We start from the raw sequence: 228,250 nt of genomic DNA, 5'->3' as shown, positions 1-228,250 counted from the left end.
CGCACGCCCACCGGTGCGGTGGTCCACTACGCCATCGCCGACCTGCCGGCGTTCGTGACGCCGGGCGGCGCCGTCGACGGCGAGGCGCGCCTGCGGGGGCAGACGCTCTACGCGGCCGATGGCCGGATTCCGCTGCATCCGGTCGCCCTCAGCGAGGACGCCGCCTCGCTGCTGCCCGGGCGCGAGCGGCGCGCGTTCGTGTGGCGATTCGTGCTCGACGACGGCGCACGGCCGGTCGAGACGACCCTGCGCCGCGCGGTGATCCGCTCGCGCGCCCAGTGGACCTACATGGATGCCCAGACCGCGATCGACGCGGGCACCGCGCCGAATGCCCTGCAGGCGCTGGCCTGGTTCGGGCCGCTGCGCCGGGAACGCGAGGCGGAGCGCGGCGGCGTGAGCCTCAACGTGCCCGAGACCCGCATCGTCGCCGACGATTCCGGCTACCGCCTCGAACGGGACGCGCCGCTCGCGGTCGAGGACTGGAACGCACAGCTGTCGCTGCTGACGGGCATGGCCGCGGCCGACCTCATGCTGCGCGGAGGAGTCGGCATCCTCCGCACCATGCCGGCCGCCGATCCGGACGACGTCGCTGCGTTCCGGGCGCAGACCGTGGCACTCGGCATCCCCTGGACAGCGGGCGTCTCGTACGGCGACTACCTCCGCTCGCTGGATCGCGATCGCCCGGCCGCGCTCGCGATCCTGGACGCCGCGGCCGGTCTGTTCCGGGGCGCCGGCTACGTGGCCTTCGACGGCAGCGCGCCCGCCGATCCGCTGCAGGCGGCGATCGGTGCGCCCTACGCCCACGCCACCGCTCCCCTGCGCCGGCTGGTCGACCGGTGGTCGCTCGTGGTGTGCGAAGCGCTGGCGAATCAGCGCGAGGTGCCGTCGTGGGCGCGAGAGAGCCTGCCGACGCTTCCCCCGCTCATGGCACGCAGCGATGGAGTGGCGAACCGGCTGGACGCCGCCGCCCTCGACCGGGTCGAGGCGGCACTGCTGTCGCGACGTGAAGGGCAGGCCTTCGAGGCCGTGGTGCTCGGCCGACGCAACGACGGCGCACGGGTGCAGCTGACGGATCCACCGGTGACCGCCAAGGTGGCCGGGCTCGACGCAGCCCCGGGATCCACGGTGCGGCTGCGTCTCAGGAGCGCCTCCATCGCGACGGGATCCATCGTTCTGGAGCCGACCGCCTAGCCTGGTGTCGTGACGACGACCGTGCTCCTGACCGGGTTCGAGCCCTTCGGAGGCGACGCCGCCAACCCGTCGGGCGAGGCCGTCCACCGTGTCGCCTCCCGCTGGGAGGGACCCGAGGTGCTCGTCTCGGCCGTACTGCCGGTGACGTTCACCGGCGCCGCAGGCCGCCTGCGAGAGCTGCTCGCCGACCATCGGCCGGACGTGGTGATCGCGGCCGGCCTGGCGGGTGGACGCGCCGCGATCGGGGTCGAGCGCGTCGCCGTGAACCTCGTGGACGCCCGCATCCCCGACAATGTCGGCCAGCAGCCGGTCGACGTGCCGAGCGTGCCAGGGGCCGCGGCGGCGCACTTCGCCACGCTGCCGGTGAAGGAGATCGCACGGCGGATCGCCGCGGCCGGCATCCCCGCGGAGGTGTCGTACTCGGCGGGCACGTTCGTCTGCAACCACGTCTTCTTCACGGCGCTCGAGGCGGCGGCATCCGGAACCCGAGCGGGATTCGTCCACGTTCCCTGGTCGGCAGAGCACGCCCCGTCATCCGATTCCGCAGCTCTTCCGCTCGCCGACATCGCCCGGGCGCTCGAGATCGCCGTCCGCACCAGCCTCGCCGTGACCGCCGACGCGCGCATGCCCGGCGGCACGCTCCACTGACGCCGGCTGTCTGCCCGTCAGCGCGAGCGGCGTCCCGCGTGGAGCACCTCGCGCACGATGAGTCCCGCGACCAGCGCCCAGAACGCCGCGCTGACGCCCGCGATCGCCACACCCGACGCCGCGACCAGGAACGTCACCACGGCAGGCAGCCGCTCCCCCGGGTCATCGATCGCCTGCTGCACGGCCGAACCGAACGCGCCGAACAGCGCGATGCCGGCGACCGCCGGGATGACGGCATCCGGAGAGACCACCACGAGGGCGACGAGCCCCGCCGACAGGCCACCGAGAACGATGCCACCGGCTCCCGTCGACACCCCGGCGACCCAGCGCCGCTTCGCATCGGGGTCGGCCTCCGGCCCCGCGGCGAGCGCCGCGCTGATCGCCGCCAGGTTGATCGCGTGCCCGCCCGCGGTCGCTCCGAGGGCGGTGCCCAGGCCGGTGACGAGCATCGCCGGCCGCCAGGGCACCTCGTAGCCGAAGCTGCGCATGATGGCGACGCCCGGGACGTTCTGCGAGGCCATCGTCACGAGGAAGAGCGGCAGCGCCAGACCCACGACGGCTCCGACGGTGAAGACGGGCGCCGTGAACTCGAGCCGCGGCACCAGCAGGGCGGGGTCGATCGTCGCGCCGGTGACCGCGACATGCACGCCGATGACGACGGATGCCGCGACGAACGCCAGCGGCACCGCCCAGCGCGGCGCCGCGCGCACGAACACCAGCCAGGTGAGGAGGACGGGGATGACGCCCCACGGGTTCTGCACGACTCCGGTGACCGGCGCGAGACACAGCGGCAGCAGCACACCCGCGAGCATCGCCTGGGCGATCGACGGCGGGATCCGGGCGATCAGCCGTCCTAGCTGCGGCCAGAGCGCCGTCAGCAGGATGAGGCCCGCCGTCACGAGGAATGCCCCGACGGCCGCGGGCCAGCCGCCCTCGACGGAGCCCGTGGCGGCGAGCACGGCGGCTCCCGGCGTCGACCACGCCACCGTGATCGGCATCCGGTACCGCCAGGCGAGCAGGATCGCCGAGGCGCCCATCGTCAGGCACAGCACCAGCAGGCCGCTCGCCGCCTGCGCGCGCGTCGCCCCGACGGCGTCGAGACCTGTCAGCACGACGGCGAACGAGCTCGTGACTCCGACGAGCGCAGTCACGATCCCGGCGACGATCGGCCGCGAGAGTGGCGCGGCGGGCTCGGTCGGCGCGGGGCCTGCGGCGGCGCTCACGCGCCCTGCCGTCCGCGGTACACGGCGGTGCGGAGCTCGACCTCCCAGACGTCGCGCCGAGGCATGCCGACGGCCTGCGCCGCCGCGACCTCGGCGTCGACGTCGTACGGCACCCGCACGAAGCGCACCTCGAACGGCGCCCGTTCGGACGCGTCGAGCACACCCTCGAGGATCACATAGCTCGGCGTCGGCTCGTCGAGCGGGTTGCCGACGCTGCCGGCGTTGAAGAGGGTGCGACCGTCGCGGGACTCGAGATACGTGTCGTGGATGTCGCCGTAGCCCACGACGGTCGGCTCGGGGCCGTCCCCGGTCATCTGCGTGGCGCGGAACATGCCGTCGAACTCCTCGTCGGTGTGACGGAACCGCACCCGCACGTGCGGACTCTCGGCGGACGCGTGGAACAGCCGGATCCGCCGCCCGCTCATCACGAGGTCGTGGCTGAGCGCCAGCCCGCCCAGCCAGCGCCGCTGCTCCGGCGAGAGCTCGTCACGCCACCACCGCATCTCCTCGGGCTGGTCGTCACCGACGGTGCCGATGAAGTCGTCCCAGTTGCCGCGGATGTTCACCTCGCACACGTCGCGCACGCGCTCGGTGGCGGCGCCGCCCCGCGGGCCTTTGCCGACGTTGTCGCCCAGGTTGATGATCCGGCGGATGCCGCGGCCGGCGATGTCGTCGAGCACCGCTTCGAGAGCGGTCAGATTCCCGTGGACGTCGGAGATGAGGGCGATCCGGTCGAGAGCCATCTTCGGATCATGCCACGCCTCTCGGAGCGAGCGCGGCCGTCAGCGCCCGAACTCGGCGAGCGCGTCGGCGATCATGCGGTGGCCCTGCGCCTCGAACTCCTCGTCCCCCACCTGATGCGCCCAGCAGGCGGTGCCGATGGCTTCGCGCAGCCGCAGCAGGAGCCAGTGCGACGGACCGAAGGCTCGCTCGGACGTGCCGGATCCGAGCCGCGGATCATGACCGTAGCCCTCGAAGAAGGCGGTCTCGCACGCCGGGTTCTCACGCCACTCCTGCGCCGCGAGCCGAACGAAGTCGGTCGCGGCGGGGCGGAACGCGAACCTGCCGAAGTCGATCACCCGGACCACGCCGGCGTCCACCAGCCAGTTGCGAGGCTGCCAGTCGCCATGCGTGGGAACGAGGTCCGCGTCGATCGGCGGCAGAGCGTCGAGCGCGTGTCGCAGCCGTGCCTGCACCTCCGGCGTGATGGCGTCGGACGTGTCTAGCCAGAGCAGAGCGCGACGCGTGGCCGCGGCATCCGCTCCGTCCGACGGGCGGGAAGCCTGGTCGTGGAACCGCCGCAGCAGCTCACCCGCGCCGCGGTGCACCTCGGGGTCCACGCCCGCGGGCGTCCGGTACGCGAGCTCACCCGGCACCCACTCGAGCACCAGCACCCGCGCCGCACGGTCGGAGTGCACCAGGCGCGCCGCGTGGCCCCTCCGCTGCCAGACCGCGACGAAGCCGCCCTCGTGCGCATCGAGCTCGCGACCGAGATGGTGATCGCCGTCGCCGGACGCCTTGACGATCAGCTCGCGACCGGCGTGCCGCACCCGCAGCACGACCGTCTCCACCTGGTTCCAGCTGAGGTCGGCGACGGCCTCGGCTCCCGGCAGCCACTCGTCGACCTGATCCCGCTGCACGGCCGACAGCCGGCCGAAGCCCATCAGGACGTGACGACCTGCGCCGTGCCGACTGCGGCGTCCGGGCCCATCTCGGCGGCGAGACGGTTGGCCTCCTCGATGAGGGTGGCGACGATGTCGGCCTCGGGCACGGTCTTGATGACCTGCCCCTTCACGAAGATCTGTCCCTTGCCGTTGCCCGAGGCGACGCCGAGGTCGGCCTCGCGCGCCTCCCCGGGTCCGTTGACGACGCAGCCCATGACCGCGACGCGCAGCGGCACCGTCATGTCCTTGAGGCCCTCGGTGACGTTGTCGGCGAGCGTGTAGACGTCGACCTGGGCACGGCCGCAGGACGGGCACGACACGATCTCGAGCTTGCGCTCGCGCAGGTTCAGCGACTGCAGGATCTGGTGGCCGACCTTGACCTCTTCGGCGGGCGGGGCCGACAGCGACACGCGGATCGTGTCGCCGATGCCCTCCGCGAGCAGGATGCCGAAGGCGGTCGCCGACTTGATCGTGCCCTGGAACGCGGGTCCGGCCTCGGTCACACCGAGGTGGAGGGGCCAGTCGCCGCGCTCGGCGAGGAGCCGGTAGGCCTTGACCATCACGATCGGGTCGTTGTGCTTGACCGAGATCTTGAAGTCGTGGAAGTCGTGCTCCTCGAAGAGCGACGCTTCCCAGACAGCGCTCTCGACGAGAGCCTCGGGAGTCGCCTTGCCGTACTTCTCGAGCAGGCGCCGGTCGAGCGAGCCGGCGTTGACGCCGATCCGGAGCGACACCCCGGCCGCCTTCGCGGCGGCGGCGATCGCGCCGACCTGGTCGTCGAACTTGCGGATGTTGCCCGGGTTCACGCGCACCGCGCCGCAGCCGGCATCGATGGCCTGGAACACGTACTTGGGCTGGAAGTGGATGTCGGCGATCACCGGGATCTGACTCTTCGCCGCGATGATGTGCAGCACGTCGGCGTCGTCCTGCGACGGCACGGCGACGCGCACGATCTCGCAGCCCGACGCGGTGAGCTCGGCGATCTGCTGCAGCGTGGCGTTGATGTTGGTGGTCGGCGTCGTGGTCATCGACTGCACGCTCACCGGCGCATCGCCGCCGACCAGCACCTTGCCCACCTTGATCTGGCGGGTCTTGCGACGGGGGGCGAGCGTTTCGGGGACCTTGGGCATCCCGAGATTGACGGCTGGCACGTGCTCCAGCCTACGCGTCGGTGCAGGGCATCGGCTGAGTGGCCGCGACCGGACAGTGAGAGCGCGGGGCGGGACGGGATCGCTCGTCCCCCGCCGGGCTCACTCGCTCGCCGCCGGCGACGGTGCAGCGGGCGCCTCCGGCTCCGAGCCGGTGAGCGCGCGGATCAGGGTCTGCGCATCGTAGGGGCCCACGTGACGGACGCCGTTGATGAAGAACGTCGGCACCGACGTGATGTCCATCGCCTCGGCATCCAGCATGTCGTCGCGCACGCGCGCGGTGACCTTCGGCGAGCTCAGGTCGTCCTCGAAGCGATCGACGTCGAGGCCGAGGTCGCGTGCGCGGCGGATGATGTCGGACGGGAGCTGGTGGTCCTGATCGGCGAACAGGCTCCGCGAGAACTCCGGCAGCTTCCCCTGCAGGTTCGCGGCCTCCGCGGCCTCGGCCGCCGCCAGCGCGTTCGGGTGCTGACGCTCCAGCGGCGCGTGTCGCCACACGTAGCGCAGGCGGTCGCCGAGCTCCTTGCGGACCTCCTCGATCGAGCCCGACGCCTTGAGGCAGAAGGGGCACTGGAAGTCGCCGTACTCCACGATCGTGAGCGGCGCGTTCACGTCACCGTAGATGTGGTCGCGCTGGGGGTCGACCGGCCGCACCAGGGCGCGTCCACCGTCGTCGTCGGGCCGCCGTGCGTCCGAGATACGGAACACGATCGCTGCCAGCACGAAGGCGAGGACGGACGCCGCCAGCACGCCGACGCGCGCCTCGTTCTGCACGTCGGGGTCCTCGATCGCGAGGTCGATGATGAACAGCGAGATCGTGAACCCGATGCCGCACAGCATCGCGCCGCCCGCGATGCGGTCGAGCGTCAGGCCCAGTCCGAAATCGCCGAGTTTGAACACCTTCATGATGGCCGCGGCGCCGAAGACGCCGACGAACTTGCCCACGACGAGACCGACGACGATGGCCCACGTGACCGGGGACTGCGCGGCGGCCGCGAGGATCGGCCCCGAGATCTCGACGCCAGCATTGGCGAGGGCGAACAGCGGCAGGATGACGTAGGCGACGTACGGCGCGTACGCCGACTGCAGGCGCTCGTTGATCGAGATCGACTCCCGGAGGCTGTTGGCGGCCTGCCGCGCGTACTCGCTGTTCGGCGACTGGCGGAACATCCGCGCGAGCTCGAGCGCCTGCTCGACGTCGCGCCGATTCGGCCGGTAGACGGGGATCAGCAGCGCGATCGCCACCCCCGCGAGCGTCGGGTGCACGCCCGACGCGAGGAAGGCGAGCCACACGATGATCGACAGTGTGGCGTAGATCGGGCCGCGGCCACGCGGGACGTAGCGGGTGAAGAAGATCCCGGCCAGGCCGACGGCAGCGACGAGAAGCGGCAGCGGTGTGAAGCTGTCGGTGTAGAAGAGGGCGATGATGCTCAGCGCGCCGATATCGTCCACGACCGCGAGGGCGAGCAGGAACACCCGGAGCCTGCCAGAGGCGCGCGGCCCGATCAGTGCGAGTGCGCCGACGAGGAACGCGGTGTCGGTCGAGATCACGACCCCCCACGCGTGCTCGAATCCCGACCCCCTCGCGATCGCGAGGTAGAGCCCGGCCGGCACCAGCAGTCCCGCCACCGCGGCGACCACGGGGATCATGGCGCGGGACCAGCTCGTGAGCTCCCCGATCGCGAACTCGCGCCGCACCTCGAGGCCGACTGTGAAGAAGAAGATCGCCATGAGCGCGTCGTTGACGAGCGCGTGCAGCGTGAACGCGAGATGGATGTCGCCGAAGCTGATCGTCAGCTGCGTCTCCCAGAAGTCGTGATACGACGTCGCGGAGACGTTCGCCCAGACGATCGCGAGCACCAGCAGGAGCGCGCCCGTGCGCTGCTCCCCCATGTTGCGGATGCGGTCGGCGATCGAGGGACGCCGTCGGGGCCGCCGATCCGGCTGCTCCGGTTCGGCTGATCGGTCGGTGATCGTGAGGTGGGTCATGGCGTACCTCCGCGGCGCGGGGATGCGGGCAAACGGGTCGGCCCCAGTATGGTGCCGAATCCGGGGACAGTGGGCCGGGATCCGTCGCGGTGACCGATTCGCGCGTGTGGTAGGTTCGGCGCATGTCCGCGCACCTTTCCTGGTGGCTCACCGCATAGGCGGTGTGTTCGCGCGACCACAGACCGCCCACGGGCGGTCTTCTTTTTCGTACGGGACACCGCCCCACGACGAAAGACGAACACCATGACCGGGCCTGCCCCCATGTCCCCTCGCGACCTCGCTGCCAGCGGCATCCCCTTCGCGCTCATCGCGCGCGACGACAGCACCGTCGAGGTGCTGACCGGCGATGTCGTCGACGTCGAGCTGCTGGCCGACATCCCGCTGACGGACGCCTCGGGCTCGCCGCGGGAGGTGCTGGCGCTCGTGCCGTTCCGGCAGGTGCGCGAGCGCGGATTCGAGTGCCACGACGACGGAGCCGCGCTGCGCTGCCTCGTCGTGCGCAACCGAGCCTCGCTCCCGCGCGACGAGACCATGGCGCTGCTGCCGACCGAGCCCGTCGCGCTCGAGGGCGCCGGCTTCGACATCGCCGACGAGGACTACGCCGACATCGTGCGGCGGGTGATCGCCGACGAGATCGGGCGCGGCGAAGGCGCCAACTTCGTCATCCGCCGCGACTTCACCGCCGGTGTGTCCACGGATGCCGCCACCGCCGCCCTCACGTGGTTCCGCGCCCTGCTCGAGCACGAGCGCGGCGCGTACTGGACGTTCGCGGTCGTCACACCCGGCCATGTCGCCGTCGGCGCGAGCCCCGAGGCGCACGTCAGCGCACGCGACGGCGTCGTGACGATGAACCCGATCTCGGGCACGTTCCGTCACCCGGCCGGCGGCGCGACCGCCGAGACGCTCACCGAGTTCCTCCGCTCCACCAAGGAGACCGAGGAGCTGTTCATGGTCGTCGACGAGGAGCTCAAGATGATGAGCGCCGTCTGCTCCGACGGCGGCCGCATCACCGGTCCGCATCTCAAGGAGATGTCGCGACTCACGCACACCGAGTACGTGCTGCGCGGGCGCAGCCGGCTGGATCCCCGCGACATCCTCCGCGAGACCATGTTCGCGCCGACCGTGACCGGCTCGCCGATGCAGAACGCGTGCACGGTCATCACCCGGCACGAGAGCACCCCGCGGGGCTACTACTCGGGCGTGGCCGCCCTGTTCACCCCCCGCCTGACGCTCGCGGCCGGCGAGGCGACCCATGACCTCGACGCTCCCATCCTCATCCGCACCGCATATCTGCAGGACGGCCGGTTGCGCGTTCCCGTCGGGGCGACGCTGGTGCGCCACTCCGACCCCTACGGCGAGGTCGGCGAGACGCACGGAAAGGCCGCCGGCGTGCTCGGCGCCATCGGCGCCGTGCCCCGTGACGCTGCGGCCGAGGCCGCCGTCGTCGCCGTGCCCGACGCCGACGTCATCGACGAGGACGCCCCCGCTCCCGCGCCGCGCCCTCTCGCGGACGACCCGGCGATCGCCGAGCTGCTGGCCTCCCGCAACGGACGCCTGGCGGAGTTCTGGCTCAACCCGCAGGGCTCGGACGGGCCTGCGCCGTTCGCCGGCCGGTCGGCGCTCGTCGTCGACGCCGAGGACCGCTTCACCACGATGCTCGCCCATCAGTTGCGCCATCTCGGGCTCGACGTGCGGATCGCGCCGTGGGACGAGGTGACCGACGCCCAGATCGACGACGCCGAGCTGCTCGTGTCAGGCCCCGGGCCGGGCGATCCGCGTGATGTGTCCAGCCCCCGCATCCGGCGCATGCGCGAGGTGGTCGGGCGGCGGCGCAAGAGCGGCCGGCCGATCCTCGCCGTGTGCCTCAGCCACCAGATCCTCGCCGACACGTTCGGCATCGACCTGGCACCGCTGGACGCACCGCACCAGGGGCTGCAGAAGTCGGTCGACGTGTTCGGGATGCCGGCATCCATCGGCTTCTACAACACGTTCACCGCCCGCGTACCCGCGGGCACGACGCGCGCCGGCGAGGCCGAGATCGCAGCGGACGCCTCGGGCGACGTCTACGCGCTGCGCGGGCAGGGCTTCGCATCGGTGCAGGGGCACCTGGAGTCCATCCTGTCGCGGGACGGTATGACCACGCTGCAGCGCCTGGTCGAGCAGGCGATGGCGCCGGTTTCCGGTCGTTGAGCGAGGGAGCGTCAGCGAGCGAGACGAAACGCATCGAGCCGAGCATCACGCCGGTTGCGGGCGTTTCGTCTCGCTCGTTCCTCGCTCGCTCAACGACCGGTGACGGTCCTCGTCGCCGCGCGGGCAGCCAGCAGGCGTCGTTCGGCCTCGTTCGCGGTGAGCTCGAGTGCGCGCAGGTCAGCGGCGACCGCGTCGTCGTCGCGGCCGAGCTCGCGCAGCAGTGACGCCCGGACGGCGTGCCACAGGTGCGAACGGGCCAGCGGATCCGCGAGCCCGTCGACCTCGGCGAGCGCGACGCCGGCGCCTGCCACGCGCGCCAGCGCGACGGCGCGGTTCAGTCGCACCACAGGCGACCGGTCGTACGCGAGCAGCATGTCGTAGAGCGTCAGGACCTGCAGCCAATCGGTGGACGCCTCGTCCGCGGCATCCGCGTGGCACGCCGCGATCGCCGCGTGCAGCTGCCAGCGTCCCGGGCGCCGCAGCCGGGCCGCGCGCTCCAGCGACGCGCGGGCCTCGCCGAGAAGCGCGGCGTCCCACCGCGACCTGTCCTGGTCGGCCAGCAGCACCAGCTCGCCGCCCACCGATCGCGCAGACTCGCGGGCCCGGTGGAACTGCAGGAGCGCGAGGAGTCCCTGAGCCTCCGCGGCGCGCGGCAGCGCCTCGGCGACCACTCGGGCGAGCCAGAGCGCGTCGTCGGCGAGGTCACGGTCGGCCGCGGCATCCGACCCCGCCACGAAGTGGGCCTCGCTGTACATCACCGAGACCACGGTCAGCACGAGGTCGAGCCGCGCGGCGGCATCCGCCCCTTCGGGGACCCTCAGCGGGATGCCGCTCTCGGCGATCTTGCGCTTAGCGCGCGAGATGCGCTGCCCCGTGGTCGATTCGGCCGTGAACGTGGCGCGGGCGATCTGCGCCGTCGTGAGTCCGCACACCGCGCGGAGAGTGAGCGCGAGCTGCGCATCGGGCGCGAGCGCCGGGTGGCAGCAGCCGAACAGCAGCGGCAGGCGCTCGTCGGCCGGTGCCCCTCCGACCACGGGAGCGGGTGCGAGCAGCGCGACCTTGTCTCGCAGCACGCGTTCCCGGCGCACCCGGTCGAGTGCGTTGTGCCGCGCCGCCTGCATCAGCCAGGCTCCGGGCTTCGGCGGCATCCCCCGCGCCCGCCACTCGCGCAGCGCCTCCACGACCGCCTCCGCGACGGCCTCTTCCGCCACGTCGAAGCTGCCGAACGACACGGTGAGCGCCGCGGTGATGCGTGCGGACTCCTCACGCACGACCGCGGCGAGGAGGCGATCGGATGCCGCGGCGCGAGCGTACGACGGACGCGGGTCGTCCGCGCCCGGCCCGGCCGCGGCATCCGGCTCGGGCATTACTCGAACTGGCTGTAGTCGACGACCATCGGCCGGATCTCGACGGCGACTCCGGGGAATTCGAGCGAGGGCCAGGTCTTCACGAGCGCGATCGCCGCGTCGAGGTCGGGGACGTCGATCACGCTGAATCCTCCGACGACCTCCTTCGCCTCCGAGAAGGGGCCGTCGGCGACGACGGGCCCGTCGTCGCCCGCCCGCACCGTCGTCGCGGTGCTGACCGGATGCAGCTCCGCCCCCGAGTCGTCGATCTTGTCGGCGTTCGTGCCGAACCACTCGTAGATCCGCCCGTAGACCTCCTGGCGGCGCTCCTCCGGCACCGCGTCGTCGAGCTCGGGTGTCGAGGTGAACATGATCACGTACTTCACGGTCGTCGTCCTTCCGTCAGTGGAACCGTTGCACCCCTACAGCGAACGGGCAAGGCCGTTTTCGACAGGCTCGGCGAACGGATCCTCGGTGGTCCGGCGACCGCCGGCGGCTCAGAAGAGCGTCACCGGGTTGAAGAGGTCGGCGAGGATCAGCACAGCCCCCATCACGATGAGGGCGATCACGACCACGAACGTCACGGGCACGAGCCTGGTCGCATCCACCGGCTTCGGCGGCGGGCGGCGGAACAGCTTCGCCCAGGCGCGCTTGAGTCCCTCCCACAGAGCCACCGCGACGTGTCCGCCGTCCAGCGGCAGCAGCGGGATGAGGTTGAAGACGAAGAGCGCGATGTTGAGCGAGGCGAGCAGCGAGAGGAAGCCGGCGACCCGGTTGAGGATCGGAGAGTCGGCCGCGGCCACCTCGCCGGACAGGCGCCCGGCGCCGACGATGCTGAGCGGGCCGTTCGGATCGCGCTCCTGCCCGGTGACGAGGTCGACGGCCGTGTCCCACACCTTCGCCGGCAGCTGCCAGATGATGCCGGCAACGGCGCCGACGTTCTGCACGGCCATCTGCGGTCCGGCCCAGATCGGCTGTGTGACGTACTCGACCGACGGGCCGATGCCGACGAAGCCGACCTCCTCGGTCGTCGTCGTGCCGTCGGCGGCGGTCACCTCGGTCTCGATCGTCGCCGGCGTGACCTGGATGCTCTGCTCGGAGCCGTCGCGCTCGACCACGAACGTCAGCTGTTCGCCGGGCGAAGAGCGGATGATGGCAGTCGCCTCGTCGAAGTCGGCGACCGGCTGCCCGTCGATCGAGACGATCGTGTCGCCGGCTTGGATGCCCGCCGCCTCGGCGGGGGCCGCAGGCGCGGACACGGCGCACTCGGTCGAGCTCGTGGTCGGGACGCACTCGGACAGGCGGGCGACCGTCGTCGTGGCGGTCTGCAGGCCGATGCCGGTCAGGAGGATCGCGAACAGCACCATGGCGAACAGGAGGTTCATGACCGGGCCGCCCAGCATCACGACGATGCGCTTCCAGATGGGCAGCCGGTAGAACACGTGCACGTCGTCGTCGCCGTGCAGCGTCTCGTCGTTGGCGTCGCGCGCGTCCTGGACCATCGTGGCGAAGAACCCGCCGCCGGCACGCCCGGATCGTGATCCGGAGCCCGAGGCCTGGGTGGCTGCGGATGCCTCGGCAGCGCGCGCCCGCTCGCCGGGCGACGGCGGGTACATGCCGGCCATCGAGATGTAGCCGCCGATCGGGAACGCCTTGACGCCGTACTCGGTCCCGCGCATGCGCCGGGACCACAGCGTCGGCCCGAACCCGATCATGTACTGGCCGACGCGCACGCCGAACTTCTTGGCTGGCCACAGGTGGCCGAGCTCGTGCAGCGCGATCGAGACGGCGAGGCCCACGACCATGAGCACGACACCGATGACGAACGCGAGGATCTCCACACGCTCACGGTACCCGCGTGTTGCTTTGAGTTGGGTGTGACGGTGCGTTCGGGCGACGCCTCGCCCCTCCCGTAGGCTCGACGTGAGGAGGAGCCGTGACCCCACGCCACGTGCGCGCGCTGCGCGGCACCGCCGCGGCATGGGTCGCGACCGTCGTCGCCGCCACGGCTCACACGCTCGCCGGCGGCGGGGCTCCCTCCCCCGCCCTGGTCGTCGCCGTCGGCATCCTCTCGTCGCCCTTCGCGGTGGGCCTCATCGGGCGCCGCCTCTCCGCGTGGCGGATGGGCGCCACCGTCCTTGCGAGCCAGTCCCTGTTCCACGTGGCGTTCGCTCTGACCGCCGACGCCGACCCTGCGGCACTGCACGGGCACCACGTCACGCACCTGGGCGGCACTCTCAGCACCGTCGTGCTCCCCGACGCCCCCATGCTCGCCGCCCATGTGCTCGCCGCGTTCGCGACCGTCGCCGCGCTGCAGAGCGCAGAGCGGATGCTGCGCGCCCTGGGCCGCGGCATCCGCTCGGTGTTCACCCGCGTCCGCGGCATCGCCCCGCGTGCGCCGATGCCCCGGCTCGTCACGCCGCAGACGCGTCCGTCCGGCGCCGCGCTGCGCGTCGTCCTCTCGGGCACCTCCCGGCGCGGACCGCCCGCCTTCGTCTGAGCGGCGCACCGAGCGCCGCGCCCGTCGCCGGCCGCGCCCGATGCGTGCGCCGGGTCCTCTCGCGTACGCGCTCCCGCCGCGTACCGCCGGTCGGCCGTTCGCGCCGATCACCCCCGACGACAGACGAAAGCACACACCATGAACACGCTCACGCACATGTCCCCCACCCGCCGCCTCGTGATCGGCGCCACCGCCGGTCTGGCCCTCGCCCTCGCCGCGCCGCTCGCCGCGTCCGCCCACGTGCACGTGACCCCTGAGACCGCCTCAGCCGGCGGGACCGAGACCCTCACCTTCTCGTTCTCGCACGGCTGCGACGGCTCGCCCACGACCGCCCTCGCCGTCGACATCCCCGAGGGCGTCGGCAACGCGACACCCGTCGTGCAGGGCGGCTGGACCATCACGCGCGAGCTCGGCGCCGACGGCGTGCCGACGCGCGTCGTCTACACCCCCGACACCCCCGTCGAGGACGGGCTGAAGGCGACCGTCTCGATGGATGCGCTCTTCACCGAGGCGACCGCGGACACCACTCTCGCCTTCCCCGTCACCCAGACGTGCGCGGAGGGAGAGACGGCGTGGACGCAGATCGCCGAGGACGGCGAGGATCCGCATGACCTCGACGCGCCCGCGCCGCTCGTCGAGGTGGGCGACGCCGCGGACGACGCCGATGCCGGGCATGCGACCGGTGCCGAGGGTGCGGACCACGCGACCCACGAGAGCGCCGAGGCGGCAGCCGACACCGAGGCGGCGGCATCCGGCACGTCCGCCGACCCGGTCGCACGCTGGCTCGCCGCGGGGGGACTCGTCGCGGGGATCGCCGCACTCGCTGTCGTGCTCGTGCGCGGACGCCGCAAGGCCTGAGCCGCCCTCCGTGCCCCGGTCGCCGAGCGCGAACATCCCGCTCGGCGACCGGGGTGCCGGCGCGTCCGGCCACGGTGACGAGCCCGCTGCAGGGCCTGCCGGCGCCCTTGCACAGGCTCGCGGGCGGGGGCACGGGCGCCATGCGAAGATGGATGCGCCATGCCGACCGACGCGCCTTCGAACCTGCCCCCGGTACTCCGCCCCGACGCGCCGCCGACCCACTCCCTCGCGGACCTCGCGGCGCGCTTCGCCGTCGCCGTCCGCGGCGACGTCGCCGGCCCCACGCTCACGGGCATCACCCTCGCGACCGCCGATCTTCGGCCCGGCGACGTGTTCGTCGCGGTGCAGGGCGTCAACCGCCACGGCGCCGAATTCGCCGCGACGGCAGCCGAGAAGGGCGCCGTCGCCGTGGTGACGGATGCCGCCGGGGCCGACGTCGCCGCCGCGAGCGGGCTGCCCGTCGTGCTGGTCGAGAACCCGCGCGCAATCCTCGGCGAGCTGTCGGCGTGGGTGTACAGCACCGGTCGCGACGACGACCTCCCGACGCTCTTCGGAACCACGGGCACCAACGGCAAGACCAGCGTGTCGCACCTGCTCGAGGGCATCCTCGGCCAGCTCGGCGTGACGACGGGCCTGTCATCCACCGCCGAGCGGCACATCGCCGGACAGGTGGTCGTGTCGCGGCTGACGACGCCCGAGGCGTACGAGATGCACGCGCTCCTCGCCCTGATGCGCGAACGGGGCGTCGAAGCCGTCGCCGTCGAGGTGAGCGCGCAGGCGCTCAGCCGCCGCCGCGTCGACGGCATCGTGTTCGACGTCGCCGGCTTCACCAACCTCACGCACGACCACCTCGACGACTACGCCGACATGCGCGAGTACTTCGAGGCGAAGCTGCCGCTGTTCCGTCCCGACCGCGCGCGCCGCGCCGTCGTCTGCATCGACTCCGAGCCCGGCGCCGAGGTCGTGGCGCGCAGCGAGGTGCCGACCGTCACGGTCGGCACGCCCGCGCTCGCCTCGGACGCGGATGCCGCAGCCGCCGCGGATTGGGTCGTCGACATCCTCGACGAGCGGCAGGTCGGCACCGAGTTCCGCCTCACCGCCCGGGACGGGCGCTCGCTGACGACCCTCGTCCCCGTGATCGGGCGGCACATGGCGGCCAACGCCGGCCTCGCGATCGTCATGATCCTCGAGGGCGGCTACACGTGGGAGCGCCTGGTCGACGCGCTCGACGGCGGCCGCATCGACGCCTACCTCCCCGGGCGCACCGAACTCGTCTCGGGCGAGACGGGACCGGCCGTCTACGTGGACTTCGGTCACTCCCCCGACGCCTTCGAGAAGACGCTGTCCGCGGTCCGCAGGGTGACACCGGGCAAGGTCGTCATGCTGTTCGGCGCCGACGGCGACCGCGACGCCACGAAGCGGCACGACATGGGCCGCACCGGCGTCGAGGGCAGCGACATCCTCGTCATCACCGACCACCACCCGCGCCACGAGGATCCCGACTCGATCCGGGCCACCCTCGTCGAGGGCGCGCGCCGGGCGCAGCCGGATGCCGAGATCCACGAGTTCTCCCCGCCCGAGCGCGCGATCATCGAGGCCGTCGCGCTCGTCGGCGACGGCGACGCCATCCTCTGGGCCGGTCCCGGGCACCAGGACTATCGCGACATCCGCGGTGTCCGAACGCCGTACTCGGCGCGCGAGCTCGCCCGTCGCGCCCTGCGCGAGGCCGGCTGGCCCGTGCCCGAGCCGCACTGGCCGGTGCCGTACCCGGAGCACGAGACTCCGGCATCCGACCCGCTGCGGCCCGTATATCCCGAGGCCTGAGCACCCCGCCGGCTCTCGTTCGTCGCAGTCGCGGCGCTCGCCCCTCAGCCGTCCGCCCCCGGTTGAGTTGTCGTATATGTACGCGGCAGGCGGCGTGTCGCGTGCATATGCGGCAAGTCAACGCGCGGTGGGCGCCGCGGAAGGCGGGATGCGGATCAGGATGCCGCGGCGATCGCCCTGTCGGCGGCGCGGCGCGCCCAGTCCTCGGCGTCGGCCAGTGCCGCGCGCGTCAGCGCGTCGGGCGCGTCGTGCGCATCGACCACGCGGTCGATGACGTCGATGATCCCGAGGAAGCTCAGACGGCCCTCGTGGAAGGCGTCCACCGCCTGCTCGTTCGCGGCGTTGAACACCGCCGGGTAGGTGCCTGCTGCGCGGCCGACCTGCTTGGCGAGCCGCACCGCGGGGAACGCTGCATCGTCGAGCGGCTCGAACGTCCAGGACGTCGCCGTCGTCCAGTCGAGCGGGCGCCCGACGCCGGCGATGCGGTTCGGCCAGTCGAGCCCGAGCGAGATCGGAAGGCGCATGTCGGGCGGCGATGCCTGCGCGATGGTCGACCCGTCGACGAACTCGACCATCGAGTGGACGATCGACTGGGGGTGCACGACGACGTCGATCTCGGCGTAGGGCACGCCGAAGAGCAGATGCGCCTCGATCACCTCGAGGCCCTTGTTGACGAGCGTCGCCGAGTTGGTGGTGACCACTCGCCCCATATCCCACGTGGGATGCGCGAGCGCCTCGGCCGGTGTGACCCCTTCAAGGAACTCGCGGCTGCGCCCACGGAACGGGCCACCGGATGCCGTCAGCACGAGCCGACGGACCTCGCTGCGCTCTCCCGAGCGCAGCGCCTGCGCGATCGCCGAATGCTCGGAGTCCACGGGCACGATCTGTCCCGGACGCGCGAGCGCGGTGACCAGATCGCCCCCGACGATCAGGGACTCCTTGTTCGCGAGCGCCAGCGTGCGGCCCGTCTCGAGGGCCGCGAGTGTCGGACCGAGTCCGACGGAGCCGGTGATGCCGTTGAGCACGACGTCGGCCTCGACGTCGCGGACGAGCTGCTCGGCCTCGACGGCGCCGAGCGCCGTGCTCTCGACGCCGAACTCGGCGGCCTGCGCGTCGAGGGCGGCACGATCCGAGCCCGCTGCGAGCCCCACCACCTCGAACCGCCGCGGGTTGGCCCGCACGACGTCGAGCGCCTGCGTGCCGATGGAGCCGGTCGAGCCGAGGATCAGGACGCGCCGCATCCGGCCAGCCTAGCGGCGGGCCGGCTGCGGTCGCGTGCTACTCGGCGGCAGCGGCGCGCTGCACGCCCAGGATGTCGACCACGAAGACGAGGGTCTCGCCCGTGAGGTCCTCGTCGTTGATCTCGCCCTCGCCGTAGCCGAACGCGGGCGGGATCACCACGAGCACCTGCGAGCCCACCATCTGGCCCTCCAGCGCCTGCTGGAAGCCCTGGACGACGCCGGTCGTCTGGAACTGCGAGGGGGCTCCCCGGCTCCAGCTGGAGTCGAACTCCGAGCCGTCGGACCACTTCACACCGCTGTACTGCACGAACACGGTGTCGCCCGACTCGACGGTCGCGCCGTCGCCGAGCTTGAGCTCCGCGATCTCCACCTCGGTCGGCGGGTCCTGGTCGGGAATGGTGATGGCGGGCGCCCCGTCATCGTCGAGTTCGACCTCCGGCATCCCCGCCACCGGGTCCTGATCCGCGCCGGTGGCGACGGTCGGCAGCTCGCCCACCGACTGCGCGACGACGACGGCATTGGCAGCGCCCTCGCCCAGCATCGAGCCGGGAATGGTGAAGGCCGTGGCCGAACCGAGCGGCGTGCAGAGCACGCTGCTGCCGAAGATGCTGCTGCCGTCGACGATCATCGGGATGAGACCCGAATCGTCCGGGGTGGTCGTCGCCGAATCGAGCAGGACCTCGCCGGTGGTGGGGTCGATGACGAGGTACTGCCCGGAGACGAGCTGCCCGATCGCGAGGTCGTCACCGTCGGCGTCCGCGGCGATCGTGCGCTGCAGATCGGCGAACTCGAGATCGGCGGGCACCTCCGCGGTGAGCTCGGGAGCAGCCCCCGACACGGTGATCGCGTCGGAATCGGCACCAGGCTGCGGATCGAGGCCGCAATCCGACGCGGCGCTGGAGGACGGCGTGGGGCTGGCGTCGGGCTCGGCCGAGCCGGAGCAGCCGGCCAGCAGGAGTGCCGACATCGCGGCGACGGACAGGGCGGCGAGCGGGCGAATGCGCACGGAACAACCTCGAGACGTGGAAGGGGAGCCTCCATCTTTTCGCATCTTTGCTCTGTCCGCGCTGGGAAAGGGCTATGCCGATACCGGAATGCAATCGGGAGTACCCTCGACGGGTGACTTCCGACCTCGTGCCCGGCGCCGACGACACCGCCGACGAGACCGTCGAGACTCCCGACCCGCCGGCCGCGCCCGCTCGGCGCATGGGCTTCACGTACGCGTTGGGACGCCAGATCATCCGGCCCCTCGCCCGTGTGATCTATCGCCCGCGCGTGGAGGGCAAGGCCAACGTCCCGAAGTCCGGGCCGGTCATCTTCGCGAGCAACCACCTGTCGTTCATCGACTCGATCGCGATCCCGGTGGCGGCTCCTCGACCCGTTCACTTCCTCGCCAAGGCGAGCTACTTCGACAGCCCGGCATCGCGCTGGTTCTTCACCGCGATCGGCGCCATCCCGGTCCAGCGCGGCGCCGGACAGGCAGCGCTCGACGCCCTCGATCAGCAGCGCACGCTGCTCGAGGAGGGAAGCACTGTCGCGCTCTACCCCGAGGGCACGCGCTCGCTCGACGGCCGCCTGTACAAAGGCCGCACGGGCGTCGCGTTCCTCGCGCTGCAGACCGGTGCGCCGGTCGTCCCCGTGGGTCTCATCGGCACCGACGACGTGATGCCCGTCGGCGCGAAGATGCCCTCGCTCACGCACCGTGTCACCGTCAAGTTCGGCGAGCCCCTTGATCTCGCGCACCACGGTCCGGCGTCATCGGGCAAGGCGCGCCGGCTCGCCACCGACGAGATCATGGCCGCGATCCACGCGCTGTCGGGACAGGAGCTCGCGAACGCCTACAACGAGGTGCCCGCGCAGAACCCGATCGACCGCATCAAGCAGGTCCTCCCCCACGAACGGCGCTGACGCAGCCACGCTCGTCCCGTCCCCTCACGGAGATGAGGTGGATGCCGGGGCCGGCGCAATCAGGAACCGGCGACGAGGATCGTGGGCTCGTGGTGGACCGGGAAATTCACGGAGTTCGCGATGAAGCACCACTCCCGCGCCTGTGCGTGCGCGGCGGCCGCGGCATCCGTCATCGACGCGTCCGCGACCGTCACGCGCGGACGCAGCACGACCTCGCGGAAGGCACCGCCGCCTCGCCCGTCCTCGACCATCAGCCCGGAGGCGTCGTCCTCGTAGCCGACGACCACGACGCCCGCCTGCACGCACGCGTGGAGGTACGACAGCAGGTGGCACTCGCTGAGGGCTGAGAGCAGCATGTCCTCGGGATTCCACCGCGACGGATCACCGCGGAACGGCTTGTCGGACGACGCCAGGAGCTCGGGCTTGCCGTCGATCTCGAGCGTCACCGCCCGGTCGTAGTCCCGGTAGCCGGAGGTGCCGGTGCCGCGGTCACCCGTCCATGTCGTCCGGACGGAGTATCGATGCTCGCCCCACATGAGCACAGTCTGTCATGCGAGGCGACGCCCGCTCCGGCGGTAGGCTGGCTGGGTGCCGCAGACCTTCGCCGCAGCCGACGCCGTCGAACTCGCCGTTGTCGAACGCAGCGGATTCGTCGAGTCGCGTCACGCCGGCATCGCCCTCGTGCTCGCCGCCGACGGCACGATCGCCCAGAAGCTGGGCGATCCGTCGTCGCTGATCCTCCCCCGTTCCAGTCTCAAGCCGCTCCAGGCGCTGGCTTGCCTCTCCGCCGGCGCGCCCCTCGAAGGCGAGCGGCTCGGGCTGGCGACCGCGAGCCATGCCGGCACCGACCGCCACGTCGCGGTCGTCCGCGACATCCTCGCGCTCGCCCAGCTCGGCGAGGAGGACCTCGGGTGTCCGGCCGCCTGGCCGAGCGACACCACGACTCGCGACGAGATGGTGCGCGAACTCGGCCAGCCCGCGCGCATCCGCATGAACTGCTCGGGCAAGCACGCGACGATGCTCCTCACGAGCGTCGTGAACAGCTGGGACACGGAGGGCTACCTCGCACCCGAGCATCCGGTGCAGATCCTCATCCGGGAGACGATCGAGCGGCTGATCGGCGAGAAGACCGCCGCCACTGCTGTCGACGGCTGCGGCGCTCCCGTCTACGCCATGACGCTCTTCGGGCTGGCACGCGCGATCCATCGCATCGGCAATTCGTCGACGACCTCGCCCTTCGCGCTGCACCGCAGCGCCGGCGCGCTGGTCGATGCGGTGCGGGCCGACCCGTGGACCATCGACGGTCCCGGCCGAGCTGACACGATCGTCATCGAACGACTCGGCGTCTTCGCCAAGGGCGGCGCTGAGGGAGTCATGGTCATGGTCGCTCCCGACGGCACCACGGTGGCGCTCAAGATGCTCGACGGCAGCGGCCGCGCCGCCACCGCCGTGGCACTTCGACTGCTGGAGCGCCACGGCGCGCTCGCGTCGTCCGACGTCGCCGACGCGCTGTCGAAGCTTCCGCTCGCCGTCACCGGTGGCGGGCAGGATGTCGGGGTCATCCGCCCCGCCTTCTAGAGGCGCTCCCACAAGGAGCCCGAGCGCTCCAATGGCGGAGCGGAAAGGATCACACGATGCGGATCAGCGTCCCCACCGAGGTGAAGAACAACGAGTACCGGGTCGCCCTCACTCCTGCAGGAGTGCACGATCTCGTGGCGTCCGGCCATGAGGTGTTCGTGCAGCGCGGCGCGGGCGAGGGTTCGTCGATGCCGGATGCCGAGTACGAGGCCGCCGGGGCGGTGCTGCTCGACGATGCTGCGGAGGTGTGGGCGCGCGCCGAGCTGCTCCTGAAGGTGAAGGAACCCATCGCGAGCGAGTACGGCTACTTCCGCGACGGCCTCGTGCTCTTCACGTACCTGCATCTGGCGGCCGACCGCCCCCTGACCGAGCGCCTGGTGGCGGACGGCGTGACGGCGATCGCCTACGAGACCGTGCAGCTTCCGGGCGGTGGGCTCCCGCTTCTCGCGCCCATGAGCGAGGTCGCGGGCCGGCTCGCGCCGACCGTCGGCGCCGCCACTCTGATGCGGTCCGCGGGTGGACTGGGCCTGTTGATGTCGGGCGTGCCGGGCACGCGACCGGCGACGGTGACCGTGATCGGCGGCGGTGTCGCCGGCGCGAACGCCGCAGTGATCGCTGTCGGCATGGGTGCCGACGTCACCGTCTTCGACACCAACGTGCAGCGGCTCCGCTACCTCGACGACCACTTCCAGGGTCGCGTGAAGACGGCAGCGTCCAACCCGCTCGATCTCGACCGCGCGGTCGTCTCGTCGGACCTCGTCATCGGATCTGTGCTGATTCCCGGCGCGAAAGCCCCGAAGCTCGTCACGAACGACATGGTGGCGCGCATGCGTCCCGGCTCGGTGCTCGTCGACATCGCGGTCGACCAGGGCGGCTGCTTCGAGGACACGCACCCGACGACGCACGCCGACCCGACGTTCCCGGTCCACGGGAGTATCTTCTACTGCGTCGCGAATATGCCCGGGGCCGTGCCGAACACGTCGACCTCGGCGCTCACGAACGCCACGCTCCCCTACATCCGTCAGATCGTCCGGCACGGCTGGCAGCAGGCGCTCCGATCGGATCCTGCCCTCGCTGCGGGCCTCAACACGGTGGGCGGGCGCATCGTGAACGCGGGCGTCGCGACCGCGCACGATCTCGAGTTCGCACCGCTGGACGCCGCGCTGGTCTGAGCCAGGTCATCGAAGGCCCGGGTGCCTCGCACCCGGGTCTTCCCGCATGCGCGTGAGGCTGCGGATGTCTGCTGCGGGAGGCGTACGAGGTGGGCTGCGGAGCGCACCTCGGGCGGTGACGACGTCGTATCCGGTCGACGCCCCGCAGCACCGCGGGGCCGCACCGATGCTCAGGCGAGGCCACCGTCGATCGACCGGGAGTAGTCGGCGGGGTCCTCGGGCACGAGCACCTCGGTGTCGCGGTTGAGGCTCTCGCCGCGGAAGAACGGCTTCGAGCGCGGGAACGCGAACCACAGGAGCATGAGCAGCACGCCGAATGCGAGGGCGCCGATGCCCAGGACGAAGGTGCCGCCGATGCCGAGGAGGACGGTGTAGCCGTAGTCGACGTCGTACATGTCGATCGCCGACTGCACGAACGCGTAAGTCAGCATGAGCGCGCCCAGCAGCGGGAACAGGAACCGGTAGAAGAAGTTCCGCGCCGACGTGAACAGCTCACGGCGGAAGTACCAGACGCAGGCGTACCCGGTGATCGCGTAGTAGAACGCGATGGCGAGCCCGAGCGAGAGGATGGAGTCCTGCAGGATGTTGTCGCTGATCAGCGTCATCCCGACGTAGTAGACGGACGCGACGATGCCCATGACGAGCGTGGAGAACGACGGCGTCTTGTAGCGCGGGTGCACCGAGGCGAACCGTCGGGGCAGCGCCTTGTACGCCGCCATCGCCAGCGTGCCGCGGGCGGTCGGCAGGATCGTCGTCTGCGTCGACGAGATCGCCGAAATCATGACCGCGACCACCAGCACCCAGCCGAGTGGGCCGAGAAGCCCGTCCTTGATGGCGAGGAAGAAGTCGTCGGCGTTCGCCTCGTTGCCCAGGCCCGTTCCGTCACTGCCGAGCCCGGCGTACATCATCGCCGCGACGGTGACCCCGACGTAGGTGATCAGCAGGATGACCGTGGTCAGCAGCGCCGCCCGGCCGGGGATGCGCTTGGGGTCCTTGGTCTCCTCGTTGAGCGCGAGGCAGGTGTCCCAGCCCCAGTAGATGAAGAGGGCGAGCAGGATCGACTCGACGAAGCCGCCCCACTCGGTGAATGCGAACGGGTTGAACCAGGACCAGTCGAACGGGGTCGGGTCGGGGGCGGTGCCCGCGAAGAAGTGCCACAGCGCGGCGACGACGAAGATCGCCAGGGCGAGGTACTGGATGCCGAGCAGGATGTTCTGGATCCGCTCGCCGATCTCGACCCCGCGCCAGCTCACCCAGGTCATCGCCGCGATGAACACGACGCCGGTCGCCGTGACGAGCGGAACGTTGTCCGAGAGCAGGGCGTCCTCGGGGCTGCGCACGATCCCGTCGATCAGCGCCCAGAAGTAGATGCCGGCGATCTGCGCGAGGTTCGCGAGCACGACCATGCCGGCCACGGCGACGCCCCACCCGCCCATCCAGCCCACCCACGGGCCGAACGCCTTGGTGCCCCAGGTGAACGTCGTGCCGCAGTCGGGCACGTCGTTGTTGAGCTCGCGGTAGGCGAAGGCGATGAACAACATCGGGATGAAGGCGATGACGAACGCGATGGGCGCCTGCGCCCCCACCGCGAGGACGACGAACCCGAGGGTCGCCACCAGGGAATAGACCGGCGCGGTGGACGCGAGGCCGATGACGGTGGAGCCCCACAGCCCCAGCGTGCCGGCGGCGAGCCCTTTGCCCTCGGGCCGTTGCAGATCGATCGGGGTTGTAGCCACAGGGCGACGCTATGGCGTGCGGGAAGGGCCGGTCAATACACCGCTCCGACGGTTCGGCCGGACATCGCCGACGGGAAGGACAATGCGGACGGGGTCCGCTCCGGACGAGATCAGCCACGCACGCCCGGATCCCGGCTCGCAGTACGGCGGCACGCCGCGGAATCCGGCCAGCACGCGCAGCTCGGGTGCGCACGACGTGTCAACCACCAGGTCGTGGTCGCCGCGCACGTCCGCCAGCAGCCGCCAGTGCCGCTGCCAGTCGTCGGGCTCCCCCACGAGCACGACACGCCCTTCCGCCACGGCGGCCGGATCGTCCACATGGTCGTCGACCTCGCGCACACGCACGCCGTGGTCCTCCCAGGCGGCGAGGGCCCGCCGGCCGGCCGGCGACCGGCGGGCGACGACACCGGTGAGCCGCGCCGTCGGCATCCACCACGCGTCCGCCGGGTGGGGCTCCGCCGACGTCGCCCGCGCCAGGGCGACCTGTACCGTGCGCCCGTCGAGACGCCCCCGACCGGGAGGGGCCGACCGGTCGAACGCCGACGGATCGCCGCCGGCCGCGGCATGGTCGACGCGAGTGGGATACGGCAGCACGAGTCGCCGTGCGAAGAGCTCGGCGACCCTCGACACCGGACCGGTCATGCGGTGCGCACCCGCCACGACGAGCACCCCGGCGCCCGCGGCACGGCGGACGAGGCTCTCCACACGCTCGAGGACGGAGTGCGCGTATTCCGGCGGCAGACGCAGCGCCACGGCGTCGAGGTCGTCGATGAGCACGGCAGTGCCCGCCGGTGGCAGCGCGTCGTGGAGAGCGGCGACGGCGTCCCACATGAGCTCGGGATGCGCCGGCACGCGGATGGTCGACTCCCGCGCCTGGGCCGCGATGACCTCGAGGACGTTGGAGACGCCGCTTCCCGGCCCGCCCAGCACGAGGATCGCCCGGTCGGCCGGGCCGACGGCCACCACCGGCTGCCGCTGACGCTCCGGTTCGTCCGCCAGCCCGAGGATCGCGACTCCCGCGCCTGGCGCGCTGCGCTCGGCGCTCGCACGGACGGCGAGCTCGTCGATCGACAACCGCACGGGCAGCTCCGGCAGCCAGGGGCGGCTGGGTGGCCGGTGCCCGGTCCGCAGCGCAGCGGCCGCGACGTCGTCGGCACCCGACAGCGCGATCCGTACCTGCTGTGGCGCCGTGTCGCCCGCACGACGCAGGAACGCGAGTCCCCGGCCCGCGGCATCGCCGGGAAGCAGAGCCGCGTCGTCGGTGCCGAGCAGCGTCCGGCTATCGGCGGGATCGGTCACACGCAGGCTGACCCGCAGCGGGCAGTTCGCGAGCAGGTTGTCGCGGATCACGCCCGCGGCGCGCTGCGTGCCCAGGATGAGGTGGATGCCCAGGGCCCGGCCCCGGGCGGCGATGTCGGCGAAGAGCCCGTGAAGTTCGGGATGATCCGCCAGCAGCGCGGCGAATTCGTCGACCACCACGACGAGCCGCGGGAGCCGCACGCGCGGATCCCCTACATCACGGGCCCCTGCTGCGGCGATGGCCGCCTCGCGGCGGCGGAGTTCGGCGCGGAGGCTCTCGATGGCGCGCCGCGCGCCCGAGCCGTCGAGATCGGTGATCACGCCGGTGACGTGGGGCACGCCGGCGAGGCCGTCGAAGGCGGTGCCGCCCTTGAAGTCGGCGAGCAGGAACGTCACCTCGTCGGTGGTCCGCGTCGCGCACAGCGCGAGGATCCATGTGATGAGCAGCTCGCTCTTGCCCGCGCCCGTCACGCCCGCGACGACGGCGTGGGGCCCGTCGGCAACGAGGTCGACGACAGCGGTCTGACCGCCGGCCACGCCGATCGCCGCGGGGAGCCCTCTCGTCGTCGCTGGCGCCGCTGCCAGCAGCGGCGCCAGCGCGAGCGGCTCGCCGCCGTCGCGCTGCAGGCCGAGGCTGCGCTCGGCCCGGGCGGTGAGGTCGCGGGCGATCTCCTCCGCCTGCTCCCGCGCGACAGCCTCGATCCCCACCGGCACCGCCTCACCCGCGTGCTCGAGAAGCGCGACGCCGGGCGAGGTGACGACCAGGAGGGCCTGGCACCGCGGCGGCAGCGGCTCACCGGGCCGGCATCTGGCGATCGCGACGTCCGCATCCGCCGGCACCAGCTCGCCCGGAGCGATCGCAGCGACCGCCAGTCCGCTCCGCGCGCCGCGGTGCGGCAGCGCCTCCATCCAGTCGAGACCCTCGCCGAGCGCGCCGACGATGCGCAGGTCGCCCGGTGGCAGCATCAGGCACAGCTGCAGCACCAGCGACCGCTGCACCGCGGCGGCGAGCGTTTCGCCCCCGACGATCGCGATCCCCGCGTCGAGAGGAAGGGTGACAGGCGCCCCGGCGACCCGAGCCGCACGACGACGCAGCTCTGCGGCATCCGGATCCCCGTCGCCACCGGTCACGCGCACGACGCTGACGCGCTCGCCCGTGCCGACCACGATCGACGCGGCACGAGCACCCCGCCAGATGTCGTCGCGCGCGGCGAGGCGGGCGACGTCGGGATGCCGGCCCCACAGCTGGGCGCGCTCATGCGCATGGCGTGCGGCGACCGCCGATGCGACCTCGTCTCGAGCGCGGGCGGCGTCGGCGGACGCGCGCCTGCCGTCCTTCCGAGCTGCCCGGCGCGCATCGAGAACGGTCGCCGCCGCGATCACCGGCCCGAGCAGCGCGAACCAGAGCGTGAACACCGAGCCGGTGACCAGCCAGAGCGCCACGGCGCCGATGACCGGCACGACCGCCGCCACGAGGGGCAGCGGCGCACGCGCGGGCGGGCGCCACGCGGGGGGAAGCGTCAGCGGCTCGTCGTGGAGGATGCCCGCATCGAGGGGTGAGGGAGCGGTCGAGCGCATGGACCCAGTCCATCGGGCACGGGGCTGTCGTGGACGACGAGGACGGGGATCTGTGGATCCCCTGGCTCACTCCGCGGCTGGGGAGGAGTCGTCATCCGACGATCCATCGTCGGAGGAAGCCTCCGCAGGATGGCCGACGTCGAGCACGATGACCGTGATGTTGTCGCGCCCGCCGTTCTCGAGTGCGGCCTCGAGCATCGCCGATGCGGCGTCGGCGGGATCCGCGTTCTCGTCGAGGAAGTGACGGATGCCGTAGTCGGTCAACTCTTTGGTCAACCCGTCCGAGCAGATGACGAAGCGATCCCCCTCCGCCACGTCCAGCCGGACGTAGTCGGGCGTGACGCCCTCGCTCGGGCCGACGGCGCGTGTGATGACGTTGCCGTAGGGGTGGTTCTCGGCCTCTTCGGGGCTGAGGCGGCCGGCGGCGACCAGCTCCTGCACGACCGAGTGGTCGGTCGTGATCTGCACGATCGCGCCGTCGCGCAGCAGGTACACCCGCGAGTCCCCGATGTTGAGCGTCACCCAATGCGCCGCGTCGCCCGTCGTGTCGAGGAACACGCCGGTGACCGTGGTGCCGGTGCCGTCGTCGGTGGCCTCGGGGTGCGACCCGATGTCCTTGACCGCGCGCGCCAGCGCCTTCTCGATCGTCTTCGTCGACACATGGCCGCTGTCGGCGACCGCGCGGAGGCGTTCGATGGTGCTCGCGCTGGCGATCTCACCGCCGACGTGTCCGCCCATGCCGTCCGCGACGACGAAGAGCGGATACGAGGCGAACATCGCGTCCTGGTTCACCTCGCGGCGGCGACCGGTGTCGGTCACGGCGGCCCACGAGAGCTCCAGCACGCCGCCAGGCACCGGAACGGCGAGAGACTCGGTGGAAAGCTCCGGCACGCCGTGTCCTCCCCGTCCGCTGCACGGTGACCCTTCGCCCCGCGTCCTCACATACTAGTGGGTTACTCCACGGCGTCCTCGGACTCGGCGAGCGCTTCCACCACGATCTGCGCCGTGGTCGGCGGGGCCGCCAGAGGCACGGTCGACACCGGCACCAGGTCCTCATCTTCCGCCGCGCCTTCGAACTGGGCGTTGTACAGCCGCCAGTAGGCGCCCTTCACCGCCAGCAGCTCGGTGTGAGAACCCTGCTCGACGATCGCGCCGTTCTCCATCACGAGGATGAGGTCGGCATCCCGGATCGTGGACAGCCGGTGGGCGATGACGAAGGCCGTGCGGTCCTCGCGGAGTCGCGACATCGCACGCTGGATCAGCAGCTCGGTGCGGGTGTCGACCGACGAGGTCGCCTCATCGAGGATGAGGATGCGCGGATCGGCCAGGAACGCGCGCGCGATGGTGATGAGCTGCCGCTCCCCCACGCTCAGGCTCGTCGCCTCGTCGTCGAGCACCGTGTCGTAGCCCTCGGGCAGCGCGTGCACGAAGCGGTCGACATAGGCGGCCGTCGCCGCGGCGACGATCTCCTCCTCCGAGGCCTCGGGGCGTCCGTAGGCGATGTTCTCGCGGATGGTGCCCGAGAAGAGCCACGTGTCCTGCAGCACCATGCCCGTGCGCGCACGCAGGTCGTCGCGCGTCATGCGGCGGGTGTCTACGCCGTCGAGCGTGATGGATCCCGAATCGACGTCGTAGAAGCGCATGATGAGGTTCACGAGGGTCGTCTTGCCGGCACCGGTCGGGCCGACGATCGCAACCGTGCTCCCCGGCCGTGCGGCGAGAGTCAGGCCGTCGATGAGCGGCTTGTCGGCGACGTAGCGGAACGAGACGTCTTCGAACTCGAGGCGGCTGGCCTCTTCGGGCGCCGTCTCGGCGGGGTCGTCATCGGGCGTCTGCTCGTCTTCGTCGAGCAGTTCGAACACCCGCTCGGCGCTCGCGACGCCGGACTGCAGCAGGTTCGCCATGGAGCCGAGCTGGCTGAGCGGCTGCGTGAACTGGCGCGAGTACTGGATGAACGCCTGGACGTCGCCGATCGACAGCAGTCCTGCGGCCACCTGCAGGCCGCCGACGACGGCGATCGCGACGTACACGAGGTTGCCGATGAACATCATGGCGGGCATGATCACGCCCGACAGGAACTGCGCGCCGAAGCTGTTGCGGTACAGCTCCTCGTTCTCGGTACGGAAGTCGGACTCGACCTCCTTCTGGTGGCCGAACACCTTCACGATCGAGTGGCCCGAGAACGTCTCCTCGACGCGGGCGTTGAGCACGCCGGTCGTCTTCCACTGCTGCACGAAGAGCTTCTGCGAGCGTCGGGCGACGAGCACCGTGATGAGGATCGTCAGCGGGATCGTGACCAGGGCGATGACGGCCAGCAGCGGCGAGATGATGAACATCATCGTCAGCACGCCGATCACGGTCAGCAGCGAGATGACGACCTGCGACAGCGTCTGCTGCATCGTCTGCCCGATGTTGTCGACGTCGTTCGTCACGCGGCTGAGCAGCTCGCCGCGCTGCACGCGGTCGAAGTACGACAGCGGCAGGCGGTGCACCTTGTCTTCGACCTGCAGGCGCAGGCGATGCATCGAGCGCTGCACCACTCCGTTGAGGATGCGCGCCTGGAGCCATCCGAAGATGCTCGAGAAGACGTAGACGGCGAGCACGAGCGCGAGGATGCGCGCCAGCTGATGGAAGTCGATGCCGGCGCCCGGGACGAAGTCCATCGCGGCGATCATGTTCGCCTGGTCCTGGTTGCCCGAGGCCGCGAGCTGATCGACCACCTGCTGCTGGGTCGCCCCCTCCGGCACCTGCAGCGAGATGAAGCCGGCGAAGACGACGTTGGTGCCTTCGCCGAGCAGCTTCGGGCCGATCACCGACAGGGTGACCGACAGGATGCTGAACACGAGCACGACGATGAGCCGCGGCATCTCCGAGCGCAGGGTGCCGAGAAGGCGCTTGGCGCTCGGTCCGAAGTTGTCGGCCTTCGCCGCCGGCGCGCCGGCGCCGCCGAAGGGACCGCCGCGCGGCCCGACCGGAGCCGGCCGCGAGTTCTGCGCGCTGCTCATGCTGCCGCCTCCGCCGCGAGCTGGGATTCGACGATCTCGCGGTACGTGTCGCACGTCTCGACGAGGTCGTCGTGCCGGCCGATGCCGACGATGCGTCCGTGGTCGAGCACGACGATCTGATCGGCGTGCTGGATGGTCGACACGCGCTGCGCGACGACGAGCCTGGTCGCGTCGGGCAGGTGCGTGTCCAGCGCTCGCCGGAGTTCGGCATCCGTCCGCAGATCGAGAGCTGAGAAGGAGTCGTCGAAGATGTAGGCCTCGGGGCGTTTCACGAGTGCTCGCGTGATCGCGAGCCGCTGCCGCTGCCCGCCCGAGACGTTCAAGCCGCCCTGAGCGATCTGCGCCTCGAGGCCGTCGGGCATCGCCCGGACGAAGTCGGCCGCCTGGGCGAGCTCGAGCGCGTTCCACAGCTGCTCGTCGGTCGCGTCATGGTCGCCGTAGCGCAGGTTCGACGCGATGGTGCCTGAGAACAGGAAGGCGCGCTGCGGCACGAGTCCGACGCGCGTCCACAGCTCGTCGGGGTCGTAGTCGCGCACATCGACGCCGTCGATGCGGACGCTGCCCGCCGTGACGTCGAACAGGCGCGGTACGAGACTGATCAGGGTCGTCTTGCCCGCACCGGTCGAGCCGATGACCGCCGTCGTCGTGCCGGGCTCGATCGTGAACGTCAGATCGTGCAGGACCGCGTCCTCGGCGCCCGGGTAGGCGAAGTCGACGTGGTCGAACTCGATCCGTCCTTCGGGAGCGGGAGCCGATGCCGCCACCGCCGGTGCCGACACCGAGGCCTCGGCCTCGAGCACCTCGCCGATGCGGTTCGCGCAGACGGCGGCACGCGGGATCATGACGAACATGAACGTCGCCATCATGACGCCCATGAGGATCTGCATCAGGTAGGTGAGGAAGGCGAACAGCGTGCCGATCTGCACGCCGCTGTTCTGCACCTGGAAGGCGCCGAACCAGATGACCGCGACGCTCGAGAGGTTCATGACCAGCATGACGGCGGGGAACATCAGGGCCATCAGGTTGCCGGCGCGCAGCGCCGTGTCCTTGACGTCGTCGCTGGCGCGCTCGAAGCGCGCACGCTCCTGACGCTCGCGCACGAACGCGCGCACCACGCGGATGCCGGTGAGCTGCTCGCGCATGATCTGGTTCACGCGGTCGATCCGCTTCTGCATCTGGGTGAACGCGGGCACCATGCGCCACACGATCAGCCCGACGATGATGAGCAGCACCGGGATGGCCACCGCCATCAGCCACGACAGGCCGACGTCCTGGCTGACCGCCAGGATCACGCCGCCGATCGCGAGCATCGGCGCGGAGATCATCAGCGTCGCCGACACCTGCGCCAGCATCTGCACCTGCTGCACGTCGTTGGTGTTGCGGGTGATGAGCGACGGCGCGCCGAACTGCCCCACCTCGCGCTGCGAGAACGCGACGACGCGATGGAAGAGATCGCCGCGCAGGTCGCGGCCCATTCCCATCGCCAGCCGAGAGCCGAAGTACACCGCGATGATCGCGCACACGACCTGCACAAGGCTGACGATCAGCATGAAGCCGCCGGTCGACCAGATGTAGGGGATGTCGCCGGTCACGACGCCGTTGTCGATGATGTCGGCGTTGAGCGTCGGCAGCCACAGCGATGCGATCGACTGCGCGAGCTGGAACACGACGACGGCCACGATGAGCGGCCATGCCGGGCTGAGATACCGAACCAGGAGCTTCCCGAGCACGACGGTCCTTTCGGCGCGCGGAACCCGTCCGCTCCCGCGGACCGCGCACGAGAAGTGACGCTACGCCTGGGTCCGCTGCAGCGACAAGCCGTGGCGTACGCCGTGGGCGAACTCGCCCCCAGGCGTGCGCGAGACCGTCAGGCCGCGGTCTCCGGCGGCGGGAACAGGCCGTCGATCGTCGCGAGATCGGCCTCCGACGGCGTCCACGCCGACGCCGCTGCCGCGTTCGCCCGGACCTGCTCGGGCGTCGTCGCGCCGGCGATGACGCTCGAGAGCGCGGGGTGCGACAGCAGCCATCCGAAGGTGGCCTCGAGCATGGTGATGCCGCGCTCGTCGCAGAACTTCTGGAAGGCCTCGAGAGCGTCCCACGGCGCGTCGTCGTAGATGTGCCGCCGCTGCCGGATGATGCGGGTGTCAGCCGGCGCGGCATCCCGCGTGAACTTGCCGGTGAGCAGCCCGTTGTGCAGCGGAAAGTACGGGAAGAAGCCGAGGCGGTAGCGCTCGACGGCCCGCAGCACGTTCCGCTCGGCGTCGCGCGAGAGCAGGCTGTACTGGTTCTGCGACGAGACGAACGGCACGCCGTGGCGCATGAGCGCGGTGAAGTGCGCCTCGGCGATCTGCCACCCCGAGAAGTTCGAGTGCCCGATGTAGCGCACCTTCCCCTCGCGCACCAGGTCAGCCAGCGCGTCGAGCGTCTCTTCGATGGGCGTGTCGTTGTCGGGCACGTGCAGCTGGTACAGATCGATCCAGTCCGTCTGCAGGCGCGTGAGGGATGCCTCCACCGCGCGTCGCACGTACGACCGCGAGCCCTTGGCGCCCGACGGCGGATACCCCATGTCGCGGCCGGGGTGCCCGAACTTGGTGGCCAGCGTCACCTGATCGCGACGCCCGCGGAGCGCCTCGCCCATGAGCGTCTCGGACTGACCCGGCTCGCCGCCGTACATGTCGGCCGTGTCGAGGAACGTCACACCCGCGTCGATCGCGGCATCCAGCACCGCGCGCGTGCCCTCGAGGGTCTCGGTGCGCGTGCCTTCGCGGCCGAAGTTGTTGCAGCCGAGGCCGACAGCGGAGGCGAGCATGCCGGACGCGCCGACGCGCCGCAGGGGAACAGTGGAGGTCATACGTCCACGTTATCCCCGCTCGCGGATGCTGCTCCGCCGCTGTCGTCGTCTCCCGCTCCAGTGCGCGTCCACGGGATGCGCGGCCGCACCCGCACGCGCACGACAGCCCCTCGCCGTGCGACGAGGGGCCGTCGGAAGTGCTTACTGCTTCGGAGCCTCCGGAGCGGGCGGCTCGGTCGCCGGCGGCTCAGGTGCCGCGGGCGCCTCGGGTGCCGACGCCGGCGCCACGGGAGGCTCGGCAGCGGCCGGCGGCGCGGCCGGCGGCGGCACGGGAGCAGCCGGTGCGGCGGGAGCAGCGGGCGGCGGCGTGTAGCCAGCGGGCGGCGCAGGCGGCGCGCTGTACCCGGCGGGCGGCGCAGGCGGCGCGGTGTAGCCGGCCGGGGGCTGGTAGCCGGCAGGGGCGCCGTATCCGGGCGCGGTGGCCGGGTTGGCGGGGTAGCCGCCGGCAGGCATCTGCGGCGGGATGCCCGACCACACCGTCTTGTCGGCGAGGAAGTTGCCCGCCCACGGCGCCGCGGGGATCGCGGTGTTCCAGCGCGAGCGGTCGAACGCGTTGATGCCGAGCCAGACGATGGCGAGGAAGAAGTAGAGGATGAGCCAGACGGCCTCCTTCTGCAGCTTCAGCCCGACGCGCCAGGCGGCCAGGAGGGTGTAGAGGAATGCGGCGAGGCCGATGAGGGAGCCGAGCACCGGCACCCAGCCGAGCACGATCCCGCCGCCCCACAGCGCCAGCAGCCACCACGGGTTGAGGTCGCCGAGCTTGACGAAGATCAGGGTGTTGTACACCGGCACCCACGCGCGCCAGCGCCCCTGCACACCCGCCTTGTCGAACACCTTCATCAGGAACCAGGAGCCGATGACGTATCCGGCGATCGCGAGCAGGAAGAAGAATGGCGCGAGGACGAGCCAGGCGATGAGCGCCCCTGCCCCGCTGCCGTCGTTGTAGTCCATGGTCATGGTGCAGCGACCTCCGAGAGAGTCGATTCGGGACGCGTCGGGCGCGTCCGCGGAGCCCCTGCTCCGCTGGACACATGCTAGCGACGCTCTCAGCCGCCTGTCAGCATTGAGGTCATATCGGGGGATGGCCCCCTTGAGCGCCGGTGGATAGCCTGAGCAGCAACTGCCGACCGAAGGGCCGCTATGACCGACCAGACTCCGTCCGCTCCCACTCCCCCGCCGCTGCCCCCGCAGTCGGCGGCAGATGCCGCGCGCGGCGCCGACCCCGACGACACCGGCGTCCCGACGGTCCGGGGCGAAAGCAGCGAGGTCGGCAACGGCTTCTTCGCCGCACTGTTCGACCTGTCGTTCCGCACCTTCATCACCCGCCGCCTCGCGAGCGTGTTCTACTTCGTGGGACTGATCGCGATCGGCATCGGGTTCATCGTGTATTTCGTCAGCGGGCTCATCGGCGCCATCTCGATCATGTGGTTCGACGTCGGCGCCGGCATCAGCGGCCTGGTCGCGACGATCATCGTCGTGCCGGTTCTCACCTTCCTCGCGATCATCCTGCTGAGGTTCGTCATCGAGGCCGTCGTCGCCCTCATCGCGATCGCCGAGAACACTGAGCGCACGGCCGAGCACACCCGGCGCTGACGAGCGGATCTGCCGGTCCGCGCGAGACGCGGCCGGGTGCATACGCGCGCATTGCGCGCGGTGACGGGCTGCGTTTTGCAGCTCCCGCAGCGCGGGGGCAGAGTGGATGGATGCCTGAACTCGCGCCCTCGACGACCCTCGATGCTCCCCACGCCGGCGCCACCGTGCTCGACAACGCCCCCTGGCACGCGCTGACCGGCCCGCACGCCTCGTTCGCGATCGGTGACGACCTGGTCCGTCGCTACCCCGAGGATGTCGCACCGTTCGTCGCGGTGCGCACCTGGGACGATCCCGGCGTCTGGACGGCACTCGTCGATCTCGTGGGTCCCGGCACCGAGATCGGCCTGTCGGGGTACGACGGCGAGGTTCCCGACGGGTGGGAGGTGGTCGGGCAGGGCGAGGGCGTGCAGCTGGTCGAGACCGACGCGCTGCAGACCCGCCCCGACGCCGAGGCGATCCTGCTCGGGGCCGAGGACGCCGCCGACATGCTGGCGATCGTCGAACGCAATCAGCCCGGGCCGTTCCGGCCGCGCACGTACGAGCTCGGCCGGTACGTCGGCATCCGCCGCGAGGGGCGACTCATCGCCATGGCGGGTGAGCGCCTGCACCCCGAAGGGTGGACGGAGATCAGCGCCGTCGCCGTCGACGCCGAGCACCGGCGGCAGGGTCTCGCCTCCCGCCTGGTACTGGACGTCGCCTTCCACATCCAGCAGCGCGGCGACCGCGCACTGCTCCACGCCGCGGCCTCCAACGCCGGCGCGATCGCGGCGTACGAGCGCCTCGGGTTCGCGCTGCGCCGCCGCAACAGGTTCGCCGCCGTGCGAACGCCTGTGTAGCGGGGCTCAGGCGAAGAGCTCGAGCTCGCCCGCGCCGGACTCGCGCACGCGCAGGCCGGCGGCATCCGCCCACCGGACGAATCCCGCCGCCGACGAAATGCGCGGGCGCTCCTCGGCGAGCCGGCGCACGAGCGCGCCCTTCGCGTGCTTGTTGAAGTGGTTCAGCGCACGGACCGCTCCGTCGGCGCCCTCGCTCACGACGCGGACGTAGCGTGAGGCGGCGGCGGACGGCACCGGCCCGAGAGCGACGTAGGCCTCGGAGCGGAGGTCGAGCACGAAGCGCGGCGCCCGTTCCTCGACCGCCGCCGTCACCGGGTCAGACCACACACGCCGCAGCGCCGCGATGCCCGGGAGTGACGTCGAGGCGCCGAGCCGATAGGCGGGAATGGCGTCGAGCGCGCCCACCGGGCCGAACGGCGCGGAATGCACGAGCACGTGAGCGCCCAGCCAGCGACGGCCGGCGGTGGAGACGGATGCCGCGTCCAGCGCGTCGTAGAGCACGCCGGTGTAGCGGTCGATCGCGGCCATCGTCGGGGCGTCGCGCAGTCCCGCGTTCACGGCGATCTCACCCCGCTGGGTGGGGCCCAGCTTGAGCACGCGGGCGGCCTCGTCCGCATCGGCGGACAGGTCCACGAGCGCATCGATCACCGCTTCGCGCTGCGGCGTCAGCCGGGGCAGCGCCAGCCCGCCCACGTGGAGCGGTGCCGGCCTGCCGCCCGTCCGCTTCGTCTCGGACGGCGGGAGAAGGATCAGCATGCGTGTTCCACTTCCGGTCGTTGAGCGAGCGAAGCGAGACGAAACGCCCCAGGCCTCCGCAGAGGGCCGGGGCGTTTCGTCTCGTCGCTGCGCTCCTCGCTCAACGACCGAGCTTCATCAGGAGATCAGCGCAGCGTTTCCGGCGACGATCGTGAGGTCGTCCCCTTCCATCGACAGGAAGCCGTCCTGAGCGTTGGCGACGATCTTGGTGCCCGAGGTCTCGGTGATGCGCACCTGACCCTCGGCGAGGATCGCGAGCACCGGCTCGTGACCGGTCATGAAGCCGATCTCGCCCTCGACGGTCTTGGCGACGACGAGCGACGCCTCACCCGACCAGACCTCCGCGTCCGCGGAGACGAGGCTCACCTTGAGCGGCATGTCAGCCGTTCTCCTTCTGGATGCGCGCCCACTGCTCTTCGACGTCGGCGATGCCGCCGACGTTGAAGAAGGCCTGCTCGGCGACGTGGTCGAAGTCACCCTTGACGATGGCGTCGAACGACTCGATGGTCTCCTTGATCGGGACCGTCGAACCCTCGACACCGGTGAACTTCTTCGCCATGTAGGTGTTCTGCGAGAGGAACTGCTGGATGCGGCGCGCGCGGGAGACGACGATCTTGTCCTCTTCGGAGAGCTCGTCGACACCGAGGATCGCGATGATCTCCTGCAGCTCCTTGTTCTTCTGGAGGATCTGCTTCACGGCGGTGGCCACGCGGTAGTGGTCCTCGCCGATGTAGCGCGGGTCGAGGATGCGGCTCGTCGAGGTCAGCGGGTCGATGGCCGGGTAGAGACCCTTCGACGCGATCTCGCGCGAGAGCTCGGTGGTCGCGTCGAGGTGCGCGAACGTGGTGGCCGGCGCCGGGTCGGTGTAGTCGTCGGCGGGAACGTAGATCGCCTGCAGCGAGGTGATCGAGTGACCGCGCGTCGAAGTGATGCGCTCCTGGAGCACACCCATCTCGTCGGCGAGGTTCGGCTGGTAGCCCACCGCGGACGGCATGCGGCCGAGCAGCGTCGAGACCTCGGATCCGGCCTGCGTAAAGCGGAAGATGTTGTCGATGAAGAGCAGCACGTCCTGCTTCTGCACGTCGCGGAAGTACTCCGCCATCGTCAGGGCCGACAGGGCGACGCGCAGACGCGTCCCCGGCGGCTCGTCCATCTGGCCGAAGACGAGCGCGGTCTTGTCGAAGACGCCCGCCTCCTCCATCTCGCCGATGAGGTCGTTGCCCTCACGGGTGCGCTCGCCGACACCGGCGAACACCGACACACCGCCGTGGTCCTGCGCGACGCGCTGGATCATCTCCTGGATGAGGACCGTCTTGCCGACGCCCGCACCGCCGAAGAGGCCGATCTTTCCACCCTGGACGTAGGGGGTGAGCAGGTCGATGCTCTTGATGCCCGTCTCGAACATCTCGGTCTTGGACTCGAGCTGGTCGAATGCGGGCGCCTTGCGGTGGATCCCCCAGCGCTCGGTGACCTCGATGGTCTCGCCCGGCACGCCGTTCAGCACGTCACCCGTGACGTTGAACACCTTGCCCTTGGTCACGTCGCCGACGGGGACCGTGATCGGGCCGCCGGTGTCGCGCACCTCCTGGCCGCGGACCATGCCGTCGGTCGGCTTCAGCGAGATGGCACGGACGAGGTCGTCGCCCAGGTGCTGAGCGACCTCGAGGGTGATCTCGGTCGACTCGTCGCCGATCACGATCGTCGTCTTCAGCGCGTTGTAGATGTCGGGGATCGAGTCGTGCGGGAACTCGATGTCGACGACGGGGCCGGTGACGCGGGCGACGCGCCCGACGACCGCCGTCTCGGTCTTGTCAGCGGTGAGGCTCATGGCTTCTTCTCTTTCGTGTGGTCTGATGCGCGCTACTTGCCCGAGGAAAGGGCATCAGCGCCGCCGACGATCTCGGCGATCTGCTGCGTGATCTCGGCCTGGCGCGCGTTGTTGCGCAGGCGCGTGTAGTCGGTGATGAGCTTGTCGGCGTTGTCGCTGGCGGACTTCATCGCCTTCTGCGTCGCGGCGTGCTTGGCGGCCGACGACTGCAGCAGCGCGTTGAAGACGCGGCTCTGGATGTACACCGGCAGCAGCGCGTCGAGCACGGTCTCGGCGTCCGGCTCGAACTCGTAGAGCGGGTACACCTGCGCCGACGACTGCTCCTCGGCCTCGACGACCTCGAGCGGAAGCAGGCGCACGGTCTCGGGCGACTGCGTCATCATGCTGACGAAGCGGTTGTAGACGAGGTGGATCTCGTCGACGCCGCTCTCGTCGCCACCGCGGTCGTACGCGTCGAGCAGGGTGGCGGCGATCTCTTCGGCCGTGGTGAAGTGCGGCGTGTCGGTGTCACCCGTCCACTCGGCCGCGCTCTCCATGCGACGGAACTGGAAGTACCCGACGGCCTTGCGCCCGATCAGGTAGAACACCGGCTCCTTGCCCTGCTGCCGGAGCAGCTGAGCAAGCTCCAGGCCCTCGCGGAGGATCTGCGAGTTGAACGCGCCGGCCAGGCCCCGGTCGGACGTGAAGATCACGACCGCGGAGCGGCGGATCGTCTCGCGTTCGACGGTCAGCGGGTGGTCGATGTTGGAGTGCGTCGCCACGGCGGACACGGCACGCGTCACGGCCCGCGCGAAGGGCGAGGACGCGCGCACACGCGCCATCGCCTTCTGGATGCGCGAAGCCGCGATGAGTTCCATCGCCTTCGTGATCTTCTTGGTCGTCTGAGCAGAACTGATCTTCTGCTTGTAGACCCGGAGTTGTGCGCCCATGGTTGTGACCCAGGCCCGCCTTAGCGGCGGCCCTTGACGATCTTCTCCTGGTTCACGTCGTCCGCCTCGGCAACCGCGACCTCTTCGTGGCCCGGCTTGCCGATGGCCTGGCCCTTGCCGGCCTGGAACTCGAGGATGAAGTCGTCGGTCCGCTTCGTGAGCTCTGCGACGGTGTCGTCGTCGAGGACGTTCGTGTCGCGCAGCGTGTCGAGGATCGTCGTGTTGCGACGCAGGTAGTCCAGCAGCTCGCGCTCGAACGACAGCACGTCCTCGACCTCGATCGAGTCGAGCTTGCCGTTGGTGCCGGCCCAGATCGAGACGACCTGCTCCTCGACCGGGTACGGCGAGTACTGCGGCTGCTTGAGCAGCTCGGTCAGGCGCGCACCGCGGGCGAGCTGGCGACGGGATGCGGCGTCCAGGTCGGAGGCGAACATCGCGAACGCCTCGAGCGAGCGGTACTGGGCGAGCTCGAGCTTGAGCGTGCCGGAGACCTTCTTGATCGACTTCACCTGGGCGTCGCCGCCGACGCGCGACACCGAGATGCCCACGTCGACCGCGGGACGCTGGTTGGCGTTGAACAGGTCGGACTGCAGGAAGATCTGGCCGTCGGTGATCGAGATCACGTTGGTCGGAATGTACGCCGAGACGTCGTTCGCCTTGGTCTCGATGATCGGCAGCCCCGTCATCGAGCCGGCGCCGAGCTCGTCGGACAGCTTCGCGCAGCGCTCGAGCAGACGCGAGTGCAGGTAGAAGACGTCGCCGGGGTAGGCCTCGCGGCCCGGCGGGCGGCGGAGGAGGAGCGACACGGCGCGGTACGCCTCGGCCTGCTTGGACAGGTCGTCGAAGATGATCAGGACGTGCTTGCCCTCGTACATCCAGTGCTGGCCGATGGCCGAGCCGGTGTACGGCGCGAGGTACTTGAAGCCGGCGGGGTCGGAGGCGGGAGCCGCGACGATGGTCGTGTACTCCAGCGCGCCGGCGTCTTCGAGTGCGCCCTTCACGGCCGCGATCGTCGAGCCCTTCTGGCCGATTGCGACGTAGATGCAGCGCACCTGCTTGTCGACATCGCCGGACTCCCAGTTGGACTTCTGGTTGATGATCGTGTCGATCGCGATGGCGGTCTTGCCGGTCTGGCGGTCGCCGATGATGAGCTGGCGCTGGCCGCGGCCGACCGGGATCATCGCGTCGATGGCCTTGATGCCGGTCTGCAGCGGCTCGTGCACGCTCTTGCGCTGCATGACGCCCGGCGCCTGGAGCTCGAGGGCGCGGCGTCCGACGGTGGCGATCTCGCCGAGTCCGTCGATCGGGTTGCCGAGCGGGTCGACGACACGGCCGAGGTAGCCGTCGCCGACGGCGACCGAGAGCACCTCGCCGGTGCGGGTGACCTGCTGGCCGGCCTCGACACCGGAGAACTCGCCGAGGACGACGACACCGATCTCGTGCTCGTCGAGGTTCAGCGCGAGGCCGCTCGTGCCGTCGCCGAACGTCACGAGCTCGTTCGCCATGACACCGGGCAGGCCCTCGACGTGGGCGATGCCGTCCGCGGCGTCGACGACGGTGCCGACCTCGGTGGCCGCAGCCCCGGTGGGCTCGTAAGCGGCGACGAAGTCCTTCAGCGCGTCACGGATGACGTCGGGGCTGATAGAGAGATCTGCCATTGTTTTCCTTCGTTCATGGGGCCTCGGCCCCGAAAGCTCCGCGCGGTTCCTGTCTCGGCCCCGTGCGGGAAGTCTGTGTCAGCCGGCGAGCCGCTGACGGAGGTCGGCCAGTCGCGCCGACACGCTCGCGTCGATCACGTCGTCCGCGATCTGCACGCGCACGCCGCCCACGACGGTCGGGTCCACGATGGTGTTCAACGACACCGGGGTTCCATACCGCTTGGACAGCGCCGCGGTGAGTCGCTCGCTCTGCGCGGCGCTCAGGGGCGCTGCGGCCACGACCGTCGCGACGGCCCGGTTGCGCTGGTCGGCGACGATGTCCGTCGCGCGCGTCAGCAGCTGACGAATGCGCCGCTCGCGGGGCTGGCGGACGAGGGATGCCGCGATCAGCGTCGCCCCCGCGCTCGCGCGACCCTTCAGCAGCGACTCGACGAGCGTGCCCTTGGCGGCCGAGTCTCCCAGGCGGCGACCCAGCGCGAGCTCGAGCTCGGGGTTGTCCGCCACGGTGCGCGCGAAGGCGAACAGCTCGGCCTCGACGTCGGCGTTCGCATCGGCGACCGCCGCTGCCCGCACCGCGAGCTCCTCGATGCCGTCGATGAGATCGTCGGACGAGGACCAGCGCTGGTCGACGGCGGTCGTCAGCAGCGACGCCGTCGTGGGCTTCACGGTCTTGCCGAACACGTCGGCGACGGCCTGACGGCGGGCCTCGGCCGGCGCGGCGGAGTCGGCGAGCGCGCCGCTCAGCTGCGACGAGTCGCCCACGGCGCGCGCGACGGCGAACAGCTCGCCGGCGACGTCGAGGTCGACGCCCGACGCGGCGCGCAGCGCCGCCGTCGTCGCCGCCAGGGCCTGAGTGGACGCGCTGCCCATTACGCCTTCGCCCCTTCGGACTCTTCGAGCTCGGCGAGGAAGCGGTCGACAACGGCCTGAGCCTTCTTGTCGTCGGAGAGCGACTCGCCGATCACGCCGCCGGCGAGGTCGAGGGCGAGCGTGCCCACCTCGCTGCGCAGCGACACGAGTGCCGTCTGGCGCTCGGCTTCGATCTGGGCGTGTGCCGTCGTCGTCAGACGCGTGGCTTCCACCGCAGCGGTCTCCTTGGCCTCGGCGACGATCTTCTTGCCGTCCTCGCGGGCGGCGTCGCGGATCTCACCGGCCTCCTTGCGCGCGTCGGCGAGCTGAGCGGTGTACTCCTCGAGCGCCGCCTCGGCCTTGCGCTGGGCCTCGTCGGCCTTGGCGATGTTGCCCTCGATCGCCGCTGAGCGCTCGTCGAGCAGCTTCTTCATCCGGGGAAGGGCGACCTTCCAGAAGATGACGAGGATGACGATGAAGCACACCGACGACCAGATGATGTCGTACCAGGCGGGGAGCAGAGGGTTGTGCGCTTCGGCGCCCTCTTCCGCGGCGTACGTGACAAGAGCGTTCAGCATCCTGTCTCCTTAAGACTGGTTATCGGGATCAGAAGCCGAAGATGAAGCCGGTCGCGATGCCGATGAAGGCGAGCGCCTCGGTGAAGGCGATACCGATCCACATGAGCACCTGCAGGCGCCCGGCAAGCTCGGGCTGACGGGCCACGCCCTCGATCGTCTTGCCGACGACGATGCCCACGCCGATGGCCGGGCCGATGGCGGCGAGACCGTATCCGACGGTCGCGATCGAGCCGGAGACCTCTGCGAGAACCGTAGTTGCGTCCACGGGGGTGTTTCCTTTCGGTTGTGGGCGGCCTTCCGGCCGTCCCGTATCAGTGCTCTTCGGCGACCGCGAGCTGGATGTAGACCGCGGTGAGAAGGGCGAAGACGTACGCCTGGAGGACGGCCACCAGGATTTCGAACAGGGTGAAGACGAAGCCGAATGCGAGGCTGCCCGCGCCGAGCGTCGTCCACCAGCCGCCGAGGTCGACGATGAAGAACTGCGTCGCGGCGAAGAACAGGACCAGCAGCAGGTGGCCGACCATCATGTTCATCAGGAGTCGCAGCGTCAGCGTGACCGGCCGGATGATGAAGGTCGAGATGAGCTCGATCGGCGTCACGATGATGTAGATCGGCCACGGCACGCCCGACGGGAAGAGCGAGTTCTTGAAGAAGTTCTTCGGGCTCTTCTTGATGCCGGCGTAGATGAACGTGACGTAGCTCACGATCGCGAGGGTCAGCGGCACGGCGATGATGCTGGTTCCGGCGATGTTCAGGAACGGGATGATGCCCGTGATGTTCATGAACAGGATCATGAAGAACATCGTCGTGAGGATCGGAAGGAAGCGCTGGGCGTCCTTCTTGCCGAGCAGGTCCTCCCCGATGTTGACGCGGACGAAGTCCAGGCCCATCTCGACGAGGCTCTGGAAGCGCCCGGGAACGACCTTCATGCGGCGCGTGCCGAGCCAGAAGATCACGACCACGGCGATCGTCGCGAGGAACTGGATCAGGTGGATCCGGTGGATCGGGATGACGCCGAAGGCTTCGAAGAGGATCTCAGGGAAGAACTCGTCGATCGAGGGTCCGTGGAACTCCGGCGGAGCGTCCGCGGCAATGGGGGCGATCAGGGTCGCAGCATGAGTAAACAGCGCTGGCTCCAGCTTCGGGGCACCGGTCGAGAACCGTTGCGACGATGGTCGATGAGCGTCACTCCGCAAGTACTCGCACAGCGAGCGGCGGGCGCTTGATCAGCCTATCAAACTTGAAAGGTTCCTGAATCCGCGCCCAGGGGGTCACCCCGCCTCGGGCGGCCCGTCGCGGCGGTCTCCGGCGTCGGGGTCGGTCGGCAGCTGCACGTCGCTCACGTGGGGCACTCGCATCCGCATCATCACCACGACATCTACCGCGAGCGATGCCAGCACGCTCACGACCGCCGCGACGAAGAACACGGCGGGTTCGATCCACGGCTGACCGCGGATGATGAACAGGATGGCGATGAACACCACGAACTTCAGGATCCAGCCGCCCATCACGATGCCGAAGAAGACGGGCACGTAGAGGTCGCTGGCGTACCAGCGATTCGCGATGAGGATGCTGGCGCCCGTGATGCCGAGGAACACCGCTGCGACGAGGACGCCGAGCAGCGCGCTCCACAGGCCTTCCGTGCCCGCCACGAGGAATCCGACGACGGCGCCGACGACCGCGAGGATCGCCGTCACCGTCCCGGACCACACCAGGACGGTGCGCAAGATCGGGGTGCTGGAGATGGGGGTGGCGCTCATCGGGCGTCCTCCTGTGCGGGCGCAGGATCGGGCTGCGGTTCGGGTGGCGTGTGCGCCACCGTCGCGCGCGGCGCGCGACGGTGCGAGGGAAGGAAGGTCACGACGAGGCAGGCCGCGATGCCGACGACGCCGTAGAGCACGCCGAAGAGGTAGTCGCCCGGCCATTCGAGGGTCGTGCCGATGTACATGAGCAGCACGGACAGGCTGACCAGCGCGGTCCAGGCGTAGAAGATGAGGACGGCATCGCGATCGGTGTGCCCCATGTCGAGCATGCGGTGGTGCAGGTGCTTGCGGTCCGGCGAGAACGGCGACTTGCCCCTGCTCATGCGGCGTACGACCGCGAGGCCGAAGTCCAAGAGCGGCAGCAGCACCACGACGACGGGCAGGAGGATCGGGATGAAGGCACCGAGCAGCTGCGACCGGCCGAATGCGTCGTTGTCGGCGATCATGGCGGGATCGAAGTTGCCGGTGATCGAGATGGCCGAGCACGCCATGAGCAGCCCCAGCATGAGAGCGCCGGCATCCCCCATGAACAGTCGCGCAGGACTCCAGTTCAGCGGGAGGAAGCCGATGCAGGCGCCGATGAGCACCGCGGCGATGAGGGACGACAGCGTGAAGTACGTGCTCGAGCCGATGTCGCGGAAGACCATGTAGGAGTACGCGAAGAAGACCACGTTGGCGATCAGGCAGACACCGGCGACGAGGCCGTCGAGCCCGTCGATGAAGTTGACGGCGTTCATGACGACGACGATGGAGAACACCGTGAGGGTGAAGCTCGCCCAGCTGGAGAAGATGGTCATGCCGCCGAGCGGCAGCGTGTAGATCTGCAGCTGACCGAACCACGCGATCACGCCGGCGGCGAGGAACTGTGCGCCGAGCTTTATCATCCAGTCGAGGTCCCACAGGTCGTCGAGCACCCCGACCACCACGATGAGCGCCGTCGCGCCGAGCAGCGCGTACATCTGCTGCGGCTGCGCCCAGACGATGGAGAAGTAGGGATGCTGCGACGACACAGCGAAGGCCGCCAGCACGCCCAGGAACATCGCGATGCCGCCCAGACGCGGCGTCGGCGTCGTGTGGACGTCGCGCTCGCGGATGCCGGGATACAGCTTGTACCGGAGGCTCAGTCGCCAGACCGCCCACGACAGGACGAAGGTGACCGCCGCCGTGAGGAGGATCGTGAAGACGTATTGCTTCACGAGCTGCCGGGCTCCGGCGCCTCAGGCGTGCCCGCGCCGGCCGCGTCGGTTCCCGAGGCGTCACCGAAGCCGGGCTCGGAGGCCGGGATGTCCTCCTCGTCGGAGCCCGGATCGGGCTCGAGGAGGTCGCCGAGCACGTCGCGCAGCTGCGCGCGGCTCACCGCGCCCTCGCGGAGGACTTTCACCCGCGGCTCCTCGCCGCCGATCAGGCTCGTGGCGTCGATGATGGTCGACGGAATGCCGGTCTTGGAGGGTCCGTCACCGAGGTAGACGGCGACGCTGTCCTGCAGCATCCCCTGCGCGTCCTCGGCGGTGATCCCGGCGGCCATCCCGGTGAGGTTGGCGCTCGACACGGCGAGTGGCCCGGTCTCCTCCAGGAGCTCGAGGGCGATGCGGTGGGCGGGCATGCGCACCGCGACGGTGCCGCGCGTCTCGCCCAGGTCCCACGACAGCGACGGCTGCGCGGGAAGCACGATGGTGAGGCCCCCCGGCCAGAACTCCTCGACGAGGCGCTCGATCGGCTCGGGCACCTCGGCCACGAGCGCGCGGAGCGTCGTGGCACCGGCGACCAGCACGGGCGGCGGCGACTGGCGCCCGCGTCCCTTGGCAGCCAGGAGGCGCGCGACGGCCTGATGGTCGAAGGCGTCGGCGGCGACGCCGTATACGGTGTCGGTGGGGATGACGACGAGCTCGCCGCGGGCGATGGCCTGGCGCGCCTGGCGCATGCCGGTGAGCAGCTGCGCCTCGTCACGGCAGTCGAAGATGGGGGACATGTCGCCCGCCAGTCTAATTGCGAGCGGCACCGACCCCATGATCAGGGGCGCAGGGCCGTCGTGGCGCGGTCGCGCATCGTCAGATCGGGGTGCGTCGCGGTCGCGCGCCAACCGTCTGCGGCGAGGATCCCGCGGATCGCTTCGCCCTGCCATTCGCCGTGTTCGATCACGATCGTGCCGCCCGGGTGTGCGAGGCGCAGGCCCACGCGGCTGAGCACGCGGATGACGTCGAGGCCGTCCTCTCCCCCGTAGAGCGCGGCCGGCGGGTCGAAGAACCGCACCTCCGGGTCGCGCGGGATGGCGGCATCCGGAACGTACGGCGGGTTGGATGCCACGACCGAGACGGTTCCGTCCAGCTCGGGGAAGGCATGGGCGAGGTCGATGAACGCGAGCGCGGCGTTGTCGGCGCCGACCTGCGCGAAGTTCTCCTTCGTCCACACGTACGCGTCGACAGAGTTCTCGGCGGCGAACACCCGCGCGTGCGGCACCTCGGTCGCCATCGCGAGCGCGATCGCACCGCTGCCGGTGCCGAGATCGACGGCGATCGGGGACGGGGATGCCGCGACCCACAGCGCGTCGATGGCCAGCTGCGCGACCATCTCGGTCTCGGGGCGCGGCACGAAGACGCCGGGGCCGACACGCAGCTCGAGGTGGCGGAAGGGTGCGGAGCCGGTGATGTGCTGCAGCGGCTCGCGCGTGGCGCGACGCGCGACCAGTTCGTCGAGCCGGCGCTCGTCCAGCGCGGCGATCGCGTCGCCGCGGAAGGCGGCGGCCTGCACTTCCCCACGACCGACGTCGAGGACGAAGGCGGCCAGCAGCTCCGCGTCGACGGCGGGGTCGGCGATGCCGGCGGCGGCCAGGCGTGCGGTCGCGCGCGCGAGCGCGTCGGAGAGGAAGGGGGAATCGTCGCGAGAAGCCATGACCGCATCCACTTTAGGCCCGGCTCTCGCCGCTCCCGGCCCGTCGGGCGCTCTCGCAGCCGCCTCCGGACGGGGTCTCACCTGCTCTCGGGTGCGCAAGGGTACCCGTGCGCGACCAGGCTTTCGTCACAGAAGGACTCACACGAAAACGCGCCCCCTAGGCTGTTTCTCGACCAGCCGTGACCCGCGAAAGGCCCCGACATGACCGGCATTCATCCCGATATCACCTCCGCCTTCGGCAACACGCCGCTCGTGCGCCTGAACCGCGTCGCGGAGGGTGTGGGCGGGAATGTGCTGGCGAAGCTCGAGTTCTACAACCCGGCTTCCAGCGTGAAGGACCGGCTCGGCATCGCCATCGTCGACGCCGCCGAGGCATCCGGTCAGCTGCAGCCCGGCGGCACGATCGTCGAGGCCACCAGCGGCAACACCGGCATCGCGCTCGCGATGGTCGGCGCCGCCCGCGGCTACCGCGTCGTGCTCGCCATGCCCTCGTCGATGTCGATCGAGCGCCGGCTGCTCCTCAAGGGCTACGGCGCAGAGCTCGTACTCACCGACCCCGCCGGCGGCATGAAGGGCGCCGTCGCGAAGGCCGAGGAGCTCGTCGCCGAGATCCCGGGCGCCGTGCTCGCGCGTCAGTTCGAGAACGAGGCGAACCCCGAGATCCACCGCAAGACCACCGCCGAGGAGATCCTCCGCGACACCGACGGCCAGATCGACTACTTCGTCGCCGGCATCGGCACGGGCGGCACGATCACCGGCGTCGGCCAGGTGCTCAAGGAGCGCGTGCCCGGAGCCAAGGTCGTCGCCGTCGAGCCGGCCGATTCCCCGCTGCTGACCAAGGGCACGCCCGGGCCGCACAAGATCCAGGGCATCGGGCCGAACTTCGTCCCCGAGATCCTCGACCAGAGCGTGATCGACGAGGTCATCGACGTCGAGTTCCCCGACGCCATCTCGACCGCGCGTGCGGTGGGCGAGAAGGACGGCATCCTGGTCGGCATCTCGTCGGGCGCCGCCATCTGGGCCGCCCTGCAGGTCGCCGCCCGTCCCGAGGCGGAGGGCAAGAACATCGTCGTGATCGTCCCGTCGTTCGGCGAGCGCTACCTGTCGACCGCGCTGTTCGAGGATCTGCGCGAAGATTGACACGTCACGACGGCGCGCCGGCCACCCCGACCCGTTCGGGCGCCGGCGCGCCGTCGCCGTCTTCCCGCGCCGCCCGAACCGAGGAGCACCACGTGCCCGGCATCCATCCCGACATCACCACCGCATTCGGTGAGACCCCGCTCGTGCGCCTCAACGCGCTCACGGAGGGTCTCGGCGCGGAGGTGCTCGCCAAGCTGGAGTTCTACAACCCCGGCTCGTCGGTCAAGGACCGTCTCGGCTACGCCCTCGTCGAGGCCGCGGAGGCGGCGGGAGAACTGCAGCCGGGGGGGACGATCGTCGAGTCCACCAGCGGCAACACCGGCATCGCGCTGGCTCTCATCGGCGCCGCCCGCGGCTACAAGGTCATCCTCACGATGCCCGCGTCCATGTCGAAGGAGCGTCGGACGCTCCTGAAGGCATTCGGCGCCGATCTCGTGCTGACCGATCCGTACAAGGGCATGACCGAGGCGGTCGACGCCGCCAAGCGCATCGTCGACGAGACGCCGGGAGCGATCCTCGCCCGCCAGTTCGAGCACGAGGCGAACGCCGCGATCCACCGCAGCACCACGGCCGAGGAGATCTGGCGCGACACCGACGGTCACGTCGACTGGTTCGTCGCGGGTTCGGGCACGGGCGGCACGATCACCGGCGTCGGTCAGTTGCTCAAGGAGCGCAACCCCGCCGCGAAGATCGTCCTGGTCGAGCCGAAGGACTCCCCCGTGCTCACCGAGGGCCGCGCGGGCGGCCACCGCATCCAGGGCATCGGCCCGAACTTCGTGCCCGACGTGCTCGACCGCTCGGTCGTCGACGAGATCTTCGACGTCGAGTTCGACGACGCGATCCGCGTCGCGCGCGAGCTCGCTACCCGCGAGGGCATCCTCGCCGGGATGTCGGCGGGCGCCGCGGTGTGGGCGGCGCTGCAGATCGCGGCGCGCCCGGACGCGGCCGGTCAGCGCATCGTCGTGATCGTGCCCGATTCGGGCGAGCGCTACCTGTCGACCGCACTGTATGCGCACCTGCGCGACCCCGAGGAGGAGTCGAAATGACCGACGAGCGCATCGGGTTCGTCGCGCGCGTACGCGAGGATGTGGCCGCGGCGAAGCTGCGCGACCCCGCGGCACGCGGCGGCCTGGAGATCGCCGTGCTGTACCCGGGCCTGCACGCCATCTGGGCGCACCGGGTGTGGCACGCACTGTGGACCCGCGACGTGCGGTTCGTCGCCCGCGCGGGGTCGCAGGTCACGCGCTGGCTCACCGGCATCGAGATCCACCCCGGCGCCACCATCGGCCGCCGCTTCTTCATCGACCACGGCATGGGCGTCGTGGTCGGCGAGACCGCCGAGGTCGGCGACGACGTCATGCTCTACCACGGAGTCACGCTCGGCGGCCGCCAGCGCGAGGGCGGCAAGCGGCACCCGACCATCGAGGACGGCGTCGCGGTCGGCGCGGGCGCGAAGATCCTCGGGCCCATCACGATCGGCGCAGGGTCCGTCGTCGGCGCCAACGCCGTCGTCACCAAGGACGCGCCCGCCGACTCCGTGCTGGTCGGCGTGCCGGCGAAGCCGCGCGCCCGTCGTGCCGGGGACGACACGCGCGCGTTGCTGACGACGCCCGAGTACCACATCTGACGCGGATCTGCGCAGAGCGGATGCCGCCTCAGGCGGCGGTGCGGCGATAGATCGCCGCGGCGGCGGTGCGTGACGGCGCCTCCAGCTTGCGGAGAATCGCCGACACGTGCACCGACACGGTCTTCACGCTGATGTAGAGGCGCTCGGCGATCTGTCCGTTGCTGAGGCCTTCAGCGACCAGCTCGAGCACCTGCTCCTCGCGGGCGGTGAGCACCGAGCGCGGCGCGACGCCGGCGAGTCCGGCATCCGTCATCACCTCCTGGGCGCGTGCGGCCAGGCCGTCCGCACCCAGCTCCGCGGCGTACGCCGCGGCCGCCGACAGGATCTCGCGCGCCGCCGTGCGGTCGCCCGCGGCGAGCACCTCCTCGCCTCGGCGCACCCGGGCGTACGCGCGGACGTACGCCGGACCGGCAGCGTCCACCGCCGATCCCCACGAGCCCTCGCCGAGCTCGGCGGCGAAGACGGCTGCCCAGAGCGGGGTCACCGGCCAGTCGGCGAAGGATGCCAGCACCGCGCGGTACGGCTCGATGTCGGCATCCTCGCCGCGCTCGCGGAGCATCGCGACGGCGCGCGCCGCGACCGCCGTGAGCGGCAGCGCGAGCACGCCGCCGGCGGGCGTCTCCCACGCGGCCCGCGCGTGCGAGAGCGCCTCGTGGGCGTCGCCGCGGGCGAGCGCCAGCTCTCCGAGGTCGTAGGCCATGCCGAACCGGGTCTGGAACTCGTAGGCGCCGAACATGTCGAGCTCGAGGCGCGCGGCCTCGAGCGCGGCCTCGGCGCCGTCGATGCGTCCGCGCCAGATCGCGAGGCACACCAGGCGCTCGCGCAGGAAGGCGGAGTACAGCCCCGGCTCGACCATCGGGAGCAGGGCGCCCAGCTCCTCGGCCTCGCGCAGCCGGCCCGCGTAGATGTGCGCCTCGATCATGTTGGCCTCGATCATCACGAGAGGGCCGAGATCCGCCACGTGCGTGCGCCCGTACTCGTGCCCCTCACGTGCCACGGCGACAGCTTCCTCATACCGGCCGACCAGCATCAGCGCGTTGGAGTAGTTGATGTAGTAGCGCATCATCGCGCGGACGAACCCGCCCGCCTGCGCACGCGCCTGCGCGAACAGCGCGAGGCCGCTCTCGTCGCCCGCAGTCGTCCGGCAGGTCGCCGCGATCAGCAGAGCCTGCACGAGGATCTCGGCGGCGAAGCGGTCGCCCGCGGTGGCCGCGGGCTCGGCCGTGGCATGCGCACGTGCCGCGACCTCGGTGCCGAGGCTCTGACGCCCGTTGAGCATGTGCACGCGCGCGGAGCTGAGGAGGAGCCCCGCCCGCTGCACGTCGTGGCGCGGATCGTCCTCGAGGATCGCGAGCGCCTGCTCGATGCTCTCGACGCCGTCCGACACGCCCGCCTGGAACTCGATCGTGGCCAGGTCGCCGAGCATGTCGGCGCGACCGACGACGTCCTCCTCGGGCCAGAAAGCCACGGCCTCCCGCGCGAACGCGAGGGCTCGGTCGTTCCGGTTCGCCGACACGAGCGCTGCTGAGGTCCGGCGGAGCAGCTTCACGCGCGTCGTCCCGCTGACCGTCTCGGGGTCGGTGACGGCATCCCAGAGCTCCAGCGCCCGCTCCCCCGCCTCGGCGGCCGTAGACCACGCCGACGCACCGCTCGCGGCACGCTGCGCGGCCACCGCGGCCGCGAGCGCCCGATCGGGGACGTGGGCGGCCCGCCAGTGGTGGGCGATGTCGGCGAGCACACGCGCCGTGGGCGCCGCCGCCTCCCAGGCGACGGCGTACGCGGTGTGCAGGCGCGTGCGCTCTGTGGGAAGGAGCTCGGCATACACCGCCTCCTGCATGAGGGCGTGGCGGAACGCATACGCGTCGTCGCGGATCACGACGACCTGCGCGTCGACCGCACTGCGCACTGCGTCCTCCAGAGCGGACTCCTCGCCCTCGAAGACGGCACGCAGCACCGGGTCGCCCACCTCGACTCCGCCGGTCGCCAGCACGCGGGTGAAACGCCGGGCCTCGGCATCCAGTCGCTCGTAGCGCAGCAGCAGGACGTCGCGCAGTGATATCGGCAGCCGCTCGCCCGAGAAGCTCGCGAGCTCTTCGACGTAGAACGGGATGCCGTCGCTGCGGGCCGCGATGTCGAGCAGCACCTCGGCGGCAAGCGTGCCGCCGTGCACGGCGGTGGCGAGCGCGCCGACCTCGGCGGGACTGAGGCGTGCGAGCGGTCGATGCGTGAGCAGACGAGCCCGGTCGAGCTCGGCGAGGACCGGCCGCAGCGGATGCCCGCGCCCGACGTCATCGGTGCGGTACGACAGCAGCACGAACAGCGGCAGCACCGCGGCACGGCGGACGAGGCGTGCGGCGATCTCGCACGTGGTGCTGTCGGACCAGTGGAGGTCCTCGATGATCACCACCAGGCGATGAGTCCGCGCGAGGTTCGAGAACGTCTCGACGACGACGTCGGCCAGACGCTCGGCGTCGCCGGGACTGTCCGCCAGTGCGGGCACGAGCACGCCGAGCGCGTCGGCGGCGGGGCCGGCGGCCCCGCGCACGGCATCCACTCCCAGCGCGTCGACCAGGTCCCGCAGCAGATCCGTGATCGCGGTGAGCGGGGCGGGGCCCGAGCCCGAGTCCACGGATGCGCCGTGGAGCACGATGACGCCGTCGTCGAGCGACTCGGTGAAATCGCGCAGCAGGCGCGTCTTTCCCATGCCGGCGTCGCCCGACACCACCACGGCTCGCCCTTCCGAGCCGACGGCGGCGATCTCGTCGCGCAGGGCGTCGAGATCCGCCTGCCGGCCGACGAGGGGAACGCGGCCGATCTGCATACCGCCCATCATCCCATCAGCCTGGCGCCCCAGGAGTCCGTGGCGGATCGGGAGGAATCCCTATCTTCCGTCGTCAGCTGCGGCGCTCCTGCACCTTGTTCTTGATGAACAGCGGCGGCAGCAGCCACGTGGCGAGCGCCGTCACGAGCCAGACGACGAGGGTGCCGATGATCCATGCCACCGGACCGTCGATCCCGATGCCGGCCGCCGGGATGAGCACCGCGATCAGGAGTGCGACGAACGTCGAGAGCAGGCCGATCCCGCCGATGAGCGCGTTGGCGTGCCGGCGCGTGATCTTGAACAGCCACGGCGCCAGGATGCTCTGCAGCACCGCGAAGATCACGACGGCCAGCAGGATCCCCCACCAGTCGTCCCAGTGCAGCGAGAACCCAGGGAGGATCAGGTCGGCCGCGATGAGGCCGAGTGCCGCCGAGACGAGGAAGATCAGGGCGCGGATGAGGAACGTGAGCACGCTCGAAGCCTAGCGGCGCGGCATCCCTCCCCCGCGGCATCCCTCTCCTCGCGGTTGACTTGCCGTCTATGTACGCGACACGCCTGGCGTGTCGTGCATATACGACAAGTCAGCTGGGAGAGCGTGGCGCCCCCGAGGCGAGCGTGGTTCGCGGTGCGGCGGTGCGGGGATGCGGCGGTGCGGCGTCAGGACCGGTCGCGAAGCGCCTGACGGGCGAGACGCGTCAGAACGTTCGGGTCGACGAAGACCATCTGCGCGGTGACACGAATCACCCGCCAGCCGGCACGGACCAGCAGCTCGTGCTTCTCGAGATCCCGACTCCATTGCACCTTGTCGGTGCGGTGATGGTCACCCTCGTACTCGAAGGCGATCTTGAGCCCTCGGTAGGCGAGATCGACGCAGCCGATGAACTCCCCCGCGTCGTCATACACATCGACATCTGTCTCGGGCTCCGCCAGACCGGCATCCACCAGGGTCAGCCGCATCCATGTCTCCGGACGCGACGCAACGCCTCCACGAACGCGCGCCAGTGCCTCTCGCTGCGCCACGACTCCGCGCCGCTTCGGCAGCTGCACCGCCTCGAGCTCGGCGACGGTGCCGAGCGCCGGGGGCATCACCCTGCCGCGCGGACCAGGGACGCGATCCACTCGGACTACGGCGTCCGCAGCGGCGACGAGATCGTATGGATGCCGCAGCACTCCTCCCAGAAGCGCCCACGTCACGACCGCGGACGTCACCCGCAGTCCGTGCCCGTCGGGCCTCACGACCTGAACGCCCGGTGCGACGAGTTGATGGCCCCGGACCCCTGTGCCGCGAGGCGCTCGACGCGGCGAGACGACGGAGACGTGGAGGTCGTTGTCGGCGAGCAGCGGCAGCGGGATGCCCCACAGAACTGCAGCGGTCGTGTGCGAGAAGAACTCGTGTGGCCCCATGTAGGCACTGAATTGCCTGGCTCGCAGTTCGATGGTCCTGCGCTGGCGTTCACCGGCGGCGAGGTCTTGCTCGGTCTCGTCGTCTTTGACCGCGCGAAGCCCGTGGAAGGGCCGGTCCAACAGGTTCGCGTCGAGTTCGCGACGCGCGAACCCGGCGCGCAGGCCGTCGCGTACGGTGAAGGCCCTCGATAGGTCGATGTGCTGCTGCATCCTTCCGAGCGTCGCACGTTCGCCCCTGAGCTGCCGCGTTCTCTCCACAGCCCCCGCCCCACGGTGCGTGACTTGTCGTATATGCACGCGACACGCCGGCGTGGCGCGTACATATACGACAAGTCACCGAGTGGGGTCGGGCGCGCGGAGCGGCGGCGACGGGGGCGGCGGGGCGACGGGGGTCAGGCGTCGCCGCCGAGGGCGGCGAGGCGCGCCTCCTCGTCGGCGGTGATCGCCGATTCGATGATCGGCTCGAGCGCACCGTCCATCACCTGGTCGAGGTTGTACGCCTTGTAGCCCGTGCGGTGGTCGGCGATGCGGTTCTCGGGGAAGTTGTACGTGCGGATGCGCTCGGACCGGTCCATGCCGCGGATCTGCGACCTGCGGGCGTCGGATGCCGCCGCCTCGAGCTCTTCCTGCTGCTTGGCGAGCAGGCGTGCACGCAGCACGCGCATGCCGGCCTCGCGGTTCTGCAGCTGCGACTTCTCGTTCTGCATCGACACGACGATCCCCGTCGGCACGTGGGTGATGCGCACCGCCGAGTCGGTCGTGTTGACCGACTGGCCGCCCGGACCCGACGAGCGGAAGACGTCGATCTTCAGGTCGTTCTGGTCGATGTGGATCTCTTCGGGCTCGTCGACCTCGGGGAACACCAGCACGCCGGTCGTCGAGGTGTGGATGCGCCCCTGCGACTCGGTCGCCGGCACCCGCTGCACGCGATGCACGCCGCCCTCGTACTTGAGGTGCGCCCAGACGCCCTGCGCGGGGTCGGACGAGGACCCCTTGATCGCGACCTGGACGTCCTTGTACCCGCCCAGATCGGACTCGTTGCGTTCGAGGAGCTCGGTCTTCCATCCCTTCGACGCGGCGTACTGCAGGTACATGCGCAGCAGATCGGCGGCGAACAGCGCCGACTCGGCACCGCCCTCGCCCTGCTTGATCTCCATGATCACGTCACGCGCGTCGTCCGGGTCCCGCGGGATCAGCAGCCTGCGCAGCCGCTCCTGGGCCTCGCCGAGGCGCGCCTCGAGCGCGGGCACCTCCTCGGCGAACGCCTCGTCCTCACGCGCGAGCTCGCGGGCGGCATCCAGATCATCGGATGCCGCCAGCCAGTCCTCGTTCGCCTTCACGATGCGCGACAGCTCGGCGTAGCGCCGGTTGACCCGCTTCGCGCGCGCCGCATCGGCGTGCACCGCGGGGTCGGAGAGCTCCTCCTGCACCGCGCGGTGCTCGTCGATCAGCGCCCGGACGGAATCGAACATCGCGGGCTCGACCATCGGGGATCAGCGGATGCTGTTGTCGTCCGCGTGGCTGCGTCCGCCGCTGTGGCCGGTGGTGGGAGCCGGGATCGACTTCTGCATCTGCACGAGGAACTCGACGTTCGACGACGTCTCCTTGAGCTTGCCGAGCACGACCTCGAGGGCCTGCTGCGGGTCGAGACCCGCCAGCGCGCGACGCAGCTTCCAGGTGATCTTGACCTCGTCGGGCGAGAGCAGCATCTCCTCGCGGCGGGTGCTCGACGCGTTGACGTCGACCGCCGGGAAGATGCGCTTGTCGGCGAGCTGGCGCGACAGGCGCAGCTCGCTGTTGCCGGTGCCCTTGAACTCCTCGAAGATGACGTCGTCCATCTTGGAGCCGGTCTCGACGAGCGCGGTCGCGAGGATCGTGAGCGATCCGCCGTTCTCGATGTTGCGCGCGGCGCCGAAGAAGCGCTTGGGCGGGTACAGCGCCGAGGCGTCGACGCCACCGGTGAGCACACGGCCCGAGGTGGGCGCCGAGATGTTGTACGCACGGCCCAGACGCGTGATCGAGTCGAGCAGCACGACGACGTCGCGGCCGAGCTCCACCAGGCGCTTGGCGCGCTCGATGGCGAGCTCGGCGACCGTGGTGTGATCCTCGGCGGGACGGTCGAAGGTCGAGGCGATGACCTCGCCCTTCACGGTGCGCTGCATGTCGGTGACCTCTTCGGGCCGCTCGTCGACCAGCACCACCATGAGGTGGACCTCGGGGTTGTTGATCGAGATCGCATTGGCGATCTGCTGCAGCACGATCGTCTTGCCGGCCTTGGGCGGCGCGACGATGAGGCCGCGCTGACCCTTGCCGATGGGCGCGACGAGGTCGATGATGCGCTGGGTCAACTTCTCGGGCCCGGTCTCGAGGCGCAAGCGCTCCTGCGGGTACAGCGGCGTCAGCTTGCCGAACTCGACACGTGTCGCGGCGTCGTCGACCGAGAGGCCGTTGACGGCGTCGACCTTGACCAGCGCGTTGTACTTCTGGCGGCTGGACTGCTCGCCCTCGCGCGGCTGCTTGATGGCGCCGACGACCGCGTCGCCCTTGCGGAGGTTGTACTTCTTGACCTGTCCGAGCGAGACGTAGACGTCGCTCGGGCCGGGCAGGTAGCCGGACGTGCGGACGAACGCGTAGTTGTCGAGCACGTCGAGGATGCCGGCGATCGGGATGAGGACGTCGTCCTCGCCGATCTCGGTGTCGAACTCGTCACCGCTGCTGGCCTGCGTGCCGCGGCGCTTGTTGCGCTGGCGGCCACGGCCGTTGCCCTGCGACTGCTGGTCGTCCTCGGGCGTCTCTGCCTTGGCGGGCTCGGCCGCGGCGGGCTGCGCCTTCTGGTTCTGATCGCCCTGGGTGTTCTGCGCCTGCGCGCCCTGACCGCCCTGGGCGTTCTGGTTCTGGGCGTTCTGGTTGCGGTTGCGGCTGCGGCTGCGGCTGCGGCTCCGCCCACGAGACGGCGCCTCGCCGCCCTCGCCCTCGGCGGCCTGCTCGCCGTCACCCGACTCGGCGGGCGTCTCGGCGTCGGCCTCGGTCGCCTCTGCGGCGACGGATGCCGCCTCCGCGGCGTTCTCGCCGCCCTCGGCTGGCGCGGACTCGGCCGGCGCGGCTTCGGTCTGCGGGGCTTCTGCCGCGGCGTCGTCGGCCGGTGCGGCGTCGGCAGCGGCCTCGGCCGGTGCCTCGACGGGCTCGGCCGGTGCGACGTCGGTGCTCTTGGCACGGCGCGGCGCGCGCTTGCGGGGCGCCTTCACCGGCGCAGCCGGGGCCTCTTCGGCGACGACTTCCTCAGCCACGGCCTCGGCCACGACCGCCTCGATGACGGCCTCCTCGGCGACGGCGTCGGCGGCAGCCGCCTCGGCGACCGCCTCTTCGGCGACGGCGTCGGCGATGAGCGCCTCGGCCACGGCCTCATCGGCGACGGCTTCCGCGGCCTCCGCCGCAGCCTGATCGCCGGCATCCTCGGCGACGATCGCCTCGGCGACCGCCTCCTCGGCGACCTCTTCGGCGGCGACGGCCTCGACGACGGCCTCATCGGCGACGGCGTCGGCCACGACGGCCTCGGCCACGGCTTCTTCGGCGATCTCTTCGGCGGCGACGGCCTCGATCACGGCTTCTTCAGCCACGGCGTCGGCCGGGGCTTCGATGGTCTCGGCGTTCTCGACACCCTCGGGCGCTTCCGCGCGCTCGTCGGCCGGAACGTCAGCATGGACCTCGGAGATGGACTCCACGAGTTCTCCCTTGTGAAAAACGAACGAATGTGCACGACTCGCACAGCACTGCGGGTAGCGTCTGCCCGTCTCGATCAGTTGTCACGCCTGTCGAAACTCCCGCCGACGGGGTGAGGGACCGCGAGGGTGCTCAGCGGACGTCGGCAGGTCAGAATGCCGTGCGGTGGTTTCGCAGATTTGCGACGGAGGCCAGATTCACGTATTACGTGGAACCCTCCGCGTACTCCCTCACTGTACCACCCTTGAAGTCGACGGCGAGCATGAGCGCCTCCCACGGGGTGTCTGTCACGGCGGCGGCCAGGGCCGCCGCTTCGAGGCGTCGACCGGGTCCGTCGGCGAGCACGAGCACGCTCGGACCCGCCCCCGATACGACCGCCGCGAAGCCCTCCGCACGGAGTGCCCGCACGAGACCGTCGGTCTCGGGCATCGCGCTCGCACGGTAGTTCTGGTGGAGCTTGTCCTCGGTGGCGGCCTGGAGCAGTTCGGGACTCTGCGTGAGCGCCGCGATCAGCAGCGCGGAGCGCGAGACGTTGAAGACGGCGTCCTCGCGCGGCACCTGCATGGGCTGCAGGCTGCGCGCGAGCTTGGTCGACATCGTGAACTCCGGCACGAAGACGAGCGGCGACACGCCCCGATGGACGAGCAGCTTCTTGTGCTGGGGTCCGCCGTCATCGACCCAGGCGATCGTGAGACCGCCGAACAGCGCGGGCGCCACGTTGTCGGGGTGGCCCTCCAGCTCCGTCGCCAGACGCAGCAGGGCATCCGGGCCCAGTTCCACGTCGCCCTCGAGCAGGCCCTTGGCTGCCAGCAGGCCCGACACCACCGCGGCACCCGACGAGCCGAGGCCGCGGCCGTGCGGGATGACGTTGCGGGCGACGAGGCGGAGACCCGGCATCCGTCGTCCTGCGGATTCGAACGCGTAGGCGATCGCCCGCACCACCAGGTGCGAGGCGTCGCGCGGCACGTCCGCGGCACCGGCCCCCTCGACCTCGATCTCGAGCTCGCCCTCAGGCAGCACCGTCACGTCGAGCTCGTCGTACAGGCTCAGCGCGAGGCCGAGCGTGTCGAAACCGGGCCCGAGGTTCGCGCTCGTCGCCGGAACCCGCACCACGACCCGGCGCCCGGGGAGGGCGCCGTGGCCGGATGCGGCCGCGACGGCTGCGCTCACGCGCGCGGTCCCTGAGCTTCGACAGACTCGGCGGCAGCGGCGGCCGGCGCCAGTTCGAGGACGGATGCCACTTCCGACGTCGTCGCGTCGACCACGGTGGGTTGGACCTCCGAGCCGTCGGCGTTGCGCAGCGCCCAGTGCGGGTCCTTGAGACCGTGGCCGGTGACCGTCAGCACGACGCGCGCGCGCTGCGGCACCACGCCGGCCTCGACGCGGTCGAGGAGTCCCGCGACGCTGATCGCCGACGCCGGCTCGACGAAGATCCCGACCTGGCCGGCGAGGAGCTTCTGCGCCGCGAGGATGCGGTCGTCGTCGATGGCGCCGAAGTAGCCGTCGGTCGCCGCGCGCGCCTCGAGCGCGAGGTCCCACGATGCGGGGTTGCCGATGCGGATGGCGCTGGCCACCGTCTCGGGGTTCTTCACGACCTCGCCGCGCACGAGCGGCGCGGAGCCCTCGGCCTGGAAGCCGAACATGCGCGGCACGCGGGTCGACACGTTCGCCGCGGCCTCCTCGGTGTAGCCGCGCGTGTAGGCGGTGTAGTTGCCCGCGTTGCCGACGGGGATGAAGTGGAAGTCCGGTGCGTCGCCCAGCTGCTCGACGATCTCGTACGCCGCCGTCTTCTGTCCGTCGATGCGGTCGGGGTTGACCGAGTTCACGAGGTGGACCGGGTAGTTGTCGGCGAGCTCGCGCGCGATCTCGAGGCAGTCGTCGAAGTTGCCGCGGATCTGGATGAGGCGGCCGTTGTGCGCGACGGCCTGGCTGAGCTTGCCCATCGCGATCTTGCCCTCGGGAACGAGGACCGCGGCCGTGATGCCGGCGTGCGCCGCGTAGGCGGCGGCCGAGGCCGACGTGTTGCCGGTCGACGCGCAGATCACGGCCTTGGCGCCGTGGTCGATCGCACGCGACACGGCGACCGTCATCCCACGGTCCTTGAACGACCCGGTGGGGTTCATGCCCTCGAACTTCACCCACACGTCCGTGCCGGTGAGGCGCGACAGCGCCGGTGCGGGCAGCAGCGGGGTGCCGCCCTCTCCCAGCGTGACCACGGTCGAGGCATCCGTCACGCCCAGACGATCTGCGTACTCGCGGAGGACTCCGCGCCAAACATGTGCCATGTCAGTCTCCTTCAGACCCTCAGTTGCCTTCGACCCGCAGAACCGAGACGACGCGGTCCACGACGCCGCTGGCGGCCAGTCGGTCCACCGTCTCGCTCAGGTCCTGCTCCAACGCCTTGTGCGTGCCGATCACCAGTCGGGCGACGCCGCCCTCGTCGTCGCCCGATTCGACGACCGTCTGCTCGACGGTGGCGATCGAGACGCGCCCCTCGCTGAGGATGCCGGCGACAGTCGCGAGCACGCCCGGCTGGTCGTCGACCTCGAGCGTGATCTGGTAACTCGTGGTGACACGGCCGACGGGGACGATGGGGAGGTTCGCCAGCGTCGACTCGCCGACGCCCACGCCGCCGGCGATGTGGCGCCGCGCCGCCGACACGACGTCGCCGAGCACGGCCGACGCGGTCTGCACGCCGCCGGCGCCGGCGCCGTAGAACATGAGGTTGCCCGCGGCCTCGGCCTGCACGAACACCGCGTTGTTGGCGCCGTGCACGCTGGCGAGCGGGTGGGCGCGGTCGATGAGCGCCGGGTACACCCGCACCGAGATGGACTCGCCGGACTCCTCGGTCAGGCGCTCGCACACCGCCAGCAGCTTGATGACGTAGCCGGCGTGGCGCGCGGCATCCATCATGGACGAGTCGATCGACGAGATCCCCTCGCGGTGCACCGCCTCGAGCGGCACCGTCGTGTGGAACGCCAGGCTCGCGAGGATCGCGGCCTTCTGCGCGGCGTCGTAGCCCTCGACGTCGGCCGTCGGGTCGGCCTCAGCGTATCCGAGCCGCTGCGCGTCGGCGAGCACCGCCGAGAACTCGGCGCCCTCGGTGTCCATGCGGTCGAGGATGTAGTTGGTCGTGCCGTTGACGATGCCCATGATGCGCTGCACGCGGTCGCCGGCGAGCGAGTCGCGCAGCGGCCGGATGATCGGGATCGCACCGGCCGCCGCGGCCTCGTAGTAGACCTCGGCGCCCACCTGGTCGGCCGCGTCGAAGATCTCGGGGCCGTGGGTCGCGAGCAGCGCCTTGTTGGCGGTCACGACGTCGGCGCCCGAGTTGATCGCGTGCAGGAGGTACGTGCGCGCCGGCTCGATGCCGCCCATGAGCTCGATGACGATGTCGGAGCCGACGATGAGCGAGTCCGCGTCGGTGGTGAAGAGTTCCGGGGGCAGCTCGACGTCGCGCTTGGCGTCGACGTCGCGCACCGCGATGCCGACCAGCTCCAGCCGTGCTCCCGCCCGGTCGGCGAGCTCGTCGGCGTGCTGGCGCAGCAGCGCCGCGACCTGCGAGCCGACGGCTCCGGCTCCCAGCAGTGCGACGCGGAGGCGGCGGTAGTCGGTCACTTCGACTCGCTTCGCTCGCTCAGTACGGGCATCCGTTGTTTCCCTTCCATCGGTGCGTCCGCGAGGGGACGCCCAGCTTCGAACACAGCCGTCTCGAGGCCGGCATCGCGGGCGAGCAGATCGTCGATCGTCTCGCCGCGCACGATGACGCGCGCCTCTCCCCCGCGCAGCGCCACGACGGGCGGGCGGGGGACGTAGTTGTAGTTGCTCGCGAGCGAGAAGCAATAGGCGCCGGTCGCGGGCACGGCGAGCAGATCGCCAGGCGACACATCGCCCGGGAGGTACTCGGCGTCGACCACGATGTCGCCCGACTCGCAGTGCTTTCCGACGACCCGCGCGAGCGCCGGCTCGGCACCGCTCGTGCGCGACGCGATCCGCGCCGAGAACTGCGCGCCGTACAGGGCGGGGCGGGCGTTGTCGCTCATACCGCCGTCCACGCTGACGTACAGCCGCGTGTCGCCGCTCTCGAGCGCGACCGGCTTGGTCGTGCCGACCTCGTAGAGCGTCACGCCCGCGCGGCCGACGATCGCGCGACCGGGCTCGAAGGCGAGGTGGGGAACCGGGATGCCGCGCACCTCGCACTGCCGCGCGACGGCCTCGGCGATGCCGAGCGCGAGCGCCTCGATCGGCGTCGGATCGTCGACCGACGTGTAGGCGATGCCGAAGCCGCCGCCGAGGTTGAGCACCGGCAGCTCGCCGCCCTCCCGCAGCTCGGCGTGGAGCTCGACGATGCGCGCGGCGGACTCCTCGAACCCGGCGGTGCCGAAGATCTGCGAACCGATGTGGCAGTGCAGGCCCACGAACTCCAGGCCCGGCAGCTCGCGGATGCGCGCCACGGCGGCCGGGGCATCCGTCAGCGTGAAGCCGAACTTCTGGTCTTCGTGGGCCGTCGCGAGGAAGTCGTGGGTCTCGGCGTGCACGCCGCTGTTGACCCGCAGCAGCACCGCCTGCGAGACCCCGCGGCGCTCGACGATCGCCGCGAGACGCTCGATCTCGATGAGGCTGTCGATGACGATGGACCCGACGCCCGCCTCGACGGCGCGCTCGAGCTCGGGCACGGACTTGTTGTTGCCGTGGAAGCCGAGGCGCGCCGGATCGGCACCCGCCGCGAGGGCGACCGCCAGCTCGCCGCCGGTGCAGACGTCGACCGCGAGCCCCTCCTCGGTCACCCAGCGCACCACCTCGGTGGTCAGCAGCGCCTTGCCGGCGTAGTACACGCGGGCTTGCACGCCGTGCAGCGCCGCCGCCGCGCGGAAGGCGTCGAGCGTGCGCCGTGCGGTGGCGCGCACCTCGTCCTCGTCGACGACGTAGAGCGGCGTTCCGAACCGGTCGCGCAATGCCGTCGCCGGGATGCCGCCGAGCTCGAGGACGCCCTCCTCGTCGCGCGTCGCCGCGGTCGGCCAGACCGCCGGGGCGAGAGCGTTCGCGTCGGCGGGGCGTTCCAGCCATGCGGGGGCGACGGAACGGGTATGCGGGTCGGCGGACACGGTGGACCAATCGGTGGGAGCTTCGACGCGTGGCCGTCCAGGGATGGTGGTACGGCGCTGCCGGCCGGAGGGGTCACGCTCTGGCGGTGACACGGGGTCTCCGGCGGTGCTAGAAGTCTAGGGCACTCGGCTCCCGGCCCCCGTGCCGTGTGACGCCCCGCGGCGTCTCAGGCGCATGTGCCGTTCTGCTGAAGGGCGGGATCCGTGGCGATCGAGCCGTCGACGTCGAAATCGGCGACCAGGAGGTCGCCGTCCACCTCGACGCCGCTGAGCGTGACCCCCGCCGGCAGATACTGCGCGATGCAGATGTTCCAGTCGCGCAGCACGGCATCGGCGAGTCCGCCGAACTGGTCGCGCAGCGCGTCGGCGGTGACCTCTGAGTCGCCGAGCTGGAAGGACGCGGGCGAGAGGACGATCTGCCCCTCCGCCGCCGAGGGCGTCAGCGCCACCCCGATGGGGATGGCGACGCCGAACAGCTGCAGATCCAGCGACATCGTGACGTTCGGGGCCGCCAGGCCGACGGTGTCGGAGGGGAAGCCCTCGACCGTCGCCAGCAGCGTCTGCAGCTGGGCCTCGTCGAACGAGACCGTGGCGGTCGCACCGCTCATCTCGCCGGTGGCACGCACCGCCACATCGTGTGCGGTGACCGTGACGTCGCCGGTGACGCCGCCGAAGGTGACGTCGTCGGACGCGATCGTGAGGTCGTCGATGCTGCCGCCGATGAGCTGCGGGATCATGGCGCCGGCGACCTCGACGTCGATCTGCTGATCGGCCGGCAGCGCCAGCTGCGTGCGCACCTGGTCGCGCACCACACCTGTCACGATCTGGCGCGCGATCGCGTCCGCCGCGAACCACGCGGCGACGGCGAGCACCGCGACGATCGCGAACGCCACGATCCACGGCCACACGCGGCGCCGCGGAGCCGGCGCCGGCGCGGCGGGCACCATGTCGTCGGGAAGGGGTTCGGTCGCCTGCGTGTCGCCGTGGGCCATCTCTACATCCGTTCCGGTGCGGTCACGCCCAGCAGATCGAGTCCGTTGCGCAGCACCTGTCCCGTGGCGTCGTTGAGCCACAGGCGGGTGCGGTGAACCGGCTCGACGGGCTCGTCGCCCAGCGGGATGACGCGGCGGTTGTCGTACCAGCGGTGGTAGAGCCCGGCGAGCTCCTCGAGATAGCGGGCGACGCGGTGCGGCTCGCGCACCTCGGCGGCGAACCCGACGATGCGCGGGAACTCCTGCAGCGCGCCGAGGAGCGCCGACTCGGTCTCATGCGTGAGCAGCTCCGGCGCGAACTCGGAGCGGTCGACCCCGGATGCCGCGGCGTTTCGCCCGACGTTGTGCGTGCGCGCATGCGCGTACTGCACGTAGAAGACGGGGTTGTCGTTCGTGCGCTTGCGGAGGATCTCGGGGTCGAGCGTCAGCGGCGAATCGGCGGGATAGCGCGCGAGCGAGTACCGCAGGGCATCGGTGCCGATCCAGTCGCGCAGGTCGTCGAGCTCGATGATGTTGCCCGCGCGCTTGGACAGCCGTGCGCCGTTGACCGACACGAGCTGGCCGATGAGCACCTCGATGTCCTTGTCGGGATCGTCACCCGCCGCGCCGGCGAGCGCCTTCAGGCGGTGGACGTAGCCGTGGTGGTCGGCACCGAGCAGGTAGATCTTGTGCGCGAAGCCGCGGTCGCCCTTGTTGAGGTAGTACGCGGCGTCGGCGGCGAAGTAGGTGTACTCGCCGTTGGATCGGCGGATGACGCGGTCCTTGTCGTCGCCGAAGTCGGTGGTGCGCACCCAGACGGCGCCCTCGTCGTCGAAGACGTGGCCCTGCTCGCGCAGGCGGTCGACCGCCTCGTCGACGAGACTGGGCTCGCCGTTCGATCCCTTCGCGTGGAGCGTCCGCTCGCTGAAGAACACGTCGAAGTGGACATTGAACTTCTCGAGCGAGGCCTGCAGGTCGCCGAGCTGGAGTTCGTACGCGCGGTCCCGCGCGACGGCGAGCTGCTCGTCGGCCGGCAGCGACAGCAGGTCGGGCACGGCGGAGAGGACGCGCTGTGCGAGGTCGTCGATGTACGAACCCGGGTAGCCGTCGTCGGGGGTCGGCTCGCCCTTCGCGGCTGCCAGGACGGAACGGCCGAACCGGTCCATCTGGGCGCCCGCGTCGTTCACGTAGAACTCACGCACGAGCGTCGCGCCGCTGGCCAGCAGCAGACGCGCCATCGAGTCGCCGAGCGCGGCCCAGCGGGTGTGGCCGATGTGCATCGGGCCGGTCGGGTTCGCGCTGACGAACTCGAGGTTGATCGTGTTGCCCCGCTGCGACTCGTTCGTGCCGAAGGCGGCGCCGGCATCGACGATGGTCTTCGCGAGCGCGCCGGCGGCGGCGGCATCCAGCCGGATGTTGATGAAGCCGGGACCGGCGACCTCGACGCCCGCGACGCCGTCGACCTCGGAGAGCCCGGCGGCGATGTCGGCCGCGAACTCGCGCGGGTTCGCGCCGACGACCTTCGCCAGCTTGAGCGCCGCGTTGGACGCCCAGTCGCCGTGGTCGCGGTTCTTGGGCCGCTCGAGCGGCAGATCCGCGGGGGTCAGCCCCTCGGCCGCACCGGGTCGTCGTGCCTCGGCGAGCGGGGCGACGACGGCGAGCAGGGCGGCGGAGAGGGCTTCGGGATTCATAACCGCCCCAGTCTAATTGGAGCGGCCCGTGGGCCTCGGCCCTGCGGGGTCAGGAGATCTGCACCAGCGCGCCGAAGTCGTCGGCGGCGGGATCGGATGCCGCGGGCAGCACGTCGGGCAGTGCGTGGAATCCGTCGAGGGTCGCGGTGTCCGGGAGCACCCACGCGTCCACACGCAGGTGCGTGAGGCCGACGTAGCCGCCGTGGTAGCTGAGGAACGCGCAGTCCGCGGCGTCGCGCCCCGTCGCGATGCGCACGAGCGACCTCCGGTTCGCGAGGCGGGTCGCGTCGATGACGTACCAGGCGCCGTCGAGGTACGCCTCGGCCACGGCGTGGAAGTCCATGGGGCGCAGGCCCGGCGCGTAGCAGGCGGCGTAGCGCGCCGGCATGTCCATCGCGCGCAGCAGGGCGATGACGACGTGCGCGTAGTCGCGGCATACGCCCTGCCCGGTCATCAGGGTCGTCACGGCGCTGTCGGTGCCCTGGCTGAGGCCCGGGGTATAGGTCGTGCTCGTCGAGACGAACTCCGACACCGCCGCGATGAGGTCGTGGCCGGACAGTCCCTTGAACTGCCGGCGAGCCTGCTGGAACACCTCGTCGGACTGCGCGTACCGGCTCGGGCGCAGATAGGTGATGGCCTCGAGATCGCTCGTGCGGCTCGTCGACGCCTGCCCGTCGACCGTGGCCTCGTAGCGGATCTCGAGGCGACCCGGCTCGCCCGTGAGGCGGTGCAGCCGGCTCCCCGACTGGTCGACGATCTCGGTCGGGGTGTACACGCGATCGCCCTGGATGAAGGTCAGCTGCTCGTTCGAGACCGGCACCGCCTGGGCGGCCGCGATCTGGAAGATGAGGTCGACGGATGCCCCCAGTTCGAGGTCCATCTCAGCGGTCACGACGCGTTGCACCGAAGTATCCTCGCACGCCGCGACGGCTGCGTCGCACGGACTTCCACAGGGTCGGCCGCAGCCGGCGGACGGCGGTGCGATACCTCAGGATCCGCTGCGTGGAATCCCCTGTTCACGGCGCATGTTCGGTGTTCGGCGACGGATGACTTACCCTCTTCTCATGCACGCGCCCGGCCGCACCCGAGCACGGCGACTGCTGCTCCCCCTGCTGGGCGCTGCGCTGGCCGTCGCTGCAGTGTGCGCCGTGGCGGTCCTGCGCCCCTGGGGCGCGCCGGAGCCGGTGGCTCCCGTGGCCGTGGCAGAAGGCGATGCCGGCGTCTCGGCATCCGTCCCGCCCGCCCCTCTCGTGCTCGAGGACGATGCGCGGGTGCTGGTGTTCGGCGACTCGTGGGTCTACGGATCGGCCGCGACCGTGCCGACCCTCGGTTTCGCGTACCTGCTCGCCGACGAACTCGGCGTCGAGACGGTCGTGGACGGGGTGCGCGGCAGCGGCTACCTGAAGCCCGGCCTGGACGGGCCGGCCTACGGCGAGCGCATCGACGCCCTCGACCCCGCGCTCGACCCCGACGTCATCATCGTCGAAGGCTCGATCAACGACCGCAAGCTGTACCCGACCGGTTACCGGGATGCCGTCACGGCCGCGTGGGACGCGCTCGCGGCCCGCTATCCCGACGCCGCGATCGTCGTCCTCGGCCCCTCCCCGCAGGTCCTGCCGGTCGAGAGCTCCACGCGCAGCATCGACGCCGATCTGGGCGAGCTGGCCGCCGCCCGCGGCTGGTGGTACATCTCGCCGATCGCCGACGACTGGATCACCACCGCCAACTACCTCGACGTCATCGACACCGGTCCGATCGGCCGCGATCATCCCTCGACCGATGGCCACGCGTACCTCGCCGGGCGGGTCGCCGACGCCGTCGAGAGCATGGCGCAGCAGCCGGCGATCGTGGCCGACGCGCCGCACGAGGAGGACGCCCTCACCCGGTGACCCCCGGGCGGTCAGAGATCTCCCCGGAAACGAGGAATCCCAGGCGCCCACCGATTCGTCGCGGAGCCCTCACCGCTCGGCTGGTTAGGCTTCGTCGGGTTCCTCCTGGAGGGCGCGGACCTCGATACGGGAGCCGAGGGCGGCCGAGGCTTGCTCGGCCCAGGCGAGCGCCTTCTCCTGGTCAGGGGCGTCGATGATCCAGAACCCGCCGACGTACTCGGTCGCCTCGACGAACGGGCCGGGTGTGCGGGTGGGCTCGGTTCCGGTCACGTCGACGGTGATCGCGGTGGACGGCGGCTCTAGGCCGCCCGCCGCGACGAAGGCGCCGGCGTCTTTCAGGTCAGAGTTCAACTTGTCGACGGCGGCCATCAGGGCTTCGAGTTCGGCGGGGTCGAAATCCTGCATGGTCTCCATCGTCGGCTCATCGGCGGTGTCGTGCGGAACGGTGAGGAAGTACTGCGTCATTGATCACTTTCCTTGAATGGTGGTTCTTGCGTTGCTTAGTCGGATTCGGTTCAGCGTTGGGTCTGCGGATCCTCCTGGAATTCCTGAATCATCACGGACGATGCGTGAATGCAGATGATCCGCAAAGTCCCGTGTCCGGTGTTCGTGAACAGGTGCCATGGTCGCCGGTGTGCGCGGTGAGGGAGGGCGTCGGCGGGGATCGCGAGCGTTGTGTCCAGGTTGTTCTCCTTGGTGCGGGGTATCGCTCTGTCACGACGAGGAACAGAAGAGTCCATCGAGGTGCTGGTCGATGGCCGCGAGCGCTGCATGCGGTTCGATCACGTTGAGTTCGAGAAGCGGCGCGAAGCCCGTCAGCGCGAGAACGAGGTCCGTTTCGATCGCCGGGTCGCGGTCGGCGGGTATCTGCCCGTGGTCCACCGCCTGTCGGATGAGGTGTTCGATCATCGCGCGGCCGTCACGCAGTCCGATTGCGACCTGCCGGTGCAGCGCGGGGTCGTGCATCGCCTCGAGGACGTAGGCCGCATTCATGCGACTGGTCGCCCGAGCATCAGGCCGAAGAGGGAGAAGCTCTACAACAACCACTCGCAGCACGTCACGAGGATGCGGAGGCTGGTCGAGCGTCGCCATGCCCTGTGCGACACGCTGAGACGTCTGATCGGCGGCGAACTCGATCGCGAATGCCAGCATCTCTGCGCGAGACGAAAAGTAGTGCTGCAGCTGCCCCAGCGAGACTCCCGCTTCACTGGCCACTTCGCGCATGGTCGCTCGCGCCCAGCCTTGCCGGTCGACGATCGTCCACAGCGCACGGGCGATGGACTCGCGTCGCTCGCGATGATCGACCTGCTTGGGCACTTTGCCTCCTCGTTCCAATACGCATGACATAATACACGTGACCGAAAACCTTGCGGAAGGGGGCCCCGATGACAGAACCGGAATGGGGACCACCCCTCGCTTTCTTCAACCCCGCCGCCATCGCCTTCGATACGGAAACGATGATCGCGCTGATCGCAGATATGCAGATCCGCAAGGCGATCGAGCGGGGCGAGTTCGACAATCTGCCCGGAGCCGGCAAGCCGCTCGACCTGTCTGACCACGATGACCCCGATTGGTGGCTCAAGAGCCTCATGAAGCGGGAGGGGATCGTGATGCTGCCGCCGTCCATCCAGCTGCGCAAGGAGGACGCCGCGCTGGACGAGCAGCTCGATCAGCTCTTGAACGAGATCGCCGTGCGTCGTGAGATCGAGCAGTTCAACGAGCGCGTCATCCGCGCCCGCTATCAACTGCCCGCGGGGCCGCCTCTGATCACCACGCCACGTGACATCGAGGCCACCGTGGGCGCGTGGAACGATCGCCGGGTGACCCGCGCGGAGAATGCTCGTCAGCAGGCTGAGGAAGAAGCTCGGGCGCGTGGAGAGGCGAACAGGAATGACCGCAAACGCCGACGACTATTCCGCAAGCGAAGCCATGGATCTTCACCTCGCGGCTCTGAGGCATGAGCAAACCGACGCGCCCGACGGACGCCCGACCCTCACGCTAGACCCAGCCCGACGGGTCAACGCAAACCACCGCCCGGGTAGGCCGGAGCCGCCCTGAAGTGAATCCGCTCACCACGCCGAGACTTGTCCCCGGATGGTCCAAATGTGCGGTTCAGCTGGCGCGGGTGGGCGCCCGGCGTCGGCGAACGAGATCGGTCTTGTTCGAGCTGGCGCACCCGCGCCGAATGATCAGGTGGCGCTCCGCACGCCGGATCGTCTCTGACGGGGCCAGCCACACGACCGGCGGCCTTTCGCGGCTCGGGTGGCCCGTTGTCGGTCCGCCCGCCCCAGAGGGCCGCGCAGCGTTGGGCGGGAAGGGGATCTTCGTGCGGGCCGCGGCGTGCCAAGCGCGTGCCACCAACAGCACCGCGTGCGCCGCGCAGAGCAACGTAGAAAGCATCTCCGCGCTTGGCTCCCTTCATTGCGCCTTCGAGCAAGAAGTCCACCTGCCAGAGGCTGTCCAGCATCGCGGTGCGCAAACGCCTCAGGATACGAAATGACAATGTCGCGCAGGTCGGCGAGAACGCCTGTGGGGTCAGTCAGCGGTACCGCGTGGGCCAATTCGCCCGCGTAGGCGACGTCAGGAAGCCGAATGGATAGCCTGGCTGCGCGTGAAAGCCATGCTCACTCTGATTCGCACGGTGGTATTGCTCTCGGACCCGCTCGATGTTGCGAAGGATCCAATCCACGTCGGTTCCGTCGACCGTGAGCCACCCTCCGCCATCAACCCACGGCTCCCAGCTTCCGGGGGCGGCGATTTCGACAGGGCGGCCGGCCCACCGTCGAGCGAGATCCCGGAATGCTTTCAGGTCAAGAGACTCGCGGTCGCAGTAAAGGCCGAGGTCGAAGTCAGGCCGGTGTGTCTCGCGTCGCGACTGCCTCCGAGCGCGACAACTCGGAAGCCTAGCAGGGCGGATAGCTCGCTTGCCATGTCCTTCAGCAGACGTTCGCCGGTCACGGAACCACCCTATGCATGCTGCTAAAAAGGCCCGGTCGCGGGTCGCCCGGTGACCGATCCCGATCGGGTGGCTCGCCGCACGACTGCCGGTCCGCTGGCGAGTCGAACGTTGCAGGTCCGGCACATCCTGTCGCTAGGCGTCCGACACCTCCTGCAGTGCGCGCACCTCGATTCGTCCCTGCAACGCTGTTGCCGCCCTGATCGTCCACTCCACCGCTGCGGCCTCGTCCGCCACCTCGATCAACCAGAAGCCGCCCACGTACGCCGGCGCCTCGACGAAGGGCTCGTCAAGCACACGGGGCTCACCTGTGGAGACGTCCACTGTCTTCGCGGTCGAAGGCGGATACAGTCCGCCCGCGAACAGCAACGCCCCCGACTCCTCGAGAGCGGCGTTAAACTCGCCGACCGCGGCAAGTGCGGCCTCGAGTTCAGCGGGGTCCATCGTTGCCATCGTCGGCTCCTCGGCTGAGTCATGAGGCACGGTGAGGAAGTACTTCGTCATCGGTTTGATCCTTTCGTCGTGGGCGCTGTGTGCGTCCCCTCATTAACGACGTCGAACGAGCGACGCTCAGATCGACAGCCGGGCCGACTCCGATCCGTGCGTGCAGGCTAGCGCTGGTCAGCGATGCCGCGGTCGGCTTGTTTGGGTCGAGCAGAAGGGGGTCGGCCAGCGCGCGGATGCCGGTCGACCTGCGTAGGTCCCCGTGCGGCGTTGCGGTGTCCGCAATGAGCCGTCGGCAATGCCAACCATCGCGGCGGCGTGATGGCGCGCCTGGAAGATGCGCAAGACTTTACGCATGCTCTCTGAGGCGGAAACCGTCGAACTGCGACAGTTGGGTGAACGGTTTTACAGCTCCGACTCAGACCGCCACCTCAGCGAAGAAGAGCTAGCGCGGCTCCGGCACCTGGAATCCCAAAAAGTACGTCCGCGAGAGGTCATCTCGGAGCCCCCGCCTGAATCGTCCAACGAAAACGGTGTGGCGCTCGACGCCCCGCTACACAGGGCACGGCCGCGCTGGCGTGGCACTCTGGTTGCGGTCACCGCGCTTGTCCTTGGAATCGTGCTCGGATGGCTGGCAAGCAACCTCGTAGTGGGCGACCACCCCGAAGAGGCAGGCAGGATTCCTCCAGAGTTGCTTCGTCCCGCGACAGACGAGGACTTCGTCAATATCGATACCGACACAGCCATGGTGGACCCAACAACAGCGCGATTCATTGCGTCGCTGGATGGCATGGACATTTACCTCGCGACTGACACGGAACAATCACTCATGTGCATCCTTGCCGCCCGAGACGGCACGGTGGAGTCGGCCGGTTGCAGCGGGCTTGATGGCGGCGGGGCCATGGCTAGCGGAGTATCGGAGAGCCTAACGATCGTTGTTGGCGACCCCCAGTCGCTCGGCATCCCTGGCGCCGTGGTCCAACTGAGCGAAACTGTTGCAGCCATCCGGCGGGGATAGGCCGCGTTGCGCGGGTGCCTGTCGATTGACGCCTCAGTGCGCGGACGCCGGTCCGCCTGCGGGCGACCGTTGAAAGAACAACGATCCGCCCGTGTTTGGCGTCAATGTGAAGTTCGATACGACACCGGCGTAGCCTGCGCCGATCGGATCGCATGGAAAGATTCCGTGAAGGTTCTCGAGCGGATCGGGCAATACCTAGTGTGAGCACAGACAGCGAGATCCTCGCCCGGTCCCGCAACTCGCCTAGCGCGTTCGCGGAACTGTTCGAGCGGCATTCGGCATCGGTCGGCGCCTTCGTGAAGCGGAGAATAGGCGCCGACGCGGCCGAGGACGTGCTCAGCGAGACATTCCTAGTCGCGTTCCGGCGCCGCGCAGACTTTGACACTGGGTGGGAATCCGCGCGGCCATGGTTGCTGGGTATCGCATCGCGGGTGTTGAAAAAGCATCGCGCCGACGAGGCCCGGCAATGGCGGGCCGCTGCCGCATCTGCCCACCGCGAGGGGACATCTCACGAGGGCGGCATTGACGACGCGACCGTACGCATGGATGCAGCGACCGCAATTCGCGAACTGGCGCCGCGCATAGCCGCGCTGAGCGCGCGAGATCGGGAGACGCTGCTCCTGTACGCCTGGGGTGGCCTGACTCAGGAGGAGGTCGCGGCCGCGCTTGGCATTCCGGTCGGCACCGTGGGGTCCCGACTGAACCGCATTCGTCGAAAGCTCGCACCACCGGGTTCGCATTCCGTTGCCCGGTTGACCTGGATGGGAAAGGAGGACGCCGATGGACGTCTTGGAGCGGGTGCGTGACATCGACCTGAACGACCCGACGATCAGCGACGAGATCAACACTGCGCGGCAGGCGCTGCTGCGGGAGATCTCAAGAGAAGGCCGCACCACGCGCCAAGCGCGGCGTCGACGTTGGATCGGCGCCACCGGGCTCGTTGCCGGCGTGGCCGCGACGGCGGTCGTGATAAACGTGCTGGTGCCCGCGCAGATCGACCCTGCCGCCGCAGCGGTGCTCGAGGATGCCGCCGATGTCACGATCAATGCCATCGACACCACCCTGGCGCCGGGTCAGTATCTGCGCATTCAGACTGACAGCGATGACCTGTGGCGTTGGGACGTCGATATGGGCGATGAGGCGTGGGAGCGTTTCAACAACGGCAACCGCGGCGACGCGGAAGCCGGCGTCATCGTGCAAGAGACTCGCGTTCTCTACGTGCCGGCGGATCGGTCTGCCGACTGGATCTGGGACTGGAGCGCCGACCCGCAAGTGATCGCCGTGTACGGCACACGCACCGACGAAGCAACAGCCGACTGGGGAGCGCAGGCAAACGCTTCTGACAGCGGCTACTGGCCCGATCTGCAGGCACTGCCGGGTGGTGCGATCCCCGCCGCCGAGGGCGACTCCCACCAGTACCTGCTCGACGGCTACCGTCCCTTCTACGACGAGATGCCGCACGATCCGCAGGCGCTTCTCAACTGGTTCCGGGCTCACTCCGGTGACCCGGATGTGAGTGACCAGTGGGTCGTCGACGCGATGGCCGACGTCCTGACTGCCAACCTCATGCCCGCGGAGCTGCGCGCCGCGGTCCTGCGAGCGCTGGCGCTCGTCCCCGGCATTCGGATCTCCGAGGTCACGGGAACTGCGACCACGCTGGAGTACCAGTCCGGCGACTGGTTGTTCACTCGCACAACGCTGATCACGCTTGACACCGAGCTCGGCATGATCACCTCGCTGGCGCAGGCGACCACCAACAACATCGGCGGTTCGGGCAACATCCCCGGATCGGTGCCAGACTCTCGCACCATCGTCACTACAACGGTGGTCGACAGCGCCCCCACTCCATAGCGACAGGACTGGCTCTCTGGCGCAGGGAGCCAGTCCTCGCCTGTAGCACTGGAGGGTCCGCCAGCGAGCGGATGACGAGACTTGACGAACACTCGATACGGTACGAGCGTGCAAACTCTGCGGCTTGGGTGGGCGCTCGTGGTGATCGCCTGTGGTGGCCTGTTGACCGGCTGCGTCCAGTGGGGCGACTACGCCGAGGGCTCCGAGTGTGCGCGCGTCGTGGAATCGCTCAAGGAAGTGATCTCCAAGGAGCTCGACGTCGCTTGGGAGGCCGATTCTCTCTTCTTGTATCCGACCGGGTATGAGTCCCCGTGGTGCAGTGAGTGGGTAGAGACAGCCCTCGAGTTGGATACGAACGACCCTCGCCGGCATGCGGTTCGCGACGAGCTCGAGACGATTGTGCAGAGTCAGCGGAGCGGAGTGATCCTCACCGTCGAGTACGCGGCGGGCGACCTCGACGTAGCCACATCTCCCGGGACGCCTGCGCCGTCGTCGCCTCCAGCTGACTGAGTCCGGCGCAACCGCACCGACAATGCGGATGTCCCGCAGTCGCCCGAAGATCGGTCGGCCAGCGGGCGGATCCCGGTGGACCATCGTGCCGTCTTCGTGGCCGTGACTGAATTCCACTCCCCGTCCTCCCGAACGGGGCCCTTTCCGCAATACTGTCCTCGAGGAGCGCGGATGGATACACAGGTGGTTCGTCTCAGTGCCAGCCGAGTCGTGTTGTCGGACGGCACGAGTCGGCTGCGGTGTGTATCGCTGGACTCGTCGTCGAGATGCCTGTTCGAGGAGGTATTCGATCCGCTCGAACAGATCCCGAGGAGGAGTGCCGCGTACGCGATGTCGGATCGTGCCGCAGAGCACGAGTTCTGGCGCACTGTCCCTAGCGTTAATTACTCAGAGGCAATCGAAGTCCCAGATCACCTTCCGCGGCCCGTTGCTCCAACCAACCTCATGGACTTTTCGGAGCGCGCCCAGCCGTTCATGATCAGTAGTGCGAGCGATCCGCTTCACCTCCCACGCTGGATCGTCGCCGCCCTGCACAGGTACAGAATGGTCCGAGGTCGCTGAGCGCGATGACCGGCGGCCCGTAACGCGGTCGTTCAGCGTGCGGTTCTGCGGCCGGTCGACGCGCTGTCGTGGTGGCCGACTTCGAGCCGATGTCCGGATTGCTCGGTCAGTCGCTGGTGCTCAGTTGATGTGGCCCCGACATAGCGCCAAGCTATCGAGCCATCGTCGGGGCGGAGTAACGATCGAACAACTCTGCCTGAGGCGTGCGTATCCCGTGGCGCTTGGCGAGCAGCCACCACGACCCACTGGAGCAACAGCTCGCGACCCTGAAAACGCGCCCGGCAAGAAGATGTCCCGACTCAGCGCACCACGAAAAGATCCTCGGCGCATGACCGCCCGGTGCGTATGGTTGCGGCGTGGAACCGACGGTGAATTGGGTGTGACCGGCCCTTGATGTGCAACACTGCGGAGATCGAAATCCCATCCGTTCATGGTCCTCTCCGGCGCCGGCGCGTGGCTGCGGCGAGCACGCTATTGGCCGGGATGGCGGTGGTCGTCGTTGTAGTCGCCGGCACTTGTGCGCTGCTGTATCAGCCCCTCTTCGACCCGAACCCGAACGGCTACGTCAACGTTTACTATCCGGGGACTCACCGGGCGATCACACGATTCGAGGGCTACGCGATACCTGGGCTGATCGCGGCGCTGATCTCATGCGTCGCGGTCCAATTGGCCCGACCGCTCACCTCGCTCCGGAAGAAGATTGTGGCTGCCTCGACCGGGCCGGCGGTGCTCGTGCTGGGCGCCGTCGGCTTCCTTCTGTTGTTCGGAGCGCAAGGTCTACCTTCTTATCTCTTCCCTCTGGCAGCGCGGTTCGTCGCGGTTGTAGTCACGAGCGCGGTTGCGTCCTCAGCCGGCTTCCTGGCCGCGCTGCAGCTTGCCCAGCGGGTCTGGCTGAAGACGCGGGCATGATTCGCCCCGCTCGCTGCGTTCACAGCGGACGGTGAAAGGTCGCGGCTGCTGGTGCAGTTCTGCGGATGCGACCGACCCTGAAGCGCGGAGCTCCAGCGGGCCCCGCCTTCGTGCCTCGCCATCGCACCCGCGCGAACGCCGGTCCGCTACAGAGCAGCTCGGTGGCGTCGGCCGAGCACGTACCCGGCAATCGCACCCAGACCCACGAGCCCGACGATGCCCACAACGGTCGCCGCTGCCATTAGCGGTGTCAACACCACGAGCGAACCAGGGAAGAAGGTCGCGCCAGCGAGAGGCTGATAGGCAAACCAGCCGAAGGATGCCGCTCCCGTCGGGCGTACGACCAAGAACATGATCACACCGCCGAGCAGAAGCGCGCCGAAAATGATCGTGGCGAATACAACTCCCACAGACATACGGCGCATGAGGTCACGCTACCGCTGCACGACGGTCCGCCGAGCGAGCCCGCGGTCGTGACGCCGGCTGCCCGATTGGGAGTTCCGGGTCCCAAGCAGAGTCATCAAGTAAGAGCTCCCACGCTAGAGCGCGGGAGCTCGGTCGGCTCGTCACTGGTTAGCGGGGGCGACGCGTCGTTTCACTTCTCGGTAGATGGTCGCCCGAGATACACCGAATAGTTCGGCGATCTCGGTCTGTGAGTACGCGCGACCATCGAGCAGTTCATACAGATGTGACCGCTGCGTGCGCGTCAGCTTCGGCTGCTTCCCCTTCAGCTTGCCCTTTGCCCGAGCAATAGCCATACCCTCGCGGGTGCGCATCCGGATCAGGTCCGTCTCGAACTCCGCGACCATGCCGAGCACGTTGAACATCAGCCGGCCGATCGGATCCGTCGGATCGTACGTGCTGCCACCCAGGCTCAGTACGACGCCCTTCAGCGTGAGTTCGTCGGCAATATCGCGCGCATCCCGCAGGGAACGTGCGAGACGATCCAACTTGGTCACGACGAGCGTGTCTCCGGATCTGACCGCCGCCAGCGCTTCTCGCAGACCGGGCCGCGCCCGGTTGGTGCCCGTCATCCCGTGATCTACGAAGATGCTGGCTTCATCCACTCCCAGCCGCACCAGAGCATCGCGTTGAGCAGAAAGATCCTGCTCGATCGTCGACACCCTGGCGTAGCCAACCTTGATCTCATTCATTGACACATCGTCTGACCGACGACGACCCCTCACTAGTGCACCGGCGCCCGCGCGGGGTCGCTTGCCGCGGTGATGATGCCGATGTGAAGTCCGACAGAGGATTCCTGCGCCAGATGCCCGTTTAGCCTGCCCGGACCATCCGCACGCTCAGGTGCCTCAAACGAAGCAGCACCAACGCTGAGCCAGAAACCACTTCAGGCAAGACAACAGCAATGCACGTAGGCACCATACCTGGTGGTGACACGAGTACGCAGGTAGCATGGCGCCCATGAAGGGCGGGCTGCGGAGCTGGAAGCGGGGACCGGGGTCTCGTGGCGTCCGCAACGCCATCTCGTACGCGTTCAACGGAACGTGTGACGCCCACCAACACGCCAGCGCGGCCGTCGAGTACGGCACGCTCTCCGACCGGGCTGTGGAGCGATTCACCGTCGTTGATGGTCTGATCGCCGTCGACGCCCTTGACGCCGATCAGCTTCGCCGATGGATCGAGGGTAAGGAGCCGATCGCGGGGGCGCAGCGCGGCAGGCCGCACTGCCTCGACAACGCCGATCTGCTGTTGGACGGCACGATCAATTTCCCGAAGTCGTACAGCATCGCCGCTCTGCTCCATCCGGAGCTCGCGGTCGAGTTCGAAGCCATCCAAGACCGCATGCGCGCCCGGACGATCATCCTCTGGCAGCGCGAGCTCAATGCCCGACGCGGACATGGCGGCAGCATCCGTGAGGACGTCGCCAGGCTGGAAGTGGTCGAACTGAGGCATCGACGTTCGCGCGCCCTTGACGCGCACATCCACCGGCACCTGTGGCTGAACATGAAGGTGCAGGGGGTCGATGGCAAGTGGTCGAGCCTCGACTCGAGGGTCGCGATGAAACTCCACACCGTCGTCAACGCCGAAGGGGAGCTCGCCTCGCGCACCGACCCGCAGTGGGTCGCAGCTCTCGCTACTCACGGGTACACGCTCGACGACAACGGCGAGATCGCGCAGCTCGTACACGTGGTGCGTCCATTCTCGCGGCGGTCAAACAACATCGAAGCCAACCGAACGCGCATCATCGCTGAGTGGCAGAACGAGCATCCTGGGCGCGAGCCCGCAGCCGACGACCTGCAGCACATCGACGCGCGCGCCTGGGCGCAGGGTCGTCCGGGCAAGCCTGCTCACCTCGACGAATCGGAGTGGGAGGAGCGGGTGCGCGCCGAGCTCGCCGAGATCGACCCGCTCTTGTTCTGGCATCGCACACCGGCGCGTCTCGAGCAGACTGGGCTCGCTGACCTCGACCGTGACCTGCTCGCCCAGATGGCGATCGCGGATGCCGACGCGCGATCGGTCTCGAGCAGTGGACGATTCTCTCCATGGGATCTTCGGGCCGGAGCAGTCCGGGCTGTCGCACGGAGCGGAGTGATGGCAGGCCGCCCCGCGTTGGGCCAGCTGATCGACGACGTGGTCCAGCGTGCCCTCGACGACACGCTCGACCTCATCCCTCATGACACGACCAAGCCGTCACACATCAAGGCGCTCATGGCGTCGGAGACGGTCCTGCTCAAACTGCGCGTCGGGAACCGCCTCGCCGACCTCGCTGCACCCGGCACCGTGCCGAACGAGCGGCAGATGCGCGAGAGATGGCGAGTCGACACGCGGGCGAGCGGGTCCGGCTCGACCAAACACAGCTGGCTGCGGCATCCGCCATCGCCAGTACGAGCCGTCTGGTCTCCGTCATCGGACCGGCCGGATCTGGAAAGGCGACGCTCCTCCGTATCGCGCGTGACGCCCTTGCTCTGCAACAGCGACGGGTGATCCTCGTTGCGCCGACGAAGAAGGCGGCGATCGTGGCTGAGCGCGAGGTGGGTGTCACGGCGTCGAGCCTGCACGCACTTCTCGCCGACTACGGCTGGCGCTGGGGCGACGATGCGGCCGGGGGTCAGCGGTGGTCGCGCCTGAGGGTTGGAGACGTCGACGACGAGACCGGGCGTCGCTACCTCGGGCCGCAGCGCTTCCCGCTGCGCCGGGGCGATCGCGTCATCGTCGACGAAGCCGGGATGGTCGATCTTCAGAGCACTGACGCCCTCGCTAGCGTGCTCCAGGAGACGGGAGCCGGAATCGCGATGATCGGCGACCCGCGGCAAGCCGCGCCGGTCGGTCACGTCGGCGCGATGGCGCTGCTGACACGTCATGCCGATCATGTCGTCGAGCTCCGCTCCGTGCACCGCTTCGCAGACCCGGCCTACGGGCAGCTCACCTTGAGGCTGCGGCAGGCGTCCACGACCGCCGAGGCGGAGAGGGTCGCACGTGAGCTGGACTCCGCCGGGCACATCAGGAGAGTCGACAGCGTCGATGCCGCCCACGAGGCGATGGTCGACGAATGGTGCACCCGTGAGGGGCGGGTTGCGCTGGTGGTAGGGACCAACGACGATGCCGACGCGATCAACGAGGCCATCCAGCGGCGCCGAGTCGAGGAAGGCGACCTTCAGACGGGTGCGGTCGCACTTGGTCGTAGCGGACAGCGGATGCTCGTCGGCGACGTCATTCAGACACGGCGCAACGATCCCGCTGCTGACGTGCAGAATCGCGCCACCTGGATCATCACCGGCATCGACGATGACCGGCTCGCGCTCACCAACCTCTCGGACTCGACAGAGCGCCGCACCATCCGGATTGACTACGCGGCCGAGCACGCCCACCTTGCCTATGCCTCGACCGTGCACGGCATCCAAGGCGAAACAGTCGATGTCTCGATCGTCGGGCTCGGCGTCGACGCCGCCGGCCTGTACGTCGGCCTCACACGCGGCCGGCGATGGAACGAAGCGATCGTCGTTGCAAGCTCGGCGGAACTCGCCCGAGAAGAGCTGAGTGACGCCATGCGCCGTGGGGTTCCCGAGCCGACGATCGAAGACTCTCGCAGAGCCGCGCAGATGGACCTGAGCCGCGCGGCGCGACGGGTGGATGCGACGGGACCGGTGGGACTGGGGCCGAAATCGGTGGTGGGGAGTCCCCGCCTCGGGCGCTAAAGATGTGGGCTTTGCGAAGCGAGATCTAGTTCTAGTACATAGAAATATACGCAGGAGGTATATTTCTGTGTACCAGGGAGGGGCTGCGCGATGGCTGACGACGTCGATCTGGTTCGGGCTGCGGAGCGAGCGCCCCTGCGCACGGTGCGGCTGAAGGACCTCGAAGGCTACACCGCAAACCCCTGGCGAGTCGTGGACCAGCTCGTCGAGCGCGGAGCCCTCACCCGTCTGGCACACGGCATCTACACCGCGCCCCCAGACGGCCGCGACGGTCGCACCTGGAAGCCCCCGCTCGAACCAGCGGGACTAGCCGTGGCCGCGGCACGCTTCGGCCAGAGGAACGTGGCCCTCACCGGGATCGGGGCGGCACGCCATTGGGCAGCAATTCCGCGGGCGATCGGCGTGACGACAATCGCTGTTCAGGGCCGCAACTACCTGCCGATGACGCTCGACGCCGGGGGGACCGTCCAGTTCGTGAAGCGAGACCTCGAGCGCGTCGAGCTCATCCTCGAACGGACTGCGCTCGGACAAGGGCTGGTCACCACCCCGCCGCAGACGCTGTACGACCTCCTCATGCGACCCGCGCAGGGAGGGATGCCTGACGAAGCGACCGCCGCGGCGAAGAACCTCGCCGCTCGCGTCCCGTTCCCCGAGTTCGCGGACGTCGTGGAAGGTGCCGGGCGCGCCAATGCGGCCGTGCGGGACATGGTCGATCAGCTGAAGGAGCGCGATGCGGGAAGCCGGTAGGGGTCGGCACGACGGGCGGGTCGCCGGAGTGCTCGACGACAGGGAAAGGGAACTCATCGAAGCCACGTTCCGAGTCGACCCCGAGCAGGTCGTCCGCGACCACGTGATCTCCCACGCCCTCGCGGCCATCGCGAGCGCGGGAGCTGATGATGTCATCTTCTTCGGCGGTACAGCGCTGTCACGAACCCACCTCACCGAGCTGCGTCTGTCAGAAGACATCGACCTCATCGCGCTGGGCGATCGACGGGCGATCGCCGATCGGATCGAGTCTGCAGTCGCGCGCCGACTGCAGCGGAGTCTGGGCGCTGTCGCATTCACTCCACCTCTTCGCGACACGCGTCACCCCGAGCCATCCGTGATGCAGGTCGGCGACACCCGCATCCAGATTCAGCTCCTCGCCTCGGACGGATATCCCGCGTGGCCGACAGAAGTCGTCGACATCGAACAGCGGTACAGCGATGCGGCGCCGGCGAAGCTTCGGGTCCTCACGGCCGCCGCATTCGTCGCGTCCAAGCTGTCCTCATGGAGCGATCGCCAGGCATCGCGAGACCTCTACGACCTCTGGGCCATGAGCGAGCGGGGCCTGATCGACGCCGAAGCAGTAGATCTATTTGGGCGACTGGGTTCATACACCAGCGCCGCGAGCGTGCCGTTCACGAACATCCCCTCCGATGCCGAGTGGAATGCCGCTCTCAGTCATCAAGGCATGATCCGAATCGGGCCGGGGGATGCCGCGAAAGCAGTACGGGTTGCGATCGAGGCTGCCCTCGAGCGCTGATCCACCGCCCGGCACCTACCTTGCGAGGACGTCATCCGTCCGGTTGCACGCGCGACTCTCCATCCAGGCCAGGACCTCGGACCGTTTGTAGAGGATCGTCTTGGCGGAAAGCCGGTAGAACCTCGGTCCGTCACCGCGATACCGCATCTGCGCGATCGTGGCCTTTGTCATGCGCATGAGGTCTGCCGCCTGGGCGAGCGTAAGCCACTCATCTTCGGCGTCCATTGCACATCCTCTCTACGCAACCATGTCACCGATACGCACACGGTGGAGGGCTTGCGTACTCATGTCAATAGCACGCAGCGTATGGCATGATAACCGCATGACAGAGCATGTCTTCACGCCGTCCGGGCCCAGCATCATCGTTGCGCCGGGAATCCCGCTACGTCCGGTCGTCAGAGGACGGACGGCAGTCAAGAACCACGACATCGGTGCACTTGAGGGCGGCCAGGAGGCGCTGGTTACCTTCCGCCTCGAATACTCGGAAGCGACAGGACGCTTCGAGGTGGCGGCGTTCGGGATCGATCGAGGGGCGCTTCCGCTCGAGGTGTCGGGCGCTCTCTTGCGCACGGTCCGAGTCCACGCCATCGCGAAGATCGGCATCCTTGCCGCCATCCCCCAGTGGGCGCTCGAGCTCGCCCGGCTGCGCCAACTCCACGCCCGAGGCGGGCTGCGCAGTTTCCGGGAGTTCGCTCCCTCCGAGGATGACACACTGCTCCTGACGGGCCTGATCTATCGCATCGCCGAGATCTCCGGTGAGAGCCCCGCCCAGGCCGTCGCCGAGTCGATCGGGCTGAAACTGCGCACAGCGACGAATTGGATCCAGCGCGCCCGCGCGGCGGGCTACATGACGAGCACAGAGCACCAGAAGGCAGCGCGTCGGGTGCTGAGAAGCATCGAACCTCTCTGGAAGACCCACGTCGTGGAGGACTTCTCGGACTACAAGGCGCGCAACAACATCACCGACGAGGACCTTCGGATGGTTGTCGAGCGCGAGAACGCGAAGATGGGCGAGATCCCGGCCCGGGAGCGGACCTGATGGGCAGCGTCCACCCGTACACGACCGCGGGCGGCTCGAAGCGCTATCGCATCAGCTACCGACGCCCCGACCACGGACAGACAACAGAGCGCGGCTTCAAGACGAAGCGCGACGCGGAGTTGCGTCTTGCGGAGCTCGAGATAGCCAAAGCCCGCGGCGAGTATGTCGACCCGGCATCCGCTGCGGTCACGATCAGCCCACTCGGCCGCGACTGGCTCGCACAGCGCGAAGGGGTGCTCAAGCCGTCGTCGTTCCGGCCGCTGCAGTCCGCCTGGTCGAAACACGTCGAGCCGAAGTGGGGGAGCCGTTCGGTCGGCAGCATCCGTCACTCCGAGGTACAGGCGTGGATCTCGTCGATCGCCGGCGGATCCACCACAGTCCGACGAGCCCACGGCATTCTCGCCGGCATCCTTGACGTCGCGGTACGCGATCGACGGCTGGCGCGGAACGTCGCCCGCGACGTCGATCTCCCCGCGAAGAGCCGCAACGCCCGCAGGCATTACCTGACGCACGAGCAGGTGCAATTGCTCGTGGACAATTCACGACATCCCGCGCTGGTTCTGTTCTTGGCCTACACGGGTCTCCGGTGGGGTGAGGCGACGGCATTGCGGATCCGGCACGTCGACGCGCTCCGGCGTCGGGTGAAGGTCGAGGAGAACGCGGTGAAGGTGTCGCACGAGGTGCATGTCGGCTCTCCCAAGACCCACCGCTCGCGCTCGGTGCCGTACCCGGAGTTCCTATCGCTTCCGCTTGCCCAGCTTGCCGAGGGAAAGGACCGCGACGACCTCTTGTTCGGGGACGGCAAGACGCATGTCCTGCTGCCCGCGTCGCGCAACGGATGGTTTACGCACGCCGTACACGCCGCCCAGGAGGCCGATCCCACGTTCCCGCGAGTCACGCCGCACGATCTGCGACACACCGCTGCATCGCTCGCAGTGCAGGCCGGCACGCACGTGAAAGCAGTCCAGCGAATGCTCGGTCACGCGTCCGCCGCGATGACCCTCGACGTCTACGCGGACCTGTTCGACGACGACCTTGACGATGTCGCGACCCGGCTCGACGAGGCAAAGTGCGCGGCAGGTGTTGTCAATGTGTTGTCACGAGCAAGGGGCCGCGAGGACTGAATGCCCCGCGACCCCTTGTCCCGTATGGTGCCCCCGACAGGAATCGAACCTGCGACCTTTGGTACCGGAAACCAACGCTCTATCCCCTGAGCTACGGAGGCGTGCCGATCGAGACTACCATCCCGCCGGGGTCGGCTTTTCACGGGCCGGCACCCGGCCGAGCCCGGCGCGCGATGGGGCGACATCGATCACGAGGTGCTCAGGCGTCCCGTGTCAAGGGCTGGCCACGATCCGCACTCGGGGGAAGGATCGGAGCTGTACCTGATCGCCGTCGGCCCTGCAGCCACCCCAGCGCAACGTTCGCCGGCGGGCCGAGAGCGGAGGCGCACGATGGGAAAGCTGACCTACGAGGGGACGGTGAAGGTCGATTTCGACGACCGGACACTGGCACACCTGCAGCTGGTGATCGGCACCAAGCTCCGGCGCGGGGAGCCCTTCCACTTCACGTGGCGCGACGACGTCAGCATCGGCGACGGACGCACCACCATCTGGGTGCACCCTCGCTGCGCCCTCGTGTACAAGTTCTACGGCAGCCGTACCCCGCAGCTGAATCCCGCCTGGATCGACGCGCTCGCCTATACGGCGAACTCCCCCTCGGGTCTGTATCTCGTTCCCGAACCGGCGCAGTCGGCGCCGGTCACCTCGCCGGAGCACGAGCTGCTCAGCTGAGCGGCTATGGGAACCTCGTCGTGTTGTCAAGGCATTGGCCGCGCGGCCGCGCTCAGTGCCATGGTGTAGCCCGCGGACGGGAGCGATCGTGAAGAGGATCGACATCTATTACGGCGGGGAGCACTACAGCATCGGCGGACGCCGCTTCGAAGACCTCAGGGAGGAGATCGAGGCGGGGATGATCGCGGGACCGTACTGGCTCGAGGTGAATGACGGCGAAGGTCAGATGCGCGCTGCGCACCTGCTGCTGACCCCCGGTGTCCCCCTGGCGATCGTTCCGGTCCCTGACGAGTATCCCGGGCCGTCGTCCGACGGTGCGTCGTCCGAGGCGGGACCGCCGCGGGTCGGCTGAGGTCATGCGTCGCGGTGCGATCCCTGGCGTGCCGCCGGCTCGGCCTCCTCCGGAAGGCTGGCCGCCACGATCACGACGACGTCCTGCACCTTCCAGTCGAGCCGTGCCACGGCGGTGCGCGCCTCTTCGATCTCGCCTAGGCGCACGTCGTCGTGGGTCGGCACCACGAACACCTCCACGTGGAACACCTGACCCATGTCGCGCATGCGCACCGCGCTCTCGCGCACCCACGGGAACTCCGCGACGCGGTTCGCGATGCGCGCGATGAGCGGGTGGGTGCGGGCGTCGTCCTCGGTGCGGGCGCGCTGGTCGATGAGATCGCGCACGGCGGCGCGCGAGTTCCGCCAGCCGTCCCACACGATGCCGAGCGAGATGAAGAGGGCCGCGGCGCCGTCGAGCCACCAGAGGCCGATGCCGACGCCGAGCACGCCGACGATCGACGCCACGGTGGAGGTCCAGTCCGCCTTGGCCATGTCGGCATCCGCGTACAGCACCTTGTTGTGCAGCTTCGGCGCCAGCTTCGCCTTGGCATGGCCGTAGAAGAACGGGCCGATCACGATGACGCTCATCACCGCGACCATGAACCAGCCGAGCCAGATCGTCTGGCCGAACAGGTACACCGTGCCGATCGAGGGGTGCTCGCCGCTCACGAGACCGCTGATCGCCTCGTAGGCGAGGTTGCCGCCGACGGCCAGCAGCGCCACCCCCGCCACCAGGTGCCCGACGCCCATCACGCGGTGCAGACCGAACGGGAAGGCACGCGTGGGTCGGCGCCGGATGAAGATCAGCGCGACCAGGAAGGAGATCTGCGGGATGAGGGAGAGCATGTCCTCGATCCACGCGGTCCTCATCGCCTGGGATCCGCCGACGACCAGGCCGATGACGCCGATCGTCACCAACGTGTAGCCGATCGTGAACCATTCCCAGCGGATGGCGCTGCGCAGGGCCTTCTGCTGCTCCGGGGGCAGGTCCGTGCGTCCCATGGTCTTCACGGCGCGACCTCCTGGTCGAGGTATCCCTCGATGGCGGCCTGCCACGCGTTCTCCCCCAGCGGCACCAGCAGCACCACCGGCCCGCGTGCTCCGGGGATGGTGTCGTAGGCCCGCGTCACCGCGACCCGATCCGACCACGGCGTCGCGTCCGTCATCCCGCCGATCGCCACGTCGAGCTCCCCCGTCTCCAGGTCGTCGACGAGGTCCTCCTCGCTGCCCACCGTCCACTCGACCTTCGCGTCGACCGACTCGGCGAACCCCTCGACGAGCTCGGCGAGGGAACCGCCCACCTCGGAGCCGTCGACGGTGACGAGCTCGCCTGAGGCCGACGCCCCGGCATGGAGCACTCCCCCGCGCACTCGATCGAGCGTGCCCTGCGGGTCGGTCGGCACTGTGACTCCGCACCCCGAGACGCCCAGCGCGATCACCAGCAGGGGCACGCCGCACACGCGTCGCCACCGGTTCATGATCCGAGTGTTGCGAACCGCGCCGGCAGCGGGGAGCGCCTTGACCCTCTGCGCGGCGCCTGCTACCGCAGATCGCCGGCATCGCGGGGGCGATGCCGGCGATCTGGAACCGGGGTTACGGGAGGACGATCTCGAAGTTCGGATCGGCCTCGTCGAGCACTCCGAGGATCTGCTGCAGGACACCCGCGTCACCGCGGATGTCGATGCCCGGGCTCGCGGTGTCACCGCCCGCCATCTGGATCAGGCGCGTCTTAGACAGCGTCAGCTGCAGCGGCGTGGCGCCGTCGGGCTCGCGCTCGACGTAGATCAGCACCCCGTTGCGCAGCGTCACGTGGAAGCTGCGACCGAGGTCGGTGAGCGTCAGATCCACGGCGAGGTCGAGGTCCCACGCCTTCGGGCCGTCGACCCGGATGGCGAGGGCGTCCAGGAGCTGCTCGGGGGTGAGCTGGGCGATGATGAGGGGCGCCGCCGTCTGGGTGGGGGTGCCGAAGTTGCCCTCGCGCAGCTCGGTCGCGCCCGAGAGGTAGAAGTTGCGCCAGGTGCCGTTCTCGGCGCCATAGGCGAGCTGCTCGAGCGTGTCGGCGTACAGCGAGCGCGCGGCGGCGTGGTCGGAGTCGGCGAACACGGCGTGGTCGAGGAGCGTCGCCGCCCACCGGAAGTCGCCCGCGTCGAATGCGGCCCGCGCGAGCTCCACCACCCGATCGATGCCGCCGATCGCGTCGACGTAGCGCTCGGCCAGAGCCTCGGGCGGGTGCGGCCACAGACGGGCCGGGTTGCCGTCGAACCAGCCCATATAGCGCTGGTAGATCGCCTTGACGTTGTGACTGACCGACCCGTAGTAGCCGTGCGTGCTCCAGGACGCCTCGAGCGCCGGCGGCAGCTGGATCAGCTCGGCGATCTCAGCGCCGTTGTAGCCCTGGTTGAGCAGGCGCAGCGTCTGGTCGTGGAGGTAGCCGTACAGATCGCGCTGGATGGCGAGGAACTCGTTGACGGCCTCCTTGCCCCACGTCGGCCAGTGATGCGACGCGAACACCACCTCTGCCTCGTCGCCGTACCGCGCGATCGCCTCAGTGAGGTACTGCGACCAGATGTGCGGATCGCGCACGACGGCGCCGCGGAGCGTCAAGAGGTTGTGCAGCGTGTGCGTGGCGTTCTCGGCCATGCACAGCGCACGGTAGCGCGGCAGGTAGAAGTGCATCTCGGACGGCGCCTCGGTGCCCGGGGCCATCTGGAACTCGAACTCCACGCCGTCGATCGTGTGGGTCTCGCCCGTAGTCGTGACCTCGAGCGTCGGCGGCAGGATCGTCGGGTTGCCGGTCGACGTCGTCTGCCCCAGTCCCGCGCCCACCTGCCCCTGCGGTCCGCGCTCGAGCGCTGCGCCGTACATGTAGCCCGCGCGTCGCGCCATCGCCGTGCCCGCATAGACGTTCTCGGCGACCGAGTGCTCGAGGAACCCCTCGGGCACGACGATCTGCACCTTGCCCGCTTCGATCTCCTCCTGGCTGACGATGCCGAGCACGCCGCCGAAGTGGTCGATGTGACTGTGGGAGTGGATCACCGCGTGGATCGGACGGTCGCCACGGTGCGTGCGGTACAGGGCCATCGCCGCCGCCGCCGTCTCGACCGAGATCAGCGGGTCCACGACGATCACTCCGGTGTCACCTTCGATCACCGTCATCACCGAGAGGTCGAGGCCGCGCAGCTGATAGATGCCGGGAACGACCTCGAAGAGGCCGTGCTTGGCCACGAGCTTCGACTGACGCCACAGGCTCGGGTGCACGGAGTCGGGCGCGTCGCCCTGCACGAAGTCGAAGGTGGAGGCATCCCACACCACGTCGCCCTTGTCGTTGCGGATCTTCGGGTCGTCGAGCGTCCCGAGGAACCCGCGCTCCGCCGCGGCGAAATCGTCGACGTCGTCGAACGGCAGGGAAGCCAGGGCCTTCGCCTGAGCCTCCCTGATCGACGCTTCCGGTTCGCGCTGCTGCATGTGCTTCTCCCTTTCCTGCCGGTCGGGTGACCGGATCCTCAGTCTTGCGGAGGCCCGTCGCGGTCGGCAAGCGCCGCGACGGCCGCTCTGTTGGTGGCGAAGAACGCCTGACCGGACAGCAGTTCGAGCTCTTCCAGGCGGGCCCTGGTGGGCGGCCGGACACGGCTGAACGCGAGCGTCACGTCGTTGTCGTGGAGCCAGTGCTCGAGGGCTTCGAACGCCTCGGCGCCCGTCACGTCGATGTCGGTCACGGCCTCCATGTCGATCACCACGTGGTGCACCGGCTGGTCGGCGCCGGTGACGGCGCGCTTGACCGCCGCGGCGAACACCGCGCCGTTCGCGAAGAAGAGCGGCGCGGCCAGGCGCACGACCACCAGGCCGGCCGCGGTGGTGGCCCCCGTGGGGGCGTCTTCGAGCAGGGACTGCTTCGTGTCGTCGTCGGCCTCGAGCACGTCGATGGCCGGATTCGCCGCGCGCTTGGCGAGGTTGATGAGCGCGAGGACGAAGGCGACGAGGATGCCGGGGATCGCGCCGACGAAGACGGTGACGAGGAAGCAGGTGGCGGCGACCGCGAACTCGAAGCGGTCCTGACGCCACAGCTGCCGGAACTCCCGGATGCCCAGGAGCGGCAGGATCGCGACGGCGACCACCGCGCCGATGGCGGGCGACGGGATGTCGGCGAGCAGCGCGGTGCCAAACAGCAGGAGCAGAAGCGTGCCCGCGGCGAGCACCAGGGAGGGCAGCTGGGTGCGTGAACCCGCCTGGTCCATCGCTGCGGTGCGCGAGGTCGAGGACCCCATCGCGAAGCTGCCCTGCGCGCCGGCGGCGATGTTGCCGAGGCCGAAGGCGAGCAGGTCGCGATTCGCGTGGAACGGGTATCCGCGCTTCTCGGCGTACGAACGCGAGACGAGGAGCCCTTCGGCCGTGGTGACGAGGGTGAGTGCGATCGCCGAGGGAATCAGCGCGAGCCACATCGTCCAGTCGAGGAGCGGCCACGTGAGCGCCGGCGGTCCGGCCGGCACCTCGCCCAGCACGTCCACGCCCAGCTCGTCCAAGCCGGTGAGCACCACCACCAGTGTCGAGACGACGAGCACGACCAGCGCCCACGGGACCGCCTTGAGGAACCGGGCGCCGAGAAGGAGAACCGCGACCGATGTCACCGAGATCAGCACCGACCAGAGGTTCGCCGTCCCCAGCCCGGTCACCAGTCCGACGGTCTTGTCGAGGAACTCTCCCCCGGAGTCGATCTTCACCCCGAGCATCTTGGCGACCTGGCTCACCATGATGTCGAGCGCGAGTCCGCCCACGAACCCGACGAGGATCGGCTTCGAGAGGAAGTTCGCGAGGAAGCCGAGCTTGAACACCGACATCAGCACGAACAGGATGCCGCTGATGATCGCCTGCGCCAGCGCGAGCGTCGCATAGTCGGCGCTGCCGGCGGCCGCGAGTCCGCCCACCGACGAGGCGACGAGCGCGGCGGCCGCGGCATCCGGGGAGGCGACGACCTGACGCGACGACACCACCAGCGCATAGATGATCGTCGGGACGATCAGGGCGTACAGGCCCGCCGTCGGCGGCAGCCCGGCGATCTGGGCGTAGCCGATGTTGAGGGGCACGGCGATCGCCAGGAGGGTGACGCCCGCTGTGAGCTCAGTGGCGAGATTGCGCGTGGTCAACCCCGTGAGAGGTCGCTGCATGCGGGCTCCTGGGAGGCGTGGGGAGGCGGTGGTCGTTTCCACCCTGCCACGGGAAGGGCCGGTCACACCGGATCGCCCGGCACGAGCGGCGGAACGACCGTCTCGCTCGTGACGGTCGCCGCCCACCCGCGTTCGGCCAGTCCGGTCGTGATCGCCGCCACGACGGCCGACGTCACGCTCAGCCCGTTCGACGTGTCATGCCAGAACTGCACCTGGGCGGTGACCCGGGCGTCCGACACGGCTGACAGCAGCACGCCGGCACCCGGTTCGGGGTGCACTACGAGCGGGCTCTGCGGCGCCGGGCGAGCCTCGCCGGGGCTCCGGCTTCGTGCACGAGCCCCGGCGATGCCCGGCGCACAGCGATGATCCCCTCGGTGCCTAAGCGCCGGGGGGATCGTCTGCACGAAGTATGGTTTCCGTATCCGGCTCCCTTTCGGGTTCCTCGTCTCTGTGTTCACTTCGCACTATCGAATGTCCTCCCCCGCACGGGCGTCGTCAAGGGTTCACCCGGAAGTCATCTCGACGTCAGGTTGACAGTGAGAGACGTCCGGGGTGACGGATGCCGACGGCATATCACGGACGACCACCCCTGGAGTGACCCGGGGGTGGTCGTCGCAACCGCTGTCCGCGGGGCGGGGACGAGCCCGCGCCGCGTCACTGGGCGAACCGCTCCTTCATGGCGTCCAGGCTCTTGCCCGAGCCGTGAGACTTGCCGGGAGAGCTGACCCCGTTCACAGTGGACGTGTCGAACGCGAACGTCATGACCGCCGCGGCGACGGCATCCGCGTTCACGTCGAGCGCGAACGTGTTGATGTTGCCGACGAGGTCGTAGTCCTCGCGCAGCGCGTCGTACAGCGCTTCGTCCTGGCCGGCCCCCGTGAGGTTGTCGCACGGCTGGTGGTAGCACGGGTCGTACGACGCGCCGATCACACCGCCGTACAGCGCGGCCTCGGCGGCCGTCTTCTTCACCTCGGCGCCGGTGAACAGGCCTCCCGCCGGAATGCCGACGGCGATGAACGGGCCGTAGTCGGAACGCCCCGAGAACTCGCTGTCCTGCGACGGCAGTCCTCGGCTGTCGTAGAATCCCTCGAAGACGTCCTCGATCTGCGCCGAACCCTCGGGGATGAATCCCGGCGCGGCGGTGCCGCCCGAGTTGTCCCCGTCGTAGATGCCGAACATGTAGTTCGGCGACCCGATCATGTCGAAGTTGAGGTAGAGCGCGATGTCGTCCACCTCGTCCTCCGACAGTGCGCCGACGTAGTGCTCGGAACCGAGCAGACCCGACTCCTCGGCGCCCCACCACGCGAACCGCACGGTGTTGTTCGGCTTGGTCTTCTGCATCTGGATCGCCGTCTCCAGCAGCCCTGCGCTGCCCGAGCCGTTGTCGTTGATACCGGCGCCGTCCTGCACGCTGTCGAGGTGCGCTCCGGCCATCACGGTGTTGTCGTCGTTGCCGTCCGCCGTCTCGGCGAGCACGTTCCACGTCGTGCGCACCTCCTGGTCGTAGTCGACGGTGACCGTCACGGTCGCGCCCGGGGTGCTCGCGAGGTCGACCCCTGCCGAGTATGTGACGAAGACCGCGGGGATCGTGAGTCCGGGCGCCTCGCCGATCATGCCGACGAGGCTGTCGTCACCGGGGTTGTTCCGGATGATGACCGCTTCGGCACCGGCGGCCTGAGCGTTCACGGCCTTCACCGCGAACCCGCAGCCGCCCCGCTGGAGGAGCACGACGGAATCGGGTGGGAGCACGCCGAAGTCAGCGGCCGTGCATCCGCTCGTGTTGTCGGGCGAGGGCAGGTCGACGAGCACAAGGGATCCGGTCGCGGTGCCCTCCGGGCTTCCGGTGTCGAACTCATTGCGCACGAAGTCGTCGCCGTCCACGTAAGAGGTCGTCGTGCCCCCGACTGTGCGGGTGAGCACGTTGTTCTCGTCGAAGTAGTCGAACTCGAACGCCTGCACCTCGGGCGTGTAGCCCGCGGCCTCCAGCTGCGAGACGACGTAGTCGACGGATGCCGCGTACCCGGGTCGTCCGGCGGCACGGTCCCCGTACTCGTGGGCGATCGCCTGGAAGGCTTCGAGATGCTCCATCACCCCCTCGAGGGTGACGGCCTTCGTGATCTTGGCCACCGAGTTGTTGTTCGGTGCCGCATACGCGGGACTGGCCAGTGCGACGGCGCCGCTGAGGGCCGCCGCGGTGGCGATGGCCCAGGTGCGCCTGATTGTCTTCGGCATGGTGGTGCCTTTCCGCCGACGACCCCTTTGGCATCGGCATTCTCCGGGGATGCTTCCACACTGTGTCGCGCAGTGCCAGACCTGGCGCCCCGGATTCACCGAGCCCTCATCCGGGAACCCGTCGACGACGACGGACCGGATGCCGCGGCATCCGGTCCGTCGTCGTCAAGCGGTCAGGGACCTCACTCGTGGCCGACGAGCTTGAGGCCGACGACGCAGCCCACGAGCCCGAGGATCAGCAGCATCCTGACGATCGAGAAGGCCTCGTCACCCGTGATCATGGCGTACGCGACGGTCAGCGACGCACCGATCCCCACCCACACCGCGTAGGCGGTGCCGGTGGAGATGTCACGCATGGCCCACGCGAGGCCGCCCATGCTCAGCACGAGCGAGACGCCGAAGATCACGGTCGGCCAGAGCTTGGTGAAGCCTTCGCTCTTGCCGAGCGCGGTGGCCCAGACGGCCTCGAGGATTCCGGAGACGATGAGAACGACCCACGACATGACTGTGCTCCTGGCCAGTCTTGTCGCGCACCGGGTACTGATCCGTCGTCCGGGGATCCGGTCGGGGATCCGTGCGCCAGCCTAGCCACTGCCCCTGGGCACGGCCTGGGCAGCGCTCACACCAGGAACAGCCCGTCGAACAGCCCGGGATTGTGCGCGTGGACGAGCACGAGGAACACCACGGCGTCGAAGAGCAGGTGCACCGTCACGACGTAGGTGAGCGATCGCGTCTTCATGAAGATGAACCCCTGCAGCAGGGCGAACGGGATCGTGAGCAACGGCCCCCAGGCCTGATAGCCGAGCTCCCACAGGAACGACACGAACACCACCGACTGCAGCAGGTTCGCCTGCCAGAACGGGAAATGCCGCCGCAGCAGGGCGAGACACGTGCAGATGAAGAACAGCTCGTCCCAGATGCCGACCGCGCCGACCCCCACGAACAGCCGCGCGATGAGCTCGGGCGTGTCGACGACCGGCCAGTTGAGGTAGACACCCGAGGTGATGAAGTAGAACGGCAGGATCAGCCACCCGAGGACGAGCACGGCCACCAGCCACGTCCACTGGAACCGGGTCCAGCGTCCGCCGCCGCGCCAGGGGAAGCGGATCGCGTGGTCGCGGAACACCCACCGCGAGATCGCATACGGCACCGCCACGGCACCGCCGAGTGCGAGCGCGAATCGTAGGATCGCGAGGTTGTCGAGCTCCGCCTTCAGCGGGATGAGGCTCACGATGAGCAGGCCCGCCGCGATGAGCGACAGGTCGCGCACCAGCGACGGCGGGCGACGGATGCCGGCGGTCGCGGTCGTGGCGGATCCGGCGACCGCGCGCTCGGCCCGCCGCCCGTCTGGCGCCGCGCGATCGAGGGGCGAGAGACGACCCTCGTCGCCGGCATCCGTCCGCGCGGTCAGGAGCGCGATCGCGAGTCCCGCCGCCAGCAGCAGCCAGCCGAGCCACGGCACCCTCACGACGAAGAACGCCGGGGCGGCCAGGCACACGAAGAGGGCGGGGACCAGGCCCCACGACCACGCTGCGACGACCGGCGCGGGTGGGGCGTCAGGGTGTGCGGGCATGCGGGCGGCTCCAGATAGGGACGGATGCGGTTCAGCGATCGAGCGGGTGCGCGATCTCATCCTTCGCCATCCCCGCCACCAGATAGGCCAGCACGCCGAGGACGAGCGGGATCACGCCCGCCGCGATGAAGATCGCCTCGATGGGCACCACTTCCGCGAGCGGCCCCGCCAGCGCCATCGACAGCGGCATGAGAGCGAGCGACACGAAGAAGTCGAGGCTCGAGACGCGCCCGAGCATGCGCCGGGGGACGCGACGCTGCAGCAGCGTTCCCCAGATCACGTTGCCGTAGCTGAACCCGAACCCCACCAGGAACAGGCACAGTGCCATGACCCAGTAGTCGTGCGTGATGCCGACGATCGCGAACGGCAGCGTGCTGACGGACCAGACGCCGATCATCACCGTGAGGTACCGGCGCGGCAGCCTCATCGACGACACCACGATGGATCCGAGGACGCCGCCGATCCCGTAGATCGCGAGGAGGAAGCCGAACAGGCGCGGGTCCGCACCGATGCGCTCGCGGGTGAGGAATGGCAGCAGCACCTCTTCCGGCCCCAGGAACACGAGCACCCAGCCGGTCGCGAAGAGCAGCGTCCACAGCAGCCAAGGGGTGCGGACGGTGAAGCCGACGGCCTCGCGCAGGTCGTGGAACACGCCCCGCACGCCCGCCGGCGGCTCGTGCTCCTCGCCGGCCGCCACGGGTGGCTCGGGGCGGACGAACAGCAGCAGCACCAGGGCGAGCGCGTGCGCGGCGACGATTCCCCACGCCGCGTGCGCCGGCGCGAGCACGGCGGCGACGATGATGCCGGCCGCGGCGGGGCCTGCGGCCTGCTGCAGCGCCGGGCGGATGGCGCCCTCGAGGCCGTTCGCCGCGAGCAGCTGCGCAGGCGGCAGGATGCGCGGCAGGATCGCGCTGTAGGCCGGGAAGAAGAAGCCGGCGCCCGCCCCGAGGACGAAGGCGACGATGGCGAGGTGCGGGATCGTCACCACGCCGAGCGCGCCGGCCACGGCGATCGACGTGATGGCGAGGAGGTTCAGCAGCTCGACGATGCGCAGCAGCAGGCGCCGCGGGACGCGGTCCGCGGCAATCCCCCCGGGGATCGCGCACAGCAGCAGCCCGACGGCGTTCGCGGCGGCGACCACCGAGAGCTGCACCGGGCCACCGCCCGCGTCGATGACCGTGTAAACCATGACGACGGCCCACATACCGGCGCCGAAGATCGACAGCACGACGGCGCCGAACAGCATGCGGAAGTCGCGGTGCGCGAGAGGGCGCACGAAGCGCCACGTGTCGCGGCGCGCCGCGGGCGCGGAGTCCGGCGTCGAGTCGGGCCCCGCCATGGGGCCGGGCGCTGCGCTCATGACCTCGCGACGCGGCGGTACGAGAGATCGCGGATGTCGCGTCCCACGCGCGCGCCCTTGCGCTCGAACGCCGTGAGCACCCTGCCCTCGAAGCGCGGCGCCCACTCCCCCTCGAACGTCGGCTCGAAATCCGCCGCGGCGGCCATGACGTCGCGCATCTGCCGCGCGTAGTCCTCCCAATCGGTCGCCAGGCGCAGCATGCCGCCGTCACGGAGGGCGCCGGCCGCGATCTGCGCGAACCCGTCGGCGACCAGGCGCCGCTTGGTGTGCTTCTTCTTGTGCCACGGATCCGGGAAGAACACCCACAGCTCGTCGACGGATGCCGCCGGCAGCAGGTGTTGCAGCGCCTCGGGCGCGTTGGCCTCGACCAGGCGCAGGTTGCTCGCACCGGCGCGGTCGGCATCCAGCATGGTGCGGGCAAGACCCGCCCGGAAGACCTCGATCGCCAGGAAGTCGGTGTCAGCCCGCGAGGTCGCGGCGTGCACGATCGCGTGCCCCTGGCCCGATCCGATCTCGACGACGAGCGGCGCGTCGCGGCCCCACACGGCGACGGGATCGATCGAGGAACCCGGCAGGATGCTGGTGGCCGCCGAATCGCGGGGCACCTCGATCACGTACCGCGGGGCCAGCTCGGTCCAGGCGCGCTCCTGCGCCTCCGACATCCGTCCGCTCCGGCGCACGAACGACACCGGCTTCTCACGGAAGGGGCGGGGTTCGGGGGCGGGCGTGGCAGGGTTCGACACCCCACCAGGCTACCGAGAGCGCCCGACGACCGTTCGCGCCGCCGCGACCGTCCGTTCGAGGGGCACGACACGCCGCTACGCGGCGGGCGACTCCGCACATCGCGACCCTCGAAGCTTGCGGCCTCGTCAGCTCGGCTCGGTCACGAAGTCGATGAGCTCCTCCACGCGCCCCAGGAACGCCGGCTCGAGGTCGCGATAGCTCTTCACCGACGCCAGGATGCGCTGCCAGGCCCGCGCGATGTCGGCCTGGTCGCGCGCCGGCCAGCCGAGCGCGCGGCACACGCCCAGCTTGAACTCGATGCCGCGCGGCACCTCGGGCCAGCGCTCGATCCCCACTGCGCGCGGGGTGACGCACTGCCACACGTCGATCCACGGGTGACCCACGATGAGCACGTGCGCGCCGTGGCGTCCGCGCGCGATCGCGTCGGCGATACGCGACTCCTTCGACCCGGGCACGAGGTGATCGACGAGGACGCCGTAGCGGCGCTCTGCCGACGGCGGCTCCTCGTCCAGCGCGGCGTCCAGCAGATCGATGCCCTGCAGGTATTCCACGACGACGCCCTCGGCGCGCAGGTCGTCGCCCCACACCCTCTCGACGAGCTCGGCGTCGTGGCGGCCCTCCACGAGGATGCGGCTCGCCCTGGCCGTGCGCGCGCGAGCGTCGGCGGCGGCGGCGAACGACCCCGATGCGGTCCGCTTCGGCCCTGTGGCGACCGGTGCCGCGGCCGGCGGCCCGAGCACGACGTCCCTGCCGTCGATGAGGAATCCGGGGCCCAGCGGGAACATGCGGCGGCGACCGGTTCGGTCTTCGAGCTCGACCACGCCGCCCGCGACGCCCACGACGGCCCCGCAGAATCCGTCCTCCGCCACCTCGACGACGAGATCGCGGGATGCCGGCACGCGCGGGAGCTCCCGCACCCCGTGCCCCTTCCATCCCGTTGCCAGCACATCGGCGCCGTAGCGATCGTCCATGGTCCTCCTCGCGATCGGCAAGATTACCGGCCGGTGAGGGCGAGGCGCGGGAGCGACCCGGGTCGACGGGGTCACGGGTACGTTCTCGGCGAACACACATCCGCGGCGGAGGCCGTGGGCTATCGTCGTATCCCCGCGGCTGAATAGACTCGCCGGAGGGGTAACCCGAATCCCAGAGGGGGGATCGATGCGACTGCGATGGGCTGCAGCGCTGGCGTCCGCTGCGGTGGTCGCGGTCACGGCGATCGGCGACACGGCCGCGCTGGCGACTCCCCCGGTGACACTCGACCCGGGATTCGTGCTCGACGACGCGGGTGTGCTGCCGCCGACGGAGGAGGGCGAGGCGCAGAGCCGGCTCGAGCAGCTGAAGTCCGACACCGGACTCGACCTCTGGGTCGTCTACGTCGACGACTTCACCGACCCCGCGGGCGCCGCAGACTGGGCGAACCAGACGGCCGAGGACAACGGCCTGGGAGTCACGCAGTACCTCCTCGCCGTCGCCACAGAAGGGCGCCAGTACTACCTCTCGGGCGACTCGGCCGGTCCGCTCACCCAGGATCAGCTGGCGGCGATCGAACAGCAGCGGGTCCAGCCCGCCCTCGCACAGGACGACTGGCTCGGCGCCGTCGACGCCGCCGCCGATGGGATCACCGATGCCGCAGGCGGCGGTTCGGGCGCAGCCGACTCCGGAGCCTCCGGCGGCGGGTCGTGGTTCACCTGGCTCCTCGTGATCGTGGTCGTCGGCGTCGGCATCGTGCTGCTCGTGATGTTCCTCCGTCGCCGGCGCACCCGGAGCGCAGTGCCGGGCGGCCCGAGCGGACCGCCGCAGCCCAGCATCGAGGAGCTCGAACGGCGCGCCTCGTCGCTCCTCGTCGAGACGGACGACGCGATCAAGACGAGCGCCCAGGAGCTGGGCTTCGCGAAAGCGCAGTTCGGGGATGCCGCGACCACCGAGTTCGAGGCGGCGCTCGCGACCGCGCAGCAGAGCCTCGACGAGGCGTTCGGGCTCAAGCAGCAGCTCGACGACGCCACCCCTGACTCTCCCCAGGACGCCCGCGCCTGGAACGAGCGCATCATCGCCCTGTGCGAGGCGTCCAATGCGCTGCTGGACGAGAAGGCCGCCGCCTTCGACGAGCTGCGCAAGCTCGAGCAGAACGCCCCCGAAGCGCTCGCCCGCGTGCAGGACGAGCGGACCAAGGCCGCGGCATCCCTCGACCAGGCCGCCGCGCGCCTGCAGGAGCTGCAGTCGGCCTACGCCCCCGAGACCCTGGCGACCGTCGTCGACAACCCCGCACAGGCGCGGCAGCGCCTCGCGTTCGCCGACGAGCAGCTGACCGCCGCGCAGACCGCGATCGGCGCCGGCGACGGCGGCGAGGCCGCGGTCGGCATCCGCGCCGCAGAAGAGGCGGTCGGCCAGGCGACGCTGCTCGAGGACGCGATCGAGAAGCTCCAGGCCGACCTCGCCGCGGGCGAGCGCAACGCCACCGCGCTGGTCGCCGAGCTCGAGAGCGACATCGCGGCGGCCTCCGCGCTGCCCGACGCCGACGGCCGCATCGCGAGCGTCATCGCCGCCACGCGGCAGCAGCTCGACGCCGCCCGCGCACAGCTGACCGGCACGGCCAAGCGCCCGCTGGCGGCCCTGCAGAGCCTCGAGGCGGCCAACACGCAGATCGACACGCTCGTGCAGGGCGTGCGGGATGCCGCGGCCCAGACCGAGCGGGCCCGCCAGATGGTCGGGCAGCTCATGATGCAGGCCCAGGCGCAGGTGTCCGCCGCCGAGGACTACATCATCGCGCGCCGCGGCGCCGTCGGCGCCGAGGCCCGCACGCGCCTCGCCGAGGCCGGGGCCTCGCTCGCCCGCGCCCAGGCCCTGCAGGCCAGCGACCCGCAGCAGGCCATGCAGCAGGCGCAGCGCGCCGACCAGCTCGCGGGGCAGGCGATCCAGCTCGCGCAGAACGACGTCGGCGCGTTCGACGCCGGATCGGGCGGGATGTTCGGCGGCGGATCGCAGGGCGGTGGCCAGTCCGGCGGCGGCATGCTCGGCGCGGTGCTGGGCGGCATCGTGCTCAACTCGGTGCTGAGCGGCGGACGCTCCTCCGGCGGCGGCCTCGGCGGTCTCGGCGGCATGCTGGGCGGCGGTGGCCGTTCCTCGGGCGGCGGCATGCGGCCCGGTAGCTTCGGAGGCGGCGGCACACGCGCCCGCCGAGGAGGTGGCCGCTTCTGACCTCTCCCCGCGGAGCCGCCCGCACGCGACGCGCGCAGCATCCATCCCCAGACCAGAACCAACCGACCCAGAACTGAAGTCCGATAGGAAGGAAATCCGATGGCGAAGCAGTCCATCTTCGGTCGCATCTCGACCCTCATGAAGGCGAACATCAACGCACTCCTCGACTCCGCAGAGGACCCGCAGAAGATGCTCGACCAGCTCGTGCGCGACTACACGAACTCGATCGCCGACGCCGAGTCGGCCATCGCCGAGACGATCGGCAACCTGCGCCTGCTCGAGCGCGACCACCAGGAGGACGTCCAGGCGGCCGCCGAGTGGGGCAACAAGGCCCTCGCCGCCAGCCGCAAGGCGGACGAGCTGCGCAAGGCCGGCAACACCAGCGACGCCGACAAGTTCGACAACCTCGCCAAGATCGCGCTGCAGCGCCAGATCAGCGAGGAGAACGAGGCGAGGGCGATCGCGCCGACCATCGCGACGCAGAACGAGGTCGTCGACAAGCTCAAAGAGGGCCTCAACGGCATGAAGCAGAAGCTGGAGCAGCTGCGGTCCAAGCGCTCCGAGCTGCTGGCGCGCGCGAAGACCGCCGAGGCCCAGAACAAGGTGCACGACGCCGTCAAGTCGATCGACGTGCTCGATCCGACGAGCGAGCTCGGCCGGTTCGAAGACAAGGTCCGCCGCCAGGAGGCCCTCGCCGCCGGCAAGCAGGAGCTCGCGGCGTCGAGCCTGGACGCCCAGTTCAACGCGCTCGAGGACGTCGGCGAGCTGACGGAGGTCGAGGCGCGCCTCGCCGCCCTCAAGACCGGCACGCCGGTGCAGGCGGCTATCGAGAACTGACCCCTCCGGGGTGACGAGGGCGCCGGATCCGCGAGGATCCGGCGCCCTTCGCCGTCTGCGACGACTCCGCGTGCGTCGTGTTCGCCCACAGCACGGGCTCCCCGCTGCGCGCACGGATGCCGCAGCCGCCGGTGTACGAGAAGATGAGGGGATGACGCGATACCTGGTGGTTCCGCAGTGGCAGGGAAGTCCCTCCTCCCGCGCGATGCAACTCATCGACGGCGCCCAGGCCATCGCGGGAGACCTCCCCCGGTCCTCGACCACGGTGCTGGACGTGCCGATGGAGGCCGGCGAGTCGCTGGGCACCGGCATCCAGCGCCTCAGCGCTCTCCAGCGGGTGCGCGGCATGGTGGCCGACGCGCTCGACGCGCACGACGTCGGCGCACCCGACGAGCCCGTACTGACCATCGGCGGCGACTGCGGCATCGCGCTCGCGCCGATCGCGCACGCCGCGCGGCGCTCCCCCGGCCTCGCCGTGGTGTGGATCGACGCGCACCCCGATCTCAACTCGCCCGACTCGTCGCCCTCCGGCGCATTCGCGGGCATGGTGCTGCGCGCCGTGATCGGCGACGGTGAACCCGGACTGCGGCTGGACGGCGCCGTTGCGGCCGATCGGGTCATCGTGGGCGGGGCGCGCTCGTTCGACGAGCCTGAGCTCGCGGCCGTCGCCGACCTCGGCATCACCGCGCTCACCGTGGAGGCGCTGCGGGATGCCGACGCGCTCGCCGATGCGGTGCTCGCCACCGGGGCCGACGGGGTCTACATCCACGTCGACATCGACGCGCTGGATCCGGCCGAGATCGCCGGCAACGCCCATCCCGAGCCGTTCGGCGTCACCGTCGCAGAGCTGACCGTCGCGATCGGGCGCCTGCGCGAGCGGGTGCCGCTGGTCGGGGCATCCCTCGCCGGCTACTCCCCCGCCTCCGCCGACGCCGCCACCGACGACCTGGGGGCCATCCTCCGCGTGATCGGCGCGCTCGCATGAGCCCGATCCCGCAGCCACCCGTGGGCTGGCGCGCCGCGTCGGAGCGCGCCCTGGCCCGCGGCAGGCGCATCGACGAGCTCATCCCCTCGTTCCTGCTGGACTCGCCCGTCAGCCGCGCCGGCTACTGGTACGGCTGCGCCGTCGGCTGGGCGTGGGGGACGCTGTGGAGCACCGGTCCCATCGAGAAGCGCGAGGGCCTGTGGGTGTTCCGCGGGATGCCGCGCTGGACCTTCCCGCGCGGCGGCTCATGTGTGGGCGGGTGCTTCCTGACCGGAGACGGCCGTGTCAGCGATGCACTGCTGCGGCACGAGGCCGTGCACAAGCGGCAGTGGCAGCGCTACGGCCTGCTCATGCCGCTGCTGTACCTGTTCGCGGGCCGGAATCCGCTGCGCAACCGGTTCGAGATCGAAGCGGGGCTGGCGGACGGAAACTACGTTCCGCGCGGCGCGGCCTGACTGCGGTCCCTTCAGCCGGCGACGGAGGCAGCAGCGGCGCGACCGACGCGGTACACCTGGCGGCCCAGGACGATCACGACGGCGAGCGGGAAGACGATCCAGAACAGATTCGGCAGCACCGCGACCATGAGGAAGCCCACGAGGTCGCCGCGCTCCAGCGACTGACGCGTCATCTCGAGTCCGCTCGAGGCCTCGACCAGGAAGTAGATCACGGTCTTCCAGAAGGTGGCGACCGTGACCAGGAGCGCCACGACGAGACCGGACCAGCGGCGCGCATGGAACAGCGCCCACACGATGAACACGACCTCGATGAGGTTCGCCCAGCTCTGCGCGCTGCCGAAGGCGTCGAACTGCCCGTACCGATGGTCGAACGTGCCGTAGAAGACGTGGCCCGGCCAGAAGCCGGCGAGCGGCCCTCCGGCGTGCGACAGGGGACCCAGCAGCACATAGCAGGCGTCATACGTCTGGATGATGGCCGAGATGGTGAGCCACACGACGATCCAGGTCGGGATGCGGAGGTCGCGCGGGTCGACGGCGAGCGCGGGCGAGGCGGCGGCAGTCTGCGTCATGCGCACGACTGTACCGACCGCACCCGCTGCGGCACCCCGGCACGCGGCGTTCCGGCGCGGCGGTCCGCGCGCGGTGGTCAGCGCGCGGTGGTCAGACCGTACTGCTCGGGCGCGTGGATGGAGTCCGCGCGGACGCCGAGCTCGACGAGGTGGTCGACGATGTCGGCCGTGCCCAGGTAGCCGCCCAGCAGGTGGATGCGGGTCTGGTCGTCCTCGGCACAGAGCATCTCATCGGCCCAGGCGGTCACGGCGCGCGCGAGCGCCTCGCCCGACGCGCAGCCGCGGCCGGTGCCGGGTGCGCCCGAGCGCTGCGAGCGATCCAGCCACGTCACGACCATGCGGCTGGGTGCCGTGATCGCCGCCTGCCACGAGTCGTCGGGGATCTCGATGAAGACCCGGCCCGTCGAGCAGATCGGCAGCGTCGCAAGCACGGCCTCGAGCTCGGCCAGTGAGGACTCGTCCGCCGTGATCAGGTGCTGCACGCGCGTGTGACGCGACGCGCGGCACGCCGACGCGTTGTGCGCGACGGCCTGAGGCTGTGTGGTGTGGGGCATGGCTCCTCCAGTATAACCACCTATGAAGGGTTGCCTTACCTCAGTGATACACAGCGAAAGATTCCGCGCCTCGCGCGGTGGAGCGATTCAGGCGTTCGGTGTCAGCAGTACGCGACGAAGCTCGGCGATCTCGTCGTCGGCGAGGCCGTGGGAACGCAGATAGTCTCCTGCCGAGCCGTACCGCTGGGTCACATCGTCGAGCAGGGCACGCATGACCGGCGCGGGTGAGCGGGTCGCCAGGTCTTCGAGGTGAACCGCCTCGGGGTGCAGCGAGCGCAGCATCTCGACGATCTTGCGGTTGCGCCGCGGCGGAAGCAGACCCTCGGTGCGCGCGTAGTCGCCGACGACGGCTTCGGTGTCGACGCCCGCGGCGGCGAGGGTGAGCGCGATCGTCACGCCGGTGCGGTCCTTGCCGACCGTGCAGTGCACGAGCACCGGCTGATCGGCGAGGATGCCCCGGACGACCGCGACGACGCCCTCGGACGAATCGTCGACGAGGCGCCGGTACATCTCGTCGAGGCTGAGATCGTCGCGGAAGAACGACTCGACCGAGCCCAGGAAGAGTGGCACGCGCTGCGTCACGATATCGAGGCCGGCGATACGGCTGGGCTCGCGTGCGATCTCGTCGTCGGCGCGGAGGTCGATGATGCGCCGCAGGCGCAGCTCCGCCAGCGCGCGTGTGCCGTCCGCGTCGAGTCGCGCGAGGTTGCCGGAGCGGAACAGCACGCCGTGACGCGTCGTCCCCGAGCCCGCACGCAGGCCGCCGACGTCGCGGAGGTTCATCGCACCCGGCACGAACGGGTCCGCCGGCAGAGCGTCGCCGGGGGCCGGCGAGGGGACGGTCACCACGCGGCGCCCGCGGCGGCGTCCTTGTCTTCGCCGACGAGGTCGTCGCGCGGTGGGGTGCTGTAGCGGCCCGCGATCGCGATGCGGTTGAACGCGTTGATCGACACGAGGATCCAGCTGAGCGCCACGTACTCCTGCTCGCTCAGCACGCCGCCGACGCTGTCGTACACCTCGTCGGGGATGCCCTCCTCGTGGATGAAGACGTAGGCCTCGGCCAGCTCCAGACCGGCGCGCTCACGATCCGAGAAGACGCCCGACTCACGCCAGACCGGCAGCTGGGCGATGTCGTCCGCCGTCACGCCGGCGGCCACCGCCCGCTCGACGTGCACACGCACGCAGTAGGCGCAGCCGTTGAGCTGCGAGGCGTGGATCTGCACCAACTCTTTGAGCCGGTCGTCGATGCCGTTCTCGGCGGCGAGACCGCCCACGGTCTTCGAGAACGCGGAGAGCGCCTGGTAGGCGGGTCGCGCCGCTCGCGAGAGGTGCACGCGGTGTTCTGCCGTCATGACGCCAGACTACCGACGGGTCGGCGGGGTCGGGACGCGCGTCTTGTGCGTGGGGCACAATGAGCGGGTGAGCGACCCCATCGACGAGTTCTCGTTCCTTCCCGAGCAGGCGGCGGAGGCCGGCATCGACGGCCCGACGCCCCGCGGCGAGCGCCTCACGCTCGCACTGCCCGGCGGCCGCACCCTCAGCGCCCTGCGCTACGCGACCCCGGGCGGGCCAGACACGGCACCGGTGGTGACCTTCCTGCACGGCGCCGGCCTCAACGCCCACACGTGGGACACCACGATCCTGGCGCTCGGCCTCCCCGCCCTCGCGATCGACCTGCCCGGCCACGGCGACTCGTCATGGCGCGACGACCTCGCCTACATCGCGCGGGTGCTCGCCCCCGACGTGGCCGCCGGCATCGGGGCCTGGACCGATCGGCCCCAGCTGCTGGTCGGTCAGTCGCTCGGCGGGCTCACCGCGGCGGCGGTCGCGGCATCCCGGCCCGATCTCGTGCGCGAGCTCGTCGTCATCGACATCACGCCCGGCGTCGACCCGAACGCCGGCCCCACCCAGATCCGCGACTTCTTCGCCGGCCCCGTGGACTGGGCCTCCCGCGACGAGCTCGTCGACCGCGCACTGTCCTTCGGCCTGGGCGGCGGCACGCGTCGCAAGGCGGAGCGCGGCGTGTACTTCAACTCCCGCGTCCGCCCGGACGGGCGCGTCGAGTGGAAGCACCACTTCGCCCACCTCGCGAACGCGGCATCCGCCTCCTCCGCGGCGGCGGCGGAGGTGGCCGCGCAGCAGGACGCCATCGGCTCGGTGCTCGGCGAATCCGGCTGGGAGGACCTCGCCGCCGTCACGGCGCCGACGACGCTGCTTCGCGGCGATCGCGGGTATGTCACGGAGGCGGATGCCGAGGAGTTCCTGAGACGTGTGCCCGAGGCATCCGTGGTCATCGTGCCCTCGGGGCACAACGTGCAGGAGGAGATCCCCCTCGAGCTCGGCGAACGGCTGCGGACCCTGGCCACCCGGTCCTGACGCGTCGATTCCCCTTCTCAGGGAAGCCTTAACGCTTCTGTTGCGTTCCGGGTAGCGGGTTGCCGTTCGCCGTCGCGATATCCCTAGGCTGTTACGCGCACCGCCGGCCGCCCCGATCGGTCCCGGTGCCACACAGCAACAGTCGCCGCACAGCACACGGGACCCTCCCCCGAAAGGACCTTCATGCTCCGCCGCACCACCCTCGCCGTCGCCTCACTGCTCGCCGCCGGCCTCCTCGTCCTCACCGCCTGCAGCGGTGGGAGCGACCAAGCCGCGCCGACGACGCCCGGCGAGCCCGACCCGGACGCATCGGTCGCGATCCGGCTGGTGCTGGAGCCTGGCAACCTCGACATCCGCGAGACGGCGGGCTCGGCGCTGGACCAGATCCTCGTCGACAACATCTACCAGGGGCTCGTCGCCCGCACCCCCGAGCAGGACATCGTGCCGGCGCTCGCGAGCGACTGGACGGTCTCTCCCGACGGCCTCACCTACACGTTCACGCTCCGCGAGGGCGTCACCTTCCACGACGGCCAGGAGCTGACCCCGCAGGACGTCGTGTGGTCGCTCACCACCCGCCGCGACACCCCCGAGTGGCGCGACTCCGCCCGGCTGGCGAACGTCACGTCCATCGCGGCCGAGGGGCAGGACATCACGCTCACCCTCAGCGCGCCGGACTCGACGCTGCTGTGGAACCTGACGGGCCGCGCGGGCATCGTCCTCAAGGAGGGCGACACGGTCGACTACAAGACGGCGGCGAACGGCACCGGCCCCTTCGTGCTCGCCGACTGGCGACAGGGCGACAGCATCACGTTCTCGCGCAACGACGCGTACTGGGGCGACGAGGCGGGCGCGGCCGAGGTCGTGTTCGACTACATCCCCGACAACCAGGCCGCGCTCAACGCCGCGCTCGCGGGCGAGGTCGACGTGCTCACCGGGTTCGACGCGAACCTGAAGGACCAGATCGAGGCGAACGGCGACTTCTCGCTCGTGCTCGGCCAGTCCACCGACAAGGGCACGCTCGCCTTCAACCAGACGTCTGGCCCCCTCGCCGACAAGCGCGTGCGCCAGGCCATCCGTCAGGCGATCGACCACGACGCGGTCATCGAGGCGCTCGCGTCGGGGCAGACCCAGTACGGCCCGATCCCCGAGCTCGACCCCGGCTACGAGGACCTCTCGGATCTCGCCCCCTACGACCCGGAGGCCGCCAGGGCGCTCCTCGCGGAAGCCGGAGCCGAGGATCTCGAGCTCACGCTCACAATCCCGAGCTTCTACTCGACGACGATCCCGCAGATCCTCGTGTCGGACCTCGACGAGGTCGGCATCACGCTCGACGTGAACTCCGTGGACTTCACGACGTGGCTCACCGACGTCTACACGAACCACGACTACGAGCTCAGCTTCGTGCTGCACACCGAGGCGCACGACTTCGAGAACTGGGCGAACCCGGACTACTACTTCACCTACGACAATCCCGAGGTGCAGGAGCTGTACGCCGAATCGCTCGCCGCGACCGACGAGGCCGAGGCGGCCGATCTGCTGGAACAGGCCGCGCGCATCGTGTCGGAGGACTCGGGCGCCGACTGGCTGTACAACGGCGCGTCCGTCGTCGCGGTCGGCACTAACATCACCGGTATGCCCTCGATCAACGTGAACGAGCGCCTGAACATCGCCGAGATCGCCAAGAGCAACGGGTGATCCGGTACACGCTGACCCGTCTGGCCCTGCTTCTGCTCGGGCTTCTCGTCGCCAGCGTGCTGATCTTCGTCACGCTCCGGGTGCTCCCGGGTGACATCGCGCACCTCATCGCGGGCGTGGGATCGAGCCCCGAGCAGCAGGACGCCATCCGGGAGCGGCTGGGCCTGGACCGGCCGCTGCCGGCGCAGTATCTCGACTGGATCGGCGGGCTTCTCCGCGGCGACCTGGGAACATCCCTGCTCACGGGAACCCGCGTCGTGGACGAGCTCGCCCAGAAGGCCGAGGTGACGGTGCCCCTCGGCATCCTGTCGCTTCTCATCGCCGTCGTCATCAGCGTGCCGCTCGGCGTGCTCTCGGCGATGCGGCGCGGCCGCGCCGACGGCACCGCGCTCAGCGTCGGTGCGCAGGCCCTGGCGGCGGTCCCGGTCGTCTGGGCGGGCATGATGCTCGTCGTCGTCTTCGCCGTCTGGCTCGGATGGCTCCCCGCGCAGGGCTTCCCCCGCGCGGGCTGGAACGACCCGGCGGCGGCGCTGCGCTCCCTGATCCTTCCCGCGCTCACGATCGGCATCGTCGAGGGCGCGATGCTGCTGCGCTTCGTGCGCAGCGCCACCCTCCAGGCAGTCGGGCAGGACTTCGTGCGCACCGCGGCGGCGAAGGGGCTCACCCGCGACCAGGCGCTCGTCCGCCACGGCCTGCCGGTCGTCGGCCTCTCGGTGATCACGGTGCTGGGCCTGCAGGTCGCCGGCATCATCGTCGGCGCCGTCGTCATCGAGCAGCTCTTCTCGCTCCCCGGCATCGGCCGCATGCTGGTCGCCGACGTCGCCGCACGCGACCTCCCCAAGGTGCAGGGCGAGCTGCTCGCGCTCACCGGGTTCGTGCTCATCGTGGGATTCGTGGTCGACCTCCTGCACCGCGTGATCGACCCCCGTCAGCGGGAGGCCTCGTGAGCCCTGCGACGAGCTCGGGCACCGGCGACCCGGCGCCGACGGGTGCGACGACGGATACCGGCGACCCTGGTCCGACGACGGATGCCGGAGCCGCGGCCTCGGCGGGTGCGACGACGGATGCCGGAGCCGCGACGCCGGCCGCGGCTCGGCGTCCGTCGCGCTGGGCATGGCTGCGGCGGCTGTGGGCGCTGTCGACCGGCCGGTTCGGCCTCATCGTCGTCGCGGTGGTCGTCGTCACCGCCGTCGTCGCACGGTTCTGGACGCCGTTCGACCCGCAGCAGGTCGAGATCTCGGACCGCTGGGCGCCTCCGGGCTGGCCGCACCTGCTCGGCACCGACGGGTCGGGCCGCGACATCCTGAGCCTGCTGATGGCCGGTGCCCGCACCACCGTGTTCGTCGCCGTCGGCGCCGGGATCGTCGCGACGGTGATCGGCATCTCCCTCGCCGCGCTCGGCGCCCTCACCGCGCGGTGGGTGCGCGAGTCGGTGGCGGTCTTCGTCGACATCCTCATCGCGTTCCCGGTGCTCATCATCGCGATGATGATCTCGGCCGTATGGGGCGGATCGCTGTGGGTCGTGATCTGGGCGGTGGGCATCGGCTTCGGCGTGAACATCGCGCGGGTGACCCGCCCCGAGCTCCGACGGGTGCTGCAGAGCGACTTCGTGCTGGCCGGCCGCGCGTCGGGTCTCACGCCCGCGCAGAATCTGTGGCGCCACCTGCTGCCCAACGTCGCGCCGGTGTTCATCGTGCAGCTCTCGTGGGGCATGGCGGTCGCCGTGCTCGCCGAGGCGGGTCTGTCCTACCTCGGCTTCGGCGCGCCGGTGACGGAGCCGTCCTGGGGCCTGCTGCTCGCGCAGCTGCAGCAGTTCATCGCGGTGCACCCCCTGTCGGTGGTGTGGCCGGGCCTCGCCATCACGCTCACGGTCCTCGGCCTCAACCTGCTGGGCGACGGCCTGCGCGAGGCGACCGATCCCACGCTCTCGCGGAGCCCGTTCGCCACGCGCCGCGCGCGCCTGCACATCCCCGAGGTGGTGTCATGAGCCTCACCCACGTTCCCAACTCAGGACCCGCGCATCCGCGCCGCGGTCCCCTTCGCATGCTTCCGCGGTTCGGCACCCGTCGATGCTGCCTCGCTCCTGAGTTGGGAACAGGATCGGGAGGGCAGGAGGGTGGCACCGTGAGCCGGCGCGTCCCCGAGGTGGTGTCATGAGCCTCGAGGTGGACGACCTCACCATCGAGATCGGCGGCCGCCGGGTCGTCGACGGCGTCTCGTTCGCCGTTGCCGACGGCGCCCGCGTCGGCCTCATCGGCGAGTCGGGGTCGGGCAAGTCGCTGACCGCCCTCGCCATCCTCGGGCTCCTGCCCGACGGCGCGACCGCCGGGGGCAGCGTGCGCTGGAACGGCCGCGAGATCCTCGGCCTCGCCGACGGCGAGCTCGCACAGCTCCGGGGTGACGAGATCGGCATCGTGTTCCAGGAACCGCGGACCGCCCTCAACCCCATCCGCACCGTCGGCCGGCAGATCGCCGAGTCGATCCGCATCCACGAGGGACTGTCGAAGCGGGATGCCGCGGCCCGCGCCGTCGCGGAGGCGTCCCGTGTCGCCCTCCCCGACCCCGACCGCATCGTGGCCCGCTATCCGCACCAGCTGTCGGGCGGCCAGCGGCAGCGCGTGGCCATCGCGATGGCTCTCGCCTGCCGCCCGCGGCTGCTCATCGCCGACGAGCCGACGACGGCGCTGGACGTCACCATCCAGGCCGAGATCCTCGACCTCTTGCTGGCGCTCGCGCGCGACGACGGCATGTCGCTCGTCTTCATCACCCACGACCTCGCGGTGCTGTCGCAGATCGCCACGCACGGCGTGGTGCTCGAGCACGGGCGCGTGGTCGAGCAGGCGCCGGTGGCGCAGCTGCTCTCCGCACCGGCGTCCGCCGTCACCCAGGAGCTGCTCCGCGACGCGACCGCCACGCTGTGGCGGCCGGGAGGTGCCGAGTGAGCGTGCTGATCCGCGGTCGGGGCCTCGGGCGCCGGTATCCCACCCCGAAGACGCGCCTGTTCGAGCCGCGCAGCTTCACGACCGGACTCGAGGATGCCGACATCGACGTGCGCGAGGGTTCGTCGGTCGGCCTCATCGGCGAGTCGGGCTCGGGCAAGTCGACCCTCGTGCGGCTGCTGCTGGCCCTCGACAGGCCCTCTGCCGGCACCGTCGAGTTCGACGGACGCCCCGTCGACGCCCGCGCATCGGCGCGGTCCCTGCACTGGCTGCGCCGGCAGACCGGGATCGTCTTCCAGGACCCCTACGCGTCGCTCGACCCCCGCATGAGCGTGGGCCGCATCGTCGGGGAGCCGCTGTGGGCGCTCGGGATCGACGGCGACCGCCGGGCGCGCGTGCGCGAGGTGCTCGACGACGTCGGACTCGAGGCCGGGATGGCCGACCGGTTCCCTCACGAGTTCTCGGGCGGGCAGCGGCAGCGCATCGCCCTGGCCCGCGCGATCGTGCATCGCCCGCGCCTGCTCGTCGGCGACGAGCCGCTCTCGGCCCTCGACGTCACCGTCCGCGCCCAGATCCTCGAGCTGCTGGGCGAGCTGCGCGTCCGCGACGGGCTCACTCTGCTGCTCGTCTCGCACGACATCGGCGTGGTGCAGAACCTGTGCGACGAGGTCGTCGTCATGAAGGACGGCCACATCGTCGAGGAAGGGCCTACCGAGAAGGTGCTGCTGCAGCCCCAGGTGGCGTACACGCGGCGGCTGCTGGCGTCCATCCCCGTCATCGACGCCGACGCCTCGTGATGCGTCCAGCCAGGGTCGGCGGGGCGGGCGCCGGCGTCGGCGGCCGCCGATAGGTTCGGATCATGGCCCCCGGAATCGTTCCGCCGTACCTGCTCGCCCGTATCGCCGCCGTGCAGGAAGAGGGCTGGGCTCGCGCCGCTGAGGCGGCCCGCTCGACGCTCGCCGCGCCGCGCGAGTATCGCCCGGTGAGGTCGAGGCTGCGGCTGTCGATCCAGGAGCCCGGAACCCTCGTCGCCGAGGCCACGCCGGCTCCCGACCGCGAGATCTCCGACGCCCGGCAGCGCGAGGTCCTGCCCGGCACGCGCGTGCGCGGCGAGGACGACCCCGCCACCGGCGACTCCGCCGTCGACGAGGCGTTCGACGGGCTCGGGGCGACCTACGACTTCTGGTGGGACGCCTTCGCCCGCGATAGCATCGACGGCTCGGGCAGCTCGCTGCTGGCGACGGTCCACTACGGCCGCGACTACGACAACGCGTTCTGGAACGGCGAGCGCATGGTGTTCGGCGACGGCGACGGCGAGGTGTTCCGCGGCTTCACCGGGTCTCTCAGCGTCATCGCACACGAACTCGCGCACGGCGTCGTCGAGGACGAGGGCGGGCTCCTCTACCGCGGGCAGTCAGGTGCGCTCAACGAGTCCATCGCCGACGTGTTCGGCGCACTCGCCGAGCAGCACCGCATCGGGCAGACGGCCGACGAGGCGAGCTGGCTCATCGGCGAGGGCATCTTCACGGATGCCGTGCAGGGGCGCGCACTGCGGTCCCTCGCCGCTCCCGGCACCGCGTACGACGACGACGTGCTCGGGAAGGACCCGCAGCCGGCGCACATGCGCGACTACGTCGACACCCGCGACGACAACGGCGGCGTGCACATCAACTCCGGCATCCCGAATCATGCGTTCTACCTCGTCGCGACTGCGCTGGGCGGCCACGCCTGGGAGAAGGCGGGTCTCATCTGGTACCGCACGCTCACCTCAGGAACGGTGCCGTCGACGGCGGACTTCACGACGTTCGCCCGCGCCACCCTCGCCGCGGCGGCTGCGGAGTACGGTGAGAAGTCGGAGGAGGTCGATGCCGTCCGCGCCGGGTGGACGGGCGTCGGCGTGATCCCGGATGACCCAGAACCCGACGCCTGAGACCACCGGATCGACCGAGCCGCGGCCCGCGGTCGAGGTCGACGTCGCGCGCACCGGCGGTATCGCCGGCATCACCCGCCGCTGGTCGGCCCAGCCGCCCGAGACCGAGGCGCCCGAGTGGATCTCGCTGATCGACCGCTGCCCGTGGAACGAGGCGCATCCGCCAGCCGACGCCACCGGACCGGACGCCGCGGACACCGCCGTCGCGCAGCGGATCGGGGCGCCGGTCTCCCCCCACGACGCGCAGGCAGCGCCTGCCGAACCCCGCAGTCCGATGCCTGACGGCTTCGTGTGGTTCATCCGGGCGAGCTGGTCGGGGGCGGATCCGCGCGAGGCGGAGCTGTACGACGACGAGGTCGTCGGCGCCTGGCGCGAACTCGTCGACGCCGTGCGCGAGTGGAGTCGCAGCGGCGCGTCCACGGGGCCTGAGCGGCCGGGCCGGTGACGCTCAGCGGGTGAAGATGCCCTTCTTCTTGACCGGGGTGAGGGCCTTCTGCATGTAGATGGTCCCGAGCCACCGCCCGAACTTGAATCCCACTCGGCCCATGCGGCCGACCTCGACGAAGCCGAGCTTCTCGTGCAGGGCGATCGAGCCTTCCGCGCCCTTGTCGCTGATCACCGCGACCATCTGGCGGATGCCGACCGTTTCGCTCGCCTCGATGAGCGCCTCGAGCAGCGCCTTGCCCAGGCCCTTCCCGGTCGCCGCCTGCCCGAGGTAGATCGAGTTCTCGACCGAGTACCGGTACGCCGACTTGCTCGACATCGGCTGCACCAGCGCGTACCCGAGGATCTGCCCCGACGGCGACTCGGCGACGAGGAACGGAAGGCCCTGCTTGGCCAGGCCATCGCGCTTCTTTCGCCACTTTCCGACAGACCAGGTGTCTTCGTCGAAGGTCACCACGGAGTTGGTGACGTAGTAGTTGTAGATCTCGCGGATGTCGGGCATGTCGCGGTCCTCGACGGGCCGGATGGTGAAAGAGAAGGGACGCTCGGGCTCGGGCTGGCGCTGCAGATGCCGAGGCAGGCGACGCCGATCCTTCTCGTATTCCTCCTCGAGCATGAGCTCCTCCTCGATGTCCGGTGTGCGGGGCGCCCTAAGCGGGCAGCCGCCAGTCGACGGGGGTCGCGCCCTGCTGCGCGAGCAGTTCGTTGGCGCGCGAGAACGGCCGCGATCCGAAGAAGCCACGGCTGGCCGACAGGGGCGACGGATGGGGCGACTCGATGATGGGCGTCGCTCCGAGCAGCGGCCGCAGGTTCGCGGCATCCCGCCCCCAGAGGATCGCGACGAGCGGCTGGTCGCGGGCGACGAGGGTGCGGATGGCGTGTTCGGTCACCTTCTCCCACCCCCAGCCTCGATGGGATGCCGGAGTCCCGGGCGCGACGGTCAGCACGCGGTTGAGCAGCATGACGCCCTGGTCGCTCCACGCGGACAGGTCGCCGTGCGGGGCGCGCGGGATGCCGAGATCGGCCTCGAGCTCCTGGTAGATGTTGGCGAGGCTCCGCGGCAGCGGCCGGACGTGCGCGTCGACGGCGAACGACAGCCCGATCGGATGCCCCGGCGTCGGGTACGGGTCCTGTCCGACGATGAGCACCTTCACCTCGGGCAGCGGGCGCTGGAACGCGCGCAGCACCCGGTCCCCGGCCGGCAGGTAGTGGCGGCCCTCGGCGACCTCGGCCCGGAGCCGGTCGCCCAGCGCGGCGATGTCGGGCGCCACCGGAGCGAGTGCCGTCGACCAGTCGGGGTCGATGAGGCCCGCGTCGGCGAGCTCAGGCAGCGTCAGTGGCATCACGGCGCCTCGGCCCTCGTCGCCGTCGTCGTCATGACGAGCTCGACGCCGCCCTCGACCGTCGTCGCCGCGAACGAGACCGTCGCCGCCGAGAGCTCGTGGAGCGAGGTGACGTGGGTGCCGCCGCAGGGGATGCGCGCAGAGACGCCGGGCAGCTCGCACACCCACGTGCGGCGGTCGGCCAGGGCAGCGCCGTCGCGCTCGATCCGCACGGCACCTCCCGCCGCGACCCAGTCCGCCAGCTGTGCATTCACGCGCGCGGAGAGCGCGTCGAGATCGGCGAGCGCCTCCGGATCGAAGCCCTTGCGCCGCAGCGACTTGCCGATGCGGTAGACGTCCACCGAGCCGTCGCCGACGATGCGCGACTCCTGGATCGCGAGCGCATCGAAAGCGGGTGCACCGAGTGCGTCGGCCGGGGCGTCCTTCCGCCAGGCGTCCGCCAGCGCCGCATCGAGGGCGAGCGAGGCGAGGTGGCATGCGGTGTGCCCGGCCGAGAGCGCGGCGCGGTAGGCGGCGTCCACCGTCACGTCGACGACGTCGCCCTCGGCGACAGGCGCATCTCCGTCGATCAGGTGCGCCACGACGAAGGTCCACCCCGCGGTGCCGGTGCGCACCGGCACCTCTGCGCCGAGCAGGAGCCGATCGGCGGGTGCCGCGTCCACCGGGAGAGCGCCCACCACCGCGTCGATGACCGCGAGGTCGGCACCGGCGGCGCGGAGCGTGCCGCGATCGGCGGGCTGGTCGGGCCACGCGGTGTCGACCGGATGGAAGGCGGTCTCGTCGAGGACGACGGCCCGGCGGCCGTCGCCGGCATCGGCGACGTGCACCACGGTGCTGCGCGAGGCGGTCGCGCCTGCCGGATAGCTGACGGTAGTGCCGATGGCGGGGATCACAGCTCCTCCGTGCCGCGAGGGCGCAACGGGCCGCGGGCGAGGAGGAACTGCGCCGACTGCGCGACCGGACGCATGGTGATGAGGTCGAGGTTGACGTGCCCGGGCGCGTTGAGCGCGTAGGCAATCACGTCGGCCACGTCGTCTGCGGTCAGCGGATTCGCGACGCCGTCGTACACGCGCTCGGCGGCCGCGCTGTCGCCACCGAGGCGGTTGAGCGTGAACTCGGGCGTGTGCACCATGCCCGGCGCGACCTCGACGACCCGGATCGGCTCGCCGTTGAGCTCGAGGCGGAGCGCGTGCGCCAGCATGGCCTCGCCCGCCTTGGCGGCGTTGTAGCCGGCGCCGCCGGCATACGCGGTCTGCGCGGCGGTCGAAGTGACGAAGAGGGTGTCGGCGTGACCGTCGGATGCCGCGGCCCGCCGCAACTGCGGCAGCAGCGCCGAGACGAGCCGCTGCGCCGAGAGCACGTTCGCTTCGAACATCCACTGCCAGTCCTCGACACGGCCGTCCTCGACGCGATCGGTGCCGCGTGCGCCGCCGGCCACGTGCACGAGTGCGTGCAGCGGACCCGTCTCGGCGAGGAACGTGGCGAGCGCCTCGACGTCGGCGTCGGAGGTCAGGTCTGCCGCGAACGCGCCCGCACCGGTCTCGGCCTCGAGCGCCGCGAGCCGATCGGCGCGTCGCGCCACGCCGACCACGTCCCAGCCGGTCGCGCGCAGTGCCCGCACCGCCGACTCACCGATCCCCGAGCTCGCGCCGGTCACCACTGCACGTCTGTTCGCCATGCCTCCACGCTACCCACCCGCGTGCCCGCCCCCACACTCGTTCACTTGCGCTGTCTGTACGTGACACGCCGTGAGCTTCGTACATCCAGCGCAAGTGAACGGGGAACCCGGGGAACGTGGCGCGGGAAGCGAGGAGGTTACGTCACATTTCCCGTGGGTTGTTGACAACGCGGGCGGTCCGTACTGTCGAACCCGGCTGGGGGCGCCTGCTCCCGGCATCCGATCCCGCAGGAGCAAGCCATGTCCGCACCCGAGAACTGGCGTTTCGAGACCAAGCAGATCCACTCGGGGGCCCAGCCCGATCCGGTGACGAAGGCTCGCGCGACGCCGATCTACCAGACCACGTCGTACGTCTTCGACAACGCCGACCACGCGGCGAACCTCTTCGCCCTCGCGGAGTTCGGCAACATCTACACGCGCATCCAGAACCCGACGCAGGCTGTCGTCGAGGAGCGCCTCGCCGCACTCGAAGGCGGCACCGGTGCGCTGCTCGTTGCGAGCGGCCAGGCCGCCGCCACCTCCGCGGTCCTCAACATCGCGGAGTCCGGCGATCACATCGTGTCGTCGAGCTCGATCTACGGCGGCACGTACAACCTCTTCAAGTACACGCTGGCGAAGCTCGGCATCGAGACGACGTTCGTCGAGAACCAGGACGACCCCGAGGAGTGGAGCCGCGCCGTCCGGCCGAACACCAAGCTCTTCTTCGCCGAGACCATCGGCAACCCGAAGATCAACGTGCTCGACATCCGCGCCGTCGCCGACGTCGCGCACGTGAACGGCGTGCCGCTCATCGTCGACAACACGATCGCCACCCCGTACCTCATCAAGCCGTTCGAGCACGGCGCCGACATCATCGTCCACTCCGCGACGAAGTTCCTCGGCGGCCACGGCACCACCATCGGCGGCGTGATCGTCGACGGCGGCACGTTCAAGTGGTCGAAGAACGTCGAGAAGTTCCCCGGCCTCACGGTTCCCGACCCGTCGTACCACGGCGCGTCGTACACCGCGGCGGTCGGCGACGGGCTCGCTTACATCATCAAGGCGCGCGTGCAGCTGCTGCGCGACCTCGGTGCCGCGATCTCGCCGAACAGCGCGTGGCTGCTCATCCAGGGCATCGAGACGCTGTCACTGCGCGTCGAGCGCCACGTGCAGAACGCGCAGGAGATCGCCGAGTGGCTCGAGAACCACGCCGACGTCGCGTCGGTCAACTACTCGGGCCTGCCGACCTCGCCGTGGTACGCCGCCGCCAACAACTACGCCCCCAAGGGCGTCGGGGCTGTCCTGTCGTTCGAGCTCAAGGGCGGTGTCGAGGCGGGCCGTGAGTTCGTGAACTCGCTGACGCTCTTCAGCCACCTGGCGAACATCGGCGACGTGCGCTCGCTCGTGATCCACCCCGCGTCGACGACGCACTCGCAGCTCACGCCCGAGCAGCAGCTCACGACCGGTGTCACCCCCGGCCTCGTGCGCCTCTCGGTCGGGCTCGAGAACATCGACGACCTCAAGGCCGACCTCGAGCAGGCGCTCGCAGCGGCCCGGCGCGTGTCGGAGGCCGCTCGCGCCTGATCCCCTCCTCAGGTGCCTCGGCCCGGCGCACTGCGCCGGGCCGAGGCATTCGTCATTCGCCGTCGTCGGAGGCCAGGTCGGCAGACAGCTGCTCGGCGGTGAGATGCGCACCCGGGACAGGACGGGGCAGCGTCGGCGCTGCGGCGTCGGTGTGCCACGGCTGCGCCTGCGGATCGGCGTCCCCGCTCGTGTCCTCGGGGTCGAAGAGCACGTCGGCGTCGTGATCGACGTCGTGCTCCTCCGGCGGAATGGACGGCGGAGGCTCGTGGGCGGGCATGAAGGGTTCAGCGCTGGACATGCGCGCATCATGCCACGCGCGGGTGCACGGCCGATATACCGCGCCGCGCCGGCACCCGTAACAGACCGCGTGCGACCGCACCGGCACGCGAGAATGGACGAATGGACTGGCAGACCTCCCAGTCCTGAACGCGCTACTATTCATTCGTGACCAAGCGCGCCGCCCTCTACCTCCGCCTCTCCGCAATCGCCGAGGACTCCTCCAGCATCGCCGCCCAGGAGGCCACTCTCCGTGCGATGGCGGACCGCGAGGGCTGGACCATCGACCCCGCCGACGTGCTCGTTGATGAGGGCATCTCCGGGCGCAAGGCGCGCGACAAGGCCGTCGAGGCCGTCCGTCGCCTCGACGCCGGCGAGGTCGACGTCCTCGCCGTCTACAAGCTGGACCGCCTCTCTCGTGAGGGCGCTCCAGCGCTCGGTCCACTCCTCGCGGCGGTAGCCAAGCCAGGGCGCCTGTTCGTCACGTCCGATGGCCAGCGTTCGGACAACCCCTCGTTTCGCCTCACGCTCACGATGCTCGCCGAGGTGGCCCTCATGGAGGCGGAGAACACAGCCGCACGCATGCGAACCGCCGTCGCACATCGCCATACCGTCGGCAAGCACACCGGCGGGCCCGCGCCCCTGGGATACCGCACCGCCCCGCACCCCGACGGCGGCAAGCTCCTCGTCATCGACGACGCCGAGGCGGCGCTCATCCGCGCGAGCGCCGAGCGCCTCCTCGCCGGCGAGGTCGGTGTCGCGGGCCTCGCGCGCGAGCTACAGCGCGACGGCGTGCCGACCGCCAAGTCGCCCGCTCGCCTCGCGCGACTCGCCGGCGAACCGTGGGACCACCTCGACCGCGGCGTGTGGGACGCGACGACTGTTCGCCGCCTCCTGACGTCGGATCGGATCACGGGCAGGGTTACCCACCATGGCCGCCTCGTTCTCGACGCCGAGGGGCTCCCCGCGCAGCACTACCCCGCCGTCCTAGAGCCCGCGACCGTCGAGGCGATCCGCGCGGCTGTCGCGCCCTCGTCGCGCCCCAAGCCCACCGCGCGCCCCGTGCGCGTGCTCTCCGGCATCGCATTCTGTGGCGCGTGCAACGGCAAGCTCTGGGCCGGCACCGGCAACCGCGGTCACGTCGTCTATCGGTGCATGGGCCGCGGATGCTCAACCCCGGCGCATATACTCGCTGATCCTCTGGAGGCCTTTGTCGCCGAGGAGTACCTCAGCGTTGCCGGCGCCTGGCCGGAGGTGCGCGTCGTCGAGACTGTCGACACGACGACGGCCAACGAACTCGCGGACGTCGAAGCGGCGCTCAAGGACGTGCGCGCCGCCCAGGCGACCGCCGAGGACGACGAGGACGACGACGCCCTCGCGGCGCTCAGCGAGCGCTCTGCCGCGCTACGAGCGCGCCGCAAGGCGCTCCAGGCTCGCTCTACCGAGACGCGAGTCGAGACGTTCCCCACCGGCCGCACGTTGGGCGAGGCGTGGCACGCTGACGACGACGTGGAGGAGCGACGCCTCGCGCTCGGCCGGGCGCTCGACTCCGTCCTCGTCCAGCCCGGCGGCGCCCGCCGGGGCCGCGCGGGCGGCGTCGACCTCTCGCGCGTGAGCATCCAGTGGCGCCCGTCGCACGACCAGCTCGGCGCCGACGAGGGCGAGTCCCGTGGCCCCGGCGACCCTGCCAAGCGCCGCGCCCCGCGACGGTCGGCGAGCGCGTAGCGCGTTTACACGCCGTGAGACGCCGGCCGGAGGCGCCGGGACGGGCCGCGTGCGGGCCAAGGTGACGAAAGTGACGATTGTGACGTCACTTCCTATTCCTTTCTTGAGTGGGCTCTCTCTCAAGAAAGGAATAGGAGATACCCGTCAAACCACCACTTTCGTCACTTCGCCACCACTGACGCGGCAACCCCGGCGCACCGCGCCACTCACGGGCGTCCCTATCCTGAGCGTTTCCCCTGAGACCCAACGGGGTCGGCGGCAGTCTCGGCCGAGAGAATCGCAGAAACCCGAGGCCACGGGCACATACGCCATCTGACGCCAGCGGGCGCCTAGGCGGTCTATCCATTCAGAGGGAAAGATCCGCGCCTCGCGTGCATCGCCCTCATCCGCCGTTCCCGGTCGCGGCGCCGCCATCTGCCCATCGGGCGCCCGCCGGGGCCGGTTCCTCATCTGCCACGGGAGACCGCATGACCTACGACATCACCTGTGCCCGCCGCGAGTGCGGCCGGCCCGCCACCCTCCGCAAGCCTGGCCGCTACTGTTCCGCGTCGTGCCGTACGCACGCGAGCAACGCCCGCAAGGCCGCCGAGCGCAACGCCGAGCGCACCAGCGCCCGCGCCGCCCTCGACGCCGCGCTCATCGCCGGCGACCTCGCCGCCGTGCGCGCCGCCGCCGACCGCCTCGCCGGCGTCGCCGCGTAGCGCCCCTACTTGCCGAGCCGTCCGTCCCGTCTGTGGTCCCGAAAGGGACGACGGGCGGCTCGCGCATCCCCTCACGAGCCCCACGGACCTTCGACGCGGATGAGACGCGGGGCTCGTCCTCACCTGTCCGGCCCCCGCGGGCCGCAAGCGCGCCGCGTCTCGCCCTAGGCATCTGGGCGCGGTTCATCGCCCTCACGAGAGGCACCCATGCCCGTCCTCACAGTCCCCGCCGGCGCCTCGCCGCTCGAACGCCTCGGCTACCTTCACCCCCACACAGCGCATCGGCTCCGCGAGCGGTTCGCCGAATGCCCCTTGCGTCGGACGACCGCCCACGCCGGACTCGACCAGATCGCGACGGACCTCCTGTCCAAACTGGCCCGCGAGCCCCACCGCCTCCCGGTGCACGTCTGGCCCGACGGGCGGCCTCCTCGGCCGTAGCCCGGCAAGCGAGGCCATCGGCCTCACGCGCGTCTCGCCCCTCGGCATCTGGGCGCGCAACCTCCTCACGAAACGGCACCCATGCCCCGCAACTCCACCCCTACGGCCGCCCCTGGCCGCGGCTTCCATCTCCAGCTCTCCTCCCGTGATGTGGGCTTCCCGGACGAGGTCCTCGCCCACGCCCCCGCCTCCATCGAGCCCGTGATCGCCGCGTGGCAGACAGCCCGCGACGCGCTGGCAGAGGCGACCGCGGCCGAGCACTCCGCCGGCGAGCACCTGTGGTCACTCGCCCGCCACGGCGACCACGGCCTCATCCCGCGCCCTGGCGTCCTGGAGCGGGACCTCGACGACGCACGCGTCGCCGCCGAGACCGCATCCGCCGCCGCCAAGCAGGCCCAGCGCGCCGAGCGCACAGCCCACCAGCGCGCCTCCAGGCTCCTCGCAGAGGCCGCCAATGCGGGCGAGATGTCCCGCCTCCTGGACGACGCCGATGAGGCCACACAGCGCGTCTCAGAGCTTCACGCCGCGCTTGCCGAGGCGTTCACGCGCCGCGCCGCGCTCGACCGCCTCACGAGCCGTCAGCGCGTCAACCGTCCGGATGGCGTCGTCTATGACACCAAGTACCTTCTAGGCGTCATCGGGAGACGAGCCAACGCTCCGCTCACCGATGCGGTCACGGCCGCCGAGGCAACGCTCGCCGGGACGGTCGCGACCCCGCGCGAACTCCGGGCGCTTGCCCAGCGGCTCGGCGTCGCGCCCAAGGTGACCCGCGCATGACCTCCCAGGACATCGCCCACCGCATCGCCGACGAGGTCATCGCCGCGGGCGAGGACAACGAGCAGGAGCCCGACCTCGACGCCATCGTCGCGAGCATCCGCGGAGGAGACCGGTGACGGCGTCCGCCGCCGGCGCACCGCCTGACCCGTTCGCGAGCGTGCCGGCCCAGCTAGCCGCGAGCGAGGCCGCCCGTCTCGCCCTCGCCGGTGAGCTGACGGACACACGGCGAGCGCTCTACATCGAGCGAGCGCTCCGACGCCATCCCGCCATCGAGCCGGCCCTCGACCTCCTCACCGGCGCAACCGCCGCAGACATCGAGCGCCAGGTCGCCAAACTGGCGAGCCTCGCCGAGGGCTCGCGCGCACCTACCTCCCCGACCAACTCCCTCTAGGAGGCCACATGTCCGCGCACACCAAAGGCTCCGCCAGGCGGCTCCGTGCCCTGTCAACGATCCAGCGTTCAGCGCCGGCGCCCACGGCCCTCAGCCGCCTCCTCACGGTCCTCACCGGCGCCGTGCTCGTCTCCCTCGGCATCTGGGCGCTGGTCGGCATCTGGGCCGGCATAGTCGGCATCTTCCAGTGACCGGCCCGTCAGTCCCATTCCCCACTCTCCAGCGCGCGTACCTCGACGAGGTGCGCGCCGAGCGTGACCGGCTCCTCGCCGAGATGCCTCCGCATCGCCGTGCCCTCCTTGCCATGACCGCCGTATCCCGCGCCCGCGGTGGTCATGGCAACCGGCACGCCAACTAGTCCCCACCTCCTCATCAGCCCCCGTCCGGCCTCCTCGCCGGCGGGGGCTTTCTCGTGCATCCCGAAAGGGCGCCCCCATGTCCAACGTCATCGGCCACGCCACCCTCAACGTCGTCCCGTCCACCAAGGGATTCGGTTCCGCCCTCAAGGGCCAGCTCGGCGGAGAGTTCGACAGCACCGGCAAGGCCGGCGGCAAGTCCCTCGGGGGTGGCATGCTTGCCGGCTTCGGCGCGGCCGTTCTCGGCCCCGCCGGCATCGCCACCGCCGGCGTCGCGGCCATGGGCGCATTCGTCGCGGGCACCATCTCGGCCGCCGGCGAGCTTGAACAGTCCCGCGGCGCCATCGACGCCGTGTTCAAGGGCACCTCCCCCGCGATGCACGAGTTTGCCGCGAACGCGTCCTCCGCGTTCGGCCTGACCGCGAACGAGGCCAACAACCTCGCCACCGTGCTCGGGTCTCAGCTCAAGAACGGCGGTACGGCCGTCGAGGAACTCGGTGGCAAGACCACCGAACTCATCGGCGTCGGCGCGGACCTGGCCGCCATGTTCGGAGGCACGACCTCCGATGCTGTCGGGGCGCTCTCCTCTGCCCTCAAGGGCGAGCGCGACCCCATCGAACGCTACGGCGTCAGCCTCACTCAGGCAGCCATCGACGCGCAGGCCGCGGCCATGGGCTTCGAGAAGGTCGGAGGCTCCCTCTCCGCCGAGGCGACCCAGGCCGCGACGCTCGCGCTCATCATGCAGCAGACCGCCGACGCCCACGGCGCCGCCGCCCGCGAGTCCGGGTCGCTCCAGGCCCGCCAGGCGCAACTCTCCGCCGGCTGGGAGAACCTCAAGGCGACCATCGGCACCGCATTCCTGCCGGCCGCCTCGTCCGTCACCGGGGTCCTCGCGGACATCGTCAACGGCGCCGGCCCCCTCATCAACCAGATTGGCCCCGGCCTCTCATCGTTGTTCGCCACCGTCGGCCCGGCGTTCACCGAACTCGGCGGCGCCCTCGTCCAACTCCTGCCGAGCATCTCGCCGCTAGGCATCCTGTTCCAGGGCCTCGCCCCGGTCCTCCCCCAGATCGGCGCCCTCCTCGCTCAGATCGCGACCGTCATGGCCGGCGTCCTCACGACCGCGGCCCAGGCACTCGCCCCGGTCATCGCGATCATCGCCGACGTCATCTCGCGCGTCCTGGCGGCGGCCCTGCCCATCGTGTCGTCGCTGTTCACTGCGCTCGGTCCGATCCTCACTGTTGCCGGCGAATTGTTCGCCGCCCTCGCCGAGGCCGTGGTCCCGCTCATCACCCAGATTGCGGACTTCCTCATCCCGATCATCGAGGCACTCATGCCTGTCGTCGAGGTTGTGTTCGGCCTCATCACCGACATCATCAAGGTCGCCCTAGACGTCATCCAGGGCGTCATCCAGGTCGTCACCTCGGCCATTGAGGGCGACTGGGATGCCGTCTGGGACGGCATCAAGGGCATCCTTGAGGACGCGTGGGACGGCATCACGTCCGCCGTCGACAACGCCCTCGGCGACCTCGAAACATGGTTCAAGGACCTGTGGCCAAACATCCAGGGTTGGCTCGGCGACGTCGGCGACTGGCTTTACGACACCGGCTCCGATCTCATCCAGGGCCTCCTCGACGGCATCGGTTCCATGGCCGGCGACATCTGGGACGCAATCAATGCCCCGATTGAGGACGCCATCGCCGGCGTCAAGGACTTCCTTGGCATAGCCTCCCCCTCCAAGCTCATGCGCCAACTCGGCGAGTGGACCGGCGAGGGCTTCGCCATCGGTCTCGCCGACACCGATGACCAGATCAGCGCCGCTGGCCTGAGCCTCGCCTCGACCGCCGTCGACTCGTTGTCAGGCGTCGAGGTTGGCAACGTCGAGGGCGGCATCGCGGAGCGCACCGCGGCGGCCATCACTGCCAGCCTCGCGGGTATCACTGGCAACAACTACTCCACCACCTACAACGACTAGTCGACGTCGACCGAGGACAAGCGGGCAAAGCTCCAGCGCGCCCAGACGAACCTCGAACGATCCGTCGCGGCGACTCTCCGACGCTGACACCGAGGAGTGCAACATGGGCCCACGCGCATCCGACCGCGTGGGCCCCGATCAGGTGGAGGCGACGGCCCGCTAGGGCGCTACTTCTTCGCCGCCCCTGAGTCGCCGGCGGAACCCCTCGGCCCTTGCGTGGGCGGCGGCTTCACATCAACCGGCTTCATCATCGTCGGCCGCGCTCCAAACTGACCGTTGGAACTCTTCGGCTGTGCACCGCGGTTCTCGGTGCCTCGTTCCTCAGCCATCGACCTACTCCGACGCCGCGCCGGAGTCGCCCGCGCCCCCGGACGGCCCGCTCGTCGGCGGCTTGATGGCAGGCGTGGGCTTGCTCCCTGCGTTGGGCTTCGCGCCCTCCTGGATCAGTCGCGGCGCGCTCCCGTGTGACAGGTGGTCTGACTGTCCCTTGTCGTCTGACATATCTCTCCCTACTCGTTGTCGTCGCCCTCGCTGGGCTTCATATTGATCCACTCGACGTGGCACGCATCTGTGATCGGCACCCACACACCGAGCGAGTCCTCGATCCGCTCAAGAAACTGACCGGTCTTGCTCATGCGCCACTGATGCGCGATGAAGATGTCACGTTCATACGGGTAGGTACTGATGTACCCCGCGGCGTCGAACCAGCCACCGATGTAGACACCGGTCGAGGTCTTGATACGCACGAACCGCGGCAGGTCCGCGCCGTAGGCGGCATGATCCCACGCCCGCGGCATCGCCTGATTCCGGTTCACCGGCTTCGAGACCGTTGCAAGCGTGCCGTCCTCCTGGACGGTGGTCACCTTCGTCCGGCGACTGATCAGCGCCGCAATGCCTCCCGGCACCACGACGAGAAGCAAGACCGCCACGACGGCGACGAGTCCGGCGGGGGCACCTTTCCATCCCGTCTCGATCCAACGCTGGAGCGCACTGAGCGTTCCCTCCCCCGTCCAGATGGCAGCCACACCAAACCCGAGAACGAGGAGCCCGGCGTAGACCACGAGGAAGATGGCGCTGACGTACAGCGCTTCCAGGATGCGCGAGCCGGCACCGTGGTCAGGAGTTCGCCAGCCGACGTAACCCGTGCGGACCGTCACGAAGCTGAATCCCGGCACGAGCATGGCCACGAAGATCAGCACCTGGGGCAGGGACTCGGGCACCGTCACAGGGTCAACATACATGCGAGCGCCGACGTGGCACGGCACTTCTGATCCGAGCATCTCCGCATCGACGCGGCGTTGACCGCCTGACCCCTGGGGGAGGACTCCCCTCCCGCCCCCTCCCTTCCCGCCCGGAGCGGCATAGCGTGGCTTTGTGCGGCCCAGCAGAGCCCTGATTTTTGGATAGCATCGCTCCGCTTCTCCACCGCACGCACCCCCGGAAGGACACCACGATGCAACGATGCGTAGGCCCCTGCGGCCGCCTCCTGAGAGTCGCCGAGTTCCCCACTCGCGGCCTCGGCAAGTGCTGGGACTGTTTCAAGGGCGAGGAGCCCTCGCACCCCGGCGAGGACGTAGTCGTCCCGCCATCAACCTCTCGGTCACCCGGCCGACTTCAAGGGTTCTAGGAGCCAATTGACCACCATCACCGACCATCCCTCGCATTGGCCCGAGGCCGTCGTCGACACCTACGACGGCACCCTCGACCTCCTGCCTGAACTCGCCGGCCCGGCGTTCGCCTCTCTCGTCGAGGCCTGCGAACTCCTCGCCACCGCCTACGCGCTCGACGAGGTCGCCACCGCCGCCGGCCACACGTCGACTGGGTCCATGGGGCAAGTCGTCCTGCACCCGGCCGTTACCGAGGCCCGCCTCGTTCGCACCGCGGCGGCCAGCATTCTCTCCAAGCTCGTCCCACCGACCAGCCGCGCCCAGCGCATGGCCCGAGGTCGACACGGCGGAACCCGATGAGGGCACCCTCCTCCGAACGCCGCGCGGGGCACACCGGTCCGGCCGCGCGTATCGCGGCGCTTGCCCCCCTGGACGTCTCGGGCGCCGTAGGCGCCGGCGTCCACCCACTCCGCGCCGCCCTCGACGCGGTGCGCGAGCATCCTGAGGTGTCCTCGGCCACGTCCGAGGCCTCCTCGGTCGACCGCGCCCGCCTTCTCCAGGAGCGCGCTGCCGTCGTGTTCCGCACGGCCCGTGAGCACGCCGACGCACCCTACTTCACCGATGTCGGCGCCTGTGTCCACGTTGAGGCCGGCGAACCGTACGCGGCACGTCGCGGCGACTCGGAACCAGCGCCGTTCTGACCGTCCTCGCCTTCCCATCGATTGGAACCTCATGCCACTTTCCGGACACGTCTGGGGCCGCTACAGCGACCCCACGGGTGACGCCATGCGCGGCGCGGTGCGGTTCCGGCGCGTCGAGCCCGCGCACCTCCCGGATGCAGAACCGCCGGCGACCATCGCGCCCCGCCTCGTCACCGCGACACTCGACGCTACGGGGCTCGCGGAGGCCGATCTGGCCATCGGCACCTACGAAGTCTCCTTCGCTCTCGTCGGCGCCTCGCTCCCCCGCTTCCGGCTCGACGTAACCGCGGACAACACGGTCGAGAATCCGGGCGCAATCATCCCCTCCTGACGCCGGGCGGATGGCCGTTGCGGGGGTCTCACCCGACCGCGCCGCATCCGCCGACGCCCAGTTTTGATCCCCAGCCCCCAGGCTCGCCTCTCCCGGCGTCCTGGGGGCTTTCGTCGTTCCCCTGGCGTCTGTCTGCCGCGCGGCCTACCGTCGAGCCATGGACCCGCGCCCCGGCTCTCTGCCCGGTCGCCCCAACCGCGACCTCGAACTCACCTACCTACGCGCCGGCGCGGATCCGCCGTGGGAACGACCACATCTCAACGGCCGCGACGTCACCAACACACCCGAGTTGCAGACGCCGTACGAGCGCGAGCGTCGGCGGGAGTTCGAGGAGCGCGTCCAGAGCTACCGCAGAGACGGCCTCCTCTGAGCGCCATCCTGCCTCTATTGGCGTGACACGCCCGTCCACGACGCCGACCGCGCGGCATGATGTCCCCATGGCCGACATCGACTCCCTCGTCCCACCGCACGAGCCCGCCGAGGATGCACTCGCCACGGTCGGCAAGATTGCACTCTCGCTCATGATCCCCGGCGCCGGCCCGATCCTTGCCGAGGTCCTCGGCCACGCCGTCGCGACTCGGCAGGCGGCGATGCAACACGACTTCAACGCCGCCGTCGCACGCGAGCTTGAGCGTGTCGCCGCGGGCGTCGATGAGGCGCTCACGGTCGAGGACGTCATCGCCTCGGACGAGTTCATCGCGAGCATGACTCGCGCCTCCCGCGTCGCGTCCGAGACCTCATCGCACGCCAAGCGCCGCCGCCTCGCCGCCGCCGTGGCCAATGGCGGACCGTGGGCCGCGTTCCCGTCCGCCCGGCGCGAGCGGTTCACCAAGCTCGTCAACGACTACGACGACCTCCATGTCTGGATGCTTCAGTACCTCAACGACCCCGAGGCCTGGCTTCAAGCTCACGGCATCCCGTACGTCGGCGACGGTCTCGTCCCGCCCGGCCCGGATCACCCGCTCAACGCAGCATTCCGCGTGCCCGCTGAGGTCTGGCAATTCCAGGTCGCTCGCCGGGTCGCCGACCTGGATGCTGAGCGACTCGTCCGCATCCCCGAGGCGCTCCAGCGCACGCCAGGTGACCCCACCTGGGCCAAGGTCACCGGCGTCGGGCGCGAGTTCCTCGCGTTCGTCGGCGAGCCCGAGCCCGTAGCCGTTCCAGCGCCGGAACTCTGACCGACGGCGGGCAACGAGCCCTCCGGAGGCGGTCTCTCCATGCATGCATCACCGCATGCGCCGACCGCCCCCGACCCACAGGGACCCCACCCGATGACCTCCACCCCACGCCCCGCCGGCGACGCCAACGCCCTCCGTGACGCCGCCCTCAAACATGCCTCGGCCGCCCTCGAACTCGTCGACATCGCCCGCACCGCCGGCGCCGTCCAGTGGGAGTCGCCACCCGGCGCACCCGTCGAACGAAACGATGTCGCCGCCAGCTCCAATGACGTCCCCCGGCCTACCGAGCGCACCGCCACCGACGAGCGCCGCCTCCAACTCCGCGCCGGCTACCTCGGCGCCGTCGAGGCCCTCCGCCACGCGACCATCGCGCTCCGCCGCGCCGCCGGCAACATCGACGCCGCCCTCGTCCCCTACTCGGCGGCATGACAAAGGCCCCCGCCCTCATGAGGAGCGGGGGCCTTTCGTCGTTCCTGGCCTACTTCTCCTTGTACAGCTCGGCGAGAATTGCCCGAATCGCCAGCCCGGTCTCGTTCTTGTCCTTGACCCAGCGCGGAATCTCGTCCTCCGGCGCGTCGAGCTTGGCGGCCATCTCCTCCAGCGTCTTGCCATTGGTCACTCGCTCCCACTGGCGCGGCACCCAACGAGGACCCACGACCGTCGTGAGTGCGAGAGCTTCGGCGCCGAGCTGTGCTCGCTCCAGGGGATCCGTCGACCCGCCCCGGTTGTTGTTGGTGGCGAGCCTCACGGCGTACTCAAGCTCCAGCTTCAAGCGGTCGTGCTCCAGCGAGCGGCGCGCGATGTGGAGTTGCGTCCGGCGGTCGATCAACCCAACCGCGAGCGCAACAATGGCGGCCACCAACGCCACGACGCCGACGCCCACCTGGATCCAGTCGCCCACCGTCATCACGTCGGCGGCGTCCGCCACAAGAGTCCTCATGACAGGACCGTATCGCCAGCCGCCGACGCGCAGCACGCGACAAGGGCCCCGGCATCATGCCGAGGGCCCTATCCTGGGCGACAGGCCGCCCGGAGCTACTAGACCTAGCTCCGGTCGGTCCTCACGCCGCCAGCGCGTGCCGGTTCACTCGCGCCTCCACAAGGCTCACGAGACGCGCTACGTGCGCCTCTCCGAGCCCGCCAAGCGCCGAACCGACCAACACGAGGTCGACGAGCCCCCAAGCGCCCTCAGCGGCGAGGACGCCCTCCACGGTCTCGGCGAGCGTCTCGTCGACCCTGGCGGCCAGGCGCCATCCTGCCGTCTCCACCACCGGCGCCCCGTGCCGCTCGATCATCTCGGCAAGGACCCGAACATCGTTGGTCATTTCGACCCTCTCTCGGCGCTCCCAGCGAGCGCCACCTCGGCGAGCGTAGCACGCGTGAAACCCCAGGTCTGACGGCAAATCGTACGTCGACTCGCGCAAGTCGACTTGTGCGACGGCGCCAGCATTTCACCCGCCGTAACACCGGCCATCGCCCGCGCCGCGCCGGATACCCTCGTGTAAACGCAACTACCTCCGAAACGAGAGTGTCAATTGGACTGGCAGACCTCCGAAGACACGGTGCCGAGCGCGCCGGTGACGGAGGCCGACGCCCGGCTGCTGCTGGGGCGACCGCCGGCGACGGGCGCGTGGCGTGACGGCGACCCCGTCGGCGACCGCCACTTCGCCGCCTTCGGCTCGTTCCGCACCGAGGGCGGTCGCGAGCTTCCCGCCTACCGCCTCGCCTACGAGACGTGGGGCGAGCTCAACGCCGCGCGCGACAACGCCGTGCTCGTGCTGCACGCCCTCACCGGCGACAGCCACCTGCGCGGACCGGCCGGCGCGGGGCATCCGACCTCCGGCTGGTGGGACGACATCGTCGGCCCCGGCGCCCCCATCGACACCGACCGCTGGTTCGTCATCGCACCGAACATGCTCGGCGGCTGCCAGGGCTCGACGGGTCCGGCATCCATCGGCCCGGACGGCTACGAGTGGGCCTCGCGATTCCCGTACCTCACGATCCGCGACCAGGTCGCGGCGCAGGTGCGCCTCGCCGACGCGCTCGGCATCGACGTCTGGGCGGCCGTCGTCGGCGGGTCCATGGGCGGCATGCACGCGCTCGAGTGGGCGGTGATGCTGCCCGATCGCGTGGCACGCGTCGGCATCCTGTCGTCGCCGCCGGTCAACACCGCTGACCAGATCGCGCTCAACTCGGTGCAGCAGGAGGCCATCCGCATCGACCCGCGCTTCCTGGGCGGCGAGTACTACGACGCGGGCGACGGCGACGGCCCCAACCGCGGACTCGCGCTCGCCCGCCGCATGGCCCTCCTGAACTACCGCTCCCCCACCGAGCTCAATCAGCGGTTCCAGCGCAGTTGGCAGTCCGGCGTGAGCCCGCTCGGCCACGGCGGACGCTTCGCCGTCGAGTCGTACCTCGATTTCCACGGCAACAAGTTCACGCGGCGCTTCGACGCGAACTCGTACATCACGCTCGTCGAGGCGATGAACTCCCACGACGTCGGCCGCGACCGCGGCGGGGTCGAGGACGCCCTCGCCCTCGTCACCGCCACCGCGCTCGTGCTCGGCATCGACAGCGACCGGCTGTTCCCGATCGACGGGCAGCACCGCATCGCGCGCGGCATCCGCCGCACCCTCGACGGCGACCGCGCCGTCGTGCTCTCGAGCGACTTCGGCCACGACGGCTTCCTCATCGAGACGCACGCGGTCGGTGCGCACCTGCGGCGACTGCTCGAGTCCTGATTCGCGCCGTCGGCGTATCACCGCTGTAGGTGTCCCCCTCCCACTGGGCAATGTCCCAAGGAGGGAATCATGAGCACTGATACCAGATCGGGTGCCGAGTCGCCCGAAGACGCATTCGCCGCGCAGCCCTTCCTGCGCGAGCAGCTGGGCCTGAACGGCACCCGCGAGAGGTCGCCCGGTGAGAAGCGGCAGGCGCCGCGGCTCCCCGTCGACATCCGGTCCTCACTGGAGGCGGTACGACCGGAGCACGGACGCTTCCACGGCGCCAAGTTCTCGCTCGGGTACTTTCCGGCGCACGACGTCTTCGCGTCGGACGCCGACAAGTTCGGGTACCTGACGAAGGCCAAGGTGCGCGCGGCCAGCCGACTGCCGCTCGACGACGCGACACGAGACCTGCTGAGCCAGCTCGGCAACCTCATGGCCAACAGCGGCCGCGAGACCGCGGCCGACTCGGCGACGCCGGCCGGCTACACCTACGTCGGGCAGTTCGTCGACCACGACATCACCCTCGACGTGTCCTCTGCGCTCGATTCACCGGCTCTCGTCGACGCGACGATCATCAACAACATGCGCTCGCCGATGCTCGATCTCGACAGCGTCTACGGCAGGGGTCCGGCGGTGGACGCGTTCCTCTACGCCGCGCCCGCACCGGGAGAACCGGCATCCGCGTTCCGCATGCTGCTCGGCACCAACCTTCCCAGCGGTCTCGGGGGCGCCGGCGGCGCCGCGGGCGGCGGCGGAATGGTGGCGCACACCGATTTCGACGTGCCGCGCACCTCGGCGCTCACGGCGATCATCGGTGACCCGCGCAACAACGAGAACCTCATCGTGTCGCAGCTGCACCACGCGATGCTCCGCTTGCACAACGCCATCGTCGACCAGCTGATCGCGTCGGGCTTCACCGGCGACATCTTCGTCGAGGCGAAGCGACAGGCGACGCTGCACTATCAGTGGGCGGTCGTGCACGACTTCCTGCCGCGCATCTGCGGTCAGGCGGCGGTCGACGACGCGCTGGCGAACGTGAAGGCGAAGCCGAACAGCAGGTTCCAGATGCCGGTGGAGTTCTCGGTCGCCGCCTACCGGTTCGGGCACAGCATGATCCGCGACGAGTACTGGCTCAACTTCGAACTGCGCAACAAGCCGATGTCGGACGTCTTCGCCTTCATCCACGAACCGCACCTGCCGGTGCGCTCGAACTGGGTCGTCGACTTCAACGCGTTCTTCGAGATCGGCTTCGCCGTCCCCGTGTTCAACAGCGCACGCAAGATCGACAGCGTGCTGGCGAGCGCGCTCGAGGACCTCGACGGGTCGGGCACCAACGCGCTCATGAGCATCCTCGCGACGCGCAACCTGCTGCGCGGCCTCGTCCTCGGCCTGCCGAGCGGACAGGCGACGGCGGCGGCGCTCGGCGTGCCCGTGCTCACCGCCGCCCAGCTCACCGACGGTCTTCCCGCCGACGAGATCGCGGTCCTCGAGCAGCAGGACGGCCTCCTCCTCGAGAAGACGCCGCTCTGGTACTACGTGCTGCGCGAGGCGATGGTGACGACTGCCGGAGAGCACCTCGGACCGCTCGGGGCGAAGATCGTGGCCGATACGTTCGTCACGCTGCTGCGCCGGGACGCGCTGTCGATGCTGAACGTCTCGTTCATCCCGACGCTCGGGGCAGCCCCCGGCGCGTTCACGTTCGCGGACCTGGTGCGCGTCGCCGATGTGATCGGCGCCTGAGGCCGGCTCAGCCCGTGCGCTCGTAGCGCCACGGGAGAGCGCCGATCTCCAGGCGATGACGGGATCCGGATGCCGCGGCTGCGGCATCCGGATCCCATTCGTCGTCGCCCCGCCAGACCAGCATCGGTCCGTCGCCGCCCCGGCGTGCCACCGTCTCGAAGTGGTGCACGCCGCCCAGTCGCGCGGCGCCGATGACGGACGCGGTGTCGGCGTGGCCGGCCAGGCCGTGCAGCGTCACCCAGGTCGGCGGGTACAGCGTGAACTCCCCGCGGCCATGCCGTGCCAGCGCGTCGGCCGGACGCAGCCACTCGGCCGCGACCGCCTCGTCGGCCGAGAGCGCGAGCACGCCCGCGGCAGCCGGTGCGACGAAGAACCACGTGCGGATCCGCAGCGCGAGTCCGGGCGGCGGGTCCCAGCACGACAGGGTCACGAGGGCGTCCGGATCGAGAGCGAGCGCCGTCTCCTCACGCGTCTCGCGCACGCCCGCGGTGCGGGCGACCTCTTCCTCCGGCTCGTCGGCGACGCGGCGGTCTGCGGCCTCGAGCTTGCCGCCCGGGAACACCCACGCGCCGGCGAACGAGCCGCGGTCGGGCCGCTCGATCATCAGTGCCTCGAGCCCGTCGGCTGTGTCGCGCAGGAGGACGACGGTCGCCGCCACGGGGACCGACGGGTCGTTGGCGTCCTCGGGACGACGACTCCGCGCGCCGCCGATCGAGTCGCTCAGCGCCTGCAGCGCACGGTCGGCGGGCGTGGGCTCCGGCATCCGCTCACTCTACCCAGCGCCCGAACCGCGTCCACGGCCCCGGAGTGCGGCTGAGCGGATGCCGGACGCCGCGGTCTCGCCGCGACGAGCACGCTGCGACGCTCACACCGCGACGAGCACGCGGCGACGCTCGGCCGCAATGCTCGCCACAGCGAGCACGAGACCGGCGCCGGCGAGCGCCACGCCGACCCACGCGGGCGCGAGGAAGCCCCAGCCCGCCGCGATCACGACGCCGCCGAGGAACGCGCCCAGGCTGTTGCCGATGTTGAGGGCGGAGTGGTTGAGCGCCGCGGCGATCGACTGGTTGTCCTGTGCGACGTCCATCAGGCGCGTCTGGATCGTGGGACTGAGCGCCGACGCGACGAAGCCTGTCGCGAACACGAAGAAGCCCAGCGCCCAGATCCACTCCGCCGTGACGGCGAGGAGCGCGAGCACGACGGCGACCCCGATCAGCCCGCCGATGAGCGTGCGCTTGAGGTCGACGTCGGCGAGGTGCCCGCCGACGAGGTTTCCGACGGTCATGCCGAGGCCCATGACGACGAGCACGATGGGCACGACCCACTCGGGCGAGCCCGCGACCTCCGTCACCAGCGGGGCGATGTAGCTATAGACCGCGAAGAAGCCGCCGAAGCCGATCGCACCGACACCGAGCGCGAGCCACACCTGCCCGATGCGGAAGACCTTGAGCTCGGCACGCATCGTGCGGCTCGGATCCCCCGGCCGCTCGGGCACGAAGAACGCGATGAGGATCGTCGCGGCGGCGAAGATGGCCGCCACCACCATGAACGCGGCACGCCAGCCCACCTGCTGCCCGAGGTACGTCCCGAGCGGCACACCGACGACGTTCGCAACGGTGAGGCCGGTCAGCACGAACGCGACGCCCTTCGCGCGCATGCCCGGGCCGAGCACGTCGGCGGCCACGAGCGCGCCGATGCCGAAGTACGCGCCGTGCGGGAGCCCCGCGAGGAACCGGGATGCAGCGACCCACTCGAACGTCGGGGCGAGGAACGTGAGCGCGTTGAAGACGGTGAGCGCCAGGGCGAGCCCGATCATGACCCGCTGGCGCGGATACTTCGCCACCGCGCCGGCGATGGTCGGAGCACCGACGACCACGCCCAGCGCGTAGAGCGAGATGAGCCAGCCGGCCTGCGCGATCGCATCTTCGGAGCGCGTGGCCCACAGCGACGGCAGCAGATCCTCCGCGATGTTCGGCAGGAGGCCCATCACCACGAACTCGGTCATGCCGATGCCGAAGCTGCCGACGGCGAGCGACAGGAGCGCCCACATCGCGGCCTTCTTCGACAGGGAGGAGGTCGTCAGGTCCGAGGAGGGCACCACGTCACGCTAGCGGCGGTCGCGCCCGCTGTCGAATCGATTCGGCACCCGACGTCGCATAAGACGGCGCGGCGGTGCGACCGGCCTCTACTCGAGCCCGCCGTCGACCTCCTGCCGCTCTACCGCGGCTTCCAGTCGCTCGATCTTGCCGTCGAGCTCTCCCGTGTATCCGGGCCGGATGTCGGCCTTGAGCACGAGCGAGATCCGCGAGCCGTAGGGCGCCACGGCGTCGGTGGCCCGCTTTACGACGTCGAAGACCTCGTCCCATTCCCCCTCGATCTCGGTGAACATCGACGTCGTGCGGTGCGGCAGGCCGCTGTCGCGGACCACCCGCACGGCGGCGGCCACGGCATCGTGCACCGAGCCGTCGGCACGGCCGGTCCCGCTGGGGGCGACGGAGAAGGCGACGAGCATTCGAACCTCCGGTTCTCGAGGGGTGTCGCGGAGCCACGACGGTGGCGCGACCCCGACCTACTCTGGCACGCGCAGCAGCACCGGCCGGCGCACGCGCACCCGCGCCAGGCGCACCACGACCCAGGCGAACAGGCCAACGAGCAGCACGTTACGCACGACGAGCAGCGCCACCGCCGCGGGCATGAGCGTCAGGATCGCGTCGTACCAGACGGGGAAGATCAGCTGTGTGAGCGCCAGGATCACGAGCGTCAGCACCGCCGGCCGCCGCCAGCGCCGCACCTGGAGGACGAGCCCGGCGACGACGGGCGCCACGAGCCACGTCATGTACTGGGGCGAGCCGACCTTGTTGAGCACGATGAACCCGAGGACGAGTGCGGCGGCGAGCGGCGGGAACAGCGCGACGAACGACGCTCCCCGCCACGCCTTGACGGCCCCGACCGCCGCGATCGCCAGCATCCCCGCGATGAGCACGGGCGTCATGACGGCGATCACCGGGTCCACGCCGGGGCCGGTCACCTGGAAGGTGATCAGGTCCCGATCGTAGAAGATCGTCGCGTCCGGCACGCCGGCCGCCGCGAGCATCATGTACACCGTGCTGACCGGAGCCTCGATCTGAAGACCCCGGGAGGTCTGGTCGCCGACGAAGCCGAGCAGGTGGCCGCCACCACCGGCCAGCAGTGCGGCGATCACCACGACGGCCGAGACGATCGCGACACCACCGACGACGGCCGACCGTCGCCGAACCGCGATCACAGCCGAAGCGAGCAGCGCCGCCGGCCAGACCTTGATCCAGGTGGCGACGGCGAGGAGCGCCGACCCGAGCCACGGCCGGCCGACGAGCCACAGCCCGCCGGCGACGGCCAGCGGCACGGTGACCGCGTCGAGCCGGAACATGCCCACACCGCCGAGGGCCAGGATGGCGGCGAGCCAGAACCAGGCGGCGACCAGGCGGCCGCGTGACCTGGCGTTCCCGAGCAGCACCGCGAACGCCGCCGCGTCGAGCGCCGTGACGAGCAGCCCCCACCCGAGCGTGTAGTCCACGAGGCCGCTGAAGGCGCCGACCAGGAGGATCGGCAGGAGCGCCGGCGGCGGGTAGACCCACTCCTCGGTGATGCCCGGGATGGCCCCACCCATCAGGGTGCGTCCCGCCCACCACCGGTACAGCTGGTCGACGTCCCACGATGCGGCGTGATCGGCCGCGAAACCGAGCCAGATCACCACGGCATGCACGAGGACGAAAGCCGCCCACACCACCGCCCGTCGCGCCACCCCACCATCCTAGGGAGCCGCGAGAACGCGGCCGCGCCGCGTTCAGCGTCCTTGCCGCGCCGCGTTCAGCGTCCTTGCCGCGCCGCGTTCAGCGTCCTTGCCGCGCCGCGTTCAGCGTCCTTGCCGCGCCGCGTTCAGCGTCGGCGGTCGAGCCGCGGCTCAGTGCGCGGCTGCGCAGCGGTTCAGCGTCGCGGCCAGGCCGCGGCTCACTCCACGGCCGCGCGGTGGCTCACTCCGCGGTCGCGCCGTGGCTCACTCCGCGGCCGGCGCCGTGGCTCAGCCCCGCGCGAGGACCTCGGCCACCGCCTGCGGAAGCGCCTCGGCGACGTCCAGCGCCGTGATCGGCCCGTCCCCCGAGGGCGGCGAACTCGGCGACCCGGCGATGCTCGCCCCCGTCGCCGCGATGGCGCCCGCCCGCCCGTGCAGCCACGCGCCCGAGGCCGCGATCGCCGCGAGCCCGGCGGCATCCGTGTGCTCGTCCCGCGCCACCGCGCCTGCGACGAGGGCGCCGATGACCCCGGCGAGCACGTCGCCGGTGCCGGCGGTGGCGAGCCACGGGGTTCCTGACTCGATCGTGGCGGTCCATCCGTCGGGGGCGACCACGACGGTGACGGCGCCCTTCAGCAGCACGACGGCGCCCGTGGCCTCGGCGGTCTCGCGGGCCGCAGCTGCGCGGTCGGCGGGCGCATGGCCGAGACCGAGTGCTGAGCGCAGTCGCGCATGCTCGCGGTCGTGCGGCGTGAGGATGCGCGGCGCGGTGGCTTCGGCCGCGAGATCCAGCGCGCCTGCGTCGACGACGACCGGATCGGTGTCCGACAGCAGGCTCCGCAGCGCGTCGGTGTCGGCGGCGGTGCGGACCGCGGCATCCGTTCCCGATCCGATCACCCACGCCTGAACCCGCCCGTCGGCCGTCACGGTCTCTGGCCGGCGCGCGAGCACCAGATCGCTCGGGCGGTCGGGGCCGAGGTAGCGCACCATGCCGAGGCCCGTGCGCCAGGCCGCCTCGACGCCCAGCACGGCCGCGCCCGGATATGTCTGGGAGCCCGTTCGCATGCCGAGCACGCCTCGGGAATACTTGTCATCGTCGGCCGTTGGCCTCCGCAGGGCGCGAGCGGTGTCAGCGCGCGTCCACGTCCTCACCATGTGGTCACAGTACCGCGCACCCGATCCGATCCGGAGACCCGATGGCCCGCCTGTTCACCCCTCTCACGCTGCGCGACGTGACGGTGCGCAACCGCCTCTGGGTCTCGCCGATGTGCCAGTACAGCGCGATCGACGGGGTGCCGCAGGAGTGGCATCACACCCACCTCGCGCAGTTCGCATCAGGCGGTGCGGGCCTCATCGTCGCCGAGGCGACCGCAGTGTCGCCCGAGGGCCGGATCTCGCCGCACGACACCGGACTGTGGAACGACGAGCAGCGCGACGCGTGGGCGCCGATCGTCGCCGCGATCCGCAGCCGCGGCGCGGTCGCCGGGGTCCAGCTCGCCCACGCGGGACGCAAGGCGTCGACGTGGTGGCCGTTCTCGGGCCGGCGCGGATCGGTCGCGGCCGACGAGGGCGGCTGGAGCACCGTCGCACCGTCGGCGATCCCGTTCGACGGCTTCGCCCAGCCGCTCGCTCTCGACCATGCGGGCATCGATCGCATCGTCGCCGATTTCGCGTCCGCCGCACGCCGTGCCGTCGCCGCCGGATTCCAGGTGCTCGAGCTGCACGGGGCCCACGGCTACCTGCTGCACCAGTTCCTGTCCCCGCTGTCGAACCGGCGCGACGACGAGTACGGCGGTTCGCTCGAGAACCGCGCACGGCTGCTGCTGCGGGTGCTCGACGCGGTGACGGATGCCGCTCCCGGCGTTCCCGTGATCGTGCGGTTCTCGGCCACCGACTGGGCCGACGGCGGCTGGGATGCCGACGAGACGGCGACCGTTGCACGATGGGCGGCGGACCGCGGCGCCGACTTCTTCGACATCTCCAGCGGTGGGCTCGTCGCCCACCAGAAGCTGACGACCGGCCCGGGCTACCAGGTCGAACTCGCCGCACGGGTGCGCCGGGAGGCCGGTGTGCCGGTGAACGCCGTCGGCATGATCGACGACGCGGCCCACGCCGAGCGCGTGCTCGCCGACGACGCCGCCGACGCCGTGATGGCCGGCCGCGAATGGCTGCGCGACCCGCACTACGGACTGCGCGCAGCCGACGAGCTCGGTGCCGAGATCGACTACTGGCCGAAGCAGTACCTCCGCGCCCGCCGTTGATCCGCCGGCGCTCGGCCGTTTTGGGGCGCGCGGCGCGCGTTCGGGGCGGACGCCGCACGCCCCACGCGTTCGCGCCGCGCCCCGAACCGCGCAGACCCAAGAAGACGATGAGCGGATGCCGCGGCACAGGGCCGCGGCATCCGCTCGTGGTCGTGGATCAGAAGCCGCGACGACGGGTCGCGTCCTGCACCTCTCCGATGAGCTCCTCGATGATGTCCTCGAGGAACAGCACCGCGGTGATCTCTCCGGCGTCGTCGCGCACCTGGGCGAGGTGACGGCCGGCACGCCGCATGAGAGCGAGCGCGTCCTCGAGGTCGGTCGACTCGAGCACGGGCACCATGTGGTGGATGCGCTTGGTCGGGATCGGGCGAGCCACGTCGGTGGCGGCATCCGGCCCCTCCGCCGCCCGCAGGATGTCTTTGAGGTGGACGTAGCCGCCCGGCACGCCCGCCTCGTCGACGATCACGTAGCGCGAGAAGCCGTGCTTGGCGACCGCGCGCTCGATCTCGGCAGGGGTCGTGGTCTCGGGGAGCGTCACGAGCTGCGACAGCGGCACCGCGACATCGGTGGCCTTCTTGTCGGTGAACTCCAGCGCGGCCGACACGGTGCCGGCCGTGTCGGCGAGCACCCCCTCGATGCGCGACTGGTTCACGATCGTCGCGACCTCCTCGAGCGTGAAGGTCGAGGCGGCCTCGTCCTTCGGCTCGACTCGGAACAGGCGCACCACGTGGTTGGCGATCCAATTGAGGCTCACGATGATCGGATGGAAGAGCTTCGACACCCACACCAGCGGCGTGGCGAGCATGAGGACGGCGCGATCCGGCACCGAGAACGCGAGGTTCTTGGGCACCATCTCGCCGAAGACGACGTGCAGGTACGACACCAGCACGAGTGCGACCGCGAACGCGACACCGTCCACGACGGCCTCCGACCAGCCGGTGAGACCTAGCGGCCCTGCCAGGAGGTGGTGGATGGCTGGCTCCGAGACGTTCAGGATTAGCAGCGAGCAGATCGTGATGCCCAGCTGGCTCGTCGCCAGCATCAGCGTCGCGTGCTCCATCGCGTACAGCGCGGTCTTGGCCGACCGCGATCCCTTCTCGGCGAGCGGCTCGATCTGCGAGCGGCGCGCCGAGATGACGGCGAACTCGGCGCCGACGAAGAAGGCGTTGGCGATGAGCAGCACCACCAGCCAGGCGATTCCGGCCCAGTCGCTCATCGGCGATCACCTGCCTCGATCGCCGCGTCCTCGTGCGGCATCGGAGTCGGCGTGAACCGGACGCGGTCCACCCGTCGTCCTTCCATGCGCTGGACCTCGAGGGCGCCGTCCTCGATCTCGACGGTGTCGCCGGCGACCGGGATGCGTTCGAGCACGCTCATGATGTAGCCGCCCACGGTGTCGTACACGTCGCCCTCGGGGATGCGGATGCCGGTGCGATCGCGCACCTCATCGGGGCGCAGCTCGCCGGGGAAGATGACGGTGTCTTCGACGCGCACGATGCCCGCGCGGCGACGGTCGTGCTCGTCGAGCACCTCGCCGACGATCTCCTCGACGAGGTCTTCGAGAGTGACGACGCCCGCGGTGCCGCCGTACTCGTCGACGACCACGGCCATCTGATAGCCGCGGGCGCGCAGCTCGGACATGAGCACATCGAGGTGGACCGCCTCGGGGAAGCGCAGCGGCTCGGTCGCGAGCGCGGCGGCGGGCACGTCGGCGCGGCGCTCGCGGGGCACGCCCACGGCCGCCTTGAGATGCACGATGCCGGTGATGTCGTCCATGGACTCGCCGTACACGGGGAAGCGGCTGTGCCCGGTGCGTCTGGCCAGCTGGATGACATCCTCGGCGGAGTCGTCGGCGGCGAGCGCGTGGATGCTCGGCCGGGGCGTCATGACGTCGGCTGCCGACAATCGCGCGAAGGTGAGGCTGCGGTCGAGGAGCGAGGCGGTGTCCTCCTCCAGCACGCCCGCACTGGCGGAGCGGCGGACGAGGCTCGACAGCTCCTCGGCCGTCCGCGCACCGGAGAGCTCCTCCTTCGGCTCGATGCCGACCGCGCGCAGCACGCCGTTCGCGCTGCCGTTGAGCACCACGACGGCAGGACGGAACACCGTCGTGAACCCGACTTGGAACGGCATCACGAGCTTGGCGGTCTGCCGCGGGATGGCGAGCGCGAAGTTCTTGGGGACGAGCTCGCCGATGATCATCGAGAACACCGTCGCGATCGAGACGCCGATGATCGCGGCCAGCGGTCGCGAGACGCCGGGCGGGATGCCCCACGCGTCGAATACGGGTGCGAGCAGGTTCGAGATCGCCGGCTCCATCGTGTAACCGGTGAGGAGCGTGGTCAGCGTGATGCCGAGCTGCGCGCTCGAGAGGTGGGTCGACGTGATGCGCAGCGCGCTGATCGTGAGCGAGAGACGGGTCTCACCCGCCTCCTGACGGGATTCGAGATCAGCCCGGTCGAGGTTGACGAGCGCGAACTCGCTCGCCACGAACAGGCCGGTCCCGATCGTGAGCAGAAGCCCCACGCCCAACATGACGTAATCCATCACGCATCACCCCCGATCGAACGGGAGGCGGGTCGGTGGGGCGAGGGTCTGCAACTAGGGGGGTCGTCCATCGTGCCGACAAGTCTACGGCAGGCGTTCCGCAGTCCGACCGGTCGGCTGCCACCCCTCGCCGCCGGGCGCCAGCACGCGTCAGACCGACCGATGAGTCCCCGCGTCGTCCGGCGGAGTGGTTCACCCCGCCGTCGTGTTCACCAGCTGACGGGGAGCGCCTTGCCCTCTTCGTAGCCGGCGGCGGACTGCAGGCCGACGAGGGCGCGGTCACGGAACTCGGCGACGGTCGATGCGCCGGCGTAGGTGAACGACGACCGCACACCCGAGGTGATCATGTCGAGCAGGTCCTCGAGTCCCGGACGCAGCGGGTCGAGGTAGATCCTCGACGACGAGATCCCCTCGGCGAACAGCTCCTTGCGGGCGAGCTCGTACGGGTCGAGGCGTCCGAACCGATCGTGGACCGCCTTCGTCGAGGCCATGCCCCACGATTCCTTGTAGGCGCGGCCGGCGTCGTCGACCTGCAGCTCTCCGGGAGCCTCGATGGTGCCGGCGAACCACGAGCCGATCATGACGGATGCCGCGCCCGCGGCCAGCGCGAGCGCCACGTCGCGGGGGTACCGCACGCCGCCGTCCGCCCACACGTGCGCGCCCATGACCCGTGCGGCCTCGGCGGTCTCGAGGACCGCGGAGAACTGGGGCCGTCCCACCGCCGTCATCATGCGGGTCGTGCACATCGCGCCGGGTCCGACGCCGACTTTGAGGATCGTCGCGCCGGCGGTGACCAGGTCGTGCACGCCTTCGGCGGTCACGACGTTGCCGGCGGCGATCGGGATGCCGAGGTCGAGGTCGGCGACGGTGCGCAGCGCCCGCAGCATGCCCTCCTGGTGGCCGTGCGCCGTGTCGACGACGAGCACGTCGACACCGGCCGCGGCCAGCGCCTGCGCCTTCGCCGCGACATCGCCGTTGATCCCGATCGCCGCAGCGACGATCAGGCGTCCCGAGGCGTCGACGGCGGGCCGGTACAGCGTCGAGCGCAGGGCGCTGCGACGCGAGAGCGTGCCGACGAGGTGGCCGTGGTGCAACACGGCCACCGTCTCGGCCTCGGCTGCGACGATGACGTCGAACGCGTGGCGCGCGCCCTCGATGTCGTCGGCGTCGACGGATGCACCCCGCCCGCGCGCGAGATCGCCGAGGCGCGCGTCGGGCAGGGCCGTGCCCAGCCGGGTCGCCGGCACGATGCCGAGGATGTCGTCAGCATCGACGTGTGCCGCGGAGGCGTCGGCCACCACGATGCCGTGCCCGTCGGTGGCGGGGAGCAGCCGCGCGGCGTCGGCGACGGTCGCGTCCGGGGGCAGGACCATGGGCGTGTCCCACTCGACCGGCTGCGCCTTCACCCAGCGGATGGCGGCGTCGAGCTCCTGCAGCGGCATGTCCTGAGGCAGCACGCCGAGTCCGCCCCGGCGTGCGAGCGTGGCAGCCAGGCGGGCGCCGGTGACGGAGTTCATGTTGGCCGACACGAGCGGAAGCGTCGCCGTCGTGCCGTCGCCGGGCGAGAGGTCGACGTCGAGGCGACTGGTGATCGCCGAACGCCGCGGAACGAGGAAGACGTCAGAATAGGTCAGGTCGACGTCGGGTGTTTCGCCGTAGAACTCCATGAGCGCCAAGGGTAGTGACAGTTCCTGTGCGGATAATCCTGCGGATTCTTTCAGCCTCCGCAGCCGGTGGGGCCGGAACGGCCCGCGCAGACTGGGCTAGGCTTAACCGTCGCGTGTGCGGGCTTTCAGCGCCCCGCGCGCATCCCAGAACTTCACCGATGAAAGCAGGCGATTCAGCGTGTCGAGCCAGGTGACGGGCGTCGGGGTTTCGAACGAGGGAGAGTTCGGAGCCAACGAGTGGCTCGTCGAGGAACTGTACGAACAGTTCAAAATCGACCGGAACTCCGTCGACAAGGCGTGGTGGCCCGTTCTCGAGGCCTACCACCCTGCCGACGGCGCAGCACCGACGGCGCCTTCCGCGCCGGCTCCGGAGACCCCGGCCGCGGGAGCAACCCCGCCGGCGGCATCCGAGGAGCCCCGACCGGTGACCGCCCCGATCCCCGTGATCGGCGCACAGCCGGTGGCGCGCACCACCGCGCGCCCGGCCGCACCGCAGCCGATCCCGGCGCAGGCACCCAAGGCCCAGCCGTCGTCCTCGACGGAGCAGCCCCAGCCGCAGGCCGACGTCGTCACGACGCTCAAGGGCATGCCGAAGACGCTCGCGGCGAACATGGACGAGTCGCTGACGGTTCCGACCGCGACGAGCGTGCGCACCGTGCCGGCCAAGCTGATGATCGACAACCGCATCGTCATCAACAACCACATGTCGCGCACGCGCGGCGGCAAGGTGAGCTTCACGCACCTCATCGGCTGGGCGATCATCCAGGCGCTCAAGGAGTTCCCGAGCCAGAACGTGTTCTACGCCGAGATCGACGGCAAGCCGTCCGTCGTCGCCCCGGCGCACATCAACCTCGGCATCGCGATCGACCTGCCGCGCCCTGACGGCACCCGGGCCCTGCTCGTGCCGAGCATCAAGCGCGCCGAGCAGCTCACGTTCAACGAATACCTCACGACCTACGAGGACCTCGTCGTCCGCGCTCGCGGCAACAAGCTGACCGCCGCGGACTTCCAGGGCACCACGATCTCGCTGACCAACCCCGGCGGCATCGGCACCGTCCACTCGGTGCCGCGCCTCATGAAGGGGCAGGGCTGCATCGTCGGCGCCGGTGCGCTCGAGTACCCCGCCGAGTTCCAGGGCGCGAGCGACAAGACGCTCAACGAGCTCGCGATCGGCAAGACGATCACGCTCACCAGCACGTACGACCACCGCGTCATCCAGGGTGCGGGCTCGGGCGAGTTCCTCAAGAAGGTGCACGAGCTGCTCATCGGCCAGCGCGGCTTCTACGACGACATCTTCGCGGCGCTGCGCATCCCGTACGCCTCGATCCACTGGGCCGCCGACATCAACGTCGACCTCGCCGAGCGCGTCGACAAGACCGCGCGGGTGCAGGAGCTCATCAACTCGTTCCGCGTCCGCGGCCACCTGATGGCCGACACCGACCCGCTCGAGTACGTGCAGCGCACGCACCCCGACCTGGAGATCGAGAACCACGGCCTGACGTTCTGGGACCTCGACCGCGAGTTCGTCACGAACGGGTTCGGCGGCAAGCGTCAGATGAAGCTCCGCGACATCCTCGGTGTGCTGCGCGACTCCTACTGCCGCACGATCGGCATCGAATACATGCACATCCAGGACCCCGGGCAGCGCGCGTGGTTCCAGGAGAACGTCGAGATCAAGTACCAGAAGCCCGGTCACGACGAGCAGCTGCGCATCCTCGACAAGCTCAACCAGGCCGAGGCGTTCGAGACGTTCCTGCAGACGAAGTACGTCGGGCAGAAGCGCTTCAGCCTCGAGGGCGGCGAGTCGCTGATCCCCCTCCTCGACGAGATCCTGCAGGGTGCGGCCGAGGCCGGCCTCGACGGCGCCGCGATCGGCATGGCCCACCGCGGCCGCCTCAACGTGCTGACCAACATCGCCGGCAAGACCTACGGCCAGGTGTTCCGCGAGTTCGAGGGGTCCGTCGCCATCGGCTCGAAGAGCGGATCGGGCGACGTCAAGTACCACCTCGGCACCGAGGGCACGTTCGTCGCAGACAACAGGTCCGAGCTGCCGGTGTACCTCGCCGCGAACCCCTCGCACCTCGAGACGGTCGACGGAGTGCTCGAGGGCATCGTCCGTGCGAAGCAGGACCGCAAGCCGATCGGCACCTTCACCTGGCTGCCGATCCTCGTGCACGGCGACGCGGCCTTCTCCGGCCAGGGCGTCGTCGTCGAGACTCTGCAGATGTCGCAGCTGCGCGGCTACCGCACGGGCGGCACGGTGCACGTGGTCGTCAACAACCAGGTCGGCTTCACCACGACGCCCACCGACGCGCGCACCTCGGTGTACGCCACCGACGTCGCCAAGACGATCCAGGCGCCGATCTTCCACGTGAACGGCGACGATCCCGAAGCCGTGACGCGGGTCGCCCAGCTGGCTTTCGCCTACCGCGAGCGCTTCCATCGCGATGTCGTCGTCGATCTCGTCTGCTACCGCCGCCGCGGACACAATGAGGGCGACGACCCCTCGATGACGCAGCCGCTCATGACCAACCTCATCGAGGCGAAGCGCTCCGTGCGCCGACTGTACACCGAGGCCCTCGTCGGCCGCGGCGACATCACCGAGGAGGAGTACGAGAAGGCGAAGCAGGACTTCCAGAACCGCCTCGAGATCGCCTTCGCCGAGACCCATGCGGCCGAGACCGGCTCGTCGCCGGTGGTCGCCCCGGAGGCCGCCGCCGCCCAGCCCGCGGCCGGCGAGCCCGACACCACGGGCGTCTCGCGCGAGATGATCAGCCTCATCGGCGACACCTTCGTCAACAAGCCCGAGGGCTTCACGGTCCACAACAAGCTGCAGCAGTTGCTCGACAAGCGGCTCGACATGAGCCGCAACGGCTCGATCGACTGGGGCTTCGGCGAGCTGCTGGCCTTCGGCTCGCTGCTGCTCGAGAAGACCAACGTCCGCCTCGCCGGCCAGGACTCGCGTCGCGGCACGTTCGTGCAGCGGCACGCCGTGCTCCACGACCGCTCCAACGGCCAGGAGTGGATCCCGCTCACGAACCTCAGTGAGGACCAGGGCCGGTTCTACGTCTACGACTCGCTGCTCAGCGAGTACGCGGCGATGGCTTTCGAGTACGGCTACTCGGTCGAGCGCGCCGATTCGCTGGTGCTGTGGGAAGCGCAGTTCGGCGACTTCGGCAACGGCGCGCAGTCGGTCGTCGACGAGTTCATCTCGTCGGCGGACCAGAAGTGGGGCCAGCAGTCGAGCGTCGTGCTGCTCCTCCCCCACGGCTACGAGGGTCAGGGCCCCGATCACTCGTCGGCACGCATCGAGCGGTACCTGCAGATGTGCGCGCAGGACAACATGACGGTCGCGCGGCCGTCCACGCCCGCCTCGTACTTCCACCTGCTGCGCCGCCAGGCGTACGCGCGTCCCCGCCGCCCGCTCATCGTGTTCACGCCCAAGGCGATGCTGCGCCTGCGCGGGGCGACGAGCCCGGTCGACGACTTCCTCACCGGCAGGTTCGAGCCGGTGCTCGACGACGACCGCGGCGTCGACAAGTCCGCCGTCAAGCGCGTGCTGCTGCACGCCGGCAAGATCCACTGGGATCTGCGCGCCGAGCTGGAGAAGAACCCTAACCCGACGATCGCGCTCGTCCGCCTGGAGCAGTACTACCCGGCCCCGGTCGAAGAGCTCAACGCCGTCATCGACTCGTACCCGAACGCCGAGCTGGTGTGGGTGCAGGACGAGCCCGAGAACCAGGGTGCGTGGCCGTTCATCGCGCTCGAGGTCGTGAAGCACCTGCGTGGCCGCACCATCAGCCGCGTCTCGCGGGCGTCCGCGGCATCGACTGCGACCGGATCGCCCAAGGTGCACGCCGCCGAGCAGGCCGCCATCATGCAGCAGGCGCTCACGGTCTAGGCCACGAGTTCGCCGATCCGGCCCCGGACGCCCTCCTCCCTGAGGACGCGTCCGGGGCCTGATCGCGTCAGCCCGTGGGCGTCGTCGTCTCCACCTCGACGGTCCTCGCCGCCGTCCTGGGACGGATTCCTGCCAACCCCGGAGCCACTCGACGCCGGTCCGCTGCGAGCAGATGGGTGCGGTCCTCAGTCGAGGAGAACGGGAACGGTCCTCAGTTGAGGAGCTGCGCCGAGATGCGGACCCCGCCACGGCGTGTCGACCCTCGTCTCGGCTCCTGTCCTCAATTGAGGACCCTCCACGTCGGTGCCCTCAGTCGTCGAGCGGTTCCACGCCCGCGCGGGCGAATGCCGCGGCGGCGGCATGCGTCGAGCTCGCACGGTCCGCCTCGACCAGGCCCAGTCGCGTGCGCCGGTCGAGGAGGTCGGAGATGCTGAGCGCACCCTCGACGGCGACGCCCCACTGAAGCTCCTGCGGCGTCACGCCGCACGCCGCCCCCGGCCCCTCGGGCAGCGACGCCGCGTACGCCGCCTCGGCGCCGAAGCGGCGCACGAGGCGCGGTGGCGCGGCGATCTCACCCAGCCGAGGCCGCGGCCACGCCCCCACGAGCGGGATCGACCGGGTGGGCGAGGGCCGCGACGGCAGCCCGGGGTCGCGGCGGATGACGGCGTCCACGGCATCCTCCGCCATGCGCCGGTAGGTGGTGAGCTTGCCGCCGACGATGCTGAGCACGCCGGACGACGACTCGATGAGCTCGTGGCGACGCGACAGGTCGCTGGTGTCGTCGTCGTGCTGGCCCGCCAGCAGCGGACGCAGGCCCGCGAAGGTCGCCAGCACATCGGCGCGCTGGAGGGGATCCGCGAGCACGGTGTTGACGGTGCCGAGCAGAGTGTCGATCTCGGGCTCGGTCGCGTGCGCGACCTCCGGGATCGGCCCGTCGGCCGGCACGTCCGTGAGCCCGATGTAGGTGCGGCCGTGCTGCGCCGGGAGGGTGAACACGAAGCGGCTGCTCGATCCCGGGATCGGAACCGTGAGGGAGACGTCCGATCCGCCGAGCCGCTCCGTCGACACCACCAGGTGGGTGCCCCGGCTCGGCCGCAGCCGCACCTGCGGATCCAGGTCGCCCGCCCAGACGCCCGTGGCGCTCACCACCGCCCGGGCGCGGACGTCGACGGTCGCGCCGGTCACCAGATCGCGCAGGGTCGCGGTGCGCCCGGTCGCCGAGAGCGCCTCGACACGCGTGAGGACGGATGCCCCGTACCCGGCGGCCGTCCGCGCGACGGCGACGACCAGCCGGGCATCGTCGATGAGCTGACCGTCCCAGCCCCGCACACCTCCGCGCAGGCCCTCGGCGCGCACGGACGGGGCGAGGCGGAGGGTCTCGCCGCGACTGATCGCGCCGGGGCCGGGCAGGAGAGCGCCCGGGGTGCCCACCGCGCGGCGGAGCCCGTCGCCCAGCTCGTACCCCAGTCCGATGTAGGCGCCGCGCGACAGGTGACCCGGCCCGTGCAGCGGCACGACCTGCGCCAGCGCGCGCGTCAGATGCGGCGCCGTGCGGGTGAGGAGGATGTGCCGCTCGAGTGCGCTCTCGCGGGCGATGCCGACCTGCCCCGAGGCGAGGTAGCGCAGGCCGCCGTGCACGAGCTTCGAGCTGAAGCGGCTGGTCCCGTGCGCGAGGTCGTGCCGTTCGACCAGGACGGTGCGCAGCCCGCGGCTCGCGGCATCCAGGGCGATCCCCACTCCCGTGATGCCGCCGCCGACGACGAGCAGATCGATCTCGCGAGCGCCGGCGAGCGCTTCGAGCTCGCGCGCACGGCGGGCCGCGGTGAGAGCCGATGCGAGCGGCGTGCGCCCGACGATCCGCGACGTCATCGGGTCTGCTCGCCGGAGGGTGAGAGGTAGCCGCGCAGCGCGTGCCCGAGCTCGGTGCGCCAGGCGTCGTCCGGCAGCCACTCCGCCACCAGCGGTGCGGACTGCACGGCGGACTGCGCGATGAGCAGCACCATCGCGGCCAGCTGGGCGGAGTCGCCCGGACGCACATAGCCGGCTCGCTGCCCGGCGGCGATGCGCCGGGCGGTCTCGGCGTGAATGGCCCGCTGGCTCGTGCCGAGCCGGTCGAGGATGTAGTGCGCGAAGAGCTCAGGATCGGTGTCGCGCAGCCGGTCGACGAGCGGCAGCCGGCGCACCCGGTCGGCGGTCTCGACCAGCAGAGCGGCGAGTTCATCGAGGTCGGTGCACTCGCGCTCGCCCGCGGGAAGTGCCGCCACGAGCTCTCGCGTGACGAGGGCGGCGAAGACCGCCTGCGCGTCGGGCCAGTAGCGGTACAGCGTCTGCCGTGCGATTCCGCAGCGACGGGCGATGTCGGATGCCGTCGTCCGGCGGATTCCGTGCGCCAGCACCTCCGCCAGCGCGGCGTCCAGGATCGCGGTCTCCGTGTCGAGCGCTCCATCGGCCATGTGACAACCATACAGAATGTGTCATACTGTCGCCATGGCTGCGACGGCGCACACCGACACTTCGAGCGACCCTGCCCCCCCGCCGCGTCCGCTCGCGATCCCCGCGCCGCGCCCTCGCGGCCGATGGGATGCCTGGGGCGACGAGCCCGCGCGCCTCCCGGCCGCAGCGAAGGCGATCGTCGCGACACTCCTGCCCGGCAAGGCGCATCCGGTGCCGCATCGCGCGGCGCCGGTCCTCGCACCCTCGCAGCTCGCGGACGCCGACCTCGACGCCCTCGCGGCGATCGTGGGCAGCGCGCACGCGACGCGCGATGACGCCGTGCGGATGAGTCACCTCGGCGGGAAGAGCACGCCCGACCTGTTGCGCCGCCGCCTCGACGATCCCCAGGCCGCCCCCGACGCCGTCGCCTGCCCTGCCGGTCACGACGAGGTCGGCGCCGTGCTGCGGCTCTGCACGGAGCGCGGGATCGCCGTCGTCCCCTTCGGCGGCGGCACATCGGTCGTCGGCGGGGTCGATCCCGTGCGCGGAGCGCACCGCGCCGTGATCGCGCTGGACCTCAGCCGGACCGCTGCCCTCCTCGCGCTCGACGAGGTGTCGCTCCTGGCCACCTTCGGGGCCGGCACGACCGGTCCGCAGGCCGAGGAGCTGCTCGCTGAGCACGGCTTGACCCTCGGCCACTTCCCGCAGAGCTTCGCCTACGCCTCGCTCGGCGGCTACGCCGCGACGCGGTCGAGCGGCCAGGCCTCGCGCGGCTACGGCCGCTTCGACGACCTCGTCCACGCCCTCCGCGCCGCCACGCCGGCTGGTGATCTCAGCCTCGGCCGCTCCCCCGCCAGCGCCGCCGGCCCCGACCTGCGGCAGCTCCTCCTGGGCTCGGAGGGCGCGTTCGGCGTGCTCACCGAGATCACCGTGCGCGTGAGGCCCATCCCCGCGGCGACCGCGTACCGGGCATGGTCCTTCCCCGACTTCGCGTCCGGATCGGCGGCGTTCCGCGAGGCCACGCAGCGCGGCATCCGTCCCACCGTCCTCCGGCTCAGCGACGAGACCGAGACGCGCGTGAACGCCGCGATGGGCGGCCACCTCACCCGGCTGCGCGGATGCCTGGCCGTCGCGACCTTCGAAGGCACGACGTCAGCGGACGCCGAGGCTGCGCGCGATGATCTCGACTCCGTCCTCACCGCACACGGGGCGACGTCGCGCGGCGAGGATCCGGCCCGCTCGTGGGAGCGTGGGCGCTTCGCGTCTCCCGCGCTGCGCGACACGCTGATGGACGTCGGCGTCCTCGCCGAAACACTCGAGACGGCGACGACGTGGGCGAACCTGCCGGCGCTCAAGCGCGCCGTCACCGCCGCGCTGACCGAGAGCCTCACCGCGACGGGCACCAAGCCGATCGTGCTGTGCCACATCTCGCACGTGTACCCGGCGGGCGCCTCGCTCTACTTCACGGTGGTCGCGGCGCTCACCGACGACCCGCAGGGCCAGTGGGCGCGGGCGAAGGATGCCGCTTCCCGGGCGATCGGAGACGCTCACGGCACGATCACCCACCACCACGCAGTCGGCCGCGATCACCGCCCGTATCTCGAGGCGGAGATCGGCGCGCTCGGCCTCGAGGTGCTCCGCGCGGTGAAGGCAGTCCTCGACCCCGCCGGGATCATGAACCCGGGCACCCTCGTCACCACGCCGGCCGATCCCGCATGAAGGTCGCCCTCCTGGTCAACCCCGCCGCGCGGGCGGGCGCCCACACGGGAGCCGCGACCCAGGCTGCCGAGCGGCTGCGCACCCACGGGGTGCAGACCTCGATCCTCAGCGGCGGGAGCGCGGCGGAATCATCCGCGCTGCTGCGCGCCGCGATCCAGGTCGGAGTGGATGCCGTCGCCGTCGCGGGGGGCGACGGCACCGTGAACCTCGCGATCCAGGAGGTCGCCGGCACCGGGATCCCGCTGGGAATCGTGCCGTCGGGCAGCGGCAACGACGTCGCAGCCACGCTCGGGCTGCGAGAGCTCGACGTCGCCGCGGCCGCCGACGCGATCGCAGGCGGCCGCACGCGCCGCATCGACCTGGCGCGCGTCACGCGCGACGACGGCTCGACCCGTTACTTCGGGTCCGTCCTCGCCAGCGGCTTCGACTCGAAGGTCAACGACCGCGCCAACGCGATGCGGTGGCCGCGAGGCGGCTCCCGGTACAACATCGCGATCCTCGTCGAGTTCCTGACGCTGGCCGGCATCCCGTACGAGGTCGAGCTCGAGCTCGCCGACGGCACCCGGGTGCAGCAGCGCGGCGACCTCGTGATGGCGACGGTGGGAAACGGGCGCACATATGGCGGCGGCATCCCGATCTGCCCGGACGCCGACCCGGCCGACGGCCTGCTCGATCTCGTGCTGGTCCGTCCCGCCGGCCGCCTGCGTCTGCTGAGACTGCTGCCGCGCGTCTACCGCGGCACGCACGGCACGGTGCCCGGGGTGTCGATCCGGCGGGTGCGCTCGGTGCGGCTCTCGTCGCCGGGCGTGACCGCCTATGCGGACGGAGACCCGATCGGCGCGCTGCCGCTGACGGTCGACGTCGCGCCCGGCGCACTCACCATCTTCACGCCCGCCGGCTGACCGCCGGCGCCAGAGGCGTCAATGCGCCGCCTGGACCGCCCGGAGCTTCGCCAGCACCTGATCGCGCAGCTCTTCGGGTGCACTCTCCTTGCACGCCCGCGCCACCACTTCGGTGAGGGTGCGCGCCACTAGGGCCTCGTCGCGGCAGCCCGCGCAGTGCTCCAGGTGCTCGGCGATGTCGCTCTGCTCGGTCTTGCAGACCTCGTGGCGCAGGTACTCCTCCAGGTCGCGCCGCGCCTTCTCACAGCCGCAGTCGGTCATTTCGTGCTCCTCGTGGCGGCAGTCGCGATGCCGCGCTCTCTTGCGTAGTCGGCCAGCAGCTCACGAAGCATCCGCCTGCCACGATGCAGGCGGCTCATGACCGTGCCGATGGGGGTCTTCATGATGTCGGCGATCTCCTGGTACGCGAAGCCCTCGACGTCGGCGAGGTACACCGCCAGCCGGAAGTCCTCCCGGATGGACTGCAGCGCGTCCTTCACGACCGACGCGGGCATGTGGTCGATGGCCTCGGCCTCGGCCGAGCGGGTGCTCGACGCGGTGGTCGACTCGGCGCCGCCGAGCTGCCAGTCCTCGAGGTCGTCGATCGTGCCCTGGTACGGCTCGCGCTGCTTCTTGCGATACGTGTTGATGTAGGTGTTCGTCAGGATGCGGTACAGCCACGCCTTGAGGTTCGTGCCCTGGGTGAAGGTCTTCCACGACGCGAACGCCTTGACGAAAGTCTCCTGCACCAGATCTGCCGCGTCCGCGGGGTTGCGAGTCATGCGCATGGCGGCCGCGTACAACTGGTCCATGAAGGGCAGTGCCTGCTCTTCGAACTGCGCACGCGGATCCTGCACTTGGTCCGTCTGGTCGATCGGGTCGCTCATCACGCGCCAGTCTACGGCGGCGGCTTGCACGCCGCCCGGGACCCGCACGACGGGCTCGCTGTGCAGCGGCGCTTCGAGATCGAGGCGATCGAGAGTGGCGAACATCCGGCTCCGCTCAGTGGGTGGCTCCCGGCCACTGTCGACCGGGTTCAGTAGGGTAGAACCCGATGACAGCCGACGCGTATTCCCCGACCTCCGCGCCGATCGGGCGCGGCCACTGGCACGCTCCGGTGGCGGACGGGCCGCTGCACGCGACGGTGACCGTCCCCGGCTCGAAGTCGCTGACGAATCGCGAGCTCATCCTCGCCTCTCTCGCCGACGCTCCGAGCCGCCTCATCGCCCCGCTGCACTCCGACGATTCGGCTCGCATGATCGACGCGCTGCGCTCGCTCGGCGTCGGGATCGAGCTGGTCCCCGGCACCGGGCGGTATGGCGACGACATCGAGGTGACTCCGGTGTGGCCGCTGCGCGGCGGCACCGAGGTGAACTGCGGACAGGCCGGCACCGTCATGCGCTTCGTCGCCGGGCTCGGCGGGTTCGCCCGCGGCGACGTCACCGTCACGGCGCACGAGAGCGCGTTGCACCGCCCGATGGGCGCGATGATCACGGCGCTGCGCGACGTCGGGGTCGACATCGACGACGGCGGCCACTGGGCACTGCCGTTCAGCATCCGCGGGCATGGCCACGTCCGCGGCGGCGAGGTCACGATCGACGCCAGCGCCTCGAGCCAATTCGTGTCGGGCCTGCTTCTGGCCGCCCCGCGATTCGACGTCGGCCTGCAGCTCCGCCACTCGGGGGATCGGCTTCCCAGCATTCCGCACATCGACATGACCGTCGAGGCCCTCGCTCACCGCGGCGTGCACGTCGAGCGTCCGGGCGTCGGCGAATGGATCGTGCCGGCGGGGCCTATCCGCGGCAAGGACGTCGCCATCGAGCCCGACCTGTCGAACGCCGCGCCGTTCCTCGCCGCCGCGATGGTCGTCGGCGGCTCCGTGTCGGTCACCGGCTGGCCGGCCCACTCGACGCAGCCTGGCGCCATGCTCACCGACATCCTCTCCCTGATGGGTGCTCGTGCGGTCCGCCGCGGCGGGGCGCTCACCGTCACCGGCGGCGCCGGCATCCAGGGCGTCGACCTCGACCTGTCGGCCGCCGGCGAACTCACCCCCACGATCTTCGCACTCGCCGCGTTCGCCGACTCGCCCTCGACGCTCCACGGGATCGGCCATATCCGCGGACACGAGACCGACCGCATCGCGGCACTCGTCGCCGAGCTGCGCGGCCTGGGCGGAGAGGCGGAAGAGCTTCCCGACGGCATCCGCATCGTGCCGCGCCCGCTCCACGGCGGCGTGTGGCACGCCTCCCACGACCACCGCATGGCGACCACCGGTGCTCTCATCGGCCTGGCCGTACCGGGCGTCGAGGTCGACGACATCGGCACCACCGCCAAGACGATGCCCGAGTTCCCGCAGATCTGGCAGCGCATGCTCGACGGCGAGCACGCCGACGGCGGCGTCTCCGAGGAGACGATGCGCGCCTCGTGAACGGGCGAGTAGTCGGTGGCGGAGCTGACGGGATGACCATGGTGAAGCAGCTCAGGACGACGTCATGAGCTGGCTCGACGATCTCGACGACGACGAGGACGAGTCGGAGTTCGACGAAGCCGATATCCGGGTGCGGCCCAACCCCAAGGCGAACCGGCCCCGTACCAAGCGGCGACCCGCGCACAGCGACGCCCAGATCGCCCGCGTGCTCGGGGTGGATCGCGGCCGCTACACGGTGCTGCTCGACGAAGACCTGCCCGGCGAGCGCACCGTGCTCGGCGTGCGGGCCCGCGAGCTGCGCAAGATGCCGATCGTCACGGGCGACCGCGCGCGCGTGGTGGGCGACGCCTCGGGCGACGACGGCACCCTCGCCCGGATCGTCGGCATCGAGGAGCGCACATCGCTGCTGCGCCGCAGCGCAGACGACACCGACCAGGTCGAGCGGATCGTCGTCGCCAACGCCGACCAGATGCTCGTCGTCGTGGCGGCGGCCGATCCGGAACCCCGCCCGCGGCTCGTCGACCGGTACCTCGTGGCGGCGCTGGATGCCGGCATCCGCCCCCTCCTCGTCGTGACGAAGACGGACCTGGCCGACCCTGCCGAGTTCCTGGCGCACTTCGAGGGCCTCGACCTCATGGTGTTCACGAGCGGGCGCGACGAGATGCCGCTCGAACGGATCGGCGCCGCTCTCGAGGGGCACTCGACGGTGTTCGTGGGACACTCCGGCGTCGGCAAGTCCACCCTCGTCAACGCCCTCGTGCCCGACGCCCGACGCGCGACGGGCCACGTCAACGTCGTCACCGGTCGCGGGCGTCACACCTCGAGCTCGACGGTGTCGCTGCGCTACCTCGGCGCGGGCGGCAACGGCTGGGTGATCGATACGCCGGGCGTCCGCTCGTTCGGCCTCGGTCACGTGGATCCCGCGAACATCCTCCGCGCGTTCACGGATCTCGCCGAGGTCGCCGAAGAGTGCCCACGCGGGTGCACGCACCTGCCGGACGCCCCCGACTGCGCCATCGTCGAAGCCGTCGAGGCAGGAACACTTGGGCCCGGCGGGCCGGCGCGCCTCGACTCGCTGCAGCGGTTACTCGAGACCTTCGCCGACAAGTCCCACAAGTCTGGCACCTGAGCAGCCGTGACAGGGTCCTGGTCGTCTCCGGGGTGTGACCCCGTCCGCTCGACCGGAAGCTCCCCACCTAGAGTGGAGCGGTGACCACGACGCGACTCGAACCCGGATCCGCCGCCCCCGCTTTCACCCTCGTCGATCAGGACGACAAGGCCGTGACGCTCAAAGACCTCCGCGGCGGCCGCGTGATCCTCTTCTTCTATCCCGAGGCGATGACACCGGGCTGCACCAAGGAGGCTTGCGACTTCCGCGACAGCCTCGCGCCGCTGCAGGCGGCGGGGTACACGATCCTCGGCATCTCGCGCGACCAGCCCGAGAAGCTCCGCCGGTTCCGCGAACGCGACGGCCTCACGTACGACCTCCTGAGCGACCCCGACCACGCGGTGCACGAGAAGTACGGCGTGTGGGGCGAGAAGGTCAACTACGGCAAGACGTTCATGGGCGTCATCCGCTCCACGTTCGTGGTGGACGAGCAGGGCCGCATCTCTCACGCCCTCTACAACGTGCGCGCCACCGGGCACGTCGCACGGCTGCGCACCCTGCTGGGCGTCTAGGGGGTCCGCCGGCTGCGGGCGGCCTCGCCGAGCTTCCCGGCGGTCGCCGGATGGCCGCGACTCGCGTCCTGCGACGTCAGCGGGATGCCGCGCCCGGGGCCTCGTCGTCGGCGCTGCCGTCCTGGCGGCGTGCCGCACGACCGGCGTCGCGCACGGCCAGCACGAGCAGCACCAGCGTGAGCAGGGCCGGGACGGCCAGAGCCAGGGCGATCGACGGATCGGCGAAGGACCCCGTCGCCGCGCCGAACGCCACCGCAAGGATCAGCAACTGAGTGACGATGCCCCCCGAGCGACCCCAGGACTGTCCGCGCCATATGGCCACTGAGAACGCCATCACCGCCGCGGCGCCCACGAGCGTCAGCACCGCCAGTGCGATCGCGCTCTCGATCGATCCGGTGTCGCCCGCCACGATCGCGAGCACCTCGCGCACCGTCAGCGCCGCCAGGCCGATTCCCTCGAGCCCCAACAGCAGCGCCGCGATCCTTCCGGACAGGTTTGTCCGCATTCTCCGTCGACTCCCTCTTGCATGACCAATGGTTTGTGTGAACCCTCCACACCGCATGGGGAACACTCAGCAAGTCCTACACGAACGCGCCGATCAACCCTTGATTCAGGTAAACCGCTATGGGACGATTGGTGAAGCCGTGTGCTCCCACAGCGACGTGGGGCGAGTCAATCTCGCACATCCCACAGGGTATCGGACCCGAACCGACCCAAAACCTCATCCCCTCTGTCACAAGGAGCACCACCATGGACTGGCGCGACAAGGCTGCCTGCCTGACCGTCGACCCCGAACTGTTCTTCCCCGTGGGGAACACCGGACCGGCCGTCGATCAGATCGAGAAGGCCAAGTCGGTCTGTGCGCGTTGTACAGTGACCGAGATCTGCCTCCAGTACGCCCTTGAGACCGGACAGGACTCGGGCGTGTGGGGAGGCCTCTCCGAGGACGAGCGCCGCGCGCTCAAGCGCCGCGCCGCTCGCGCCCGCCGCGCGTCCTGACTTAGAGAGACGCCAGAGCGGATGCCCCTCGGGGCATCCGCTCTTCTTCGGTCGCCGTGCCGTCCGAAAGGGTCACCGGAGTACTGGTCTCCCTCCCGGGCGTCAGCTCCTGGCGCGCTCGATGTAGCGCAGCGGGATGTCGATCGTGACCTCGGTGCCGCTGCCCATGATCGTGTGCCAATCGATCGTGCCGCCCAGCTCGCCCTGGATGAGGGTGCGGACGATCTGCGTGCCCAGACCGCGGCCGACCTGACCTTCCGGCAGGCCCGAGCCCGTGTCGCGAACACGCACCTCAAGGCGGTCGTCGCCGCGTTCGGCGATGATCTCGACGTCACCTTCCTGGCCGGCCAAGCCATGCTCGACCGCGTTCGTGACGAGCTCGGTGAGCGCGAGGGCGAGTGGCGTCGCGTACTCGCTCGGCAGCGTGCCGAAGCGACCGGTCGAATGCGTGCGCGCCCGGGTGTTGGGAGCAGCGGCGACTTCGGCGACCAGCTTCAGCACGCGGGCGAAGACCTCGTCGAAATCGACGTTCTGCGCGAGGCCCTCCGAGAGCGTGTCGTGCACGACCGCGATGGCCGACACACGCCTCATGGCCTGCGTCAGTGCTTCGCGCGCCTCTTCGGTGTGCGAGCGGCGGGCCTGGATGCGCAGCAGCGAGGCGACGGTCTGCAGATTGTTCTTCACGCGATGGTGGATCTCGCGGATCGTCGCGTCCTTGGTGATGAGCTCCTGCTCCTGGTGGCGGATCTCAGTCACGTCGCGGCACAGCACGATGGCGCCGATGCGCGTGCCCTTGTCGCGGAGCGGGATCGTCCGCAGCGACACCGTGACGCCCCGTGCCTCGAGGTCGGCACGCCAGGGCGCGCGCCCCGTGACGACGACCGGCAGGGACTCGTCGAACTGCCGCTTCGTCGGCAGGATGCCGGTCACGACCTCGACGAGGGACTCCCCCTCGAGCTCGTCGTCGAAGCCGAGGCGGTTGAACGCCGAGAGCGCGTTGGGGCTCGCGAAGGTCGTGATGCCGTCGACGTCGAGCCTGACGAGTCCGTCGGACGCGCGGGGCGCGCCGCGGCGCGGCGAGGTGGGCGCGGCGAGGTCGGGGAAGTCGCCGGACGCGATCATGCCGAACAGGTCGTCGGCGCAGTCGTTGAAGGTGATCTGCTGGCGCGAGGGGATGCGCGCCTCCCCCAGGTTCGTGTGCCGGGTGAGCACGCCGATCACCGTGACCGTCGTTCCGGCCTTGCGCGCGACGGGCACCGCTCGTACCCGTGTCGGCGTCTCTTCGAACCAGTCCGGCGACGCGGAGTCGACGATGCCGCCTGTCTGGAACGCCTCGCGCACCTGCGTGCGCCACTGCGGCCGCACCCGGTCGCCGACGATGTCACGGTAGAACAGCGTCGCGGCGCCGCCTGGTCGCGTGTGGGCGACCGCGACGAACGAGTCATCGGATGTCGGCACCCACAGCACGATGTCGGCGAACGCCAGATCGGCGAGTAGCTGACCATCCCCCGCGAGACGGTGCAGCCACTCCACGTCCTCTTCACTGGAGCGGCCCTGGGCGTAGACGAGATCGCTGAGGGTCGACACCCGTCTAGCCTAAGGCGCTGAACTCAGGCGACCGGCGCACCGACCGTGGCGGCCTCGTCGGCACCCGCTCGCGCGGCCCGGCGGCCGCGACCCGTCCCGGCGCCACGACGTCGGCCGGTGGCCGGGCGCTGCGGCTCCGGTGCGGGCACGACGGCCTCACCGACGAATCGTCGCAGCGCGAGGGTGAGCGGAGAGCGCGGCGCGACCTCTGCGATGGGAAGCGACGCGAGGATCGCGGCATCCGTCGATCTCGGATCCTGCGGGAGGAACCACACGTCCTCGACGCCGCCGAACCGGTCGAGCGTGCGTCGCACCTGCCCACGGGCATCGATGCCCAGGGTGCCGGGCCGCAGCCGGTTCGCCACGACCGCCACCGGCGTCGCCCCGATGGTCGCGCGCAGGTCGGCGTGCCCGCGGAGGAACCGGGCGATGCCGACGGGGTCGGCGGAGACCACGGCCACGACCAGATCGGCGCTTCGCAGGGCGGCGAGGGTGGCGGCGTTGCGCCGCGGACCGTCGAGGTCGCTCACGATCTCCTCGTCGCGCTCGAGCGAGGACGCCACGTCGACGACGGTGTAGTCGGCCCATTCACGGCAGGCGGCGAGCGCGGCGGCGACCCGCCGGTCGCTCAGCTCGGGCCAGCGCGACGGGCGGTTGATGCCGGTGAGCACGTCGACGCCGGTGCGGCCGAGCGGCACCGCGATGCGGGTGAGTTCGCGGACGTCGAGACCGCCGAGCTCGGCCTGCCGGCAGGCCGCGGCGAAGCCCGGCCCCTCATCGGCGAGGCCGAGTGTGAGAGCGAGGGACGGCGCGTGCGTGTCGGCGTCGACGAGTCCCACGTGGCGGCCGCCGCGCGCGAGCTCGACAGCCAGCTCGGTCGCGACGGTGGAGCGTCCGGGCGCCCCGGACGGACCCCAGACAGCGATCACTCTCGGCTGCGAGCGTGATTCCCGCGGCGGCGCAGCCGCAGTCGTGGGACCGATCGAGAGCGCCTCGGCGATGCTCCACGGTTCGGTGTGCCGGTTCAGCGGCGCCTCCAGCCCGCACGCCGCGGCCACGCGCTCCCCCGCAGCGTCCTCGACGAGCGGTACGACACGCGTCCCCGCCCGGTCGCACAGCGCGACCACGGTGGGCGACATCGTGGCGCGCGACACCGAGACGACCAGGGCGTCGGCGTCGGCGAGCGCCCGCAGCAGCGCCTCGCCGTCGTCGCCCAGCATCCCATCTGCCGCGGCGAGCGCGGGAGCCGCGGCCGCGACCTCGGCGATGACGTCGATCCCCTCGCGACGCAGTCCCTCGACGAGGAGCACGGCGTCGTCGACGGCCACCACGACCCTCACGAGCCGGCGCCCGTCGTCGGCACGATGGAGAGTGCGGACTCGTCGGCCATCGCTGCCAGCGTCGCCGCGACATCGGCGCGTGGGATGACGATCTCGAGCGCAGCGGCGCCGCCGCCGATCATCGAGTCGTCGCGCATGACCGAGACGACGGTGGCGTCGGCGACGAGGATGCGCGGCTCGTCGTACGCACCCTGCTCCAGGAGCGGTGCGGACCACAGTTCGACGACGGTGCCCGCCTCGACCGAGCCCGGAACGTGGACGGCGCTGCGGACGACGACGCTGGTGGTGCGGGCGGCGGCCGGGTCGCCCACGGAGGCCACGGGCACGAGTTCGCCCGCCTCGATCGTGCGGGTCGCGACCTGAGTCTCATCGAGGTCGTCGGCGGTGAGGTAGGTGCCCGCCAACGACCCGAGCGCGACGTCGACGACCTTGAGGTCGCCGGTGCCGATCGTCTCGCCCGGCACGATCGTGTGCGCTGCCGCGTACGCCGGCACGGTCTGCCGTGCGGCCGAGACGACCAACCAGACGCCGACGACGGATGCCGCCACGAGCAGCACACCGAGGAAGAAGCGCGCGTCGCCCCAGAAGGCTCGTCGGGGGGTGCGGACAGGGTCGCTGTGGGCCGTCATGGCACCCATCGTCGCCGACTCGGCGCGTCGGCGTCGGGCGTTATCCACAGCCCCTCCGGGCCCCTGCCCGTACTCCGGAGGCGGGTCCATAATGGGGGCATGTCCGATGACCCGACGTCGAACGTGCGTCTGCTCGCCCCTGCCCAGGTGGGCGAGGTGCTCGGCGTCTCCGTCGACGAGGTCATGGCACTCGTGCACGAAGGACGGCTCCGCGGTCTTCGGGTCGGGTCCCCCGCGCGCTGGCGCGTGGATGCGGCGAGCATCGACGAGTACCTCGACGACCAGGCCGAGGAGGCACGGCGAATGGCGCTGTGGCGCCAGTCGCAGACGGCGAGCTTCCCCGAACTGTGGGGCAGCGGCATCGTCCGCCGACCGGACTGAGCACGCGGAGACCGGCACAGACCATCGACCCGGCCCTCCGGCGCGGGGCCGCAGACACGGGCGGCGGGGCGCGGGGCCAGCCGAGCGCGGCGCCGCAGACGCGGGCCGGACGGCCCGCCCGTCGGTAGACGCCGTCGACGGTCTGGCGGGCTCAGGGCAGCGCCGGCGCCTCGTCCGCCCGCAGCCACGCGATCGCGACGAACGGCACCAGACGGTAGCCCGCGACGGCGTCGGTGCGCCGTGGCGCGCCGGGCTCATGCAGCGCGAGGTCCAGATGATCCGCGCCCGCGCGGTCGATCGTGCCGGTGAGCACGCGTCCCGACACGAGGTGCAGCGCGACGCCGGCCCGGCGCCGCACGAGGTCGCGCAGCACGAACCCGAAGGTCAGGCGGTCGGCGAGCGGCGACCGTGGGGGCGCAGGGCGGGCGGTGCGCAGCAGGTCGGCATGCGGCATCCCGATCGAGGAGATCGCCGCGAACGGCACGATCACCGCACCGACCGGGCCCTCGGCGAGCGCGAGCGAGACCCAGTCCGCACCCACACCGGTGACACTCGCGCGCACGCTGGTGCCGTCGGCGAGGTCGAACGATGCGACCACCGGTACGCCAGGATCGCGCGCCGTCAGCAGCGTCAGTCGCTCCGTCAGCTGCACCCGCGACAGCCGTAGTCGCTCGGCCTCGGTGTCGAGCGCGGCCCGTTCCGCCTCCCATTCGGAGGCGAGCTGATCCTCGAGATCGTCGAAGAAGCGGTCCCAGCGCACTCAGTGAGAGTAGGACACGTCAGGCGATCGGGCCCCGAGTTATCCACAGGTGGAGCCGCTCGATTTTTCCTGTGAGTTCGCCGTGTGTTCTACTGTCCGGAAGACATCCCCCTGTCGAGAGAAGACATCCCCCTGTCGAGATAGGCACCCATGGCAACGACGCCCGCGGGCACCGCCCGCGCACCACACGCGTTCCGCAGCACGCAGCTCGCAGAGTTCTTCGCGCCGCAGCGGACGCCTTCCACCGCCCTCCCCCTTCCGGAACCCTTCCTGCGCAACCTCACGCTCGGCGTGCTCGAGGTCTTCGCCGGAGTCCGCGAGGTCGATCAGCTGGCCCGCTGGCTCACCGAAGACGCCTACCGCAAGCTCGTCACGCGCGCGAACCTCGCGACGCGTGCGCGCAGCGCACGCGGTGTCGCGGCGAAGCGGCCGGTGCACACGATCCTGTCCGTGCACGAGTCCTCGCCCGCCGACGGCATCGTCGAAGCGGTCGTCGTGGTCCGCGGTCCCGCGCGTACGCGCGCGCTCGCCGTGAGGATCGAGGGTATGGACGGGCGCTGGCGCGCCACCTCCCTCGCCCTCCTCTAGTGCACCCCTGAGCCGCGCCCCGACCCGGGGCGCACCCGACGACGGAGCCGGTCCCGACGATGCGGCCGGCCCCGTCAGTCCTTGTCGTCCTTGTCGATGAGGTCGAGGAGCGTCCGCAGTGCGTCGCGGATCTCGTAGTGGTCGTACTGGCCGGCCCGGCTCTCCGCAGAGATCACCCCTGAGCGGTGCACGCGCGTGAAGTCACCGAACGGGAACGAGTACGCCTGCTTCGTCTCCGCGTTCTCCCGCCGGTCGATGCCGAGATGCCAGTGGGAGTACTCGGTCCATCCTTCTCGCTCGATGAACGAATTCTCCTCATCAGCTGTGGGTGCCGCTTCCGACCAGTCGTCGCGCTCATCGCGCACGACCTTGCCGTCCCGGATGAGCGCTCGCGCGTGGCGCAGCGCCGGCTGGTTCAGTTCGATGGCCATGTCGCGACGCTACGTCGCGCGCTGTCCGCCGGCGAGGGTCTTGACGGATGCCGCCGCCGGCGGCACCCTACGCCTCACTGCCTGTACGACGACAGGAAGTTGCCGAGGCGCTCGATCGCCTCCGACAGCACGCGGGCCTCCGGCAGCGTCACGATGCGCAGGTGATCGGGAGTCGGCCAGTTGAAGCCCGTCCCCTGGACGAGCAGCACGTGCTCGGCGACGAGAAAGTCGTAGACGAGCTTGGCGTCGTCGCGGATCTCGTGCACGTTCGGGTCGAGTCGCGGGAACGCGTAGAGAGCGCCCTTCGGCTTGGAGCACGTGACGCCGGGGATGCGCTCGAGACCCTCCCACGCGGCGTCCCGCTGCTCGTGGAGCCGGCCCTCGGGGGCGATGAGCGCGTCGATCGACTGCACCCCTGACAGCGCCGCCTGCACCGCGTGCTGCGCGGGGACGTTGGGGCACAGCCGCGTCGAGGCGAGCAGCTGGATGCCCTCGAGGAAGCCTGCGGCGTGGCGCTTGGGCCCCGTGATCACGAGCCAGCCGGACCGGTAGCCCGCGACCCGATAGGTCTTGGACAGGCCGTTGAAGGTGAGGCACAGCAGGTCGGGCGCGAGTGTCGCGAGGGGGATGTGCTGGGCGTCGTCGAAGAGGATGCGGTCGTAGATCTCGTCGGACAGCAGCAGCAGCGAGTTCTCGCGCGCGATCTCGATGATGCCCTCGAGCACCTCGCGGGTGTACACCGCCCCTGTCGGGTTGTTGGGGTTGATCACGACGATCGCCTTGGTGCGCGGCGTCACCTTCGCGCGGATGTCTTCGAGATCCGGCTGCCAGTCGTCGTCGGGGTCGCAGCGGTAGTGCACGGGCGTGCCGCCGGCGAGACTCGTCATCGCGGTCCACAGCGGGTAGTCCGGCGCCGGGATGAGGACCTCGTCGCCCTCGTCGAGCAGCGCCTGCATCGTCATCGTGATGAGCTCCGAGACGCCGTTGCCGAGGTAGACGTCGTCGGGGTCGAACTGCGGGAACCCGGGCACCTGCTCGTACCGCGACACCACGGCGCGCCGCGCTGACATGATGCCCTTGCTGTCGCTGTAGCCGTGCGCGTGCGGGACCGCCTCGATCATGTCGCGGACGATCTGGAACGGCGCCTCGAAGCCGAACACCGCCGGGTTGCCGGTGTTCAGCTTGAGGATCGTGTAACCCTCGTCCTCCAGCCGGTCTGCCTCGGCCAGTGCCTGCCCGCGGATCTCGTAGAGAACGTTCTGGAGCTTGCTCGACTGGTCGAGGGTACGGAGGGGACTCATCGCATCAGGATATCCGCGGCCGGCGAGGGCCAATGGACGCCCCGTGGCTCGCGACCCAGGCGGTCGCGAGATCAGGTGATCTCACCGGCGTAGGACGATCTGCGCGAAATCGTCCTACCTCCGCGAAATCACCTGATCTGGAGGCGTGGATGCCGCGAGCCGGCGTCGAAGCGCCGGCGACGTCGACGAGGCCGGTCGTGGAGATGGGATGCCTCGGCTCGACGTCGTACGCCGTGCCGAGGCATCCTCCCCTACTTCTTGCGCTGCTCGGCGGCGCGGCGCTGGGCGCGGTTGAGCGGAGCCTGCTGCGCGGCCGGGGCCTCGCCGTCCGTGCGCTGGCCGAAGGCACCGCGCTGCGGCTCGGCGGCGGGCTGCGCCTGAGGCTGCGCGGGTGCGGCGGCAGCGGCCGCGGCCGCCTGACGCAGCTGCGTCGCCGCCTGCTGCACCTGCCCGCGATCGTTGCGCACCTCGACCTCGCCGGCGTCGTTGGCCGCGGTGTACTGCAGGCGCTGGCCTTCGACCGGCTGGGCGCCCAGGCCCTTGGCCTCGACCTGCGTGACCTGCTCGGCACCGGCTTCGCCCTGACGGCGCACCTCGACCTCGAGGTTGTAGAGGTAGCCGACCGACTCCTCCTTGATCTGCCCCATCATCGCCTGGAACATCTGGTAGCCCTCGCGCTGGTACTCGATGAGCGGGTCGCGCTGGGCCATGGCACGCAGGCCGATGCCGTCCTTCAGGTAGTCCATCTCGTACAGGTGATCGCGCCAGCGGCGGTCGAGCACCTGCAGCACCACTCGGCGCTCGAGCTCGCGCGTCGCAGCCTCGCCGAGCGTGGTCTGACGAGTCTCGTACGCGATCCGGGCATCGGAGAGGATCTCGCGCTTGAGGCCCTCCGCCGTGATGCCGCCCTTGCGACCGGCGGCCTCCGCGACGACCTCGTCGATCGTGACGCCGACCGGGTAGAGCGTCTTCAGCTCGGTCCATAGGGCGTCGAAGTCCCAGTTCTCGCTGTGCCCCGACCCGGTGTGGTCGTCGATCACGGTGTTGATCGCGTCTTCGATGAAGTGCTGCACGCGGTCGGCGATGTCGTCGCCGTGCAGGATGTGGCGGCGGTCCGAGTAGATCGCCTCGCGCTGCCGGTTGAGGACGTCGTCGTACTTGAGGACGTTCTTGCGGATCTCGGCGTTGCGCGCCTCGACCTGGCTCTGCGCGGACTTGATCGCGCGCGTGACCATGCCCGACTCGATCGCGACGTCGTCGGGGAAGTTCGTCCGGGCGATGATCGCCTCTGCCGCACCCGACTGGAAGAGCCGCATCAGGTCATCGGTGAGCGACAGGTAGAAGCGGCTCTCACCGGGGTCGCCCTGACGGCCCGAGCGACCGCGCAGCTGGTTGTCGATGCGGCGCGACTCGTGGCGCTCGGTGCCGAGCACGTACAGGCCGCCGGCCTCGACGACCTTGGTGGCCTCCGACGCGACGTGGTCGCGGGTCGCCTCGTAGACCGAGCCCCACGCGGCCTCGTACTCCTCGGGCGTCTCCTCCGGGTCGAGGCCCTTGGCCTTGAGTTCCTGCACCGCGAGGAACTCGGCGTTTCCGCCGAGCATGATGTCGGTGCCGCGGCCGGCCATGTTCGTGGCGACGGTGACGGCGCCCAGGCGGCCGGCGCGGGCGACGATCTCGGCCTCACGCGCGTGGTTCTTGGCGTTGAGGACCTCGTGCTTGATGCCCTTCTTCGCGAGCAGACGCGACAGATACTCGCTCTTCTCGACGCTGACGGTGCCGACGAGCACCGGCTGGCCGGATTCGTGACGCCGGGCGATGTCTTCGACGACCTGGTCGAACTTGGCCGTCTCGTTCTTGTAGACGAGGTCGGCCTGGTCCTTGCGGATCATCGGCTTGTTCGTCGGGATCGGCACGACACCCAGCTGATAGGTCGACATGAACTCGGCCGCCTCGGTCTCGGCCGTACCCGTCATGCCGGCGAGCTTGTCGTAGAGACGGAAGTAGTTCTGGAGCGTGACGGTGGCGAGCGTCTGATTCTCGGCCTTGACCGGCACGGCCTCCTTGGCCTCGATCGCCTGGTGGATGCCCTCGTTGTAGCGGCGCCCGACCAGGATTCGGCCGGTGTGCTCGTCGACGATCATGACCTCGTCGTTCATCACGACGTAGTCGGTGTCGCGCTTGAAGAGCGCGAGCGCCTTGATGGAGTTGTTGAGGAACGAGATGAGCGGGGTGTTCGCCGACTCGTACAGGTTGTCGATGCCGAGGTAGTCCTCGACCTTCTCGATGCCGGGCTCGAGCACGCCGATGGTGCGCTTCTTCTCGTCGACCTCGTAGTCGACGCCGGCCTCGAGCGTCTTGGCGATCTTGGCGAACTCGACGAACCAGCGGTTCGCCTCGCCCGACGAGGGCCCCGAGATGATCAGCGGTGTGCGGGCCTCGTCGATGAGGATCGAGTCGACCTCGTCGACGATCGCGTAGAAGTGGCCCCGCTGCACGAGGTCCTCCTTGCGCCACGCCATGTTGTCACGCAGGTAGTCGAAGCCGAACTCGTTGTTCGTGCCGTATGTGATGTCGGCGTTGTACTGCTCGCGACGCACCTCGGGCGTCTGGCCGGCGACGATGGTGCCGGTGGTCATGCCGAGCGCGCGATAGATGCGGCCCATCAGTTCGGACTGGTACGACGCCAGGTAGTCGTTGACCGTGACGACGTGGACGCCTTCGCCGGCGATGGCGTTCAGGTAGACGGGGAAGGCGCCGGTGAGCGTCTTGCCCTCACCGGTCTTCATCTCGGCGATATTGCCGAGGTGCAGGGCCGCGCCGCCCATGATCTGCACGTCGTACGCGCGCTGGCCGAGAGTGCGCTTGGCCGCCTCGCGCACCGCGGCGAAGGCCTCGGGCATGAGGTGGTCGAGAGTCTCGCCTGCCTGGTAGCGCGCCCGCAGCTCAGCGGTCTCGCCCCGGAGCTCTTCGTCGGTGAGCTGCTCGTAGTCCTCTTCCAGCGCGCCGACGGCCTTCACGACCTGCTGGAGCCGCCGGAGGATGCGGCCCTCACCGGCGCGAAGCAGTTTCTCGAGGGGGTTGGCCACGGAGTGTCTCCATCTTCAGGCTTTCGGGTGCGGCTGCGACGCCGCCGGTGCCGCCCGGGCGCATGGCCCCAGGCATACCTGCCTATGTTATCCACCCGTGACCTTGGTGTGCGCTGGGTGTGGAAGCGCACCCACTCGCGACGCGCCGGTCGCGGCATCCGTTGGTTGCATTCCGGGTATGCATATACTCGGTGACTACATACTCGGTATGCCCGATGGAGAGGTGCGGAATGGTTGTCTGGCGGCGGTGGGTCTTCCCGATCCTGATGGTGGTCATCCTCGGTGCGGCGGCGGCCGCGCTGGTCAAGATCGCGTTCTTCCCCGACACCGCGCCGGCAGCCGCTGTCGAGCCGTCCGCGCAGATCGCCGATCCCGTCGTGGCGGTGGAGCGCGGCGAGGTCGCGAACGCGCTGAGCCTGCCGGGCACGATCGCGCGCGACACCGCCTACGCCGTCCGCTCCGAGGTGGACGGCACCGTCACCGCCGTGCACGTCGGCGAGGGCCAGTCCGTGGCGGCGGGGCAGAAGCTCTTCACGATCAAGCAGGCCGACCCTGTCAAGAGCATCGACGTCGTCGCCCCCGAGGCCGGTGAGGTCACTGAGCTCGCCGTGGTGAAGGGCCAGCCCGCGTCGATCGGCGGCGAGCTGGCGACGCTGACCCCGGCGCGCTACCACGTGCAGGCCACGGTCGAACCGGTGCAGCTGTACCGCCTGCAGGGCGCGCCCGCCGAGGGAGCGGTGACGATCCAGGGCGGCCCCGCGCCGTTCACGTGCACGGGGCTGAAGGTCGAGGTCGCCGAGGACGGCACGACGACGGTCACCTGCGCGGTGCCGGCCGACCAGACCGTGTTCGCGGGACTGCAGGCCCAGCTCGACATCGACCTCGGCACGGTGTCGGAGGTGCTCGTCGTGCCCACGACCGCCGTCAAGGGCGGCGCCGGCACGGGCGTCGTGTGGGTGGATGCCGGCACCGGCGAGCTCGAGGAGCGGGATGTCGCGCTGGGGGTCAGCGACGGCACGATCGTCGAGGTGACGACGGGTCTCGAGGAGGGCGAGCAGGTGCGTCAGTATGTCCCCGGCGTCGCCGCCGACGACGAGCCGGTCTGCTACGACGACGGCATGGGCGGCGAGTACTGCGAGCCGCAGGGGTGGAACTGGTGAGCCTCGTCCGGCTCGAAGGGGTCGCGAAGCACGTGCTGCTCCCCGACGACACCCGGCTCGACATCCTGCGCGGCATCGACCTCGAGATCGGGGCCGGCGATCACGTCGCCATCGTCGGACGCAGCGGCTCGGGCAAGTCGACGCTCCTCAACCTGATGGGAATGCTCGACGCGCCTTCGGAGGGCAGCGTCGCCTTCCGCGGCGAGCCGGTGCGGCGCATGCGCAAGGCGCGGCTCGACCGGCTCCGTGGGCGCAACGTCGGCTTCGTGTTCCAGCAGTTCAATCTGCTCGCCGGACGGACCGCCCTCGAGAACGTGATGATGCCGCTCGGCTACGCGCGCGGTCGGGAGTTCTGGACGCGCCGCGCCGCCGCTACCCGCATGCTCGAGCGCGTCGGCCTCGGCCACCGCATCGAGTCCACCCCCGAGCAGCTCTCCGGCGGCGAGCAGCAGCGCGTGGCCATCGCACGCGCGCTCGTGCGCCGCCCCGCGCTCATCCTGGCCGACGAGCCCACGGGCGCGCTCGACGTCGAGACGGGGTCGTCGGTCATGGCGCTCCTCGACGAGATCGCCTCCGAGGCCGACGCGGCACTGGTCACCATCACCCACGACCTGAACGTCGCCGCCCGCGCCCGTCGCCACTACCGTCTGGACGCCGGGGTGCTCACCTCCTTCCAGCTCGACCTGCCGGCGAACGCCGCCGCCGCGGACGCGTCGGGCCTCGCCGCGAACATCGACGACGGGACGGATGCCGCCACCACGGTCGCAGCCGCCGGCGCTGTCGAGACGCACCCCGGCACGGACCTCGCAGCCGATGTCGACGCCGATGATGCCGAGGCGGTGCCCGACGCCGCCTCCGAGGCCGACACCGCGCCCGACCCGATCGGAGCGCCCTCATGAGCGGCCTGGTCGGCGCCCTGGGCGAGGCCTGGTCGGAGATCCGCCACCACAAGCTGCGCGTGCTGCTGAGCCTCATCGGCATCGCCGTCTCGGTCGGGGCGATCACCGCGGTCGTCGCCCTCAGCGAGTATCAGCAGCAGCAGATGGCGGAGCAGTCGGACCGAATCGGAGGCCGCCCCGCGACGCTGCAGTTCACCGCGAACAGCTCCGACGGCGCACCGATGGACTGGGAGGCGTTCGGCGCCCACGTCGACCGGGTGGCCGAGCGGTACGAGTTCTCGCACCTCACGCGGCTCGTGGATCCGGTGATGCTGCCGCTGCAGACTCCCGAGCAGGTGCGGCAGGTGCCGACACGACTCGTCGACCCGGCGTACCCGGTGATCCACCGCACGCCGCTCCTCGAAGGACGCTGGTTCACCGCTGCCGACGTCGAGCTCGCCTCTCCCCCGGTCGTCATCACCGAGGCGCTGTGGGACGTCTACGGTCGCCCCGACCTCGCATCAGGGTTCGCGCTGCAGGTCGGGGGCGATGCCGGCGGGACGTACACCGTGGTCGGAGTGACGCCGCGGGAGTACACCGGCGACGAAGACAAGCACCTGACGATGCTGTACGAGGACTACACCGCGCAGAGCGGCATCCTTCCCCCCGACATGGCGATCATGTGGGAGACGTGGGTTCCCGAAGAGATGGCGGCGGAGATCGGCCCTGTCCTCGCCGCCGATCTCCGGGCGGGCCTGGACGCCGGTGTCGAGGTCATGGTGAGCCGCACCGACTGGGCGTCGCGACCGGATCAGGCGCAGTACGCGCAGACGTTCGAGCTGGTCACCGGCGGGATCGCGGGCCTCGTGCTGCTGCTCGGTGGTCTCGGCCTCGTCAACATCCAGCTCGTCGCGATGCGCCAGCGCATCCGCGAGATCGGCGTCCGCCGCAGCTTCGGCGCGACCGGCAGCCGCATCTTCTCATCCGTGATGCTCGAGTCGGTCGTCGCGACGGCGGTCGCGGGCGTGGTCGGCATCGCCATCGCCGTCGCCGTCCTCAAGGCCCCGTTCGTGCTCGAGATGTTCCAGGGGATGCAGGACGTCCCGCCGTTCCCGATGCGCGCGGCCCTGACCGGTCTCGTCGCCGCTGTGGCGATCGGCGCGCTCGCCGGGTTCATCCCCGCCCTCGTCGCGGTGCGTTCGAACGTCATCGACGCGCTGCGCTTCTGACGCGAATCCGTCACCTCCGACCCGAAGGAGCTCCCGTGTCCGTCCGACAGAGTCTGCTCGCCATCCTCGATCAAGGTCCGTGCTACGGCTACCAGCTGCGCGCTGAGTTCGACCGCCGCACCGGGTCCACCTGGCCGCTCAACGTCGGTCAGATCTACAACACGCTCGACCGCCTCGAACGCGACGGCCTCGTCGAGAAGGGAGACATCGACGAACAGGGCCATGTCTACTGGCAGATCACGGATGCCGGAGCCGCCGAGGCGCACGCCTGGCTGAGCTCGCCGGTCCAGCGCAGCCAGGGCACCCGCGACGAGCTGGCGATCAAGCTGGCCGTCGCCGCGACTCTCCCCGGCGTCGACGTCTCGGACATCATCCAGACGCAGCGCCGCGCGTCACTCACCCAGCTGCAGGAGCTCAACCGGGCCAAGTACGCGGGTGCGAACCCCGACGGGCCCGAGGAGCTCGCCTGGTCGCTCGTCGTCGACTCCATGATCTTCGCCGCCGAGGCCGAGGTGCGCTGGCTCGATCATTCCGAGCAGCGTCTGGCGCTGCATCCCGATCACGCGATGGCCCTGCAGCTGTCGACGGACAAGCCAAAGCGCGGCCGCCCCGCGAAGGAGTCGCCGGTCGAACCCGTCGAGACGACGCGATGACCGACACGGTGCTGCGGCTCATCGGCGTCACGCAGCAGTACGGCACGGGTGCCACCGCCGTCTCAGCTCTCTCGGGCGTCGACCTCGAGGTGTGCCGCGGCGAACTGGTCGCGGTGATGGGACCGTCGGGATCGGGCAAGTCCACGCTGCTGGCGATCTCGGGCGGGCTGGCGATCCCCACGACGGGCGAAGTCGTCGTGGAAGGCGCCTACCTCAGCGAGCAGTCGCCGAAGCAGCTGGCACGCCTGCGGCGACGTTCGCTCGGCTTCGTGTTCCAGGACTTCAACCTCATCCCGACGCTCACGGCGTTGGAGAACGTCACGCTGCCGCTGGAGCTGGACGGGTTCCGTACCCGGGTCGCCCGTCGCGCCGGACGCGACGCGCTCGCATCGGTCGGCCTCGAGGCCAAGGCGGACGCGTACCCCGACGACCTGTCGGGCGGCCAGCAGCAGCGCGTCGCCATCGCACGGGCCGTCGTCGGCGGCCGCCGTCTGATCCTCGCGGACGAGCCGACCGGCGCACTCGACTCGGTGACCGGCGAGCTCGTGCTGAAGATGCTTCGCGCGCGGGTGGATGCCGGAGCCGCCGGCATCCTGGTCACCCACGAAGCCCGCCATGCCGCCTTCGCCGACCGCATCGTGTTCCTCCGCGACGGCCGGATCATCGACGAGTCCCGCCGCGCCGGCGCGGAGTCCCTGCTCGCCGGGCCGCGATGACGGGGGTTCTCGAGGCGCCCGTCGAGGCGAGCGTGAAGCAGGAGGCTTCAGCGCTGCGTGCGCGCGGGGGCGGATGGTCGCGGTGGCGCGTCGCGGCGCTGCTGGCTCGCCGGCAGGTGCGCCGCACCAGGCTGTCGAGCCTGCTGATCGCGACACTCGTGGCGCTTCCCATCGCCGCGATGAGCGCCTACGGCATCTTCGCCGCGAGCACTCTCGGCGCGCCAGAAGACAGATTGCGGGCCGAGCTGGGTGAGATGCAGGCATGGGTCGCTCCCGCCGGCGTCCCGGGCGAAGGGTTCTGGCAAGCGCCCACGCAGCCGCAGTGGACGGGTTATCCGGCGGGCGACGACGGCAGCTGGGAGCTGCCCGACGGACCGATCGCCGATGACCCGACCGACGCGCTGCCGGCAGGCACCGAGACGGTCCTCCTCACCAGCGCGAGCGCGCGCATCGAGACGCGTGACGGCGTGGGTCTCGTCGCGGCGTGGACGGGCGACGCCTGGGACCCGCGATTCTCGGGTGCGTTCGACATCGTCGACGGCGAGCGTCCGACGAGCGCGACCGAGGCGATGGTGACTCCGGCGACCCTCGAACGGCTGGACGTCGGTATCGGCGAGGATCTGACGCTCGCCGACGGCGCGGGCACCTTCGAGATCGTAGGAACGCTGGATGCCGCGATCCTGCCCGATGCCGCCAGTGCGGTGTTCCTGCCGGGCACCGCCGAACTGCGCGGCGTGATCGGCGGCGAGCGACGCTGGTATCTGCCCGCGCTCGCCCTGTCGTGGGAGGGCGTGCAGGCGCTCAACGAAGACGGCGTCGTCGCGTACTCGCGCGCAGTGGTGCTCGATCCGCCGACCGCGCTGCGCGAAGAGGTGCGCGGCTCGGTGCTGGACCAGTGGGCGAGCGTGTGGCCGATCGTGCTCGTGATCTCGGCGGGCGGACTGTTCGCGGCCTATGTCGTGGTCATGCTCGCGGGCGCCGCGTTCGCGGTGACGGCACGCCGTCAGCAGCGGTCGCTCGCCGTGGCCGCGAGCGTCGGAGCGAATCGGGGCGATCTCTCGCGGATCGTCCTGCTCCAGGGCACGACGCTCGGCGCACTCGGCGGTCTCATCGGGCTCATCCTCGGCGTCGGAACAGCGGCACTCGTCGTCGCGCTCACGGCCGACGGGAGCGCCACGCAGTACTGGGGCTTCCACGTGCCCTGGCCGGGGCTCGCCGCCATCTTGGTGTTCGCGATCGTGGTGGGCACCGCGGCAGCGCTGGTCCCGGCTCGCACGGTCGCGAAGACCGACGTCCTCCGCGCGCTGAGTGGCGCTCGGCGCCCGCAGAAGCCGGGAGTGGCGCGGCCGGTGTGGGGATCCATCGTGCTGGTCGTCGGCGTCGCGGTGACGATCGCGTGCGCCGTCGTGGTCGCCGCGGTGAACGTCTCCGACCTCCCGGGCGACTCCCCGCTGCGATACATCCCGGCGTTCGGCATCGTCGTCGGTCCGATCCTCACGCAGGTGGGCATCCTCATGTCGGGCGGCTGGCTCCTGTGGATGACGTCCCGGATCCTCTCCCGCGTGGGGCTCGCGGCCAGGATCGCGTCGCGGGATGCCGCCTCCAATGCGGGGCGCACGGTGCCGGCCTTCGCGGCCATCGCCGCGACGGTGTTCATCGGGGTGTTCGCGGTCGGGCAGTCCTCGATGCAGACGGCTCAGAACGCGCGCACCTGGTACTACGCCGCCCCTCCCGGGAGTCTCTCGATCAACATCTGGCCGGGTGCCGCCGGCACGACGGGGCTGATCGACCCCGACGCGGCGGAGGACGGTAGGGCCGCCGCGGTGGACGTCGCGGAGGATACGGGCGCCACCGATCTCGCCGTCGTCGCGCGGCAGCAGCCGAGTCACTGGAACTACGGCTCGCCGGAAGAGGTGCCGGACGAGCTCACCCTCGCGATCGCCCTGCTTCCCCCGCAGCACCTGCTCGATCCTGAGCGGGACGACAGCTTCACCTCGAACGGCCAGGATCCCGACAATCCGCTGTCCGTGGTGGAACCCGAGGATCTGGAGACGGTGCTCGGCATCACGCTGACTGCCGGTCAGCGTGCCGCTTACCGCGACGGCGCGGCGATCGTGGCGGACGAGCGCTTCGTCACGGACGGCGAGATCTCGATCGCGGCATGGTCGGGCGGCGACCTCATCGATGGGATGCCGAGCAACGTCTGGATACCGTCGTCGGACCGGCGAATCGCCGACCCCGCATGGACGGAGCAGGTCGACGCGATCGTCGTCGACGCACCGCGGCAGCCGACCGCGATCGCCATCGCCCCGGCCACGGCGGATCGACTCGGCATCGCCGCGGTCCCCGAACGCGTGATCGCCTCGCTCGAGGCGCCGCTGTCGACGCAGGAGCGCGACCGCCTCCAGGCTCAGGTCGAGCTCGCGAGCGGTGAGGACTTCACGCTCGCGCAGACCGTCGAGGCGGGGCCGCCGAGCGACGCTACCTGGCTCGTCCCGCTGCTGTCCGTCGTGACCGTCCTCGTACTCGGCGCGAGCGCCGTCGCCCTGGGGCTGGCCCGCTTCGAACGGCGGCCGGACGACGCGACGCTCGCCGGCGTGGGCGGGACGCCGGTGCTGCGCCGGAACGTCGGATTCTGGCAGGGCCTCATCATCGCGGGCTTCGGCACGATGGCGGGCGCCATCGCCGGCATCCTGCCGCCCATCGGCTTCGCGATCCAGTCGCAGGGCGCTCTTCTGCTCGCCGACATCCCGTGGCAGGTACTGGGCGCGTTCTGTCTCGGCCTGCCGCTCGCGATCGCACTCGTGAACTGGCTCGTGCCACCGCGGCACCCCGACCTCACCCGCCGCACGGCGATCACCTGACGTATCGGTCCCCGCTGCCGCGTCGTCGGTTCGAGCCACCGTCGCCGCACGCTCCTGCGGGTCGCGCCCCCCCTGTTACGAATTCAGGTGATTTCGCCGGGGTAGGACCGTTTCGGCGCAGACCGTCCTACCTCCGCGAAATCACCTGATCCGGGACCGCGGATGCCGCAGCTCAGGGCGTCCGAGATCGCGCGGGAAGCGGCATCCTGTCGTCTCCCAGGCGGGTCCCGCTACGCTTAACTGTGCACACGAACGCCGATCAGATCGAAGTCGAGGCTCAGACCGAGCCCGCAGCGATGACCTTCTCCGACCTCGGGCTCAGCCAGCCCGTCCTCAAGGCGCTGAAGGGCATCGGCTACGAGACGCCTTCGGCGATCCAGGCGGCCACCATCCCGACGCTCCTCGGCGGGCGCGATGTCGTGGGAATGGCGCAGACCGGAACCGGAAAGACCGCCGCGTTCGCGCTGCCGATCATCGACCGGCTCGACCTGTCGCAGAAGACCCCGCAGGCGCTCGTGCTCGCCCCGACGCGCGAGCTCGCGCTGCAGGTGTGCGAGGCGTTCGAGAAGTACGCCGGCCACCTGAAGGACGTGCACGTCCTCCCCGTCTACGGCGGCCAGGGCTACGGCGTGCAGCTGTCCGCTCTCCGACGCGGCGTGCACATCGTCGTCGGAACGCCGGGCCGCATCATCGACCACCTCGAGAAGGGCACTCTCGACCTCTCTGCGCTGCAGTACCTGGTCCTCGACGAGGCCGACGAGATGCTGAAGATGGGCTTCGCCGAGGACGTAGAGACCATCCTCGCCGAGACTCCCGCCACCAAGCAGGTCGCCCTGTTCTCGGCCACCATGCCCGCTCAGATCCGACGGATCGCGTCCCAGTACCTGCGCGACCCCGAAGAGATCACGGTCAAGTCCAAGACCCAGACCTCGGCGAACATCTCGCAGCGCTACCTCATCACGGCGTGGCAGCAGAAGATGGACGCCCTCACGCGCATCCTCGAGGTCGAGAACTTCGACGGCATGATCGTCTTCGGCCGGACGCGCAGCGTCACCGAGGAGATCGCCGAGAAGCTCCGCGCACGCGGCTACTCCGCCGCCGCCATCAACGGCGACATCGCCCAGCCGCAGCGCGAGAAGACGGTCAACCAGCTGAAGTCGGGCAAGCTCGACATCCTGGTCGCGACCGACGTCGCCGCCCGTGGCCTCGACGTCGAGCGCGTCTCGCACGTCGTCAACTACGACATCCCGACGGATGCCGAGTCCTACGTCCACCGCATCGGCCGCACCGGTCGCGCCGGCCGCAGCGGCGACGCCATCAGCTTCGTCACGCCGCGCGAGCGCGGCCTGGTCAAGATGATCGAGCGCGCCACCCGTCAGCAGCTCACCGAGATCCCGCTGCCGAGCGTCGACGAGGTGAACGTGACTCGCCTCTCGCGCTTCGACGACCGCATCACCGCTGCCCTCGGCGAGGCCGAGCGCATCGAGGCCTTCCGCGACATCGTGGCCCACTACGTCCGCAATCACGACGTTCCCGAGGCCGACGTGGCCGCCGCCCTCGCCGTGGTGGCGCAGGGCGACACGCCACTTCTCTTGGAGCCCGACGCCGAGCCTTCGCCCTCGCGAGAGCGTGCGGACCGCGGCGACCGGCCGGATCGTGGTGACCGTCCCGAGCGCGGCGAGCGCCGTGCCCCGCGCGAGGGCTTCGCGACGTACCGCATCGCCGTCGGCAAGCGCCAGCGCGTCGAGCCGCGTCAGATCGTGGGCGCACTCGCGAACGAGGGTGGCCTGCGCCGCGACGACTTCGGCGCGATCAAGATCATGCCCGACTTCTCGCTCGTCGAGCTTCCCGCGAACCTCTCGCGCGACGCCCTCGACCGGCTCGCCGACACCCGCATCTCGGGACAGCTCATCGAGCTGCGCCCCGACAGCGGCCGCCCGCAGCGCCGGACGGATGGCGCCTCTCGCCCCCGCCGCGACGACCGGGGTTCGACCAGCCGCGGCTATGGCGACTCGAGCGCCCGCGGCTCGTACGACGACCGGCCGGCGCGCAAGCCCCGGCACAAGCGCACCGACGGCTGAGACACCCCGCCGCCACGGGTGACGGCGCGCCGGGCGATCACTCACCCGGCGCGGCGACGCTGTGCGCGAACATTGCACACCGCCGCCCGCTCGCTTCAGCTTGCTCTCAGCGGCCCCCGTAGGATCGATCCATGGCCGGATTCTGGGGCAGACGCAAGCGCGAGCAGGAAGAGCTGAACACGCAGGACGCCGATCTGGCGCGCCGCGCGCAGCAGACGCTGGTGGCAGCGGACGAGCGCCTGCGGCTCACCACCGACGAGCTCGCGTTCGCGGACGCCGAACTCGGCGCCGGTCCGACCACCGAGCTCCGCGAGGCGGTGGAGTCCGTGCGCACCCATATGCAGGAAGCGTTCCACCTGCACCAGCTGAACCACGACGAGATCCCCGACACGCCTGACGAGCTGCGCACCCGCAACGCGCGCATCGTGCAGCTGTGCGAGTGGGCCGAGGATCTGCTCGACGACCGCACCCAGGCGCTCGCGGCGGCGATCGAGCGAGCACGTCGCGCTCCCGAAGTCATCGCGCGGGTGCGAGCGGATGCCGCTCGGCTGCGACTGCGCCTCCCCGACGCCCGTTCAACCGTCGAGCGGCTGGCGGTCCGGTACTCGGCGCACGCGCTCTCGCAGATCGAGGCGAACCCCGCCGAGGCGGAGCAGCTGCTCGGGTTCGCCGAGCACAGCGCCGACGTCGCCGAGCGGCGCCGCGAGGCCGGACAGCGCGAGCAGGCGAACATGGCACTCGAGGCGTCGACCGAGTCGGTCCGCCGCGCCGAGACGCTGATCGACGCCGTCGAGACCTTCGAGGTCGAGGCGCTGCGCGCCGAGTCCACGCTCGCCGCGATCATCGAGGACTCCCGCGGCGACCTCGTCGTCGCCCTCCGAGAGCCCCAGTCCCCCGCCGTCAGCGCCGCGATCGCGGAGCTGCAGGCCGCTCTGGCCGCGCTTCCGGCCGCCGGCGTCAACACCGATCCGTTCGAGCAGCTCACGCGCCTGCGCGAGGCGAACGCCGGGCTGGATGCCGCGATCGCGGCCGCCCGCGAACGCGCCGCTCGTCCGATCCCACCGCTCGAGCACGTCCGGCACGCGATCGACGACGCCGATCGGCAGCTGGCTGTCTCCCGGGACGTCATCGCCGGTCACCGGGGCTGGATCGGCGCCGACGCCCGCACGCGCTTCGCCGAGGCCGAGCGCGTGCGCCTCGACCTCGACCGCTACCTCGGGGCGTCGGCAGCCGCGGTCACCACGATCGACGAGGACCACCGCGAGCAGGCGTTCGCCATGGCCCGCCGCGCCGCCTTCCTCGCGAGCGAGGCGCTGCAGCTCGCGCAGCGCGACATCGATGCCGCCCGCCCGCAGCCCGACCAGTGGGGCGGGCCGGGCTACGGTCAGCAGGGCGGCTGGGGCGGCGGTCGCCGCAGCGGCGGCAGCGATCTGATGGGCGGCATCCTCGGCGGCCTGGTGATCGGCAGCATCCTCGACGGCTTCATCGACTGACGCTGCCGCGGGTCCGGGTTCGGACCGCCGGCGCGGGACGCCGCGCCTCAGTCCGCCACGACCGCCGCACGCGGCCGGTCAGCTGCCGACGACGCGATGCCCGTCCGCGACGATGCGGCCGTCGTGGATGACCGTGCGATCGATGCCCCGGTCCATGACGGCGCTCGTCGGGGTCTCGCCGTCGATGAGCACGAGGTCGGCGCGGTCGCCCGCGGAGACGCCGGGACGATCCCCCACGCCCGAGACGCGCGGCGTCGAGTGGCTCATGATCGATGCACCGCCCATCGTGGCGACCGCGAGCGCGAGTTCGATGTGGTCGTCGCGGCGGAAGCCGTTGACGAACGCGAGCTGCCACGTGCGGTCGAGCATGTCGCAGTTTCCGTACGGGCTCCAGTAGTCGCGCTGGCCGTCCTCGCCCAACCCGACCCGGACGCCGGCTTCGACCAGATCGATGAGCCGCAGGTGCCCCGTCGTCGATGGAGCGACCGTCGCCATCGCGACATCCAGCTCGGCGAACTCGTCGATGAGTCGGCGGCTCACGGCCTCCGACACCGAGCCGAGGTCGTAGGCGTGCGAGATCGTGACCTTTCCCTGCATGCCGAGCGCACGCGTGCGCTCGAGGATCAGCTCGGTGCTGAAGACGCCGAGTGCACCCGGCTCGTGCAGGTGGATGTCGACCTCGACCTGGTACTTCTCCGCGAGCCCGAACACGATGTCAAGATGCCGGACCGGATCGCGATCGAGCTGGCTCGGGTCGATGCCGCCCATGACGTCGGCGCCCTGTTTCAGCGACTCCTCGAGGTACTCCACCGTGCCGGCCTCGCGCAGGATCCCTGCCTGCGGGAACGTCATGATCTGCACGTCGGCGTGGCCCCGGAACTTCTCCTTCGCCGCGAGGACGGAGTCGAACTTCTCGAGCTTGCAGTCCACATCGACCTGCGCGTAGGAGCGGATGCGGGTCGTCCCCTTCGCGATCATCTGCTCGAGCGTTCCCGCGACGATCTCGGCGTGCGGCACCTGGGTGTCGCGCCAGTTGTTGCGGTCGTTGAGCATCATGCCCCAGACTCCCGGTGCACCGGTGTGGGGACGGAACGGCAGCCCGATCCGGGACGAGTCGAGGTGCACGTGCACGTCGCTGAATGAGGGGAAGATCAGTCGTCCACGCCCGTCCACGTCGTCCGTGCCCTGCGCCACCGAAGCGTCGTGTGGTGAGATCGCGGCGATGCGGTCGCTCTCGATGTGGATGTCGGCGGCGTCGGCGCCCCAGGGGCGCACGTTGCGGATGATCACGCTGGTCCTTCCGGATGAGATGCCGCCGCGCAGGACCGGGCGCGCGCGGAGACAGATGAGGGGTGCGGCCGAGACGGCCGCACCCCTCATTGTCTGTCAGGCTGCCGCCTGTCAGAACGACGTGCGCCGGTTCAGGACGCCAGCTCTTCCGGCTGCGCCTGCGTGGTCAGCGAGATGACGCCGTAGTCCCAGCCCTTGCGGCGGTATACGACGCTGGGGTGGTCGGTGCGGGCGTCGATGAACAGGAAGAAGTCGTGGCCCACCAGCTCCATGCGATCGACGGCCTCCTCGACCGACATCCATTCGGGGTGGAACTCCTTCGTCCGGATGACGACGGGCGTGTAGCCCTCTTCCTCCTCGTTGCCGGTGACGATCGGGATCTCGCCGGTGGCGACGGCGCGGAGCGTTTCGACGGACGCCGGCTGCACGTCGATCCCCTCGATCGCACCGCTGCCCTTCTCGAACTTCGCTCCCCGGGGGTGGTTGCGCGCGTCGACGCGCTTGTCCTTCGCGCGACGCAGCTGCTCGCACAGCTTGTCGACGGCGAGGTCCAACGCGGTGAACTTGTCTCCGTCCGTGGCCTCGGCCCGGATGACGGGACCCTTGCCGTTCACGGTGAGCTCGACGGTCTCGTCTTCCATCCGCCCGTTGTGATAGGCGCGGTGCGTGACCTTGACTTCGACGCGTTGAGCGCGTGGCGCGAGGTTCTCGATGCGGAGAGCCTTCTCTTCGACGACTCCGCGGAAGCGATCCGTGATCCCTACTCCCACGCCGACGATGCTGGTTTCCATCCCTGCCTCCTTGTTCCGGTCCGCCCGGCCAAGGGCGGACCATCAGTCGCCTTGTCACCCCCACGGTAGCCCGGCGTCCGGACTCTGTCACCTGTGAGTTTCGAATGCGACGGGTCCTGTTCATCCGCGAGTGCCACCCCGTCCCGGCGTCGCCGTGAGGGTGACCGCCGCCACCACGTCGACACCTTCGGCCCGCAGCGCACGGACCGCCTCAGCGAGGCTTGCGCCCGTCGTGACGACGTCGTCGACCACCACGACCCGCATGCCCGCGGCGGGGCGAACGTTCGCCGAAGCGCCTCGCAGCGTCCCCGCAACGGGTGGTGCGGCCGCGGCGAATGTGGCGACCAGACTGCCTGCGACGTTGCGGCGCCGCGCGTCTCGATCGAGGCCGCGCTGGTCGTCCGTCCGCCGCGCGATACGCAGCAGCCGTCGCCCGCGGCGATGTGCACGGCGGAGCAGGAGCTCGGGCACCCGGAACCCGCGCCGCCGGTGCGCCGCGCGGGAGGTGGGCACCGGAACGAGCACGCAGCCGGCGGCGCCGGCCCGGTCGAGAGCGGCCGCCAGCGCCGGTGCGAGCGCCCTGGCAAGCCCGGTTCGCCCCTCCTCTTTGATCGCGCGCAGCACCCGCGCCGCGACGCCCTCGAACGCGAGCCCGCTCCACACCGCGACCCCGCCGCCGGGCGCATCGATGACCCGGCACCGCGGCTCCGGTTGCAGCGCCAGAGCGCACCGCTCGCAGAGCGCGACGTCGGGTTCGTCACATCCCGCGCACCAGACGGGCAGAAGCAGGGCGAGCGCATCGGCGCACGCCTCGCGCACCGCCACGATCAGCTTTGCCATCACGGGGATCAGCCTCGCGTCGGCGTCTGCGGCCGCGGCTGCCGCCCGGCCGATCCGTGGAGAGGCCGCCCCGGCGCACCGCTGGGGAGGAACCTACTGCGGCGCCCCCTGCTGCGTCGCGAGTACGAGGACGCCGGTCGCGGTCGGCTGCCACGCCGTCCCGCGCTTGACGTAGAGCGTGCCGTCGTCGGCCCTCAGGCGCAGGCTCGAGCCACCTGTGCCGCCGGCGATCGATGCCATGCCCGCTGACGCCGTAGACAGCGACGTCGGCGCGCCGACGACCTGCTCGACGACGGTCGACTCGGACTCCGCGTCGGCGAGGACGCCGATCGACACGTCGTCGATCCATGTGACGCCGATGTTGGTGACGCCGACCACAGCGCCGCCGACGATGGCGAGCTGCATCGTGGGGGTGCCGAGTCCGACGGGAATGCCGTCAGCGTTCCGCAGGACGCCGGCCACCACCAGCACTGTCCGGCCGCCGGCGCTGACGACGGCGGCCATCCGGGTGCCGTCGCGCGACAGCGACATCCCGGCGATGGCGGTCGCCTCGCTCCACGCATCGGCGATCTCGACGACATCGCCCCCGGGCAGGAAGGCGCGCAGCGCCGACGGCTGGTCCTCGGGAACGCTCCACACCGCGCCCGAGCCGTCGATGACGGGATCGACCAGTCCCACGCGGGTATCGAGCGATTCGGCGTCGGTTCCCGCCGAGTTCAGCCGCACGACCGCGCCCGAGGCGAGTTTCGCTGCAGCGAGGTCGCGCTGGGCGCCGACCTGCACGCTGACCGGTGCGTTCGCCTCGACGGCCGCCGAAAGGCCGGGGATCTTGTCGATCTCGTCGCCGGTGAGGAAGCCGAAGCCCTGCTCGGTGAGCACGAGCGGCGCCGCCGGCACCCGCGTGGAGCGCACCGCGACGGGCTCCGCGTCGATCTGCGTGGAGTCGACGGTCATGGCGACCTGAGTCACCCCCGCCGCCCGCAGACTCACCTCCAGCTGGGTCTGCATACGGTCGAGGACGTCGCTGTCGACCGCCAGCATCGCGTCGCCCGTGAGAGCGACGTCCACACCGTCCTCGTCGTTCGGCACAGCCGCGACGAAGGCCACGCCATCGGGGAAGGCTGTGTCCACCGAACCTGCCAGCCACTCGCTCGGAGGCTTGTTGACGAGGGCGTCCGCGATGCTGCCCGGGGCTCTGGTGATCGCGAACCAGCGCACGTCGGGCACGAGGTACTGCCACGTGGGGTCGAAGTACATCACCGGATAGCGGTTGAAGACAGTCGGGAACTGGGCCTCGTCGAGCCAGATGCCGTCGGGCGCCTCGGTGATGCGCCATTCGCCGTCTGACTGTTGCGCGAGGCGGAACGTCGAACTCGCGGTGGCGATGTCGGCGCGCTCGTAGGCGCCCTTGTCGTCGACGGATGCCACGACGTCGTAGACGAAGTCGACGGACCCTTCCTGGGTCTCGACGTAGTCGCGTTCCGCGCGCTCGTCGACGAACACGCCTGTCTCGGGCTTCCAGGTCTCACGGAACGACGGCGCGAGGAACTCACGGGCGACCGTCCAGTCGCCCCGCACGCCCGGCCCCGACCCGGCGTCGACGAAGCCCTCGACGATCTGCTCGGGTGTGGCCCCGGGCTGCGGACTGTTGGGGATGAAGGCGACGTTCTGCGAGTCGTCGTCCGTGCCGCCGCTCTCGAGTCCGTATTCCGGAGGCCCGCTCGTGGGGAAACCGGCGCACCCGGTGACGACCACCGCGCACAGCGTCAGCAGCACTGCCAGGATGCCGCGCGCCCGGGTCATCGTGTCCCTCCCGGCGATCCGGCATCCGTCGCCGTCCGGCGATCGCCGTCCGTGCCGGCGTCCACGCGCGACACATCGATGGGCGCCGTGAGACCGAGGTCATCGAGGGCGGCCACCGAATCGTCGCCCGGATCGACGGGGATCGGCGACGCACCGGCCAGCGGGACGTCCTGCCGCGGCAGCGTGAGGACGAAGTTGGTGCCGCGGCCGGGTTCAGACCACACCGCGAGCTCGCCGCCGTGCAGCTTCGCGTCGCCGAGCGCGATCGAGAGGCCGAGTCCGGTGCCGCCGATCGTGCGCTTGCGGGACGGATCGGCGCGCCAGAAGCGGTCGAACACGTGCTCGACGTCCGCCGCTTTCATGCCGAGGCCGAAGTCCCGGACCCCGATGGCGACGGCCTGCTGGTCGCTGTCGACGGTGACCACGATCGGGCGCCCCTCGCCGTGCTCGATCGCGTTGCCCAGCAGATTGCGCACCACGCGACGCACACGCCGGGGGTCCATGTCGACCGGGGAATATCCCCCGGGAGCCACGAGACGCACGTCCGTGCCATGCTGCTCGGCCAGCTGCTGCATGGATGCGATGACGTCCTCGGCGAGGTGCGCGAGGCTCGTCGGCTCGAGCTCCAGCTGCACCGATCCCGCGTCGTAGCGGCTGATCTCGAGCAGATCGGTCAACAGCGTCTCGAACCGCTGCACCTGGGCGTTCAGCAGCTCGGCGGCCCGTGCCGTCGCGGGGTCGAAGTCCGCCCGCTGGTCGTTGATCATGTCGGCGGCGAGGCGGATCGTCGTCATCGGCGTGCGCAGCTCGTGCGACACGTCCGAGACGAAGCGCTGCTGCACGAGCGAGAGCTCGGCGAGCTCCTTGATCTGCGACTCGATGCTGTCTGCCATCGCATTGAACGAGCGGCCGAGGGTCGCGAGCTCGTCCTCGCCGTGCACCTGCAGCCTCACGTCGAGGCGGCCGGCTGCGAGCATGGCGCTGGTGTCGGCCGCCTCGCTGATCGGCGCGGTGACCGAGCGCAGCACGAACCACGCGATGCCGCTGATCAGCAGCACCAGCCCGATGCCGACCACCCATAGCGTGCGCTGCACGAACGTCAGTGTCTGCGGCGCGTTCGCGAGATCGTACGCCAAGTAGAGCTCGTACGACGCGACTCCCTCGATCGTGAGCTGCTGGCCGACCAGGATCCCCGGCACGCTGGTATCGGCGCCGTCGGGGAGGGCCACCGGCTGCCAGATCTGCTGGTCGGGGTTCGTGCGCACGAGCGAGCGCATCGACGTCGTCAGCAGATCGGGCATCTCGGCTTCGTCGGTGCTGAAGTCCTGCGGGGCATTGGGCACGGGTGGACCGATGCGGTAGGCCGCGACCATGTGAGCCGACGACTGGTCGCGCAGCGCCGTGAACGCCAGCGTCATCACGTTCTGCAGCTGGACGACGTCGCTCTGCACGGCGGCGTCGAGCGTGCGCTGCGCCGCCCCCCTGGCCTGCTCGGCGTCCAGCAGCACCTGGTCCTTGCGGGAGGTGAACAGGTCGTTCTGGATCGCGAGCCCCATCCACACGCACGCGACGACGACGGCGAGCGCGGTGAGGCCGATGGTCACGAGCAGCGTGCGGAAGCGCAGCGAGCGTCGCCAGAGCCCGGCGATGGTGCCGGGCCACGCCCGCCACAGCCGCCACCACGCGACGTGCGCACGCGTCGGCGCCACGCCCGTGATCGGCGCTGTCATGGGAGCCTCAGACCACGGCGCCGGCGCGGTATCCGACGCCGCGCACCGTCGTGACGATCTTGGGGTTGTCGGGATCTTTCTCGACCTTCGCCCGCAGCCGCTGCACATGCACGTTCACCAGGCGGGTGTCGGCCTTGTAGTGGTAGCCCCAGACCTGCTCGAGCAGCATCTCGCGGGAGAACACCTGCTGAGGCTTGGATGCCAGCGCGACCAGCAGCTCGAACTCGAGAGGCGTGAGTGCGATCGGCCCGTCGCCGCGGCGCACCTCGTGCGCGGCGACGTCGACGGTCAGGTCGCCGATGCGCAGCGAGTCGTTCGCCTGCTGGCTCGCCGGGCGCAGACGCGTGCGGATGCGGGCGACCAGCTCCTTCGGGTTGAAAGGCTTGACGATGTAGTCGTCGGCTCCCGACTCGAGTCCCTTGACGACGTCGGCCGTGTCGGTGCGGGCGGTGAGCATGATGATCGGGATGCCGGACTCGGCGCGGATGCGGGTGCAGATCTCGATGCCGTCCATGCCGGGAAGCATCAGGTCGAGCAGGATGAGGTCGGGGCGCTCGGTGCGCCAGACGTCGACGGCTTCGGCGCCGTCGGCGCAGAACACCGTCTCGAAACCCTCCGTGCGCAGCACGATGCCGATCATCTCGGCGAGGGCGGTGTCATCGTCGACCACCAGGATGCGTGAAGTCATCGCGCGCGTTCGTTCCTTCTCTCCAGGCACAGACGGCACGCGCCGTCCCCATGCGCTTCACACAGAGTAGTCGACACGGCCTGTGGAGCGGCCGAGCCTCGCCCGAGCAGGCGCCGGGAGCCACCCGAGCGCGGCGGGTGCGGCATCCGGTCGATGTGGAACGATAGGGATCAGCCGACCCGCGCCGTCACCGACGCCTCGGCGCCGACGGAAGGGGAAACCGTGACCGCGTACCCGGCTTGGACGCCGGCGTCCCGCCCCGGGATCATCCCGCTGCATCCGCTGTCGTTCGGCACGATCCTGGGCCGCTCCTTCGCGGCGCTGCGCCAGAACCCGCGCGTGCTCCTGGGCTTCGCCCTGGTGGTGCAGACGCTGGCGTACGTCGTCGTGCTCGCCGGCGTGCTCGGTGTCATGTGGGCCACGTTCTCGCGCCTGAACACCCTGCAGCCCGGCAGCGACGAGTACGAGACGGTCATGGCCGGTTCGATCGCTCTGACCGCCGTGGCGGGCATCGTGCTGTCGCTGGCCGCCGGCGCCCTGAGCGTGATCGTGCAGGGCATCGTCGTCGTGGAGGTGACGCACGCGGCCGTCGCCGAGAAGCTCACCCTGGGCGCGCTGTGGCGGCAGGTCAAGCCGATCGCCTGGCGGCTGATCGGCTACTCGCTGTTGGTGGTCCTCGCGGTGGCGGCGCTCGTCACCGTCGTCGTCCTGGCGATCGTCGGCATCGCCATCGCCGCACCCCCGGCGGCCATCGCCCTCACGATCGTGGTCATCCTCGCGGCGATCCCGCTGACGTGGTGGCTGATGATCAAGCTGCTGCTCGTGCCCGCGGCGATCATCGTCGAGCACGCGACCATTCTGCAGGCGCTGTCGCGCTCGTGGACGCTCACGCGCGGCCGCTTCTGGCCGGCCCTCGGCGTCATCATCGTGATCAGCGTCATCTTCGCGGCCGTGGCGCAGGTGGTGAGCCTGCCGATGAGCTTCCTGTCGATGGGGCTGACGACGATCATCGCACCGACCGGCGCCGCCGAGCCGACGGCCATCATCGGCTTCATCGCGGCGGCCCTGCTCACGCAGGTTCTCACGCTTCTGCTGCAGGCGGTCGCGGTCGTCGTGCAGTCCACCGCCACGGCGCTCATCTACATCGACTGCCGCATGCGCCGCGAAGGGCTCGACCTCGACCTGCTGGCGTACGTCGAGCGACGGGACTCCGGAGCCGCCGACCTGCCCGATCCGTACCGCGAGCACGTCGGACGCGCGATCGCGCCGCGTGGCGTGCCGGGCGCGTTCCCGGGTCAGGGCTACCCGGCGTACCGGCCGGGGTACGCTCCTGCGGGTTACGCCGCCCCGGGGCAGCAGCCCGTCTACGGAGCGCAACCGGGCTACGGAGCGCCGCCCGCGTACGGTGCCCCGCCTGCGTATGGTGCGCCGCCCGCATACGGCGCACCACCGCAGTACGGGGCTCCGCCCGCCTACGGCGCGCAGCCCGCGTACGGCGCACCGCCCGCGTACCCCGCCCAGGCGACGGCGGCCCCGCAGCCTCCGTATCCGCCGGCGGCGAACCCGGCTCCCGCGGCGCCGGCTGCTCCCCCTGCCTCGGAGGTCTCGGCCCCGGACACTCCGGCGGATGTCGCACCCGAGGATGCCAGTTCGGCGACGGCCTGGACGGCGCCGGGCGCCGCGTCCGACGGCACCGACCGCGACTCGCCGTGGGCCTGACCTCCGCTCTGGTGCAGGCGTTCGCGCGTGCCGCCGACGCCGTGCCGCCGCTCACCCCCGACGGTGACGAGGCGCGGCGCTGGGCCGAGGAGGAGCTGTCCGACCCGGCCTACGACATCGCCGAGCCCACTCCGTTCGATCGCATCGCGCGGGCGATCGGCGACTTCATCGCGTCGCTGCTGAATCCCGACCTCTCCGGCGGCTGGGGATCGACCTTCGCGCTGGTCGCCGCCATCGTCGTCGTCGTGATCATCGTCGCCGCCTTCCTCGTGTGGGGCGTGCCGCGCGCCACCCGCCGCGCGGCAGCTCGCCCACCGCTGCTCTTCGGTGAGACGGAGCACCGCTCGGCCGCCGAGCTGCGCGCCGCCGCCGCCGAGCGCGCGCGGGCGGCCGACTGGGAGGCCGCGATCGTGCTGCGCTTCCGGGCGCTCGCCCGCGGCTGCCTCGAACGCGGCGTGGTCGACCCGCCGCCGGGCGCGACGGTGCACGCCTTCGCGCGGGCCGCCGCCCGCGCCTTCCCCGCACTCGCGTCGCGGCTGGAGGACGCCGCGACGGCGTTCGACGACGTCCGCTACCTGAGGCGTCCCGGCACGGCGGAGCTCTATCGCCTCGTCGCCTCGGTCGACGACGCGGTCGTGTCGGCGCGACCGGCGGTGCGCGAGGAGGTGCCGGCATGACGGCGACGGCCACTCCCCCGCGGCAGGACGCCGCCACCATCCACGCAGCCACCGGACGACGCCGCCGCATCGCGGCGTGGATCGCCATCGGACTCGCGCTGCTCGTCGTCGGAGGGATCGGCGGCGCCGTGTCGGCTGCGAACCAGTGGGCTCAGCGCGGCGCACTCGACCCCGACTCCACGGGACCCGCGGGAACGCGCGCGATCGCCGAGATCCTGCGCGAGCACGGCGTCGACGTGGTCGTCGTGCGGGATCGCGCGGCGGCGTCGGAAGCCCTCGCGGCCGTGGAGGCGACCCTCGTGATGCCCGATGCGCCGGCGCTGTCCGACGGCGTCGTGACCGCTCTCGCCGAAGCCGCCGATGACGTCGTGCTCATCGAGCCACGTTCTCGGACGCTCGATCTGCTGGTCGCCGGGTCGGCGCCGGCCGGCGTCGCACCCGACGAGCGCGTCGAGCCCGACTGCCGACTCGAGGATGCCGTCCGCGCCGGCGCCGTCGCCCCCGGCGCGGTTTACCGCGCGGGTGACGACACGTCCGCCTGCTACCCGGCGGCCGACGGTTTCGGACTGGTCGTCCACACCACCGACGCCGGCCGCGTCGCCGCGGTCGACGGCCGGGCACTCTTCACGAACGAGCACCTCGCCGACAACGGCAACGCGGCGCTGGCGGTGAACCTCATGGGGCGGCATCCGCTCGTCGTCTGGTACATGCCTGGCGCGGGCGACACCGACCTCGCCGACGCCGACCCGTCGCTGGGCGAACTCACGCCCCCGTGGGTGAGTCCCGTGATCGTGCTGCTGCTGGTCGCGGGGGTCGCCGCCGGCATCTGGCGCGGCCGCCGGTTCGGCCCGCTCGTCGCCGAGCGGCTTCCGGTGACCGTCCGGGCGTCCGAGACGACGGAGGGACGGGCGCGCCTGTACGCGCGCGCGGGCGATCCGCTCCACGCCGCGGACCGGCTGCGGATCGGCGCGCTGCGTCGGCTGGCGACCCTGCTCGGCCTCGCCGCGAACGCCGCCGCCCCCGAGATCGCCGACGCCGCGGCCGGCCGCACCGGCCTCGACCGCCGCGCGGTGCGCGGCATCCTGCTCGACGAGATCCCGCGCAGCGACGCCGAGCTCGTCGCCCTGAGCACACGCCTGAGAGACCTGGAGGACGCCGTGCGCGCGGCCGTCCGCCCCGAGAGGAGCCCCCGATGACGGATTCGCCCGTGGCGCCGAGTGCGACCGCGTCCGACGCGGTCGACCGCCCGACCGCACCCCCCGACGACGCCGCCCTGCGCGAAGCGATGAATCGCGTGCGCCTCGAAGTCGGCAAGGCCGTCATCGGCCAGGACGGCACCGTGACAGGCCTGCTGATCGCCCTGCTGGCACGCGGGCACGTGCTGCTCGAAGGCGTTCCGGGCGTCGCGAAGACGCTGCTCGTGCGGTCGTTCTCGACGGCGCTCGGCCTCGACACCACCCGCATCCAGTTCACCCCCGACCTCATGCCGGGCGACGTGTCGGGCTCGCTGGTCTACGACGCGAAGACCGGGGAGTTCGAGTTCCGCGAGGGACCCGTGTTCACGAACGTGGTCCTCGCCGACGAGATCAACCGCACACCGCCCAAGACGCAGGCGGCGCTGCTCGAGGCGATGGAGGAGCGCCAGGTCTCGACCGACGGTGTGACGCGGTCGCTTCCCGACCCGTTCCTCGTGGCCGCGACGCAGAACCCCATCGAGCACGAGGGCACCTACACGCTGCCCGAGGCGCAGCTGGACCGATTCCTGCTCAAGCTCATCGTCGACGTACCGGCTCGGGATGCCGAACTCGCGGTGCTGCGCCGCCATGCGAGCGGCTTCGACCCCCGCGATCTCGCGGGTGCAGGCCTGCGCCGCGCCGCCACCGCCGAGGAGATCCGCGCGGCGCAGCGGGCCGCGGCATCCGTCACCGTCTCGGACGACGTGCTCGGCTACATCGTCGACCTCGCACAGGCCACGCGCAGCAGTCCGTCGGTGCAGCTCGGCGTCAGTCCCCGCGCGGCGACCGCCCTGCTGGCGGCGTCGAAGGCGTGGGCGTGGCTGGGCGCGTACCCCGCGATCACGCCGGACCACGTGCAGACGATGCTGCTGCCGACGTGGCGGCACCGGATCCGCCTGCGCCCCGACGCCGAGCTCGAGGGCGTGTCGGTCGACGCCGTGCTCGGGTCGGTGCTGCAGCAGACCCGCGTCCCGATCTAGGAGCCGGTCGTTGAGCGAGCGAGGAACGAGCGAGACGAAACGCGCCGAACGGAACGACGCCTGATGTACGTGACCGGCCGCCTGCCGCTGCTCCTCGCCGTCGGAGCGGCGCCCGTCGTGCTGCTCTCGGCGGCGGGCGTAGACCCGTGGCTCGCAGCGGCGGCGTGGATCCTGCTGTGCCTGATCGCGGCGCTCGCCGACGCGGCGGCGGCGCCCGATCCGCGCCGGATGACGGTGCTGCGGCGCCTTCCGAGCCGCGTACTGCTCGGACAGGCGGTGCAGGCCGAGCTCGTGCTGCGCAACACCGGCGACCGCACCGTCCGCGGACGCGTGCGCGATGCCTGGCAGCCCACTGCCGGCGCGCCGGTAGCGCGCCCGGTCATCGACATCCCGCCCGGCGAGTCCCGGGCGATCGGCATCCCGCTCCTCCCCCGTCGACGCGGCGAGCTGCGATCGCGATTCGTCGTGGTGCGATCCGACGGGCCGCTGCGCCTCGCCGGACGCCAGGCGCGCCTCGACGAGCCGGGCACGCTGCGGGTGCTGCCGCCGTTCACGGCGCGACGGCACCTCCCCTCGCGGCTGGCGCGGCTGCGCGAGCTCGACGGCAACACGAGCGTGCAGGTGCGCGGCCAGGGCACCGAGTTCGACAGCCTGCGGGAGTACGTGCGCGGCGACGACGTGCGCGCCATCGACTGGCGCGCGACAGCGCGATCGAGCACGACGATGCTGCGCACCTGGCGCCCGGAGCGCGACCGGCACGTCGTGATCGTGATCGACACCGGACGCACGGCGGCGGCACGCGTCGGCGACGGCGTCCGGATGGATGCCGCGATGGAGGCCGCGCTGCTGCTCGCCGCCCTCGCGACCCGGGCCGGCGACCACGTGCACCTGCTGATGTTCGACCGCACGATCCGCGCCCGCGTCACCCGTGTCGACGGCCCGGGACTCCTGCCGGCGATGGTGGACGCCATGGCGCCCGTCGAGCCGCAGCTCATCGACACCGACTGGGATGCCGCGTTCGCCCAGGTGCGCACGCTCACGTCCCGCCCGTCGCTGGTCGTCCTCCTGACCGCGCAGGACGCCCCGGAGGCCGCGCGCGGGTTCCTGGGATCGCTGCCCGCGCTCTCCCGAGCCGCCCACGTGCTGGTCGGGGCGGTGACCGACGAGCAGGAGCCCCTGCCCGAGCGCCCCGACGCCGCCGACGTATACCGCGCCGCCGCCATCGAGCGCAGCACGCACGACGCCGCCGTCGTGGCAGCGGCGATCGGCCGCGCGGGAGGCGAGGCGATCGCCGCCACCCCGGAGGACCTGCCGCCGCGCATCGCCGACCGCTATCTCGCGCTCAAAGCCGCCGGGCGGCTCTGACGGCGCAACACGCGGGGTCTCGGCATCCGATCCTCTCTCACTGGTTTGGGGCGCGCCGCGCACGTTCGGGGCGCGCGGCGCACGCCCCGAACGCCGCTCGCGCGCCCCAAACGCGGGAGGACGCCGAAACGGCCGGCGACGAATGCCTGAACACGAAGGGAAACCTCGCGAGATCACGCGTCACACTCAGACACTCCGTGCCCGGTTCCTGGGAATCCGCTGGGCGTAGCGCTAGCCTCACGACGAGGAAAGGAGTCCGCCATGTCGGATACCACCATCCCGCCCACCACGGTGAACAGGCTCGTCGCGGAGGCTCTGGGAACGTTTCTGCTCGTCTTCGGCGGCGTGGGCACGGCGCTCTTCGCCGCCAACTTCCCGGCAGATGCGGAGAGCAACCCACTGGGCGTCGGGTTCGTCGGCGTCGCCTTCGCCTTCGGTCTCACGGTCGTCGTGGGCGCCTACGCGTGGGGTCCCATCTCGGGCGGCCACTTCAACCCGGCGATCACGCTCGGCCTCGCCGCCGCCGGTCGCTTCGAGTGGAAGAACACGATCGGCTACATCATCGCCCAGCTGATCGGCGGCGCCCTCGGCACGACGCTCATCGTGCTGATCGGCATCTTCGGCACCGACAACTGGCTCGCGAACGCCCAGGACAGCGGCTTCGCGTCCAACGGCTTCGGCACGGGCGACTTCGGCTCGCCGGGCGGCTTCGGGCTCGGCGCCGCGATCATCGCAGAGATCCTCCTCACGGCGGTCTTCGTGCTGATCATCCTCGGTGTGACGCACTCGACCCGCGGCACGGCGGCGCTCGCGCCGCTCGCCATCGGCCTCACACTGACCCTCATCCACCTGATCTCGATCCCGATCGACAACACCTCGGTGAACCCGGCCCGATCGATCGCCGCGGCGATCTACGGCGGCCCCGAGCCCCTGGCGCAGCTGTGGGTGTTCATCGTCTTCCCGATCGTCGGCGGTCTGCTCGCCGGCGTCCTGCACCGCGCGCTCTTCGAGCCCAAGGGCACGCTGCCGCCGGTCCAGGCGGAGGCGCGCCTCAAGTAGGACTCGCAAGCATCACGACAGAGCGGCCCGCCCCGATCGGGGGCGGGCCGCTCTCTCGTGCGTCGCGAGGTCAGACGAGGTCGAACCTGTCGAGCTCGGTGACCTTGCCCCACGCCTTGACGAAGTCCCGCACGAACTTCTCATTCGCGTCATCCGAGGCGTACACCTCGGCGACGGCCCGGAGCTCGGAGTTCGAGGCGAACAGCAGGTCGACGCGGGTGCCGATGCCGACCGGCTCGCCCGAACCGTCCTTCGCGCCCGAGAAGGCGTGCGAGCCCGGGTCGAGCGGCTTCCAGGTCGTGCCGAGGTCGAGCAGGTTCACGAAGAAGTCGTTCGTGAGCACGCCCTTGCGGTCGGTGAAGACGCCATAGTCCGAGCCGTCCCAGTTCGCACCGAGCACGCGCAGACCGCCCACGAGGACCGTCAGCTCGGGAGCGCTCAGCGTGAGCAGGTTCGCCCGGTCGACGAGGTGGTGCTCCTCGGGCATGAAAGCCCGCGGCCCGTAGTAGTTGCGGAATCCGTCGGTGATCGGCTCGAGGAACGCGAACGACTGCGCGTCGGTCCGCTCCTGCGTGGCATCGGTGCGGCCCGGGTGGAAGACCACCTCGGCGTCGACCCCCGCGTCCTCGGCCGCCTTCTCGACCGCCGCGTTGCCGGCGAGCACGATCAGGTCGGCCAGCGACACCTGCTTGCCGTCGGTGCGGCCGTCGTTGAACGAGGCCTGGATCTGCTCGAGCTTCGCGAGCACCGTGGCGAGCTGGGCGGGCTTGTTGACCTCCCAGTCCTTCTGCGGGGCGAGGCGGATGCGGGCGCCGTTGACGCCGCCGCGCTTGTCGCTGCCGCGGAACGAGGATGCCGCCGCCCACGTCGTCTCGACGAGCTCCGAGACCGTGAGGCCGGCGTCGAGGATCTGGGCCTTGAGCGCCGCAGCGTCTGCCGCGTCGATGAGCTCGTGGTCGACGGCCGGGACGCGGTCCTGCCACAGCAGCTCCTCGGCCGGGACCTCGGGGCCGAGGTAGCGGTCGATCGGGCCCATGTCGCGGTGCGTGAGCTTGAACCACGCCCGTGCGAACGCGTCGGCGAATGCCTCGGGGTCGTCCTTGAAGCGGCGCGAGATGGCGTCGTACGCCGGGTCGGTGCGCAGGGCCAGGTCGCTGGTCAGCATGCGGGGTTCACGGCGCCCGTTCGAATGCGCCAGCGGCACCATGTCGGCGCCGCCGCCGTTGATCGGACGCCACTGGTGGCCGCCGCCCGGGCTGCGCATGAGCTCCCACTCGTAGGCGTAGAGGATGTGGAAGAACTCGTTGTCCCAGCGGGTGGGGTGGTAGGTCCACGTGACCTCGAGGCCGGAGGTGATGGTGTCGTCGCTGTGCCCGGTGCCGTGGTTGTTCTTCCAGCCGAGGCCCTGCTGCTCGAGGCCGGCAGCCTCGGGGTTGTCCTCGATATTGGTGTCGGGCGCGGCGCCGTGCGTCTTGCCGAACGTGTGGCCACCGGCGATCAGTGCGACGGTCTCCTCGTCGTCCATCGCCATGCGGCCGAAGGTCTCGCGGATGTCGCGGGCCGAGGCCAGCGGGTCGGGGTTGCCGTTGGGACCCTCGGGGTTGACGTAGATGAGACCCATCTGCACGGCCGCGAGAGGCTTCTCGAGTTCGCGGTCGCCCGAGTATCGCTCGTCGTCCAGCCAGGTGGTCTCGGGGCCCCAGTAGACGTCGGCGTCGGGCTCCCACACGTCGGGGCGGCCGCCGGCGTAGCCGAACGTCGTGAAGCCCATCGACTCGAGCGCCACGTTGCCCGCGAGGATCATCAGGTCGGCCCACGAGAGCGACTGGCCGTACTTCTTCTTGACCGGCCAGAGCAGGCGGCGAGCCTTGTCGAGGTTGACGTTGTCGGGCCAGCTGTTCAGCGGCGCGAAGCGCTGCTGACCGGCGCCACCACCACCGCGGCCGTCGGTCACGCGGTAGGTGCCGGCGCTGTGCCACGCCATGCGGATCATCAGCGGACCGTAGTTGCCGAAGTCGGCGGGCCACCAGTCCTGCGACGTCATGAGGGTCTCGGCGATGTCGGCCTTGACCGCGGCGAGGTCGAGCGACTCGAACGCCGCCTTGTAGTCGAAGTCCTCGCCGAGCGGGTTGGCGACGGCCGGGTTCTTCGCGAGGATCTTGAGGTTCAGCTGGTTGGGCCACCACACGCTGTTGGCGTTGCCGGTGGTCGGGTGCGGCTGACCACCGTGGATCACCGGGCAGCCCTCGGACTCGTTCGGACGCGGGCGGCTCTCGCCGTCCTCACGCTCGTCGAGCGGCGTGTCGATCGGGGTGACCGCCTGGTCGGCGTCGGTGGGGTTCTCGCCGATCTCCGGGATCGTGTCGTTGGTATCGGTCATGAGCTTCCTTCCAATCGGGATGGGCTATCAGAGGGTCGGACAGGATGTCAGGAGCGCGCGGTGGCGACCGGCTCGGCGACGCTCGCCTCGGCCGTCGCACAGGCGGGGCACACACCCCAGAAGGTGACCTCGGCCGCCTGCAGCGCGTAGCCGTGCGCGTCGGACGGCGTCAGGCAGGGCGCCTCGCCCACGATGCAGTCGACATCCTGCACGGCGCCGCATTCGGAACAGATGAGGTGGTGGTGGTTGTCGTCGACGCGCAGCTCGAACAGACCTGGCCGGCCCGCGGGCTCGATGCGGCGTGCGAGTCCGGCGTCGACGAAGTCGCCGAGCGCGTTGTACACCGACTGCAGGCTCGTCCCGGGAACCGTCCGCGCGACGATGCCGAACAGCTCGTCGGCGCTGGCGTGCGGGCGCTCGATGAGCGCCTCGACGACCGCGCGCCGGGAGTCGGTGACCCGCAGCCCTGCCGCCCGCAGGCGTGCCGCTGTGTCGACGGCGTGCGTGTCGACGGCGGTGTGCGGGCTCATGCCCTCAGCCTACCGTTGTTTTGATTGATTCAAAACAGTGCTATGCGCACGCGCCCTCTCCCTCCCCGCCCCCGAGTTCACTTGCGCTGAACGTACGCCGATCCCGGCGTGGAGCGTACGTTCAGCGCAAGTGAACGACGGGAGAAAGGCGGCGAAGACGCCGCGGGGGTCAGCCGGCGACGAGGGTGGGGGTGCCGGCCTCGTACTCGGTCAGATCGCCGCTCTCCCCCAGGCGGTGCGCGCGGCGTCCGACCACGAGCATGTAGACGAGGAACAGTCCGAGCGCTGCCGCGCCGATGCCGATCTTCACGGGCCACGGCCAGGGCTGCGCCGTAACGAAGCCCTCGATGATCCCCGAGAAGCCGAGGGCGATGACGAGGCCGATCGCGATCGTTGCCAGCGAGCGTCCAGCGGCGGCCAGCGACTCGCCGCGCGACCGCGGGCCGGGCGCGACCCAGGCCCAGAAGATCTGCAAGCCGGCCGCACCGGCCACGAAGATACAGGTGAGCTCGAGCATCCCGTGCGGGAGGATGTACAGCACGAACACGTCGCCGCGGTCGAACGCCGCCATGATCGCCGCCGCCGTGCCGACGCCGACGGCGTTCTGCACCAGCACCATGATCGGCCAGACCCCGGTGATGCCGAAGAGCACGCACTGGGCCGCGATCCAGGCGTTGTTGGTCCACACCGTGCCCGCGAACACCGCCGCCGGGTTCTCGCTGTAGTACTCGGTGAACTGGTTCTCGGCGTAGTGCTCGAGTTGCGCCTGGCTGCCGAGGCTGGCCACCAGAGCGGGGTCGCCCGACACCCACAGGGCCACGACGGTGACCACGGCCACGAAGCCCAGCGCGATGGCGAGCGTCGTCCAGCGGACCCGGTACAGGGCGGCGGGAAGCTGCAGCGCGAAGAACCGCGGGATCTGGCGCATGACGTTCTCGGGCGCACCCGTGAGCCGCAGCCGCGCGCGTCCGAGCATCGTCGAGATGTGATCGCCCTGGACGCTGCGTCCGGCGGACGTCTTCGCGTCGGCGAGATCGGCGGATGCCGCGCGGTACCGCGTCACGAGCTCGTCGACCTCCGCGCCGGAGAGGTGCCGCCGGCGGCTGAGTTCGTCGAGACGCGCCCACTCCTCGCGCCGAGCGGCCGTGAGCGCGTCGAGGTCCATGTGTTTCACTGTAGCCATGACCGCTGAGCGCCCCGCGATCGTCGACATCCATCAAGACGAGGTGCTCACCGGCGAGGCCGTCGCGCTGGACGTGCAGCCGCTCGGCTACTTCCTGCGAGCGCTCGGTGTGCTCATCGACATGCTGCTCGGCGTCGCCGTGCTGCTGCTGTTCGCGTGGGGGCTCAGCTGGCTGCTCGGCCTGGGGGCGATCGACCCGGCGGTGGTGCCTATCCTGACGATCGTCGTCCTCGTCCTCGTCATGATCGTGATCCCGACGGTGGTCGAGACGACCACCCGGGGCCGCAGCCTCGGACGCCTCGCGGTCGGCGGGCGGATCGTCCGCGCCGACGGTGGCGCCGCAGGCTTCCGGCACGCGTTCATCCGGGCGCTCGTCGGCGTCTTCGAGCTGTGGTTCACGGTCGGCGCCGTCGCGGCGCTGGTCGGAGCATTCACCCCCCGCTCGCAGCGGCTCGGCGACCTGCTCGCCGGCACCTACTCGGAGCGCACGCGCACCCCTCGTCTTCCCGACGTGCACCTCGGCATCCCACCGGTCCTGGCCGACTGGGCGGCGGTCGCCGACGTCGCACGCCTGCCGGAACGGCTGTCCCGACGCCTCGCGCAGTTCGCACGCTCGGCGGCCAACATGGAGCCGACGGCGCGTGCGCGGGTCGCGGCATCCCTCGCGCGGGAGACGGCCGTGCACGTCTCACCCGTGCCGGCCGTCGACCACGAGACGTTCCTCATCGGCGTCGCGGCAGTGCGGCGCGAGCGCGAGCTGCGCGCGCTGCGCCTGGAGACCGCCCGCGCCGACGCGGGTGGACGGTGAGACGACCGGGCCTGCCTCAGTAGCGGTAGTGGTCCAGCTTGTAGGGGCCCTCGACCGGCACGCCGATGTAGGCGGCCTGCTGGTCGCTGAGGGTCGTGAGCTGCACGCCCAGCGCGTCGAGGTGCAGGCGCGCGACCTTCTCGTCGAGGTGCTTGGGCAGCGTGTACACGGCGGTCGGGTACTCGTTGCGCTTCGTGAACAGCTCGATCTGCGCGAGCACCTGGTTCGTGAACGATGCGCTCATGACGAACGACGGATGCCCGGTGGCATTGCCCAGATTCAGCAGCCGGCCCTCGCTCAGCACGAGCACGCTGCGCCGGTTCGGAAGCCGCCATTCGTGCACCTGCGGCTTGATCTCGATCTTCTCGACCTCGGGCAGCGCCTCGAGGCCCGCCATGTCGATCTCGTTGTCGAAGTGCCCGACGTTGCCGACGATCGCCAGGTGCTTGAGCTTGAGGAGGTCCTCGGTGGTGACGACGTCCTTGTTGCCGGTGCCCGTGATCAGGATGTCGACCTGACCGGCGACGTCGGCGAGGCGCGCGACCTGGTAGCCGTCCATCGCTGCCTGCAGCGCGCAGATCGGGTCGACCTCGCTGACGATGACGCGGGCGCCCTGACCGCGCAGGGCCTCAGCGGCGCCCTTGCCGACGTCGCCGTAGCCGCAGACGAAGGCGACCTTGCCGCCCATCAGCACGTCGGTCGCGCGGTTGATGCCGTCCGGCAGCGAATGACGGATGCCGTACTTGTTGTCGAACTTCGACTTCGTGACCGAGTCGTTGACGTTGATGGCCGGGAAGAGCAGGTCGCCTGCCGCCGCCAGCTCGTACAGCCGGTGGACGCCCGTGGTCGTCTCCTCGGTGACGCCGAGCAGGTCCTCGGCCATCCGCGTGAAGCGCTGCGGGTCGCGCGTGAGGCTGGCGCGCAGCGTGTCGAGGATGATCCGGTACTCGGCGGAGTCGTCGGCCGCGGCATCCGGAACCGCTCCTGCCTTCTCGAACTCGACGCCCTTGTGCACGAGGAGCGTCGCGTCACCGCCGTCGTCGAGGATCATGTTCGGGCCGTCGAAGCCCTCGGCCGACCAGTCGAAGATGCGGTCGGCGAGGCGCCAGTACTCCTCGAGCGTCTCGCCCTTCCACGCGAAGACCGGGACGCCCGCCGGGGCGTCGACCGTGCCGCTCGGACCGACGACGACGGCCGCGGCGGCTTCGTCCTGCGTGGAGAAGATGTTGCAGCTCGCCCAGCGCACCTGCGCGCCCAGCGCGACGAGCGTCTCGATGAGCACCGCGGTCTGCACCGTCATGTGCAGCGAGCCCGCGATGCGCGCGTTCTTCAGCGGCTGCGTCGAGCCGAACTCCTCACGCAGCGCCATGAGGCCCGGCATCTCGTTCTCGGCGAGACGCAGCTGATGGCGGCCCGCTTCGGCCAGCGAGAGGTCGGCGACCTCGTACTCGAAGCCCTCGCGGGCCTTGGTGGCCGTGGAGTCGGCAGGCGTGGCGACAGGCGTGGAGGTCGGCATCCGCCCATTCTCCCACGCGGGGACCCGAGCCCGCGGCCTCCCCCGCACGTATGCTGGGCATCACCTCGAGCGACGGAGCAAAGAGTTGACCATGCCCTTGGCGTCACAACGAGCACCGCTGATGGACCAGAACGCTTTCTGGTTGCGGCCGACCTCGTACTGGCTGCCGGTCCAATTCCCGGTGAGTGCGTGGAACACGCACGCACCCTTCGCTGCGTGGCTCATCGACGTCCTGCGTCCGGCATCGGTGGTGGAACTCGGAACGCACACCGGATTCTCATGCTTCGCCTTCGCGGAGGCCGCCGCGCGTCTTGGTCACCCGATGGTCATCAGCGCACTCGACAGCTGGCAGGGGGACGACCACGCCGGGTTCTACGGTGAGGAGGTCCTGGAATCGGTTCGGCTGATCGCCGAGCGTGACTATCCGGGCTCGGTGAGGCTGGTGCGCGGGTGGTTCACCGAGTCTCGCCCCCTCTTCGAAGACGCCTCCGCGGACCTGCTCCACATCGACGGCCGGCACGGGTATGAGAACGCGGTCGAAGACTACGAGGAGTGGCGGAGCGTCGTTCGCGAAGGCGGTGTCATCCTGTTCCATGACATCGCGGAGCGAGACCGAGGATTCGGCGTCTGGCGGCTCTGGGAGCGACTCGAGAGGGAGCACCGGACGTTCGCCTTCCATCACGGCCACGGGCTCGGCGTGCTTTCGGTCGGCGACGTGAAGGTCGACGCACTTCAGCGCCTGTTCTCGGCGGACGACGCGACTGCCGACCGCATCCGCGACGACTTTGAGCGCCTCGGTGCGGAGGTCGAGATACGAAGCCGCCTTGCCCCGCTACCGGAGAAACTTCGTCACACGGAGCTTCATGCCTCTCAACTCGAGGACAAGGTCGCGTGGCTGGTACGAGAGGCAGAGGGCCTACGACAGGCCGTCTCCGAACGGGATCAGCGCATCAGTGAGCTGGAATCGAGTACGAGCTGGCGGGTGACCGCGGCATTGCGGGCGGTGGGCCGCGTGTTGCCCCACCGCGATTGATGACGTCTATGCCGGCTCAGGCGCGGAGGGTCTCGTGCCGCACGACCACCCAGCCCTTGGGTACCGACAGGCGGTCGGTGTGGATCGCGCACAGGTCGTGCGCGTGAGGATCGCCCCCGGCGCCGAGCGGACCGAGTGCCGCCATCTGGTCGCCGTAGTCGTAGGTGAGCGTCGACACCGCCTCACGGGCGCAGCCGACCTTGGAGCAGACTCTCTCGCGCATCGGGTCGACGCTACCGCGCCCCCGACCCATGCGGACGGATGCCGCGCCGCGGCGTCTCCGCCCCGTCAGCATCGGGCAGCGCGCAAGCCGCGACATCGTGGGAGAGGAGCCTGTCCCTCACCCCGCCCTAGGATGGGCATATGGCGTGGCGGCGTACCCGGACGAGCGAGCGCGCGCAGCCGCGCGCGTCTCGCCATGGCCGACACGGCCGCGAGGGCCGGAGCCCCGTGGTTCGTCCTCCCCTCCCGCCGCTGGACACCCGCGTCGACCGCTTCGACCTGTCCGTCGGCACCGCGGCGGAGTTCCTCCGCTCGGCCTGGCCCGAGCTCCGCGACGTGCGGTTCGAGGTCGCCGACATGCCGGCGGCGACCGATGACGACGGCATCCCTCGATGGACGGTGCTGCCCGACGCGGGCCGCATCATCCTGTATCGCCTGCCGATCGAGCGGCTCAGCCATCTGCACCGCGACGACGAGCTGCATCGACGCATGCTCGTCGAGGGCGCCGTCTTCCGGGCCGCGGCGGAGTATCTGGACCGCGACCCGTGGGACCTCGGCCCGGAGCGCTTCCGCTACTTCTGACGCGGCTCGGATCAATGCGAGCGCCAGCGAGCGTTGACGCGAGCCGCGTCGAGGTTGAGCGGGCGAAGCGAGTCGAAACCCCTACCGTGGGGCGCCAGAAGGCTCGACTCAGGGGTAGACGAGGATCTCGGAGGTCGCGACGTCCGCCGGCCACACCGGCACGCCCGCCAGCGCGCCATCTCCCGCGAACGACAGGCCGGCGCGCACGGGGGCCTCGGGCTCGAACCGGTACACCGTGCGCGCGGCCAGTCGCACGGCGACGGAGCCGTTCGCCGGGATCGTGAGATCGAGCGGGGATCCGCCGTCGACCGGCGTGACGGCGACCGCGACCGGTTCGTTCGACGGATTCACCACCGAGAGCGACGGAGTCGGTCCTCCGGGCGTCGCGAAGAGGGATGCCACCGCCACCTCGGGCGCCGGGGTGTACCACGCGAAGTCGTCGCCCTCGTCGACACCGGTCGCCTGCCAGACCGCCGCCACGAGGGGTTCGTCCGCATCGATCGTCACCGTGTACGAGCCGGCGGTCAGGCTGTCCAGCGCCAGCTCGAGCGGTTTGCCGGCCTCGAGCGCCACCTCCTGCGGCTCGCGCACCGGTTCGCGGCCGCCGACCGTGGTGACGGTCACCCGTGCGGTCGCGGGCGCAGCGGGCGCCAGCATCCGCAGCACGGTCACCTCGTCGGCCGCGCCGTCCGCGGCTATCGCGCGCGTCACGGTGATGCCGGTGATGACCTCTGTCGTCTCGGCATGCGCGACAGGACCGACCTGGTCGACGCCGCCCGGCGTGAGCGTGCGCGTGATGCTCGCCTGGAGGGACGCCCGGATCGGCGCGCCGACAGCCGACACGCGCACCACGGGCGTCTCTTCGCCCAGCGCGATGCCCGCCAGGGGCACGACGCGCTGCGTGCCGGGGGGGACCACGAGGTCGACGCCGCCGGGAGGGCTCTGCGGCCCCGCGGCCCCGTAGACGGTCAGCTGCACCGTCGCCGGAACGGTGCCCGGGTTCGCGAGCAGCACGAGGTCGGCCGCGCCGGTGGCCCCGGACCCGCCGACGAGCCACGAGTCCAGCAGTGGCGGCCGGCATGCCGAGGCGGCGAAGCCGGAGAGGTCGTCGGCCGACGCGGTCGCCGCGCCCGTGGCTGCCACGTCGACCGCCTGGCCGTCGAGCGGCGGAGCCGTGTAGGCCAGCGGGCCGGGCCCGACGTCGGTGGTCTCCAGACGCTGCTCCGCAGGCCGTTCGCCGTCTGCCACCCCGACGACGACCGATTGCGGCGCGACCACGGTGATGGCGTCGGCGGCCGCCGGATTGCGGCCGATCGACAGAAGCCCGCCGTCGCACGCGATCACGGACGCCGCGGGCGCCGGTGTGGCCCGCACGCTCAGCGGCTCGCGCGCGACCGTCGGCCACGGCACCGAGACGGCGGTGACGACGGCGACCACGGCGACGATCGACACGGCCGTGCCGATCAGCAGGCGGGCGCTCGTCGTCGCCCAGCGGAACACCCGTCGGTCGCTCATCGACCCTCCTGCCAGTGAGGTCCCACCACGCGTGGGGTGCGGCGCGCCTCGCGGATCGACGTCGCCGTCGGCAGCGCGAGGAGCAGGGCGATCCCGAGGATGGCGAACTGCCCGAACGCGATCCACCGCGCGACGGCGGAGACGGATGCCGCTTCCGCCGGACGCGGTGCGATCTCATCCACGACGCGCCAGAGCTCTCCCTTGGCGGTGTCGCCCACGACGACGAGCGTGTCGCGCTGGCCGAGCGCCGTCACGGCAGACAGCCGCGTCGTCCGCGCGGCATCGGTCTCGGGCGGTGTCGACGGCGCCAGCAGGATGAACCCGATGCCCCGGTCGGCGAGCTCGGCGACGACATCCTCCGAGGAGGGGGTGACGAGATCGGCGGCGAGGGCCGCCAGTTCCTCGTCCTGAGGACTCGCTTGAGAGCGGGTCGACAGCAGCGTGGTCTGACCGCCGACGGTCTCGCTCGCACCCCAGACCACCTGGGCAGCGACACCGGCGTCGGCCTGCGGAGTGAGCACGATGGTTCCGACATCCGGGTCGTCGCGCCCCTCGGCCGCGACGAAGGCGGGAAGCGTGCTGGCGGGACCGTTGGCGATCGTCGCGGTGCCGCGGGTGAAGGCGGTGAGCGACGGCACGGCGAGCATCACGGCCGCGGCGAAGACGAGCGTGGCCGCCAGCCCGCGCGCCAGCGCGACACGCGGGGCGAGACCGGCATCCAGGGCAACCAGCGCCCCTCCGAGCGCGCCGAGCCATGCGAGGCTCAGCCCGGTGCCGGGCCACAGCGCAACGGTGAGCGACTGGACGAACGACACCGACACCCCGACCGCGGCGAACGCCGTGCCGAGGCCGAGCGCCGTCACTGCGAGCAGCACGATGCCGGCGGCCCAGCGCTGCGTCAACGGCGCCGCGAGGGCGAGCAGGGCCAGCGGCACGCTGAGCAGGGGCACCCACCAGGTCGGCCCGTCCGGCAGCAGAGTCGCCCACCCGGCAAGATCCGAGGTCGGGATGCCGGCTGCCAGGAGCGCGCGGCCCGCGGCGTCGGCCGCGACCTGCGGTCCTGCCCAGGGCACACCCGGGTCGGCGACGAGTCCCCACGCGCGTCCGTGGGTCAGCGCGTTCCAGACGAGCGGGAGTGCGAGGGCGAGCGACGGCACGAGCGTCCACACCAGGCGTGCCACGCCGCGACCCGCACGGAGGACGATGCCGAGCACGACGGCGCCGAACCACAGCACCGCCATCGCGGGCGCCAGGGATGGCGCTGCCGCCAGCACGGCGGCAAGCAGCAGCGAGGCCGCCCCCGCCCCTGCCCACGACCGATGCGCGACCGCACCCGCATAGAACAGCCACGGCAGCAGCAGGTGAACGAGCACTCCGGTGGGCCGCCCCTGGGTGAGCGCGACGAGGAGCGTCGGCGACAGCGCCCACACCGCACCGCCGAGCAGCCGCAGGCTGGCCCGTTCGGTCACCCGTGTAGCCGCGAACCAGCCGCCGAGCGCGGCGAGCGGCAGCGCGAGGATCCACAGCAGCACGAGCGCCCGCGACGGCGCCCACGGCCAGAGCGAGCCGAGCACCGCGATCACGGCTGCGAACGGATCCGCCGGCCCGATCGTGTCGAGTCCGAGCGCTCGCTGTCCGTACGCGGCGTCATCCCACAGCTGACCGACGGTGTTCGCGAGGGGCTGGAGCGCTCCCCCGCCCAGCACCGGCCATGCCAGCAGCGCGGGGAAGGCGGCGACAGAGACGGCGAGCGCGGCGAGCACCAGCCAGGCAGCCCCACCGGCGAAGAACCTCAGGTCGCTGCGCCGATGGCCGCCGATCGCGACCTCGGGGTCGTCGTCGAGACGTTCGCGGAGTTCGGCCTGCGTCGTGCGCAGCGGCGCCACCTGCGCCCACGACGCCGTGCGTGCGCGCGCGATGCGGCGACGTGCGCGCCATACCGGCACGATCCCGACGAACGCCACGGCCGCCGCGCCCCACTCGGAGGCGATGCGACCCGGTTGCTTGCGTACGAGATCCACGACGGTGCGCCAGAGCGCGAGCGGCAGCACGGACAGCCAGTGCAGCGGCGTCGCGACGGTCGGCGCGTACGCCAGCCGTCGGCGCAGCTGCGCCACGCGCTCGGCATAGACCGCGCGACGTCGGCGCTGCGGGGTCAGCGGCACCGGCAGACCGGCGACGCCGTCCCCTGCCGTGGCGACGAGTGCTGCCGGGACCAGCGACACGCGGCCCCCGGCCAGTCGCGCCCTCACCCCGAGGTCGAGTCCCTCGTCGGCGCCTGCGAGGCCGCGGTCGAGGCCGCCGAGCCGGTCCCAGGCATCGGAGCGGACCAGGATGCCGCGCACGTCGGCACCGAGCACGTCCTCCTGCGCGTCGTGCTGCCCCTGATCGAGCTCGCCGTCGGCGAGGCCTACCGTGCGGCCGACCCGGGTCATGCTCACGCCGAGCGAGACGATCTCGGAACGGTCGTCCCAGCGCACGAGCTTGGGCGCCACGAAGGCGACCGACGGCGACAGCTCAAGGGCTCCGGCCAGCCGGGCGAGCGCGTCGGGCTCCGGCGCCGTGTCCTGCGCCAGCAGCCAGAGCGCGTCGGCGTCGACGTTCTCGCCGCCGCGCGGCGACACGAGCGCCGTCGCCGCCGCGAAACCGGTGGATGCCGGAGCCTTCACGACGAACTCGGCGCCTGCGGCATCCACGATCTCGAAGAGGTGGTCGTCACCGCCGCAGACCACGATCGTGAGGGCGTCGACCGGACGCGTCTGCTCGGCGAGTGCCGCGAGAGTGCGTCGCAGGTGGAATGCGGCCGGCGTGCGACCATCGGGACGGACGACGAGAACCGCGTGTATCCGGTTCGACGCGGAGGCGCGCGTCAGCGCGGACTCCGAGGGACCGGAGCTCGCGAGGGCAGCGTTCGAGGTGACACCGTCCGACGACGGACTGGTCGGCGGAACAGGGCTCGGCGAAACGGTGGGCATGTCCTGGTCAGCCTAGGTCGCGCTCCATCGCCAACTCGGGCGAACGCGCCGGGTCGGCCGGATCGAACCGGCCGACCAGCGTGCGTTTCAGCCGGCTCGACGCTTCAGCTTGCGACGTTCGCGCTCGCTGAGACCGCCCCAGATACCGAATCGCTCGTCGTTCTGCAGCGCATAGTCGAGGCATTCGCCTCGCACGTCGCACGACGTGCAGATGCGCTTCGCATCACGCGTGGAGCCGCCCTTCTCGGGGAAGAACGCCTCCGGATCGGTCTGCGCACACAGTGCGTCGGTCTGCCATGCGAGCGGATTGTCTTCTTCCGCGTCGATGTTGCGGCGAACCCCCGGTACCCCCAGTTGAACCGGATCGACGAACCAGTCGTCGGGAACGCCGGAACGGTATTGAGAAACCGTCATGTCGTTCTCACCCCCCGTGATCCTGCTCCACGCTGGTGCGTGTACGGATAATTACACCCGTGTAGTTCGCCGAGGTCAAGTCGCAGATAGTAAACGCTCAACCGCCTCTTGAACCTTCACGACGCGCCGACGGCGTGTCGCGCTGTGATAACGGTCCGATGAGAAAGCGATGAGCCCGCGGTTCAGCGTCCCGGAAGGGCGATGAAGAGCTCTCCTTCACCTGCCACGCGGACCCCGCCTTCGTCCGGGGTCACGAGCACGGCGGCCCCGGGTACGAGGTCCGACGCCGCTCCCGACGCGAGCCCGACGACCTCGAGGGACCCGCCGGTGGCGACCGCGATCGCCGGTCCCGCCAGCGGCACCTCGACCCCCTCCCGCGTCGGGGCGACGGCGAGCAGGGCGAAGTCCGAGACCGGCACGTCGTACTGGCCGATGCCTTCCCCGAGTACCCGCGCCCGGATCACCGGCGGCAGCCCCGGCGTCGGGTCGAGCACGCTCACCAGCTCGGCCGCGTCGACGTGCTTCGGCGTCAGACCACCGCGGAGCACGTTGTCGCTCGCCGCCATCAGCTCCACACCCAGACCGTCGAGGTAGGCGTGCAAGACGCCGGCCGGCACGAAGAGTCCTTCGCCGCGACGCAGGGTCACCAGGTTCATCAGCAGGGCCACGACGATGCCGGGGTCGCCGGGGAAGGCGGCATCCAGCGTGCGCGCGAGCTCCAGCTCGGCGGAGAACTCGTCGTACTCGGCCGAGACCGCGGCGGCGATGACGTCGCGCGCGACGTCGGCCCCGTCCGAGAGGAGCCAGCCGATCACGGCAGAGAGTGAGGCGTCCTCGGCTTCCAGACGCTCCGCGAGCGGTGCGGCACCGGGTCCGAGCGCGGCGATGAGGCGGCGCGTGGCCTCGAGCTCGCGGAGGCCCGCGAGCGCCCGGAACGTGTCGCTGAGCGCCACGATCAGCTCGGGCTTGTGATTGGCGTCGCGGTAGGTGCGCTCGGCGGCGTCACGCGGGATCCCCGCAGCCTCCTCGCGCGCGAAGCCCGCCTCAGCCTGCGCCTTGGAGGGGTGCGCCTGGATGGAGAGAGCGGATGCCGCCGCCAGCAGCTTCAGCAGGTACGGCAGCGGCGCATCGATACCGGCTGCGGCCCCTTCTTCGGCGACCCACCGGTCGAGCGTGCGGCCGTCGGGCGTCTCGGCCGGGTCGCCCGGGTGATCCCCGAACCACACCTCCGCCTCAGCGCGGCCGGACGTCTCGCGCCCCTCGAGTTCGGCGAGCAGGGAGAGCGAGCCCCACGCGTAGTCACGGGGGTCGTTGGCAAGCGGGATCAGCACCCGAACAGCCTAGCGACGCGGCCGTCGCAGACCTCGCCCGCGCCCCCGCTGACCGCGCAGGGCGCCGGGGTACGCTGTGAGGCGATGGCCGTCCACTCCAAGCACCCGGCGTCGGCACCGCCGGGCCCGCCGGTCCGCGAGAAGACCGGCCACCTCATGCTGCGCGGCTGGTGCATCTTCGTGCTCTTCATGGCGCTGTCGGGCACCGCCTGGGTGCACGCATTCGGCGAGCTCACCGCCACCGTCATCACGATTGCCGGCGGTGTGCTTTCGGCCGTGCTGTGGATCGTCCTGCGCCCACCCGTCCAGTGGCGCCGCCTGCCGTGGTTCGTCGTCGCCTACGTCGTGTGGGCGACGCTCTCGCTCGCATGGTCGGCCTGGCCGCAGGCGACCGCGCTCACGCTGCTGCTCCTGTACATCACCAGCCTGCAGGCGCTGTTCATCGGCAGCGTGCTCACCTGGCGGGAGCTCGTGCGCGCCATCGCTTCGGCGCTCAAGTGGGTCCTGGCACTGTCGATCCTCTTCGAGCTGTGGGTCGCCGTCTTCATCGGCGAGCCGGTCCTGCCGGGATTCGTGGTCGAGAAGGCCGACGACCCGATCGAGTACTGGTCGCGCAACAACCTGTTCGACTTCCCCGGGCGGCTCCAGGGCATCATGGGCAACGCGAACCTGCTCGCCCCGGTCGCCCTGCTCGCGATCGTCGTCTTCGCGATCCGCCTCGCATCGGGTGCGCCGCGCCGCACGTTCCTGTGGATCTGGATGGCACTGTCGGCCTACCTCTTCATCCGCGCATCGTCGGCGACCGCCTATCTCGCGGCCGCTGCGGTCGCGGTGGTCCTCGTCACGGTGCTCCTCATGCGGCGCGCGACCAGGCCGGGTGAGCGCACCAAGTACTACGCCGCGTACGCCGCGGTCGGGATCGGCGGCCTCCTCGGACTGTGGCTGCTGCGGGACGCGATCTTCACCGCCCTCGGCCGCAGCGCCGACCTCACCGGTCGCGAGGGCATCTGGGAGGCCGTGCTGGCTCGCGCCGCGGAACGCCCGTGGGTCGGCTGGGGCTACGCGACCCCGTGGGTGCCTTCGGATCCGGCTTTCGACGAGTGGATCATCGACCACGGCCAGACCGTGATGCAGGCGCACAACATGTGGGTCGATGTCGCGATGCAGCTGGGCATCATCGGCGTCGTGCTCCTCGCAGTCCTCTACTTCGCCTTCGTGTGGCGGGCATGGTTCTTCGCCGTCGACCGGCCGCGCTGGGATCTCCGCGCCGACCGACCGTACTCGCCGCTGACGCTCCTGCCCACGCTCGTGGGCGCGATCCTGCTCGTGCAGGGTCTCGCCGAGTCCACACCGCTCCTGCTGTGGGGCTGGCTCTTCGTCGTCATGCTCGGCGCGAAGATCAAGCAGTCGCCGCACGTCGGCGTCGGCCCCGCCGAGCAGAGTGCCGCGATCGAGCGCGGCGACCCCGTCGAACTGGGCGAGCCCGTGGGCCGGCGGCTCCCGGCACGGCGACCCGCGCGACGCGCGTCCGGCACCGAGTCGAGCGTGGCCGCCGCGGGCGACCCGGCAGGGTCCGGCGCGTGACCGATACGCCGCGGTCCGCATCGCCCGGGTGGCTGGGCGCCCTGCTGGACTCGGCGGCCTTCGCCCGCGCCTTCACTCTCGTCGTCTTCGCCACCGTCTTCTCGGCATTCGCGATCGAGCGCATCGCCGGACACGTCACCTACGTGACCATCGTGGCCGGGCTCTGCATCCTGGGTCTGGCGGTCATGGTGGCACGCCGGCGCGAGATCTCGCTGCTGCGGCTGGTGCCGACGACGGTGCTGATCTTCATCGGGTGGGCCTTCGCCAGCGTCGTCTGGAGCAGCGACACGAGTGCGTCGTTCTGGAGCTGGGTGTCGATGGCCGCGCTGGCGTTCCTCGCCGTCGTCATCGGGCACGTGCGCGACACGCTGCAGACCGTCCGCGCGCTGGGTGACGTGCTGCGGGTGCTGCTCAGCGCCTCCCTCGCACTCGAGGTGCTGTCGGGCGTCCTCCTCGACCTGCCTTTCACCTTTCTCGGCATCCAGGGCAACATCGCCCAGCTGGGTCCGGTGCAGGGCATCTTCGGCACGCGCAACCTGCTGGGCTTCGTCGCCGTCATCGCGCTCATCACCTTCCTCATCGAGTACCGCACCCAGTCGGTCCGCCCGGGTGTCTCGGTGGCCTCCGTCGTACTCGCCGGGGGCCTGGCTGCGCTCAGCGACTCCCCCACCGTGGTCGTGCTCGCGCTCGGCGTCGGGCTCGCCGTCGGAGCCCTCGCCCTCGTTCGGCACGCGCGGCCCGAACGTCGCGCCGGCCTGCAGCTCGCACTGGGAGCGCTCGTCGTCATCGGGGTGTTCGTGGGCTATGCGGCGCGGCATCCGATCATCGCGCTGCTCGGCGCCGGCACCGACTTCTCGATGCGCGTCGAGCTGTGGAACTTCATGGTCGACATCCTCCGCCAGAAGCCCGTACAGGGCTTCGGCTGGTTCGGCGTCTGGGACCAGAAGGAGTACCCGTTCAACGCGATCAACTTCTGGCTCGACACGAAGCACGCCACCGGCCTCAACGCCTACTTCGACGTCGCGCTGCAGCTCGGCTGGGTCGGCCTGGTGCTGTTCCTGGCGCTGGCTGCGCTGGCGCTGGCGCGTTCGTGGCTCGTCGCCGGCGAGCGCCGCTCGGTCGTCTACGCCTGGACGCCGCTCATCCTCGTCACCCTGCTCATCGACTCGATGTTCGAGAGCTTCGCGCTCACCGGGCTCGGGTGGCTGATGCTCGTGCTGTGCGCCGTGAGAGCCGGGCAGTCGCGTTCGTGGCGCGAGAGCCTCGGCGGCGGGACGGATGCCGGAGACGGCGGCGCAGCGGAGGAGTCGGGGCTGCCTCACGTGAAGGGGGACAGTTAAGGGCGCGCGGAGAACTCGGTGACAGCCAAAAGGGCGCTCAGCATACGTTGATGTATCCAACCCTTACACTTGCTTCACCCGATCCTTCAACCTCGAGCGAGTGAACGTTGCGTGAACACCTGCGAGGCTCGCCCCTCGTGCGCGCACTACGCTTCCTGCCCTACTCAGCGCCCTATCGGTTGCTGTCGGCGGTTGCGCGCCCCCGGACGAACCGTGTCCTCTTCCTTTCGGACTCCCGCCGGGGTTTCGGCGGAAACCTGGCCTACATCCGCGACGAGTTGCGTCGCCAGCAACCTGACACCGAGATCATCGGCATCTTCAAGCCGAGCCTTCGCGCACGCCGATCGTTTCTCGACGCCCTCCGCCTGCCATACTTCATGGCGACGAGCGCGGTCATCGTGCTCGACGACTTCTATCCACTCGTATACCCGCTGCGGATTCGGCGCGGAACGCGGCTCGTCCAGGTCTGGCACGCAGCCGGCGCATTCAAGCGAGTCGGCCATAGTCGCGCCGGACTGCCCGGGGGGCCTACTCCCGGCAGCCGCATACACCGGAATTACACGGCCGCGACCGTCAGTTCGCCAGGTGTGCGGGCGGATTACGCGGAGGCCTACGGGATTCCCGTCGAGCGGGTGCACGCGCTCGGAGTCCCCCGCAGCGACGTGTTCTTCGATACGGGCCGGCTACAACGCACGCGGACGTCGGTGCGCGCGGCGCTCGACGTGGGCCCTGACGTGAAGCTCGCTCTCTTCGCCCCGACATTCCGCGGAAACGGCCAGCTCTCCGCATACGCCGAAGAGAGCGCCGACTGGGGCTCCGTCGCCTCGCAGCTCGGCCCCGGTTGGCGTGTGGCCGTCAAACAACATCCGTTCACGTCTCGCGCGGCATCGCAGCTGCCATCGAATGTGATCGACGTGTCGCATGGCACAGAGATGAACGACCTCCTCGCCGCTGCGGACGTGCTCATCACTGACTACTCTTCGGTGATCTTCGAGTTCGCGCTGTTGAAACGACCGGTGGTGTTCTTCGTCCCGGACCTGGAGGAATACACGACTTCGCGCGACTTCTACCGGCCGTTCTCGGAGTATGCCATCGGCCCTGTGGTGACAGAGCCAGCCGAGCTTGCTAGGACGATCGCGCACGCAACCGTGGACTCCGCCAAGCTGACGGCGTTTCTCAGGGAGTTCTGCGGTGCATTGGACGGGCACTCGTCGGAGCGGATCGTTCGCGACCTGCTCATCGTGGATCCGCTTCGTGCGAAGCCGAAGCGCATCGATTCCGCTCCGGCGCGTCTCATGCGGCGAATCGGGCTCGACCTGGTCGCCGCCCACACCTCGCGCCTGGTACTCACCACGGTGAGCACCGCGATGGTCGTTCTGCCACGGCGTCGCAAGATCACGATGCTCAGCAGGGAGGCAGACAAGCCGCCCATCGACTTCGTGCTCCTGCGAGACGCCATTTGCGCGGCTGACGAACGTGTCCACATTGTCATCAGTTCCCGCACGGTGCCCGGAGGGGTGCTGCCGAAGCTCGGCTACGCCCTTCATCTGCTGGTCGAGTTGTACCACGTCGCAACGTCGCGGGTGGTTGTGCTGGACGGCTACTCCTTCGTCGCATCAGCCGCGAGGCACGGCCGCGGCCTCACGGTCGTACAGATCTGGCACGCCCTAGGCGCGATGAAGAAGTTCGGCATCAGCATACTCGGGCGGCCGGAAGGCCGAGACCCCCGCCTTGCCAAAGCGCTTCGAATGCACGACCGGTACGACGTCGTCGTCACCAGCGCGGAGCGATGCCGTCCTGCATACGCCGAAGCGTTCGGGACCGATCCTTCTAGAATCATGATCGCTTCGCTTCCGCGCGTTGATCGACTCCGCGATCCGATCGCGCGACAGCGAGCCCGGGCGCGCTTCGCCCGACTGTACCCCGACCTCGGGGACAGACCGATTGTGCTGTACGCGCCGACATTCCGCACGCCTGGGAGTGCTGCGCGAAAGCCCGTCGATCCGCTAGAACTCACTCGAGCGCTGCACGCCGCCGGATACACCACGATCACAAAGCTGCACCCACTCGTCGCCCCACCGGAGCATGCAGAGATTCGCACCGCCCCCGGAATGTCGACGCAGGACCTCATGCTCGTCGCCGACGTCTTCGTCACCGACTACTCGTCGGCGGTATTCGAAGCCGCCGTGGCCGGAGTGCCGTCGTACTTGCTCGCGCTCGACCTGGATGAGTATCTCGTGTCGCGCGACTTCTACCTCAACTATCCGGACGACCTCGGACTCCCGTTTGCTGCCTCGATCGACGACCTCGTGGACTCAATTCGCCGCGGTGACGCGGACGACATCCAGCTGCGGCGGGTCAGAGAAGACTTCACTCAGCTCGATGCGGATGTGGACGCAGCACCGCTGCTCGCGTCCTCACTGCTGAGCTTCATGACAGAACCGGAACGGACACGATGAGAAGCCGACTCACCTGGATCTTCAACTGCGCTGACACCTTCTCCGGGAATCCCAAATGGCTGTTCCTCTATGTCGTGCATCATCGCCCCGACATAGAGGCAGTCTGGGTCACCGATTCGAAGCCGACCGTCCACTTCGTCCGCTCCCTCGGCTTCCGCGCGGAACTGTTGACATCTCGCCGAGGAAAGAATCTCCAGCAGCGTGCGGGCGTGTTCGTAGTCAACCAGGTGAAGGAGCGCATCCCGCCCGAGATGTCGGGGATCCTCCTGCTCAACCTCTGGCACGGCGTCGGTGTGAAGGCGATCGAGCGCAAGCTCACCCAGGGCCGCCTGCAGGCGCGCATCGCCAGGAAGTACATCGAGAACAACAAGGTCTACCACGACACCATGTCGTTCCTCGTCACCTCACCCGCGATGGAAGCGCATTTCCGTGAGCAAGTGGGGCTGGACGACGAGCAACTCATTCGTGGCGGTTACCCACAGAACGTCTACGCTCGCCTGTACGGCAGGTATAGCTCGTTCGATCACGACCTCCGCGCGCGGCACGGGCTCTCCAGCGACGCCAGGATCGCGGTCTACGCGCCCACCTACCGCACCGAGCACCGGGGCGAGTCGTTCCTGCGAGCCGCCTTCCCCGACCCGGAGCGGCTGATCCGCGTCTTGCGCGAGACGAACACCCTCCTCATCCTCAAGATGCACCCCTCGATGGCCAAAGACCCCGGCTTTGTGCACCTGCGCGAACGGTTCGGCGACGAACCGAACCTGCGCTTCTGGGACAACCGCGACGACATCTACGAGATCTTCGGCGACGTCGACCTCGGCATCGTCGACTATTCGTCGATCCACTATGACCTGCTGGCGGCGGGTGTCGGGAAGTTCATCCGCTACGCGTTCGATCTCGACGACGCCGGCGTCCAGGAGCACAGCCACGACTACCTCTCCCTCTCTGCAGGCACGCTGGCCTCGACGTTCGAGGACTTGCTCGCCGCACTCGGGGGCGACAACACCGTGGCCGCCGACGAGCGCGCACGTCTGGCGGACCACTTCTGGGCCTATGACGACGACGACACCTTCACCCGGCTGGTCGACACGGCTCTGACGCGTTCGCTCCGGGATGTCGATCTGCCGACGCTGTACAGCTTCGACGTCTTCGACACGGTCATCGGCCGGCGCGGCATCGTCCCGGTGTCGGTGTTCGTTGACATCCGCGACCGCATCCTGAACGCACGCGGCCGGTTCCCACCCGAGATCGCGCGCGACTTCGTACGCGATCGCCAGACTGCAGAGAACGCGTTGCGCGAGATGAAACGGAAGGATCCGGAGCTGCGGGAGTCCCGCGCATTCGAGATCACGCTCGCAGACATCTACCGGCGTCTGGCGGAGATCCTCGACCTCAGCGCCGACCAACGGGACCTCCTCATGTCATGGGAGATCGAGGCCGAGCTCGCTGCGACCCGGCCGCTGCCGGCGGAGGTCGCGCACGTGCGCGCGCTCCGCGACGCCGGCGAGCACGTGGTGTTCCTCAGCGACATGTATCTTCCGGAGTCCGTGGTCCGCGAATTGCTCGTGAAGGCGGATCAGTCATTCCACGACATTCCCCTGTATCTGTCCAGCAGCACGGGTGTGCAGAAGTCGACCGGGTACTTGTACCTGCACGCGTACCACGACGTCGGCTACGACCATCGGGTGTGGCGTCATACGGGTGACAACTCGCACGCCGACCGCAAGGCTGCCGGCGCGCTCGGGATCAGCACGAAGCTGCTTCCTCGACGCGAACTCGACACGTACGAGTCAGCGCTGGCCACCGCGCTGGGCACCGGCGACGGCTACCGGGTGGCCGGGCTGTTACACGACCGTCGGCTCGCTGCATCCGCTGAAGGTCCCACGCCGTTCGCGTTCCGGTACGTCAGCCTCTTCCTCGTGCCATACGTGCTGTGGGTGCTAGACGACGCCGTCGCACGAGGTTACCGGACCCTGTATTTCCTCTCGCGGGACGGACATCACCTCAAGCGGATCGCTGACGCCGCTATCGAGGAGCTCGGGCTCGACCTGCGAACGCGTTACATCTTCGGGTCCCGTAAGGCGTGGCGCCTGGCCTCGCAGATCGACAGCATCGACGAAGAGTTCTTCGGGGAATTCGGCACGTTCGCAGGCGCCAGGACCGTGTCCGCGTTGGCCGAGATCGCCGGGCTGTCGATCGCCGAGTTCTCTGCAGTCATCCCCGAAGCTACCGCGTTCGCACCCGACGTCCGCCTTTCGCAAGCATCACAGGCGGCGCTGCGCGCCGCGATGTCGGCCTCCGCCGTTCTGGACGCTCATCTTCTCCAGCGGGCGGCCGAGGAGAGACGTGCATGCGTTGCGTACCTGAGCCAGGAGATGGTGTTCGACGAGAGCTTCGCAGTGGTCGAGTACTGGGGACGGGGCTACACCCAGGAGTGTCTCAAGCGGATACTCTCCGCCGTCAGCCTCTCGACGTCGGCGCTACCCTTCTACTACGCGCGCAGTATCTACGGCAGCGATGAGCTATGCGCCCGCCACAACTTCACCTCCAGTGCCTTCTCGATGCTTCCCGTCGAGGCCATCTTCGCCAACCTCGACCACGGCACGGTGCAGGGCTATCGGCATGGTTCGGGAGGGTGGGAGCCCATCGTGGAACCGCGCCAGAATGATGCGGATCTGCACGATGCTCTCGAGTCCGAGCTTCCGGAGTTCACACGCGAATTCCTGCGCCTTCAGCTGACCCAGCCGGCTCGCACGCGCCGAGGCCTGTTCGCGTTCGCCTTCGATCACTTCCGCACCAGGCCTGCGACCACGCCGTACCTGACGCATCTCGCGCCCCTGCGCGACGCCGTGGAGCTGGGTGGTGAAGAGCGCGAGTTCGCGCCCGCGCTGTCGGTCTCGCTGTTCTTCAACTACCTCAACCGGGATACGCGCGGCTCCGTCACCAGGAGCTGGCCGATGACGTTCGCGCGTACGACCGGTCTGCCGCGCCTTCTCCTAGAGGCGCAGCGCCGGTATGGGTTCCGCCGCAAGCTGCGCGCAATCGAGCGCAGGGCGAAGCACCGATCCGACAACCACCCGGCCACCTGGTCCTGAGCAACACGCGCCCGGTACGCCTCCTCCCCCTCCCCGGAAAGAAGACCCGATAACTCATGCCCGCTTCTCGCACTGTGGCCGTCCTCCTCGCCGGCGGTGTCGGCGTCCGCGTAGGACTCGGCATCCCGAAGCAGCTCATCAAGATCGCTGGCAAGGCGATCGTCGAGCACACCCTCGAAGTGCTGAACGCCAGCCCGTACATCCACGAGGTGATGATCGTCATGAACGCTGGCGCGATCCATGAGCTGGACTCGCTCGTCGACCCTGAGCGCTTCCCGAAGCTGACCCGGATCATTCCGGGCGGCGCCACCCGCAACGACTCCACCCAGGCCGCGCTGGCCGTCCTCGGAGACGACCCCGATACCAAGGTCCTCTTCCACGACGCCGTGCGCCCGTTCGTCGACGACCGGATCGTCCGCGATTGCGTCGAGGCGCTCGACAGCTACGACGCCGTAGACACCGGCATCGCGTCGTCGGACACGATCATCGAGGTCGACGCCGCCTCCCACATCACCGCGATTCCGGAGCGGGCGCGCTTGCGGCGTGGCCAAACGCCGCAGGCGTTCCGGCTGGGCACCATCCGTCGCGCCTACGAGCGCGCCGCCCAGGATGCCTCATTCCACGCGACCGACGACTGCGGCGTCGTCTTCACGTACCTTCCCGACGTGCCGATCTACGTCGTCGAGGGCACGCCCCAGAATATGAAGGTCACCGAGCCGATCGACGTGCACATCGCCGACAAGCTATTCCAGCTCCAGTCTGAGAGCCTCTCCGCCGAGACGGCGTCCCTGCCCGATCTCTCCGGGAAGGTAGTCGTCGTCTTCGGTGGCAGTTATGGGATCGGTCGCAGCGTCGTGGAACTGGCCGGCGTCTGCGGCGCGGTGGTGCACGAGTTCAGCCGGTCCACCACAGGAACCGATGTGCGCTCGCGCGCGCTCGTCAAGCGTGCGCTCAAGCAGGTCTTCGCGGCCGAAGGGCGCATCGATGCCGTCGTCCTGACGGCGGGTGTGCTCCAGATGGGGGCTCTCACCGACACCCGGATCAGGGACCTCGAGAGCACGATCGAGACGAACTTCCTAGCCCCGGTGATCGTCTCGCGGGCCGCTCACAAGTACCTCGCCGCAACCCAGGGGCAGGTCCTGCTCTTCACGTCCAGCTCATATACTCGCGGGCGCGCCAACTACGGCGTCTACTCGGCGAGCAAGGCCGCGGTCGTGAACCTCACCCAGGCGCTGGCCGAGGAATGGACTGTGAGCGGTGTCCGCATCAACTGCATCAACCCGCAGCGCACGCGCACGCCCATGCGCTCCTCTGCCTTCGGCGAGGAGGCGCCGTCGAGCCTGCTCGAGCCGGAGCACGTGGCGGAGGTCAGCCTCCGAGTGCTGGCGTCCTCGATGACGGGTCAGGTCGTGACAGTGCGCGTGGAGCAGGCCGCCGCGCACGCCAAGCTGAGCGTGGCCGACACCCTGACCGGGTAGGCTTTGCACTCGGCCGACGCATCTACGGCCGCTCTACTTCGCACTCGGAGAATCTCCCCTGTGACCTCTGTGCCCACTTCCCCTTTCGATCCCGCGACCGCGACCATCGCGATCGTCACCTACAACCGCTCCGGGCTGCTCACGCGCCTCCTGGAGAGCATTGTCGTGATGGACCCCAAGCCCGGTCACATCGTGATCATCGACAATGCGTCGACAGACGACACGACCGACGTCGTCGAGTCGTTCCGGGAGCGCCTCGAGCCGTCCGTACTCGTCTACCGCCGGATGGAGACCAACACGGGCGGCTCGGGCGGTTTCAGTGAGGGCATGCGGGTCGCGTACGAACTCGGATCCGAGTGGATCTGGCTTATGGACGACGACGTCGAAGTGCTCCCCGACGGCCTGGCGAAGATGGGCAAGTGGGCTCCGCGCTTCAAGAGTATCCAGGGACGTCGCTACGACTATGACGGCAGCGCGTTCTACTGGCAGTACCGCGTCGCCGAGCCCCTCGGCATCCCGATCCCCTTTGCGCCTGCCGAGTTTGACGCGTCGGGCTACAAGCCCATGAACTCCGGATGCTTCGAGGGCATGTTCATCCACCGCGGCATCGTGCAGGAAATCGGCCTGCCCGACCCCCGATTCTTCATCTACTGGGACGACCAGACGTATGGATGGCTGGCGTCGCGAAAGACGCAGTCCGTGATCGTCGACGAGTTCGTGCTGCGCCGCACGCGCGAGATCAAGCAGTGGGACATGGGCATCCGCCACATGAATGCTTCCAGCAACGCCTATCGCTACTACATCATGCGCAACCGCGCATACATCAAGAAGTACTACCGAACGCTCGGCGTCTACAACCCGGTCCTGTTCGGGGTGGGCACGAGCCTCACGTTCGGCAAGGAGCTGATTCGCCTGCTGTTCGTCGAGCGCACGGTGCGGGGAACGTCGAACCTCTTCCGCGGCCTGCGTGACGGGCGGAAGATCGCGAAGGACGCCTCGTGGCAGCCGATGCCGCCGCTTGAGGCCGCAACGGCGCAGGCCTGACGTTCAGACGCCAGTCGGATAGTCGGCGTTGTAGCGGTCGAGAACCTCGTTGATCGGGGCATCCATCGCCAGTCGATGTTTGTCGAGATACAAGCCGCGCGTGCAGAAGCGGCGCAGGTCGCGCTCACTGTGCGACACGAAGAACAGCGTGCGCCCATCGGCCAGCAGCTCGTCGATGCGCCGGTAGCACTTCTCGCGGAACGCCTTGTCGCCCACGGCCAGCACCTCGTCGACCAGCAGAATGGGCTCCTCGAGCTGCGAGACGACCGCGAACGCCAGCCGCACCTTCATGCCGTTGCTGAGGTGCTTGTAGGGGGTGTCGATGAAGTCCTCGAGCTCGGCGAAGTCGATGATGCCGTCGAAGCGGCGCGAGACCTCGGCCTTCGACATCCCGTGCAGCCCCGAGGTCAGGCGGACATTCTCGCGGACAGTGAGGTCGCCGACGAACCCACCGGTGATCTCGATCAGCGGCGCTACACCCCCGTTCACGGAGACGGATCCTTCGTCGGCGAGAAGGACGCCTGCGACGAGCTTGAGGAGCGTCGATTTGCCCTGACCATTGCGGCCGACGACACCGATCGACTCACCCGGCTTCACGTCGAAGGCGACATCGCGCAGCGCCCAGAACTCTCCGGGCTTCGACCGTCGAGACGAGTCCGCGAACAGGTCTTTGATGCTGCGGCTCCCCCGGCGATTCCGCCGGAAGCGGACGCCGAGGCCCTGCACCTCGATCGCGAGACCGGATGCCGTCATCACAGCTCCTTCAGGACGGGACGCTCGAGCCGCCGGAACGCGAAGACCCCGAGGGCGAGGAAGAGGAACGACATGATCGCGCCGATCCCGATGACCCAGGCATCCCACTCGTCGGCGAAGAACCCGACGCGGTAGAGGGCGAAGATCCCGGAGAGCGGATTGAAGGCCGCAAGAGTCTCGAACGCTCCGGGCAGGTCTTCCACCCCGTAAATCACCGGCGAAGCATAGAACAGGGCACGGAGGATGAGCTTCGTCGTGCGCTCCAGGTCACTCCAGATGACGCACAGAGGAGCGACCAGCAGCCCGAGTCCGACCAGAAGGACGGTTTGGAGCAGGACGGCGACCGGGACCCAGAGCAATCCCCAGTTCAGCTGGGCGGGATTCTCGGTGAACTGCGAGACGACGACGAAGAGCGCGAGCACCGGAAGGGAGCAGAGGAACTCGACGCCCTTCGACAGCACGATCCGGTTGACCCAGATCGACCGCGGGATCGCGGTCGAGCGCACGAGGCGGGCATCCTTGTTGAATGCGCGGGTGAAGTCCGACACCGACGAGTTGAACCACACCCACGGCAGCAGCGCGGTGATGAGGAAGACGATGTACGGCTCGTGCCCGACCGTGCGCTGGAAAACCTGCGTGAACACGAACCAGTAGATCGCGCTCATCACGAGCGGATCAAGCACCGACCACAGGTAGCCCAGCGCGCTCGTGGAGTAGCGCACCTTGAGATCGCGCGCCGAAAGCAGCCACAACGAGTGGAGGTAGCGCCGGGGCGATCCGGGGGCGCCGACGGCGGCTGTGGTCACGGTGACGAGTCTATGCGGGCGCGGTCACGCCAGCTGGTTGTTCCACATCGACAGCGCCGACCCGATAGCCATGTGCATGTCGAGATACTGGTACGTGCCCAGCCGACCTCCGAACAGCACGTCCCGCTCACCCTTCGCGAGCTCACGGTACGCGACCAGTCCCGCCCGGTCCTGCGGGGTGTTGACCGGATAGTACGGCTCGTCGTCGTGAGACGCGAAGCGCGAGAACTCGCGCATGATCACGGTCTTGTCGGTCGGATAGCGGTCCGCCCGCTCGGGGTGGAAGTGCTTGAATTCATGGATGCGCGTATAGGGGATTTCCGCGTCGGCGTAGTTCATGACCGGAGTGCCTTGGAAGTCACCGACCTCGAGCACCTCTTCCTCGAAGTCGAGCGTCCGCCACGACAGAGCGCCTTCGGCGTAGTCGAAGTAGCGGTCGACAGGGCCGGTGTAGACGATGGGCACCTGGCCCACCGTGGCGTTCTTGCTCAGTGGGTGCCCCTGGTCGAAGAAGTCGGTATCGAGCTTCACATCGATGTTGTGGTGATCGGCCATCCGTTCCAGCCACGCCGTATAGCCGTCGGTGGGCAACCCCTCCCACGTGTCGTTGAAGTATCGGTTGTCGTAGTTGTAGCGGACCGGGAGCCTGCTGATGACCTCGGCCGGCAAGTCCTTCGGGTCGGTCTGCCACTGCTTGCCCGTGTAGTCGCGGATGAAGGCCTCATACAGAGGTCGACCGATGAGGGCGATCGCCTTCTCTTCGAGGTTCGAGGCATCCTTCGTGTCGAACTCCCCGGCCAGCTGATGCACCAGCATCCGCGCTTCCTCGGGCGAGTAGGCCGCCTGGAAGAACTGGTTGATCGTGCCGAGGTTGATCGGCAGCGGGAACACGACGCCCTTGTGGTTCGTGTAGACGCGATGCACGTAGTCGGTGAAGGTCGTGAACCGGTTCGCATACTCCCAGACGCCAGGGTTCGAGGTGTGGAAGAGGTGCGCACCGTACCTGTGGACCTCGATCCCCGTCGTGGGTTCGGCTTCGCTGTACGCATTTCCGCCGATGTGAGGGCGGCGGTCGATCACGGTGACCTTTCGGCCGGAAGTCGCAGCACGCTCCGCTATGGTCAGGCCGAAGAATCCGGAGCCGACGATGAGCAGATCCATGCGGCAGGCTTTCTGGTCGGTCGAACCGGGCGCTTTGCGCGGTCGGCGGAACTCACCGCCGACCTGGAAGTCTACGCACGCAGGAGGATCCTCCGAGAATCGCCTTCGACGCCAGCGCGACTCTCAGGCTGATCTCGTAGGCTCGTCGCGCTATGACACACGAGATCTTCGTACCCTTCTGGGGCGACCCCGGTCTGCTCTACCTGACTGTCGAGTCCGTCCGTGCCCAGCACAATCCCGACTGGCGACTCATCGTCATCGACGACTGCTACCCGGACGAGACGGTCGCGAAGTGGTTCGCCGAGCTCGACGACGAACGGGTCACGTATGTGCGCAACGAGGTGAACCTCGGCATCACCGAGAACTACCGTGAGGCGATCCGACAGGCGACATCGGATCACATCACCATCCTCGGCTGCGACGACCTTCTGCAGGCGAACTATCTCGACGTGATCTTCGCGACCATCGCCGCGGTCCCCGACGCCGACGTCATTCAACCCGGCGTCGAGGTGATCGACGAGCACGGGGTGGTCGTTCGGCCCCTCGTGGACCGCGTCAAGACCGGCCTGCTCGCCCCTCGCAACGGGCAGGGCGTCGCCGTCCTCCGTGGTGAGGCCATGGCGACGAGCCTCATTAGAGGCGACTGGCTCTACTGGCCCTCTCTCACCTTCCGCACTGAGACGCTCCGACGGATCGATTTCCGCGAGGGCCTGCCCATCATCCAGGACCTGGCGCTGTTGATGGATGTCGCGTTCGAGGGCGGGTGCTTGGCGTACAACCCCACGCTGGCTTTCTCGTATCGGCGCCACGGCGCGAGCGCTTCGCAGAAGACGCTCCTGGACGGTCGTCGTTTCCGCGACGAACGCACCTACTACGCGCAGGCGCGCGCGCTCGCGAACTCCAAGGGATGGCGACGGACAGCAACCACGGCGCGCATGCGCGTGATGTCACGACTGCATGGCGTCGCGGAACTTCCGGGGGTGATCAGGCACGGATCTGCCGCCGGGCTACAATCGACGCTGGCGCATATCTTCGCCCTCTAGACTCGCGCGCGGCGATCTGAACGCGCGTCCCCTTCTTCCAGGAGACCACGCATGCCCGAACACGTGCTCATCACCGGCGGCGCAGGCTTCATCGGCACCCGGCTCGCACGTCGCTTCGTCGACGCCGGCCACACTGTGACCGTGCTCGATTCGCTGATTCCCCAGGTGCACGGCGAGGACCCGACGAACACGTCTGCTCTGCTGCGTTCGCTGGACGGCGTGGCGACGGTGATCGAGGGCTCTGTGACCTCCAGCGACGACCTGCGCCGCGCGCTGGACGGTGCGGCGATCGTCGTGCATCTTGCAGCCGAGACCGGTACCGGTCAGTCCATGTACGAGATCGACCGGTACGTCGAGGCGAACGTCGGCGGAACTGCCAAGCTGCTCGACCTCCTCACGAACGAGCCGCACGCCGTCAAGCGACTTGTCATTGCGTCGTCGCGGTCGATCTACGGCGAAGGCGCATATCGCACATCGGATGGCCGGATCGTGTATCCCCCGCACCGGGCCGACGCCCAGATGGCCGCCGGCGACTTCGACGTGCACATGCCGGGCGAGGGACCGGTCGAGATGGTCCCGACCGACGAGGGCGCGAAGCTGCACCCTTCGTCGGTCTACGGCATCACCAAGCAGATGCAAGAATCCCTCGTGATGGTGGTCGCGCCGACGATCGGCGTCGAAGGCGTCGCGCTGCGATACCAGAACGTGTATGGGCCCGGGCAGTCCTTGAAGAACCCGTATACGGGCATCCTCTCGATCTTCTCGACGCTCATCCGGCAGGCGAAGCCGATCAACATCTTCGAGGACGGCCTCGAGAGCCGGGACTTCGTATACATCGACGACGTGGTCGAGTCGACGTTCCGTGCTTCGACGATGCCTGCGGCCGCCGGCCGCACCATCAACGTCGGCAGCGGCGTCGCCACGACCGTGAACGAGGTGGTCGCGTCACTGTTCGCCGCATTCGGGACCGAGGTGCCGACCACCGTGACGGGCAATTACCGTCTCGGCGACATCCGCCACAACGTCGCCGAGACCTCCGTCCTCCGCGACGTGCTCGCGTACGAACCGCAGACGGACTTCCGCACGGGTGTCGCTCGATTCGTCGAATGGGTACTTGCGGAGCCTGTCGAGGAGAGCGGGTACGAGCGCTCGTTGAAGGAGATGGTGGAGCGGAGCCTGCTAAAATAATGGTCACCGCCCCAACGTCGAGCCGCGCCTTCCCTCACCGTCAAAACAGCCTCAACCTCTTTCGGCTGATCCTTGCCGGGTTGGTGCTGTTTGCACACGCCTTCTACATCACGGGGAACGGCACCGGCCCAATGCTGCACGGTGAGAACCTCGGCGGGTGGGCCGTCGCTGGTTTCTTCGTGCTGAGCGGATTCCTTATCACCGGAAGCCGTTTTCGCCATTCGACGGGCGACTTCCTCGTGCACCGCATCGCGAGGATCTACCCCGCCTTCCTTGTCGTGCTCGTCGTCACGGCCATGATCTTCGCACCTATCGCCGGCCTCCTAGAGCGGGGAGAGCTGGGCGGATTCTGGACGACACCCGTAACTCCGCTGCAGTACATCTGGGGCAACATCGGCCTGCATGTCAACTCGTACACGATCTCATGGTCGCTGCAGACAGTTCCATACCCTGGCGCATGGAACGGGTCTCTGTGGACCTTGTACTACGAGTTCTTCTGCTACATCATCGTCTGGACCCTGGGCTTCCTCGCCGTCTTCCGCCGGACGGTATGGTTCTCTGTCCTACTCTGGGTGCTGTCGCTCGGCGTGCACGCGACGATGGGCTTCTGGAATCAACTCGGGCTTGATGGCGACTTCGCGCTCTTGTTCAAGCTCTTGCCATTCTTCCTCGGTGGCGTGGTGGCGTATGTGGTCTTCGACCGGTGGGGTATGCGTGCACCGGTTGGAATCGCGTGTCTCGTCGGCGCGCTGATCCCGATCTTCGTCGTCCCCAGCTTCGGCGGGCAGCTCGCCGCGCCGCTGCTCGCATACGCCCTCTTGTGGCTAAGTACCGTCGTGCCTCAGCCTCGGCTGATCGCCAAGCACGACATCTCGTACGGCTTCTACATCTATGCCTGGCCGACGGCCCAGCTCCTCGTCCTGCTGGGCGTCGCAGGTGCAGGGGTGTGGGTGTTCATGGGAGTCAACATCCTCGCGACGATCGTATTCGCCACCGCTAGCTGGTTGCTGATCGAGCGTCCGGTGATGCGCGCGACACGTCGCGGCACTCACACATCGGCGAAACCGGCGGCCGCTCCGGCTCCCGACACTGCCTGACCCCTGACCGCTTCCGCTGGCACAAGTCACCAGAGGTTCCTCCCCGATCGATTGGATCTGCCCATGCCCCGCGTGCTCGTCGATCTCTTGTCTTACTCGGGCACAAAAGGCGGCATGGAGGTATACACGCGCGAACTGTATCGAAAGCTCGGCGAGATTGCCCCGTCCTGGGAGTTCATCGGTTACTTGAGCCGCGAGGGTTACGAGCTGGACCGGACGTGGTTCCCGGGCGAGACGATCAACTCCGGGATAAGCGGCGAGAACAGGTTCGCCTGGGCATTTGGTGAGCTCTTCGCGGTGGCGCGCCGCGCCCGCAAGCTCGGCGTCGATCTGTTGCACTCACCGGCCACGCTCGGGCCACGGCACTCGAGCATGCCGACGGTCGTCACAATGCACGACATGCTCTATTGGAGCCACCCGGAGTACATGTCAACTCCGCTCTACACCGCACCGGTCAAGTGGATGGAGCGTCAGGTCGCCCGGAATGCAGCTCAGATCGTCACGATCAGTCCCGGATCGGCCACCGAGATTCTGAAGTACCTCGCGGTCGATCCCGACACGCTGCATGTTGTGCCGTTGGCTGGAGGGCATCCGGAGGGTGTGGACCGCGCTCTCGCTGGATCGGAGGGGCCTCTTATCATCGCTATGGGAAACCGACGCCCCCACAAGAACTGGGAATCGCTGCCGCGGGCAGTCGCAGCTCTGCCCCCAGAGAAGCGCCCACGGGTCGTTATCACCGGCGGGCGCGGCTACGACCCGCTCGCGCCTCTTGTCGATGAGCTCGGCGTCGGGCAGTGGGTGGAGTTGCGGGGTTGGGTGAGCGATGACGAGGTCGCCCATCTATATTCAACCGCGACGGCGCTGGCGATCCCCTCGCTGGCGGAAGGGTTCTCACTCCCAACGCTGGAGGCAATGAGCGCGGGGGTCCCGGTACTGCTCAGCGATATCGAGGTGCACCGCTACGTCGGCGGCGAAGCCGCGCGGTTCTTCCCTCCCCACGACGTCGACGCCCTCGCCCACCTCATCGAGCATGTCGTCGACGATCCGGAACTGCAGAAGCGCATGGCCGCCGACGGACTCATGCGCGAGCGCCTGTTCACGTGGGAGCGCACTGCTCGAGAGACGCTTGCCGTGTTCGAACTCGCGCTCACGTAGCGCCACGCGGGCGCTCGAGCCGCCCTGTCGCGATGGTTGAGGGTCGCGAGATCCCTTTCGTATGTCTCGGAGCTTGGAGCTACGTGACAGGATCGGTCGTGCGCGCATCGACTTCGGGGTGTCGCCACACGGCGATGATGTGAACAGCCAATCCGATGGCGGGCGGAAGCAGGAGTGCCACCATCAGCCGCGAGGTGAACGGGAGCGGCAGTGTCATCGAAACCACCGTAAGCACCGCCGCGGTAACCCACCCTGCGGTATACGGCACGTGCCGACTCCGTCCGAGCAGGGCCGGGCCAGTCACGCACATCATTCCGACGAGACCCGCACTCACGGTGATCGCCGCCATCATTGCGGGGGCGACCGCGTACTGACCACGTGATAAGAGGTCAATCACCCATGGGCCGATCGCCCATGCCGCCGCCGCCAGCAGCGCGACGGCAGCCGCAGAAAGAGCCAGCGCGGTCATGATTCGCCTCACCACACCACGTCCGGCGTCGCGGAAGATGGCGACGAGGTAGCTCTGTAGTGCGAGGAGAGGCACGACTAGCGGTGCGCGGGTAAGTGTGATGGTGAGGATCAGCCCCGCCAGCACGATATCGCTCGTATCATCTGCGGTGAGGCCGAGGAGCAACGGCATCCCGTTCATCATGACACCCATCGCCGACGCAGCGGTCACCGTGCCGGCGGCATTGGCGAGGAGGCGGCCAAGCCGAACGTCGAGGCGGAAGGCGCCGACGACATGCCGTCGCACACGGAGCCAGACCAGGAGGAACGCCAGCCCGAACGGCAACGACACCGCGAGCGCAATCCACTCGGGTGACCACCCCGAGAGGAATGCCGCCAGAAGAAGCACAGTCCGGATCGCGACGTCGACGATTGTGGTCGCGGCGACAGCCGTCCAAAGGTGCAGTCCGTAGAGAACGCCGCTCAGCACGGCGATCAGGACGTAGCCGACCATACCGGTTCCGAGCGCCACTGCCAGCATCCCGGTCGGGCCCCGGAAAACGGTGGGACCGGCCAGAAGGGCGACCGCCCCCGCAGCCAGTAGGACAACGCCAATCACAATCAGCGTGAACGAGCGGAGCGTCGCGTTCGGTGACGATTCCGCGGCGCGACGCGACGCCCGCGTGACCTCCTGCTGCACCCCCGACAGCGCCGCGACGCAGAGGTACAGCGTGGACCAGTACATCGAGAACGTGACGTAGGCAGCCCCGTCAGGCAGAAGTGCCGGGGCAACGAGTTGGATGCCGTAGCCGAGGATTCCCGCCACCACGGTGGCGATGAGGATCGCTCGCACGCCTGTTGCGGCGCCCTCAGCTTTCATCGTCAGTTCGACCGGCGGTATCCGTGTCCGCTGTGGGGATGTCGGCCGACGGCGCCGGATCCTGTCGGCCGGTATCCGTCCCCATAGCCTGCCGAAGCTCATCGACCTCCGTGCGCACGATCGCGACGTCTTCGGCGACCCGGCGCACTTCGTCCTCGGCCTGTGAGAGCTCCCAAGAGAGGTGAAGGGCGACCCCGACCAGCAGAACGAGCGCGAGGGCGAAGATCAGATTCGACGGCACAGCGACGCCGAGCGCATTGGACAGGCCCAGTAGTAGCCCTGGGAAGATCGCCAGCACCAGGATGACGATTCCGATGAGAAGCCACAGCGTCGCATACTTCTCGCGAAGTCGCCGGCGCAGCAGTAGCGAGATGATGATCGTGAGGACCAGCAACGCGAGCCCGATCCCGGCGATGACGATCACGCGCTCACCTCCGTTGAGCCACGGCGCCCGCGCATCAGCGCCAGAGAAAGTGCGAACACAGACCGCAGCAGATAGATGGTGGAGCCGATCGGGTTCTGACTAGGCTTTCCGTGGACACGAGGACGCATGGCCACCGGCACCTGGGTGACCGACAATCCCGAGTGGATCGCACTCACGAGCGAATCGACCGTGTCCCCTAGATACTCCGCCGGATAGTAGTGCACGTACTGGTCGATCGCCCGGCGGTTCGCCGCTCTGAAGCCGCTGGTGACATCGGTCAATCGCGTCTTCGCTACTCGGGAGAGGACGTTGGCGAGGAAGACCATCGCCCAGCGTCTCGGTCCCTTCGCCTCATAGTCGCCGACATCCGCGAAGCGTGCGCCGATCGAGATGTCCGCGCGTTCGAGCCCAGCCAGCACCGCAGGGATGTCTCGTGGATTGTGCTGCCCGTCCGCGTCTACTTGAATCGCCCTCTGGTACCCATGGCGATGCGCGTAGGTGAATCCGGTGCGCATGGCGCCGCCGACACCCATGTTGAACGGGAGCACCAGCACCCGCGCTCCGGCCTCACGCGCGACGCGGGCGGTGTCGTCCGTCGATCCGTCGTCCACGACGACGACGTCGTACTCCATGAACTGATCGAGGATCTCGCGCACGGTGTTGCCGACGTTCCTGGATTCGTTCCATGCGGGCACGATGATGAGCGTGCGCTCGGAATGCTCAGGCATGGTGCCGCCATCCTATCAATCGAGTGTGTCCGTTTCCGTGAGCGTCAGGGGGCGAAGACAACAGGGCCGAGTTCGGGGCATGCCTCCTCGACTCGCTCCACGATCGACTCGTCCGCTGTGATCACGGTGACCGGCGCGCCCATCAGTCGCCTGATCGTGCACAGATCACCCATCGACTGGCCGTCGTGGTAATAGGCGTACTTCCGCAGTTCGACATCGCTGATGCCACTCGACGAGAGTTGAACGACCCAGAACATGATCCAATCCTCGTCGGGGTCCGTCGACTGCCACAGCATGGTCTTGTCGCCCGCCGAGGTCAGCTCGACGACTCGGTCGAAGACTCGGTCGTCCTCTCCGACAGAGAAGTAGTCCCCAGACAGGATCCGCGCGAGCGGGTCCTTCACCGCCTGCGGGTCATTGCTGAAGGTCGGTACAGTCGCACGAGCGAACTCGCCCACACCCACCAGCGCTGTCAGCACGATCATGAATGCGAATGCAGAGCGCAGACTCTTGGCGGAGATTGCCGCCGCATAGGTCAGGCCGGCAGCGACGCCGACGATCAGGAGCATGGCCAGGAAGAACCACAGGAACTTCAATTGGTAGTAACTCCACAGATTCTGCTCGCTCCGGCGAAGCCACAGGAGTAGGCCGAGGCATAGTCCACCCCCACCCACCAGCGCTGTCAGCACCCACACCAGGTCAAGCGACCGTGTCGCACGCGCAAGCAGCAGTCCGAACCCGACCGCAAGGAGGAGCGCGACGAGGACGATCACCTTCTTGAACTCGAAGACTGCACCGAGGGCCTCGGTGAGCAACTCTCCCTGACCAATCAGCGCGGGGACAGAGAGCGTCACGAAAACGCCGATCGGCTGGAGGACGGCGGCGATGGCCAGCAGCAGCCTGCCCCGTCGAAGGGCGAACACCGCTCTGCGCTGCACGATCAACAGAACGAGGAACGCAACCCCGGGGATGCCCGCGAGCGGTGCCCACAAAGCGAGCGTGAGAGCGATCGACAGCGCGAGCGTTACGAGGGACGTCAGCACGGCGCGATCTGCGTGGACCAGCGTGATAAGTGAGGCGATCAGGAGCGCGATGGTGAGATGGAAATTGACGAAGCCCAAGGTCACCGGCCCGGACAGCATGATCCACGTGAGCGGGACCGCCGACGTGATCGCGGTCGCGACCAGCGTCATCATCGAGCGTCCCCGCGAGATGGCGAGAGCGAACGCGCCGCACAGGACGCAAGCCGCGACGATCGCGAACGACCACATCTCCGCGAGCGCGATGATCTGGGCGCCCGCGGAGGGTGCGCCGCCGAGCGCAGCTGGCAGTGTGAAGAAGGCGACGAGGGCGGCCGTAAGCGGCACCGGGTTTCCGCTTCCCAGTGTCACCCCGCCGGCTTGCAGAAGCTCGCGGGCGAAGAGCACGTTGTTGGCGGCGTCACCTGACATCGCCCACGCCAGCGGGGTGCCACCGGGAATCACGGCCGCAGCGAGAAGAACCCCGCACCAGACGAGGCCACCGAAGGCCGCGAAGCCGAGCTCGGATCCGTCGATGCGCCCGAAGGACGATCCGGCGCGATACAGCCGAAAGGCGAAGAAAGCGCCCGAGGCGACTCCGATGACGAGGAACAGCACCAGCGGGGAGATGCGGGTGTAGCGCGCCGCGATCATCACCACGAGCACGATCCAGGCGAATGCGACGAACATCAGTGCGAGGCTCGCGCTGAGCGACATCCGCGCTCGGAGGAGCAGGAGCGCGGGGATGAGCACCACTACGACGAGCAGCAGCAAGGAACCACCGAGGAGCGGCCACACGCACGCTGCGACGAGCAGAGCGGCATAGGCTCCGAGCAAGATCATCCGCCGATGCGATCCCACAGGTGACGGCATCCCAGCTCTCCTTCTGCGGCGCGGCTCAACCGGGAAGCGCCTTCTGAACAATAGTGGGTGGAGCCTGTGAAAACTGACCTCGGCATGCCTGCGGGTACGATGCTCAAGTGACAGCCCGCACCCCATCGCCTCGCCGGAAGCTCGTCTTCGCGATCCTGATTCCCCTTCTGGCGTTCTTGTCACTCGGCGCATGGTCGGTCGCGTCCCCCGTCGGCGCGACGCCGGACGACGACTTCCACCTCGCCTCCGTATGGTGCGGACTCGGCGACCGGCCCGGCCTGTGCGAGAACCGCGACGAGGACGCCGTAGAGCGATTTGTGCCGACCCCCGTCACGACGGCGATGTGCTACGCATTCCACAACGGCGCGAGCGCAGATTGCTGGAACGGCGAAGACGACGGCATGTCGAAGGTGAAGCGCGCCAACGTCGATCGTCTGTACCCCCCGCTCTTCTACGGCACCATGTCGGTGTTCGCCAGCACCAACGTCGCCGCATCCGTCATGGTGATGAAGCTCGTCAACAGCGCGATCGCCGTCGGCCTGCTCACCGGCGTCTTCTTCGCCCTGCCTCGCCGGCTTCGTCCCGCGCTCGTCATATCGGTCGCGGCGACCGCGGTGCCTCTCGGCATGTTCATCTACGGGTCGACGAATCCCTCGTCCTGGGCGCTGCTGTCTGCCGCGACGGTGTGGATCTCGCTGTACGGCGCGTTCCAGGTCGACGGGCGCCGCAGGTGGGTGCTTGCCGGCCTTGCCGTGCTCGGCGCGGTGATGGGTGGGGGCGCTCGCGCCGATTCGGCCGTCTACGCGGTGTTCGGCGCCCTCCTGGCGGTCTTCCTCGTCGTGCGACGGAAGCGGATGCCGCTGGTGCCGCTGCTCGCGGCGGCGATCATCGTGGTGATCA

General features: G+C 70.1%; 209 protein-coding genes, 1 tRNA gene and 1 riboswitch (2 of these 211 cut by a window edge). Of the genes, 94 read left to right on the top strand and 116 right to left on the bottom strand.

The features are described 5' to 3' along the window. Together MRBLWS13_RS19530 and pcp are read left to right on the top strand one after the other, a co-directional pair. Nucleotides 1–1,191, top strand: the 3' portion of a protein-coding gene (locus tag MRBLWS13_RS19530) for an RNB domain-containing ribonuclease (protein ID WP_349426973.1). The gene continues 252 nt to the left of window position 1, outside the view; only the last 1,191 of its 1,443 coding nucleotides appear in the window; its start codon lies off the left edge, out of view; its stop codon occupies nt 1,189–1,191. Between the two features lie 9 nt (nt 1,192–1,200). Then, the gene (pcp, locus tag MRBLWS13_RS19525) at nt 1,201–1,839 is read left to right on the top strand and encodes a pyroglutamyl-peptidase I (RefSeq protein WP_349426972.1); all 639 of its coding nucleotides are present in this window, start codon (nt 1,201–1,203) and stop codon (nt 1,837–1,839) included. Nucleotides 1,840–1,856: 17 nt separating this feature from the next. Here the strand turns inward: pcp and MRBLWS13_RS19520 are convergent, their stop codons facing one another. From MRBLWS13_RS19520 to nhaA, 5 genes are all read right to left on the bottom strand, one after another. Further along, nucleotides 1,857–3,062 carry a benzoate/H(+) symporter BenE family transporter gene (locus tag MRBLWS13_RS19520; RefSeq protein ID WP_349426971.1) on the bottom strand — a complete coding sequence of 402 codons (1,206 nt, stop codon included), beginning with the start codon at nt 3,060–3,062 and terminating at the stop codon, nt 1,857–1,859. Next, the gene (locus MRBLWS13_RS19515) at nt 3,059–3,805 is read right to left on the bottom strand and encodes a metallophosphoesterase family protein (RefSeq protein ID WP_349426970.1); all 747 of its coding nucleotides are present in this window, start codon (nt 3,803–3,805) and stop codon (nt 3,059–3,061) included. Before MRBLWS13_RS19515 ends, MRBLWS13_RS19520 begins: the two co-directional genes overlap by 4 nt. Nucleotides 3,806–3,844: 39 nt before the next feature. Then, nucleotides 3,845–4,726 (bottom strand): aminoglycoside phosphotransferase family protein, encoded by an 882-nt coding sequence (locus tag MRBLWS13_RS19510; protein WP_349426969.1) that lies wholly within the window; start codon nt 4,724–4,726, stop codon nt 3,845–3,847. Further along, entirely contained in the window at nt 4,726–5,877 is a 1,152-nt protein-coding gene (gene ispG, locus MRBLWS13_RS19505) for a flavodoxin-dependent (E)-4-hydroxy-3-methylbut-2-enyl-diphosphate synthase (protein ID WP_204260065.1), read from the bottom strand. Before ispG ends, MRBLWS13_RS19510 begins: the two co-directional genes overlap by 1 nt. Nucleotides 5,878–5,976: 99 nt before the next feature. Beyond that, nucleotides 5,977–7,863 carry a Na+/H+ antiporter NhaA gene (nhaA, locus tag MRBLWS13_RS19500; protein ID WP_349426967.1) on the bottom strand — a complete coding sequence of 629 codons (1,887 nt, stop codon included), beginning with the start codon at nt 7,861–7,863 and terminating at the stop codon, nt 5,977–5,979. Between the two features lie 243 nt (nt 7,864–8,106). On the opposite strand from nhaA, the gene MRBLWS13_RS19495 reads away from it, so the two are divergent. Further along, complete coding sequence (locus tag MRBLWS13_RS19495; RefSeq protein WP_349426966.1) at nt 8,107–10,053, top strand: chorismate-binding protein; 1,947 nt, start codon at nt 8,107–8,109, stop codon at nt 10,051–10,053. 89 nt (nt 10,054–10,142) lie between these two features. On the opposite strand, the gene MRBLWS13_RS19490 is transcribed toward MRBLWS13_RS19495, so the two are convergent. The 3 genes from MRBLWS13_RS19490 to MRBLWS13_RS19480 form a co-directional block, all read right to left on the bottom strand. Continuing rightward, nucleotides 10,143–11,420 carry a DUF6596 domain-containing protein gene (locus MRBLWS13_RS19490; RefSeq protein ID WP_349426965.1) on the bottom strand — a complete coding sequence of 426 codons (1,278 nt, stop codon included), beginning with the start codon at nt 11,418–11,420 and terminating at the stop codon, nt 10,143–10,145. Next, nucleotides 11,420–11,785 carry a YciI family protein gene (locus MRBLWS13_RS19485; protein WP_349426964.1) on the bottom strand — a complete coding sequence of 122 codons (366 nt, stop codon included), beginning with the start codon at nt 11,783–11,785 and terminating at the stop codon, nt 11,420–11,422. Before MRBLWS13_RS19485 ends, MRBLWS13_RS19490 begins: the two co-directional genes overlap by 1 nt. Nucleotides 11,786–11,896: 111 nt before the next feature. Next, nucleotides 11,897–13,240 (bottom strand): M50 family metallopeptidase, encoded by a 1,344-nt coding sequence (locus MRBLWS13_RS19480; protein WP_349426963.1) that lies wholly within the window; start codon nt 13,238–13,240, stop codon nt 11,897–11,899. Between the two features lie 95 nt (nt 13,241–13,335). Here MRBLWS13_RS19480 and MRBLWS13_RS19475 point away from each other — a divergent pair, with 95 nt between their 5' ends. From MRBLWS13_RS19475 to MRBLWS13_RS19465, 3 genes are all read left to right on the top strand, one after another. Continuing rightward, nucleotides 13,336–13,899, top strand: coding sequence for a hypothetical protein (locus MRBLWS13_RS19475; RefSeq protein WP_349426962.1), 564 nt, complete (start codon nt 13,336–13,338; stop codon nt 13,897–13,899). Between the two features lie 156 nt (nt 13,900–14,055). Continuing rightward, on the top strand, nt 14,056–14,757 hold the full coding sequence (locus MRBLWS13_RS19470; protein ID WP_349426961.1) for a YcnI family protein: 702 nt from the start codon (nt 14,056–14,058) through the stop codon (nt 14,755–14,757). Nucleotides 14,758–14,916: 159 nt separating this feature from the next. Beyond that, nucleotides 14,917–16,581 (top strand): UDP-N-acetylmuramoyl-L-alanyl-D-glutamate--2,6-diaminopimelate ligase, encoded by a 1,665-nt coding sequence (locus MRBLWS13_RS19465; RefSeq protein ID WP_349426960.1) that lies wholly within the window; start codon nt 14,917–14,919, stop codon nt 16,579–16,581. A gap of 155 nt (nt 16,582–16,736) precedes the next feature. Here the strand turns inward: MRBLWS13_RS19465 and dxr are convergent, their stop codons facing one another. Both dxr and MRBLWS13_RS19455 read right to left on the bottom strand, forming a co-directional pair. Then, entirely contained in the window at nt 16,737–17,822 is a 1,086-nt protein-coding gene (gene dxr, locus MRBLWS13_RS19460; protein WP_349426959.1) for a 1-deoxy-D-xylulose-5-phosphate reductoisomerase, read from the bottom strand. Between the two features lie 37 nt (nt 17,823–17,859). Beyond that, nucleotides 17,860–18,828, bottom strand: a complete 969-nt coding sequence (locus MRBLWS13_RS19455; protein WP_349426958.1) for an FKBP-type peptidyl-prolyl cis-trans isomerase — start codon at nt 18,826–18,828, stop codon at nt 17,860–17,862. 200 nt (nt 18,829–19,028) lie between these two features. On the opposite strand from MRBLWS13_RS19455, the gene MRBLWS13_RS19450 reads away from it, so the two are divergent. Continuing rightward, a complete protein-coding gene (locus MRBLWS13_RS19450) occupies nt 19,029–19,730 on the top strand; it encodes a lysophospholipid acyltransferase family protein (RefSeq protein ID WP_349429115.1) in 702 nt (233 codons plus the stop codon). Nucleotides 19,731–19,789: 59 nt separating this feature from the next. Here MRBLWS13_RS19450 and MRBLWS13_RS19445 read toward each other — a convergent pair whose 3' ends face one another. Beyond that, complete coding sequence (locus MRBLWS13_RS19445) at nt 19,790–20,266, bottom strand: OsmC family protein (RefSeq protein WP_349426957.1); 477 nt, start codon at nt 20,264–20,266, stop codon at nt 19,790–19,792. A gap of 52 nt (nt 20,267–20,318) precedes the next feature. Between MRBLWS13_RS19445 and MRBLWS13_RS19440 the strand changes: the two genes are divergently transcribed. Further along, nucleotides 20,319–21,308, top strand: coding sequence for an asparaginase (locus MRBLWS13_RS19440; RefSeq protein ID WP_349426956.1), 990 nt, complete (start codon nt 20,319–20,321; stop codon nt 21,306–21,308). Between the two features lie 56 nt (nt 21,309–21,364). After that, nucleotides 21,365–22,480 (top strand): alanine dehydrogenase, encoded by a 1,116-nt coding sequence (gene ald, locus MRBLWS13_RS19435; protein WP_349426955.1) that lies wholly within the window; start codon nt 21,365–21,367, stop codon nt 22,478–22,480. A 170-nt stretch (nt 22,481–22,650) separates the two neighbouring features. Here ald and MRBLWS13_RS19430 read toward each other — a convergent pair whose 3' ends face one another. The 7 genes from MRBLWS13_RS19430 to MRBLWS13_RS19400 form a co-directional block, all read right to left on the bottom strand. Next, a complete protein-coding gene (locus tag MRBLWS13_RS19430; RefSeq protein WP_349426953.1) occupies nt 22,651–24,216 on the bottom strand; it encodes an APC family permease in 1,566 nt (521 codons plus the stop codon). A gap of 9 nt (nt 24,217–24,225) precedes the next feature. After that, nucleotides 24,226–27,093, bottom strand: a complete 2,868-nt coding sequence (locus tag MRBLWS13_RS19425) for an FtsK/SpoIIIE domain-containing protein (protein ID WP_349426952.1) — start codon at nt 27,091–27,093, stop codon at nt 24,226–24,228. Between the two features lie 66 nt (nt 27,094–27,159). Continuing rightward, complete coding sequence (locus tag MRBLWS13_RS19420; protein ID WP_349426951.1) at nt 27,160–27,984, bottom strand: protein phosphatase 2C domain-containing protein; 825 nt, start codon at nt 27,982–27,984, stop codon at nt 27,160–27,162. Between the two features lie 62 nt (nt 27,985–28,046). Then, entirely contained in the window at nt 28,047–30,098 is a 2,052-nt protein-coding gene (locus MRBLWS13_RS19415; protein WP_349426950.1) for an ABC transporter ATP-binding protein, read from the bottom strand. Next, nucleotides 30,095–31,828, bottom strand: a complete 1,734-nt coding sequence (locus MRBLWS13_RS19410; RefSeq protein WP_349426948.1) for an ABC transporter ATP-binding protein — start codon at nt 31,826–31,828, stop codon at nt 30,095–30,097. The genes MRBLWS13_RS19415 and MRBLWS13_RS19410 overlap by 4 nt, the downstream gene beginning before the upstream one ends. A gap of 137 nt (nt 31,829–31,965) precedes the next feature. Next, the gene (locus MRBLWS13_RS19405) at nt 31,966–32,949 is read right to left on the bottom strand and encodes an aldo/keto reductase (protein ID WP_349426947.1); all 984 of its coding nucleotides are present in this window, start codon (nt 32,947–32,949) and stop codon (nt 31,966–31,968) included. 141 nt (nt 32,950–33,090) lie between these two features. Continuing rightward, entirely contained in the window at nt 33,091–33,906 is an 816-nt protein-coding gene (locus MRBLWS13_RS19400; RefSeq protein WP_349426946.1) for a large exoprotein, read from the bottom strand. Nucleotides 33,907–34,089: 183 nt separating this feature from the next. On the opposite strand from MRBLWS13_RS19400, the gene MRBLWS13_RS19395 reads away from it, so the two are divergent. Both MRBLWS13_RS19395 and MRBLWS13_RS19390 read left to right on the top strand, forming a co-directional pair. Beyond that, a complete protein-coding gene (locus MRBLWS13_RS19395; protein ID WP_349426945.1) occupies nt 34,090–34,542 on the top strand; it encodes a DUF4282 domain-containing protein in 453 nt (150 codons plus the stop codon). 110 nt (nt 34,543–34,652) lie between these two features. Then, on the top strand, nt 34,653–35,378 hold the full coding sequence (locus MRBLWS13_RS19390) for a GNAT family N-acetyltransferase (RefSeq protein ID WP_349426944.1): 726 nt from the start codon (nt 34,653–34,655) through the stop codon (nt 35,376–35,378). Between the two features lie 6 nt (nt 35,379–35,384). On the opposite strand, the gene MRBLWS13_RS19385 is transcribed toward MRBLWS13_RS19390, so the two are convergent. The 13 genes from MRBLWS13_RS19385 to prmC all read right to left on the bottom strand — a co-directional run bounded on the left by MRBLWS13_RS19385 (nt 35,385) and on the right by prmC (nt 46,628). Next, complete coding sequence (locus tag MRBLWS13_RS19385) at nt 35,385–36,134, bottom strand: peroxide stress protein YaaA (protein WP_349426943.1); 750 nt, start codon at nt 36,132–36,134, stop codon at nt 35,385–35,387. 117 nt (nt 36,135–36,251) lie between these two features. Continuing rightward, nucleotides 36,252–36,512: a F0F1 ATP synthase subunit epsilon gene (locus MRBLWS13_RS19380; RefSeq protein ID WP_308868467.1), complete on the bottom strand. Its 261-nt coding sequence runs from the start codon at nt 36,510–36,512 to the stop codon at nt 36,252–36,254. 1 nt (nt 36,513) lies between these two features. Next, nucleotides 36,514–37,962 (bottom strand): F0F1 ATP synthase subunit beta, encoded by a 1,449-nt coding sequence (gene atpD, locus MRBLWS13_RS19375; RefSeq protein ID WP_349426942.1) that lies wholly within the window; start codon nt 37,960–37,962, stop codon nt 36,514–36,516. Nucleotides 37,963–37,994: 32 nt separating this feature from the next. After that, entirely contained in the window at nt 37,995–38,891 is an 897-nt protein-coding gene (locus MRBLWS13_RS19370) for a F0F1 ATP synthase subunit gamma (protein ID WP_331912938.1), read from the bottom strand. Between the two features lie 20 nt (nt 38,892–38,911). Continuing rightward, nucleotides 38,912–40,549, bottom strand: coding sequence for a F0F1 ATP synthase subunit alpha (gene atpA / locus MRBLWS13_RS19365; RefSeq protein WP_349426941.1), 1,638 nt, complete (start codon nt 40,547–40,549; stop codon nt 38,912–38,914). 78 nt (nt 40,550–40,627) lie between these two features. Beyond that, nucleotides 40,628–41,419: a F0F1 ATP synthase subunit delta gene (locus MRBLWS13_RS19360; protein ID WP_349426940.1), complete on the bottom strand. Its 792-nt coding sequence runs from the start codon at nt 41,417–41,419 to the stop codon at nt 40,628–40,630. Next, nucleotides 41,419–41,976 (bottom strand): F0F1 ATP synthase subunit B, encoded by a 558-nt coding sequence (locus MRBLWS13_RS19355; protein WP_349426939.1) that lies wholly within the window; start codon nt 41,974–41,976, stop codon nt 41,419–41,421. The genes MRBLWS13_RS19360 and MRBLWS13_RS19355 overlap by 1 nt, the downstream gene beginning before the upstream one ends. A 28-nt stretch (nt 41,977–42,004) precedes the next feature. Next, nucleotides 42,005–42,241: an ATP synthase F0 subunit C gene (gene atpE, locus MRBLWS13_RS19350; protein WP_159845304.1), complete on the bottom strand. Its 237-nt coding sequence runs from the start codon at nt 42,239–42,241 to the stop codon at nt 42,005–42,007. Between the two features lie 46 nt (nt 42,242–42,287). Further along, nucleotides 42,288–43,082: a F0F1 ATP synthase subunit A gene (gene atpB, locus MRBLWS13_RS19345; protein WP_349429114.1), complete on the bottom strand. Its 795-nt coding sequence runs from the start codon at nt 43,080–43,082 to the stop codon at nt 42,288–42,290. Nucleotides 43,083–43,247: 165 nt separating this feature from the next. Further along, nucleotides 43,248–43,736: a hypothetical protein gene (locus MRBLWS13_RS19340; RefSeq protein WP_349426938.1), complete on the bottom strand. Its 489-nt coding sequence runs from the start codon at nt 43,734–43,736 to the stop codon at nt 43,248–43,250. After that, complete coding sequence (locus tag MRBLWS13_RS19335; RefSeq protein ID WP_349426937.1) at nt 43,733–44,935, bottom strand: MraY family glycosyltransferase; 1,203 nt, start codon at nt 44,933–44,935, stop codon at nt 43,733–43,735. Before MRBLWS13_RS19335 ends, MRBLWS13_RS19340 begins: the two co-directional genes overlap by 4 nt. Continuing rightward, nucleotides 44,932–45,708 (bottom strand): L-threonylcarbamoyladenylate synthase, encoded by a 777-nt coding sequence (locus tag MRBLWS13_RS19330; RefSeq protein WP_349426936.1) that lies wholly within the window; start codon nt 45,706–45,708, stop codon nt 44,932–44,934. Before MRBLWS13_RS19330 ends, MRBLWS13_RS19335 begins: the two co-directional genes overlap by 4 nt. A gap of 41 nt (nt 45,709–45,749) precedes the next feature. Continuing rightward, nucleotides 45,750–46,628, bottom strand: coding sequence for a peptide chain release factor N(5)-glutamine methyltransferase (prmC, locus tag MRBLWS13_RS19325; protein WP_349426935.1), 879 nt, complete (start codon nt 46,626–46,628; stop codon nt 45,750–45,752). 201 nt (nt 46,629–46,829) lie between these two features. Here prmC and cysK (MRBLWS13_RS19320) point away from each other — a divergent pair, with 201 nt between their 5' ends. The 3 genes from cysK (MRBLWS13_RS19320) (at nt 46,830) to epsC (ending at nt 49,395) form a co-directional block, all read left to right on the top strand. Beyond that, nucleotides 46,830–47,768, top strand: coding sequence for a cysteine synthase A (gene cysK / locus MRBLWS13_RS19320; RefSeq protein WP_349426934.1), 939 nt, complete (start codon nt 46,830–46,832; stop codon nt 47,766–47,768). Nucleotides 47,769–47,860: 92 nt separating this feature from the next. Continuing rightward, nucleotides 47,861–48,814 (top strand): cysteine synthase A, encoded by a 954-nt coding sequence (gene cysK / locus MRBLWS13_RS19315; RefSeq protein ID WP_349426933.1) that lies wholly within the window; start codon nt 47,861–47,863, stop codon nt 48,812–48,814. After that, complete coding sequence (gene epsC, locus MRBLWS13_RS19310; RefSeq protein ID WP_349426932.1) at nt 48,811–49,395, top strand: serine O-acetyltransferase EpsC; 585 nt, start codon at nt 48,811–48,813, stop codon at nt 49,393–49,395. Before cysK (MRBLWS13_RS19315) ends, epsC begins: the two co-directional genes overlap by 4 nt. Before the next feature lie 28 nt (nt 49,396–49,423). On the opposite strand, the gene MRBLWS13_RS19305 is transcribed toward epsC, so the two are convergent. From MRBLWS13_RS19305 to MRBLWS13_RS19250, 12 genes are all read right to left on the bottom strand, one after another. Beyond that, nucleotides 49,424–52,216 carry an AAA family ATPase gene (locus MRBLWS13_RS19305; RefSeq protein WP_349426931.1) on the bottom strand — a complete coding sequence of 931 codons (2,793 nt, stop codon included), beginning with the start codon at nt 52,214–52,216 and terminating at the stop codon, nt 49,424–49,426. 73 nt (nt 52,217–52,289) lie between these two features. After that, nucleotides 52,290–52,688, bottom strand: coding sequence for a hypothetical protein (locus MRBLWS13_RS19300; RefSeq protein WP_349426930.1), 399 nt, complete (start codon nt 52,686–52,688; stop codon nt 52,290–52,292). A 185-nt stretch (nt 52,689–52,873) separates the two neighbouring features. Then, complete coding sequence (locus MRBLWS13_RS19295; protein WP_349426929.1) at nt 52,874–53,830, bottom strand: hypothetical protein; 957 nt, start codon at nt 53,828–53,830, stop codon at nt 52,874–52,876. A 182-nt stretch (nt 53,831–54,012) separates the two neighbouring features. Beyond that, entirely contained in the window at nt 54,013–55,092 is a 1,080-nt protein-coding gene (gene prfA, locus MRBLWS13_RS19290; RefSeq protein WP_349429113.1) for a peptide chain release factor 1, read from the bottom strand. Between the two features lie 21 nt (nt 55,093–55,113). Then, nucleotides 55,114–57,342 (bottom strand): transcription termination factor Rho, encoded by a 2,229-nt coding sequence (gene rho / locus MRBLWS13_RS19285; protein WP_349426928.1) that lies wholly within the window; start codon nt 57,340–57,342, stop codon nt 55,114–55,116. Nucleotides 57,343–57,544: 202 nt separating this feature from the next. Further along, nucleotides 57,545–58,510: a homoserine kinase gene (thrB, locus tag MRBLWS13_RS19280; RefSeq protein WP_349426927.1), complete on the bottom strand. Its 966-nt coding sequence runs from the start codon at nt 58,508–58,510 to the stop codon at nt 57,545–57,547. Further along, nucleotides 58,507–59,625, bottom strand: a complete 1,119-nt coding sequence (thrC, locus tag MRBLWS13_RS19275; protein WP_349426926.1) for a threonine synthase — start codon at nt 59,623–59,625, stop codon at nt 58,507–58,509. The genes thrB and thrC overlap by 4 nt, the downstream gene beginning before the upstream one ends. 19 nt (nt 59,626–59,644) lie before the next feature. Beyond that, nucleotides 59,645–60,958, bottom strand: a complete 1,314-nt coding sequence (locus MRBLWS13_RS19270; RefSeq protein ID WP_349426925.1) for a homoserine dehydrogenase — start codon at nt 60,956–60,958, stop codon at nt 59,645–59,647. Further along, on the bottom strand, nt 60,955–62,445 hold the full coding sequence (gene lysA / locus MRBLWS13_RS19265; RefSeq protein WP_349426924.1) for a diaminopimelate decarboxylase: 1,491 nt from the start codon (nt 62,443–62,445) through the stop codon (nt 60,955–60,957). The genes MRBLWS13_RS19270 and lysA overlap by 4 nt, the downstream gene beginning before the upstream one ends. Nucleotides 62,446–62,612: 167 nt before the next feature. After that, entirely contained in the window at nt 62,613–63,437 is an 825-nt protein-coding gene (locus MRBLWS13_RS19260) for a DUF2993 domain-containing protein (protein ID WP_349426922.1), read from the bottom strand. 2 nt (nt 63,438–63,439) lie between these two features. Next, complete coding sequence (argS, locus tag MRBLWS13_RS19255; protein ID WP_349426921.1) at nt 63,440–65,107, bottom strand: arginine--tRNA ligase; 1,668 nt, start codon at nt 65,105–65,107, stop codon at nt 63,440–63,442. A 49-nt stretch (nt 65,108–65,156) separates the two neighbouring features. Then, nucleotides 65,157–66,011, bottom strand: coding sequence for a transglutaminase-like domain-containing protein (locus tag MRBLWS13_RS19250; protein WP_349426920.1), 855 nt, complete (start codon nt 66,009–66,011; stop codon nt 65,157–65,159). Between the two features lie 160 nt (nt 66,012–66,171). Here MRBLWS13_RS19250 and MRBLWS13_RS19245 point away from each other — a divergent pair, with 160 nt between their 5' ends. Further along, nucleotides 66,172–66,996: an SGNH/GDSL hydrolase family protein gene (locus tag MRBLWS13_RS19245; protein ID WP_349426919.1), complete on the top strand. Its 825-nt coding sequence runs from the start codon at nt 66,172–66,174 to the stop codon at nt 66,994–66,996. An 84-nt stretch (nt 66,997–67,080) separates the two neighbouring features. On the opposite strand, the gene MRBLWS13_RS19240 is transcribed toward MRBLWS13_RS19245, so the two are convergent. Continuing rightward, complete coding sequence (locus MRBLWS13_RS19240) at nt 67,081–67,461, bottom strand: YciI family protein (protein ID WP_349426918.1); 381 nt, start codon at nt 67,459–67,461, stop codon at nt 67,081–67,083. 249 nt (nt 67,462–67,710) lie between these two features. Further along, nucleotides 67,711–68,313, bottom strand: coding sequence for a TetR family transcriptional regulator C-terminal domain-containing protein (locus tag MRBLWS13_RS19235; protein WP_349426917.1), 603 nt, complete (start codon nt 68,311–68,313; stop codon nt 67,711–67,713). A gap of 68 nt (nt 68,314–68,381) precedes the next feature. Between MRBLWS13_RS19235 and MRBLWS13_RS19230 the strand changes: the two genes are divergently transcribed. Continuing rightward, nucleotides 68,382–68,957 carry a DUF1992 domain-containing protein gene (locus MRBLWS13_RS19230; protein ID WP_349426916.1) on the top strand — a complete coding sequence of 192 codons (576 nt, stop codon included), beginning with the start codon at nt 68,382–68,384 and terminating at the stop codon, nt 68,955–68,957. A 1,130-nt stretch (nt 68,958–70,087) separates the two neighbouring features. On the opposite strand, the gene MRBLWS13_RS19225 is transcribed toward MRBLWS13_RS19230, so the two are convergent. Next, entirely contained in the window at nt 70,088–70,456 is a 369-nt protein-coding gene (locus MRBLWS13_RS19225) for a YciI family protein (RefSeq protein ID WP_349426915.1), read from the bottom strand. Between the two features lie 295 nt (nt 70,457–70,751). On the opposite strand from MRBLWS13_RS19225, the gene MRBLWS13_RS19220 reads away from it, so the two are divergent. The 5 genes from MRBLWS13_RS19220 (at nt 70,752) to MRBLWS13_RS19200 (ending at nt 75,245) form a co-directional block, all read left to right on the top strand. Continuing rightward, nucleotides 70,752–71,414 (top strand): hypothetical protein, encoded by a 663-nt coding sequence (locus MRBLWS13_RS19220; RefSeq protein ID WP_349426914.1) that lies wholly within the window; start codon nt 70,752–70,754, stop codon nt 71,412–71,414. Between the two features lie 200 nt (nt 71,415–71,614). Then, nucleotides 71,615–72,220, top strand: coding sequence for a sigma-70 family RNA polymerase sigma factor (locus tag MRBLWS13_RS19215; protein ID WP_349426913.1), 606 nt, complete (start codon nt 71,615–71,617; stop codon nt 72,218–72,220). Next, nucleotides 72,195–73,265 (top strand): hypothetical protein, encoded by a 1,071-nt coding sequence (locus tag MRBLWS13_RS19210; protein WP_349426912.1) that lies wholly within the window; start codon nt 72,195–72,197, stop codon nt 73,263–73,265. The genes MRBLWS13_RS19215 and MRBLWS13_RS19210 overlap by 26 nt, the downstream gene beginning before the upstream one ends. 108 nt (nt 73,266–73,373) lie before the next feature. Beyond that, a complete protein-coding gene (locus MRBLWS13_RS19205; protein ID WP_349426911.1) occupies nt 73,374–73,775 on the top strand; it encodes a hypothetical protein in 402 nt (133 codons plus the stop codon). A 1,044-nt stretch (nt 73,776–74,819) separates the two neighbouring features. Beyond that, a complete protein-coding gene (locus tag MRBLWS13_RS19200; protein WP_349426910.1) occupies nt 74,820–75,245 on the top strand; it encodes a hypothetical protein in 426 nt (141 codons plus the stop codon). A 146-nt stretch (nt 75,246–75,391) separates the two neighbouring features. On the opposite strand, the gene MRBLWS13_RS19195 is transcribed toward MRBLWS13_RS19200, so the two are convergent. Continuing rightward, entirely contained in the window at nt 75,392–75,670 is a 279-nt protein-coding gene (locus MRBLWS13_RS19195) for a hypothetical protein (RefSeq protein WP_349426909.1), read from the bottom strand. Between the two features lie 141 nt (nt 75,671–75,811). Beyond that, on the bottom strand, nt 75,812–76,399 hold the full coding sequence (locus MRBLWS13_RS19190; protein WP_349426908.1) for a recombinase family protein: 588 nt from the start codon (nt 76,397–76,399) through the stop codon (nt 75,812–75,814). Nucleotides 76,400–76,658: 259 nt separating this feature from the next. Here MRBLWS13_RS19190 and MRBLWS13_RS19185 point away from each other — a divergent pair, with 259 nt between their 5' ends. The 4 genes from MRBLWS13_RS19185 (at nt 76,659) to MRBLWS13_RS19170 (ending at nt 80,927) form a co-directional block, all read left to right on the top strand. After that, complete coding sequence (locus tag MRBLWS13_RS19185; protein ID WP_349426907.1) at nt 76,659–78,191, top strand: relaxase domain-containing protein; 1,533 nt, start codon at nt 76,659–76,661, stop codon at nt 78,189–78,191. Further along, nucleotides 78,083–79,402: an AAA family ATPase gene (locus tag MRBLWS13_RS19180; protein ID WP_349429112.1), complete on the top strand. Its 1,320-nt coding sequence runs from the start codon at nt 78,083–78,085 to the stop codon at nt 79,400–79,402. The genes MRBLWS13_RS19185 and MRBLWS13_RS19180 overlap by 109 nt, the downstream gene beginning before the upstream one ends. A gap of 90 nt (nt 79,403–79,492) precedes the next feature. Next, nucleotides 79,493–80,149: a hypothetical protein gene (locus MRBLWS13_RS19175; RefSeq protein ID WP_349426906.1), complete on the top strand. Its 657-nt coding sequence runs from the start codon at nt 79,493–79,495 to the stop codon at nt 80,147–80,149. Beyond that, nucleotides 80,133–80,927 (top strand): nucleotidyl transferase AbiEii/AbiGii toxin family protein, encoded by a 795-nt coding sequence (locus MRBLWS13_RS19170; RefSeq protein ID WP_349426905.1) that lies wholly within the window; start codon nt 80,133–80,135, stop codon nt 80,925–80,927. Before MRBLWS13_RS19175 ends, MRBLWS13_RS19170 begins: the two co-directional genes overlap by 17 nt. Nucleotides 80,928–80,942: 15 nt before the next feature. Here the strand turns inward: MRBLWS13_RS19170 and MRBLWS13_RS19165 are convergent, their stop codons facing one another. After that, the gene (locus tag MRBLWS13_RS19165; protein WP_349426904.1) at nt 80,943–81,152 is read right to left on the bottom strand and encodes a helix-turn-helix domain-containing protein; all 210 of its coding nucleotides are present in this window, start codon (nt 81,150–81,152) and stop codon (nt 80,943–80,945) included. A 97-nt stretch (nt 81,153–81,249) separates the two neighbouring features. Here MRBLWS13_RS19165 and MRBLWS13_RS19160 point away from each other — a divergent pair, with 97 nt between their 5' ends. Together MRBLWS13_RS19160 and MRBLWS13_RS19155 are read left to right on the top strand one after the other, a co-directional pair. After that, the gene (locus tag MRBLWS13_RS19160) at nt 81,250–81,966 is read left to right on the top strand and encodes a hypothetical protein (protein WP_349426903.1); all 717 of its coding nucleotides are present in this window, start codon (nt 81,250–81,252) and stop codon (nt 81,964–81,966) included. 233 nt (nt 81,967–82,199) lie between these two features. Continuing rightward, nucleotides 82,200–83,090 carry a site-specific integrase gene (locus MRBLWS13_RS19155; RefSeq protein ID WP_349426902.1) on the top strand — a complete coding sequence of 297 codons (891 nt, stop codon included), beginning with the start codon at nt 82,200–82,202 and terminating at the stop codon, nt 83,088–83,090. Nucleotides 83,091–83,115: 25 nt separating this feature from the next. Here the strand turns inward: MRBLWS13_RS19155 and MRBLWS13_RS19150 are convergent. Continuing rightward, nucleotides 83,116–83,191, bottom strand: a tRNA-Arg gene (locus MRBLWS13_RS19150). 229 nt (nt 83,192–83,420) lie between these two features. Here MRBLWS13_RS19150 and MRBLWS13_RS19145 point away from each other — a divergent pair. Beyond that, the gene (locus MRBLWS13_RS19145) at nt 83,421–83,759 is read left to right on the top strand and encodes an ATP-dependent DNA ligase (protein WP_308868440.1); all 339 of its coding nucleotides are present in this window, start codon (nt 83,421–83,423) and stop codon (nt 83,757–83,759) included. 88 nt (nt 83,760–83,847) lie between these two features. Continuing rightward, entirely contained in the window at nt 83,848–84,111 is a 264-nt protein-coding gene (locus tag MRBLWS13_RS19140) for a hypothetical protein (RefSeq protein WP_349426901.1), read from the top strand. A 2-nt stretch (nt 84,112–84,113) separates the two neighbouring features. On the opposite strand, the gene MRBLWS13_RS19135 is transcribed toward MRBLWS13_RS19140, so the two are convergent. The 11 genes from MRBLWS13_RS19135 to MRBLWS13_RS19085 form a co-directional block, all read right to left on the bottom strand. Continuing rightward, nucleotides 84,114–85,094 carry a cation diffusion facilitator family transporter gene (locus MRBLWS13_RS19135; protein WP_349429111.1) on the bottom strand — a complete coding sequence of 327 codons (981 nt, stop codon included), beginning with the start codon at nt 85,092–85,094 and terminating at the stop codon, nt 84,114–84,116. Between the two features lie 5 nt (nt 85,095–85,099). Beyond that, nucleotides 85,100–85,570, bottom strand: coding sequence for a hypothetical protein (locus MRBLWS13_RS19130; protein ID WP_349426900.1), 471 nt, complete (start codon nt 85,568–85,570; stop codon nt 85,100–85,102). 115 nt (nt 85,571–85,685) lie between these two features. After that, a complete protein-coding gene (locus tag MRBLWS13_RS19125) occupies nt 85,686–87,557 on the bottom strand; it encodes an alkyl sulfatase dimerization domain-containing protein (protein ID WP_349426899.1) in 1,872 nt (623 codons plus the stop codon). A gap of 38 nt (nt 87,558–87,595) precedes the next feature. Beyond that, a complete protein-coding gene (locus MRBLWS13_RS19120) occupies nt 87,596–89,254 on the bottom strand; it encodes a solute carrier family 23 protein (RefSeq protein WP_349426898.1) in 1,659 nt (552 codons plus the stop codon). Nucleotides 89,255–89,316: 62 nt separating this feature from the next. Beyond that, the gene (locus MRBLWS13_RS19115) at nt 89,317–89,532 is read right to left on the bottom strand and encodes a hypothetical protein (RefSeq protein WP_349426896.1); all 216 of its coding nucleotides are present in this window, start codon (nt 89,530–89,532) and stop codon (nt 89,317–89,319) included. Between the two features lie 376 nt (nt 89,533–89,908). Further along, on the bottom strand, nt 89,909–91,486 hold the full coding sequence (locus MRBLWS13_RS19110) for a M20/M25/M40 family metallo-hydrolase (RefSeq protein WP_349426895.1): 1,578 nt from the start codon (nt 91,484–91,486) through the stop codon (nt 89,909–89,911). A gap of 182 nt (nt 91,487–91,668) precedes the next feature. Then, the gene (locus tag MRBLWS13_RS19105; protein ID WP_349426894.1) at nt 91,669–91,989 is read right to left on the bottom strand and encodes a multidrug efflux SMR transporter; all 321 of its coding nucleotides are present in this window, start codon (nt 91,987–91,989) and stop codon (nt 91,669–91,671) included. Nucleotides 91,990–91,998: 9 nt separating this feature from the next. Further along, a riboswitch (guanidine-III (ykkC-III) riboswitch) is annotated at nt 91,999–92,064 on the bottom strand. Between the two features lie 41 nt (nt 92,065–92,105). Beyond that, nucleotides 92,106–93,059, bottom strand: coding sequence for a CPBP family intramembrane glutamic endopeptidase (locus MRBLWS13_RS19100; protein ID WP_349426893.1), 954 nt, complete (start codon nt 93,057–93,059; stop codon nt 92,106–92,108). Nucleotides 93,060–93,090: 31 nt separating this feature from the next. Next, entirely contained in the window at nt 93,091–94,419 is a 1,329-nt protein-coding gene (locus tag MRBLWS13_RS19095; RefSeq protein ID WP_349426892.1) for an MFS transporter, read from the bottom strand. Further along, nucleotides 94,416–95,162 carry a tRNA (guanosine(46)-N7)-methyltransferase TrmB gene (trmB, locus tag MRBLWS13_RS19090; protein WP_349426891.1) on the bottom strand — a complete coding sequence of 249 codons (747 nt, stop codon included), beginning with the start codon at nt 95,160–95,162 and terminating at the stop codon, nt 94,416–94,418. The genes MRBLWS13_RS19095 and trmB overlap by 4 nt, the downstream gene beginning before the upstream one ends. Before the next feature lie 126 nt (nt 95,163–95,288). Beyond that, nucleotides 95,289–96,134 (bottom strand): DUF3097 family protein, encoded by an 846-nt coding sequence (locus MRBLWS13_RS19085; RefSeq protein WP_349426890.1) that lies wholly within the window; start codon nt 96,132–96,134, stop codon nt 95,289–95,291. A 187-nt stretch (nt 96,135–96,321) separates the two neighbouring features. On the opposite strand from MRBLWS13_RS19085, the gene MRBLWS13_RS19080 reads away from it, so the two are divergent. The 4 genes from MRBLWS13_RS19080 to MRBLWS13_RS19065 all read left to right on the top strand — a co-directional run bounded on the left by MRBLWS13_RS19080 (nt 96,322) and on the right by MRBLWS13_RS19065 (nt 100,635). After that, nucleotides 96,322–98,358 carry a TPM domain-containing protein gene (locus MRBLWS13_RS19080; protein ID WP_349426889.1) on the top strand — a complete coding sequence of 679 codons (2,037 nt, stop codon included), beginning with the start codon at nt 96,322–96,324 and terminating at the stop codon, nt 98,356–98,358. 99 nt (nt 98,359–98,457) lie between these two features. Next, complete coding sequence (locus MRBLWS13_RS19075; protein WP_349426888.1) at nt 98,458–99,195, top strand: PspA/IM30 family protein; 738 nt, start codon at nt 98,458–98,460, stop codon at nt 99,193–99,195. 151 nt (nt 99,196–99,346) lie between these two features. Next, nucleotides 99,347–100,180: an arginase family protein gene (locus MRBLWS13_RS19070; RefSeq protein WP_349426887.1), complete on the top strand. Its 834-nt coding sequence runs from the start codon at nt 99,347–99,349 to the stop codon at nt 100,178–100,180. Beyond that, complete coding sequence (locus MRBLWS13_RS19065; RefSeq protein ID WP_349426886.1) at nt 100,177–100,635, top strand: Fe-S oxidoreductase; 459 nt, start codon at nt 100,177–100,179, stop codon at nt 100,633–100,635. The genes MRBLWS13_RS19070 and MRBLWS13_RS19065 overlap by 4 nt, the downstream gene beginning before the upstream one ends. Nucleotides 100,636–100,646: 11 nt before the next feature. On the opposite strand, the gene MRBLWS13_RS19060 is transcribed toward MRBLWS13_RS19065, so the two are convergent. The 4 genes from MRBLWS13_RS19060 to MRBLWS13_RS19045 form a co-directional block, all read right to left on the bottom strand. Next, nucleotides 100,647–101,204, bottom strand: a complete 558-nt coding sequence (locus MRBLWS13_RS19060) for a hypothetical protein (protein WP_349426885.1) — start codon at nt 101,202–101,204, stop codon at nt 100,647–100,649. Nucleotides 101,205–101,281: 77 nt separating this feature from the next. After that, nucleotides 101,282–101,758 carry an SIP domain-containing protein gene (locus MRBLWS13_RS19055; protein ID WP_349426884.1) on the bottom strand — a complete coding sequence of 159 codons (477 nt, stop codon included), beginning with the start codon at nt 101,756–101,758 and terminating at the stop codon, nt 101,282–101,284. 87 nt (nt 101,759–101,845) lie between these two features. Next, on the bottom strand, nt 101,846–102,604 hold the full coding sequence (locus MRBLWS13_RS19050; protein ID WP_349426883.1) for a tyrosine-protein phosphatase: 759 nt from the start codon (nt 102,602–102,604) through the stop codon (nt 101,846–101,848). Further along, on the bottom strand, nt 102,601–103,110 hold the full coding sequence (locus MRBLWS13_RS19045) for a carboxymuconolactone decarboxylase family protein (protein WP_349426882.1): 510 nt from the start codon (nt 103,108–103,110) through the stop codon (nt 102,601–102,603). Before MRBLWS13_RS19045 ends, MRBLWS13_RS19050 begins: the two co-directional genes overlap by 4 nt. 67 nt (nt 103,111–103,177) lie before the next feature. On the opposite strand from MRBLWS13_RS19045, the gene MRBLWS13_RS19040 reads away from it, so the two are divergent. The 8 genes from MRBLWS13_RS19040 to MRBLWS13_RS19005 all read left to right on the top strand — a co-directional run bounded on the left by MRBLWS13_RS19040 (nt 103,178) and on the right by MRBLWS13_RS19005 (nt 111,143). Then, on the top strand, nt 103,178–104,134 hold the full coding sequence (locus tag MRBLWS13_RS19040; protein ID WP_349426881.1) for an alpha/beta hydrolase: 957 nt from the start codon (nt 103,178–103,180) through the stop codon (nt 104,132–104,134). Nucleotides 104,135–104,317: 183 nt separating this feature from the next. After that, complete coding sequence (locus MRBLWS13_RS19035) at nt 104,318–105,829, top strand: ABC transporter substrate-binding protein (protein ID WP_349426880.1); 1,512 nt, start codon at nt 104,318–104,320, stop codon at nt 105,827–105,829. Then, a complete protein-coding gene (locus MRBLWS13_RS19030) occupies nt 105,826–106,776 on the top strand; it encodes an ABC transporter permease (RefSeq protein WP_349426879.1) in 951 nt (316 codons plus the stop codon). Before MRBLWS13_RS19035 ends, MRBLWS13_RS19030 begins: the two co-directional genes overlap by 4 nt. 170 nt (nt 106,777–106,946) lie before the next feature. Next, nucleotides 106,947–107,816, top strand: a complete 870-nt coding sequence (locus MRBLWS13_RS19025) for an ABC transporter permease (RefSeq protein WP_349429110.1) — start codon at nt 106,947–106,949, stop codon at nt 107,814–107,816. Between the two features lie 166 nt (nt 107,817–107,982). Further along, nucleotides 107,983–108,771 carry an ABC transporter ATP-binding protein gene (locus tag MRBLWS13_RS19020; RefSeq protein ID WP_349426878.1) on the top strand — a complete coding sequence of 263 codons (789 nt, stop codon included), beginning with the start codon at nt 107,983–107,985 and terminating at the stop codon, nt 108,769–108,771. Beyond that, nucleotides 108,768–109,565: an ATP-binding cassette domain-containing protein gene (locus MRBLWS13_RS19015; RefSeq protein WP_349426877.1), complete on the top strand. Its 798-nt coding sequence runs from the start codon at nt 108,768–108,770 to the stop codon at nt 109,563–109,565. The genes MRBLWS13_RS19020 and MRBLWS13_RS19015 overlap by 4 nt, the downstream gene beginning before the upstream one ends. 62 nt (nt 109,566–109,627) lie before the next feature. Further along, the gene (locus tag MRBLWS13_RS19010) at nt 109,628–110,698 is read left to right on the top strand and encodes a M4 family metallopeptidase (protein WP_349426876.1); all 1,071 of its coding nucleotides are present in this window, start codon (nt 109,628–109,630) and stop codon (nt 110,696–110,698) included. Continuing rightward, nucleotides 110,676–111,143, top strand: a complete 468-nt coding sequence (locus MRBLWS13_RS19005) for a hypothetical protein (RefSeq protein WP_349426875.1) — start codon at nt 110,676–110,678, stop codon at nt 111,141–111,143. Before MRBLWS13_RS19010 ends, MRBLWS13_RS19005 begins: the two co-directional genes overlap by 23 nt. 3 nt (nt 111,144–111,146) lie before the next feature. On the opposite strand, the gene MRBLWS13_RS19000 is transcribed toward MRBLWS13_RS19005, so the two are convergent. The 4 genes from MRBLWS13_RS19000 to MRBLWS13_RS18985 are packed head-to-tail and all read right to left on the bottom strand — an operon-like array spanning nt 111,147 to nt 114,163. Then, nucleotides 111,147–111,758: an N-acetyltransferase family protein gene (locus MRBLWS13_RS19000; protein WP_349426874.1), complete on the bottom strand. Its 612-nt coding sequence runs from the start codon at nt 111,756–111,758 to the stop codon at nt 111,147–111,149. 34 nt (nt 111,759–111,792) lie between these two features. Beyond that, entirely contained in the window at nt 111,793–112,485 is a 693-nt protein-coding gene (locus MRBLWS13_RS18995; protein WP_349426873.1) for a uracil-DNA glycosylase, read from the bottom strand. Next, a complete protein-coding gene (locus tag MRBLWS13_RS18990) occupies nt 112,485–113,378 on the bottom strand; it encodes a metal-dependent hydrolase (RefSeq protein ID WP_349426872.1) in 894 nt (297 codons plus the stop codon). The genes MRBLWS13_RS18995 and MRBLWS13_RS18990 overlap by 1 nt, the downstream gene beginning before the upstream one ends. Beyond that, on the bottom strand, nt 113,375–114,163 hold the full coding sequence (locus MRBLWS13_RS18985) for an SDR family oxidoreductase (protein ID WP_349426871.1): 789 nt from the start codon (nt 114,161–114,163) through the stop codon (nt 113,375–113,377). The genes MRBLWS13_RS18990 and MRBLWS13_RS18985 overlap by 4 nt, the downstream gene beginning before the upstream one ends. Nucleotides 114,164–114,403: 240 nt before the next feature. On the opposite strand from MRBLWS13_RS18985, the gene MRBLWS13_RS18980 reads away from it, so the two are divergent. Beyond that, entirely contained in the window at nt 114,404–115,726 is a 1,323-nt protein-coding gene (locus MRBLWS13_RS18980; RefSeq protein WP_349426870.1) for a bifunctional o-acetylhomoserine/o-acetylserine sulfhydrylase, read from the top strand. A gap of 52 nt (nt 115,727–115,778) precedes the next feature. Here MRBLWS13_RS18980 and MRBLWS13_RS18975 read toward each other — a convergent pair whose 3' ends face one another. Further along, on the bottom strand, nt 115,779–116,024 hold the full coding sequence (locus tag MRBLWS13_RS18975; RefSeq protein WP_349426869.1) for a hypothetical protein: 246 nt from the start codon (nt 116,022–116,024) through the stop codon (nt 115,779–115,781). 146 nt (nt 116,025–116,170) lie between these two features. Between MRBLWS13_RS18975 and MRBLWS13_RS18970 the strand changes: the two genes are divergently transcribed. From MRBLWS13_RS18970 to MRBLWS13_RS18950, 5 genes are all read left to right on the top strand, one after another. Continuing rightward, nucleotides 116,171–117,727: a recombinase family protein gene (locus MRBLWS13_RS18970; RefSeq protein ID WP_349426868.1), complete on the top strand. Its 1,557-nt coding sequence runs from the start codon at nt 116,171–116,173 to the stop codon at nt 117,725–117,727. Nucleotides 117,728–118,194: 467 nt separating this feature from the next. Further along, nucleotides 118,195–118,428: a hypothetical protein gene (locus MRBLWS13_RS18965; RefSeq protein WP_349426867.1), complete on the top strand. Its 234-nt coding sequence runs from the start codon at nt 118,195–118,197 to the stop codon at nt 118,426–118,428. Between the two features lie 519 nt (nt 118,429–118,947). Next, nucleotides 118,948–119,643, top strand: coding sequence for a hypothetical protein (locus MRBLWS13_RS18960; RefSeq protein WP_349426866.1), 696 nt, complete (start codon nt 118,948–118,950; stop codon nt 119,641–119,643). 112 nt (nt 119,644–119,755) lie between these two features. After that, on the top strand, nt 119,756–120,034 hold the full coding sequence (locus MRBLWS13_RS18955; RefSeq protein WP_349426865.1) for a hypothetical protein: 279 nt from the start codon (nt 119,756–119,758) through the stop codon (nt 120,032–120,034). 8 nt (nt 120,035–120,042) lie between these two features. Continuing rightward, the gene (locus MRBLWS13_RS18950) at nt 120,043–120,225 is read left to right on the top strand and encodes a hypothetical protein (RefSeq protein WP_349426864.1); all 183 of its coding nucleotides are present in this window, start codon (nt 120,043–120,045) and stop codon (nt 120,223–120,225) included. 8 nt (nt 120,226–120,233) lie between these two features. Here MRBLWS13_RS18950 and MRBLWS13_RS18945 read toward each other — a convergent pair whose 3' ends face one another. Continuing rightward, nucleotides 120,234–120,371, bottom strand: a complete 138-nt coding sequence (locus MRBLWS13_RS18945) for a hypothetical protein (RefSeq protein WP_349426863.1) — start codon at nt 120,369–120,371, stop codon at nt 120,234–120,236. 98 nt (nt 120,372–120,469) lie between these two features. Between MRBLWS13_RS18945 and MRBLWS13_RS18940 the strand changes: the two genes are divergently transcribed. Next, on the top strand, nt 120,470–122,365 hold the full coding sequence (locus tag MRBLWS13_RS18940) for a hypothetical protein (protein WP_349426862.1): 1,896 nt from the start codon (nt 120,470–120,472) through the stop codon (nt 122,363–122,365). A gap of 509 nt (nt 122,366–122,874) precedes the next feature. Here MRBLWS13_RS18940 and MRBLWS13_RS18935 read toward each other — a convergent pair. Further along, the gene (locus MRBLWS13_RS18935) at nt 122,875–123,585 is read right to left on the bottom strand and encodes a DUF6338 family protein (RefSeq protein ID WP_349426861.1); all 711 of its coding nucleotides are present in this window, start codon (nt 123,583–123,585) and stop codon (nt 122,875–122,877) included. Between the two features lie 414 nt (nt 123,586–123,999). Between MRBLWS13_RS18935 and MRBLWS13_RS18930 the strand changes: the two genes are divergently transcribed. The 6 genes from MRBLWS13_RS18930 to MRBLWS13_RS18905 all read left to right on the top strand — a co-directional run bounded on the left by MRBLWS13_RS18930 (nt 124,000) and on the right by MRBLWS13_RS18905 (nt 126,611). Continuing rightward, nucleotides 124,000–124,332 carry a hypothetical protein gene (locus MRBLWS13_RS18930; RefSeq protein WP_349426860.1) on the top strand — a complete coding sequence of 111 codons (333 nt, stop codon included), beginning with the start codon at nt 124,000–124,002 and terminating at the stop codon, nt 124,330–124,332. Next, nucleotides 124,329–124,673: a hypothetical protein gene (locus MRBLWS13_RS18925; RefSeq protein ID WP_349426859.1), complete on the top strand. Its 345-nt coding sequence runs from the start codon at nt 124,329–124,331 to the stop codon at nt 124,671–124,673. The genes MRBLWS13_RS18930 and MRBLWS13_RS18925 overlap by 4 nt, the downstream gene beginning before the upstream one ends. 31 nt (nt 124,674–124,704) lie before the next feature. After that, nucleotides 124,705–125,004 carry a hypothetical protein gene (locus MRBLWS13_RS18920; protein WP_349426858.1) on the top strand — a complete coding sequence of 100 codons (300 nt, stop codon included), beginning with the start codon at nt 124,705–124,707 and terminating at the stop codon, nt 125,002–125,004. 157 nt (nt 125,005–125,161) lie between these two features. Continuing rightward, nucleotides 125,162–125,374: a hypothetical protein gene (locus MRBLWS13_RS18915; protein WP_349426857.1), complete on the top strand. Its 213-nt coding sequence runs from the start codon at nt 125,162–125,164 to the stop codon at nt 125,372–125,374. 67 nt (nt 125,375–125,441) lie between these two features. Then, a complete protein-coding gene (locus tag MRBLWS13_RS18910) occupies nt 125,442–126,182 on the top strand; it encodes a hypothetical protein (RefSeq protein WP_349426856.1) in 741 nt (246 codons plus the stop codon). A 93-nt stretch (nt 126,183–126,275) separates the two neighbouring features. Next, entirely contained in the window at nt 126,276–126,611 is a 336-nt protein-coding gene (locus tag MRBLWS13_RS18905) for a hypothetical protein (RefSeq protein ID WP_349426855.1), read from the top strand. 49 nt (nt 126,612–126,660) lie between these two features. Here MRBLWS13_RS18905 and MRBLWS13_RS18900 read toward each other — a convergent pair whose 3' ends face one another. Further along, the gene (locus tag MRBLWS13_RS18900) at nt 126,661–127,110 is read right to left on the bottom strand and encodes a hypothetical protein (protein WP_349426854.1); all 450 of its coding nucleotides are present in this window, start codon (nt 127,108–127,110) and stop codon (nt 126,661–126,663) included. 133 nt (nt 127,111–127,243) lie between these two features. Continuing rightward, the gene (locus MRBLWS13_RS18895; RefSeq protein WP_349426853.1) at nt 127,244–127,507 is read right to left on the bottom strand and encodes a hypothetical protein; all 264 of its coding nucleotides are present in this window, start codon (nt 127,505–127,507) and stop codon (nt 127,244–127,246) included. Between the two features lie 210 nt (nt 127,508–127,717). Between MRBLWS13_RS18895 and MRBLWS13_RS18890 the strand changes: the two genes are divergently transcribed. Beyond that, on the top strand, nt 127,718–128,923 hold the full coding sequence (locus MRBLWS13_RS18890) for a homoserine O-acetyltransferase (RefSeq protein WP_349426852.1): 1,206 nt from the start codon (nt 127,718–127,720) through the stop codon (nt 128,921–128,923). 69 nt (nt 128,924–128,992) lie between these two features. Beyond that, on the top strand, nt 128,993–130,648 hold the full coding sequence (locus tag MRBLWS13_RS18885) for a heme peroxidase family protein (RefSeq protein WP_349426851.1): 1,656 nt from the start codon (nt 128,993–128,995) through the stop codon (nt 130,646–130,648). Between the two features lie 7 nt (nt 130,649–130,655). Here MRBLWS13_RS18885 and MRBLWS13_RS18880 read toward each other — a convergent pair whose 3' ends face one another. From MRBLWS13_RS18880 to MRBLWS13_RS18860, 5 genes are all read right to left on the bottom strand, one after another. Continuing rightward, a complete protein-coding gene (locus MRBLWS13_RS18880) occupies nt 130,656–131,411 on the bottom strand; it encodes an NUDIX hydrolase (RefSeq protein ID WP_349426850.1) in 756 nt (251 codons plus the stop codon). Nucleotides 131,412–131,513: 102 nt separating this feature from the next. Then, on the bottom strand, nt 131,514–132,698 hold the full coding sequence (locus MRBLWS13_RS18875) for an MFS transporter (RefSeq protein WP_349429109.1): 1,185 nt from the start codon (nt 132,696–132,698) through the stop codon (nt 131,514–131,516). A 135-nt stretch (nt 132,699–132,833) separates the two neighbouring features. Next, on the bottom strand, nt 132,834–133,160 hold the full coding sequence (locus MRBLWS13_RS18870; RefSeq protein WP_349426849.1) for a thiamine-binding protein: 327 nt from the start codon (nt 133,158–133,160) through the stop codon (nt 132,834–132,836). 57 nt (nt 133,161–133,217) lie between these two features. After that, on the bottom strand, nt 133,218–134,429 hold the full coding sequence (locus tag MRBLWS13_RS18865) for a hypothetical protein (RefSeq protein WP_349426848.1): 1,212 nt from the start codon (nt 134,427–134,429) through the stop codon (nt 133,218–133,220). Between the two features lie 276 nt (nt 134,430–134,705). Then, complete coding sequence (locus tag MRBLWS13_RS18860) at nt 134,706–135,572, bottom strand: ADP/ATP-dependent (S)-NAD(P)H-hydrate dehydratase (RefSeq protein WP_349426847.1); 867 nt, start codon at nt 135,570–135,572, stop codon at nt 134,706–134,708. Nucleotides 135,573–135,613: 41 nt separating this feature from the next. Between MRBLWS13_RS18860 and MRBLWS13_RS18855 the strand changes: the two genes are divergently transcribed. Next, nucleotides 135,614–136,678, top strand: coding sequence for an NADH:flavin oxidoreductase/NADH oxidase (locus MRBLWS13_RS18855; protein WP_349426846.1), 1,065 nt, complete (start codon nt 135,614–135,616; stop codon nt 136,676–136,678). Between the two features lie 157 nt (nt 136,679–136,835). Here the strand turns inward: MRBLWS13_RS18855 and MRBLWS13_RS18850 are convergent, their stop codons facing one another. The 3 genes from MRBLWS13_RS18850 to MRBLWS13_RS18840 form a co-directional block, all read right to left on the bottom strand. Next, nucleotides 136,836–137,894, bottom strand: coding sequence for a hemolysin family protein (locus MRBLWS13_RS18850; RefSeq protein ID WP_349426845.1), 1,059 nt, complete (start codon nt 137,892–137,894; stop codon nt 136,836–136,838). Then, nucleotides 137,891–139,222 (bottom strand): hemolysin family protein, encoded by a 1,332-nt coding sequence (locus tag MRBLWS13_RS18845; protein WP_349426844.1) that lies wholly within the window; start codon nt 139,220–139,222, stop codon nt 137,891–137,893. The genes MRBLWS13_RS18850 and MRBLWS13_RS18845 overlap by 4 nt, the downstream gene beginning before the upstream one ends. Before the next feature lie 209 nt (nt 139,223–139,431). Continuing rightward, nucleotides 139,432–140,889, bottom strand: a complete 1,458-nt coding sequence (locus MRBLWS13_RS18840) for a GuaB1 family IMP dehydrogenase-related protein (protein ID WP_349426843.1) — start codon at nt 140,887–140,889, stop codon at nt 139,432–139,434. Between the two features lie 178 nt (nt 140,890–141,067). Here MRBLWS13_RS18840 and MRBLWS13_RS18835 point away from each other — a divergent pair, with 178 nt between their 5' ends. After that, nucleotides 141,068–144,790: a multifunctional oxoglutarate decarboxylase/oxoglutarate dehydrogenase thiamine pyrophosphate-binding subunit/dihydrolipoyllysine-residue succinyltransferase subunit gene (locus MRBLWS13_RS18835; RefSeq protein WP_349426842.1), complete on the top strand. Its 3,723-nt coding sequence runs from the start codon at nt 141,068–141,070 to the stop codon at nt 144,788–144,790. Between the two features lie 309 nt (nt 144,791–145,099). On the opposite strand, the gene MRBLWS13_RS18830 is transcribed toward MRBLWS13_RS18835, so the two are convergent. Both MRBLWS13_RS18830 and MRBLWS13_RS18825 read right to left on the bottom strand, forming a co-directional pair. After that, nucleotides 145,100–146,659 (bottom strand): glycerol-3-phosphate dehydrogenase/oxidase, encoded by a 1,560-nt coding sequence (locus MRBLWS13_RS18830; RefSeq protein ID WP_349426840.1) that lies wholly within the window; start codon nt 146,657–146,659, stop codon nt 145,100–145,102. Beyond that, the gene (locus MRBLWS13_RS18825; protein WP_349426839.1) at nt 146,656–147,243 is read right to left on the bottom strand and encodes a helix-turn-helix domain-containing protein; all 588 of its coding nucleotides are present in this window, start codon (nt 147,241–147,243) and stop codon (nt 146,656–146,658) included. The genes MRBLWS13_RS18830 and MRBLWS13_RS18825 overlap by 4 nt, the downstream gene beginning before the upstream one ends. Before the next feature lie 34 nt (nt 147,244–147,277). On the opposite strand from MRBLWS13_RS18825, the gene MRBLWS13_RS18820 reads away from it, so the two are divergent. Together MRBLWS13_RS18820 and MRBLWS13_RS18815 are read left to right on the top strand one after the other, a co-directional pair. After that, nucleotides 147,278–148,942, top strand: coding sequence for an FAD-binding oxidoreductase (locus MRBLWS13_RS18820; RefSeq protein WP_349426838.1), 1,665 nt, complete (start codon nt 147,278–147,280; stop codon nt 148,940–148,942). Beyond that, a complete protein-coding gene (locus tag MRBLWS13_RS18815; RefSeq protein ID WP_349426837.1) occupies nt 148,939–149,844 on the top strand; it encodes a diacylglycerol kinase in 906 nt (301 codons plus the stop codon). The genes MRBLWS13_RS18820 and MRBLWS13_RS18815 overlap by 4 nt, the downstream gene beginning before the upstream one ends. 18 nt (nt 149,845–149,862) lie before the next feature. Here MRBLWS13_RS18815 and MRBLWS13_RS18810 read toward each other — a convergent pair whose 3' ends face one another. Together MRBLWS13_RS18810 and MRBLWS13_RS18805 are read right to left on the bottom strand one after the other, a co-directional pair. Further along, the gene (locus MRBLWS13_RS18810; RefSeq protein ID WP_349426836.1) at nt 149,863–150,105 is read right to left on the bottom strand and encodes a zf-HC2 domain-containing protein; all 243 of its coding nucleotides are present in this window, start codon (nt 150,103–150,105) and stop codon (nt 149,863–149,865) included. Further along, nucleotides 150,102–150,710, bottom strand: a complete 609-nt coding sequence (locus MRBLWS13_RS18805) for a sigma-70 family RNA polymerase sigma factor (RefSeq protein WP_349429108.1) — start codon at nt 150,708–150,710, stop codon at nt 150,102–150,104. The genes MRBLWS13_RS18810 and MRBLWS13_RS18805 overlap by 4 nt, the downstream gene beginning before the upstream one ends. A gap of 167 nt (nt 150,711–150,877) precedes the next feature. Here MRBLWS13_RS18805 and aroA point away from each other — a divergent pair, with 167 nt between their 5' ends. The 3 genes from aroA to bcp all read left to right on the top strand — a co-directional run bounded on the left by aroA (nt 150,878) and on the right by bcp (nt 153,931). After that, nucleotides 150,878–152,251 carry a 3-phosphoshikimate 1-carboxyvinyltransferase gene (aroA, locus tag MRBLWS13_RS18800; RefSeq protein ID WP_349426835.1) on the top strand — a complete coding sequence of 458 codons (1,374 nt, stop codon included), beginning with the start codon at nt 150,878–150,880 and terminating at the stop codon, nt 152,249–152,251. Nucleotides 152,252–152,315: 64 nt separating this feature from the next. Continuing rightward, entirely contained in the window at nt 152,316–153,380 is a 1,065-nt protein-coding gene (rsgA, locus tag MRBLWS13_RS18795) for a ribosome small subunit-dependent GTPase A (protein ID WP_349426834.1), read from the top strand. Nucleotides 153,381–153,460: 80 nt separating this feature from the next. Further along, a complete protein-coding gene (bcp, locus tag MRBLWS13_RS18790; RefSeq protein ID WP_349426833.1) occupies nt 153,461–153,931 on the top strand; it encodes a thioredoxin-dependent thiol peroxidase in 471 nt (156 codons plus the stop codon). Nucleotides 153,932–154,007: 76 nt separating this feature from the next. Here bcp and MRBLWS13_RS18785 read toward each other — a convergent pair whose 3' ends face one another. After that, nucleotides 154,008–154,436, bottom strand: a complete 429-nt coding sequence (locus tag MRBLWS13_RS18785) for a histidine kinase (RefSeq protein ID WP_349426832.1) — start codon at nt 154,434–154,436, stop codon at nt 154,008–154,010. 245 nt (nt 154,437–154,681) lie between these two features. On the opposite strand from MRBLWS13_RS18785, the gene MRBLWS13_RS18780 reads away from it, so the two are divergent. Beyond that, nucleotides 154,682–154,930: a WhiB family transcriptional regulator gene (locus MRBLWS13_RS18780; protein WP_018171995.1), complete on the top strand. Its 249-nt coding sequence runs from the start codon at nt 154,682–154,684 to the stop codon at nt 154,928–154,930. A gap of 102 nt (nt 154,931–155,032) precedes the next feature. On the opposite strand, the gene MRBLWS13_RS18775 is transcribed toward MRBLWS13_RS18780, so the two are convergent. Genes MRBLWS13_RS18775 through MRBLWS13_RS18765 form a run of 3 tightly spaced genes read right to left on the bottom strand, consistent with a single transcriptional unit; the run spans nt 155,033 to nt 158,486 of the window. Beyond that, nucleotides 155,033–156,517: a histidine kinase N-terminal domain-containing protein gene (locus MRBLWS13_RS18775; protein ID WP_349426831.1), complete on the bottom strand. Its 1,485-nt coding sequence runs from the start codon at nt 156,515–156,517 to the stop codon at nt 155,033–155,035. 23 nt (nt 156,518–156,540) lie between these two features. Next, on the bottom strand, nt 156,541–157,845 hold the full coding sequence (locus MRBLWS13_RS18770) for a P-loop NTPase (RefSeq protein ID WP_349426830.1): 1,305 nt from the start codon (nt 157,843–157,845) through the stop codon (nt 156,541–156,543). A gap of 8 nt (nt 157,846–157,853) precedes the next feature. Continuing rightward, nucleotides 157,854–158,486, bottom strand: a complete 633-nt coding sequence (locus tag MRBLWS13_RS18765; protein ID WP_349426829.1) for a hypothetical protein — start codon at nt 158,484–158,486, stop codon at nt 157,854–157,856. 99 nt (nt 158,487–158,585) lie between these two features. Here MRBLWS13_RS18765 and MRBLWS13_RS18760 point away from each other — a divergent pair, with 99 nt between their 5' ends. Next, nucleotides 158,586–158,867, top strand: a complete 282-nt coding sequence (locus MRBLWS13_RS18760; RefSeq protein WP_349426827.1) for a helix-turn-helix domain-containing protein — start codon at nt 158,586–158,588, stop codon at nt 158,865–158,867. Between the two features lie 151 nt (nt 158,868–159,018). Here MRBLWS13_RS18760 and MRBLWS13_RS18755 read toward each other — a convergent pair whose 3' ends face one another. Then, a complete protein-coding gene (locus MRBLWS13_RS18755; protein ID WP_349426826.1) occupies nt 159,019–159,627 on the bottom strand; it encodes a hypothetical protein in 609 nt (202 codons plus the stop codon). Between the two features lie 150 nt (nt 159,628–159,777). Here MRBLWS13_RS18755 and MRBLWS13_RS18750 point away from each other — a divergent pair, with 150 nt between their 5' ends. Further along, a complete protein-coding gene (locus MRBLWS13_RS18750; protein WP_308868367.1) occupies nt 159,778–160,215 on the top strand; it encodes an Rv3235 family protein in 438 nt (145 codons plus the stop codon). Nucleotides 160,216–160,289: 74 nt separating this feature from the next. Here MRBLWS13_RS18750 and MRBLWS13_RS18745 read toward each other — a convergent pair whose 3' ends face one another. The 3 genes from MRBLWS13_RS18745 to secA form a co-directional block, all read right to left on the bottom strand. Then, entirely contained in the window at nt 160,290–160,646 is a 357-nt protein-coding gene (locus tag MRBLWS13_RS18745) for a hypothetical protein (RefSeq protein ID WP_349426825.1), read from the bottom strand. A gap of 74 nt (nt 160,647–160,720) precedes the next feature. Further along, nucleotides 160,721–161,947 carry a pyridoxal phosphate-dependent aminotransferase gene (locus tag MRBLWS13_RS18740; RefSeq protein ID WP_349426824.1) on the bottom strand — a complete coding sequence of 409 codons (1,227 nt, stop codon included), beginning with the start codon at nt 161,945–161,947 and terminating at the stop codon, nt 160,721–160,723. A gap of 251 nt (nt 161,948–162,198) precedes the next feature. Beyond that, nucleotides 162,199–165,036, bottom strand: coding sequence for a preprotein translocase subunit SecA (gene secA / locus MRBLWS13_RS18735; RefSeq protein WP_349426822.1), 2,838 nt, complete (start codon nt 165,034–165,036; stop codon nt 162,199–162,201). Nucleotides 165,037–165,266: 230 nt separating this feature from the next. Here secA and MRBLWS13_RS18730 point away from each other — a divergent pair, with 230 nt between their 5' ends. From MRBLWS13_RS18730 to MRBLWS13_RS18695, 8 genes are all read left to right on the top strand, one after another. After that, on the top strand, nt 165,267–166,196 hold the full coding sequence (locus tag MRBLWS13_RS18730) for a biotin/lipoyl-binding protein (RefSeq protein ID WP_349426821.1): 930 nt from the start codon (nt 165,267–165,269) through the stop codon (nt 166,194–166,196). Continuing rightward, complete coding sequence (locus MRBLWS13_RS18725) at nt 166,193–167,095, top strand: ABC transporter ATP-binding protein (RefSeq protein ID WP_349426820.1); 903 nt, start codon at nt 166,193–166,195, stop codon at nt 167,093–167,095. The genes MRBLWS13_RS18730 and MRBLWS13_RS18725 overlap by 4 nt, the downstream gene beginning before the upstream one ends. Beyond that, entirely contained in the window at nt 167,092–168,303 is a 1,212-nt protein-coding gene (locus MRBLWS13_RS18720) for an ABC transporter permease (protein ID WP_349426819.1), read from the top strand. The genes MRBLWS13_RS18725 and MRBLWS13_RS18720 overlap by 4 nt, the downstream gene beginning before the upstream one ends. A 35-nt stretch (nt 168,304–168,338) precedes the next feature. Beyond that, nucleotides 168,339–168,956, top strand: a complete 618-nt coding sequence (locus MRBLWS13_RS18715; protein ID WP_349426818.1) for a PadR family transcriptional regulator — start codon at nt 168,339–168,341, stop codon at nt 168,954–168,956. Further along, nucleotides 168,953–169,672 carry an ABC transporter ATP-binding protein gene (locus tag MRBLWS13_RS18710; protein WP_349426817.1) on the top strand — a complete coding sequence of 240 codons (720 nt, stop codon included), beginning with the start codon at nt 168,953–168,955 and terminating at the stop codon, nt 169,670–169,672. The genes MRBLWS13_RS18715 and MRBLWS13_RS18710 overlap by 4 nt, the downstream gene beginning before the upstream one ends. After that, the gene (locus MRBLWS13_RS18705; RefSeq protein WP_349426816.1) at nt 169,669–172,536 is read left to right on the top strand and encodes an FtsX-like permease family protein; all 2,868 of its coding nucleotides are present in this window, start codon (nt 169,669–169,671) and stop codon (nt 172,534–172,536) included. The genes MRBLWS13_RS18710 and MRBLWS13_RS18705 overlap by 4 nt, the downstream gene beginning before the upstream one ends. 296 nt (nt 172,537–172,832) lie before the next feature. Beyond that, nucleotides 172,833–174,617, top strand: a complete 1,785-nt coding sequence (locus MRBLWS13_RS18700) for a DEAD/DEAH box helicase (protein ID WP_349429107.1) — start codon at nt 172,833–172,835, stop codon at nt 174,615–174,617. 131 nt (nt 174,618–174,748) lie between these two features. After that, nucleotides 174,749–176,110, top strand: a complete 1,362-nt coding sequence (locus tag MRBLWS13_RS18695; protein ID WP_349426815.1) for a hypothetical protein — start codon at nt 174,749–174,751, stop codon at nt 176,108–176,110. Nucleotides 176,111–176,188: 78 nt separating this feature from the next. Here the strand turns inward: MRBLWS13_RS18695 and MRBLWS13_RS18690 are convergent, their stop codons facing one another. The 6 genes from MRBLWS13_RS18690 to mtrA all read right to left on the bottom strand — a co-directional run bounded on the left by MRBLWS13_RS18690 (nt 176,189) and on the right by mtrA (nt 183,252). Continuing rightward, entirely contained in the window at nt 176,189–177,400 is a 1,212-nt protein-coding gene (locus tag MRBLWS13_RS18690) for an amidohydrolase family protein (protein ID WP_349426814.1), read from the bottom strand. A gap of 131 nt (nt 177,401–177,531) precedes the next feature. Beyond that, nucleotides 177,532–178,191 (bottom strand): ribosome-associated translation inhibitor RaiA, encoded by a 660-nt coding sequence (gene raiA, locus MRBLWS13_RS18685; RefSeq protein WP_349426813.1) that lies wholly within the window; start codon nt 178,189–178,191, stop codon nt 177,532–177,534. A 120-nt stretch (nt 178,192–178,311) separates the two neighbouring features. Further along, nucleotides 178,312–179,031 carry a phosphoribosyltransferase family protein gene (locus MRBLWS13_RS18680; protein ID WP_349429106.1) on the bottom strand — a complete coding sequence of 240 codons (720 nt, stop codon included), beginning with the start codon at nt 179,029–179,031 and terminating at the stop codon, nt 178,312–178,314. A gap of 93 nt (nt 179,032–179,124) precedes the next feature. Beyond that, nucleotides 179,125–180,834, bottom strand: a complete 1,710-nt coding sequence (locus MRBLWS13_RS18675) for a hypothetical protein (protein ID WP_349426812.1) — start codon at nt 180,832–180,834, stop codon at nt 179,125–179,127. Beyond that, nucleotides 180,831–182,564, bottom strand: coding sequence for an MtrAB system histidine kinase MtrB (gene mtrB / locus MRBLWS13_RS18670; protein ID WP_349426811.1), 1,734 nt, complete (start codon nt 182,562–182,564; stop codon nt 180,831–180,833). Before mtrB ends, MRBLWS13_RS18675 begins: the two co-directional genes overlap by 4 nt. A 7-nt stretch (nt 182,565–182,571) precedes the next feature. After that, complete coding sequence (mtrA, locus tag MRBLWS13_RS18665; RefSeq protein ID WP_308868351.1) at nt 182,572–183,252, bottom strand: MtrAB system response regulator MtrA; 681 nt, start codon at nt 183,250–183,252, stop codon at nt 182,572–182,574. A gap of 222 nt (nt 183,253–183,474) precedes the next feature. On the opposite strand from mtrA, the gene MRBLWS13_RS18660 reads away from it, so the two are divergent. The 6 genes from MRBLWS13_RS18660 to aqpZ all read left to right on the top strand — a co-directional run bounded on the left by MRBLWS13_RS18660 (nt 183,475) and on the right by aqpZ (nt 190,287). Further along, a complete protein-coding gene (locus MRBLWS13_RS18660) occupies nt 183,475–184,971 on the top strand; it encodes a glycerophosphoryl diester phosphodiesterase membrane domain-containing protein (protein WP_349426809.1) in 1,497 nt (498 codons plus the stop codon). Then, nucleotides 184,962–185,648 (top strand): DUF4129 domain-containing protein, encoded by a 687-nt coding sequence (locus MRBLWS13_RS18655; protein WP_349426808.1) that lies wholly within the window; start codon nt 184,962–184,964, stop codon nt 185,646–185,648. The genes MRBLWS13_RS18660 and MRBLWS13_RS18655 overlap by 10 nt, the downstream gene beginning before the upstream one ends. Next, nucleotides 185,645–186,844 (top strand): DUF4350 domain-containing protein, encoded by a 1,200-nt coding sequence (locus tag MRBLWS13_RS18650; protein WP_349426807.1) that lies wholly within the window; start codon nt 185,645–185,647, stop codon nt 186,842–186,844. Before MRBLWS13_RS18655 ends, MRBLWS13_RS18650 begins: the two co-directional genes overlap by 4 nt. A gap of 89 nt (nt 186,845–186,933) precedes the next feature. Then, nucleotides 186,934–187,863 carry a MoxR family ATPase gene (locus tag MRBLWS13_RS18645; protein WP_349429105.1) on the top strand — a complete coding sequence of 310 codons (930 nt, stop codon included), beginning with the start codon at nt 186,934–186,936 and terminating at the stop codon, nt 187,861–187,863. Between the two features lie 63 nt (nt 187,864–187,926). Then, entirely contained in the window at nt 187,927–189,228 is a 1,302-nt protein-coding gene (locus tag MRBLWS13_RS18640; RefSeq protein ID WP_349426806.1) for a DUF58 domain-containing protein, read from the top strand. A 261-nt stretch (nt 189,229–189,489) separates the two neighbouring features. Continuing rightward, nucleotides 189,490–190,287 carry an aquaporin Z gene (gene aqpZ / locus MRBLWS13_RS18635; protein WP_349426805.1) on the top strand — a complete coding sequence of 266 codons (798 nt, stop codon included), beginning with the start codon at nt 189,490–189,492 and terminating at the stop codon, nt 190,285–190,287. A gap of 70 nt (nt 190,288–190,357) precedes the next feature. Here aqpZ and katG read toward each other — a convergent pair whose 3' ends face one another. The 3 genes from katG to MRBLWS13_RS18620 form a co-directional block, all read right to left on the bottom strand. Then, the gene (katG, locus tag MRBLWS13_RS18630) at nt 190,358–192,667 is read right to left on the bottom strand and encodes a catalase/peroxidase HPI (protein WP_349426804.1); all 2,310 of its coding nucleotides are present in this window, start codon (nt 192,665–192,667) and stop codon (nt 190,358–190,360) included. Nucleotides 192,668–192,714: 47 nt separating this feature from the next. Continuing rightward, nucleotides 192,715–193,197 carry a Fur family transcriptional regulator gene (locus tag MRBLWS13_RS18625; protein WP_349426803.1) on the bottom strand — a complete coding sequence of 161 codons (483 nt, stop codon included), beginning with the start codon at nt 193,195–193,197 and terminating at the stop codon, nt 192,715–192,717. Between the two features lie 169 nt (nt 193,198–193,366). Continuing rightward, nucleotides 193,367–194,362, bottom strand: a complete 996-nt coding sequence (locus MRBLWS13_RS18620; RefSeq protein ID WP_349426802.1) for a stage II sporulation protein M — start codon at nt 194,360–194,362, stop codon at nt 193,367–193,369. 16 nt (nt 194,363–194,378) lie between these two features. Between MRBLWS13_RS18620 and MRBLWS13_RS18615 the strand changes: the two genes are divergently transcribed. Beyond that, nucleotides 194,379–195,188 (top strand): RDD family protein, encoded by an 810-nt coding sequence (locus MRBLWS13_RS18615; RefSeq protein ID WP_349426801.1) that lies wholly within the window; start codon nt 194,379–194,381, stop codon nt 195,186–195,188. Nucleotides 195,189–195,204: 16 nt separating this feature from the next. Here MRBLWS13_RS18615 and ahcY read toward each other — a convergent pair whose 3' ends face one another. Continuing rightward, nucleotides 195,205–196,704, bottom strand: a complete 1,500-nt coding sequence (gene ahcY / locus MRBLWS13_RS18610) for an adenosylhomocysteinase (RefSeq protein ID WP_349426800.1) — start codon at nt 196,702–196,704, stop codon at nt 195,205–195,207. 250 nt (nt 196,705–196,954) lie between these two features. Here ahcY and MRBLWS13_RS18605 point away from each other — a divergent pair, with 250 nt between their 5' ends. Beyond that, complete coding sequence (locus tag MRBLWS13_RS18605; protein WP_349426799.1) at nt 196,955–197,737, top strand: class I SAM-dependent methyltransferase; 783 nt, start codon at nt 196,955–196,957, stop codon at nt 197,735–197,737. Nucleotides 197,738–197,753: 16 nt separating this feature from the next. Here the strand turns inward: MRBLWS13_RS18605 and MRBLWS13_RS18600 are convergent, their stop codons facing one another. Beyond that, nucleotides 197,754–197,960, bottom strand: a complete 207-nt coding sequence (locus tag MRBLWS13_RS18600) for a DUF3499 family protein (RefSeq protein WP_163616793.1) — start codon at nt 197,958–197,960, stop codon at nt 197,754–197,756. A gap of 140 nt (nt 197,961–198,100) precedes the next feature. Between MRBLWS13_RS18600 and MRBLWS13_RS18595 the strand changes: the two genes are divergently transcribed. After that, nucleotides 198,101–198,541 (top strand): metallopeptidase family protein, encoded by a 441-nt coding sequence (locus MRBLWS13_RS18595; RefSeq protein WP_308868331.1) that lies wholly within the window; start codon nt 198,101–198,103, stop codon nt 198,539–198,541. 108 nt (nt 198,542–198,649) lie between these two features. Here the strand turns inward: MRBLWS13_RS18595 and MRBLWS13_RS18590 are convergent, their stop codons facing one another. From MRBLWS13_RS18590 to manA, 4 genes are all read right to left on the bottom strand, one after another. Beyond that, nucleotides 198,650–200,056 carry a DUF5719 family protein gene (locus MRBLWS13_RS18590; RefSeq protein ID WP_349426798.1) on the bottom strand — a complete coding sequence of 469 codons (1,407 nt, stop codon included), beginning with the start codon at nt 200,054–200,056 and terminating at the stop codon, nt 198,650–198,652. Continuing rightward, on the bottom strand, nt 200,053–203,031 hold the full coding sequence (locus tag MRBLWS13_RS18585; protein WP_349426797.1) for a glycosyltransferase: 2,979 nt from the start codon (nt 203,029–203,031) through the stop codon (nt 200,053–200,055). Before MRBLWS13_RS18585 ends, MRBLWS13_RS18590 begins: the two co-directional genes overlap by 4 nt. An 87-nt stretch (nt 203,032–203,118) precedes the next feature. Then, the gene (locus MRBLWS13_RS18580; protein WP_349426796.1) at nt 203,119–203,445 is read right to left on the bottom strand and encodes a WhiB family transcriptional regulator; all 327 of its coding nucleotides are present in this window, start codon (nt 203,443–203,445) and stop codon (nt 203,119–203,121) included. 182 nt (nt 203,446–203,627) lie between these two features. Then, nucleotides 203,628–204,776 (bottom strand): mannose-6-phosphate isomerase, class I, encoded by a 1,149-nt coding sequence (manA, locus tag MRBLWS13_RS18575; RefSeq protein WP_349426795.1) that lies wholly within the window; start codon nt 204,774–204,776, stop codon nt 203,628–203,630. Between the two features lie 84 nt (nt 204,777–204,860). On the opposite strand from manA, the gene MRBLWS13_RS18570 reads away from it, so the two are divergent. From MRBLWS13_RS18570 to MRBLWS13_RS18545, 6 genes are all read left to right on the top strand, one after another. Beyond that, nucleotides 204,861–206,360 carry an O-antigen ligase family protein gene (locus MRBLWS13_RS18570; RefSeq protein WP_349426794.1) on the top strand — a complete coding sequence of 500 codons (1,500 nt, stop codon included), beginning with the start codon at nt 204,861–204,863 and terminating at the stop codon, nt 206,358–206,360. Further along, nucleotides 206,357–207,700, top strand: a complete 1,344-nt coding sequence (locus MRBLWS13_RS18565; protein ID WP_349426793.1) for an O-antigen ligase family protein — start codon at nt 206,357–206,359, stop codon at nt 207,698–207,700. Before MRBLWS13_RS18570 ends, MRBLWS13_RS18565 begins: the two co-directional genes overlap by 4 nt. 137 nt (nt 207,701–207,837) lie before the next feature. After that, a complete protein-coding gene (locus MRBLWS13_RS18560; protein ID WP_349426792.1) occupies nt 207,838–210,159 on the top strand; it encodes a CDP-glycerol glycerophosphotransferase family protein in 2,322 nt (773 codons plus the stop codon). After that, nucleotides 210,156–213,254 carry a CDP-glycerol glycerophosphotransferase family protein gene (locus MRBLWS13_RS18555; protein ID WP_349426791.1) on the top strand — a complete coding sequence of 1,033 codons (3,099 nt, stop codon included), beginning with the start codon at nt 210,156–210,158 and terminating at the stop codon, nt 213,252–213,254. The genes MRBLWS13_RS18560 and MRBLWS13_RS18555 overlap by 4 nt, the downstream gene beginning before the upstream one ends. 56 nt (nt 213,255–213,310) lie before the next feature. Continuing rightward, on the top strand, nt 213,311–214,732 hold the full coding sequence (locus MRBLWS13_RS18550) for a bifunctional cytidylyltransferase/SDR family oxidoreductase (protein WP_349426790.1): 1,422 nt from the start codon (nt 213,311–213,313) through the stop codon (nt 214,730–214,732). A 60-nt stretch (nt 214,733–214,792) separates the two neighbouring features. Beyond that, on the top strand, nt 214,793–215,776 hold the full coding sequence (locus MRBLWS13_RS18545) for a glycosyltransferase (RefSeq protein WP_349426789.1): 984 nt from the start codon (nt 214,793–214,795) through the stop codon (nt 215,774–215,776). A gap of 3 nt (nt 215,777–215,779) precedes the next feature. Here the strand turns inward: MRBLWS13_RS18545 and MRBLWS13_RS18540 are convergent, their stop codons facing one another. From MRBLWS13_RS18540 to glf, 3 genes are read right to left on the bottom strand one after another with little or no spacing between them, the layout of a single operon-like run. Next, the gene (locus MRBLWS13_RS18540; RefSeq protein WP_349426788.1) at nt 215,780–216,529 is read right to left on the bottom strand and encodes an ABC transporter ATP-binding protein; all 750 of its coding nucleotides are present in this window, start codon (nt 216,527–216,529) and stop codon (nt 215,780–215,782) included. After that, nucleotides 216,529–217,335, bottom strand: coding sequence for an ABC transporter permease (locus tag MRBLWS13_RS18535; protein WP_349426787.1), 807 nt, complete (start codon nt 217,333–217,335; stop codon nt 216,529–216,531). The genes MRBLWS13_RS18540 and MRBLWS13_RS18535 overlap by 1 nt, the downstream gene beginning before the upstream one ends. A 24-nt stretch (nt 217,336–217,359) precedes the next feature. Beyond that, nucleotides 217,360–218,496, bottom strand: a complete 1,137-nt coding sequence (gene glf, locus MRBLWS13_RS18530; protein ID WP_349426786.1) for a UDP-galactopyranose mutase — start codon at nt 218,494–218,496, stop codon at nt 217,360–217,362. A 152-nt stretch (nt 218,497–218,648) separates the two neighbouring features. Between glf and MRBLWS13_RS18525 the strand changes: the two genes are divergently transcribed. The 4 genes from MRBLWS13_RS18525 (at nt 218,649) to MRBLWS13_RS18510 (ending at nt 222,979) form a co-directional block, all read left to right on the top strand. Continuing rightward, nucleotides 218,649–219,539, top strand: coding sequence for a glycosyltransferase (locus tag MRBLWS13_RS18525; protein ID WP_349426784.1), 891 nt, complete (start codon nt 218,649–218,651; stop codon nt 219,537–219,539). 51 nt (nt 219,540–219,590) lie between these two features. Further along, entirely contained in the window at nt 219,591–220,727 is a 1,137-nt protein-coding gene (locus MRBLWS13_RS18520; protein ID WP_349426783.1) for an NAD-dependent epimerase/dehydratase family protein, read from the top strand. A gap of 83 nt (nt 220,728–220,810) precedes the next feature. After that, nucleotides 220,811–221,824 carry an acyltransferase gene (locus tag MRBLWS13_RS18515; protein ID WP_349426782.1) on the top strand — a complete coding sequence of 338 codons (1,014 nt, stop codon included), beginning with the start codon at nt 220,811–220,813 and terminating at the stop codon, nt 221,822–221,824. 63 nt (nt 221,825–221,887) lie between these two features. Beyond that, nucleotides 221,888–222,979, top strand: a complete 1,092-nt coding sequence (locus MRBLWS13_RS18510) for a glycosyltransferase family 1 protein (RefSeq protein ID WP_349426781.1) — start codon at nt 221,888–221,890, stop codon at nt 222,977–222,979. Between the two features lie 79 nt (nt 222,980–223,058). Here MRBLWS13_RS18510 and MRBLWS13_RS18505 read toward each other — a convergent pair whose 3' ends face one another. Genes MRBLWS13_RS18505 through MRBLWS13_RS18490 form a run of 4 tightly spaced genes read right to left on the bottom strand, consistent with a single transcriptional unit; the run spans nt 223,059 to nt 227,476 of the window. Then, complete coding sequence (locus MRBLWS13_RS18505; protein ID WP_349426780.1) at nt 223,059–224,306, bottom strand: hypothetical protein; 1,248 nt, start codon at nt 224,304–224,306, stop codon at nt 223,059–223,061. Further along, entirely contained in the window at nt 224,296–224,730 is a 435-nt protein-coding gene (locus MRBLWS13_RS18500; protein WP_349426779.1) for a DUF2304 domain-containing protein, read from the bottom strand. Before MRBLWS13_RS18500 ends, MRBLWS13_RS18505 begins: the two co-directional genes overlap by 11 nt. Beyond that, nucleotides 224,727–225,458 carry a glycosyltransferase family 2 protein gene (locus MRBLWS13_RS18495; RefSeq protein WP_349426778.1) on the bottom strand — a complete coding sequence of 244 codons (732 nt, stop codon included), beginning with the start codon at nt 225,456–225,458 and terminating at the stop codon, nt 224,727–224,729. Before MRBLWS13_RS18495 ends, MRBLWS13_RS18500 begins: the two co-directional genes overlap by 4 nt. 44 nt (nt 225,459–225,502) lie before the next feature. Beyond that, entirely contained in the window at nt 225,503–227,476 is a 1,974-nt protein-coding gene (locus tag MRBLWS13_RS18490) for a hypothetical protein (RefSeq protein WP_349426777.1), read from the bottom strand. On the opposite strand from MRBLWS13_RS18490, the gene MRBLWS13_RS18485 reads away from it, so the two are divergent. Beyond that, nucleotides 227,458–228,250, top strand: the start of a protein-coding gene (locus tag MRBLWS13_RS18485) for a DUF2142 domain-containing protein (RefSeq protein WP_349426776.1). Its footprint extends 857 nt past the window's final position; only the first 793 of its 1,650 coding nucleotides appear in the window; the start codon lies at nt 227,458–227,460; the stop codon falls past the right edge of the window. The two genes, MRBLWS13_RS18490 and MRBLWS13_RS18485, sit on opposite strands and share 19 nt — an antisense overlap.

The organism is Microbacterium sp. LWS13-1.2 (genome assembly GCF_040144835.1).
In the GTDB taxonomy this organism is placed as follows: Bacteria; Actinomycetota; Actinomycetes; order Actinomycetales; family Microbacteriaceae; genus Microbacterium.
Note: the sequence above shows the minus strand (reverse complement) of the source record. Positions and strands in the feature narration are given on the sequence as shown.

Bases quoted from the DNA above. Each gene is read 5' to 3' on its own strand.
- MRBLWS13_RS19020 (WP_349426878.1), top strand. From the start codon at position 107,983: ATGAGCCTCGAGGTGGACGACCTCACCATCGAGATCGGCGGCCGCCGG.
- MRBLWS13_RS18860 (WP_349426847.1), bottom strand. From the start codon at position 135,572: ATGGTGAGGACGTGGACGCGCGCTGACACCGCTCGCGCCCTGCGGAGG.
- MRBLWS13_RS19425 (WP_349426952.1), bottom strand. From the start codon at position 27,093: ATGCGCTCGACCGCTCCCTCACCCCTCGATGCGGGCATCCTCCACGAC.
- MRBLWS13_RS18945 (WP_349426863.1), bottom strand. From the start codon at position 120,371: ATGACCACCGCGGGCGCGGGATACGGCGGTCATGGCAAGGAGGGCACG.
- MRBLWS13_RS18615 (WP_349426801.1), top strand. From the start codon at position 194,379: ATGACCGCTGAGCGCCCCGCGATCGTCGACATCCATCAAGACGAGGTG.
- MRBLWS13_RS18840 (WP_349426843.1), bottom strand. From the start codon at position 140,889: ATGGAGTTCTACGGCGAAACACCCGACGTCGACCTGACCTATTCTGAC.
- MRBLWS13_RS18940 (WP_349426862.1), top strand. From the start codon at position 120,470: ATGTCCAACGTCATCGGCCACGCCACCCTCAACGTCGTCCCGTCCACC.
- MRBLWS13_RS18525 (WP_349426784.1), top strand. From the start codon at position 218,649: ATGACACACGAGATCTTCGTACCCTTCTGGGGCGACCCCGGTCTGCTC.
- MRBLWS13_RS19220 (WP_349426914.1), top strand. From the start codon at position 70,752: ATGCTCTCTGAGGCGGAAACCGTCGAACTGCGACAGTTGGGTGAACGG.
- MRBLWS13_RS19130 (WP_349426900.1), bottom strand. From the start codon at position 85,570: ATGAACCGGTGGCGACGCGTGTGCGGCGTGCCCCTGCTGGTGATCGCG.
- MRBLWS13_RS19225 (WP_349426915.1), bottom strand. From the start codon at position 70,456: ATGACGAAGTACTTCCTCACCGTGCCTCATGACTCAGCCGAGGAGCCG.
- MRBLWS13_RS19005 (WP_349426875.1), top strand. From the start codon at position 110,676: ATGACCCAGAACCCGACGCCTGAGACCACCGGATCGACCGAGCCGCGG.
- MRBLWS13_RS18875 (WP_349429109.1), bottom strand. From the start codon at position 132,698: ATGTGGGCGCTCCTGTCGCTCGCCGTCGGCAGCTTCGGCATCGGCATG.
- MRBLWS13_RS19260 (WP_349426922.1), bottom strand. From the start codon at position 63,437: ATGGCCCACGGCGACACGCAGGCGACCGAACCCCTTCCCGACGACATG.
- MRBLWS13_RS18815 (WP_349426837.1), top strand. From the start codon at position 148,939: ATGAAGGTCGCCCTCCTGGTCAACCCCGCCGCGCGGGCGGGCGCCCAC.
- MRBLWS13_RS18915 (WP_349426857.1), top strand. From the start codon at position 125,162: ATGGACCCGCGCCCCGGCTCTCTGCCCGGTCGCCCCAACCGCGACCTC.
- MRBLWS13_RS19295 (WP_349426929.1), bottom strand. From the start codon at position 53,830: ATGCAGCAGCACATCGACCTATCGAGGGCCTTCACCGTACGCGACGGC.
- MRBLWS13_RS18650 (WP_349426807.1), top strand. From the start codon at position 185,645: ATGACGGCGACGGCCACTCCCCCGCGGCAGGACGCCGCCACCATCCAC.
- MRBLWS13_RS18510 (WP_349426781.1), top strand. From the start codon at position 221,888: ATGCCCCGCGTGCTCGTCGATCTCTTGTCTTACTCGGGCACAAAAGGC.
- MRBLWS13_RS18520 (WP_349426783.1), top strand. From the start codon at position 219,591: ATGCCCGAACACGTGCTCATCACCGGCGGCGCAGGCTTCATCGGCACC.
- MRBLWS13_RS18960 (WP_349426866.1), top strand. From the start codon at position 118,948: ATGCCCCGCAACTCCACCCCTACGGCCGCCCCTGGCCGCGGCTTCCAT.
- MRBLWS13_RS18550 (WP_349426790.1), top strand. From the start codon at position 213,311: ATGCCCGCTTCTCGCACTGTGGCCGTCCTCCTCGCCGGCGGTGTCGGC.
- MRBLWS13_RS19035 (WP_349426880.1), top strand. From the start codon at position 104,318: ATGCTCCGCCGCACCACCCTCGCCGTCGCCTCACTGCTCGCCGCCGGC.
- MRBLWS13_RS18580 (WP_349426796.1), bottom strand. From the start codon at position 203,445: ATGACGGTTTCTCAATACCGTTCCGGCGTTCCCGACGACTGGTTCGTC.
- argS (WP_349426921.1), bottom strand. From the start codon at position 65,107: ATGAATCCCGAAGCCCTCTCCGCCGCCCTGCTCGCCGTCGTCGCCCCG.
- prmC (WP_349426935.1), bottom strand. From the start codon at position 46,628: ATGGCTTCTCGCGACGATTCCCCCTTCCTCTCCGACGCGCTCGCGCGC.
- MRBLWS13_RS19190 (WP_349426908.1), bottom strand. From the start codon at position 76,399: ATGAATGAGATCAAGGTTGGCTACGCCAGGGTGTCGACGATCGAGCAG.
- mtrA (WP_308868351.1), bottom strand. From the start codon at position 183,252: ATGACTTCACGCATCCTGGTGGTCGACGATGACACCGCCCTCGCCGAG.
- MRBLWS13_RS18825 (WP_349426839.1), bottom strand. From the start codon at position 147,243: ATGGCCGATGGAGCGCTCGACACGGAGACCGCGATCCTGGACGCCGCG.
- MRBLWS13_RS18645 (WP_349429105.1), top strand. From the start codon at position 186,934: ATGAATCGCGTGCGCCTCGAAGTCGGCAAGGCCGTCATCGGCCAGGAC.
- MRBLWS13_RS19145 (WP_308868440.1), top strand. From the start codon at position 83,421: ATGGGAAAGCTGACCTACGAGGGGACGGTGAAGGTCGATTTCGACGAC.
- MRBLWS13_RS19245 (WP_349426919.1), top strand. From the start codon at position 66,172: ATGCACGCGCCCGGCCGCACCCGAGCACGGCGACTGCTGCTCCCCCTG.
- MRBLWS13_RS19230 (WP_349426916.1), top strand. From the start codon at position 68,382: ATGACAGAACCGGAATGGGGACCACCCCTCGCTTTCTTCAACCCCGCC.
- MRBLWS13_RS18555 (WP_349426791.1), top strand. From the start codon at position 210,156: ATGAGAAGCCGACTCACCTGGATCTTCAACTGCGCTGACACCTTCTCC.
- MRBLWS13_RS18505 (WP_349426780.1), bottom strand. From the start codon at position 224,306: ATGAAAGCTGAGGGCGCCGCAACAGGCGTGCGAGCGATCCTCATCGCC.
- MRBLWS13_RS18905 (WP_349426855.1), top strand. From the start codon at position 126,276: ATGACCTCCACCCCACGCCCCGCCGGCGACGCCAACGCCCTCCGTGAC.
- MRBLWS13_RS19095 (WP_349426892.1), bottom strand. From the start codon at position 94,419: ATGAGCGCAGCGCCCGGCCCCATGGCGGGGCCCGACTCGACGCCGGAC.
- MRBLWS13_RS18760 (WP_349426827.1), top strand. From the start codon at position 158,586: ATGTCCGATGACCCGACGTCGAACGTGCGTCTGCTCGCCCCTGCCCAG.
- MRBLWS13_RS19060 (WP_349426885.1), bottom strand. From the start codon at position 101,204: ATGACGCAGACTGCCGCCGCCTCGCCCGCGCTCGCCGTCGACCCGCGC.
- MRBLWS13_RS19075 (WP_349426888.1), top strand. From the start codon at position 98,458: ATGGCGAAGCAGTCCATCTTCGGTCGCATCTCGACCCTCATGAAGGCG.
- ald (WP_349426955.1), top strand. From the start codon at position 21,365: ATGCGGATCAGCGTCCCCACCGAGGTGAAGAACAACGAGTACCGGGTC.
- MRBLWS13_RS18675 (WP_349426812.1), bottom strand. From the start codon at position 180,834: ATGACCCGGGCGCGCGGCATCCTGGCAGTGCTGCTGACGCTGTGCGCG.
- aroA (WP_349426835.1), top strand. From the start codon at position 150,878: ATGACAGCCGACGCGTATTCCCCGACCTCCGCGCCGATCGGGCGCGGC.
- MRBLWS13_RS18975 (WP_349426869.1), bottom strand. From the start codon at position 116,024: ATGTCCAGCGCTGAACCCTTCATGCCCGCCCACGAGCCTCCGCCGTCC.
- MRBLWS13_RS18830 (WP_349426840.1), bottom strand. From the start codon at position 146,659: ATGACGTCGCGGATCGTCGGGCGCACGCCGCTCGCATCGGCTCTCACC.
- rsgA (WP_349426834.1), top strand. From the start codon at position 152,316: ATGAGCTGGCTCGACGATCTCGACGACGACGAGGACGAGTCGGAGTTC.
- mtrB (WP_349426811.1), bottom strand. From the start codon at position 182,564: ATGACAGCGCCGATCACGGGCGTGGCGCCGACGCGTGCGCACGTCGCG.
- cysK (WP_349426934.1), top strand. From the start codon at position 46,830: ATGACCGGCATTCATCCCGATATCACCTCCGCCTTCGGCAACACGCCG.
- MRBLWS13_RS18965 (WP_349426867.1), top strand. From the start codon at position 118,195: ATGACCTACGACATCACCTGTGCCCGCCGCGAGTGCGGCCGGCCCGCC.
- MRBLWS13_RS19490 (WP_349426965.1), bottom strand. From the start codon at position 11,420: ATGCCCGAGCCGGATGCCGCGGCCGGGCCGGGCGCGGACGACCCGCGT.
- MRBLWS13_RS18620 (WP_349426802.1), bottom strand. From the start codon at position 194,362: ATGGACCTCGACGCGCTCACGGCCGCTCGGCGCGAGGAGTGGGCGCGT.
- MRBLWS13_RS19405 (WP_349426947.1), bottom strand. From the start codon at position 32,949: ATGACCTCCACTGTTCCCCTGCGGCGCGTCGGCGCGTCCGGCATGCTC.
- MRBLWS13_RS19010 (WP_349426876.1), top strand. From the start codon at position 109,628: ATGGCCCCCGGAATCGTTCCGCCGTACCTGCTCGCCCGTATCGCCGCC.
- prfA (WP_349429113.1), bottom strand. From the start codon at position 55,092: ATGTTCGATTCCGTCCGGGCGCTGATCGACGAGCACCGCGCGGTGCAG.
- MRBLWS13_RS18780 (WP_018171995.1), top strand. From the start codon at position 154,682: ATGGACTGGCGCGACAAGGCTGCCTGCCTGACCGTCGACCCCGAACTG.
- epsC (WP_349426932.1), top strand. From the start codon at position 48,811: ATGACCGACGAGCGCATCGGGTTCGTCGCGCGCGTACGCGAGGATGTG.
- MRBLWS13_RS19170 (WP_349426905.1), top strand. From the start codon at position 80,133: ATGCGGGAAGCCGGTAGGGGTCGGCACGACGGGCGGGTCGCCGGAGTG.
- MRBLWS13_RS18750 (WP_308868367.1), top strand. From the start codon at position 159,778: ATGGCAACGACGCCCGCGGGCACCGCCCGCGCACCACACGCGTTCCGC.
- MRBLWS13_RS19400 (WP_349426946.1), bottom strand. From the start codon at position 33,906: ATGACCATGGACTACAACGACGGCAGCGGGGCAGGGGCGCTCATCGCC.
- MRBLWS13_RS18540 (WP_349426788.1), bottom strand. From the start codon at position 216,529: ATGACGGCATCCGGTCTCGCGATCGAGGTGCAGGGCCTCGGCGTCCGC.
- MRBLWS13_RS18845 (WP_349426844.1), bottom strand. From the start codon at position 139,222: ATGGATTACGTCATGTTGGGCGTGGGGCTTCTGCTCACGATCGGGACC.
- MRBLWS13_RS19510 (WP_349426969.1), bottom strand. From the start codon at position 4,726: ATGGGCTTCGGCCGGCTGTCGGCCGTGCAGCGGGATCAGGTCGACGAG.
- MRBLWS13_RS19160 (WP_349426903.1), top strand. From the start codon at position 81,250: ATGACAGAGCATGTCTTCACGCCGTCCGGGCCCAGCATCATCGTTGCG.
- MRBLWS13_RS19135 (WP_349429111.1), bottom strand. From the start codon at position 85,094: ATGGGACGCACGGACCTGCCCCCGGAGCAGCAGAAGGCCCTGCGCAGC.
- MRBLWS13_RS19450 (WP_349429115.1), top strand. From the start codon at position 19,029: ATGGGCTTCACGTACGCGTTGGGACGCCAGATCATCCGGCCCCTCGCC.
- MRBLWS13_RS19240 (WP_349426918.1), bottom strand. From the start codon at position 67,461: ATGACGCAGTACTTCCTCACCGTTCCGCACGACACCGCCGATGAGCCG.
- MRBLWS13_RS19055 (WP_349426884.1), bottom strand. From the start codon at position 101,758: ATGCCCCACACCACACAGCCTCAGGCCGTCGCGCACAACGCGTCGGCG.
- MRBLWS13_RS18765 (WP_349426829.1), bottom strand. From the start codon at position 158,486: ATGACGGCCCACAGCGACCCTGTCCGCACCCCCCGACGAGCCTTCTGG.
- aqpZ (WP_349426805.1), top strand. From the start codon at position 189,490: ATGTCGGATACCACCATCCCGCCCACCACGGTGAACAGGCTCGTCGCG.
- MRBLWS13_RS18745 (WP_349426825.1), bottom strand. From the start codon at position 160,646: ATGGCCATCGAACTGAACCAGCCGGCGCTGCGCCACGCGCGAGCGCTC.
- MRBLWS13_RS19415 (WP_349426950.1), bottom strand. From the start codon at position 30,098: ATGAGCAGCGCGCAGAACTCGCGGCCGGCTCCGGTCGGGCCGCGCGGC.
- MRBLWS13_RS18925 (WP_349426859.1), top strand. From the start codon at position 124,329: ATGAGGGCACCCTCCTCCGAACGCCGCGCGGGGCACACCGGTCCGGCC.
- MRBLWS13_RS18680 (WP_349429106.1), bottom strand. From the start codon at position 179,031: ATGGCAAAGCTGATCGTGGCGGTGCGCGAGGCGTGCGCCGATGCGCTC.
- dxr (WP_349426959.1), bottom strand. From the start codon at position 17,822: ATGCGGCGCGTCCTGATCCTCGGCTCGACCGGCTCCATCGGCACGCAG.
- nhaA (WP_349426967.1), bottom strand. From the start codon at position 7,863: ATGACCCACCTCACGATCACCGACCGATCAGCCGAACCGGAGCAGCCG.
- MRBLWS13_RS19330 (WP_349426936.1), bottom strand. From the start codon at position 45,708: ATGTCCCCCATCTTCGACTGCCGTGACGAGGCGCAGCTGCTCACCGGC.
- MRBLWS13_RS19360 (WP_349426940.1), bottom strand. From the start codon at position 41,419: ATGGGCAGCGCGTCCACTCAGGCCCTGGCGGCGACGACGGCGGCGCTG.
- MRBLWS13_RS19470 (WP_349426961.1), top strand. From the start codon at position 14,056: ATGTCCCCCACCCGCCGCCTCGTGATCGGCGCCACCGCCGGTCTGGCC.
- MRBLWS13_RS19370 (WP_331912938.1), bottom strand. From the start codon at position 38,891: ATGGGCGCACAACTCCGGGTCTACAAGCAGAAGATCAGTTCTGCTCAG.
- MRBLWS13_RS19165 (WP_349426904.1), bottom strand. From the start codon at position 81,152: ATGGACGCCGAAGATGAGTGGCTTACGCTCGCCCAGGCGGCAGACCTC.
- MRBLWS13_RS19395 (WP_349426945.1), top strand. From the start codon at position 34,090: ATGACCGACCAGACTCCGTCCGCTCCCACTCCCCCGCCGCTGCCCCCG.
- MRBLWS13_RS18720 (WP_349426819.1), top strand. From the start codon at position 167,092: ATGAGCGGCCTGGTCGGCGCCCTGGGCGAGGCCTGGTCGGAGATCCGC.
- MRBLWS13_RS19465 (WP_349426960.1), top strand. From the start codon at position 14,917: ATGCCGACCGACGCGCCTTCGAACCTGCCCCCGGTACTCCGCCCCGAC.
- MRBLWS13_RS18805 (WP_349429108.1), bottom strand. From the start codon at position 150,710: ATGAGCGACCCGATCGACCAGACGGACCAAGTGCAGGATCCGCGTGCG.
- MRBLWS13_RS18740 (WP_349426824.1), bottom strand. From the start codon at position 161,947: ATGAGTCCCCTCCGTACCCTCGACCAGTCGAGCAAGCTCCAGAACGTT.
- MRBLWS13_RS19195 (WP_349426909.1), bottom strand. From the start codon at position 75,670: ATGCGCCGTATGTCTGTGGGAGTTGTATTCGCCACGATCATTTTCGGC.
- glf (WP_349426786.1), bottom strand. From the start codon at position 218,496: ATGGATCTGCTCATCGTCGGCTCCGGATTCTTCGGCCTGACCATAGCG.
- MRBLWS13_RS18490 (WP_349426777.1), bottom strand. From the start codon at position 227,476: ATGGGGTGCGGGCTGTCACTTGAGCATCGTACCCGCAGGCATGCCGAG.
- MRBLWS13_RS19445 (WP_349426957.1), bottom strand. From the start codon at position 20,266: ATGTGGGGCGAGCATCGATACTCCGTCCGGACGACATGGACGGGTGAC.
- MRBLWS13_RS19080 (WP_349426889.1), top strand. From the start codon at position 96,322: ATGCGACTGCGATGGGCTGCAGCGCTGGCGTCCGCTGCGGTGGTCGCG.
- katG (WP_349426804.1), bottom strand. From the start codon at position 192,667: ATGACCGATACCAACGACACGATCCCGGAGATCGGCGAGAACCCCACC.
- raiA (WP_349426813.1), bottom strand. From the start codon at position 178,191: ATGGAAACCAGCATCGTCGGCGTGGGAGTAGGGATCACGGATCGCTTC.
- MRBLWS13_RS19000 (WP_349426874.1), bottom strand. From the start codon at position 111,758: ATGCTCGAGGAGGAATACGAGAAGGATCGGCGTCGCCTGCCTCGGCAT.
- MRBLWS13_RS18820 (WP_349426838.1), top strand. From the start codon at position 147,278: ATGGCTGCGACGGCGCACACCGACACTTCGAGCGACCCTGCCCCCCCG.
- MRBLWS13_RS19390 (WP_349426944.1), top strand. From the start codon at position 34,653: ATGCCTGAACTCGCGCCCTCGACGACCCTCGATGCTCCCCACGCCGGC.
- MRBLWS13_RS19175 (WP_349426906.1), top strand. From the start codon at position 79,493: ATGGCTGACGACGTCGATCTGGTTCGGGCTGCGGAGCGAGCGCCCCTG.
- MRBLWS13_RS18570 (WP_349426794.1), top strand. From the start codon at position 204,861: ATGGCCGTCCACTCCAAGCACCCGGCGTCGGCACCGCCGGGCCCGCCG.
- MRBLWS13_RS18705 (WP_349426816.1), top strand. From the start codon at position 169,669: ATGACGGGGGTTCTCGAGGCGCCCGTCGAGGCGAGCGTGAAGCAGGAG.
- MRBLWS13_RS19125 (WP_349426899.1), bottom strand. From the start codon at position 87,557: ATGCAGCAGCGCGAACCGGAAGCGTCGATCAGGGAGGCTCAGGCGAAG.
- ahcY (WP_349426800.1), bottom strand. From the start codon at position 196,704: ATGCCGACCTCCACGCCTGTCGCCACGCCTGCCGACTCCACGGCCACC.
- MRBLWS13_RS19185 (WP_349426907.1), top strand. From the start codon at position 76,659: ATGGCGCCCATGAAGGGCGGGCTGCGGAGCTGGAAGCGGGGACCGGGG.
- MRBLWS13_RS18855 (WP_349426846.1), top strand. From the start codon at position 135,614: ATGGCCCGCCTGTTCACCCCTCTCACGCTGCGCGACGTGACGGTGCGC.
- MRBLWS13_RS18895 (WP_349426853.1), bottom strand. From the start codon at position 127,507: ATGACCAACGATGTTCGGGTCCTTGCCGAGATGATCGAGCGGCACGGG.
- MRBLWS13_RS19495 (WP_349426966.1), top strand. From the start codon at position 8,107: ATGACCGGGCCTGCCCCCATGTCCCCTCGCGACCTCGCTGCCAGCGGC.
- MRBLWS13_RS19305 (WP_349426931.1), bottom strand. From the start codon at position 52,216: ATGCAGATCGGCCGCGTTCCCCTCGTCGGCCGGCAGGCGGATCTCGAC.
- MRBLWS13_RS18640 (WP_349426806.1), top strand. From the start codon at position 187,927: ATGTACGTGACCGGCCGCCTGCCGCTGCTCCTCGCCGTCGGAGCGGCG.
- MRBLWS13_RS19065 (WP_349426886.1), top strand. From the start codon at position 100,177: ATGAGCCCGATCCCGCAGCCACCCGTGGGCTGGCGCGCCGCGTCGGAG.
- MRBLWS13_RS18980 (WP_349426870.1), top strand. From the start codon at position 114,404: ATGTCCGCACCCGAGAACTGGCGTTTCGAGACCAAGCAGATCCACTCG.
- MRBLWS13_RS19045 (WP_349426882.1), bottom strand. From the start codon at position 103,110: ATGACGGCAGAACACCGCGTGCACCTCTCGCGAGCGGCGCGACCCGCC.
- MRBLWS13_RS18870 (WP_349426849.1), bottom strand. From the start codon at position 133,160: ATGCTCGTCGCCTTCTCCGTCGCCCCCAGCGGGACCGGCCGTGCCGAC.
- atpD (WP_349426942.1), bottom strand. From the start codon at position 37,962: ATGAGCCTCACCGCTGACAAGACCGAGACGGCGGTCGTCGGGCGCGTC.
- MRBLWS13_RS18910 (WP_349426856.1), top strand. From the start codon at position 125,442: ATGGCCGACATCGACTCCCTCGTCCCACCGCACGAGCCCGCCGAGGAT.
- MRBLWS13_RS18885 (WP_349426851.1), top strand. From the start codon at position 128,993: ATGAGCACTGATACCAGATCGGGTGCCGAGTCGCCCGAAGACGCATTC.
- MRBLWS13_RS18590 (WP_349426798.1), bottom strand. From the start codon at position 200,056: ATGAGCGACCGACGGGTGTTCCGCTGGGCGACGACGAGCGCCCGCCTG.
- MRBLWS13_RS19210 (WP_349426912.1), top strand. From the start codon at position 72,195: ATGGACGTCTTGGAGCGGGTGCGTGACATCGACCTGAACGACCCGACG.
- MRBLWS13_RS18625 (WP_349426803.1), bottom strand. From the start codon at position 193,197: ATGAGCCCGCACACCGCCGTCGACACGCACGCCGTCGACACAGCGGCA.
- MRBLWS13_RS18995 (WP_349426873.1), bottom strand. From the start codon at position 112,485: ATGCCACTGACGCTGCCTGAGCTCGCCGACGCGGGCCTCATCGACCCC.
- MRBLWS13_RS19085 (WP_349426890.1), bottom strand. From the start codon at position 96,134: ATGGACGATCGCTACGGCGCCGATGTGCTGGCAACGGGATGGAAGGGG.
- MRBLWS13_RS18850 (WP_349426845.1), bottom strand. From the start codon at position 137,894: ATGAGCGACTGGGCCGGAATCGCCTGGCTGGTGGTGCTGCTCATCGCC.
- MRBLWS13_RS19105 (WP_349426894.1), bottom strand. From the start codon at position 91,989: ATGTCGTGGGTCGTTCTCATCGTCTCCGGAATCCTCGAGGCCGTCTGG.
- MRBLWS13_RS19515 (WP_349426970.1), bottom strand. From the start codon at position 3,805: ATGGCTCTCGACCGGATCGCCCTCATCTCCGACGTCCACGGGAATCTG.
- MRBLWS13_RS18950 (WP_349426864.1), top strand. From the start codon at position 120,043: ATGTCCGCGCACACCAAAGGCTCCGCCAGGCGGCTCCGTGCCCTGTCA.
- MRBLWS13_RS18600 (WP_163616793.1), bottom strand. From the start codon at position 197,960: ATGCGCGAGAGAGTCTGCTCCAAGGTCGGCTGCGCCCGTGAGGCGGTG.
- MRBLWS13_RS18920 (WP_349426858.1), top strand. From the start codon at position 124,705: ATGCCACTTTCCGGACACGTCTGGGGCCGCTACAGCGACCCCACGGGT.
- MRBLWS13_RS18730 (WP_349426821.1), top strand. From the start codon at position 165,267: ATGGTTGTCTGGCGGCGGTGGGTCTTCCCGATCCTGATGGTGGTCATC.
- MRBLWS13_RS18810 (WP_349426836.1), bottom strand. From the start codon at position 150,105: ATGACCGACTGCGGCTGTGAGAAGGCGCGGCGCGACCTGGAGGAGTAC.
- MRBLWS13_RS18700 (WP_349429107.1), top strand. From the start codon at position 172,833: ATGACCTTCTCCGACCTCGGGCTCAGCCAGCCCGTCCTCAAGGCGCTG.
- MRBLWS13_RS19200 (WP_349426910.1), top strand. From the start codon at position 74,820: ATGGCGGTGGTCGTCGTTGTAGTCGCCGGCACTTGTGCGCTGCTGTAT.
- thrC (WP_349426926.1), bottom strand. From the start codon at position 59,625: ATGGCACATGTTTGGCGCGGAGTCCTCCGCGAGTACGCAGATCGTCTG.
- MRBLWS13_RS19385 (WP_349426943.1), bottom strand. From the start codon at position 36,134: ATGCTGATCCTTCTCCCGCCGTCCGAGACGAAGCGGACGGGCGGCAGG.
- MRBLWS13_RS18880 (WP_349426850.1), bottom strand. From the start codon at position 131,411: ATGCCGGAGCCCACGCCCGCCGACCGTGCGCTGCAGGCGCTGAGCGAC.
- MRBLWS13_RS18595 (WP_308868331.1), top strand. From the start codon at position 198,101: ATGGCGTGGCGGCGTACCCGGACGAGCGAGCGCGCGCAGCCGCGCGCG.
- MRBLWS13_RS18710 (WP_349426817.1), top strand. From the start codon at position 168,953: ATGACCGACACGGTGCTGCGGCTCATCGGCGTCACGCAGCAGTACGGC.
- MRBLWS13_RS19340 (WP_349426938.1), bottom strand. From the start codon at position 43,736: ATGAGCGCCACCCCCATCTCCAGCACCCCGATCTTGCGCACCGTCCTG.
- MRBLWS13_RS19355 (WP_349426939.1), bottom strand. From the start codon at position 41,976: ATGCTGAACGCTCTTGTCACGTACGCCGCGGAAGAGGGCGCCGAAGCG.
- MRBLWS13_RS19120 (WP_349426898.1), bottom strand. From the start codon at position 89,254: ATGCAGCGACCTCTCACGGGGTTGACCACGCGCAATCTCGCCACTGAG.
- MRBLWS13_RS19380 (WP_308868467.1), bottom strand. From the start codon at position 36,512: ATGCCGCTCAAGGTGAGCCTCGTCTCCGCGGACGCGGAGGTCTGGTCG.
- MRBLWS13_RS18695 (WP_349426815.1), top strand. From the start codon at position 174,749: ATGGCCGGATTCTGGGGCAGACGCAAGCGCGAGCAGGAAGAGCTGAAC.
- MRBLWS13_RS18985 (WP_349426871.1), bottom strand. From the start codon at position 114,163: ATGGCGAACAGACGTGCAGTGGTGACCGGCGCGAGCTCGGGGATCGGT.
- MRBLWS13_RS18495 (WP_349426778.1), bottom strand. From the start codon at position 225,458: ATGCCTGAGCATTCCGAGCGCACGCTCATCATCGTGCCCGCATGGAAC.
- MRBLWS13_RS18585 (WP_349426797.1), bottom strand. From the start codon at position 203,031: ATGCCCACCGTTTCGCCGAGCCCTGTTCCGCCGACCAGTCCGTCGTCG.
- atpA (WP_349426941.1), bottom strand. From the start codon at position 40,549: ATGGCAGATCTCTCTATCAGCCCCGACGTCATCCGTGACGCGCTGAAG.
- MRBLWS13_RS18785 (WP_349426832.1), bottom strand. From the start codon at position 154,436: ATGCGGACAAACCTGTCCGGAAGGATCGCGGCGCTGCTGTTGGGGCTC.
- MRBLWS13_RS19070 (WP_349426887.1), top strand. From the start codon at position 99,347: ATGACGCGATACCTGGTGGTTCCGCAGTGGCAGGGAAGTCCCTCCTCC.
- MRBLWS13_RS19100 (WP_349426893.1), bottom strand. From the start codon at position 93,059: ATGCCCGCACACCCTGACGCCCCACCCGCGCCGGTCGTCGCAGCGTGG.
- MRBLWS13_RS19110 (WP_349426895.1), bottom strand. From the start codon at position 91,486: ATGCCGAAGACAATCAGGCGCACCTGGGCCATCGCCACCGCGGCGGCC.